The organism is Neobacillus bataviensis LMG 21833 (assembly GCF_000307875.1).
In the GTDB taxonomy this organism is placed as follows: domain Bacteria; phylum Bacillota; class Bacilli; order Bacillales; family Cytobacillaceae; genus Neobacillus; species Neobacillus bataviensis.
On record NZ_AJLS01000115.1, the window covers coordinates 1 to 185527 of the forward strand.

General features: G+C 41.2%; 173 protein-coding genes, 1 pseudogene and 2 riboswitches. Of the genes and pseudogenes, 29 read left to right on the forward strand and 145 right to left on the reverse strand.

The genetic code is table 11. The features are described 5' to 3' along the window. Positions 1 to 243: 243 nt before the first annotated feature. From BABA_RS14745 to BABA_RS14780, 8 genes are all read right to left on the reverse strand, one after another. Entirely contained in the window at positions 244 to 1227 is a 984-nt protein-coding gene (locus BABA_RS14745) for an agmatinase (protein ID WP_007086003.1), read from the reverse strand. A 68-nt stretch (positions 1228 to 1295) separates the two neighbouring features. Continuing rightward, on the reverse strand, positions 1296 to 1952 hold the full coding sequence (locus tag BABA_RS14750) for an amino acid ABC transporter permease (RefSeq protein ID WP_007086004.1): 657 nt from the start codon (positions 1950 to 1952) through the stop codon (positions 1296 to 1298). Positions 1953 to 1971: 19 nt separating this feature from the next. Further along, the gene (locus BABA_RS14755) at positions 1972 to 2697 is read right to left on the reverse strand and encodes an amino acid ABC transporter permease (RefSeq protein ID WP_007086005.1); all 726 of its coding nucleotides are present in this window, start codon (positions 2695 to 2697) and stop codon (positions 1972 to 1974) included. Positions 2698 to 2726: 29 nt separating this feature from the next. Continuing rightward, positions 2727 to 3458: an amino acid ABC transporter ATP-binding protein gene (locus BABA_RS14760; protein ID WP_007086006.1), complete on the reverse strand. Its 732-nt coding sequence runs from the start codon at positions 3456 to 3458 to the stop codon at positions 2727 to 2729. Between the two features lie 36 nt (positions 3459 to 3494). Next, positions 3495 to 4367, reverse strand: a complete 873-nt coding sequence (locus tag BABA_RS14765; protein WP_007086007.1) for a transporter substrate-binding domain-containing protein — start codon at positions 4365 to 4367, stop codon at positions 3495 to 3497. Between the two features lie 27 nt (positions 4368 to 4394). Next, a complete protein-coding gene (locus BABA_RS14770) occupies positions 4395 to 5834 on the reverse strand; it encodes an aspartate ammonia-lyase (RefSeq protein WP_007086008.1) in 1440 nt (479 codons plus the stop codon). 753 nt (positions 5835 to 6587) lie between these two features. Next, positions 6588 to 7460, reverse strand: coding sequence for a LysR family transcriptional regulator (locus tag BABA_RS14775; protein ID WP_007086009.1), 873 nt, complete (start codon positions 7458 to 7460; stop codon positions 6588 to 6590). A gap of 771 nt (positions 7461 to 8231) precedes the next feature. Beyond that, the gene (locus BABA_RS14780) at positions 8232 to 9146 is read right to left on the reverse strand and encodes a hypothetical protein (RefSeq protein WP_235749701.1); all 915 of its coding nucleotides are present in this window, start codon (positions 9144 to 9146) and stop codon (positions 8232 to 8234) included. 602 nt (positions 9147 to 9748) lie between these two features. On the opposite strand from BABA_RS14780, the gene BABA_RS26085 reads away from it, so the two are divergent. Together BABA_RS26085 and BABA_RS14790 are read left to right on the forward strand one after the other, a co-directional pair. Continuing rightward, positions 9749 to 10399, forward strand: a complete 651-nt coding sequence (locus BABA_RS26085; protein ID WP_007086011.1) for a competence protein ComK — start codon at positions 9749 to 9751, stop codon at positions 10397 to 10399. Between the two features lie 184 nt (positions 10400 to 10583). Next, positions 10584 to 10844, forward strand: a complete 261-nt coding sequence (locus BABA_RS14790) for a helix-turn-helix domain-containing protein (RefSeq protein WP_007086012.1) — start codon at positions 10584 to 10586, stop codon at positions 10842 to 10844. A gap of 376 nt (positions 10845 to 11220) precedes the next feature. Then, positions 11221 to 11304, forward strand: a riboswitch (cyclic di-GMP riboswitch). Positions 11305 to 12069: 765 nt separating this feature from the next. Here the strand turns inward: BABA_RS14790 and BABA_RS26090 are convergent. From BABA_RS26090 to BABA_RS14875, 17 genes are all read right to left on the reverse strand, one after another. Continuing rightward, positions 12070 to 13167, reverse strand: a complete 1098-nt coding sequence (locus BABA_RS26090; RefSeq protein ID WP_007086013.1) for an acyltransferase family protein — start codon at positions 13165 to 13167, stop codon at positions 12070 to 12072. Positions 13168 to 13580: 413 nt separating this feature from the next. Beyond that, positions 13581 to 14747 (reverse strand): nucleotide sugar dehydrogenase, encoded by a 1167-nt coding sequence (locus BABA_RS14800; RefSeq protein WP_007086014.1) that lies wholly within the window; start codon positions 14745 to 14747, stop codon positions 13581 to 13583. A gap of 357 nt (positions 14748 to 15104) precedes the next feature. After that, entirely contained in the window at positions 15105 to 16487 is a 1383-nt protein-coding gene (locus BABA_RS14805) for a sugar phosphate nucleotidyltransferase (RefSeq protein WP_007086015.1), read from the reverse strand. 201 nt (positions 16488 to 16688) lie between these two features. Beyond that, on the reverse strand, positions 16689 to 17876 hold the full coding sequence (locus BABA_RS14810) for a glycosyltransferase family 4 protein (RefSeq protein ID WP_007086016.1): 1188 nt from the start codon (positions 17874 to 17876) through the stop codon (positions 16689 to 16691). A 39-nt stretch (positions 17877 to 17915) separates the two neighbouring features. Next, on the reverse strand, positions 17916 to 19001 hold the full coding sequence (locus BABA_RS14815; RefSeq protein WP_007086017.1) for a glycosyltransferase family 4 protein: 1086 nt from the start codon (positions 18999 to 19001) through the stop codon (positions 17916 to 17918). Beyond that, positions 18973 to 20157 carry an O-antigen polymerase gene (locus BABA_RS14820; RefSeq protein ID WP_007086018.1) on the reverse strand — a complete coding sequence of 395 codons (1185 nt, stop codon included), beginning with the start codon at positions 20155 to 20157 and terminating at the stop codon, positions 18973 to 18975. The genes BABA_RS14815 and BABA_RS14820 overlap by 29 nt, the downstream gene beginning before the upstream one ends. Beyond that, positions 20144 to 21268, reverse strand: a complete 1125-nt coding sequence (locus tag BABA_RS14825; protein ID WP_007086019.1) for a glycosyltransferase family 4 protein — start codon at positions 21266 to 21268, stop codon at positions 20144 to 20146. The genes BABA_RS14820 and BABA_RS14825 overlap by 14 nt, the downstream gene beginning before the upstream one ends. Positions 21269 to 21270: 2 nt before the next feature. Then, complete coding sequence (locus BABA_RS14830) at positions 21271 to 22041, reverse strand: glycosyltransferase family 2 protein (RefSeq protein WP_007086020.1); 771 nt, start codon at positions 22039 to 22041, stop codon at positions 21271 to 21273. 18 nt (positions 22042 to 22059) lie between these two features. Further along, on the reverse strand, positions 22060 to 23541 hold the full coding sequence (locus BABA_RS14835; RefSeq protein ID WP_007086021.1) for a hypothetical protein: 1482 nt from the start codon (positions 23539 to 23541) through the stop codon (positions 22060 to 22062). Further along, positions 23510 to 24844 carry a lipopolysaccharide biosynthesis protein gene (locus BABA_RS14840; RefSeq protein WP_007086022.1) on the reverse strand — a complete coding sequence of 445 codons (1335 nt, stop codon included), beginning with the start codon at positions 24842 to 24844 and terminating at the stop codon, positions 23510 to 23512. Before BABA_RS14840 ends, BABA_RS14835 begins: the two co-directional genes overlap by 32 nt. Further along, positions 24841 to 25635 carry a hypothetical protein gene (locus BABA_RS14845; protein WP_007086023.1) on the reverse strand — a complete coding sequence of 265 codons (795 nt, stop codon included), beginning with the start codon at positions 25633 to 25635 and terminating at the stop codon, positions 24841 to 24843. The genes BABA_RS14840 and BABA_RS14845 overlap by 4 nt, the downstream gene beginning before the upstream one ends. A 99-nt stretch (positions 25636 to 25734) precedes the next feature. Beyond that, positions 25735 to 26862: a glycosyltransferase family 4 protein gene (locus BABA_RS14850; RefSeq protein WP_007086024.1), complete on the reverse strand. Its 1128-nt coding sequence runs from the start codon at positions 26860 to 26862 to the stop codon at positions 25735 to 25737. Between the two features lie 64 nt (positions 26863 to 26926). Beyond that, the gene (locus BABA_RS14855) at positions 26927 to 27592 is read right to left on the reverse strand and encodes a sugar transferase (protein ID WP_007086025.1); all 666 of its coding nucleotides are present in this window, start codon (positions 27590 to 27592) and stop codon (positions 26927 to 26929) included. A 5-nt stretch (positions 27593 to 27597) separates the two neighbouring features. Then, entirely contained in the window at positions 27598 to 28500 is a 903-nt protein-coding gene (galU, locus tag BABA_RS14860) for a UTP--glucose-1-phosphate uridylyltransferase GalU (RefSeq protein WP_007086026.1), read from the reverse strand. 386 nt (positions 28501 to 28886) lie between these two features. Beyond that, entirely contained in the window at positions 28887 to 29651 is a 765-nt protein-coding gene (locus BABA_RS14865; RefSeq protein WP_007086027.1) for a tyrosine-protein phosphatase, read from the reverse strand. 110 nt (positions 29652 to 29761) lie between these two features. Beyond that, on the reverse strand, positions 29762 to 30466 hold the full coding sequence (locus tag BABA_RS14870; protein ID WP_007086028.1) for a CpsD/CapB family tyrosine-protein kinase: 705 nt from the start codon (positions 30464 to 30466) through the stop codon (positions 29762 to 29764). Beyond that, positions 30456 to 31211, reverse strand: coding sequence for a YveK family protein (locus tag BABA_RS14875; protein WP_007086029.1), 756 nt, complete (start codon positions 31209 to 31211; stop codon positions 30456 to 30458). The genes BABA_RS14870 and BABA_RS14875 overlap by 11 nt, the downstream gene beginning before the upstream one ends. A gap of 254 nt (positions 31212 to 31465) precedes the next feature. Here BABA_RS14875 and BABA_RS14880 point away from each other — a divergent pair, with 254 nt between their 5' ends. Further along, positions 31466 to 32260 carry an SGNH/GDSL hydrolase family protein gene (locus BABA_RS14880; RefSeq protein ID WP_157273201.1) on the forward strand — a complete coding sequence of 265 codons (795 nt, stop codon included), beginning with the start codon at positions 31466 to 31468 and terminating at the stop codon, positions 32258 to 32260. Positions 32261 to 32377: 117 nt separating this feature from the next. Here BABA_RS14880 and BABA_RS27360 read toward each other — a convergent pair whose 3' ends face one another. The 4 genes from BABA_RS27360 to BABA_RS14895 form a co-directional block, all read right to left on the reverse strand. After that, on the reverse strand, positions 32378 to 32533 hold the full coding sequence (locus tag BABA_RS27360; RefSeq protein WP_157273202.1) for a YwzD family small protein: 156 nt from the start codon (positions 32531 to 32533) through the stop codon (positions 32378 to 32380). Positions 32534 to 32651: 118 nt separating this feature from the next. Further along, a complete protein-coding gene (gene wecB, locus BABA_RS14885) occupies positions 32652 to 33815 on the reverse strand; it encodes a non-hydrolyzing UDP-N-acetylglucosamine 2-epimerase (protein WP_007086031.1) in 1164 nt (387 codons plus the stop codon). A gap of 157 nt (positions 33816 to 33972) precedes the next feature. Continuing rightward, positions 33973 to 34245: a hypothetical protein gene (locus BABA_RS14890; RefSeq protein WP_007086032.1), complete on the reverse strand. Its 273-nt coding sequence runs from the start codon at positions 34243 to 34245 to the stop codon at positions 33973 to 33975. 80 nt (positions 34246 to 34325) lie between these two features. Further along, positions 34326 to 34688 carry a hypothetical protein gene (locus tag BABA_RS14895; RefSeq protein WP_007086033.1) on the reverse strand — a complete coding sequence of 121 codons (363 nt, stop codon included), beginning with the start codon at positions 34686 to 34688 and terminating at the stop codon, positions 34326 to 34328. A 264-nt stretch (positions 34689 to 34952) separates the two neighbouring features. Between BABA_RS14895 and BABA_RS14900 the strand changes: the two genes are divergently transcribed. Beyond that, positions 34953 to 36629, forward strand: coding sequence for a right-handed parallel beta-helix repeat-containing protein (locus BABA_RS14900; protein ID WP_007086034.1), 1677 nt, complete (start codon positions 34953 to 34955; stop codon positions 36627 to 36629). A 25-nt stretch (positions 36630 to 36654) separates the two neighbouring features. On the opposite strand, the gene BABA_RS14905 is transcribed toward BABA_RS14900, so the two are convergent. The 15 genes from BABA_RS14905 to BABA_RS14970 all read right to left on the reverse strand — a co-directional run bounded on the left by BABA_RS14905 (position 36655) and on the right by BABA_RS14970 (position 60768). Further along, a complete protein-coding gene (locus tag BABA_RS14905; RefSeq protein WP_007086035.1) occupies positions 36655 to 37404 on the reverse strand; it encodes a DUF6270 domain-containing protein in 750 nt (249 codons plus the stop codon). Positions 37405 to 37568: 164 nt separating this feature from the next. Next, a complete protein-coding gene (gene tagH / locus BABA_RS14910; protein WP_007086036.1) occupies positions 37569 to 39194 on the reverse strand; it encodes a teichoic acids export ABC transporter ATP-binding subunit TagH in 1626 nt (541 codons plus the stop codon). A gap of 15 nt (positions 39195 to 39209) precedes the next feature. After that, on the reverse strand, positions 39210 to 40013 hold the full coding sequence (locus BABA_RS14915; RefSeq protein ID WP_007086037.1) for an ABC transporter permease: 804 nt from the start codon (positions 40011 to 40013) through the stop codon (positions 39210 to 39212). Continuing rightward, on the reverse strand, positions 40010 to 41287 hold the full coding sequence (locus tag BABA_RS14920; RefSeq protein WP_007086038.1) for a nucleotide sugar dehydrogenase: 1278 nt from the start codon (positions 41285 to 41287) through the stop codon (positions 40010 to 40012). Before BABA_RS14920 ends, BABA_RS14915 begins: the two co-directional genes overlap by 4 nt. Positions 41288 to 41308: 21 nt before the next feature. Further along, positions 41309 to 44020, reverse strand: a complete 2712-nt coding sequence (locus BABA_RS14925) for a heparinase II/III family protein (RefSeq protein WP_007086039.1) — start codon at positions 44018 to 44020, stop codon at positions 41309 to 41311. A 66-nt stretch (positions 44021 to 44086) separates the two neighbouring features. Beyond that, positions 44087 to 45091, reverse strand: coding sequence for a glycosyltransferase family 4 protein (locus tag BABA_RS14930; protein WP_007086040.1), 1005 nt, complete (start codon positions 45089 to 45091; stop codon positions 44087 to 44089). Positions 45092 to 45103: 12 nt separating this feature from the next. After that, positions 45104 to 48640 (reverse strand): CgeB family protein, encoded by a 3537-nt coding sequence (locus BABA_RS14935; protein ID WP_007086041.1) that lies wholly within the window; start codon positions 48638 to 48640, stop codon positions 45104 to 45106. Next, complete coding sequence (locus tag BABA_RS14940; protein WP_007086042.1) at positions 48637 to 48921, reverse strand: hypothetical protein; 285 nt, start codon at positions 48919 to 48921, stop codon at positions 48637 to 48639. The genes BABA_RS14935 and BABA_RS14940 overlap by 4 nt, the downstream gene beginning before the upstream one ends. A gap of 109 nt (positions 48922 to 49030) precedes the next feature. Continuing rightward, positions 49031 to 50362, reverse strand: coding sequence for a glycosyltransferase (locus tag BABA_RS14945; protein ID WP_007086043.1), 1332 nt, complete (start codon positions 50360 to 50362; stop codon positions 49031 to 49033). Further along, entirely contained in the window at positions 50310 to 51581 is a 1272-nt protein-coding gene (locus BABA_RS14950) for a glycosyltransferase family 4 protein (RefSeq protein ID WP_007086044.1), read from the reverse strand. The genes BABA_RS14945 and BABA_RS14950 overlap by 53 nt, the downstream gene beginning before the upstream one ends. A 628-nt stretch (positions 51582 to 52209) precedes the next feature. Continuing rightward, positions 52210 to 53214 carry a DUF3231 family protein gene (locus BABA_RS14955; protein WP_007086045.1) on the reverse strand — a complete coding sequence of 335 codons (1005 nt, stop codon included), beginning with the start codon at positions 53212 to 53214 and terminating at the stop codon, positions 52210 to 52212. Positions 53215 to 53549: 335 nt separating this feature from the next. Then, positions 53550 to 53816, reverse strand: coding sequence for a type II toxin-antitoxin system RelE family toxin (locus BABA_RS14960; protein WP_007086046.1), 267 nt, complete (start codon positions 53814 to 53816; stop codon positions 53550 to 53552). After that, entirely contained in the window at positions 53809 to 54039 is a 231-nt protein-coding gene (locus BABA_RS14965; protein WP_007086047.1) for a hypothetical protein, read from the reverse strand. Before BABA_RS14965 ends, BABA_RS14960 begins: the two co-directional genes overlap by 8 nt. A gap of 248 nt (positions 54040 to 54287) precedes the next feature. Continuing rightward, the gene (locus BABA_RS27365; protein ID WP_157273203.1) at positions 54288 to 54431 is read right to left on the reverse strand and encodes a hypothetical protein; all 144 of its coding nucleotides are present in this window, start codon (positions 54429 to 54431) and stop codon (positions 54288 to 54290) included. Between the two features lie 35 nt (positions 54432 to 54466). Continuing rightward, a riboswitch (cyclic di-GMP riboswitch) is annotated at positions 54467 to 54551 on the reverse strand. A gap of 157 nt (positions 54552 to 54708) precedes the next feature. Continuing rightward, positions 54709 to 60768, reverse strand: a complete 6060-nt coding sequence (locus tag BABA_RS14970; RefSeq protein ID WP_007086048.1) for a DUF4350 domain-containing protein — start codon at positions 60766 to 60768, stop codon at positions 54709 to 54711. 183 nt (positions 60769 to 60951) lie between these two features. Between BABA_RS14970 and BABA_RS14975 the strand changes: the two genes are divergently transcribed. Next, complete coding sequence (locus tag BABA_RS14975; protein WP_007086049.1) at positions 60952 to 62139, forward strand: HupE/UreJ family protein; 1188 nt, start codon at positions 60952 to 60954, stop codon at positions 62137 to 62139. A gap of 226 nt (positions 62140 to 62365) precedes the next feature. Here the strand turns inward: BABA_RS14975 and BABA_RS14980 are convergent, their stop codons facing one another. Beyond that, positions 62366 to 62542, reverse strand: coding sequence for a hypothetical protein (locus BABA_RS14980; protein WP_157273204.1), 177 nt, complete (start codon positions 62540 to 62542; stop codon positions 62366 to 62368). Positions 62543 to 62765: 223 nt separating this feature from the next. Next, positions 62766 to 63164, reverse strand: coding sequence for a hypothetical protein (locus tag BABA_RS14985; RefSeq protein ID WP_007086050.1), 399 nt, complete (start codon positions 63162 to 63164; stop codon positions 62766 to 62768). Positions 63165 to 63868: 704 nt separating this feature from the next. On the opposite strand from BABA_RS14985, the gene BABA_RS14990 reads away from it, so the two are divergent. The 4 genes from BABA_RS14990 (at position 63869) to BABA_RS28120 (ending at position 70256) form a co-directional block, all read left to right on the forward strand. Further along, the gene (locus tag BABA_RS14990) at positions 63869 to 65068 is read left to right on the forward strand and encodes a C40 family peptidase (RefSeq protein ID WP_007086051.1); all 1200 of its coding nucleotides are present in this window, start codon (positions 63869 to 63871) and stop codon (positions 65066 to 65068) included. 93 nt (positions 65069 to 65161) lie between these two features. Further along, a complete protein-coding gene (locus BABA_RS27595; RefSeq protein WP_162138369.1) occupies positions 65162 to 65299 on the forward strand; it encodes a hypothetical protein in 138 nt (45 codons plus the stop codon). Between the two features lie 136 nt (positions 65300 to 65435). Then, positions 65436 to 67058 carry an SWIM zinc finger family protein gene (locus BABA_RS14995; protein WP_007086052.1) on the forward strand — a complete coding sequence of 541 codons (1623 nt, stop codon included), beginning with the start codon at positions 65436 to 65438 and terminating at the stop codon, positions 67056 to 67058. Positions 67059 to 67208: 150 nt separating this feature from the next. Then, positions 67209 to 70256 (forward strand): DEAD/DEAH box helicase, encoded by a 3048-nt coding sequence (locus BABA_RS28120; protein WP_007086053.1) that lies wholly within the window; start codon positions 67209 to 67211, stop codon positions 70254 to 70256. Positions 70257 to 70308: 52 nt separating this feature from the next. Here BABA_RS28120 and BABA_RS28125 read toward each other — a convergent pair. The 9 genes and pseudogenes from BABA_RS28125 to BABA_RS15045 all read right to left on the reverse strand — a co-directional run. Then, a pseudogene (locus BABA_RS28125) lies at positions 70309 to 70452 on the reverse strand (VOC family protein); the annotation flags it as partial. A 128-nt stretch (positions 70453 to 70580) separates the two neighbouring features. Next, entirely contained in the window at positions 70581 to 72287 is a 1707-nt protein-coding gene (locus tag BABA_RS15010) for an FAD-binding protein (RefSeq protein ID WP_007086055.1), read from the reverse strand. Between the two features lie 145 nt (positions 72288 to 72432). Further along, a complete protein-coding gene (locus BABA_RS15015; protein WP_007086056.1) occupies positions 72433 to 73872 on the reverse strand; it encodes a glycoside hydrolase family protein in 1440 nt (479 codons plus the stop codon). Positions 73873 to 73887: 15 nt separating this feature from the next. Next, positions 73888 to 74907 (reverse strand): ABC transporter ATP-binding protein, encoded by a 1020-nt coding sequence (locus tag BABA_RS15020; RefSeq protein WP_007086057.1) that lies wholly within the window; start codon positions 74905 to 74907, stop codon positions 73888 to 73890. Continuing rightward, positions 74904 to 75920: an ABC transporter ATP-binding protein gene (locus BABA_RS15025; protein ID WP_007086058.1), complete on the reverse strand. Its 1017-nt coding sequence runs from the start codon at positions 75918 to 75920 to the stop codon at positions 74904 to 74906. The genes BABA_RS15020 and BABA_RS15025 overlap by 4 nt, the downstream gene beginning before the upstream one ends. 11 nt (positions 75921 to 75931) lie before the next feature. Continuing rightward, positions 75932 to 76807, reverse strand: coding sequence for an ABC transporter permease (locus BABA_RS15030; protein WP_007086059.1), 876 nt, complete (start codon positions 76805 to 76807; stop codon positions 75932 to 75934). 15 nt (positions 76808 to 76822) lie between these two features. Continuing rightward, positions 76823 to 77776 (reverse strand): ABC transporter permease, encoded by a 954-nt coding sequence (locus tag BABA_RS15035; RefSeq protein ID WP_007086060.1) that lies wholly within the window; start codon positions 77774 to 77776, stop codon positions 76823 to 76825. A 77-nt stretch (positions 77777 to 77853) separates the two neighbouring features. Further along, positions 77854 to 79488: an ABC transporter substrate-binding protein gene (locus tag BABA_RS15040; protein ID WP_007086061.1), complete on the reverse strand. Its 1635-nt coding sequence runs from the start codon at positions 79486 to 79488 to the stop codon at positions 77854 to 77856. Beyond that, positions 79485 to 80423 carry a dihydrodipicolinate synthase family protein gene (locus BABA_RS15045; RefSeq protein ID WP_007086062.1) on the reverse strand — a complete coding sequence of 313 codons (939 nt, stop codon included), beginning with the start codon at positions 80421 to 80423 and terminating at the stop codon, positions 79485 to 79487. The genes BABA_RS15040 and BABA_RS15045 overlap by 4 nt, the downstream gene beginning before the upstream one ends. Before the next feature lie 243 nt (positions 80424 to 80666). Between BABA_RS15045 and BABA_RS15050 the strand changes: the two genes are divergently transcribed. Further along, positions 80667 to 81344, forward strand: coding sequence for a FadR/GntR family transcriptional regulator (locus tag BABA_RS15050; RefSeq protein ID WP_040346515.1), 678 nt, complete (start codon positions 80667 to 80669; stop codon positions 81342 to 81344). Between the two features lie 155 nt (positions 81345 to 81499). Then, on the forward strand, positions 81500 to 82186 hold the full coding sequence (locus BABA_RS15055; protein WP_007086064.1) for a FadR/GntR family transcriptional regulator: 687 nt from the start codon (positions 81500 to 81502) through the stop codon (positions 82184 to 82186). A gap of 462 nt (positions 82187 to 82648) precedes the next feature. Here BABA_RS15055 and BABA_RS15060 read toward each other — a convergent pair whose 3' ends face one another. The 9 genes from BABA_RS15060 to BABA_RS15100 all read right to left on the reverse strand — a co-directional run bounded on the left by BABA_RS15060 (position 82649) and on the right by BABA_RS15100 (position 92098). Continuing rightward, positions 82649 to 83155, reverse strand: coding sequence for a carbonic anhydrase (locus tag BABA_RS15060; RefSeq protein ID WP_007086065.1), 507 nt, complete (start codon positions 83153 to 83155; stop codon positions 82649 to 82651). 97 nt (positions 83156 to 83252) lie between these two features. Continuing rightward, a complete protein-coding gene (locus BABA_RS15065) occupies positions 83253 to 83618 on the reverse strand; it encodes a Na-translocating system protein MpsC family protein (RefSeq protein WP_007086066.1) in 366 nt (121 codons plus the stop codon). 52 nt (positions 83619 to 83670) lie between these two features. After that, positions 83671 to 86283: a DUF2309 domain-containing protein gene (locus BABA_RS15070; protein ID WP_007086067.1), complete on the reverse strand. Its 2613-nt coding sequence runs from the start codon at positions 86281 to 86283 to the stop codon at positions 83671 to 83673. Further along, positions 86280 to 87839, reverse strand: coding sequence for an NADH dehydrogenase subunit 5 (locus tag BABA_RS15075; protein ID WP_420805997.1), 1560 nt, complete (start codon positions 87837 to 87839; stop codon positions 86280 to 86282). The genes BABA_RS15070 and BABA_RS15075 overlap by 4 nt, the downstream gene beginning before the upstream one ends. Before the next feature lie 425 nt (positions 87840 to 88264). After that, on the reverse strand, positions 88265 to 88525 hold the full coding sequence (locus BABA_RS15080; protein WP_007086069.1) for a DUF3949 domain-containing protein: 261 nt from the start codon (positions 88523 to 88525) through the stop codon (positions 88265 to 88267). Positions 88526 to 88581: 56 nt separating this feature from the next. Further along, complete coding sequence (locus BABA_RS15085; RefSeq protein ID WP_007086070.1) at positions 88582 to 89655, reverse strand: hypothetical protein; 1074 nt, start codon at positions 89653 to 89655, stop codon at positions 88582 to 88584. Between the two features lie 195 nt (positions 89656 to 89850). Then, positions 89851 to 90972, reverse strand: coding sequence for a 3D domain-containing protein (locus BABA_RS15090; RefSeq protein ID WP_007086071.1), 1122 nt, complete (start codon positions 90970 to 90972; stop codon positions 89851 to 89853). 302 nt (positions 90973 to 91274) lie between these two features. Then, complete coding sequence (locus tag BABA_RS15095; RefSeq protein ID WP_007086072.1) at positions 91275 to 91574, reverse strand: hypothetical protein; 300 nt, start codon at positions 91572 to 91574, stop codon at positions 91275 to 91277. A 125-nt stretch (positions 91575 to 91699) separates the two neighbouring features. Continuing rightward, positions 91700 to 92098, reverse strand: coding sequence for a hypothetical protein (locus BABA_RS15100; protein ID WP_007086073.1), 399 nt, complete (start codon positions 92096 to 92098; stop codon positions 91700 to 91702). Positions 92099 to 92308: 210 nt separating this feature from the next. Between BABA_RS15100 and BABA_RS26100 the strand changes: the two genes are divergently transcribed. After that, on the forward strand, positions 92309 to 92722 hold the full coding sequence (locus BABA_RS26100) for a helix-turn-helix domain-containing protein (RefSeq protein WP_007086074.1): 414 nt from the start codon (positions 92309 to 92311) through the stop codon (positions 92720 to 92722). 248 nt (positions 92723 to 92970) lie between these two features. On the opposite strand, the gene BABA_RS15110 is transcribed toward BABA_RS26100, so the two are convergent. Together BABA_RS15110 and ssb are read right to left on the reverse strand one after the other, a co-directional pair. Then, positions 92971 to 93195: a hypothetical protein gene (locus BABA_RS15110; protein ID WP_007086075.1), complete on the reverse strand. Its 225-nt coding sequence runs from the start codon at positions 93193 to 93195 to the stop codon at positions 92971 to 92973. After that, positions 93182 to 93556, reverse strand: a complete 375-nt coding sequence (gene ssb, locus BABA_RS15115) for a single-stranded DNA-binding protein (protein ID WP_007086076.1) — start codon at positions 93554 to 93556, stop codon at positions 93182 to 93184. Before ssb ends, BABA_RS15110 begins: the two co-directional genes overlap by 14 nt. A 234-nt stretch (positions 93557 to 93790) precedes the next feature. Here ssb and BABA_RS15120 point away from each other — a divergent pair, with 234 nt between their 5' ends. Next, positions 93791 to 94222 carry a YwpF-like family protein gene (locus tag BABA_RS15120; RefSeq protein ID WP_007086077.1) on the forward strand — a complete coding sequence of 144 codons (432 nt, stop codon included), beginning with the start codon at positions 93791 to 93793 and terminating at the stop codon, positions 94220 to 94222. 159 nt (positions 94223 to 94381) lie between these two features. Then, the gene (locus tag BABA_RS15125; protein WP_007086078.1) at positions 94382 to 94648 is read left to right on the forward strand and encodes a hypothetical protein; all 267 of its coding nucleotides are present in this window, start codon (positions 94382 to 94384) and stop codon (positions 94646 to 94648) included. A 107-nt stretch (positions 94649 to 94755) separates the two neighbouring features. Here BABA_RS15125 and BABA_RS15130 read toward each other — a convergent pair whose 3' ends face one another. From BABA_RS15130 to spoIIID, 5 genes are all read right to left on the reverse strand, one after another. Beyond that, positions 94756 to 95094: a hypothetical protein gene (locus tag BABA_RS15130; protein ID WP_007086079.1), complete on the reverse strand. Its 339-nt coding sequence runs from the start codon at positions 95092 to 95094 to the stop codon at positions 94756 to 94758. Between the two features lie 137 nt (positions 95095 to 95231). Further along, positions 95232 to 95666, reverse strand: a complete 435-nt coding sequence (gene fabZ / locus BABA_RS15135; protein WP_007086080.1) for a 3-hydroxyacyl-ACP dehydratase FabZ — start codon at positions 95664 to 95666, stop codon at positions 95232 to 95234. Positions 95667 to 95774: 108 nt separating this feature from the next. Continuing rightward, positions 95775 to 96074: a DNA-directed RNA polymerase subunit beta gene (locus tag BABA_RS15140; RefSeq protein ID WP_007086081.1), complete on the reverse strand. Its 300-nt coding sequence runs from the start codon at positions 96072 to 96074 to the stop codon at positions 95775 to 95777. Positions 96075 to 96375: 301 nt separating this feature from the next. Further along, complete coding sequence (gene mreB / locus BABA_RS15145) at positions 96376 to 97377, reverse strand: rod shape-determining protein (protein ID WP_007086082.1); 1002 nt, start codon at positions 97375 to 97377, stop codon at positions 96376 to 96378. A gap of 176 nt (positions 97378 to 97553) precedes the next feature. Further along, entirely contained in the window at positions 97554 to 97826 is a 273-nt protein-coding gene (gene spoIIID, locus BABA_RS15150) for a sporulation transcriptional regulator SpoIIID (protein WP_007086083.1), read from the reverse strand. A 625-nt stretch (positions 97827 to 98451) separates the two neighbouring features. On the opposite strand from spoIIID, the gene BABA_RS15160 reads away from it, so the two are divergent. After that, the gene (locus BABA_RS15160) at positions 98452 to 98778 is read left to right on the forward strand and encodes an MGMT family protein (protein ID WP_007086085.1); all 327 of its coding nucleotides are present in this window, start codon (positions 98452 to 98454) and stop codon (positions 98776 to 98778) included. A 220-nt stretch (positions 98779 to 98998) separates the two neighbouring features. On the opposite strand, the gene BABA_RS15165 is transcribed toward BABA_RS15160, so the two are convergent. From BABA_RS15165 to BABA_RS15200, 8 genes are all read right to left on the reverse strand, one after another. After that, the gene (locus tag BABA_RS15165) at positions 98999 to 101062 is read right to left on the reverse strand and encodes a penicillin-binding transpeptidase domain-containing protein (RefSeq protein ID WP_007086086.1); all 2064 of its coding nucleotides are present in this window, start codon (positions 101060 to 101062) and stop codon (positions 98999 to 99001) included. Positions 101063 to 101173: 111 nt separating this feature from the next. Next, positions 101174 to 102043 (reverse strand): stage II sporulation protein SpoIIQ, encoded by an 870-nt coding sequence (locus BABA_RS15170; RefSeq protein ID WP_007086087.1) that lies wholly within the window; start codon positions 102041 to 102043, stop codon positions 101174 to 101176. A 372-nt stretch (positions 102044 to 102415) separates the two neighbouring features. Further along, on the reverse strand, positions 102416 to 103459 hold the full coding sequence (spoIID, locus tag BABA_RS15175; RefSeq protein WP_007086088.1) for a stage II sporulation protein D: 1044 nt from the start codon (positions 103457 to 103459) through the stop codon (positions 102416 to 102418). Positions 103460 to 103800: 341 nt separating this feature from the next. Next, a complete protein-coding gene (murA, locus tag BABA_RS15180) occupies positions 103801 to 105111 on the reverse strand; it encodes a UDP-N-acetylglucosamine 1-carboxyvinyltransferase (protein ID WP_007086089.1) in 1311 nt (436 codons plus the stop codon). Positions 105112 to 105143: 32 nt separating this feature from the next. Then, on the reverse strand, positions 105144 to 106022 hold the full coding sequence (locus BABA_RS26105; RefSeq protein WP_007086090.1) for a YwmB family TATA-box binding protein: 879 nt from the start codon (positions 106020 to 106022) through the stop codon (positions 105144 to 105146). A gap of 236 nt (positions 106023 to 106258) precedes the next feature. Next, positions 106259 to 106495, reverse strand: coding sequence for a DUF1146 family protein (locus BABA_RS15190; protein ID WP_007086091.1), 237 nt, complete (start codon positions 106493 to 106495; stop codon positions 106259 to 106261). A 230-nt stretch (positions 106496 to 106725) separates the two neighbouring features. Continuing rightward, positions 106726 to 106905, reverse strand: coding sequence for a hypothetical protein (locus BABA_RS15195; RefSeq protein ID WP_040346518.1), 180 nt, complete (start codon positions 106903 to 106905; stop codon positions 106726 to 106728). Between the two features lie 163 nt (positions 106906 to 107068). Then, complete coding sequence (locus BABA_RS15200; RefSeq protein ID WP_007086092.1) at positions 107069 to 107395, reverse strand: YflT domain-containing protein; 327 nt, start codon at positions 107393 to 107395, stop codon at positions 107069 to 107071. A gap of 154 nt (positions 107396 to 107549) precedes the next feature. Between BABA_RS15200 and BABA_RS15205 the strand changes: the two genes are divergently transcribed. From BABA_RS15205 to BABA_RS15215, 3 genes are all read left to right on the forward strand, one after another. Next, the gene (locus tag BABA_RS15205; RefSeq protein WP_007086093.1) at positions 107550 to 107882 is read left to right on the forward strand and encodes an IDEAL domain-containing protein; all 333 of its coding nucleotides are present in this window, start codon (positions 107550 to 107552) and stop codon (positions 107880 to 107882) included. Between the two features lie 88 nt (positions 107883 to 107970). Then, positions 107971 to 108225: a GlsB/YeaQ/YmgE family stress response membrane protein gene (locus tag BABA_RS15210; RefSeq protein ID WP_007086094.1), complete on the forward strand. Its 255-nt coding sequence runs from the start codon at positions 107971 to 107973 to the stop codon at positions 108223 to 108225. Between the two features lie 292 nt (positions 108226 to 108517). After that, a complete protein-coding gene (locus tag BABA_RS15215; protein WP_007086095.1) occupies positions 108518 to 108868 on the forward strand; it encodes a hypothetical protein in 351 nt (116 codons plus the stop codon). 54 nt (positions 108869 to 108922) lie between these two features. Here BABA_RS15215 and cls read toward each other — a convergent pair whose 3' ends face one another. The 3 genes from cls to BABA_RS15230 form a co-directional block, all read right to left on the reverse strand. Next, on the reverse strand, positions 108923 to 110425 hold the full coding sequence (gene cls, locus BABA_RS15220; RefSeq protein WP_007086096.1) for a cardiolipin synthase: 1503 nt from the start codon (positions 110423 to 110425) through the stop codon (positions 108923 to 108925). Positions 110426 to 110541: 116 nt separating this feature from the next. Continuing rightward, positions 110542 to 111396 carry a CheR family methyltransferase gene (locus BABA_RS15225; RefSeq protein WP_007086097.1) on the reverse strand — a complete coding sequence of 285 codons (855 nt, stop codon included), beginning with the start codon at positions 111394 to 111396 and terminating at the stop codon, positions 110542 to 110544. Beyond that, positions 111393 to 114149, reverse strand: a complete 2757-nt coding sequence (locus BABA_RS15230; RefSeq protein ID WP_157273205.1) for an ATP-binding protein — start codon at positions 114147 to 114149, stop codon at positions 111393 to 111395. The genes BABA_RS15225 and BABA_RS15230 overlap by 4 nt, the downstream gene beginning before the upstream one ends. 190 nt (positions 114150 to 114339) lie before the next feature. Between BABA_RS15230 and BABA_RS15235 the strand changes: the two genes are divergently transcribed. Beyond that, positions 114340 to 114795, forward strand: coding sequence for a Dps family protein (locus tag BABA_RS15235; RefSeq protein WP_007086099.1), 456 nt, complete (start codon positions 114340 to 114342; stop codon positions 114793 to 114795). Between the two features lie 351 nt (positions 114796 to 115146). On the opposite strand, the gene BABA_RS15245 is transcribed toward BABA_RS15235, so the two are convergent. From BABA_RS15245 to BABA_RS15260, 4 genes are read right to left on the reverse strand one after another with little or no spacing between them, the layout of a single operon-like run. After that, on the reverse strand, positions 115147 to 116283 hold the full coding sequence (locus BABA_RS15245; RefSeq protein WP_040346570.1) for a PP2C family protein-serine/threonine phosphatase: 1137 nt from the start codon (positions 116281 to 116283) through the stop codon (positions 115147 to 115149). Between the two features lie 50 nt (positions 116284 to 116333). Further along, complete coding sequence (gene sigB, locus BABA_RS15250; protein ID WP_007086102.1) at positions 116334 to 117125, reverse strand: RNA polymerase sigma factor SigB; 792 nt, start codon at positions 117123 to 117125, stop codon at positions 116334 to 116336. Beyond that, positions 117091 to 117561: an anti-sigma B factor RsbW gene (gene rsbW / locus BABA_RS15255; protein WP_157273210.1), complete on the reverse strand. Its 471-nt coding sequence runs from the start codon at positions 117559 to 117561 to the stop codon at positions 117091 to 117093. Before rsbW ends, sigB begins: the two co-directional genes overlap by 35 nt. An 8-nt stretch (positions 117562 to 117569) precedes the next feature. Continuing rightward, complete coding sequence (locus BABA_RS15260; protein ID WP_007086104.1) at positions 117570 to 117902, reverse strand: anti-sigma factor antagonist; 333 nt, start codon at positions 117900 to 117902, stop codon at positions 117570 to 117572. A gap of 181 nt (positions 117903 to 118083) precedes the next feature. Here BABA_RS15260 and BABA_RS27710 point away from each other — a divergent pair, with 181 nt between their 5' ends. Beyond that, complete coding sequence (locus tag BABA_RS27710) at positions 118084 to 118242, forward strand: hypothetical protein (RefSeq protein ID WP_162829842.1); 159 nt, start codon at positions 118084 to 118086, stop codon at positions 118240 to 118242. A 280-nt stretch (positions 118243 to 118522) separates the two neighbouring features. Here the strand turns inward: BABA_RS27710 and BABA_RS15265 are convergent, their stop codons facing one another. Further along, positions 118523 to 118795, reverse strand: coding sequence for a KGG domain-containing protein (locus BABA_RS15265; protein WP_007086105.1), 273 nt, complete (start codon positions 118793 to 118795; stop codon positions 118523 to 118525). 367 nt (positions 118796 to 119162) lie between these two features. Between BABA_RS15265 and acpP the strand changes: the two genes are divergently transcribed. Continuing rightward, the gene (gene acpP, locus BABA_RS15270) at positions 119163 to 119390 is read left to right on the forward strand and encodes an acyl carrier protein (protein WP_007086106.1); all 228 of its coding nucleotides are present in this window, start codon (positions 119163 to 119165) and stop codon (positions 119388 to 119390) included. A 260-nt stretch (positions 119391 to 119650) separates the two neighbouring features. On the opposite strand, the gene BABA_RS15275 is transcribed toward acpP, so the two are convergent. From BABA_RS15275 to BABA_RS15325, 12 genes are all read right to left on the reverse strand, one after another. Beyond that, a complete protein-coding gene (locus BABA_RS15275) occupies positions 119651 to 120577 on the reverse strand; it encodes a DsbA family protein (protein WP_007086107.1) in 927 nt (308 codons plus the stop codon). A gap of 271 nt (positions 120578 to 120848) precedes the next feature. Further along, a complete protein-coding gene (locus BABA_RS27370) occupies positions 120849 to 120992 on the reverse strand; it encodes a GapA-binding peptide SR1P (RefSeq protein ID WP_157273206.1) in 144 nt (47 codons plus the stop codon). 74 nt (positions 120993 to 121066) lie between these two features. Beyond that, positions 121067 to 122023 carry a 6-phosphofructokinase gene (gene pfkA / locus BABA_RS15280; RefSeq protein ID WP_040346572.1) on the reverse strand — a complete coding sequence of 319 codons (957 nt, stop codon included), beginning with the start codon at positions 122021 to 122023 and terminating at the stop codon, positions 121067 to 121069. Positions 122024 to 122130: 107 nt separating this feature from the next. Further along, a complete protein-coding gene (locus BABA_RS15285) occupies positions 122131 to 122847 on the reverse strand; it encodes a FadR/GntR family transcriptional regulator (RefSeq protein ID WP_007086109.1) in 717 nt (238 codons plus the stop codon). Between the two features lie 78 nt (positions 122848 to 122925). Continuing rightward, on the reverse strand, positions 122926 to 123684 hold the full coding sequence (locus BABA_RS15290) for an SDR family NAD(P)-dependent oxidoreductase (RefSeq protein WP_007086110.1): 759 nt from the start codon (positions 123682 to 123684) through the stop codon (positions 122926 to 122928). A 31-nt stretch (positions 123685 to 123715) separates the two neighbouring features. Then, positions 123716 to 124666 carry a transketolase family protein gene (locus BABA_RS15295; protein WP_007086111.1) on the reverse strand — a complete coding sequence of 317 codons (951 nt, stop codon included), beginning with the start codon at positions 124664 to 124666 and terminating at the stop codon, positions 123716 to 123718. Next, positions 124666 to 125499 carry a transketolase gene (locus BABA_RS15300; protein WP_007086112.1) on the reverse strand — a complete coding sequence of 278 codons (834 nt, stop codon included), beginning with the start codon at positions 125497 to 125499 and terminating at the stop codon, positions 124666 to 124668. Before BABA_RS15300 ends, BABA_RS15295 begins: the two co-directional genes overlap by 1 nt. Positions 125500 to 125731: 232 nt before the next feature. Beyond that, positions 125732 to 127063, reverse strand: coding sequence for an MFS transporter (locus BABA_RS15305; RefSeq protein ID WP_007086113.1), 1332 nt, complete (start codon positions 127061 to 127063; stop codon positions 125732 to 125734). A 143-nt stretch (positions 127064 to 127206) separates the two neighbouring features. Then, complete coding sequence (locus BABA_RS15310) at positions 127207 to 128232, reverse strand: zinc-dependent alcohol dehydrogenase (protein ID WP_007086114.1); 1026 nt, start codon at positions 128230 to 128232, stop codon at positions 127207 to 127209. A 243-nt stretch (positions 128233 to 128475) separates the two neighbouring features. Continuing rightward, positions 128476 to 129198, reverse strand: a complete 723-nt coding sequence (locus BABA_RS15315) for a FadR/GntR family transcriptional regulator (RefSeq protein WP_007086115.1) — start codon at positions 129196 to 129198, stop codon at positions 128476 to 128478. A 214-nt stretch (positions 129199 to 129412) separates the two neighbouring features. After that, on the reverse strand, positions 129413 to 129757 hold the full coding sequence (locus tag BABA_RS15320) for a hypothetical protein (protein ID WP_007086116.1): 345 nt from the start codon (positions 129755 to 129757) through the stop codon (positions 129413 to 129415). A 173-nt stretch (positions 129758 to 129930) separates the two neighbouring features. Continuing rightward, on the reverse strand, positions 129931 to 130854 hold the full coding sequence (locus BABA_RS15325; RefSeq protein ID WP_007086117.1) for a magnesium transporter CorA family protein: 924 nt from the start codon (positions 130852 to 130854) through the stop codon (positions 129931 to 129933). 113 nt (positions 130855 to 130967) lie between these two features. Here BABA_RS15325 and BABA_RS15330 point away from each other — a divergent pair, with 113 nt between their 5' ends. The 3 genes from BABA_RS15330 (at position 130968) to BABA_RS15340 (ending at position 133199) form a co-directional block, all read left to right on the forward strand. After that, entirely contained in the window at positions 130968 to 131237 is a 270-nt protein-coding gene (locus tag BABA_RS15330) for a hypothetical protein (protein ID WP_007086118.1), read from the forward strand. Between the two features lie 47 nt (positions 131238 to 131284). Then, positions 131285 to 131989 (forward strand): hypothetical protein, encoded by a 705-nt coding sequence (locus tag BABA_RS15335; RefSeq protein ID WP_007086119.1) that lies wholly within the window; start codon positions 131285 to 131287, stop codon positions 131987 to 131989. 136 nt (positions 131990 to 132125) lie between these two features. Beyond that, a complete protein-coding gene (locus BABA_RS15340) occupies positions 132126 to 133199 on the forward strand; it encodes an LLM class flavin-dependent oxidoreductase (RefSeq protein WP_007086120.1) in 1074 nt (357 codons plus the stop codon). A 62-nt stretch (positions 133200 to 133261) separates the two neighbouring features. On the opposite strand, the gene BABA_RS15345 is transcribed toward BABA_RS15340, so the two are convergent. The 8 genes from BABA_RS15345 to BABA_RS15380 all read right to left on the reverse strand — a co-directional run bounded on the left by BABA_RS15345 (position 133262) and on the right by BABA_RS15380 (position 142215). Beyond that, positions 133262 to 134368 carry a GerAB/ArcD/ProY family transporter gene (locus BABA_RS15345; protein ID WP_007086121.1) on the reverse strand — a complete coding sequence of 369 codons (1107 nt, stop codon included), beginning with the start codon at positions 134366 to 134368 and terminating at the stop codon, positions 133262 to 133264. A gap of 31 nt (positions 134369 to 134399) precedes the next feature. Continuing rightward, complete coding sequence (locus tag BABA_RS15350) at positions 134400 to 134621, reverse strand: hypothetical protein (protein WP_007086122.1); 222 nt, start codon at positions 134619 to 134621, stop codon at positions 134400 to 134402. Beyond that, positions 134618 to 135802: a Ger(x)C family spore germination protein gene (locus tag BABA_RS15355; RefSeq protein WP_007086123.1), complete on the reverse strand. Its 1185-nt coding sequence runs from the start codon at positions 135800 to 135802 to the stop codon at positions 134618 to 134620. Before BABA_RS15355 ends, BABA_RS15350 begins: the two co-directional genes overlap by 4 nt. Beyond that, a complete protein-coding gene (locus BABA_RS15360; protein WP_007086124.1) occupies positions 135799 to 137376 on the reverse strand; it encodes a spore germination protein in 1578 nt (525 codons plus the stop codon). Before BABA_RS15360 ends, BABA_RS15355 begins: the two co-directional genes overlap by 4 nt. Positions 137377 to 137795: 419 nt before the next feature. After that, entirely contained in the window at positions 137796 to 138251 is a 456-nt protein-coding gene (locus BABA_RS15365; protein WP_007086125.1) for a (2Fe-2S)-binding protein, read from the reverse strand. Further along, on the reverse strand, positions 138242 to 140497 hold the full coding sequence (gene pucD / locus BABA_RS15370; protein WP_007086126.1) for a xanthine dehydrogenase subunit D: 2256 nt from the start codon (positions 140495 to 140497) through the stop codon (positions 138242 to 138244). Before pucD ends, BABA_RS15365 begins: the two co-directional genes overlap by 10 nt. Before the next feature lie 12 nt (positions 140498 to 140509). Beyond that, positions 140510 to 141370, reverse strand: a complete 861-nt coding sequence (locus BABA_RS15375; protein WP_007086127.1) for an FAD binding domain-containing protein — start codon at positions 141368 to 141370, stop codon at positions 140510 to 140512. 251 nt (positions 141371 to 141621) lie between these two features. Then, positions 141622 to 142215, reverse strand: a complete 594-nt coding sequence (locus tag BABA_RS15380) for a dienelactone hydrolase family protein (RefSeq protein WP_007086128.1) — start codon at positions 142213 to 142215, stop codon at positions 141622 to 141624. Positions 142216 to 142431: 216 nt separating this feature from the next. Here BABA_RS15380 and BABA_RS15385 point away from each other — a divergent pair, with 216 nt between their 5' ends. The 3 genes from BABA_RS15385 (at position 142432) to BABA_RS15395 (ending at position 147200) form a co-directional block, all read left to right on the forward strand. Continuing rightward, entirely contained in the window at positions 142432 to 144255 is a 1824-nt protein-coding gene (locus BABA_RS15385) for a helix-turn-helix domain-containing protein (RefSeq protein WP_007086129.1), read from the forward strand. A gap of 201 nt (positions 144256 to 144456) precedes the next feature. After that, the gene (locus BABA_RS15390; RefSeq protein WP_007086130.1) at positions 144457 to 145698 is read left to right on the forward strand and encodes an MFS transporter; all 1242 of its coding nucleotides are present in this window, start codon (positions 144457 to 144459) and stop codon (positions 145696 to 145698) included. 62 nt (positions 145699 to 145760) lie between these two features. Continuing rightward, complete coding sequence (locus BABA_RS15395; protein WP_007086131.1) at positions 145761 to 147200, forward strand: amidohydrolase; 1440 nt, start codon at positions 145761 to 145763, stop codon at positions 147198 to 147200. A gap of 221 nt (positions 147201 to 147421) precedes the next feature. Here the strand turns inward: BABA_RS15395 and BABA_RS15400 are convergent, their stop codons facing one another. The 7 genes from BABA_RS15400 to BABA_RS15430 all read right to left on the reverse strand — a co-directional run bounded on the left by BABA_RS15400 (position 147422) and on the right by BABA_RS15430 (position 155769). Next, positions 147422 to 148489: a YkvI family membrane protein gene (locus BABA_RS15400; RefSeq protein WP_007086132.1), complete on the reverse strand. Its 1068-nt coding sequence runs from the start codon at positions 148487 to 148489 to the stop codon at positions 147422 to 147424. 15 nt (positions 148490 to 148504) lie between these two features. After that, positions 148505 to 149611 carry an o-succinylbenzoate synthase gene (menC, locus tag BABA_RS15405; protein WP_007086133.1) on the reverse strand — a complete coding sequence of 369 codons (1107 nt, stop codon included), beginning with the start codon at positions 149609 to 149611 and terminating at the stop codon, positions 148505 to 148507. Continuing rightward, positions 149608 to 150423 (reverse strand): GNAT family N-acetyltransferase, encoded by an 816-nt coding sequence (locus BABA_RS15410; RefSeq protein WP_007086134.1) that lies wholly within the window; start codon positions 150421 to 150423, stop codon positions 149608 to 149610. Before BABA_RS15410 ends, menC begins: the two co-directional genes overlap by 4 nt. 2 nt (positions 150424 to 150425) lie before the next feature. Continuing rightward, complete coding sequence (locus tag BABA_RS15415; RefSeq protein ID WP_007086135.1) at positions 150426 to 151556, reverse strand: M20 peptidase aminoacylase family protein; 1131 nt, start codon at positions 151554 to 151556, stop codon at positions 150426 to 150428. A 5-nt stretch (positions 151557 to 151561) separates the two neighbouring features. Further along, positions 151562 to 152431, reverse strand: coding sequence for a MurR/RpiR family transcriptional regulator (locus BABA_RS15420; protein WP_007086136.1), 870 nt, complete (start codon positions 152429 to 152431; stop codon positions 151562 to 151564). A 458-nt stretch (positions 152432 to 152889) separates the two neighbouring features. Continuing rightward, the gene (locus tag BABA_RS15425) at positions 152890 to 154191 is read right to left on the reverse strand and encodes a hemolysin family protein (RefSeq protein ID WP_040346589.1); all 1302 of its coding nucleotides are present in this window, start codon (positions 154189 to 154191) and stop codon (positions 152890 to 152892) included. A gap of 87 nt (positions 154192 to 154278) precedes the next feature. Continuing rightward, complete coding sequence (locus BABA_RS15430; protein ID WP_007086138.1) at positions 154279 to 155769, reverse strand: mechanosensitive ion channel; 1491 nt, start codon at positions 155767 to 155769, stop codon at positions 154279 to 154281. A gap of 137 nt (positions 155770 to 155906) precedes the next feature. Here BABA_RS15430 and BABA_RS15435 point away from each other — a divergent pair, with 137 nt between their 5' ends. Then, positions 155907 to 156206 carry a hypothetical protein gene (locus BABA_RS15435; protein ID WP_007086139.1) on the forward strand — a complete coding sequence of 100 codons (300 nt, stop codon included), beginning with the start codon at positions 155907 to 155909 and terminating at the stop codon, positions 156204 to 156206. A gap of 61 nt (positions 156207 to 156267) precedes the next feature. After that, positions 156268 to 156435, forward strand: coding sequence for a CsbD family protein (locus tag BABA_RS15440; RefSeq protein WP_007086140.1), 168 nt, complete (start codon positions 156268 to 156270; stop codon positions 156433 to 156435). A 154-nt stretch (positions 156436 to 156589) separates the two neighbouring features. Here BABA_RS15440 and nuoN read toward each other — a convergent pair whose 3' ends face one another. The 31 genes from nuoN to BABA_RS28130 form a co-directional block, all read right to left on the reverse strand. Then, a complete protein-coding gene (gene nuoN, locus BABA_RS15445; RefSeq protein WP_007086141.1) occupies positions 156590 to 158077 on the reverse strand; it encodes an NADH-quinone oxidoreductase subunit NuoN in 1488 nt (495 codons plus the stop codon). 6 nt (positions 158078 to 158083) lie between these two features. Further along, positions 158084 to 159592 carry an NADH-quinone oxidoreductase subunit M gene (locus BABA_RS15450; protein ID WP_007086142.1) on the reverse strand — a complete coding sequence of 503 codons (1509 nt, stop codon included), beginning with the start codon at positions 159590 to 159592 and terminating at the stop codon, positions 158084 to 158086. Then, positions 159589 to 161457, reverse strand: a complete 1869-nt coding sequence (nuoL, locus tag BABA_RS15455) for an NADH-quinone oxidoreductase subunit L (protein ID WP_007086143.1) — start codon at positions 161455 to 161457, stop codon at positions 159589 to 159591. Before nuoL ends, BABA_RS15450 begins: the two co-directional genes overlap by 4 nt. A gap of 84 nt (positions 161458 to 161541) precedes the next feature. Beyond that, entirely contained in the window at positions 161542 to 161856 is a 315-nt protein-coding gene (nuoK, locus tag BABA_RS15460; RefSeq protein ID WP_007086144.1) for an NADH-quinone oxidoreductase subunit NuoK, read from the reverse strand. Beyond that, complete coding sequence (locus tag BABA_RS15465; RefSeq protein ID WP_007086145.1) at positions 161853 to 162371, reverse strand: NADH-quinone oxidoreductase subunit J; 519 nt, start codon at positions 162369 to 162371, stop codon at positions 161853 to 161855. Before BABA_RS15465 ends, nuoK begins: the two co-directional genes overlap by 4 nt. After that, positions 162368 to 162787, reverse strand: coding sequence for an NADH-quinone oxidoreductase subunit NuoI (gene nuoI / locus BABA_RS15470; RefSeq protein ID WP_007086146.1), 420 nt, complete (start codon positions 162785 to 162787; stop codon positions 162368 to 162370). Before nuoI ends, BABA_RS15465 begins: the two co-directional genes overlap by 4 nt. A gap of 99 nt (positions 162788 to 162886) precedes the next feature. After that, positions 162887 to 163891 (reverse strand): NADH-quinone oxidoreductase subunit NuoH, encoded by a 1005-nt coding sequence (nuoH, locus tag BABA_RS15475; protein WP_007086147.1) that lies wholly within the window; start codon positions 163889 to 163891, stop codon positions 162887 to 162889. Next, the gene (locus tag BABA_RS15480; RefSeq protein WP_007086148.1) at positions 163891 to 164991 is read right to left on the reverse strand and encodes an NADH-quinone oxidoreductase subunit D; all 1101 of its coding nucleotides are present in this window, start codon (positions 164989 to 164991) and stop codon (positions 163891 to 163893) included. The genes nuoH and BABA_RS15480 overlap by 1 nt, the downstream gene beginning before the upstream one ends. Positions 164992 to 164994: 3 nt before the next feature. Continuing rightward, positions 164995 to 166368 carry an NADH-quinone oxidoreductase subunit C gene (locus BABA_RS15485; protein WP_007086149.1) on the reverse strand — a complete coding sequence of 458 codons (1374 nt, stop codon included), beginning with the start codon at positions 166366 to 166368 and terminating at the stop codon, positions 164995 to 164997. A 3-nt stretch (positions 166369 to 166371) separates the two neighbouring features. Beyond that, positions 166372 to 166884 carry a NuoB/complex I 20 kDa subunit family protein gene (locus BABA_RS15490; protein ID WP_007086150.1) on the reverse strand — a complete coding sequence of 171 codons (513 nt, stop codon included), beginning with the start codon at positions 166882 to 166884 and terminating at the stop codon, positions 166372 to 166374. Beyond that, positions 166875 to 167249: an NADH-quinone oxidoreductase subunit A gene (locus BABA_RS15495; protein ID WP_007086151.1), complete on the reverse strand. Its 375-nt coding sequence runs from the start codon at positions 167247 to 167249 to the stop codon at positions 166875 to 166877. Before BABA_RS15495 ends, BABA_RS15490 begins: the two co-directional genes overlap by 10 nt. Positions 167250 to 168031: 782 nt before the next feature. Further along, positions 168032 to 168439, reverse strand: a complete 408-nt coding sequence (locus tag BABA_RS15500) for a F0F1 ATP synthase subunit epsilon (protein WP_007086152.1) — start codon at positions 168437 to 168439, stop codon at positions 168032 to 168034. Between the two features lie 21 nt (positions 168440 to 168460). Continuing rightward, positions 168461 to 169882 carry a F0F1 ATP synthase subunit beta gene (atpD, locus tag BABA_RS15505; RefSeq protein WP_007086153.1) on the reverse strand — a complete coding sequence of 474 codons (1422 nt, stop codon included), beginning with the start codon at positions 169880 to 169882 and terminating at the stop codon, positions 168461 to 168463. Positions 169883 to 169911: 29 nt separating this feature from the next. Continuing rightward, a complete protein-coding gene (gene atpG / locus BABA_RS15510; RefSeq protein WP_007086154.1) occupies positions 169912 to 170769 on the reverse strand; it encodes an ATP synthase F1 subunit gamma in 858 nt (285 codons plus the stop codon). A 103-nt stretch (positions 170770 to 170872) separates the two neighbouring features. Next, entirely contained in the window at positions 170873 to 172381 is a 1509-nt protein-coding gene (atpA, locus tag BABA_RS15515) for a F0F1 ATP synthase subunit alpha (RefSeq protein ID WP_007086155.1), read from the reverse strand. Positions 172382 to 172412: 31 nt separating this feature from the next. Further along, positions 172413 to 172949 (reverse strand): F0F1 ATP synthase subunit delta, encoded by a 537-nt coding sequence (locus tag BABA_RS15520; RefSeq protein ID WP_007086156.1) that lies wholly within the window; start codon positions 172947 to 172949, stop codon positions 172413 to 172415. Then, positions 172946 to 173473, reverse strand: coding sequence for a F0F1 ATP synthase subunit B (gene atpF / locus BABA_RS15525; RefSeq protein ID WP_040346590.1), 528 nt, complete (start codon positions 173471 to 173473; stop codon positions 172946 to 172948). Before atpF ends, BABA_RS15520 begins: the two co-directional genes overlap by 4 nt. Positions 173474 to 173614: 141 nt before the next feature. Next, positions 173615 to 173827 carry a F0F1 ATP synthase subunit C gene (gene atpE, locus BABA_RS15530; protein ID WP_007086158.1) on the reverse strand — a complete coding sequence of 71 codons (213 nt, stop codon included), beginning with the start codon at positions 173825 to 173827 and terminating at the stop codon, positions 173615 to 173617. 66 nt (positions 173828 to 173893) lie between these two features. After that, complete coding sequence (atpB, locus tag BABA_RS15535; protein WP_007086159.1) at positions 173894 to 174604, reverse strand: F0F1 ATP synthase subunit A; 711 nt, start codon at positions 174602 to 174604, stop codon at positions 173894 to 173896. A gap of 22 nt (positions 174605 to 174626) precedes the next feature. After that, entirely contained in the window at positions 174627 to 175001 is a 375-nt protein-coding gene (locus tag BABA_RS15540) for an ATP synthase subunit I (protein ID WP_007086160.1), read from the reverse strand. Between the two features lie 407 nt (positions 175002 to 175408). Further along, positions 175409 to 177646: a S8 family serine peptidase gene (locus tag BABA_RS15545; RefSeq protein WP_007086161.1), complete on the reverse strand. Its 2238-nt coding sequence runs from the start codon at positions 177644 to 177646 to the stop codon at positions 175409 to 175411. Positions 177647 to 177889: 243 nt separating this feature from the next. Then, the gene (upp, locus tag BABA_RS15555; RefSeq protein ID WP_007086163.1) at positions 177890 to 178519 is read right to left on the reverse strand and encodes a uracil phosphoribosyltransferase; all 630 of its coding nucleotides are present in this window, start codon (positions 178517 to 178519) and stop codon (positions 177890 to 177892) included. A gap of 133 nt (positions 178520 to 178652) precedes the next feature. Beyond that, positions 178653 to 179894 carry a serine hydroxymethyltransferase gene (gene glyA, locus BABA_RS15560; protein ID WP_007086164.1) on the reverse strand — a complete coding sequence of 414 codons (1242 nt, stop codon included), beginning with the start codon at positions 179892 to 179894 and terminating at the stop codon, positions 178653 to 178655. A gap of 140 nt (positions 179895 to 180034) precedes the next feature. Further along, complete coding sequence (locus BABA_RS15565) at positions 180035 to 180601, reverse strand: TIGR01440 family protein (RefSeq protein ID WP_007086165.1); 567 nt, start codon at positions 180599 to 180601, stop codon at positions 180035 to 180037. Between the two features lie 30 nt (positions 180602 to 180631). Beyond that, complete coding sequence (gene rpiB / locus BABA_RS15570; protein ID WP_007086166.1) at positions 180632 to 181078, reverse strand: ribose 5-phosphate isomerase B; 447 nt, start codon at positions 181076 to 181078, stop codon at positions 180632 to 180634. 126 nt (positions 181079 to 181204) lie between these two features. Next, positions 181205 to 181645: a low molecular weight protein arginine phosphatase gene (locus tag BABA_RS15575; RefSeq protein ID WP_040346526.1), complete on the reverse strand. Its 441-nt coding sequence runs from the start codon at positions 181643 to 181645 to the stop codon at positions 181205 to 181207. A 264-nt stretch (positions 181646 to 181909) separates the two neighbouring features. After that, positions 181910 to 182467 carry a manganese efflux pump MntP gene (locus BABA_RS15580; protein WP_007086168.1) on the reverse strand — a complete coding sequence of 186 codons (558 nt, stop codon included), beginning with the start codon at positions 182465 to 182467 and terminating at the stop codon, positions 181910 to 181912. A gap of 162 nt (positions 182468 to 182629) precedes the next feature. Further along, on the reverse strand, positions 182630 to 183673 hold the full coding sequence (locus tag BABA_RS15585; protein ID WP_007086169.1) for an L-threonylcarbamoyladenylate synthase: 1044 nt from the start codon (positions 183671 to 183673) through the stop codon (positions 182630 to 182632). Positions 183674 to 183858: 185 nt separating this feature from the next. Then, on the reverse strand, positions 183859 to 184305 hold the full coding sequence (locus tag BABA_RS15590) for a GNAT family N-acetyltransferase (RefSeq protein WP_007086170.1): 447 nt from the start codon (positions 184303 to 184305) through the stop codon (positions 183859 to 183861). Positions 184306 to 184433: 128 nt separating this feature from the next. Beyond that, positions 184434 to 185315 (reverse strand): stage II sporulation protein R, encoded by an 882-nt coding sequence (spoIIR, locus tag BABA_RS15595; RefSeq protein WP_235749704.1) that lies wholly within the window; start codon positions 185313 to 185315, stop codon positions 184434 to 184436. Continuing rightward, positions 185236 to 185527 (reverse strand): hypothetical protein (locus BABA_RS28130; RefSeq protein ID WP_235749706.1); only part of this gene is annotated, 292 nt, incomplete at its 5' end. The genes BABA_RS28130 and spoIIR, both read right to left, overlap by 80 nt.

Here is a 185527-nt window from a genome sequence, read left to right on the forward strand (position 1 = left end):
AAACAAACGATTAATTGAAACTCCCCTCACCACAGGTAAATAAAGAGTTTCTATTATAATATGCGTCGAAATATGTCACCCCTAAACATGATGACATTCCTTCTAACTCACAAACCTAAGTTGATGAAGCATGAGAACCGTCCGTTCCCTTCTTAACTGTTTCATAAAAAAGAGAGCTGTCTCTTTAAAAGGCAGCTCCCTTATCCTTCGTGCAACAATCCGGTAAAGTACCCATTTTTTCAATTAACTAGATATTTCACCGTGTAAAACTTTATCATCCTGCTGTTTTTGTCTTTTCTCTTTTTCTTTTAAAATATGTCCCATGAAGTTTAACATTGTCATAGCTGCCACTCGTGTTGTAGCTCCGGTTGGGTCATATTGTGGAGCAACTTCTACCAAGTCAAAGCAGATAATATCCCCTTTTTTAGCCATTCCCTCAAGGATTGAATTTAAGAAATCATAGGAGAAACCACCAGGTGACGGAGAGCCCGTTCCTGTGGCAAGTGAAATATCAAAGCAGTCAATATCAATAGTTACATAATATTTATCTGCCTTTGGAATCTTTGCCAAAATTCCTTCTACACCAAGTGCTTCCGATTCCTTAGCTGAAATTAAGGTACTGTTATAAGCCTTTGCAGCTTCAAAATCCTCTTTTCTACTACTGCCTAATCCACGTAAACCAATTTGAACCATATCTTTAATATGATCCATTTCGGACATACGGCGCATCGGGCTTCCATTTCCCCAACTTTGTCCACCTGGAGAATCTGACCAGTCAAGATGAGCGTCTAACTGGACAACCGTTACGGAACCTTCTGGCTCAAGACCGCGGGCAATTGGAATAGAGATGGAGTGATCACCGCCCATAATAGCTGGGATTGCTCCTTTTTCACGGATCTTTCGTACAGCCCATTCTATGGCGTTGAACGAGCCTTGAATATCACCGTGAACAACATCTGCATCTCCACAATCTACAATTACATTCGGTGCTGCAAGAAATACTTCATCACGCTCTGGATCATAGAACCCAGCATCACCACGACTATAATGTGTCGATACTTCCCGAATTCGTCGAGGACCAAAACGGCAGCCTGATAAAAATCCTACACCTGTGTCATATGGTACACCTAGAACAGCTATGTCGGCCTTTAGTTTTTCTAAATCATCACAAATTGGATATTTTGCAAATGAGGCAATTCCTGTTATTGGCATATTTACTTTTTTCATGATAGTTCCCTCCGATATTTTTATTTATAAAAAAGGTGAAAATCAACAAATGTACTAGGAAAATATGATTATACTTTTAATTGTTTTTCTAAATTTCTTGACCACAAGGAAAGTGGATAGCAAATTAGGAAATATCCAATTAAGACCACTGCATATAAAATAAACACAACTGAACTTTGGCCCGACATTTCAATTCGTTCTATCTGAATTTGGGCAGATTTTAAAAACTCTACATTACCAATAAGAACAGTTAAAGCAGTTGATTGAATGACATTAGTTAAAATTCCAATAATGGAAGGAAGGACTCTTTTTGTTGCCTGTGGAAGGATTACATACCTCATCGTTAGCGGGTAATTCAGTCCAAGCGCATAACTCGCTTCCGTTTGCCCTTTATGGATCGATTGAATGGATCCCCGAACAGCTTCCGCAACATTCGCACTTCCCCAAAGACTTAATCCGATTACTGCGGATAAAAAACTAGAAATATGAATTCCTAAAGTAGGTAATAAGAAAAAGACTAAAAACAAAACAACTAATGACGGAATGCCCCGAAATATCGTAATAAATATTTTTGTTATGATACTGGTTATTCGGTTTTCAATCGTCCGTATGATTCCTATTAGGACCCCAAAAATAATGGATGCGAGTACACAACAAATACTTAACCAAATTGTATTTAAAAGCCCCTTCATTAAAAATGGAAAGCTTTCAATAATTGCACTCATATTCCCCCTCCTCGTATCTCTACTTGTTTACCTTTACCATACTTGTTTCTAGTCGTTCAGATTTACTCTTAAGAGTCTTTTTAGCAGGTCGTCGTGTTACATCTAATTTTTTTTCAATTAAACTAAAGACAAAGGAGAGAAACCAGACTAACAATAGATAGATGGCACCAATTGATAGAAACATTTCTAATGTTTTAAACGTAACTGCTACGGTATCAAGAGCGGCGAAAGTTAGTTCGACTACCCCGATACCCGCTAGATAGCTAGAGTTCTTGGCGACAGACAAGGCTGTATTGCTAAAGGAAGGAAAACTCACCCGAAATCCAATTGGAATAATGATATACCGATAAACATGAAAGGTATTCATACCAAGTGAGTACCCAGCCTCTTCTAATTGTTTCGAAACGGAACTAAATCCGCCGCGGAAGTTTTCAATTGCATATGCTCCTCCCCATAAACTAAGGGCAATAATTCCCGTTAAAGGTCCCGAAATGGTAACACCAATTGAAGGAAGACCAAAATATATAAAGAAAATTTGAACAAGTAATGGTGTGTTTCGAATAAATTCCACATACCCTGTTACAAGCGGAGAAATAATAGGAACCTTCATATTTCGAATGAGTGCCCCGATAATGCCAATTAATAAGGATAAGACTAAGCTAATACCACTTATTAATAACGTCATCTTTAATCCTATCATTAGGTATGGCAAGGTATTCATTAAAAAGGTGACATCAAATCCCAAGGTATATTCCCCCTTCCTTTACTACATCGTTACAATACCTTTTGAAGAAATCTTTTCGTTCGATCTACCTTACAATGGTCAAAAATCTCTTCAGGCGTTCCCTCTTCCACAACGACGCCTCCATCCATAAAGATAATTTTATCTCCTACTTCCTTTGCAAAACCCATTTCATGTGTTACGACCACCATGGTCATACCACTCTTAGCTAAATCCTTCATTGTATCAAGTACATCTTTTACCCTTTCAGGATCCAATGCCGAGGTTACTTCGTCAAACAAGATGACATCTGGATTCATCATTAATGCCCTTGCAATGGCTACCCTTTGCTGTTGCCCTCCTGATAGTTGATGTGGATAGTTATCTGCCTTATCATTCATGCCAACTTTCGTAAGGAGTGAATGGGCTAGATCGATTAGTTCATCTTTTTTTCTCGTTTTTTGAACTTTCAGTGGTGTTAGCAACAAATTTTCCATGACGGTAAGATGAGGGAAGAGATTAAAGCTTTGAAACACCATGCCTACCTTTTGCCTTAAATGTTGCAAAGAAATTTCTGAATGGGATTGATCGTTCAAAAAAATGTCCCCATCATTGATTGATTCCAACCTATTAAGGCACCGTAGCAATGTGCTCTTACCTGATCCGCTGGGACCAATAATCACTGTGACCTCCTTTTCACATATAGAGGTCGTAACGCCACGCAATATTGATAACTCGCCAAAGCTTTTGTGAACATTCTCTATCCTAATTTTTGGCTTAGCCATTTATGCACCCTCCTTATTCACATTTACTCCATTCATCTACTTTGCTCTTGGCAATAGTTCTGGTGTACTTTTGTATTCAGGGAACCAAGTTTTAAACCAATCGTAGAATTGATCGTCATTTGCTGTCTTTTTAATAGCTGCGTTCAACCAATTCAACCATTCGTCTTCTCCTTTTCGAACAGCCGCTGCCATTGGAAGTGCTTCGAATGGGTCACCAGTCAGTTTTAGTGAAGGGTCCTTTGCTACAACTTCATACAACACCGTTTCATCATTTACCATCGCAACAGCTCGACCATCTTTTAATGCTTTGATCGCTTCAGAATTTGCTTCCAATTTTAACTGTTTTGCTGATGGCACTAATTTTTCAAGCGCAATACTTCCTGTTGTACCTTTCAGTGTTACAACATTTTTATCTTTTAAATCTTCTAAACTATCAATCTTGCTCGCTTTATCAACCATGATCATGTGCGATGTACTAAAATAAGGCTCGGTATAATCAATGACTTGTTTTCTTTCTTCCGTAACTCCTAAAGAAGCAATCAATAAATCTACCTTTTTTGAATTTAATAATGGGATTCGGTTTGCACTTGTCACAGCAACTAATTCCACTGCATTTTCATCACCAAAAGCGTATTCAGCTAACTTTTTTGCAAAATCAATATCATAGCCGACATTTTTTCCACTTGCATCCATTGATCCAAATGGAGGGAAGTCCGTTTTTACTCCAATGACTAATTTTCCTTTTTCCTTTATGAAGTCCGGTAACTTAGGAAGATCACTAGCAGCATTGCTAACATCTGAACCTTTATCGGAAGATGCTTTTTCTGCCTTCTTTGGCTCTGAACTACAGGCTGTAACAAACATAAAGACAACTAGGCTAAGAAATAAAAGTAAAGAATATTTTTTCATATAAATAACCCCCTCATATATTATTATTTAACCATTTGAAATACTCTGATTTCTGTGGAGATAGTTAGATAAAAGGCTGCTGCTCTTGTTATGATCAGTCAATAACTTGGGATCTAAAAATTGGTTTGCATCAGATTCCTGCATTAGTTTATTTTTTATTACAACTTCACGAATGGTGACATTTTCCTGAAAGGCTTGCTCGGCAATTTGAGTTGCTCTTTTATACCCAGATAAAGCAGCAACAATTGTAGCATTTGACAATGAGGATTCAGCATATTCTATGGCGTTTTCCCGAATTAATTTGACCCCTTCGAGACATTTTTCGGAAAAAATAGGGATGGCATTGGTAAGTAATTGAAAGGAACCAAAAAGATTTTTCATTATGATGGGTGTCCAAACATTGATGTCCAATTCCCCATTATCAACCGCCATCGTTACAGTTTGATCATTCCCATACACTTGGTAACAAACTTGAATCATCATTTCTGGTATGACAGGATTAATCTTTCCGGGCATGATGGATGAACCAGCTTGAACTGCAGGTAATTCTATTTCGCGAAATCCTGCTCGTGGTCCAGATGATAAAAGGCGAAAATCCTTTGCCATTTTTGACAGCCCCGTTGCAAGCCCTTTCAAAGTAGAGGATATCTTCAGATACCCATCTGCATTTTGTAATCCATCAAAGAAATTATCCTTTTTTTCTACTGGAATACCTGATACAGTGGGGAGGAATTGATAAATGGCTTCAATATATCCAGGATAGGTTCCTAAACTTGTTCCAACTGCAGTTGCTCCCAATGGAATCGAGAGGCAAACGGATTTTAACTTCTCAAATTCACCAATCTGTCGTTCGATAAATGAAAGATACCCACTAAATTGCTGTCCTCTTGTAATAGGGATTGCATCTTGTAAACATGTTCTAGCAAGAGCAATATCCTCTGAAAACTCTTGTACCTTTTTTTCTACTGATTTTTTTATGATTAATAGGTTTTTAAGTAGTAATTGAATATATAGGAAACATGTCATATTAACTGCACTTGGGATTACATCATTAGTAGATTGCCCCATATTGACATCGGTATTTGGATGAACAAGCTCATCCCCGATGCTTCCACCTAGAAATTCATTGGCTCGATTAGCAATCACTTCATTAAGATTCATATTTATGGACGTTCCTCCACCACCCTGATAGGGATCTAAAGGGAAATGCCCACTCATTTTTCCAGCCATCACCTCGTCTGCTGATTTGACAATGGCATCGGCAATATCGGGAGCAAGAACTCCGATATGTTGATTACTCAAAGCAGCTGACTTTTTTATTGCGGCAATACACCAAATAAGCTCTGGATACTGTTCAATCGTTTCTCCTGATATTCGAAAGTTTTGGCGTGCACGTTCCGTTTGAATGCCGTAATAGACATTCATTGGTAGATAAAGTTCTCCAATTGAATCCTTTTCACAACGCAAATTGAGCACCCCCTCGTAGAAGAAATTGAGATTTCCATCTTGTCATACTCCCGATTTCCACCTCTCTCATATTATTTAAAGAATAATAAAATAAGACTAGTGTTTTACGCACCCAACTACCCGTTCTGTAATTTGGTTTGGATATTCGACGTAATATAAAACCAAAAAACATATACACAATATAACGAGAATAAAAATGCATGTCAAACAATTCCGAATTGTCATAGAATGAAAAATTATGAATCTTAGACCTATAAAGGCAGGTTAATACTTTACTGAAATATCTTTTGTGTATATTTCAGCTTGGCAGGTTTGAAGAAGGAGATCATGAGAATGAGTTAATCAGATAATCCACTGTCGGATCCATCTATCGTCTACTTAATTAAGGTAACCTTTTGTTAACTAAAATGTGAAACAAAATAATTCCAAAGTGCTAGGGGCACCTAATCAAGTTTGTTACCAGCCTACCTAAACATTCAGAATTATTAGTTTAATGATAACATAAGATTTAAGATAAAAATCATCACAGTTTTTTATCGATTAATAAAGAATTTTTATTAAACAAACCATTAACACTCATTGACTTTACTTTAATCCAAAATAATCCTAATCAAGGAGAAATATAGAAACCTTTCTTTCATTAAGAAAGCCGTTGATTGGTCTACTAAATAGGACCATTTCAACGGCTTCATAAATATAAACTAAACAGGTTAGATTTAAGATAATGTAAAATATCATTGGGCTTGGCACGATCTAAATAAATATGGATTGGATGAAGTTAACAATTGGGGATGGTTCTTTTTCTATTAAATGAATAAGCGTAATTCTTGTACTTACTTCAGCAAACATCTTTAAAGGAACTTGAGCTAATGTACCGTTAGCCAACTCTTCTTGAACTGCATGCTCGGGTAAGAAACAAATGCCTAAATTTTTCTTTACAAGCCTTTTAGCTGCTTCCATATTATCAGTGAATACAATCATTTTTTGATGAAAATTAATAGGTTCAAGCAATCTGCTTATTAAGAGCCAGTCTGGAGAATTATGGTCATAAAAAATAATTTTATGGTTGGCTAATTCCTCGATTGAAACAGGATTATTCCCATTAAAAATGGTATGATCCGGGCTAGCATAAAGACCAACATGACTATCTAAAATCGTAATAGAATTTATTTTTGGATGTATGATCTCTCTAATGATCCCAAAATCAACTTCGTTATTAAGCACCTTTGGAATAACCTCTTCTGAATGAGAAGAGGTTATTTTCACATTTAAGTAAGGAAATCTCTCCAGTAATTGAGGTAATATTTCAGGTATTATATAACTAGAAACCGAATTTGCACAGGCAATTCTAATTTGATCCGGTATATAAATCTGCTGATTTATTTTATATAACGCTTCTTGGTATTGATTTAATATTTTTTCTGCATGGGGGAGAAAGTTTTTCCCTGCATCTGTTAAAAAGGATTTTCGTCCTTCCCTATTTAATAGAACCGTATTTAATTCATTTTCTAACGAGCGAATACGGGCTGAAATGGATGGTTGTGAAAGAAATAATGCTTCGGCTGCCTTATTAAAACTCCCAAACTGAACAACATATACGAAGGCCTCTAAATTTTGAATGTTCATTCCGCTTCCACTCCATTAATATCTATTAAGATTATTATACACGAATAATAGTATTTATTTCAGCGTCTGATTACAGTAAAATTAAAATATTTCAACAAATAAAGAGATAATAGGGAATGAAACTAAATAGGTTTTCTTGAGACGTGATAAAAACCCTGTAAACGCTAAATCAGCCTCCTTCGATATCATTATTATTGAGAAAGAAAACTGTAAACAGAGATACTCGTTCTATTCACTGCTTATTAACTGTTTTATGATTATTATACAAATGGAGACCGACACAATAAGTAGGACAGATAATGATGGTTGTCTTCATCTCCTGTTCTTCGCCCGGAAGTCTACCCGGTCCATCAATAAGAGGCGAAACCAATCCACTTTTTACTCGTTATTCCCAAACCGCTCCTCGACAAACTTCGCACCACAAAAATCACGTAACCTCTTCTATCACAACAAAAACAGCAAAACCAATCAATCATTTGATTAACAAGAAATTTACCAATTAATCGTTTGATTAAATATGACCCAAACCCTCATGTTAAGTGAACTTAAGCCAGTTAGTCAGTAAAATATCTGTCGATGATAGGTCTCAATCTTCGCTAACAATCTTCATTAGGAACCTATAAAAAACATTAACCTACAAAAACTGGCACGTTTTGATCTTAAACAAACGATTAATTGAAAATAGCCCCAACACCGATAAATAGAGAGTTTCTATTATAATTTGCGTCGAAATATGTCCCCCCAATACACGATGACATTTCTTCTGACCCATCAATCTAAGTTCAATGAAACATGAGAACCGTCCCCTGCTTCACCAACCATCCTTACACTTCCCCCATGCAGCCAATCCCACTCAAAAGTTTCACCATCGATATGATAATGAATCGGTTCATCCTCAATGAGACCTTCTTCGCGCATTTCCTCTAACTGCTCATCGTAATACTTATAAAACTTCTGTTTTAGGATTCCATAATAGTAGGCAATCGGCTTCCGGACAACCTTTGTAAATTTTAATTTTCTAATCAGTTGTCTAAAGGAATCAATGGCGATTCTCACAATGACATCCGTTTCTTCAAGCATTCTATAGTCAAAAGCTAGGATATGAACCATATGCCAATAGTCTTCGATTAACTTGGCATCATCGAAGAAACATTTAACAAATTGAACAAATTCCTGGGGCACACGGTTGCTCACGAAGGTGTGATTTAATTCAGACGGTTCTTCTTTACGTTTTTTTATCTTTTGATCTTTTTCAGTTTTAAAAAGATTAATAGTTTCTTTTAGGGGGTTCATTGTTTCCTGTTTGGGTGGTTCATTTACAGCAAAACGATTAAATACATAAAGATTACTCGATTGCGAACCGTTTTTACGTTCTGTTTCATAAACAGTGAAAATGCCTAACTTCACTGCTTTGCTGATCATCCGCTTAAACGTAGAACGGGAAATCCCGTTATCGTGGTATTCATTATGAATCGCTTTTAACACAGTGCCGATCTTAGCATTGCACACACCAGGAATCTTCGCAGCAAAACGAACTAGCCGCTTTAAACCGACTAGCTCCGCTTTTGAAAAATCAGTCTTGTGCCCTACTAACCACATTTCCATATGATGGTTAAACTCTATCAAACTTTCAAATTGCGAAAATTGCTCAAATCCCTCAATGCTGCCTGATTTTAAATTCATCATTTTGCGCCACCCTTTCACCGCTAGTTTCCGTTTCCGGCACCTCTACGATATCGGGTTTTGCTGAGATAATCGAACGGCTAAAATTCCATTTTGACGTGACTTTTTATACGAAAACCCTCATTTTTGCGTTCAAATTTGATTTTTGGAGCCAATTTTTGCAAATTCGGATTGATTTGCTATCAATTTTGATTTTTAGGAGGTTTTATTAATAAAAATTTCCATTCCCTGAAAACCTTCACCAAAAGAATCTGCCCCCATGGTATGTAGCCTTCACTTTTAAAACTGAATACTTCCGAAGGAAGTATTAGATTGAGGCAATGTGTGTATTTCTACCAAAAGACCTTTCAATTGAAAAGGAAAGCGAAGCAAGAGAACCGTCCCCTGCTTCACGGAAAGTGGCACCCGGTTTCGTCCCTCTGAATTGTCATGTATTTGTCACGAATTAGCTCGAGTTATGGGGATTCTCACGTACTTTAGTTCGTGGTAATAAAGTCCTGATTATTATTTAATTAACAGGGGAGGTAATCATTAACATTTTCCCTATATAATTTCCGCTAAGGAAAGGGGCGGATGTTCACACGAAATAGAAAAACGCAATCCTATTGTTCATCAGAGAGTTCTTATCAGAAATAGTAACAGGCAAACTTTTTTTCAAATCAATTGATTTAAAGGAGAGGAAGACTATTATTATTCTAAAAAATTATTTTATCGAAAAGAAAATGATTTTAATGATGGGAGAATATGACCAATTCGGGAAGCTGTGTGCACGGGTCATGGCAGGAAAGTCGTCTTTTCTGGTGGACAGAACCCCCTTACATCTATTAAATGATACATTAACCTACATAGGCTTTGATTTAAGAGGGGCAATGACGGGGGCAAAATCGATCCTCGGCAAGAAAATAAAGTGTCCGATCATCGTGAATCCCTATCTGGGAATTTGCCTTTTTCCGAACAAATCACCCCAAAAGGCAGATTGTATCTGGTTTAACCCCGAACATATTATAACAACGACAGCAATGGGCAATGAGACGAAAGTAGAATTAAGTAATGGTTATTCTATTAGGGTCGATTCAAAATTATCTGCCTTTAATGAAAAAATCCAGACAGCCAATCAGTTAATACGGTTATCAATGGATCGAGGCAATCATCCTGGTCCAGTTACCTGCTATCTCGAGCCTAAAAAAGGACACCAACTGTCCAAGGAGAAAACAGGCAAGTACAATTTTTCTTCCTTAGAAGATGAGCAAAAATAAAAGCTTCAAGCTGTGTGATAACAGTTGTTCAAAAGGAGAATGTCATTGACCCCTTGGCTTCCCCAAAATGTGTAAGATTGAGCTTAATCTAAAAAAAACTTCATGAAAAGGACATTTTACGCACTGCAGTGCGTGGAGTGATATTGCTTGGCATTATGTAATGGTCTTAAAAAGGAGAATTCCTTTGAAAAAGACCAAAGAAGAAATGTATATAGGAATTGGGTTAGGAAGATTGAGAAATGAGAAAAAATGGACACAAGAGAAACTTGCTGAAGAGAGTAAACTAAATACTCGCTACATTCAAGACCTTGAGTATAATGAAAAATCACCGTCTGGAACAACTCTTGGCTTGCTGGCAAATGCTTTTGAGATGAAGCTTTCGGAGTTTCTTAAACAGATTGAGGATGAGATTATTTACAAATATCCTGAAAAAAGGCTACCATAAAAACGGGATCATAAATACAAGCAAATGGAGGTTAAATCTGATAATTTAAAATCAGTTTTTGTTAGGGAGATCCATCCTTAAGATTTCCCAAATCTTTCAAAAGGGACTTTGAGATAATTAATGAAAACAAGAGCAACAGTATATCGGATTTCCAAAATGATGATTTAACATTCTAATATGAGAGCCCTTTCGACTTATTTCTAAATAGTTCATACTATTCAAACGTTTGGTTAAATTGGCTGTAAGTACTAATCTATAGGGGATTTCCCTGCAAATCAGGAAAAAGATAATCGGGGCGTGACAGGCACCAAGATCGAAATTTGTCGAAACTACAGTGGCTTTTTACTAACTTTATGTACGTATATAATATATAATATTTATTTAAGGGCAAACTCACTGAAAGGTGACGACGCAAAGCTATAGGGGCTTCTGTCATAAGACCTGCCAGCCAGCTACCATCAAATGAAAAAGGGGAATTTTTTGATGTCAAAAAGTATTTGGACCACACCCGAAGAGGTAATGAGAAAGAAGAAAATGAAGAAGAACCCACTTTATATTTCAATAATGATAGGCACAGTCATACTTAGTGTAGCAGTGACGGTACTCGTCAACTCAATATAGAATAATCTATTCTTATATGAATCGTTCCGTTTTCCTATTCTTTTAAAGACTAAACTACAAAAAAACTAGCAGGACACAATTATTAATAATATTTTTGAATCGGCATTCAGCTGATTCTTTTTGTTCATACAGCAGGTACAAGGTGATTACGGCCACGGGAATTACCAAGCTTCGACAACTTTTTACCAATAAAAAGCTCCTCTTATTACAAAGCGTATCTAGTTAAAAACCAATATTTACGCTTTAGCTTTAGTTATCCCCTAGTCTTTTAAGAATTGCTCATAACGACGAATAGAAAATGAGTTAGAAAGGCGAAAATATAATATGATGCTTGTATGGATGTTCACATAAAATCCACTTTCTTAACTAAACCAAACTCCTACCAAATAGATTAAATGTTCCGATGCTACAAATATCGACATATCTCGAGCGGTGACAAGCACCAGAATTTACCTCCATTTTCCCAAATCAATTAATAACAAATTATTACAAATTCAAGGCCAAAAAAACAGAGAGGCACCCTCTCCGTTTAACCATCGTGCTTCACCGCATTAAACTTTAACTGAGTGGGGATCCAACCTCCTAAATGCGCAATTACAACAGATTAAGCAACAGCTTCTTTTTTATTATTTTTACCCTTGGATTTCCTTTCTAAAATTAGGCCTTTTATAAATTTAATTAGTGGCATTTCAATAACATAATGTAGAATACAACCAGCAATTAAAGTAATAATTACACATAAAGTGATACTGATAAAGTAACCAAAGATGTCATATAAGTTTAAATAGTTAAAAATTTTATTTAGAAAAGAAACAGAAATGTAATTAATTAAATATATTGAGTAAGAAGCATTTCCTAATATGAACAAAATATTTATATGTCGCAATTTTCCCTTAGATTCTAATGATACTAAACCAAAAATGATGAAAAATGCAGGAATCCCCCAAGCGATGATTCTGTGTACTTCAATTATTTTAGAAAATTGGTTATACCAAGAAAAAGCAAACCAAATTAAACCGAAAAATAAAGATAGTTTACCAAAGTTCTTGAGTTTATTTTCTTTAGATACAAATAAATGCGCTGCTAAACTACCTAAGGCAAAGTCTATATTATACGGGTTAAAAAGAAATTTAATCCAAATATTTTGTCCTTCCCAAATATCCCTAGGCATAAAAATGAATAATAAACAAGTAGTAGTAAGCCATAAAGCTATAACAGAATACGAAACTTTCCTGTTCTTATTAAAAATTAAAATTAAGCCAAAAATAATGTAAAACAAAACCTCATGCCTCAATGACCAAGCAACATTTAATATTGGAAAATGAATATCGGGTATAAGAAGCCAGGACTTAATTATAAACATAGGATTTGTTTCAAAGCCTTCACCAAAAGATGGAATTAAAAAGTATAAAGGCGTTACTACTAGAAGTACTACCCAATATACTGGATAAACCCTAATAAATCTCTTTAGTAAAAAAGGTTTAAGTTTCTCTTTGTTACCAATATCAGGCCGATGAACAAAATAAATAATAAACCCACTTAATACAAAAAATATATCTACACCCATATATCCGGCTCTAAAAAAATTATTTAAATAGCTATAATGGTGGTAGACTTTAAAAAGACTAGTTGCATGTAAAAGAAGAACAAATGTTGCAGCTATCCCTCTAATATATTGCAATGAGTAAAGTGTAGATTTCATATTAATCTCCTTCAAATGTATTTAATTCTTAGAGAAGAAGGCACGGAGATGTTCCTTTCACTAATGTTAATAGGTACCATTTCTAGTTCAAAAGGGAAAAGTGTTATTTGTAAGTGTAGCTAATTTTTTTGGTGTAATTATTGAATGCGAAATTGATTTAGTAGTACAAAGTCTATCAAAAAGTGATAAATATTATAATATAATGGAGCCAATTAATTAGATGGCGTACCTTTTGCATGACCCAAATTACTGTAACCATTTAATGATTGTTTTAAGCAACCGGTTGGAATTTAGATACTTTGCAGTTGAATTTCACTGTATTCGATAATCGTTGGATTAGAGATTTGACTAATGACTTGAACAAAAAACCCCTTATCCATATTTTTGATAAGGGATTTTTACAAAAGTCTGAACTAATCCCTACTGAACAAATCTCGGGTATAAACCTTATCCTCAACCTCACGTAGGTCATCAGACAATCGATTCGCCACAATCACATCAGATACCCTCTTAAATTCCTCTAAGTCATTAATTACTCTAGAATTAAAGAATTTTTCCTCATCGAGAGCCGGTTCGTATACAACCACTTCAATACCTTTAGCTTTAATACGCTTCATTACACCTTGAATGGCGGATTGTCTAAAGTTATCTGAATCCATTTTCATAGTGAGTCTATAGATACCCACTATCTTAGGTTTCCTTTTTATAATCATTTCCGCAACGTGATCTTTTCTAGTCCTATTTGCATCAACGATTGCTGTCATTATATTATTAGGAACATTCGAATAATTGGCTAATAGCTGCTTTGTATCTTTTGGCAGGCAGTATCCACCATAACCAAAGGAAGGATTATTATAATGATTCCCTATTCGTGGATCAAGCCCAACTCCATCAATGATTTGTTTAGTATCTAATCCTCTTACTTCAGCGTATGAATCTAGTTCATTGAAAAAAGCGACTCTCATCGCTAAGTAGGTATTTGCAAATAGTTTAATGGCCTCCGCTTCAGTGGAATTCGTAAACAAAATATCGATATTTTCTTTTAAGGCACCTTCAACTAGTAAATCAGCGAAAACTTTAGCTCTTTCTGATTGTTCTCCCACCACAATTCTTGAAGGGCATAAGTTATCCAAAAGTGCTTTTCCTTCTCTTAAGAACTCCGGTGAGAAAATAATATTATCAGTTTCAAACTTCTCCCTTACTTTCTCTGTATAGCCTACTGGAACTGTAGACTTGATTACCATTATAGCATCCGGGTTAATAGATAATACATTGGCAATAACAGCTTCAACAGTTCTTGTGTTAAAATAGTTCTTTTCCGGATCATAGTTTGTTGGTGTTGAAATAATGACATACTCTGCATCTATGAATGCTTTATAATTATCCGTTGTTGCAATTAAATTAAGTTCTTTTGTTGCTAAATATTCTTCAATCTCATTATCTATAATAGGAGATCTTCTATTATTAATCATATCAACTTTTTCTTGAATAATATCAAGAGCTATTACCTCATTATGTTGAGCTAAAAGAATCGCATTCGATAATCCTACATAGCCTGTTCCTGCTATTGTAATTTTCACGTTCACTACATCTCCACTGTTCTGTAATTTTTACGATGATTTAGATTGAAAATAATTATCGTAAAGTTTTCTAAATTAGGCAAAAATTAGGTGACGACATGCACCATGAATAATCAAAAAAGGTAAATACCAGTTCTTACAGATTTACAAAAAGGTTTATTCAATTAAAAAGAAAAAATAGAACCAAGTTCTTTTGGTGGTTGATTTTTTTGGGATAATTCGGTCTATCAAATGGGGAGCTATCGATGTAAACAGCTTCTCCTTAATTTAAAACGGCCATAAAAGTGTAATCTCCTAATCTATAAGCCAAAACATATATCTAAACTAAAAAAAGCTAGCGAGACACTTGCGTTTAAATCAATTCATATTCAATTGATAACACAGTTCCTCTACTTCATTCCAATCCTTTATAACACGGACAATATCTTCTTCAATTAATTCCTGACCACTTTGTACTTCAATAAGTTCTAATTCAGTTATGGCCTTTAAAGCATGATGATCACCTGAATTTATTTGAAGAACATCTCCTGGACGAACAACTCGCAATTTTCCATTTAATGCAACAAGCCCTTCCCCTTTTATAAAAGTCCATGTTTCACTTCGTTTATTATGAAATTGATAGCTTAAATTTTTCCCCGCATTAATGCAAATTCTTTTAGTTAAAACTTCGTTCCCTTGCTCAAATTTAGATTGGTCAAGTATCCGATACCACCCCCATCTGCGCTCCTCATACATCGGCCTGTTGTCAAATTCCCCCACTAACTCTTTAATACGTGGACTTGCCTCTTTATCAGCTACTAAAATACCATCCGGACTTGCAGCTACGATTACATTGGACATGCCTAAAACAGTAACTGGAATATCCAATTCATTAATTAAATGGGTATTGGTTGAATCCGCACTGATTACACCTTTACCAATCTGGTTAATGCCCATCTCGTCTGTAAGTGTATTCCAAGTACCCAAGTCCTTCCAGTAACCATTATAAGGAATGACCACTATATTTTTTGTTTTTTCTACTACTTCATAATCAAAACTTATTTTGGGAAGTTTATCATACTGTTTTAGCAATTCTTCATAATAAATAGGTAATCCCTTTGCTTCTAAAATATTTATTAAATAGTCTAATTTGAAAGCAAATACTCCACAATTCCATAAGGATCCTTGAGAAATTAACTCCTTTGCCTTCTCCACTCCTGGCTTTTCAATAAACAACTTAACTTTACTATAATCGGAGCTTTTTACTTTTTCTTCTTCGGGAACAATGTAACCATACTTTGAAGATGGGTAAGTTGGATTTACTCCAATTAATGCAAGGTCAGCTCCACTTTGTTGGATAACACATTCTAAATCTTGTACTCGTTTAAAAAATTTATCTTCCACGTATGGATCAACAGGCAATACAGCAATTGTTTCCTCTAAACTTACAGACTTTACACTGTACAAATAACTTGCAGCTAAAGCAATTGCAGGAAAAGTATCTCGCCGACTTGGCTCAACAATTAAGCCAGCTTCACCATTTAGCTGGCTTAGAATCATATCTACTTGTGATTTACTTGTTGATACAACAGAGGAATTTTCTAATCCCGTTTTAACCAGCTGCCCCCAAACACGTTGAACCATTGATTCAAGATTGGCATTTTCATTTTCTAGGACCTTCAAAAACTGCTTTGAGCGTGAATCGTTAGATAAAGGCCAAAGACGCTTTCCTGATCCACCGGATAGTAATACTAACTTCATTTAAAGTCCTCCCCCAAAAATAGCATCAAATTAAACCTTTATTCTTTTCATTCCTACATATATTATTAATTCAATATTTCTAGTAGGCTATCTTCGGACAGTAATTCTTCAAATTGGCTTCTTCAAATCATTTTTTACTATAAGCCCGCCTATTAATTAACTAACCATTAATTTACTTTTATTGTAGGAAATAAAAAAGCGCTATTTTTTCGATTCAATTGCGCTTTTCCATACCCTTATTAAGTTATCAGTATTTTTGCTCCATGAATAGTTAGTAAAAACAAAATGCTGTCCCTTTTTAGATAATGAGGTCCTCAAATTATCATCACAAATTAAACTATCTAATCCCGAAAAAAGTTCCTCATCTGTCATTTTCTGAACTACCTCATTTTCACTAACACCTTCAACACCTTGCAACGCCAATGGGGTTGCAACGATTGGTAAACCGCAAGCTAGTGCTTCAAGAATCTTATTTTGCATTCCGGTTCCCGAATACATCGGGTAAACCCCAATCTTTGCTTTACATAAATACTGGCAAATATCCTCAACAAAACCTGTCACTACAATATTATTAGATCCATCTAAATTTTGAATTTTTGGTGAAGGGTCTTTGCCAACAATATATAATTTATAGTTCGGATATTTCAAATGAATTTTTGGCCAAATATTTTTTGTGAAGTTCATAGTAGCTTCAATATTTGGAAAGTAATTCATGTTACCGTGAAAAACGATAGTATTTTCCCTATCAAATTCCTTGTAATTCTGTAAATAAGTTTTTGTTATAAATGTGCCATTAGGATTTATAACAATATTTTCATATCCCATATGATTTTTATCATTTTCAGAAACAAGCATACACTTTTGATAAGACTCCAAAACCTTCTTTTCGTATTTTTGTAACAATTTGCTTTCAATTTGAAGTATTTTTTTTAATAATGGAGTTTCCTTATTTGCCCTTCTAGCCATATTTAGAGATAAGGCGTCAATCATATCTAAAACCTTTGGCTTATTTGAATCTATAAAATATTCTCCTAATCTAACTGTTTGAACATGTATAATATCGGGATTAATTTCTTTTGAAATTTCTTTTACCTTTTTTAATAGAGAATTATTAGTATAAAGGTTTACCTGTAATGGTCTAAAATTAATTGCTGTTTTCAATAAATTTTTAGCCATCGTTATTTTTTTCATCTTTAAAAAGTAAATTTTCTCACAATATTGACCCAACACATTGTTTACTTCATCACTTTCCCTATCACTATTAACAAAACTGATTAAATATACCTTTACATTATTATCTTTTAACTGTTTAATTTGCTCATAAGCGATAAGTTGATCCCCTTTGTGAGGCGGATATGGAGGCCTTGTAGTAAAATAAATAGCTTTCATTTTAAACTCCTATATAAACAGTAGATGTCTCCATTACTGTCATTTTTTATGGAAAAGTAATTCTTGCATTAATAATTCAATATTTTTATTTAATGTAAAATTCTCCTGTATTTTAATTACGTTGTTTCTGCTAATCTTTTGAAGTAAACTAGTTTTCTCAAATAAATTTTTAATTAAAGTAACATTTTCAGGAATATTATTTCTATCCAAAAAAAATCCATTTTCATTATTTTTGACAACCTCTTTAATTCCCCCAACATTAGTCGTAAAAATTGGAAGACCTGAAGCCATTGCTTCTAATATTGTTAATGGTAACCCTTCATTTTTCGACAGGAACAATAACGCATCTGATATTCCATAATAATCAATTACATTTGAAGTTTTTCCAGTAAAAGTGACCTTTTCAAGTAGCTGCTTTTCTTGTACATATGCTTTAGCCATTTCTAAATCTGGCCCATCGCCTACTAAAATTAATAGAAAATCATCACTTAGATTTTCAATTATTTTTAGCGCTTCTAGCTGACCTTTATTATCCGTAAATACCCCTACCATAACTAATATTTTTTTATCTTTTTCAAATCTTAATCTACTCCGTAATTTCATCTTATCTACTTCATTAATTGGATAAAATTTAGCTGTGTCAATACCATTATGAATCACCGACACCTTAGACTTACTAGCTATTGGGCTTATTGTATTGTAAGAGACTCCGATAAGACGTACATAATTATTGAGCAAAACTTTATAAAGGCTTTTTCTAAAGATCTTTTTTATAACTCCATCTTGCTGGTCAATAATTGAAGAGTGTTGGATAGCAATCTTTTTATAAGACATGGGAAATAAAGCCCCTAAATAAATAGCTCTATTTCCGTTAAATATAAAGACATCATCTTTTAATGTTCTATTTAATATTTCATTTTTAATTTTTTTAAATTCCCTGTAATCTATACTAGAAACATAAACAATCTCTATCTTTTCCAAAGAATTTATTTGTTCTTCGCTAAAAATAGAATTTTTAATAAAGAGACGAATATCATATATTGATTGTAATTTCAGAACAATATTATATAAATATAATTCCTGCCCTCCTAAAACATTACTGAGGTTCACGAAATTTATTTTCACTATTTAAACTCCTTGTAATAAAGTAAATTAAAGGAATGACTATTATTAATCTCCCAAAGAAAAAGCTAAAATCCATCCTAAAAAGTAAAAATAATTTAGCAACATAAAGGATATATATTCCATATAAAAATATGGACTGAGTCTTAAGAGCATTATTTCTTAAAAGCCTCAGAAATACCCCAGCCGAAAGAAAAAATATAATTATCCCAATATAGCCTAAGTTCCAATATGCGTCTGCGACACCAGTTATTCCAACACCAAAGGGGTAAATTTCCACTTCTCTTTGAGAAAAATGGAGTATATCCAACATGAATTGTCCATTAGCAGTATAAAATGTTGGTTTAATTCCGAATGGATCTGGTATCATAAAAAATCCAAAGCTATAAATAATAAGAAATGGCTTAAATGATGTAATATTATTTTTTAAACCTTCTAAGACTTGAGTTGCATTACTAAATATTAATAGATCACCTTTATTTAAAAAAGGGAATGTTGTGATTAGTATTAATAATACAGCAATAAAAGTTATTGACAAAAAGGCTTTCTCTTTAACTTTCTCGTAAAAATAAATTAATAACAAGAGAAAGGGTAGTATTAAAACATATCTACTGTATTCTTCTCCTTGAAATAGATTTATAAAATTCTCGAGATAAAAAATTATCACTAAAAAGATTATATTTATGACCTTTAGTAAAAAGCTTCTTTTACTAGCAATTAAAACCCAAAGATAACCGAAGAAGAAAATCGTAGCAATATCATCGAAAATGAATATTAATGCCTTTATGATGTTATTACCATTAAAATTAGATAATAAAGTACAAAGGAGTTTTAATATTATTGCTGATATTAAATATTTTTTTGTCCTTTTTAACTCCTTTTTAATATTACTATTTATTATTGTGCTTGCTTTTTTACCCTTATAAGAAAATCCTATGACGATAAATAAAAGCGCGGAGAAGAACATCCAATAAAAATTTAATAGATATTTCCATGATATATAAAGTTCTTTATACTTTAGTGTTGGTGGTAAATATAATATTAAAAAACTAATAATTATTATTAGAAATATAGGTGTTTTATAGAATTGAACTTTAATAACAACTAGAACCAACATAATGAAGACAGTAATAGCTCCTACTACACTAATTATGCCCATATTGTAACTCCTGCAAAAAGCTCCTTATTGCATGTTTATTATTCCACTTATACACTTTATCAAGAATTATTTTCTCGTTAAAAGTCCTTTTTTTCATATCAAGTATGGTTTTACTTAATACTTCTTTGTTTATATCATACAAGATTTCGCCAGTATTTTTATTTACTAAATCAGCACCAGCGCCAACATAACGAGAAAGCAGGACTGGTATCCCAAAGCACATTGCTTCGTTAACTACCATTCCCCATGGCTCACTTTCACTCACCAGTAGTAGCAAGTCAGAAACTACATATAACCTTGCTAATTCCTCACTTGGCATAAAATCTTTGATGATGAGCCCATCTAAATTGTATTTCTCTTTAAAGGAAAATATATTACTTGTTAATTCCCCCCCTCCAACCATTATGAATTTAATAGTTTTATCATGAGAGTATAACTCCTTGTATGCTTCTAGCATTAAATTAATATTTTTCCTATCGATAAATTGTCCCACATAAATTAGAACAAAATCGTCCTTTAGAATGCCCATACTGTCCTTGATTTCCTCTTTGTATGGTTGGAATTTTTGAGAAAAATTAAAATACATTTCATTATCTACCGCATCTGGAATAACAGTAATATTATTTTTCGAAACTCCATAATTTAAAATAAATTCTTTTGCTAAGGTACCAGATACAAAATGATGGTTAGCATTTTTAATTGAAAACTTCCGCAACTTATCTACTTTCCCCTTATTTATTGGAGTAAATGGCAACGTTTCATTCCACCATATATATTTAACCCCTAATATTTTACAGCAAAGTGCCGCAAAATAAGAGGTGAAGGAAGCATCTCCAATAATTAATTGGTCTGGCCTTTTAAATAATAGATAAAAAAGAATACTAAACTTTAAATAAATAAAGCGATAATCATTTAAATTATTCTTTAGCGTCACGCTAATTCCAAATAATTTTTTAACCTTAAAATTGGAGGTTCTAGGGATATCCCATGATCTATTTTTTTCATTTTTTGTACATATTAATATATCTAGTTTTACCTTTTCCCCCACTCCATTAAATAATGGAAGCCGATACGGAGGAATAATGTTGGTTAAAACCGCAATCTTTTTCAATCTTAAACCTCCCGCTTTGACCTCATTTTAAAATATTGATAAATATAATACGCTGAAATAACTGGATTTACTTTCAGTGCCGAAAGAAAATGCTTTCTAAAATACAATAAAAACCCTTGATATGCTTTTGCTGATAGTCCTATTGATCCATTATTATGTTTGTGATATAACGTTACTACACTTTTTACTACCTTACATTCGGAGTTATTTAGGATCATTCTTGTCCACATATCCCAGTCTTGGCAGCTTGGTAATCCTTCATCAAATAATCCTACTCTTTGAATATGTGTCTTTCTTACCATAACTGAAGGCGATGGTAAGAAACACCCCTTTAGAATTTCCTTTTTAGGAGTTCCTTCTATTTCAGCTCTGTATTGATGAACTATATCACCTTTTTCATCTATGGCATCCGTCCATGTATATACTATTCCTAAATTTTCATCACTGTTATTGAAAATCTCAATTTGCTTTTTTAATTTTTCAGGTAACCACTCATCATCATCATCTACCAATGCAATATACTCGTATTTAGCCTTCTTAATTCCTCGATTTCTTGAATATGGAGCACCTTTATTCGTATCGTTTCTCAAAAAAGTAAATTCTTTAAATTCCTTACTGTACTTATTAACCACTTCTTCATAATCCTCTTTATTTGGAGAATTATCATCAACTACAATAATTTCATACTCCTTGAATGTTTGCGCCTTAATTGACTTCAGCAAGCGCTCCAAATAGTCAGTCCTTTTATAGGTCGGTATTACAATACTAATCATATCATCTACACCATTTCTTTAATTATTAAAATCAAATTGAATAATACTTTCCTTTCCCATATCCTCAAAAAGTTGTAATTCCCCATCTGTTGAGTATTCAATTTTGTTCGGCACTAAAGTATTTTTAGAGGTAATCTCCACATTGTTAATAGTAAGTTTTCCTGGGAGTATTTGTTTAATTTGCTTTTTGAATAGATAAACATGGATAAATTTAAAGGGTGAGTATATTTTTGTTTTAATCACAATTGAATTTTCATTAAATATAAACATTCGCTTCATTATACCAAGTGGCGATAAAATTGTTAGAGTATCATTCTTTAAAAAACTTACCCCTCTCCATCGAATAGATTTTTTTAAAGAATGACAATAAGGTAATGGCAATCCTTTTACTGAAAAAAGGCTCTTTTGGAATTGCTCTCCACCGTAACATGGCGTAATGCTTTTCCCGTCACTTATAATATATGGAATTGGCATATCATTGGTCCAATACCCACCCGTCTTTGAAACAACGGCCTCATACTTACTCTTCTTTTCTACAATAAAATTTTTATCTGAATAACTCACTTTTTCATCGTGTGTAGATTTATCTAGGTTTAGGCTGTGAAGAACATTCGATGCCTTTAAGACAAAATACCCCATAAAAGGTAGATAATCAAAATAATTATTATAGGGATACCATCCTACGTAAGAGGGATCCTCTATATTTACCTTTTTAGGAATTGGTTGCTCTATGCCATTTAATACAAGGGGAAAGCTCCCATCCGTATGTTGATGTCTTACTAATAAATTTTTGACTTTTTTAATATCATTTAATAAACTGTTATCTTCAGTAAATTTGTATGCTAAGGTTAAAATATATATTAAAGCCCCATACCCAAAGGATTGCTTTTGCCCTCTTCCGATATAAGTTGTATCACCAGTAGATAAAATAAAATTTCTGATAAAATTAACGCCACTGATAAAACTTTTATAAAACTCTTCTCTATTTGTTAATTCATATATTTCTCCTATCATTGCTATTGAGAAGCAATGATATTGAAAGGATTCATCTTGTTTTTGATCTAAAATAAGCCCTGAGTCTAACTGGAAATTATTAACCTTACTAAGTGCCTCACTTATTGCCTTATTCTCATCTTGTTTCGCTAGTAATCGAGCATTACTTCTTAATAAGGTCCAATTTGTAACGGGCGTATGCTTAAATTTCAATGGATAAATAAAATCATAAATTTCTTTATCATTTTTCATGTTTAAATAATTCAGAAGTGCATAATTATTAAATTCCCAATGAAATTGAGAATCTTCTTTGTCTAATTTAATGTAGGAGTTAACAAGTTTCATCCTTGTTGCATCGTCCAATATTTCTAATCCTTCTAAAAGAGATAAGGAAAATGCCTCTCCATAAAAAGAGCGGCACTCAAAACCACTCTTATCACTTAACCATTTCATAATGAAATTGCCTATATTAACACTAATAAGTCTTAGATCCTTTTCTAGCCCCATTCTTTATAAACCCCTTTAACAAGTTTAAATCATCTTTAAAACGAAAGATGGATTTGAAGTTATAGTTATATCGTTTTACTTCCTTAATCATGAGGATTAACCATAAAAGAGCAACCACTAAATTCCCAATCGATATACCCATTGCTCCAAAATAACGTGAAGTAAAATAATATATTACAAGCGTAGAAAGAAAAGTCGGTACTAGAACAGTCTTAAACAACGAGATGACTGAACCTCTAATATTAATAAATGAATTTAGAGGTGATGCAATTGTTTTTACGATTACCAAGCCTAATACAATAAAGATCATATACAAATAAATAGTATTTACATCGCTTTGACCGGTTATTATTTTCAAATACAACTGTCCAAAGATAAGAAAGCCTCCTATTGTAAGTAGACCTAAATATATGGATAACCTAATAAAAGTGTTGGAGATTTTAAATGCATGTTCGTCGTCAGTTGCATGTGATAACGCTACGCTATTTTGATAGCCAAAAATCATGGGCAATATATTTGCAACATTAGCACTCATAAGGGCGACATTATAATCACCTACAATTTTGAGCGATACAAAAAAGGAAAGAAAAAACGTATCAGATTTATAAATAAAATTAGTTATAACTCCATTTAGATGTGTCCAAATAGAATAGTTAAAAAGATTAATTTTTATAAAACTTAAATCAATATTTTTTCGATTTAATAATTGTTTATAATTTAGTTTCTTACGAGAATATAGAAACCATACAATAATAAAGACAATGCCTACAATAAAATCTTTAAGAGCATTATAAGCTAATGTGGGTGAAAAAAGCAGACCAAACACAAAGATAATATTAAGAATAGATCTAATTGAAGCAATTTTAGTAACCGTTTTTTGGTTAAACTTAGATGTTGAATAAATAACTAATGGAGCAACTATGGAGTCTGCTATTAAAATAAAGGTAGCTGATAAAACTGCATAAAGAAAATTAATATCTTTAAAATGACCCACTAAATAAAATGAAAGTATTGCTGCAATAATTATAAATAATCCAGTTTTGCAGAAATTAAATAGGAAAAAATTCATAAAGTATTTTTCTGGATTATCTTCATACTTCTTATGATCCCTTAACATAACTGATTCTAAAGAAATATTCACAAAGTTAACAAATACGAAGTAACCAGAAACAACACCAATGATCCCATAATCCTCACGTTCCAACATCCTTACCAAAAAAAAGGAGAGTAAGAATTGCGTCCCTATTATTAAGAACTTTTCAATCACTGATTGAATAATATTTGAGATAATTTGTTTTTTCATTTAATCTCTACCCTTACTTTCCACATTAACTTTGTTCCTTTTTTTACTTTTACCATTGGAAAAGCGCTTGGGTTAAATAATTTCAATAAAATGTTATTATTTATAGGGGAAAATTCTCCTCTATACCAAAGAAAATTTCTTAGTCTAGAAAATTTTAATAGATTCTTTGAGATTAATTGAGGTAATGGTCTAGTTGCTGCCCATTTTGTACAAATCTTAATGACCTCTTTATCTGTTCTTAAAGGTAACATTCTTACATGTACAACCCACTCACCATTATTATCACGTACATACATTACTGGTTTCATTGCTGATGGAACTTTAGATTCTAATATATCAACGTTAACATTAAATTTGCTTCCTTTAAGGAAAACATTGTTAACCGGGTATTGATAGTAAATGTTTGAATTATTGTGTTTAATTTTTTTCTCCGCTATTATTGCATAATCAATAAATTCCTTTTTAAACCTAAATCTCATTACAAAATCCATAAAGATTGTATCTTCTAAACACTCAGCCTCGACAAATCTAACTATAGAATGATTGTCCATAATTTTATCATCTATTTTTAGTTTCCACTTGCCCTCTTTCATTTGATTCTCTATATTTGCAGCGAATTTTTTATTATCATAATTAATTTCCCTTTTTACTATGTTATATCTCCATCCAATACCCTCTTCTAATGAAAAAAAGGCCGAAGAATCAGCAGTTTCAAATCCCCATGGATTTATAATATTTTCATCGTTAATAAAAAGCTTATTAATTATATTATCTTTTATTAACCAATGCATAAACATATACCCCTCAATCAAATCATCATGCTTTATTAAGTAAGTATTTCAATTGAAAAGTGTTACTTAATATAATGACATTTAATGATTTGAATAATTTCATTTTATAATTAACTCTGCCATTTGCTTAGCTGTATTTTCCCAAGTAAAGGCTTTTACTCGTTCTTTCCCTTTTTCGACAAAATCATTGTATATTTTTTTATTAAAGTAAATATCCTCGATATCCTGTACAGTAACCTCTAAATTATCATGCGATGTTTTCACTGCAGCATTACCGGCAATTTCTGGCATAGAGGTTACGTTTGTTGTAACAACAGGAGTCCCAAATGCCATTGACTCAAGAATTGGTAATCCAAATCCTTCATAATAGGTTAAAAACAAAAATAATTTCGCATTATAATAAAGCAAATCTAGATACTCTTGAGGCAGGAAATCTAAAAATAATACTTGGTCTTCTATTTGAAGCTCTTTTACTCTATTAAAAAAAATTGATTCTTTCCAATTACTAATTCCACCTATAACTAATTGCAAATGATCTAATGAATGTTTTTTAGTGAATGTATAAAAGGCATCAATAGTATACAAAGTATTTTTTCGAGGGTCTAATGCACCTAAGCAAAAAAAGAACTCATCCGCAACCCCGCTTTTATCTTTAAATATCTTCCAATCATTCATTCGAAGATCGTTAATACTTTTATTACAACCATTATAAACAACTTGAATTTTACCAGTATCCAACTTAGGTATTTCACTAATAATATCTTCTTTTGCAGCGCCACTAATAGTAACTACTTGTTCAGATTCTCTCGCAATAATTGGGGCAATAAGTTTCCGGTAAAAGCGCCCTAATAATTGATACATACTTTTAGAATACGGGAGGATGTCCTTACTTTTCATAAACATAACATCATGTAATGTTAAAATTTTTTGCTTGCCTAAAAGGACTGTTCCAGTATTAAATGGAAACCAAACTTTTTTAATATCCTTTGGGAGTCTAAATCTCAATACTATTTGTTCCCATAAAATGTAATTTTTATTATTAATAACAAGAATTTCGTATCCTAACTTTTCTAGTTCAATCTGCAATTCATTCTCAACATCTTTATCGAAAAATAAATAAACCTTTTCTTGATAATAATTTTTAAAATGCTTTAGAGTATGGTACAAAACATTTCCCATTCCTCTTCTATTTCCATTAATTAATCTAGCATCAATTCCTAACGTCAATTTATTGTCTCCTTGGTATCAATTTAATTACTAATAGGTCTCTTAACCAAAAGCTTTATCTATCTTATCTAGCGCCGTTTCCGGTTAAACAAACTTTTATAGTCTTAAAAAGAATTTTTAAATCTAAGATCAGATTTACATTTTTTATATAATAGCGGTCTAATTCTAATTTTTCTTTAGGCGAGATATCATATCCACCATTCACCTGTGCCCAACCAGTTACTCCAGGTTTTACTTTTAAACGATCAATAAAGTTTGGTATTTCTTTATTAAACTGAGCAGTAAAAATAGGTCTTTCCGGCCGTGGTCCTATTAAAGTCATATCACCAATTAATACATTCCATAGCTGTGGGAGTTCGTCAATCCTAGTTATTCGAATAAAGGCACCTATTTTTGTCACCCGTGGATCCTGTTTTTGTGCCCATTGAGCACCGTTCTTCTCAGCATCAATACCCATTGATCTAAGTTTTATTATTTTAAAGTATTTCCCATTTAACCCAACGCGTTCTTGGAGAAAAAAGGATGATCCTGGTGATTCTAATCTTATGAAAATAGCAAAAAGGGTTATTACAGGTAATGAAACAATAAGTCCTAGAAGGGATAATATAATATCAATAAATCTCTTAAAATATAAATAATGATTGAGTTTATAGCTGTCAGATTGTCGGGAGTATGTTAAAGTCGGCGTATATTCTTGAAAAAAGTTTAAATTATGCTTTGAAGCTTTCAAAACTCTTACTCCCTTCTTTGTGACCCAACATTTGACATTGATTGTTTTACCAGTTTTTCAAGAAATGTCAACAAGTCATGTTTAATATCCTCTTGTTGTAGTGCAAATTCAATGGTTGTCTTCACAAATCCGAATTTCTCACCGACATCATATCGTTTCCCTTCAAAATCATAAGCAAATACTCGTTGAATTTGATTCAATTTCTGAATCGCATCAGTCAATTGAATTTCCCCACCGGCACCTTTTTCCTGTTCATCAAGGAACATAAAGATCTCAGGTGTTAATATATAGCGCCCCATAATTGCAAGATTGGATGGGGCCGTACCAGGCTTTGGCTTCTCCACGAAGTTTTGAACCTGATATCTTCGACCTTCTTGAACCGAAGGTTCCACAATCCCATATCGATGGGTCTCTTCGTTTGGCACTGTCTGAACACCAATGATAGATGAATAGGTTTCTTCATACTGATCAATCAATTGCCGTAGGCAAGGTGTCTCACTTTGGACAATGTCATCCCCTAAAAGCACAGCAAATGGTTCATTGCCAATAAAGTTTCGTGCACACCAAACGGCATGTCCAAGACCTTTTGGCTCCTTTTGACGAATATAATGAATGTTTGCTAGATTAGATGAATATTGGACTTTGTCTAGTACATCTAACTTTCCTTTTGATAATAAATTTTGCTCCAACTCATAAGCGTTATCAAAGTGATCTTCAATCGCTCGCTTTGTTTTACCCGTTACTATAATAATGTCTTCTATTCCGGATGCGACTGCTTCTTCCACTATGTATTGAATCGTCGGCTTATCGACAATCGGAAGCATTTCCTTTGGCATCGCTTTGGTTGCTGGTAAAAACCTTGTCCCAAGACCAGCAGCAGGGATAATCGCTTTTCTTACCCTTTTCAATTCTCGTTCCCCCTCTATCTTTTTCGTAAATCTAAGCATTCTCTGAAAAAAATAAATATCTAATGGAATTGCAAGTGCTATTACACTTATTCTTTCATTAGATATTTATTACATTTTTTAAATCGGGCATTTAACCCGCCCTCACATCATACCCCTGACGACCCGCGTCTAAGGTCCCTGTTCAAATGCGCAAGGACCCACAGCATGATCGAGTGCCCCCATGGATAACGGACAGGGAAGCCTCGCCGATTCAGGCAGCTACACCTGACAAACAATATGGTTCATTCTAGTGTTTCGATAGCCTTAGTCGGCTTTTTTATAAAAATGATTAAACGAACAGCATGAACCTGTCGATAATAAGAGTATAGGACTCTGAAACAACTTCCCTAAAAGATCCCAAAGAGCTTTTTCTTTTTCACTCGCTCCGGCACTTCTTTATAAACATGATTGCCTTGGATCACTAATGCCGCATTTTCTTGAAACATATAAATCATATCATTCCCGTACTTTTCCTGGACCTGACTATATGCTTCTCGCATTTTAAACGTCCGATTCGTCAGATTATGTGCATCAGAAGCAATAAAATGTGTCAGACTTGCTTCGATTAATTGCTGCGAAAAGGTCTTGATTTTTTTTCCAAAATCACCGCAAATGCTGGCTGCCGTGACTTGTGTTAATGCTCCCTTTTTCACAAACTGATACAGGATTTCAGGATTTTCAATGATCTCCTGATTTCGTTCGGGATGCACAATCACCGGAATAAGGCCTTTCATCTGCAGATCATAAAATAGCCTTTCCGTGTAGCGCGGTACATGACTTGAGGAAAACTCCACCAATACATATTGCGTTCCATCAATTGGTTGAATTTCCCCTGCTTCAAAGCCCTCGATCATTTCGCCATGGATTCGCACTTCCTGACCAGGAAGCACATTTAGATCAATCTTTTCTTCTAGTAAAATCTTATTTAACTCACTAACTCTATCGATAATCTCTTGCTTCGGATTTTCATATTGATTATTCAAATGATGCGGCGTGGCGACAATGGTATCAATCCCCTGCTCTACAGCCTTTCGCGCCATCATGATGCTTTCTGACATATCCTTTGCCCCATCATCAATACCAGGCAAAATGTGACAATGTAAATCGATCATAAGCAACACCTTTTTCCCGAAAATTGTTAAATTTCTATGACAATCTTAATGGTACCATCGTCGGCAGCATCAGTAAAGGGCGCCTTTTGTCAATATTTGTCGAATACTAGTTATTTGGACCCGTAATAATAGTAATAGTCCCCATTTTTAACTTCTTTATGGTTTAACACCACGCCAAGCAGCTTACTCTGAGCATTTTCGAGCAATTCCTTACTCTTCTTCGCCTGGTCGATTTCTGTCCTTTCACTATAGACAACCAAAACCGAACCATCGCATTGATTAGCCACAATCTGTGGATCCGCTACCGCTAACAATGGCGGTGTATCGAACAACACATAATCGAATTGTTCTTTTGCTTCTATAATAAATTGTTCCATCGATTTGGAGCTTAACAATTCTGCCGGATTTGGCGGAATCGGCCCACTTGTCAAAATATATAAATCCTCTTCTTCTGTTTCAAGAACAGTTTTGTCCAGCGTTCTTTGCTTTGTTAATACGGTTGTAAACCCAAATAGGTTATTCAGGCCAAACGTATGGTGAACGGTCGGCTTCCGAAGGTCAGCATCTACTAATAGAACCTTTTTACCCAGCTGCGCAAACGTCACCGCTAGATTTGCTGCTGTCGTTGATTTCCCTTCACCAGGTCCTGAAGAGCTAATCATGATGGTTCTTATTTCTTTATCTATAGAAGAATATTGGATATTCGTCCGAATCGTCCGGAATTGCTCCGAGATCGGTGACTTCGGTGCAATTGACGTGATTAACTTTCGACTTGAGTCTTTACTTATTGGTGTTTTCTTCTTCTTAAGAGCCAAGTGTCTCACCTCTTACCTTTGTATTTCGTGCAGCACGACGAGCTTTTATATCTTCTAGCTTCTGATCCTCAATCGTTGCGATGACACCTAAAATCGGCAGACCAAGAAGTTTCTCCACATCTTGTTCGTTTTTGATGGTGTTATTGAAATACTCAAGTAAAAATGCCAATCCGACACCTGCCATTAATCCAACTACAATCGCAATCGCTACGTTCAATAATGGTCTTGGCTTAATCGGGGCTGGGTTTTCTGATACATCCGCTTTTGCTAAGATACTGACATTTTCGACATTCGTATTCATAATTTTTGGTATTTCATCTTTAAAGACTTCTGCTGTCTCGTTGGCAATTTTCGCTGCCATTTTAGCGTTAGGATCCTGAACAGACAAGTTGACCACTTGGGAATCCTTCTCGCTTCCTACGGTAATCTTGCTTTTTAATTGCGCAACTGTCATGTTTATATCTGGATTTTCCGCCACGATATCTAAAATCCTCGGGCTTGTAATAATGGCATTGTAGGTACTAATCAATTGAAGGTTTGTTTGAACATCGCCTGGGCTGTACATCGATTGATCACTTTTCTTTTGGTTCACAAGAATTTGCGTTGAAGCTTGGTAAATCGGGGTTAAGAAAAAGAAACTGACGACTCCACTGACAATGGCAGCAATTAACGTTATCGACACGATTAACAGTAATCGTTTTTTCAATGTCTCAAACAACTCTTTTAAACTTATAGTCTCTTCCATTTTGTCCTCCTAAAATATTGCTAAAAAGCCAATGTTTATTATATCATATATTGTCATGTTATTAGTTATTCTGTCTAATTAATTTCTACTCCATCTATTAAACACCCTTTTTACAAAAATTTGAAGGGAAATCCGGAAATTGTCAGCATTTCCCTACTCCCATTTGTGCGACTTTTTGTAATTAATTGTAGAGATCCATCGAATATGGACAAATTTTCTAATATTGTTTGCTATAATAGAAATGCACTATGTTCATGGGGGTCATATACGCTATGCAAAAAATTCTAACGGCACTATTAGCTGTCGTATTCATTATTGTGCTCTATCTCGGTCAATCCCATTGGAATCAACAACTGGAAGCATCGGCTAAAGGGAAATCTCCTGCACATTCACCTGCCACTGCCGATGTTGAGAAAATGGACGATACAAGCGATCAGGATTTGCTTGGATTGACAAAGAATTGGCCAGAGACTGCCAGCGCTCGTTTTCAGGAAACGTTGAATGAGAAGCAGCCATTTAAGGTTCTATTTGTCGGTTCGCCGGCCATCAAGGACACCTACCCGATTATTCAGGAGAAACTAATGGGAGCTTTTGGGGAGAAGCACATTCAAGTCGACCTTAAGACCTTTACGACCACCACTACCCAACTCATCAACAGCAAGCAAGATGCAGAAATTGCCGCTGCGAAGGCGGATCTGATTGTACTGGAGCCGTTTATATTGACGAATAATGGTGTAGTCGGGATGGATAAAACCTTGAATGATATCACAAAAATCATCATCCAAAGTAAGGTTGCGAATCCGGAGACCACCTTTATTCTGCAGCCCTCCTATCCGCTTTACAAAGCAAAGACTTATCCAAAGCAAACAGACGAGCTAAAAACCTACGCTGCGAAAAGCAACATTGCCTATCTCGACCACTGGATCGCCTGGCCGGATCCCAACAGCGAGGAGATAAAAGACTACCTTGCGCCTGACAATGATGCTCCCAGCGAAAAAGGCATCAAGGTTTGGAGCGACTATGTGGTTGACTTCTTGATCAGTAAGTGAGGCAGGGGGCGGTTCTTCTGCTTCACCTGCGGCTGAGGCAGAAGAACCGCCCCCGCTTTAAACACAAAAAAGGCTGTTAGGAGCATGCCCCTAACAGCCTTTCGAATCTATATATATTTAACAGACAACCAGTTGTCTTAAGTCTGCTTTTATGTCCTCAAGCAATTTTTCCACCGTTATTTCTGTTTCATTTACGCCCTTATCATACGCCTTTTTCACAATCTCCGAAAAATCAGCGTGATTCGAGCTATTTCCTTTAGCATTGCGCTCCAAGTTCCTAAATCTCCCTCCTATGTATACTAGTTACATATTCTACTAGAAGATCCGGTGATTGTAAATACATTTCCAGTTTTTAGTTGTAGAAATTATGCGAATATTGTCAAAGCGGGTGTCAGGCACCAATTACAATAGCTTCCCCAAGATCCATAGGTCTTTCCTCTTGATCACCAAAATGATAAAGAATGGCATCGACAATTCTTCTAGACGCATGGCCGTCACCATATGGATTGGAAGACTTGGCCATTCGATCATGCGCTTCACGATCTGTTAAGAGTTCATCCGCAAGATTGAAGATCGTTTCTTCTTCTGTTCCAGCCAACTTTAGCGTACCTGCTGAAACACCCTCTGGACGCTCTGTTGTATCTCTTAATACTAATACAGGAACTCCTAGTGACGGCGCTTCTTCTTGAACACCACCTGAGTCAGTTAAGATTAAATATGCCTTTGATGCAAAATTATGAAAATCGATGACATCAAGTGGCTCAATTAAATGAATTCGGTTGTTTTCCCCAAGCACTCGATTCGCAATCTCCCGAACAACCGGGTTCATATGAACAGGGTATACGACTTGAATATCTTCATGTTTTTCCACAAGACGTCTGATGGCATTAAACATATTTTCCATTGGCTGCCCTAGATTTTCACGTCTATGAGCCGTCATTAATACTAATCTGTCATCACCTATTTTTTCTAAAACAGGGTGTGAATAATTACCTTTGACAGTGGTCTTTAAAGCATCAATGGCTGTATTTCCTGTAATAAAGATCGTTTCTTCCTTTTTATTTTCGGTTAACAAGTTATCTTTAGATTGGCTGGTTGGGGAAAAGTGAAGATCCGCTAAGATACCTGTAAGCTGTCGATTCATTTCTTCTGGATAAGGTGAGTACTTATTCCATGTACGCAACCCAGCCTCAACATGCCCAATCATAATAGAGTTATAGAAGGCTGCTAAGCCGGCAATAAACGTCGTCGTTGTATCACCATGCACCAAGACTATATCTGGCTTTACTTTCTGAAACACATCATTTAGTCCCTCTAAACCACGTGTCGTTACATCTATTAATGATTGTCTTGCTTTCATAATATTCAGGTCAAAATCAGGAACAATGTCAAAAATATGTAGTACTTGGTCAAGCATTTCACGATGCTGCGCGGTAACCGTAACAATCGATTCGATTTTATCACTATTTTTCTCTAATTCTTTTACGAGTGGAGCCATTTTGATTGCTTCTGGCCTGGTTCCAAACACGGTCATAACCTTTAGTTTTTCTTTCATTTCAGGAGCTCCTCTTCTATGTATTAATGAATCTACCAAAGTTTATAATAATGAGGATAGTATCTCAAGGGTATTACCTAATAGAAAATAGTACCTACTAAAAACGTAAAAAGACAAAGCAGATTGGCGAATGGTCCCAATCTGCAATGTCTTTTTACTATGCTTTTTTATTTAGCTGTAATTCCACATCGTATAGTATAGTTTTAAAATCTTCTCTCAGCCAAAAATACGTTTTTGTTTTTTTAAACTCGTCTATACAGCTTCTTACACTTTCTTCAAGCTCTGGCGTTAGCTCAAAGCTGCTAAGCCCGGCATCATTTGGGATTGATTGTACCCATTCCTTCAATGGAAAGTACTTACCATCCGAAGATACTTCCAAAGAAATGCACATCGCTTCTTTAAATCTCACAAAACTGCTTACATGAATCATAGATAGTATTCCCCCCTGACAATATAACTATATTATCTCATATATACAAAACAGATTGTTATATTAGTCAGGGCAAAACCTTACATTCTTACTGGCTCTGTCGTTTCTGCATTAATATTCCCTTTTTTATCCTTAACAAAAACTCTTACTTTGTACACACCTGGTTCACTAATCTTATAGTTTAAATCCACGTTCTCCTTGTAAGGGAACTTCTTAAGTAACTTGTTATCTAAATAAACATAATAGGCATATGTTAATTCCTTCCCTTCTGTAGTTGCCTTTACAGAAAAGTTCTTCGAATCCTCTTTATTAATCTCAACTTTTTCTATTTTCGGCCCCTTTCCTTTAGAGCCTTGATCTGATTCTTCTTTAGCAGCGTCCTTACCACACCCGGTGATTAACAATAACGTGACGATGAATAAGGTAAATAACTTTGTCTTCATTTTAAATTCCTCCCTCGGTGAACAAATAGTTAAACAAAATTATACACAAAGGGTAGTAAAGTTTACAGTTCCCATAAATTACATAAAAATGGTTCATTAGCATCTAGTGATGGCAGAGGGTTACTTTAAATGGGGATTAATTAGGGCTTTTATCAGTAGAATTAAAGGTTTCACTATTCTACAATAAGTAGAGTCCAATCATTTATTGGATAAAAAAGTTACCTTTTTACTACAATATTTTTCAGAGTTGTCAGGGGGAAAACCTTGAGTTTTACTAAATTTTCCAAAAGAACAAGGATCGTTATTTTCCTTATTGTGCTTATTCTTGGAGTAATGTTATTCATCACCAATTGGACCAATCATGAACCGAAAAGCGACGACGTGACAACAAGCAGCCAAAAGAAAGAACAACAGGTTGAAAAGCAGACTTATTCTTTCATAAACGTCAGTGATTTTGGCGCTCTAGGCGATGGGAGACACGATGATACAAAAGCTATTCTAAAGGCCATAGACCACGTTAAAGCTGGCGGTAATATTGTCTTCGATTCTTCTAAAACGTATCTCGTTACGGAGACCATTAAGATTACAAAGGATCTCACTATTACCACTAACGGGCAAAAGAATGCCACTATATTAATGGGAAGTAATAAAAAAAATGAGCCTGTTCTTTACTTTTCTGGTAAAGTGAAAAGTTCGGCAAGGATTGATACTGCTCTAAGGACAAGAGATAGTCAGATCAATCTTCCAAATATAAAAGATGTAGATTCAAATGACCTTTTGTTAATCGAGAGTAACACTCCTTGGTATTTCGAGCCTCGAACAGGCACAGAGAATTTGCACAAAGGCGAACTTCATAAAATGATCGGAGTTACTAAATCCGAAGCTATTCTTGCAGAAGGTATTTGGGACGCCTATGACCCACAAAAAGAGGATATTCAGGTAAAAGTAATCGATCCGATCCATATAACGATGGAGAAAATCAATATTGTCCGCAACCCTTCTAACGACCGGACAATAGGGATCAAACTAGAATATGGATCCAATAGTTCCATTAATAGAATAAACGTCGGCCATTCTACTGCTGTTGGAATCCATGTTGTGAGCAGCTATCGGACGAAAGTAGAGAATTCCGAAGTCACTGAGGCGAATGATAAGTACAGCGGGTACGGAATTCAATCATACGGCAGCTCCTATTCCACGATTCAAGATAATCGAATAACGGGTTCTAGACGAGGTATTGACGTATCTGGACAATATCCGGATTATTTCAGCACCGTGGAATTTAATACCGTCTATGGCGGCGGTAAAAATGAATTAGGGCTGCACTATTTAACAGAAGATACACAGTACGGGATTGGGACACATTCTACAGCCAACTTTACTGTATTTAGAGGAAACATATTAGCGAATCTCAATTATGGGGTCAATATACGAAGTGCCAATGTAACCATTAAACAAAATAAATTTCTAGGGTATTTTAAGGGTTCAGCCATCATTTTAGCGAACGGAAGAAATGCGTCCATTGTCGACAACGAATCAGTCAGTGGGAATAATGTCCCGCAAATCGCAACAAAAAACAATCTGCCCAAAAGTATTGAGAACTTTAATGCAAAAAACTTCCTTTCGATCAAACGGTCTTATGATTTAACCAGCAGAGTCCTGCAAATTGAACGGAATAAGGCATTAGACATTTCAGAATCATTCATTACGTTTTTGGATGTTGAAGGAACCAGGTCGAACCAGATCCAAAACCTGCAGGTCATCGATAACGATATTAAGCTTGCAAACAGGAATTCTATGGGGCAGCCGTTTTATTTTATTTTTTCCGAATTCCCTCTTAAAGCCCATTCAAGTGTATTGAATAATAATACAATGGTAGACTTTTCAATGAAACAGCAGCCTCTTGTTTCGAAGAACTTTATTGGAACTATAAACAAATAAAAAGACAGAGAGCCGAGTACATTTCTTACTCGGTTTTCTGTCTTACCATTTTTCTATTATCTTTTAAATCTATGATAGCATGCAGCTGTTGCAGAAAATCTTTATAATATTCTTCTTCAAAATGAAATGGCGATTTTCCCCAACGATGTGTTTCATCACCATAGTACTTTCCATTAAGGTCGATCACATGAATCCCGTCCATATGGTCTTCCATAAAAGAATAATAGGTATGTAATAACTCGTTATTCTCCCTAATTTCTTTCCTATTTTCAAATTCCTTCAGCTCTCCGGCAGCGGTCCTATATTTCTCCTGCCAGAACACCTTATGCAAAATGATTTGATTCCGGTCAAATTTCTTTTTCACATCATCGATAAATAAGGCCGCTTTATCAAACCACAAATGTTCTGGCAGATGAAGCCGTTTCAGAACTGCTGCTTGATCTACTTTCAGTTTTGCATTTACAAGTTCCGTAGACCTTGTAATATACGGACCTTGTTTTACTTTTATGAGATTCATTCTTTCATCTATTAAATCTATTATTAAATAATCTGAAGTTGGATTCTGTATATATCTCCTGAACATTTTCTGCAAATCATTATAGACCATTCTTTGTTGAAATTTAGATGGCAGGTGTATGTCCTCTTCCTTCATATTCAGCGCCTTAGAATACTGACTTATCATGGATGTACGGGCAAAATAGCGATTAATCGTAAAAGGGTTTTCCCATGCAAAGGCATCTCGTGTCACACAGCTTCCAAAAATATCTACTTTCACCGCCTGAAATCCTCCTTTAAACGTATAGATGTTTCATTTTTTCGATTCGCCGATATAATTAAAAATTCGCCGATAAAGTGGTGCGATTCGCCGATATAATTGAAAATCCGCCGATAAACTGAAGAAATTCGCCGATAAAACAAATGAACTCGCGAAAAAAGTAGTTATTTCGTTTCAATGGTTAACGATTCATCTGATTTATTGTAAATAATCCGATTTTTCTCCGTCACAACAAGTCCCATGTTTCCTTCTTGATCTTTCAGAATCGCATTCCCACTTAACGAATGAAATTCCGGGGAACTTGTATCTATTCCAGTTACAATAATGGCTGTAGACTCCCCGTTATGGATACGATAGAGAACGTTCCTGTCCTTATACTCAAGGAGCTTCTCATTGGGGTTTTGTCCCATTTCATTCGATAGTCCACGCAAATCATGTTTAATATTCTCTTCTTTTGCATTAATATAGGCTAAATAAAATTGATACGAATGGCTGAAAACAGTTGGGGTGATGGGTAATATCCCGCTCATTTTCACACTTTTCGTATCATCTACATGGTTAGCGAGGGTTATATTCTTTTGATCGGTATACCCGATCGTACCGTCATCTAATTGGACTTTAAAAAGTTGACCCACTTCTTCTAACACCATTACTTTTTTAGAAAAATCTAACGATAAAAGGGGATTTTTTTGTTCAACCTCTTTAAATAGCGCACTATTATTTTCGTTGATAAACCCTTCCTGATGGATAGGCCTACCTTCTTTTTGAACGGGCTGCGAGGTTTTCTTCACCTTGACCGGCTTCTCTACTTTTGCGGCGATCGTTGCAGCCGGATCTACACCATCTTGCACCATCATATAAGCACTAACCAGCAAACAGAGAAATAATACGGTTAAAATAGCATTTTTCCCCAGACCACTAGAATCCTTTTTCTTCTTTTTTTCAGACTCGCCTTGTAACTCTAATGAAGCACCTTCTATGCTGTCACTCTTATCAGAAGGAATGAATTGTTTGGCCATCATTTCTCTTTTATATTTTTTCTGTTCGTCCGCATTAAGACCTCGGTACCAGGAAATATATTCCTTATATTCCCTTATTACCTTTCCAATCCCTCCGTAACTCTGGACTTTCCCGTGATGCAGCCACATCGCTTTATCACAGAAAGACCGCACTTGTGAGATGGAATGGCTAATAAAGAAAATGGTCTTTCCCTGTTTCTTGAACTCCTCCATTTTCGTTAAACATTTTTCATAAAATGTTTCATCTCCAACGGAAAGAGCTTCGTCAATAATGAGAATATCGGGATCCGTATGAACAGATATCGCAAAACCTAATCTCGACTTCATCCCACTTGAATAGTTCTTTACCGGCTGCCTAATGAAATCGCCGATATCAGCAAATTCCATGATTTTCGGTGTGATTTCTTCAATGCTTTCTTTCGATAAACCATGCATCAGGCATTTTAATTCGATATTATCTAAACCTGTCAGGTTAATATTCAATCCCGCGGAAATGGCAATGAGCGATGTCTCACCATTAATGGTGATCTCGCCGGATGTAGCCGGCATCACCTGCGCTAATAAATTAGACAGTGTTGATTTCCCAGATCCATTTACACCGATAATTCCAATCGTCTCTCCTTCATACACTTCAAATGAGATATCGCTAAGCGCATAGAAGGTTTTATTCTTTTTCTTTTTCGATGCAACCAAATCTACTAATTTATCAAATTTACCCTCATAAAGAGTATAGGTTTTTGCTACATTTTTAAAAATAACTTTTGGCTTCATTAAATAAGCCTCCGATTAAATATAATCTACAAATTTAGTACGAAATTTAACATGCATAAAAGAACCAAGGAATAATATAAATAGCGTCATACTCCAAAAATAAGCCGTATAGGTTACGTCAGTAAAGAACCATCTGCCGCCTAAAAAGGTATCTCTAAATCCCTCAATCAAGTAAAAGATCGGATTTAACTTTAGGATATTCACATAGAAGGCTGGCAGATTATCCATTTTCCATACAATTGGCAGGAGAAAAAATACCATTCTTATACCTGATTGAAGGATGAGCTGAAAATCTCGAAAAATAATCGAGATCGTAGAAAATAATAAACTGACAGCAAATAGAAAGGCATACAAACAAAGTAAATAATACGGAAGCTGGAGCAGATAAAGCCCCGCGTTAATTTTATTCACTACCAATAAAACCACTAGGATCAACATCATCGTAAAAAAATTAAAGCTATTTGTAACCAGACTAGTTGTTGGTAAACTACTGACTGGAAATTTCATTTTTGAAACTAAATTCACTCTATTATAAATACTATTAGACCCTTGTAATATGGAAGGCGCTATAAAAAACCATGGAATTAATCCTAGTAAAAGCCAAACCAGAAAAGGAGTGTCTCCTACCGGAGATCCCTTTCTGATTCCAAAGCCAAACACAAACCAATACAACGCTATTTGAAGGGCTGGGTTTAAAAATTGCCAAAACCACCCTAAATAGTGTAATTGATATCGGCTTTTCATATCATAGATGGCCAGTCTAATGATAAGGTGAACATTTTTCACTTGTTCATTTATTATTTGTAAGACAAATTTCATACGGTGAGAGCTTCCTTCTTCGTTGCTTCATATAAATTACCGAAATTCAAGTATTCAACATCAGATGGAACCCTTTTTACGATATTTTTTGTATCAAAGATTCTTTTATTTGCCATCCCTTGAAGTTCGTATGCTTGTAATTCTCTAAATTCGTTGTGATCTGTTAAGACAACGATTAAATCAGATCCGGCTACAGCCTCGTTTATATCTTCAATAACAAAATCTTCCTTAACGTGTGGATCATGAGCACGCACGTCGTATTTTCCTTCTGTTTTTAACATATGGAAAATCTCCATTGCTGGGCTTTCACGAATATCGTCTACATTTCCTTTATAGGTTAAACCAAATACTGTAACGGTTTTCCCACTTACATTCTCCATCAATGTATGGATGTTTTCTACCACAAACTCAGGCATGGACGTATTCGTTGTTCTTGCTAGATTAATGATTTTCGCTTGTTCCGGTGCTTTCGCGACAATAAAGTATGGGTCAACTGCTAAGCAATGGCCTCCCACCCCTGGTCCCGGTGTATGAAGATTCACACGTGGATGCTTGTTCGCCATTTCAATCACATCAAGTGTGTTAATTTCTAATTCGTTACATACTTTTGTTAATTCGTTCGCTAAGGCGATGTTTACATCACGGAACGTATTTTCCATTAACTTTGACATTTCAGCTGTTCTTGCGTTTGTTTTAATAATTTCACCTTTAACGAATGTGCTGTAAACCATCGCACCCGCTTCCGTACATTCTGGGGTAACACCGCCGACAATACGGTTGTTATAAATTAATTCATGGAGAATTTGGCCTGGCAGAACCCGCTCAGGACAATGAACAAGGAAGACATCCTTCCCAATAACCAAACCTGCTTCTTCCACGAGTGGTTTTACATGATCATCCATACTTCTTGGGGCAATCGTAGATTCAACAATGATTACATTCCCCTTTTTCACATGTGGAAGAACCGATTTTACACCGCTCAATACGTAGCTAAGGTCACATGATTTATATACATCATCATGGTTCGGTGTTGGCACCGAAATAATAAATGCATCCGCTTCTTCTGCTGTTAATGATGCTCTAAATGTCCCTTTTGCTAGTACTTCTTCCAATGCTTCCTGTAACCCAGGCTCTTCAATGTGAATGTGACCGCCATTTAATGAAGCAATGACTTCCGGCTTAACATCAACACCTACTACGTCTACATTATGTTTTGCAAACATGATGGAAGTTGGAAGACCAATATATCCTAGACCAATTGTACAAAGTTTCATTCTGAACACCTTACCTTTTTTTTATTTTATGATCATTTTTGTTGTATTCTTTGCCGTCTGCCCGCCAAATTTATCTCTTACATACACTCTCACAAAATACTCACCGCTCGAATCTACCTCGTGTTCTAGCGCTGCATTTCTTGTATAGGAATATCTTTTAATGACTTCATTATCTTTATAAACATAATAGGCAAATGTAAGCCCTACACCGCTTGTGACAGATTCCACTTTAATATTTTTTCTATCTTCAGAAGATATGGAAACCTTCATGATCTTTAGCGGTGTTTCTTGCGGCAGCACATCCGTTTTCCCATCTAATGGAATGCCTAGAATTTGCTTCGCTTTGCCTAACAAATAATAAGGGAAATAGATTTTCAATTCATCATGGTTCACTCCGTCAGAAGTTTTTAAATCTACTTTATACCCTCTGTTGACCAATATAGTATGTAAAGGTAAAACATGATTCTTATAGTGGTGATCCTCTTTGCCGACAAATAGATGAATATCTGGCGAAACATCGCATGGCTGATTCAGGACATGTAACAACATTCCATCCAAGAAATACCCATCTGATTCCGCTGAGCCACCCGCAATATATTCAGCAATGTTTGGGTGATTGGCTTGCTCCAATAAGAAAGATCCCAGTTTACTTTGTGGCCCTCCCGCAATGACATGGCCAAAATAATACTTAATGCCATAATAAAGGGCTGTAAATCCACCTTTTGATGATCCAAGTGCGGTAACATTTTCAGATAAAATCTTATTCTGCCTCATGATATAGTGGATGAGAGAAATCACGGATGTCTCGATACTAAAATCTCTATTTTTCCCCAAATAATAGGAACCTTGGTCGCCAAAATCGTCGAGAATAAAGAGCTTGTTCACCGGTAAATCTTTCAATGTATTCATATAGTTATATAAATAGCTATACTTTGGTCCTAGGGCAGAGAAAATAACAAATAATTGATCTTTATGACTTTCAGATGTAGCAGATTCAAAATGGTACCGCAAGCTTCTAAACGAAGGGAATTCCTTTTCCATCGCAAACGGCGCCTGTTTTCGAACCGGTACATTGAACTCAACTAATCTAAATTCTGTCGTACATTGAATGTTGTCACCGCTTATATCTACTTCCAACGTTGTCAGCATTTCCTTTGCTTCCATTTTCGGAAACTTCCATCCTAAAATGCTTGGCTCTGTTTGTCCTTTCACAGACCGAATGCTAATCGGAGTCGAAGTGGTTATCTCTATTTCCATTACTTTTTCATCCTGGCGAAATAGCTCTACTATTCGATCTCTTAGATGAACCTTTATTTCAGGTGCTACGTGCCATAGAAGCTTGTATTCGTGTTTGTTGTCCGATGTCACGTAATCGTTCACTAGGACAGCATTACTTTGATGATTGAATTTGACATTCCGTTGATGCTCTACACCTTCAAAGCGCTTATTCACACCTGTCACTTCACTAACATCATCTGCTGTATAATAGTCTGTGAAATGAACCTTGTCGTATTGGCCATCCGTGCGCGGCAACCCTTTACCATCTACAATTAACGTATTATGAGCAAATGAAGAATAGGCGTATTTGGTAAAAGGATCCTGATAATTATATCCATTGGGTCCAGCTTCCGTTATAATTTCGCCGCCGGAAAAGATGGTCAAATTCAAGTCATCACTGTGCTTGTGATAATTGGCATGATAAGCAGCTGAAAACAATACATACGTGGCCTTGTCTTTTTTTGCCCAATCATCGCGAAAAATCGCATATCCTGCCTTTGGGAAAACCTTCACATTCTCCTTTGGCTGCCTACCTTGTTTACCTGAGGAGACGGCATATTTATAGGATTCACTATCATATAGTTTGGCGTAGCTTGAATTGCTAACAGGCATTGCCTCCGTATCACACATCGGCGGGAACGTCCCATCTGGACGAATAATATGGGTAGAATATTCCTCAGATTTGTTAAATAGTAGAAAAAATTCATGGCTGATGTCTGGATTGATTTCGTCGAGCCAGAATAGTAACTTCTTCATATTTGAGGCAACAAGCATATGATAGTTAGGCGAGTGTTCCTTATGAACTCCATCCTTTGTATACACGTCGAAGAAATAGTCCTTTAAACGGGTAACAGCCAGATCAATATACTTTTGGCAAATACGATTCTTTTTATCATTGAAGTAAATAGAAAACAGTAAAAGCGAGATATCCTGGAACATTCCATGGTTTGTATTTGTGGAATGGAAATCCTCATCAGCCAGTAATGCCGCAGTTTCCCACATTCTTGTTTCAAGTTTCTTAAGGTCTTTAACTGATATGATGTTTCTGGCAAAAATGTAAAACCTTAAGAAATACTGCAGACGAATGGCTGTGGTTTCGTCGTGATAGGCCATTGTTTCTTTATTCTTTTTATAGGAATGCTTGTCCAGCCAGTCATTGATTAATTCCATCCCTTTATCGATATACTTCGTGTCTTCCGTTGTTTGAAAAGCATCCGTAAGGCAGCCTAAAAAGGTAAAGCCATGTAAAAGTCGTTCAAAACTGCGGGAACGTTGATCATTCCAGTTCATTACTGTTGGAAATGTAACGACTCCAAACGGTGGCAGCGTATACGCGTTATTTTCCACCATGTTGTTTGCTGAAAGTAAAGAATCCTTGTTTCTGCTTTTCGGGAGAGCTTGAAGAATGGCATTCAACCTTTCGGCAGTTAAATAGGAAGGAATAAATATATTCACAACTACCCTCCTCCTTTGATCATTTTACTAGAATAATAGGATGTTACCTGCAACCCCCTTTTCCAGTTATTTGGATAATAATTCTTCGATTAAATCTACCCATTCTTTGCCGATTTTTTCGATATCGAATCGCTGATTGACAAAGCTTTTTGCTTTTTGACGGACCTCTTCCTTTTGTTTAGCACCCATTTCATTGAATTCCAGAACACGATTGACAATGGCATTCGTATTTTCGAGTAGGATCTCTTGGTTATAGATCGTGTCGCTGCCATCCCATTTTAAAATTAATGGAATCGCACCGGACGCCATCCCTTCACTTGGTGCTAAATGAAAGCTTTCAAAATCACTTGTGGAAAGAACAAAACCGATCTTTTGCAGCCACTCATCAACCTCGCCAAATCCATCAAAAGCAACAGCATTCTTCCAAGGAGCTTGTTCGATTCTGTGGAATTGCTCTTCATAATAGTCTCTTTCCTCATCTTTTTTCCAAAGCCAAGGATATTCCTGCGGCAGCTTTCCCTTCACAAACAGCTTATAACGCTTATCTTTAGCCCATAATGCTTCTAAAACATCCAAGGCCACATCTAGCCGTTTCATCTTTGGAGCGATCCCAATGATTCCCAAGTGGAAATTTGATTCTGCTGTTTTGGGCTTGTCTAACTTTTTCGCATCCAACACGTTGTAAATCATGTGTGTCTTTTCACGAGGAAGTTTAAAGACACGATAAAATTCCTCATATACATATGGAGAGATGGCAATCAAGGCATCCATATTCTCCATCGTAAATTGCTGCGGATACGCTGTATCTAATTCTTGCCTGTGCATCCGGACGATTAGTTTTTGATGCGGACGTTTGTGGGCGGAATACCAAACCGCATTCCCTAGCCCCCACTCACAAACAATGATATCTGCCCAATCGAGGTACTCTTTGCTGGACTTCTCATCATGAACATGATGACCCGCCCATTGATCCAAGCGAATGTCGAAACGATTCGTTTTCTCTAAATAGTCAATAATCAATTGCGCAAATTTTAAATCGTGTCCTGCAAAAACCATTTTCACTTTACTCATTTATATCAAGCCTCATATTTGAATTTGTTTGATCATTTCCCTATCAATTTGCTGTTTGTCGTTGTTTTTAAACGCATTGGATACATAATTGTATTTGTCATTACTAAACAGCTGCTTTCCATATTTTAAGTAGGAAGCAAAATCAGAACCGTTTTCTACTTTTTCCAGAACCGTTTCAAGGGATTCCTTCGAAAACACTTCTGTCTTCACAATGGCTGCAGCAGGTCTTAACGACGTTACAAATTCATACTCATGATGATGATTTTGTTCACGTAAAGATTGGACTTTCGCATCGTATTCGTAATAGGTACTTTTTCCGATAAAATCGCTATCTGTAAAGGTTGTTGCCAGCATCAAATCCGACAAATAATGTTCTCCGTAATAATCATGGATATCAAAATAAGTCATATACGGTGTATCAATCCATTCCAACATATTTTGATATTTATGCATGTAGCTCCTAATGAAGGTTTTAACCGATTTCGTATTATATTTACGGAATAACTCAAGGTAACCATCAAATGTATCTACTAACATATAAAGCTCTTTAGACTCATACTGTTGGCTAGTAAACTGTTCCAGCACTCTAAAGAACTCCTGTTTAGAATGAATGAGTGCAATAACCGTTACTTTTGGAAGCTGATAGGTGACAGGCAGTCCGACCATCTCACAAATAAATTTCAATCTTTCTGTATACGTGTGTTTGCTAAGTACCTCACGAATTCCCAGCATCGATTTCTGTCTGTACTCTTTTTCATCGTTCAGCAAGACACGAAAGGCCTGGTCAATTTCCTGCTCGTTTTCCGAAATATTGATCAAATCGCCAAATATCACTTCAACCCCCTTCGCATAGGTACTGATCGTCGGTGTCCCGCAAGCAAGACCCTCGAATACCCGGCGGGAGAACATCGTTGGTGAGTCCTTTACGGTGTTGACATTGATCATCACTTTATAGCCTTTATAGGCTTTATCGATTTCATAATACTTTAGACTTCCCTTGATATTTTCATTAAATCGCTCAGGGAACATATGATTTGGCATGAGGCCTTTTAAGTTTTTCTCATAATTCCGGTCATAAATATCTAAGCCATATTTCGCAGCACAATTTAACACCCGATCCATATCTCTTGCACGATCCTCATGATGACGATAATAGGATCCAGCGAAGCATGCCTTGTTTTCCCGCTCATCTACAATTTTGATGGGGTTGTGAATGGCAGGCTGCGCAGCAAAAGGTAAGGCGTAAACTTGTTCATGCCCTGCAAGTTCTTTATAGTTTGGTATCATCCTTTCATCTGTCGTAAAGATATAATCAAACTTGACGGCTGTTTTAATAAAACGATTAAAATGAACTGGGTCTTCCTTGTTCCAAAAAACAGTCGGAATATTGTTCTCATTACACCATTTGATCAAGCTAAACAATGGCTTCATATTCTCTTCGCCATAATAGCCTACAAGTTTGTTCCAGCTGCCGCCATTCCCAACCCATGCAGATTCAACCATCAGTAAATCTGGTTTATTACTCGTTAATGTTTCAAGCCAATTAGTAGGAGTAAAGGTGATTAACTCACATTCTTCTGCAAAAGAGGCAGTAGTGAACACATCAAAGATCACAGCCATCTTTAACTTTTTAAGTGGCTTTGGCTTCACCAGCTGCAATTCATACGGTTCACGATTGCTTACAAATTTCCTGCGGTCTGTGTCTGGCTGTACCATCATTTCTTTGATTGTAAACTGTTCTAATTTTATTTTGCCTGTTCCGCCAATTCTTAAGGCAAGACGGATATCCGTTGTTTCAGGATGAAATCTGAACGTATTTTCCGTGTTTAACCGGAATTGGTAGACTTCCCCCTTCAATTCACCCATATACTCCACTACCATCGGTATGAACTGTACATCTTCTGGAACCGTTGCATTTAGGACCACTTCATATACTGCGTCCTTTTTTATCGACAACAGGTGTGAAATAGGCGGGATGCTATAACTATTGTTTTTCTCCTTATAAGAAGCATAGCCTCTTTTATCGCCAGCAGTTGAATCTATCAGTAATCCGTCTTCTTGATCTTGTAGAGTGAGCAATTTGTTTGAAGGAAACCAATTTTCCTTATTCAGCTCAACCGTTACTTCATTGGTGATTTCAATCTTTTTCTCATTCAAGTGAACACTTACCTCTTGAAATAACCCCGTTCCGTTTACCCTCAAAGCGAATTTAACATCTGTCACATCTGCACTAAAGCTGATGATTGACAGCTGATGAAACGGAACTTGTTTCAGACTGATCCTTTTCCCGTTTTTATAGCAATGGATAAATAGTTCAAGGTTCACATTCCCGTAAGTTTCTGCAGTCGGATGAATTTCATAATAATGCTTTACCTTAGGCACCAATAATGTTTCATTTGGCCTTTCATTTAATTCGCTGTCATCCAAATACGATAAATAACGATATTGTTTGGCCTCAAGCTTGGATTCAAAACAATTGGCTTCACTATGTACCAAGATTTTATTATCTTGAAATAAACCATAAAGATTGGATTTATCGATGTTAAAAACATAATCAAACTTAGGAAAGCTTGAAATAGCTGCTTTCAATTTATTTGGAAGCCAGTAGCCTACTCCAGAAATGGCAACAGTGGAAAGCGTCAATGTCCCAGTTCCCTGAACTCTAATAGCTAGCCTGATATTTTTCGCTTCTTGATCAGGCATAATCAATCTTTTATGGTTCAGATCTACTTGATGTGTATCGATTTTTTCATTGTTTTCGTTATAAAAAACGACAAATAGCTTCACATCAAGCTGAGCATCTTTTTGCCCCTCAAATAGAATTCGGAATGTTCCGTCTTCTGTTATTGCAATAGGGTTTTGGGGAGTTCCGGAAAAAGCACTATTTGCTTCCTTATGTGGTAAGTAGATATGTTTGCCCTTTTCTAAATCAATATAAAAGGAAGAATTGTCGCGATTAAAAGATACATTTTTTTCAACCGGCATATACCAATTCGTATGTTCAATACGTGAAAATGAAGCCTTTTCGACAGAGTCTTGTCCCCAAACAACGATATCTCCAATTTGAATCGCATCGATTTTAAATGTCCCACTTCCTGCTATTTTCACTGCCAGGCGGACTCCGTTGATTCCATTGGGTATGGTCATTTTCATTTCCTCATTAAAAGGAATGACTTGATCCACAACTCGATTACCATTTTGAAAAAAGATCGCAAATAATGAAATCGAAACATCCTTGTCCTTTTGCCCTTTGATTGAAACACGGTAGGTTTCTCCTGTTTGTAGGTTTAAATCAGCATGTTCCGGGCTGATCGAAAACTTTGTATTCTGTTCTTTATACGATAAATAGATATGTTTGCCTTTTGGCAGTTCCGAATAAAAGGTGTTCGTTTCCTGATCGAATGTAATAGGAGCATTTGCTTGTTTATACCAGCCTGAGCTCCCAATTTCCTCCACTGTTTTTCTTTCAAATTGTGTCATCTGGGTTTGATTCAACCATGTTCTCGTTTTATTTATTTGTTCCACCTTTTTGCTAATACTACTAATCATGTATTCTTTACTCCTTTTACATTCGCTTTATTACCTATGTTCTTTCGTATTTCCCAGTATTTAACGGTCAATTTCCCCAGAACCGAATTTCTAATAGAGTTATATCGTTTTTCTAATGCCTGATATTTTCTTTGGAGTTTTTCATAATCGTGTAATTCTGCTTCACGCGTATCTAATTGTACTCGCAGCTCTTTTTTTAGCAGCTCAATCTCAGTTTGCAGCCTTTGATTTTCCTGCTCTAACATAAAGGTTTCTTGGGCTTTCCTTTTGCCATCAACCACTGTATAGTCCTCCTTTTATTCTTCCGATCATTCATGATGTATGTTCAGGTTGAAGGCCATTACTGACCTTCATTTTTATGAAGTTTGTTCATCATTGAACAAACCTTTATCAAATTTTCTCAGAGACGTCCTTAACGGAAGAACTATACAATGTTTGATGTGTATGGTGATAAACGCTTAAGAAAATATCCTTTTCATTTTCCCAATTGTATTTTTTACTTGCGTTATAGGAGTTCGCTTGCAACTCTTGATGCTTATTCTGGTTTCGTAACAGCCCATTTACTCCTTCTGCTATTGATGCTGGATCGTGAGAATCGACGCATACTCCTGTGCTGTCACCCTCTACTACTCTTTTAATTTCTGGAAAATCACAAGCCACTACCGGAACTCCAGCCATCATATATTCAAACAATTTATTTGAAGAGGCTGAGTAATGATTGAAACACACATTGTTTAATACTTGAAAACCTATATACGCATTTCTTGTATACTTTGGCAGCTCAGCAAGCGGTACTTTCGGCAGGAACTTCACTCGATCATCAAGCTTCATTTCTTTTACTGTCGCTTGCAGTTCCTTTTTTATTTTACCGTCGCCAATTAATACCAGGACTCCCTCATTAAAAAGCGGAGCAGCTTTCACTAACTTATCTAAACCGCGGCCAGTTTGAATTCCGCCTTGATACAGCAGGATTTTTTCATCTCTTGGAATGTTTAAAATTTCATGCAAATCGACTTTTTCGCCGTTATTATTGATTTGTTTGAACGGATAGTTATGAACAACACTTGGATAAAATCCGTACAATTCTTCGTTATAGGCTGCTCTCGTATGATTTTCAACCATCATATCATCAATTTTTTTAATTAAAAACCCTTCTAATTTCCCATAAGCCGAACTGTGATATCCTGTACGGCTCGTTTGTACTTCATGGGAATCATATATCAATTTTTTTCGTTTCAAGCGCCATTTGGAGGAAATATACCCCTGTGTTAGTGTATTTAGATCATTCGAATGATAGATATCATAGTCTTTTCTATAGCCCATTAGAATCATACGGAGAATCAGACTTCCTCTCACCCAGACAATGTTAAGTTTTGTTTTCAACATTATTACAGCCAATACAGTTAAAATAGAAAACAGCACCGGTACGGTATAAATCAAACATCCCCATACACATAATAAAAAGGCTCCAAACAATTTATGTTGTAAGGAGTACCTGTAACCTTTCTGGATTAATTCTAATAAAACTGGATATCTTCTAAGTCGATATACCCTAAAGTTTTCGTTTCTTTGTTCAAATCTTGGGAGTGAAGCATCCTTTGGATCATGGATACACACTAAATCGACTTCATACGCTGCTTCAGATAATGCGGTACATTCCCGCAATACCCTAGCATCGTTTGTGAAGTGATTCCATACGAACATGCACACTTTTTTCGCCATCTTCTGCATCCTTCCTTTGCTGAGGGTACTTGGTTCCACTCATGTATTCTACTAAACTAGCAATATTAATCTCCCAATTAAATTCATTAAGAATAAGTTCCTGCGCTTTTCGGGACATTTGTGTTCTTACTTGATCGTTATCTAACAGCTTGACGAGTTGCGCCACTATTTGTTGTGGGTCGCTGTTATTTATGGCTATTCCAACCCCTTCATTATTGATTAAATCTTTAGAATATCCATCCACCACCCCAAGGATTGGAACTCCGCATGTCATATAATCAATCATTTTTCCAGGCAGAACCGTTTTAAAGACTTCTTTATCTTTTAAGGTCACTAATCCTACATCATGTTCGGCAATAATGGTAAAGCATTGCTTTTTCGTCATTGGTTTAATAAATTTTACATTCTTATAACTTTTAATTGAATCTACAAGCTGTTTCCTATGTACTCCATAACCAATAATCGTTAGCTGAATGTCCCGCTCAGCTAAAAGAGGGACGAGTTGATGAATGATTTCTGTATTTTGTGCAAGCCCAAGATTACCGGCATAAATTAATTTTCTTGTCCCCTTTTTCCTTTTCATCGGAGCTAGTTCTTCTTTGACTACCCCATTAGGAATGAAGAGGAGTTTTGTGTCTTGAATTCCTGCTTTCCTTTGAATGTACTCTTTAAAACCCATACTATTGATGACGATTTTGTCGGATTTTTTATATAGAATTGTTTCTAAAGCACCAAAGAATTTCAGAATGAGGTCATGATCAAATACTCCTACCCCTTTTAACGATTCAGGCCATAAATCCCGTATATCTAAAATAAGCTTTGTTTTGTATCGATATTTAGCAAAAAGACCTACTAATCCCGTGAAAATTGGGGGTGAGGTAACAAAAACATAATCATATTTCTGTTTATCCCGAAGAATCAGCCATATAAACTTGAACGCAATTTCCAAATAATAAAATAAGCGATTCAATATCCGATTTGAATATTTTCTGCTGCTAATTTTAATTCTTTTAATGTGAGTAGGATCGTGATTCAATGACTCCTCATCCCAAAATTCTTCATTTTGATAAATCTTCTTATTTGGATATGAAGGTTCAGTAGTGAGAACCGTTACATCAAAATCATGTTTCCCTAACTGTGTATATAGGTGTTTAATGCGGTTGGCATGACTCCCTATTTCCGGGTAAAACTGCTGCGAAATAATTAATACACGTTTCACTTCCATCACCCCTTTTGGTTCCTATTGTCCCTAAAAAAAAATACCTAATGAAAATATAAGGGCTTTTACACTTATCCTTTCATTAGATATCTGAGTTACTAAAATGAGCGAGATAGGTGTTCCTGTGACATACTATTCCGGTAATAACTAAATAAAGCATGCCAGTAGGTTTTTAGAACCTGGATCATTATCTGCAATGATCACTCTAAGGTCTTTCATTTAAACCAGTTTATCCTTTTTTCAACAGAGAATAAATGCGACGAATGGCGGGTTTTACGTGTTGAACATGGTATTACTTTAATCAAAGTGGGGCTTTGAATAGACATGAAAACACTCCCTAAGCTGTTTGCTAAGGGAGTGTTTTATTGGGTTCACTCTCCAGTTTGATAGTCTACATTATCACCCAAATACACTACCATAGTACCCATCCTTTTCTACCACAGCTTAAAGCTAATTCTTTTTGGGTTTCCAACAATTCCATATTCGCTACCATCAATTTGTCCACAACAAAGATCCCCAATTGGTGAAAAATCCCCATCTGGCAACCTTAACACTACCATCCTTATTAATCAGGATTTTTTTATAAGAATTTCCCTTAAAAAAATGTCCTTCCCCTGGGGAAAGAACATTATATTTCTTTTGCAATTTCTTTTCTATTTGGAGCTAGAGGTGGTTGTTCTAACCATTTATTTTGTACCATCAAATCAAACCATTTTTTTGTAACCATAAGGTTTTTCAGAATAGTTCCTTCATAAGCGGCTACAAGGTCTGTCCGTATCGCTGAGGCTAAACCCGCCCCATGATAATTTTGTGCAGCTTGAAACAAAAATCCAATATGATAAAGCATGAGCTTATCGGAAAAAGGAGAATCCGCTGAAGTTGTTACTTCTGTTTCCCACGATTTCGGAACTGGTAAATTATCAGACTGCATTATTTTGGTAAATGATTTTATTTGTCCATCTGATGTTTTCTCAGTGTCCATTAAAAACTTTCTTACTTCTTTTGTTTGAGCGACTTGGCTGAATGCGATAGAAAGGGTTTTAGCCATAATACTCTTTTTAAGGTTCAAAGAAATACTGATGATTTCTGTTGCAGCTAAACGCCGCCCTTTTCCAAAAAAACCATCGGTAAAATCTTGACTAGATACATATTCAGGGTTATTAGCAGGATAAAACAAAGGATCTCTTTGAAAACTTCCTTTTTCAAGTAATAACTCAATGGTTTGATGATACATTTTTTTCGCATCATTATCGCATGAATCGTAAAAGTCCCTTAAGTCTTTTCTAACCGATACAGCTAATGAAGTGCTGTGTCCCAGCAAACCATGTAAGGTCATAATATGTAAATAATTCAAGCAAAATATATCTGTGAATAATCTCTGTTTCCCTTTATAGAGGTCGGATTCAGTAAATCCAATTGGAACTGGAAACCCCTCCTTCTCCATAAAAGTTACGATTTGCTGCTTTTGTTTTTCAAACATTTTAAGGGCATCCTCAAAAATGGCTTTAATTGCCTCGTCCTCAATAATAGAGACCATGTATCTATTAACCACATCTGTCATTGTACCGTTCACATACTCTCCCCATAGTGTTCCTATTTCAGAAGATGTGAGCTTTAATTTATTCTCATCCACATTTATCACCTCTTGTATATTATTTACCAATCCAACAAAAGGTATGTGTTTGTTAAAAGATGAAGCAGGGGACGGTTCTTCTTCTGCTTCATTGATGTCAGTAATTATTTGATTTCCAACTAAGCATTACATACTATTTATACATACTAAACCAGGGTGAAAGGTTCATCTAATGGAATTTATGGGTGGCAAAATGACGAGTAGAGGCCAAATTACAATTGCAAAGAATTGAGAGACAAATTAAATGTAGGAGAAGGAGGTCAGTTATAATTCTCAGATGGGATGGAATTGAGCCTGTAAAAGGAAAATTACTAGGTGAGGGTTTAGGATATAAATTATTTGTAAATATCTCCACGGGGGCCAAGATCTAATACAATAATAATTAAAGTATTATTTTGGATTCGGTACAATAAACGGAGGGATCCAATACGTATTCGAAAATCATCATGTTCAGATCCTTCTAACGGTTTTACATTTGGAATTGCATAAGGATTTTCTCGAAGTTGATTTATAACATCTTTGACTTTATTCTTTAACTTAGCTGGTAATTTCTCATAGTATTTAGCGGCTGGTTTCCTTATTTTCACTTTATATTCAGGCATGAAGATCATCCCAATCCAGCAAATCATCATTATCAATATCCACTTCCGCTTGTTTTAATATCTTTTTTTCTTTTTCAGTTAGTGGAGAATTATCAGCTTCTACAACAATCTCCTTTTCGTTGTTCTTTTCAATAACAACACGAATAAGATCATACACGAGTTTAGTATCCTTCTCACTTACAAGGTCCACTAGTAAATGAAGATCCTCTTTTCGAATACTCATATTATCACCTCTTGAATAGATTTGTTTACCATTATTATACACAATAAAGTATTCGTTGATAAGTTTGTTGAACAGGGAACACGGCGCCGCAATTTCCTACAATTTGTGATCGACATCACTTACATAATTAAAGACACTCAAATGAGTGCCTTTAGAATAATTTAACGAGAATAACTATCACAAGTATCCATATTGGTATTGATATTAAAATTCCCCACAAACATCCTTTTGGAAAAGAAAGTTTTTTCTCATTTAACATCATTCAAAGCCAATTTCCTTTGTTTTGCCTCTAACCTTTTACTTTCATACCATTCGACAATTTTTTGTTCCTTTGCCGTTAAGTATCCACATTTACTTCTAGGTGCATTTTTTCTCAAGTTTTTTCTATTCATGTTCTCCTCCAAAGGATCGTACGGAGGTCTTAGTATTCGGTAACTGGCAAGCATAGTCCATAGACCTTAGCCCCTATAGTTTTGCGTAACCATCTTTCAATGGTGCTGCCCTTTCGTACGATTGTTTTTTTCTATTTGTTTAGTATTAAAAACTTTTTACCATTTTCATAGTAAAAACCTAAAAAACGCAGCCCCTGTTCAGGGAGTAACCTGGCCAAAGCTATAAAAAAAGATGGAAAGAGTAAATGTCCCTACTCTTTCCACCTTTCGTTCACTATTAATTCTTATCTTTCCCTTTCCCTTTCCCCGCAGCTACATCAAAGCTCATTTCTGAACGAGCTTCAAAATAATTGGAGAATAACCCGTTGTTATACTGATCCTTTGCTTCCACCACAATGGTATAGGTTCCAGGATTTCTTGCCGTCCATTTCACAGTATTGCTTACCCCATAATTCTGCGAAAAGATTACATCGCCCTTTTTATCAAGAATATAGAAGCGATATTCAGGCGTTCTGCTTCCTTCTGAAGTGGCAATAAACTGGGTTTGTTCTTTAAATACCTGTGTGCCAGGCACAGCTGTTTTTACGCTTACTTTCGTCACTTTTTCGTCTTTCACTGTTACCTTAGCTGCTTGGCTAACGTTCCCTGCAGCATCAGCAGCCGTAATGACGATCGTTGAACCTGCTGTTTGCTTCGAAATTGAAATCGCATATGCACCGCTAACGGTGGCAATTGCCTTGCCAATTTCTTGGCCATTCACCTTAGCGATCACCGTTGCTCCTGCTTCCGCCGTACCAGTAATGACTAGGTCATTATCATTCACAGGGTTTACAACTGGAGCTTCCGGTGCTGTTACATCCCTTACGATTACTTCCGCTGCGTTGCTTACATTCCCAGCTTTGTCAGTTGCTGTTACGGTAATTTTAGTACCTGCTGTTTGCTTCGCAATCGCGATGGTAAATGTACCGGACTCATCTGCTGTTGCAGTCCCTAGTTCTTTGCCGGCAGCCATTGCTTTCACACTCGCATTTGCCTCCGCCGTACCAGTGATGGTTTCGTCTGCATCCGTTACACCATTTACAACCGGTGCATCTGGTGCCGTAGTATCAAATCCAATAAGTTCCCTTGTGTCTCTCACACGGATCCGCGTCCCTTGTGCAAACGCGCCAGATAGGCCAACCGCTTCTAAGGTATCGCCCGTTTTCAGAACTGGTACCGGAACATTGCTTTGGTTCACAATGTAACCGTCTGTAAACACTAATACATCTCCAGAACCGTCATTGATGACATAAGAATTTTCGTCATACTTCGAGACGACTTTTCCTTTTACTTTTACAAGTAAGCCTTGATTCGCTGCAGATGTCGCTTCGCCAGTTGGAACTGTCTTCGGCGCGAGCGGCGCACCTTTGCCGATTTTTATAACATCCTTCGCAAAATCGGTAAACTCTAGCTCAAGGTTGTTGTCAAATGTCTTAATATGACCGTACACACGAACCTTGTCTCCTGGCTTCAAGGAGCCCTCCGGAACTTCCTGGAAAGCCATGATTCCACCGGTTTCATCCTGGAGGTTGAAGGCATCGAAGAAGACGCCGGCACCGGTAGTCACTGTCCCTTCTACGACAACATCGGTCGCTTCAGCCATTTTCCGGGCATCACCAATCTTGCTGACCTTTGTTTCACGATGGGCCAGCCAGTTGACCGCATTTAGCGACATCTCGTCGTTGCCTTTCGGCTCGTAGGACTCGTCCATTTGCTTGTCGTTAAAAATATTCATGCCGGAAACAACCACACGGCCATTGTCGCCAATTTCCTCTGAAGCGATTAGCGGAATCGCTGAACCGCCCGTTTCATCGGAAACCGCGTCATATGTGTAGCCGCCTTTGATGTTTCCTTGGTAGGTCGTTTCATTTCCTTTTACTAAAATGGTTACCTTACCAGCTTGTGTTAACGGCTGATTTTCCGCGCCTGACAAGCTTGTGCCGCTGTAGTAATCGATAAACGAAACGCGGTCAGTAATATAGTTGGACACGAGTCCTGGGTGAACTCTGACTGCAAATGGGCTTACCTTCGGATCGCTCCAGAAGTTGCCGCTCTTGCTGTCATCAAAGACGCCATCGTTACCCATACGGATGGCCGAACCGATATCCGTTAATAATTGGTTATTAATTGTCGGATTCGTGCTGTTGTTGCTTTTGCCGGCCATTAATAGTGAGCCGCCATTTTTCACAAACTTTGCCACCGCTGCCCGCTCATCAGCCGATAGGGCTGTTCTTGCATGTGTTAACACGAGCACTTTTACATTGTTTAATGCTTCATCTGTAAAGGCTGCTTTATTTTCCACAACCGTGTAGCCTTCTTTTTGCAGCATTAGGGTGAAGGCTTTTAAGTTATCTTTGTAGCTGCCGCTGTCACCGCTGGTATTTTCGTTGCCATGGTAGGCATCGATGACGACTTTCACGCCTAGCGGTTCTTTAATTTTTACAGGTAATGTGAATGTCACATCCCCAAGGTCAAGTCCATCTAAGGACGTCACCACCGCAATCAGTTTATGATCGCCGTTTAATGGGCTTGCCCATTTCGCTGTCGCTGTCGCAGAGCTCTTCGTTAAAATAGAAGAAATCGTATCTGTTCCAATGAGATTCTCTTGCTTTACTTCATCATAATAGAAGTCTACTTTTACGTTTTTCACGACTTGTGTCCCATTGTTGGCTACCGTAGCTTTTAATGTTGCCGGGTTGCCGCCAATGATCACGCCGCCGTCAATATCGATGCTGTTCACTTTGACGTCAACCGCTTCTTCTTTTGACCAGATCGGTGAAGAGTAAATGCGTTCGCCGTCCATTTGCGTTACCTTGACAACAAACCATTGCTGGCCGCCTGTAACGTCGTATGATGGTGTCCATTTGAAATCTTTTTCCATTGGTGTGATTGAATCAACGACTTTGCCGCCGTTTGTGATTAATTCAACTTTTGCGACGCGGTCATCTGATTTATAGCTCTTTGGCAGGTAGCTATAGTCGCTGTCGTTATGAGCTTCAGCCACATCGTCACTGCCTTTGATGTCAAACTTCAGGCTCTTGCTGTCGACCGTTGATCCCATGTAGTATCCATTTGCCTTTACATCCAACGTGAAGTTTGGATCTTCCTCCATGTAAACACGCATATTGCGCATCGAGTGAAGCAAGGATGCCTGCGAAAGATCGTCTGCCACAATGACGGTACGCGCATTCACTTGACCCCATGTTCCTTCATGGTTATCTTCGCCATACGTTGGCGCCACATGCCAGCCTAAATCCAATGCGGAGAAAAATTTCGTTTCGGCATTGGCATAGCCATAGTGGCCGGAGCCATTTCCTACTTCTAACATTGTAAATAACTTATCTACGTCTTTGTTATAAGGTTTAAAGTTGTTAAACGCATTCGCCGACATATCCGGGTGGTTAAATTGACCGACGATATCATCGTATGTCATCACCCATGCATAGTACTGGCTTAAATCCTGGTATTGCTTGCCGTTAATGTTCCGGTCGATAAAGTTATCAGAACCGAAGATATTCGAATGTCCCCATGTCGTCGAGGTCATTTCAAATGCCGGGAACACGACATAATCATCTTTTGTATACTGAGCTGCGAGATCTTTTGTTAACTGCCATTGCGATCCGCCAGTTCTCTCCTGCATGCCGTCACGAACCACTGTGTCCGTTCCTAATTTTTCAGGATCGATATCATGGGAGTGATCGGAAAAAGCAAACCAATCATAATAATGGGCTTTCCCTGCTTTTAACGCATCCTCCGGTGTTCCCGCGCCATCATGAGAAATATTCGTGTGGTTATGGGTTGTCCCGCGGTAATGATTGCCGCCGGTAAAACGTGGAACCACCTCGAATGTCCATTCTTTTTCGGTTAGGTTGCCTTTTACGTCTTTGGCTGCGACCTTCACGGTGTGTGTGCCAAGTGCAAGGTCGGTTTTAGGTGTGTATTTTACCTGTGTTTTGCTAATGGTTGCCTCTGGCGCTGTTAGCTCCTTGCCATCGAGCCATAAGTGCACGGTGTTCTCATCCACGCCGCTTGGGTCGTTGAGTAAGGCAGAGATTTCAGGTTTTGGACTTTCAACCTTTGTCGTATTCTGCGGTGTTTCGCCGCTGATTTCCGGGCCAAAAGTGTCATCGATTAACGTGATCGCATATGGCGATTCGCTCGTTCCTGCCGATTGTGTCTGTGTTCCTGCTTTTGCTTCAATATAATAGTCGAAGCCGTTTTGCGGTACATTCGCTGCCGCTAGTTTAGCCGTGTATCGTCCATCGCCGCCGCTCCCCATTGGCAGTGCCGTATAGCCGCTAGTGTCTTTGGCACGGTAATAGAGGATGACCGATTCGGCGCCGTCTGCATTTGCTTCAAATTCCACATCTGCTCCTTTATAAACTTCTTTTAATGCTGTATGGGTGATGCCGAGAATGGAAGCGATGTCCTTCACATCACGCGGGTAAACCTGGTACCCGTTGGTTGCCGAAGCATTTGTCGTATATTGACCTAATACACCTGTCACTGTATAGCTTTTTCCAGTCACAAGATCTTTGTCAGGGTTGATGCCTGTAGCACCCATTACCCTCAGGGTCGTCGCCTTGTTGTTTTCATCCACAAAGGTAACGTTATAGTTTCCGCTGGAAGCGGACACTGCCGAAACCTTTCCTGTTACGGTTACAAGGCTTCCCTCGGCCGGTTCAGCCGTTGCATACGTGTTTAAATCAAGGATGGTCATGCTTATGGCTGCTGGAATCGGATTGCCTTCACTTATTTTTTCAATGGAGGTCGGTTCGAATTCCGTCAGGCCATTATACACTAACACTTTCCCTGTAATTCGTAATTTATCACCTTTCACAACCTTAAAGGCTGTCTCAAGTGAAGTAGCAAAAATATTAATCCCTGCTGTCTCATCTTGCAGATAGAAGTTTTGTTTTTGCGTGCCAAGAATCTGATTATCGACCGTTGCCACACCTTCAATGGTAAAAAACTTATTGAGGTTGACCGGCTGACCTTTCGCATCCGAGGCGCGTACCTCTGCAAGCTTCGAAATCGCCGTGGTATCAGCCTTTGTCACGGATACCGGGGTACTTTCCAACATCATCCCCTTGGCAGAAGTCGTAATTTGGGTGACATAGACCGTGGATGGAGGATTATTTTTAATGGTTAATGAAAAATCCCCCGTATTCCCAGCGTTGATATCTTCAGAATTTAATCTTTTTGCCTTTTCTGCTGTGTCATACACATTGACGATTGCATTTGCTACGGCCGTGCCTGCGCCGCCAATTAATGTTCCCACACCATCCGCGATCGCATAGCTTAACTTTGCCTGCGCAACAGAAGTACTCGGCTTGGCCACATTGATTTGGATGGTCGCACTTTCAGCCAGGTTCGTTTGCGTTGCCGCTACGAAAACATCAGACAGTGCTTTTTCAGAAGTGAAGCTAGCCACAAAGGAACCATCCGCTGACGCTGTTGCTATTGCCAGCGCAGTCCCCTTGGAAGCGGATTCATATATATTAATGGTTGACCCTTGTTCCGCTGCCTCTGCCGAACCTGTTACAGTTACAGAAGTGCCATTTTGGATCATTTGAATGTTCGTGCCTTTTGGCTGCAAGCTTGTCACTGGAACCATTGGGGCTTCCGATGGGCTTGCTGTGTTTCTTGGTGCTGCAACTGGCCCTGTATAGAAGTCCGCTGCGTTATCATCTGTATCCCAGGCATTGCCTTTGCCAGGCGCTGGGTCTACGTTTGCGTATGGACGGCGTTGGTTACTTGTGGTATTAGACGGAGCCTTTGTTGGCGCTGATCCCTCATAGGCGTTTGCCGTTGTTCCAATCCCCACAAAATCAATCGTATCTGCTGGTCTTGCACCTGTGGCAGCCGTCGTTTTGTCTTTAAAAAGGGCTACTTTCGCTGCTGTACCGGACATGGTTATGCCACCTGCAGCATCTGGAGTCGCAATATCCTCACCGGTTGCTCCGCCAGCTTCACCAATCAAATAGTATCCATGTGCTTTAATCGTTCCCTTTAAAGGAGTAACTTGCCAAGATGTCCCTGCCGCGGAGGCATACTGGACAGACCAGCCATCCAGAACAACATCTTGATCTGTAGGATTGTATAACTCAATAAAATCCTTATTGAAAGGAGCACCTGCATTGCCTCCCCCGCCAAAGTATTGAGAGATGACGACATGATCAGCCTGTTCCGCATGTGCTCTGCCAATGAAACTGCTTGGCAATAACGTGCTGATCAATAGGAGTGCGGTCATAAACGTGCTTGTCCAGCGCTTTAACTTCCACCTTTTCCCTTTCATTTTTCCAACCCCTTTTTTCGAAAAAATTCAATTGCTTTACTATTCTACGAAATTTCTAAAATAAAAGATATACAGTTTTAAGGGATCTTTGTAAAAATCATGTTAAGAATTTTTTCCATGTATACAAACCATTTCAGAGTATGATTATATTAATTCAAACGCTATTTTAATAGGAGGATTATCGTGATCTTGTTTTTCGATAAAATTCGAAGTTTTCGGCCATTATTCTTGGTATTTCTTGTTGCTCTTATATTCTATCCTCTACATGCTTCTGCGCATGCTTACAGTGCTAGTTATACAAACATCACAATGGATGAGAAAAAGACAGAAGTCGTCTTTACCCTTGATACGTTATCGATTTTTGAATTAATACCCAAGTTGGATGCCAACAAAAACTGGGTGCTTGAGAAATCAGAAATCAAAAAGGAGCGCCATCATTTAGAGGAATTGATCACCGAGGGTCTTACCCTTGATGTCGATAACAAAGAGCAGACCCCCACCGTTGAAAAAATGGAGCTGGTCAAAAAGCAAAATAAAGAATTCCTTTCTGTTACTATGACCTTTCCGGCCTTCGCACCTGGGGAGACCGTTGTGTTTAATGATGGTTTTTATTTCAATGACACCGCCACAAACTATGTTAACTTGATTTCTGCTTCGTATCGGGGAGAAACGAGTGAGGCTGTGCTGCAGGGGTCGGAGCGTACGTGGACGATGCTGTTAACGGAAGTGCAGCAAGAACAGCAGTCGGGCGCTGGGTCATCTGTGCAGCCTGATAAGGGCGGTGCGGGGACTGGGGCGGCGGCGAAACCTGTCGAAAAATCAGCCACTTCTTCGTGGTTTTCCTTTTTCAAGCTGGGTATGCTTCATATTCTGACCGGTTATGATCATTTGTTGTTTCTGTTTGCCCTGCTGCTACGCAAGCAAACCTTTAAACAATACGCGGCGATTGTGACTTCTTTTACGATTGCCCACAGTATCACGCTCAGCTTGGCCGTCTTGGGTGTGATCACCCTGCCGTCCCGTTTTGTCGAAGCCGTCATCGCCTTTAGTATCTGTTACGTCGCGTTGGAGAACATTTTCCGCAAGGAGATCCGCCACCGCTGGAGCATCACATTTGTATTCGGCTTAATTCACGGCCTCGGCTTTGCTTCAATTTTAAAAGAAATGGCCATTCCCAAAAGCCATCTGGCCGTCGCCTTAGTGAATTTCAACCTAGGGATCGAATTTGTTCAATTGTCCATCGTGTTGCTATTGCTACCATTGCTGGCCTATCTGTTTAAGCTGAAAAGCTCCCGAAAAATTGTTACCTATGGATCCTATGCAATAGTGGCCATGGGCGCTATTTGGCTGGTGCAGCGGGTATTCATGTGATGCAGGGGACGGTTCCCATGCTCCACCCGCGAAAAATTAATGTTAAGTATTAATGGTGTCAGTCACCAAATATGCCATTACCAATGACCGAAACTGGATATACAATAGCCCATCAGTTGAACCAGATGGGCTAAATATTATATGACAATCCTAATGTATCATCAGTGACTTTGAATATTACTGTAGCATCTCTTGAATTCCAATCATGCTTCTTTTTGATCTTCATTCACTTACGATGTATTTTCGGCTCACTTATTACATACTTTATGCCAAGTGGGACTAAGTCGTCTTCGATGACTTGATGAAGACCATTTTGCTCAGGATTTTTGGTGTTTTGTCCTTCATCGGCTTGATGAAGACCATTTTGCTGGCATTCACTAAGTGTTTTGGTCTTCATAAGCATGATGAAGACCATTATATCGGCATTCGCTGAGTGTTTTGGTCTTCATCGGTATGATTGAACGTTACTTCGCAATATCCTCCAATTACGGCTTTTACTCATACCCTTTTTTTAGGAAGCACGGGAACGAACGCCCCCCTGATTCACGTTTGTTGCGATGGTCCATCAGGCTGTGGGCGTGAAAACAAAGAAAAAGACTGCCTACTTTAGGAAGTCCTTTACTCTCTTACATGTTTAAATCGTTCGCTTTTTGAATACGGCTTGCGTTGATCATTTTAAATATATTCGTCGTAAACAGCAATGTACCAACAACTACCGCTAACGACCCAACAATCATAACTGGCAGACCCGCAGTAATACCGAATGTTTCACAGACCAATCCAATCATCATCACCGGAAGTCCAATATTATGCAGCCAAAAATGAGTTTTTGCTAGTTTTGTTTTGGCCGCAAATGGATAAACGGAGTAAATCAATCCAAATATGGCACTGGATACCCAGCCCAATAAATTCACATGGGCGTGTACAGAGGTTAATCGGAAGTCATGAATAATCCCCATGGTCATTCCCAATAGTACCCCGATTGAAAAATAAACTGCCGCGATTTTCAAAAATGTCTTTCCCATTTCTTTTCTCCTTACTATAGTCAATTTGTCCTATTCTATTATAATTTTAATTTTCAGAGTTTTAAAGGAGGAAATTGGTTTTTTTACCATTTTGATAGTAGAAACTCATATTTCTTTTATATAGGATGCGCCTCGGAGGTGGTTGATACAAGGTTTGAAGCAGTTAATCACTCCCGTTTACTATCGCATAAGCTCCACTTACTGGCGGATGACCTATATTTATTGTCGGATACGCCCTAATTACTGTCGGATAACCTTCGTTTACTGGCGAATAAAAGTTAATGTCACGTGGAACCTCTCTACGTTACCTTATCCTCGCTTTTCTAGCGGCTTCGGTCATGTAGAACCTCTCTATGTGACCTTGTCCTCGTTTTTCTACCGGCTTCGGTCATGTAGAACCTCTCTATGTGACCTTGTCCTCGTTTTTTAACCGGCTTCGGTCACGTTGAGCCTCTATACGTTACCTTGTCCTCTCTTTTCTACCGGCTTCGGTCACGTAGAACCTTTCATAGCGACCATAGACCTCCTCCTTTCCGTAGATATCCAGTCACATTCTGCCAACTTTTCAATCCATCCCCCATACATTTTGCAAATTCTTCTATTTTCACGGTAAATTCTTCGTGTTTCGCAATTTTTTCACCGAAACATTAGCAAACTATGGTAAAATTAATAAAAATATGAAAATATGAGGTGATTTTTACGAGATGAAGAAATCTATTGTTCGCACTGTATCGACAACTGCTGTTTTTTCGACGTTTTTTGCCGGGTCTGCCCTTGCCGATACGTACAAAGTACAAAAAGGTGACACCCTATCGAAAATTGCTTCCCAATATAAGACAAGTGTCAATGAGATTAAGAATCAGAACGGTTTGACGTCCGACCTAATCTACGAAAATCAATTTCTGCAAATTTCTACTGGCCCTAAGGCCACAACCGTAGAAGCGGTACAGCAAACTACCTATACAGTCGTTAGCGGCGACGCGTTGATCAAAATCGCCAACCGCTACAATGTCACGGTCGGCGAGCTCCAGCAATGGAACAATCTGACGAATACCATGATTTATGTTGGCCAACAACTGAAAGTGTCACCAGCACAGTCTATAACCGTGACGGCGCCGCAGCCTAATATACCGGCACCAACGCCAACCGCTCCCACAACACCGGCATCGACAAGCGAATATACCATCAAAAGCGGCGACACGCTGAGCAAAATTGGTGTTCAATTTGGCATGACCGTTCAGCAGCTGAAATCACTTAATAATTTATTGTCCGATTTGATTTATGCTGGGCAAACATTGAAGGTAAGCGGACAACAGCAGAACACACCAGCACCGCCGCCGCCAGCAAACGTGCCGCCTCTTTCCGAGACGAGTGAGTATATCATCAAAAGCGGTGATACCCTTGGAAAAATTGCGATGCAATACCAAACAACCGTCCAGGGCTTAAAGTCACTTAACAATCTTACTTCCGATATGATTTACGTTGGGCAAAAACTCAAGGTAACGGGACAAGCCCCAGCAGCGTCGGCACCCGAGACTCCTGTTTCAAGTAACGTGGTCACGGTGGCAAAGAGTTTAATGGGTATCCCTTACGTTTGGGGTGGCAGTTCTCTCTCCGGCTTTGATTGCAGCGGGTTCATCTATTATGTCGCGAACCAAACCGGCACGAAAATCGGGCGCTATTCTGCCGCAGGTTATTATGATCGCAGCTTTTACGTGGACAACCCTAAGCCAGGCGACCTCGTATTTTTTCAAAATACATATATTAAAGGGATTTCTCACATGGGCATCTACCTCGGCGGCGATCAATTCATCCATGCCGATGAGAAGAAAGGCATCATGATTTCCACTTTAAAAAGCACCTACTATACGGAACATTTTGCCGCATTTAAGCGGTTTTACTAGCAGTCAAAAGCCAGTCTTCTATTTTAGAAGATTGGCTTTTCTATGTTTAAAAGAATCATCCCCTGTACATACTATTTTTAAGGGGGTTATATGATGAAGGACAATAGCTTGCTATTATCGGAGTTTGCTAATGAAGATGGGTTTGAACTTAACAGGTATCTTACGCAGTTGTTCGAGTATTTTTCAACTTTATCAAAAAATGAAAATACAAATTCTGAGCCAACTCCGTAATTTTGCGCGGGTGGGCTTTTTTTGTGAAAAGACTTCCCCCTCCTCTTCTCGCGATTTTTTGGGTATAATAGGGGAATATGGATTTTTAACCAATGACTTCTTATAAAAGCTTTTTAAAAAAAAGGGGGTTGCGGCCTTGGAGGAGACTGAACTATTGCACGCCTTTTCCGAAGAGTTGCGGGAGCTGCTGAACCCGAATGCGGTGGAGGATGCGAAGCTTGTGCAAAAGGGCTTGATCCTGTACCGGCAAGGGCTGGTGCAGCAAGTTACGATCGAGGATCGGACGGTTACCGCCGTTGTGCAGGATGTGACGCCGGTGAAGGTGCTGCTCGACCTTGACTTTGCGGGGTTGAGCGAGTGTTCGTGCCCGACGGAAGGCTTGTGCCGCCACCAGCTGGCGGTGTTTTTCAGCGCTTTTTCGAAGGTGAGCAGTGTTTCGGACTGGGTTTCGGACTGGCGCGAGCCGATTCGCGAGCAGAAGTCAGCGGCTGGCTGGGGGATGCAGACAGCGAAGGATTTGATCAAGGCGAACGGTGTGCTCCAGCCGGACTATGGCCGCTGGGTGCATTCGTTTGAAGTGAGTTTTGATACGCTGCTTGCCTCGAAACAGCACACGAGCCCGTATGTGATTCCGGAGTTGTTCGGGATTTATGAGCGGCGGCTTCATGCGAGTGCTCCGGTCGAGCAGGAGTGGCGCTTGCTTTATGAATTGGTCGGAATTGTGGTGTCGTTTCGGAAGCTCGCGGCATTGTCTGAGCGGCTTGGTCATGATGAGGCCACAGTGAAGCGCGCCTATTTGCATGTGTTCCATAATTTAATGGAAGATACCGAGGAGTTGGCGGTGAAAATCGGCGTACAATCGCTGCCGTTTGCGTTTGATGAGTTTATTGAGCGCTTGAAGGATGATGCGTATGCGCTGCTGACATGTGCGAGCGGACTGGAATATGAACGGATTTATTTATACCGGCTGTTATGGGTCCATTTTTTCAAAAAAAAGCCGTGGCGTGAGGAGGAGCTGTTGAAAATTCATGCCGGGCTGAAGGGGCTGCAGGATTGGGAGAACCCGTTGCCGTTGATGGCGGCCGGGGTTCATTTGAATTTGCTGGTTGGCGACGACGAGCGGGCGTTGGAATTGGTCGGGCTGTTTAGTGCTGCGGAGATTGCGCCGTATATGGTGTATTGGATTGATTATTTGTCGGGCTTGAAGGCGTGGCGCCGCGTTGGGCCAGTGATTGAGTTGTTTTTGCAAAAAGTAAAGCCGTATTTGGAGGCGTTGGCCGGCTATCATAGCTGTGCGGCGTTTGTGCGGAATGCGTTGCGGGCGGTGGCGCCGTATTGTGCGGAGAGTGACCGGTTGGATGTGTACGAGCGGGCGTTGCTCGCGATGCTGCCGTACAGTTTTGGGGAGTATGAGTATTTGTTGTTTGAGCGCGGACAGTTTGACCGCTGGGGCGAGCTCCAGGCGTTTGTCGGTTTGGATTTTTATGAGTTGCCGAAGGAGCGTTTGAAAGCGGTGGAGAAGGAGCAGCCAGAGGTGCTGCTCGCAATGCTCCACCAGACGGCACAGCGCGAGATTGACCAGAAGAATCGTGCGAGCTACCGGATGGCGGTGCGGCACTTGAAAAAACTGCGGACATTGTATAAGAAGCTGAAACGCGTCGATGACTGGCAATACTTCTTGGATACATTGATGGAGCGAACCAAACGGCTGCGCGCCTTTCACGAAGAATGCCGGCGGAGCAAATTGATCGAAGGGTGACCGAAACGGGCAAATGGTGCCTTTTCACAAATGGTGCCTGACACCCTTCGTGTACACCATTCCGCGTCAGGCGGACAGTTTTACATCATTTTTATATCTATGGGTTGTGGCTGTTTTTAGCCCTGCCCCCGTTGAAGGAGTACGTCCGATATGCTGAAAACCAGGTTTATGAAATTGCTGACAACTAAATTAGGAGATGGCCGTTATCTGCTGACGGCCGAGGATGAGCATGGTTCCACTATGAATCCGTTCAGGTGGAAGAACCTTGTTTTTAGCAGCCATGAGGAAAGCTTCTTTGGCACGCTTCTTGATACGGAGACGGTCGACGGGGTCGAGGGTGTGATTGTGAGCGGCTGGCAGCTGGTCTCTCTTTTTGCAAAAGAGTCCTTCAACCGCTTTATTGAATGGGACTGGAATGATCAATCTGAGATTTGTCTCGCAGCCGCTTTTTCGCTTCATGAAGGTATTCTGGAAAAAGATTGGCTGCCAGACTTTTCGGTTTGGGGGCCCTCAGGCGATTTCCGTTGGAAGCTACCGGAGCGGGTAAAGGATGAATTTGACTCATCCTTTTGGGAGCAAAAAGTGGAGGATGAGTCCTCTGCTGAACACGGCGAAGCCGTTGATGCAGCCCACCGCGATTCTCCAAACGAAGGTGGCCTTGGTACGACAAAAAACTACATGTCCGATTTATTTAACAGCGCCCTTGACGGCTACTTAACGAGAAATTCTGCGATGAAAGAACTGTTCGGGCCGAAGCTCGATTTGTTGAAAAGGCAGAATATTTCAGGTGTGGAACTGGCTCGTTATTTTGATGAGGAGAGCTGGCTTGAGTGGGTTGGGATTAAAGAAAGCGATACTCCCTTTACGATTGGGCTGCGGCTGGATGAACCTATTGATGGCGAAGGCCCTTGGAGCCTGGATGTATTTTTACGAGGGAAGAAAAATGACGACCAGATTGTCGATGTTGACGGTGCTGGTGCCCGGAAGATTCCTGCGAAATGGAAGCCCTTTTTAGAAAAAGTGGATCGTGAGCGGGAACGCTGGGTGCGGTTGATTCCTTGGCTGGGTGATGAGGATGGCTTTTTCAAAACGCACCTTACCGAGGAAGAGGCGTGGATGTTTTTAACGGAGGCTAGCGAGACGCTCGTTGCCTTGGACGTTGAAATCCTTCTTCCATCTTGGTGGCAGGCGATGAAAAATGCCAATTTGAAGGTGAAGGCGTCGCTGAAGGGTGGGTCGAACCACCGCCCGTCGTTCGTTGGGCTGCAGGCGATGCTTGATTTCAACTGGCGGTTTTCGATGAACGGCGTCGATTTGTCCGAGGAGGAGTTTGGGCAGCTTGTCGAGGAAAAGCGCCGGCTTGTCTATATTCGCGGTCGCTGGGTGAAGCTTGATCCGCAGTTTATTCGACAAATTCAGGATTTGATGAAACGTGCCGAAAAGGAAGGCTTGCATGTCCGTGATTTGCTTGAGCAGGAGTTGGTCGATCATGGCGAGGCTGAGGGCGACGAGCTTGAAAATCCGAAGGCGTTTGCGAAAATTCAAATCGAATTGAACCGCCAATGGAAGCAGATGATCAAGCAACTGTCGGAGGTGCACGAAATCCCGTTAGCGGAGGTTCCTTCGGGGCTGAACGGCGAGCTTCGCCCCTACCAGCAGCTTGGCATGAGCTGGCTCTGGTTCTTACGGGAGCACGGCTTCGGCGCCTGCCTCGCCGACGACATGGGCCTCGGCAAAACCGTCCAACTCATCGCCTACCTACTGAAGGTAAAGGATTCAGTGGTGGTGCCTGACACCGTTCCTACTATTAACACGGTGGAGGGTAATGAAATGGTGCCTGACACCATTAGCACTACGCGGAAGAAGAAAACCGTTGCTGGAGATACGGCGGATGCTTCGGTTGCGGCCAAGGCGGCTAAGGAAAAGATCCCTACAAATGCGGCGCTGATTATCTGTCCGACATCTGTGCTTGGGAACTGGCAGAAAGAGCTGGAGCGTTTCGCTCCGGAGATGAATGTATATTTACATTATGGGTCGAACCGGCTAAAGGAGGAGGCTTTTTCCGAGAAGGTTCAAGCTGCTGATGTGGTATTGACTTCTTACGGAATAAGCCACTTGGACGCCGAGGAGTTCCAATCACTAATTTGGAGCTCCATCGCGATCGATGAGGCGCAAAACATCAAGAATGCGCAAACGAAGCAATCGAAGGCGGTGCGCAAGCTGCGCGGCCGCCACCATATCGCCTTAACCGGCACACCAATGGAAAATCGCCTCTCCGAACTGTGGTCTATTTTTGATTTTACCAACCATGGCTATCTTGGCAGTATGGGGCAGTTCCAGAAGAAGTTCGTCATTCCGATTGAAAAGGATGAGAAAAAGGAAAAGGTTCAGCAGCTTCAATCGTTAATTCGGCCATTTTTGCTGCGCAGGACGAAAAAGGACGAGGAAGTTGCCCTTAACCTTCCTGATAAGCTGGAGCAGAAGGAATACTGCCCACTTACGGCAGAACAAGCCTCTTTGTATGAGCAGCTGATCCATGATACGTTTGCGGAGATTGAAAAGTTGTCGGGCTTTGAGCGCAAGGGGTTAATTTTACAAATGCTTAGCCGATTGAAACAACTGTGTAACCACCCTGCGCTTTATTTAAAAGAGCGTTCGGCGGGGCGCGTGCTAGTAGACCGTTCGAATAAATTGGAGAAGCTTGTTGAGCTGGTGGATGCGGTATTGGAGCAGGGCGAAAGTTGTCTGATTTTCACGCAATATATTGAAATGGGCGAAATGATCCGCGCGTCAGTAAAGAAGAAATTTGGGGTTGAGGTGCCGTTTTTGAATGGAAGTGTGCCGAAAACGCAGCGTGATACGATGATTGAGCGATTCCAGAACGGCGAGTTCCCTGTGTTCCTCCTGTCGTTAAAGGCGGGCGGAACCGGTTTGAACTTGACGGCGGCGAATCACGTCATCCACTATGACCGTTGGTGGAATCCGGCTGTCGAGAACCAGGCAACCGACCGTGCTTACCGGATTGGTCAATCAAAGTTCGTGCATGTGCATAAGCTGATTTGCACCGGGACGCTCGAGGAGAAAATCGATGCCATGCTCGAGAAAAAGCAGTTCCTAAACGATCAAATCATCACCAGCGAAAACTGGATCACCGAGCTTTCGACGGATGAACTGAAGGACTTAGTTTATCTGGGGTGATGGCTCCACTAAAAATGAAATGGCTCAGTACTATACTGGGCCATTTCTTCCATCATTGCTTGCCTACATATTTTTCTTTAAAGATTGGACTAAGTTCACTCCACACATCAAATTTATTCCCATCTTCATCATAAAAAACAAAATTTCTCCCGGAATGTCCTCTGTTTTCAATCTCTCCCACTCTCATATCTTTTTCTTTCAGGCCTTGCGAGAACAATAATTAGACCGCCGTATTTTATTGAGATTACACAAATGTCAATAACAACTTAGTTGTATGTTTTGTTCTTCTTTATCATTTATAAATAATATCTACAGAACACCTAATCACTTATGTAAAAACTCATATTGGATTTTGCTATCTTGATCTTCTGAAACAAACAATCGCTTTGCGAATTTTGAATCTTCATAAGGATAATCCTCACGATAATGGGCCCCTCTGCTTTCTTTTCTCTCAAGCATAGCCCGCAGCAAAATTTTCGAAAGTTTAATAAAATTCCTCGCTTTTACGGCAAGTTTTCTAGTAGCCTTTTGTTCAAAGAAAAGCCGCCAATTCACCTTTGATTCCATTTTCTTTATTTCAATAAGCGCTAAGGATAGCTGCTTTTCAGATCGAACCACATTACCGTGATACCACATAATCTCTTTAATCCTGCCAATCATTTTATGCACTTGATTCACCAAATCGTTATGTTCATTCTGTGTACCAGAATTGTTAGACTCTGCATCATTCCCAAATAACTTCTTTACATGATCAATTCCCTCATGCTCATGAAAGTTATAAAATTCAACTGTCTGTACATACTTCCCGCAATCAACGGCTGCTCGCTTTCCAAACACCATGCAAGCCCCTGTCGAGTTTCCTCCAAGACGGTTGGCACCTTCAATATTGCAGGAAAGTTCTCCAATCGCATACAAACCCGCAATCCTAGTTCGGCCAAATGTATCAATAAACACGCCGCCATTGCTTGCATGGGCAAAAGGAGCAATTCGAATTTCATTCTCGATTAAATGAATGTTTTTTTCCTTTAACCAATTTAAATAAACGGTATAAAATTCTTCTTCATTCTCATAAAGCTTGGAATCATATAAAAGCTTGAAACCTTCTTCACTGTTTGAAGCAATAATTTGCTTCATCATTGCTATATCAACATACTTAGATGCAAGAGAATGAGTGAACGGGCCATGGGTGCTTCTGATTTTCAAGCACTCCTTTCTCGACACTCCCTCAGGAAGATAAGGATCAAGTAAACTTTCCCCATTCTCATCCACAATATCATGACAATACATCAATGTATGCTCTCCAAATAAAGTCTTATAGCGTGGAGTGGTGATTCCGGGAATAAATTGAATAAACTCCATATTCACCAAACTTGCTCCAGCCTCAAGAGCAAGAACATGTCCTGAACCATCAACATCATTTGGGTTCAAGTTATGCTTATAAATACTTCCAAACCCGCCTGTTGCCAAAATCACGGCTTTGCATTCAACCAGTACCAGTTCATTTTCTTCATCTAAAAGAAGTGCACCTACGATTTGCTGTTCTTTTTTTATAAGGTGAATGACGACTGTATTCTCCATAATCTTAAGATTTTCATAGAGTTCAAAAATCCCTCTGACATTTTCACGAATTTGGTCCCAATCGCTCAATAAATAAATGTCACGCGGATGCTCTGCAAAACAAGCTTTCCGCTCCCCTGCTAACTTCTTTGCATTGACCCCGATTTCGGCATATTCCTGCACTCTGTCGGGAATCTCTTTGACATAGACCTCAGCTAAATCTTGCCGATGCATGCCGCGGCTTAAATTCTCAATATCACGAAGAAATATCTCTTGATCGTCTTCATCTTTCGTTACTTGTGTTCCAAGCGAAGCCTTTAATGGATAAAAGCTTGAACCAGAGGCGATTTTCAATTTTGTAACTAAGAGTACTTGATGATGTTGATCTGCCAATTCTTTGCTAACTTTAATCCCCGATAAGCCACTTCCCGCAACTAAAACATCGATCCTAACTTTCCTGCTGATTTTTATCATATTTTCACCTGATGTATCTAATTTATTTTTAAACTTACCTATATTAAAATCAATATGCCCGCGATTTCGCCAAATTCTATTTAATATCCAATGGAACCAGAAGAACTACCGTAAACGGACGATAGTTCTTCTGGCAAAATGACTATTAATTATATTTTCTTTTTATGACATTAAGGAAACCATCCAAAGCATATAATTTTGCCTTTTCAAAAATAAACCGGAGCGAATACGTTCCATTTCCTACATCTGTAATTTCTTTTTCTTTAAACTTTATATCCTGCCAGCCTGACAAGGTGATTGGTTCACACTCATTCGCACTAAAGCCTTCTACAGCCTTTAATGTAGCGCGATTGACGATTTCGTATCGAATACAGCCACCCTCCTCCAGGTCAGCCAACAATGTAAGCTCATTGCCAAAAAAGCTAAATCCAGCCGTATAAATAATCGATTGACAATCAGGGTTTTTCTGCGAATAATAAGCAAATTTATCTTTCTCGATAAAGCCCCTTGCAAAAGAGGTTTCACGGTAATTCGTGTGCTGGCCATTTCCGCCCATATAATAGAAATAAAGTTTATCATCGATTTCAACTGGAACACTGGCAAAAATACAGCCGCAATCAAATTCACCAGTCGGGTACTTTCCTTCCCCTCTCGGGATGAAACTCTCATTCTGTGTAACATATTCCCAATGATCCATATCGACAGAGAAGTTTAACTTCACATCCACAGTGTCAAAATTTTCATCTAAGCGATCCCCTTCTTTATACATGGACGGTAATCCTAGATAAATATTTTCATAGCGGAAAATGGGCATTGAATAAATTTGAGAGTCAAATCCGTGCCCTCTTGTAATCTCCGTAGGTTCTGACCAGTGGATAAAGTCTTCACTTTCAGACTTAGCCGGAATCCGGAGCCCATTTTTCCAAATCCTTGTAATCAAAACAAATCTCTTAGTCACAGGATCTCTGAAAAAATAATTATACGTATCAGCTTGCGGATTAAATTTCGGCCATGGAATCGGATCCGTAAAGTGAACCCCATCACTCGAATAAGCAATAGCCATATAACTGTTTTCATGAGAATAATCAATTTTGGTCAAAAGCTTATATCGCTTATCCGTATCAATTTCTTCTTTATCCAAATACACACAAGAGCCGTGGGCATTCCTAAATATGATATTGTTTTCTTTGCTTCCCTTAAATTCTACTAAACCGAGAGTAGGTTTTACCCAGTTAATCCCATCCTCCGAATAAGCATAGCAGAAACCAGTTACCCTTGTTGAGCTTGGTTTATATTGTTTGCCTGGCCGCTCCTCTAACGGGGTTTGAGAAGAATCATCATCCTTAAGAAATAGAGTATAATAGCAGCGATAAATATTTTCAAAAGGATCAAAAAATACGTTTGGATAAGCATTGTCATACCTGACTTCCCATTCTTTTGGGTTGTCCGCAAAAAATCCCTCTTTAAAAAGGGGGTTATGCACTTGGTCTTTTTGAATTGCTTGAACATGAAGCTGACTATTTTCGCAATAATGACCGTTTATAATACCTGAATCCAAAAACAAATATTTTGTCGTTTTATGCATCTCATACACCCTTTTCTATTCATTATATAAATGGCATGCAACAAAATGTTGTTTATCGTTATAAGGCTGTAAGACAGGCTCCACTTGCGAACAAATGTCCATTCGCTTCGGGCACCGGTTGCTGAAAGGACAGCCCGTTGGACGATTAATGGGGCTCGGGACATCTCCCTCTAATATAATTCTTTCCTTTGGCATATCGGAAACTACCGGAACGGGAACAGCTGATAGCAGTGCTTCTGTATAAGGATGAAGCGGCTGTACATGCAAATCCTCTGCATTAGAAATTTCGACAATTTTCCCTAAATACATAACGACCACCCGGTCACTCATATACTGGACAACGCTTAAATCATGGGCAATAAAAACATACGTCAAGTTTAACTCTTGCTGGATTTCCTTCATTAGGTTTAAAACTTGAGCCTGAATCGAAACATCAAGGGCTGAAACAGGTTCATCACAGATAATAAGCTCTGGGTTGATACAAAGCGCTCGTGCAATACTGATTCTCTGCCTTTGTCCCCCTGAAAATTCATGCGGGAACCGATGCAAGTATTCTTCACTAAGATTGACCATATGGAGTGCCTTCTCAATCATTTGCTTCCTCACTGCCGGATCCTTATACCCGTGAACTCGGAGCGGCTCATCAAACGCATCAAAAATTCGCTTCGATGGATTGAAAGAAGAATAGGGATCTTGGAATATCATTTGAACACGACTTCTAAAATCAAAGATCTCTTTTGAATCTAATTTTGTAATATCTTTCTCATGACCGTCAAAGTTATAGATCATTTCTCCATCAGTCGGTTTTTCCAAGAGCATCATCGTTTTTCCCAAAGTCGATTTACCGCAGCCTGATTCCCCAACAATCCCGATAGTTTCCCCTTTTCGAACAGTGATTGAGATATCATCAACAGCCTTCACCGTGCCAATCTGCTTTCGAAAAAAGCCGCCGAGGACAGGATAATAAGTTTTTAAATGCCTAATACTGAAAAGAACTTCTTTTTCTATTTGTTTTTTCGGCACCAACTCTATCATTTCGCCATCACTTCCTCGCTATCTTCAAATAAAAGGCATCTAACGTCATGACTATCCGATAATTTGGTATTGGAAATCGTTTCTCTACGACATCTATTAGTCGCAAAATCACATCGCTCTGCAAACTCACAGCCGCCTTTATAATACTTGGGATTGGGGGTCGACCCGCGGATCGTCGCAAGCTTTTCCAATTTATTCAGTCCCATTATTGGAACAGATTTTAACAGTGATTTTGTATAAGGGTGACTTGAGTTATGTAATACATCCCGTACGGTTCCATATTCAACAATTCTACCCATATACATGACTGCAACATAATCAGCAACTTCCGCAACCAACCCCATATTATGGGTAATTAATATAATAGATTTATTATATTTTTCTTGAAGTTCTTTCATTAAATCCATAATTTGTGCTTGAATCGTTACATCAAGAGCTGTTGTTGGCTCATCCGCAATTAACAAATCGGGATTGCAGATCATCGAAATGGCAATCATCACCCTCTGTCTCATCCCGCCGCTAAACTGGTGCGGATAATCCTTTACCCTTTGTTCAGGATCAGGAATTCCTAAACGTTTAAATAATTCAATAACTTTTTCCATCGCTTCCTTTTTAGACATCGGATAATGTTCCAATAAACTTTCTGTTACCTGCTTCCCCACTTGGTGCATTGGATTCAACGAGGCCATCGGGTCTTGGAACACCATCCCGATTTTCGCACCACGAATTCCTCTCATGGCTTTACCGAATTTATCCAACGAAAATAAATCTACTTCTTTATCATCCTCGTAAAATAGCGCTTTTCCTCTTGTAATTTGGCCATTTTTCGGCAGTAATTGCATAATAGAATGGACGGTAACACTTTTCCCGCATCCAGATTCCCCTACAATCGCCAACAGTTTTCCACGAGGCACTTCGAAGGAAACATCTTTCACAATTTGAACGGATCCTTTACCATCCTTGAACGAGGTAGATAAATTTTCTACTTTTAACACTAGATCTTGTTTTTCCATTCTTCATCACCTCACTGTTTCGGATCTAAGACATCCCTCAATCCATCCCCCAAAAAGTTAATCGCTAAAACAAACAAGGAGATGGCCAATCCCGGTGCAAGCCACAACCACCAAAAATTTGTGATCACATCGATTGATTGGGCAGCATTCATGATATTTCCCCAAGTTGGAGTTGTAACAGGCACACCAAGACCTAAGAAGCTTAACCCGGCCTCAGCAAGTACATACCCCGCCACATTTACGGTAAAAGCAACAATAATTGGACTCATGGTATTTGGCAGCATATGTTTAAAAATAATAGATAAGTTTGATATTCCAAACGAACGGCAGACGCTGACATACGTTTCTTCCCTTACGGATAAAAATTCGTTCCGAACAAGACGGAAAGTCGTCATCCAGCCTGTAATCATAAACACAATAATTAAGTTACTAACTCCTTGACCCAGCATCGCGACCATTACTAAAACCAATATTAACTCCGGAAACGTCATAGCAATTTCGGACAGGCGTGTTAGCAAATTGTCTAATTTTCCTCCAAAGTATCCAGCGAGACAACCTAGGATGACACCAATGAGGGTTCCTCCCAACGAACTCATAATGCCGACATAAATGGATACCCGTGCGCCATACAGAATTTGAGCAAACACGTCTCGACCTAATTTATCTGTGCCAAAAAGGTGCTCTGCACTAGGAGGGTGTGTTATGCTCGTCAAATCCATTTGCGTTGGACTATACTTCGTAAATAATGGAGCAAAAATTGCTAATAAAATCATTACAAGACAAATTGCAAGACCCATTGCAGCAAGTTTATTAGACCACATCTTTTTAGCTCGTATCTTGAATAAGCTTGTTTTTTTCTCCTTCATTTTCATGACTGTTGTTGACATAATTGAAACACCTCCCTATTCAAGCCGAATTCTTGGATCTAATAAAGCCGAAATAATATCAACTAGGAAACTTGCAATTAAGATTGCTGAAGCAATCATCAGGGTTGTGACCATAATGACCGGATAATCACTTGACGAGACACTTGCTAGAATAGCAGATCCAATTCCCGGCCAGGCAAAGATGGTTTCAATAATGACAGCTCCTCCAACTAGCATCGGCAGCCGGAAGGCCAAAATCACAAGAATTGGTCCAAGTGCATTACGGAAGGCATGAAAGAAAAATACCTTCCATTCTGGAATCCCCTTACTTCTCGCCGTCTTCACAAACTCTTTATTTAACACATCTAACATAGAGTTCCTCGTGTATCTTAGCAAGACAGCAATCATGGCAAAAGCCAAAGCTAAAGAGGGCAGAATCAAATTGGGGAGTCGATCCCAAAACGTAACATCATTGACATCAATACGGCCGCCGATTGGGAGCCAGCCAAGTTTGATAGCAAAGATTTGAATAATGATGATCCCAAAGAAAAACTCAGGAATGGAAATACCAATAACACCAATATTCCGAGAAAAATAATCAATGACACTATTTTGTTTAATTGCCGAAAGAATGCCTAAAAATACACCGATAATGGTCGATAATAGTAAAGCCGTCACCGAAAGCTCCAAAGTAGCCGGAAGCTTATTGGCTATGATTTCTGCAATCGGTTGTCCCGTTAAAATACTATAACCAAAATCACCATGAAGAATATTCATAATCCAATGGTAATATTGAACATACAACGGGTCATTCAATCCTAGATGCTCTCTGAGAGCTTCTAAATTAGCCGTATTGTTAGAGGCATCTGGTGAGGCTAAATAATTTATTGGATCGACCGGTGAAAATTGGATGGAGAAAAAAACTATGATACTAATAATGAATAACATCGGAATTGTGACTAAGACTTTCCTAAGGATGAAATTTATCATTCAATTCACCGCCTGCAATGTAAGAACAAATCGCAAACCCCACTCATGAAGATTTGCGATTTGTTTCCATAAATTTTTTACTTAATCTCCCACTCTTCAAACTTCATATCATAGTTATACCAAGGATTACCATATATTCCAGCCGTTTTAACTTTGCTATCGTTAATATAGTAGTAGGTTTTGGTTGTATATAATGGAAGTTTATTTAGATTCTCTTCCTCAAGCTTTTGCAGTTCCTTAAGGATTTTGGCTCTTTCTTTATCATCCGAGGTTGCCTTTAATCGATTGATGGCATCATCGAAAGTACCTTTTTTACCAAAAATATTCACAAAGTTTGCGTTTGATGATTCGTACTCTCCGTACCATTCTTCATAACCAAAAGAAGACAATCCTTTAAGAGCAATATCATAATCTTTAATTTGATAAAGCTCACTTGTAGCATCACCCTGGAACTTTAACACATCGACTTTTAATCCAACGTCAGTCAAATATTGCGCAACCGCTGTCATAAAGTTAATCGATGTCTGATCACCATAGTAATAACGTAGTTTAATCTTTTCATTAAAGTCAAAATTAGCTTCCTTCAAAAGTTGTTTTGCTTTTTCAGGATTGTATTCATACTTTGGTGCATTTTTGTCGTATTCATCAAATGTGGATGGGACCCCTGTATTAAGTAATGTTGCTAACTCTGGATAAAGCTGTGCAGTTAAAGATTTACGGTCAATAGCATATAAAATCGCCTCACGAACTCGTTTATCCGCCATTTTTTCATTTACTTTTCCATCAGCATCCTGCATATTCACAATAAAGTAACGATAGAAGAGCATATCAATTGGGTTCGCTTTGAAAGAATCTACTGATTTCATGCCTTCAATAAACTCAGCAACGTTGGTATTAAAGAAATCAATTTTGCCTGCTTTTGCAGCTGAAATTGGTTCAGATACAGACGTTACCACAATCTTTTCGATTTTCGGTTTCGCTCCTTCGTAGGTATCGGCAGGAACAAATACCGCGAAGTTTCCTGGCTCCAGTTTTTCTAATTTATACATGCCGTTTCCAATTGGGTTTTTCCAGAAATTAGCGTTGTGAATTTCTAATGGATTTTCATCTTTGAGTAAATGTTTTGGATAAATGGCAAACTGCCCAAGAACAGGGATAAAGTTTCCAACTGGTCTCGTTAATTTAACAGTAATCGTATTTCCATCAGCAGTGATTCCGGACAGCGTCTCAGCCTTTCCTTCTTTCCATGCATCTGCCCCTTCAATCGCTGAGAAAGCACTAGTATAAATTGCGTTAACTTGCGCCGCCTTTAATACCGTTCCAATACTCCATACCACATCCTCAGCAGTTAAAGGCTGTCCATCATGCCACTTCACGTTTTCCTTCATGTTAAGGGTATATGTCAACTGATCATCAGAAACCTTGTAATCTTTTGCTAGATCCGGCTTTAAATTTTTCAAATCAGCATCAGGTAAAAACAAACTTCTAAACATCAATTTTTGCTCAAGCTGTCCCCTGTTCAACCATAGTGCAGTAAACTTATCTCCAAACTTTTCGCCAACATTAGCGATATTTAAGGTTCCATCGTTTTTCGTTGCAGCTGGTTTGCTGTCATCTGCTTTAGAAGCCGTACTAGATTCCTTTTTTGGTGTACAGCCGATGATGAGCATCGCACTTAAAATGGTTAGCAAAAACAATTTCATTTTTTTCATTGAATTACCCTCTCCATTTCTTTGGTATATTGGTTGATTAATTGCTTAATTTCATCATTTAAAACAGACAAGGAAGGATAATCTTGTTGGGTTACAGGTAACAAAGGAAGCCTTGGAAAACCCGTTTCAATATTTCGTAAGGATAAAATATATTTGCACGCCCCATATAGAGAAGGGTAGCTTAATAATTTCTTGATAATTCTATTAATATGAAATTGCAGTTCCTGGGCTTTTTCCAGTTGATTCGATGTGATGTATTGATCCAAAACACAGAACAGCTCAGGCATTACACCATAGGTTCCACCAATGCCCCCATCTGCTCCCATGATCCGGCCGCCCAAATATTGCTCATCTGGCCCATTGAAAACAAGGAATTCCTTTCCGGCATGAGCCTTAAACTGCTGCAAATCAAAGACACTTTCGCCAGACATCTTAATGCCAATCACTTTGTCTTGTGCAGCTACTTTTTGAAATAACGTCTGAGATAGATTAAATCCGGTTGTTTGTGGAATATTGTAAATAATGAATGGCAAGGACGAACAATCAATCATTTCTTGCCAATGTTTCTCTACAGCGTTTTCTGACAGACGATAATAAATGGATGGCACAGCTGAAATGGCATGAGCGCCGCAAGTTTCCGCATGAATGGCTAGCTCTTTACTTTCTTTTGTAGAGTTAGCAGCAACATGGACAATAATGGTTAGTTCTTGTCCCACCTCTTGCATCACTGCTTCTACTACTCTCTTTCTCTCTTCGACTGTCTGAAGAATTCCTTCCCCGGAACTTCCTCCGACATATAACCCTTTCACACCGCTATGTACGTAGAAGCGTGCCAGTTTCTTCACTCTGTCCTCGCAAACATCCCCTGCCTCATCATATGCTGAGTACATTGCTACAAAAACGCCTTTAAACTTACTCAAATCCCACTCCGTCACATCCCCATCTCCTTTATTAATATTTTCAATGATAATATGGTACTACCAGTTGAAAATAAAAATGTTAAATCATATAATGGTACTACCAATTAATTTCAAATTTAACCGCTTTCATTGCTGAAGTCAATATATTTATTGAAATATCTAAAAATTCTTACTCATCATCTAATAATCTATTTGTTTCTAACATTTTCTGTAATATATTTGTATATAGTAGAATGTCATGCTTTAGGAGAGAGACATATGATGCAGCGTAAACAAACCCTAACTGAAATTGTATTCGAACGCATCAAGACGTATATTTCAGAGAACCAATGTCAGCCAGGCGACCGTTTGCCAACAGAGAAAGAAATCGTGAATATGCTGGGTGTCAGCAGGACAATTGTCAGAGAGGCTCTAAAGTCCCTTCAATCACAAGAAATAATTGATATTAAACAAGGCTCCGGAATATTTGTAAAAGAAATCGAATTCCAAACATTATGGGGAAAGGTTTCTCCCTTTATCAAGTTCACTCCGGTGAAGTTTAAGGAATTAGTCGATACAAGAATCATCTTAGAACTAGGGGCTATTGAACTTGCCATTCAGCATTACCAATTGAATAAAATCAATCAAATGTCTTATTGGAATGATCAAATTTTTGAAAAAGCGCTAAAAGGGGAAAAATCGAAAGAGGAAGATCTACTGTTTCATAAAGCCCTATTTAACGCGACAGGCAATGATACTTATATTCAATTATCCTCCATTCTAAATGATTACTTTTCTACCCATCGCTTGGAAGATTCCGTGGGCTTTGAGGAGTTTATTCGTTCCTATAAAGAACACAAATTAGTCATCGACTCAATCATCAACAAAGATAGTGAAAAAGCCAAGGAAGCAATGAAGAATCATCTAAATCATTTGTACCTTTTACTTGAAAGTTAAAAAAATAATCCATAACTGACTTCTCAATTATGTTAAGATGTAATAAAGATTTTATGGTACTACCACTTTTCATTATTATGTTTTTTTATCTTCAAATCCATGTTAGGATCTCTACCAATACCAAGACTATTATGTTAAAGAAGCGGTGAAAAACTTTGCAGCCAATTGAAGAAAAGGAAAGGTTTACCTTAAGCAAAATTGTCAGTGATAGTTTACGTGACTATATCATTACAAACAAATTATCCACAGGAGACAAGCTTCCTTCAGAAAGAGAGCTTGCAAAAATGCTTGATGTAAGCCGTGTGATTATTAGAGAAGCCTTACACTCTTTAGAGTCAACTGGCATTCTTACCATCAAACATGGCGGTGGAGCTTACATCAATTCTGATGATTCAAGTGTTATTTTTAACAACCTGTTGTTTTTTTGGCAAATGAAAGATAAGAATAGTGATGAATTATTCGATCTTAGGCTTCTCCTCGAAAAGGAAGCTATTGCGCATATCATTTCGCAAAGCAATCAAGAAAATTTAGGTAATCTTGAAGCAAAAATTTTATTGATGAAAGACACGGACGAACCGGAGAAATTTAAGGAATACGACAGGGATTTTCACAGAGAGTTAATATCCACTACCCAGAATGAATTATTTATGCAGTTAGCGGATATTATTGTTCAATATTTTGCTAATGTATCCCCGCCAACAATCTCACAATTGGAGAAAGAGCAGACCATTCACGAACATCAATTACTTCTCCAAGCCTTAAAGGATCGGGATAAAAAAGTAGCATATGAAATTTTAGAGGGTCATTTACAACGTTCTATCATAACAAAATCAAAGTCTTAGCCTAAATTATTCCGAAGAATCCTTGATGGTGAACCGAAGGACGGCTCTCTATTTATCCAACTGGAACAACTGAGGGCCCTAAAGGAAATTAAAGAAGCTATAGGCTTTTCAGTTACAATTTTGTATCGATAACTAAAACAAGAGCAAACCCATTAAAAGGGTTGCTCTTCTTGATTAATAATCTTTTTCTCTATCATATGGATAATCTTATTGGCTTTTTCAATTATCTTTCCTATTTAGGGAGTGCATATTTTAGTTTTACTCATACTCAGTTTCAATATTGTATTTCAAACCTCTTTATAGTCCTGTTAGGAAGACGTAGAGGATGACTATGCAAAATCGTAAATGAAGAGTTCAAACTATTAGCCTTCTTCGTGAAATGTTTATTGTTTAACAAAATTTTTGCAGCGTTATGAACTAAACCCTAAAGTGGACAGTTTAAAAAAAGCCCCTTTTATGCATCTAGTAATTGACTCCGGCAATTTCAGATACCTTTTCATTCTCCAGATCAATATATAATTCTTTTACCTTCACTTGTGACGGTAGCAGCGGATGATTGCGTATGATGTTGACCGTTTTTTGTACGCCATCCGTTAAAGTTTTGCCTTCCTCTAGCCATCCACTTACCGAACCATCAGGAAATTCCGGCATGCAATTTTTAAAAAGATAATCTAATGTTTGAATCTTGTTCTGTAATTCTTTGTTTTTATCTATTTTGTTCAATATATCTCCAGTATTCTTTTGATCATCATTTGTGGAGACCACAATGATTTCCTCCACATTATCCTGATACACAGCAATAATGATGTCCCTCATTAAATCGTCGAATGGGTGTGAAACGACTGGCTGATATGTTTGTAAGATAATCGTATTTTCCAGATTGACATTGGTTTCTTCTTTAATGAATCGTTCTAATTTCTGCTCCATTCCAATCACAAATAGTACTTTCTTCTTTTCATCTCTAGACATCAAATTCACCCCATAAATGTTATAAATCTTGCTCCAAATACGTTTTCTGTTTTTTTTATATGAAAAATACACGAGTCTTGAACATATCCTTTTGTTTCTAACCTAATTTGCTTTGCAGGTCACTGGAAAGCTTAAAGACGATTACTCGTTCTCCAGTTTGTGTACTAAGATCGGTGTGAAAACTTACTACTTCTTCACCTGTTATCGTTAAGATAATTTCTTTTAAATCATCCAAACCGGATTCCACTAAACTGTTGCGATGTTCTTTTACTGATAACAACCCTTCTTTATCCTGACATACTGTATATTCAGCAGCAGTAAGTATACCGCGGAGTATGACAATCACCATATCCCGTAAGATATCCGATTTAACAGATACGGAACCTCGTCCAAGATAATTTTTCTCCCAATGTGTTAAAGCTTTGCTTATTTCAGCTTCAATTGTTCCTTTTGTTTTTTCCATACCGATTCCTTTTCCTTTTTTCAAAGTTACATTATATAAACCGGGAAAGTGGTTAAGACCAACTCTCCCAGCGTCCTTCCGGATCAATGGACGCAAGCCGAATCCACCCGTTTTTCACTTTTTGATGAAAGGCATGATCATTGTCCAGCATCCGTTTTACATAGTTCATCGGTGCTTGGATAACCACCAGCAAACGCAATGGCTCATGATATATCTCTTCATCCGATTTCATAACCGACTGCCAGGGAAGCCCGGATAATAAGTCACTGGCGTTCCCCTGCATGACTCCGAGACCGGCTGTCACAGTTTGGGTTATTTTATTCCCGCTGCCATAATAATGAGGGGCAACAGTAGATGCATAATATTGCAGGTTAATCCATTGAGCTACCGTTGCAGGCCCGGGAATAATATTGGCTAGGATCGTACCGTTTTTATCCTTCTTCCAGTTATAATTGTTGAGGAAAACTCTTCCTCCCAGATTGCAGTCTTGGGTCAGCCGGCGTTCCCCAATGATAAACGCAGCATTACGTGCCAAGCCCCATTCAGGACGGATCTCACTCCAATCTTCTGAAAGACGCTCGGCCTCAGCCTTTGGATTTTTGAGGTGAGTTCCAATATTCGGCAATTGCGGAATCCGCTCAGCATTGGCTTCCTCACTCACCTTTGGCAACGCGGCTTGGACGCGTTTAAATGCTTCCTTCGCTTCAACTGATAGTTCAGGAACATAAAGCCAACGTAATTCATCAAGTGTGGTACTATGCTCGGCGGCTGCAAAAACGGTATCTTTCGGAATGAATATTCCCTCTGTTTCAAGTCTCTCCCTTACGTTTGGAAGATTACACAAGGCAGCCAGCACCCGTGCATTAAATCCGCTTGATGCTCCTCCGCATGCACCGCAGTCGAGTGCGGAACCATATGGATTGTTCGTACTGTGACTTCCATGTCCGCATATAACCACTAGTGGTGCAAATTGACTAGTGAGTCCCATCATTTTTAGTGCCTGTTGTACGTAGTGTACTTTTTCTTTCATCGAAAAGCCAATTGGCAGATATGTTTCTGATTTTTGCGGGTAGTCAAGCGAGAGTTCCGTGGATGGTTTATGCAGCCATGTTTCACGCAATTTACTAAATGTCCGGCCTGCATTCCGAGGCACAAAGCTGCGGGCTAGCGTTTGCAGGCTTAGCCAAGGACCGCTAATTTCCGGTAACACCATGCTAGAAACCAAATTGTTTTTCATCGTTTTAAATGTAAACCTTAGTGAACTAAATGCCTGATACCGTTGTTGATAGGATTCAGCATCTGGTGAAAACTCTTTTACTTTATATTGCGGTTTAAACATGACCGGCAAAGAGTTATGCGTGTGGTTACTGCCAAGCTCGCAGGTTTCAATCGGCAACCCGAAAAAGCCTGCTGTTCCAAAGGTCTCAAAATCCCCTGCTTGTTCAAGTTTGCGGCGAAAAGGCTCTGAACGCACATCAATACAAAATACAAATTGAGCGAGTGCGGGCTTTACATTTTCTGTTGCTACAGCAGGCTGTTGGGTGTGTATAATCGTTTTCAATTGGTCTTCATATGTTTGTTCCCATGCTTCAAGCAAAAGTCGATTGCGTAGAATTTTATCAAAACGATACGCAAGGGCCAAACGTGCCTTTATTTCTGTGGAGGATAACTGGGACCAAGCATTGATTGGCAGGTTCCCCCATTCCGCCCAAGCTGCAATTAAGGGTTCTAGATTTACTTTATCATTTCTTTTTTCAGGCAAGGGAAGATAGGGTTTAATTAAAGCCCATTCCATCGAAATTCGTACAGCTAAATAGTCAAGCAGCAGTGAAGTTTCTTCGGCTGCTTGCTGTGAACGCCAAAGCATCATTCCCGCCCAGCCCGGCAAAGCAAGGAAATGTGCTTCCAAATAGTCTTGGATTTCCGAAAAAGGAATTTCCAGTAAAAGCAAAACTTCCTTTAAGGCAGCATCTGCTTCTACCGGCAACTTTCCTAGTTGTTTACGTACCTGACGGCTAAGTGCTGGATCGTGTTGGACCAGTTTCCGCCACGCTTGATAGAAACCTTCTTCCCGATTAGGCATCGACCAGACAGCCTGGGACTGATCCAAAAACAATTTACACCACTTGATCATATGGCGATTAAGCTCTTGAGCTGCATTCATCCTTCCCAGTTGTTCCAAGCGCTGACTATAGGTTTTAACTGAATGTTTTTCTGTCATTTGGGAGGTAAAACGGTTTAGCTTTTTTGCCATGCTTTTTAACTCAGATGTTTCTAAAGTACTTGAAGATGGTTGATTCTGTATAAGTGCAGCCATGCAATACCGCTCTGCGACCTCATGGGGCATTTCCAAAGACTGTGAGTTTAGCCAATGTTGAAGTCTATTATTTAAAAAATGCTGATGAATCTCTCCTCGATCCCGTGCAGACTGAAATACGGAATCATTGGGGTAGATATCTACATCACAAGTATCTTTGAGCCAGCGTGCCACTTTTTCAAACGGTTGTTCCTCTAAGCCTACCCAGGGGTTGCGTGCCGCAAATGTGTTAATAGGCCCGAGCGGTGCAATGACGCTGCTGGCCGATTTCACCAAGTCATTAAGATCAAAATCTTGGGGTTCAGGCAGCATTTCCCAATGTAATGTTCTTGCTAATGTTGTATTCATCGTAAATGACCTCCTCTAGAGAATGATTGTGTCAATTGCTTTGGATGACTTTCGACCAAATCATTTTGAGGCTCACCCAATCGTACAAGCCAAAGATAAATGACAGCATAGACAGTTGATGAACGATGACGAGACAGCCATACACCTGCAGCACTTCCGGCCAATAAGATCATCAGGAGCAAAATGGCTACCGGTTCCGGTGGTTGAACTCCTTTTGGGATTGTATCTTGTAATACACTATAAAAAGCATCATGTACCAAACTGTATACAATGGCTGCTCCTGCAAACAAAGAAAATCCTGCTATCCGCCCGATACTTCCGGATCCAAAAGCCACGAGCTGGGTCCAAGCAATTGAAACTGACCATCCTAAGGTAAGAGCGCTTATCATTTGATAACCCTCTCCAGGAGAAGATATCCAAAGACCAATTGCCACCAAGAGGCCTAAAATCACGCCAGTTATTGTCCATACTATTGATTTTGGCTGGTTTGTCCTGGAGGTTGGCACCTCGTGGTGATGAAGTGCAGAGCCAGCCTGTAAGAAAAGAGTTGATTTGAATAGACCATGTAAGACAGCGTGGATAATAGCTGCCAAATAAGCACCTAATGCACATTGGATTAACATGAATCCCATCTGTGCAATCGTAGACCCAACCAGCTGCCGTTTATAATCAACGTGGACAAGCATAATTCCAGTCCCTATTATGGCTGAAACACCGGACAATAGAATCAAAACAATTTGGGCTAGGTTTCCGCTAAAAAGAGGTGAAAATCGAGTCAAGATAATTCCGCCTGCATTCACTAATCCCGCATGCATGACCGCGGAGACAGGCGTTGGAGCCACAACTGAATCTAACAGCCAACGTTGAAAAGGCCATTGTGCTGCCGGAATCACGACAGCTAAGATTAGAAGCAGGTTAATACAAGTCTTTTCCCATGAATCAAGCTGTACAAGACTGCTTTGGGTGAGCACGAGCGACAGCTGCCAATGCCCCGTGGTTTGAGTGATCCAGATGACAGCTCCTAACAGGGTAAGCCAGCCTAGTGCAAACAGACGGCCGGATTGCGAAGCCGCGTTTCTAGCAACACTCCAGTCTTTTTTTAATCTTATAAGCAAAGTCAGTCCCAGGAGTGTAACCCCCCAGCAAACCAGCAGCAGGCGAAGGTCATTACTTAGCCAGACAGCTGAATCAGCAGTAGTAGTAATCGTCAGCAGAGCAAAATATTTTCGATAGGAACGATCACCGAGTAAGTAACGAACAGAATAGCGCTGCACGATAAAACCGATGGTAAGGACAAACAACGCCAACAACCATGATAAGGAATCAAGCCGCCAAGGGCCATAAATCATGGTCTCATTGTTCGTAACAAGGGCCAGCAGGGCAGCGATTGGGGGCAGCAATGTGATACCGACGTGAAGACGAACAAAAGATAGCGGAACCTTTGGGAATAACAGGAATAGCGCGCTAAGCACCGATATGATAAGCAATCCAAAAAATAGTTCAGGCACAGAAATGAGCATTTTACTTCCCTCTACCGATGTATGGAAGAAACCCATTCCGAAAAAATAACTTTGACCGATTTCCTTCATTTTGCTGCATCCCTTTCTGTTTTACTTTTTAAAAACAAAAAAAACCGACAATTTTATAAGCATAATGGTTAAATCCATTAAACTTTGAAAATTGTCGGTTTACTTTTAACAGGCCCAGCCGGCCTTTTAATAGTCTACCTAATTATGTAACTTTCTTTCTTCCAATAAGAACAGTTGTCCTCTTTGTTATAATTTGCTTTTTCATATAGTCAATAAAAAGTCATTAACCCTATGCTAAAGAAACCAATATTTTTAGAGAAAACAATTAATTTATGCTAGTAATGTTACTATTTATCGGACATTGTGTCAAGTTGAAATTTCTTCTAACGCTCCCCTATTGTGGTGACGAAATCAATTGAAATAAAAAATGACTACCAAACTGAATTTGGTAGTCATTTCTTACTTTTTAATGTATACAAGAGTGTCGCGAATAGATTGGCTCCGATAAATAATACGTTTCCTTGTGCGTTAAAACTCAGCTGCTGCTCTTCAAAGCTCATATTATCATACATTTCATCCTGGCTGATTCCCTGTGCCCGCCGTTTTTTATCCATCTTTTTCAATTCCTTAATATAGGAATATTGAAATGGCAATAGAATCAGCGATAACAAAATATAGCCGCCAAGAGCCCATAACGTGACCGATAAACCCATTTATTTCAACCCCTTTTTTTGAAAAAGTAATACCTACGACGCAGCGATTTCCAGAATTATTTGCCCCTCTCGCTGATTTTTTCCGAAAGTACATGGTAAAAACGTTGCGGATCATCGAGACTGAGATGTGCCTTCCTTACCTTTCTCTTCAGCCCGTACAGGAACCTTGCTTCCACCGGTTGAACAAATTCTACTTCAAAAGTAGGCTTTTCTTTCATAAAGTCGGCTACGGTGGCATCGAACACATCCCGTGATTCCTCTTTGGTTAATTTTTCAGGGCCATCATAATAGTGAATACTCTTAATTTCCTCAAGAGGAACAGCCACCCTTCTCATGATTCCAACCTGTAAATATAAATGGCGATCTGTTATGATCATCGGACAAAGGCGAATGGCCTGGATTTCTGCTATAAAAAATAATAAGGTATAACTATTTAATGCCAATGCGATGATGGCCACGGTGGGATTCCATGAATGAAGCAGAAAGTGAAATCCGACCGATTCCAAGACAAGCGCGTGGATTAGCATGATGTACAGTGCAATGGCACACGTTTTTTTATGATAGGTGAAATTTCTTTCTCCGGATAAAGGCTTTTGCCTCCAAGAAAACAAGCTGTAATAATACATCGTCATTTCGGAGAAAAAAATATCACGCATCCGCGAGGGTTTCATGTGCTGATTCCACGCTTGTTCCATTCGATGTTGAAAGGTTGGATTTTCGGCTGCGACCACGGTTGCGTTGCGGCGGTAGCTTTTGATGATCGCTGGAATTTTCGCCAGAAGCTTTAGAATCACGTAGAGTTCAAAAAGGAAAAAAGCTCCCTCTCCCGCAAATAATATATATTTTACAAAGGAATAGCCCGACAGGTAGCCTTGCGGAATAATCAGGATCGCAGCTCCATATCCCGCAATCATGACGGGAAGCACATATTTTAGGGAATAGCGTTTTCTTATGATAAAAAGGTAAACGAGAACAGGGATGGTTATCATGAAGTCAAATAAAGAGCCTAGCGCCATTCCTGATGGAAGAGGTCCTGCCCATTCTGCTTGATAAACCAGTACATTTGAACCAATCACTAACGTGAATAATAAACCAAACCACAGCCACTTTTTTTTAGGGGTAGTTAACATATCTTCCCTCCCATTGCATCAGGGATTGTGACGCACTTTATAGTTCCATTTTAACATAAATATCCAATTATGGATACAAATAAAAAATGGTGCCTGACACCAATTCTACTGTTTAGGCAGTAAAAAAAGAGACCCACCCAGGTTTGATTCCCAGGGTTAGGTCTCTTTTTACCATCCGTATGCGAAGCTAAGTTACTAGTTCAATATTACGACTTTTACCGTTTTTCTGCCCCATGAATAGGCCGCTGCCTTTGTTGGCAAAAGTATGTCAATTCTGTGACCTTTAATGGCACCGCCTGTATCACCGGCAATAGCTACACCGTAGCCTTCTACCCATACTTTGCTGCCCATTGGAATAACAGATGGATCCACTGCAATCAATTTCATATTTGGATTGGCGGCAATATTGTAGCCAGCCGATGTAATGGTTCCGCCATCAAACGGAGTATATGCTGTTGCCGTAACATACATCTCTTTTCCATTTGTCGCAGCTCCGCTATTTTCTTGTGGAGGGGTTGATGAAACGGATACAGCGGCCACCCGCGCACTTGCAGCTTCTTGCTCTGCGCTAATACTCGCCTGTATATTTCTCATCTGGTTTTCAAGTCCGGACTTTTCCTTCTCGGCAAGCGCTACTTGCTGTGCAATTTGATTAAATTTTTCCTGCATTACAGTCAGGGATTGTTGACGTTTTTGCATATTTTGATCTAATGCTGCCTGCTGTGCAGCCAGCGCCTTCTGACCTTCTTCTAAAACTTTTTCTTGGCGGTCAATTTCTTCTTTATCTTTTTCAATCTGTTTAAGGTCTGCTTTTTGCGCTGTCAAAATATCTTTATCCGCATCCATAAGCGTTGAAGCTGCGCTCGCACGCTGGATGAAATCTGAAATACTGTCAGATTCAAAGAATAGGTTCACGATCAGATTGACGTTGCTATTTTGCTGCATGGCTACTGCCCGTTTTTTCATAATATCTTGGCGGGCGAGCATTTTGTCCTCAAGCACAACAATTTCTTCTTTTTTGGCTTCAATAAGTTTGTTCGTTTCATCGATTTTCGCTTGAGACTTGGCCATTTCTTCTTTGTTCTTTGTAATCTCATTTAAAACAGATTCTAACTCTTGTTTAATATTTTGTATTTCTTTATTAACCGATTGCTGTTCTTGTACCTTTTGCTCTACTAATCTATCTTTTTCTTGCAGCTGCTGCTGTGCATTATGTAGGGCATCGCTGTTGGATTGTGCATATGTAACCATTGAACCTGATACACATAACATCATGGTAAGTAACACGAGAATGATACGCTTTCTTGTCGTTTGCATACACTTTCTCCTTTCCTTAGTACCCTATTTATATCAAAACAATGTACCAGTTATGTTACAAAAATATTAAATGTGTATCACATTTTGTCTTAATTGACGGAAAAGTGTCTATTCTGTGGCATAACACAAAGGGTGTCAGGCACCATCCGTGGACAGTAATCCTTCCACGGTGGACATTTCAGTTCGGGTTCCAGGGCATGCAAAAAGGCCCCGGTTGAATGGATCTTCCGGAGCCTTTTCTTTGAAATAGAGTTTGGTAATTTTTTGTAAAGTTTGTGGAGTGTCGCGTTAAGCACCTTCCATTAGATATCTCCTTCTAGCATTTTCTTCAGTTCCTCCGCCGAATAAGGAGTATATTTCGCCGCCTCATGTAGAGGTATTCCATTGGCTATTAGGCTTTTTACTACCTCTAAGATTCCAGTCTCCTTACCTCTTTCCATACCTTCTTTTATACCTTCCTTTATCCCACTTTCCCGCGCGTCCTCCATCCTGCTCCGTTCATCCGACAGAGCCTTCTCACGCAGTTCGTATTCTCTCCTTGTTTCAGAATCTGCACTTAATCTAAGGAGCTTCTGTTCTGCCTTATTCACAATCACATCCATCCCCAAAACCTCCTTCAAAAAAACATTGGAATATCATCTGTTAAAAATAATAGCCAGCGATGCAATGGATTATTCAAATCGTACGGAACTCTTCGAGAAATTCCGCAAACCTAAATCCAAAAATATCATTCCTCCCCCAGTTTCTTCTCTTCTGCCACGATCTGCACTTTTTGCCGCTTGCCTGTCCTTGTTTTACGTAAAGGGGGAATCCTCAGTAAGGAAATCCTATTCCCTTCTTTAATAGCAAAATCAGCTAACACATCGAAAGCATCATCTTCCGTTAGCTCTCGATCCACTTCAACAACCGAAAGGGATCGTTCTTCAAGATTAAACCGCACACTGCAACCACGAAAATAAAAGGAAATATTTGTGTCATCTTCTAGAGGGATGGATCGGTAGGGAGAGTTCTCAGTTGGTTTGGGTATTAGTTGGCCTTCTTCAAAAGAGTTGGTTTTGCATGTGATTTGTAATTCTTGGTTGTCGACCTTTTCTCCAATCAAAATGATGGAATTTGTATTGTTCAAATAAAAAACCTCCATTAAATTACAAGTATCGACCATTATTATTCGACAATAATTTTCATTTTTCCTGCACACCCCACTTCCGTTATGGTTCCTTTTACCTAATGTGCATGATTTTCACAACCACAAATGTGCACAACCGTCACATTTGGTCTTTGCATACTTTCAAACCGTTAAGTTAGAAACATCAATGTTATAACGGCGGTGAAAAGGATGTCTTTATCGAAAAAATTAAAGGAACTGCGCGACAAGCAAAACTGGTCGCAGGAAACACTGGCTACCATGATGAACATGCACCGCTCAACAGTTAGCCGGTATGAAACGGGAAAAGCGATACCAAATTATCAAACAGTGATTCGTTTTGCGGAAGTTTATCATGTAGAGAAGGAATACCTGGTGGAAGAGCTCGATCAGTTGCTGCCAAACGTAGAGGCACCCGGATTTGTGCTGAAGGAAAACCCGGAGGATCCGGATATTGGACTGATTATGAAGCTCATGGAACAGGAACCTGAATTAAAAAGAGCTCTTGTTGACCTCTCCCTTATCGGCCCGAGACGCAGGAGTTTTTACGCAGACGGTATTGTAAACTTTATTAAGTTAGATAAACGGCATAAAGACAAAATGTAACATCGAAGAAGCCGCTGACACTTTGTTCAGCGGCTTCCTTTTAAAAAAACAGGGGGGTTTTTTACAAGTTTCTCCTGCTCGCTGATTTTTATACATAGAATGTATAAAAAAAATCCGGCAAGCGCTGCCGGAATGGAAAAATGGAGATGATGACGGAGGGATGCTTGATTTTCTCTAACAGCCGGATCCGGTTGCGAGGAAAGTTTTTCAAAAAAATAACTCTTGAAGCAGATCTGAGGCGTATTTTGTCAAAGGTGTATGGGAAATTTGTCTGCAGATTCGTGTGGGTATCTGGAGTAGATATGAATGGGGCCTCTTTGCTTGTTCTCTAGTTGCCGCTCCCTTATGAGCCATTCCAATTGGCTGACGCGTTTCTGCAGGCTGTCGACATTTTTATTGGCCTTGCCCACCATTTTAATTAAGCTTTCCAGCAGCTGCTCTAGGTTATTGGCAGCGTCATCATTGATTTCCAATTGGTACTTCCTCCTTTTTTTGCTCGGGCATAGCATCCTGCGGCTTCGAGCCCAGGAAGCGAACCGTTTCAGCGACCACCTCTGTGACATACACCCTTTTGCCCTCTTTGTTATCGTAATGGCGGGTTTGTAGTCTACCGGTAATCCCGATCACCGACCCTTTTCGACAATAGGTGCACGTATTTTCTGCGGCTTTTCGCCAAAGTGTGCACGGAACGAAATCGGTCTCAATCTCACCATTATGGTTGCGAAAGTGGCGATTGACTGCCAGCATTATCTGTGACACGGCCGTTCCATCCGGCGTCTTTTTTAATTCAGGATCCCGCGTCAGCCGACCAACGAGTGTAACCTGGTTAATCATTTTTTCAACTCCTTTTTCTTTGATGGTTCTATCATAGCTCCCGGGTTCGATCGTTGTAAAATGGCGATAATGCGTTTATCAGGGTGGTTTTTGTCAAATAATGCGGGTTATCACCCCCATTTTTGTCAAAAGAAAGGCTCCTTTTTCAAATTAGGCAGTTTCTGCAATTATTTTTCGACATTTGCTTTTCTTCCGCATATGTTATAATTTAGGAAAAATGAACAGGAGGCTGCTATGAAATCATTTAAGTTGTACTCATTGGATGTCGTGGGCGATGATTCTTCTGTCGAGGTGCCATTGGTGGATGGCTTGATTTTGAATAAGGAAGACGACCGCTCCACCTGGCTGCTTGAGGCGTATACAAACTTATCCCTCTATGATTATTTTAAAAAAATATCCGAGCAGAATCAGGATATTATTGTGGAAGCGGTGATTACGAAGAAGGAGAATGCCCCTGCCTATTTTCAAACGAAGATTTGTTCGCTGCTTAAATTTGAAAACTATATTAGCGTTTTGTTTGAAGGCCATTTGCGCCGCAATAAAAGTGATTATTCCGAGCTCCTGCTCGACAGCTTAATGCAAAAAGGGCTTGAAGGCGAAGCACTCCTGAAGGAATTCAAGGAAAAGATGAAGAGTAAGCCAAAAATTAAAGTGAAAAATCCGTAAACGGGTTTGCTTGCACTTTCGACAAGGGTCATCGCCAGTCTTCGGGCTGGTTTTTTATTTTGGATGAAATTGGGGGAATACTAACATTTTTGTTGATTTTCTGTCAACTCTTTGTGATATTAAGAGTATTGGTCAAATTTTCTTAAAGGGGGAAACGTGATGAAAGGATCGTTTGGACTTATAGTCGGTATTATTATTGCTATATTTTTATACCTAGATGCACCAAAGCACAATAAAAGTCGCTGGCTTTGGGCAATTTTAGGGTTTTTCTTTGGCCCGATTGCATTGGGAATTTACTTCATTCGAACAGGACGCAAAGTTCTGGGCTGGATTATCACCATCGTGGCCATATTGCTTTACATCATAATCATCGTCTCAATTATTATATTAGTTGTGGCTCTAGTAGCAACCGGCGGCGAGTTCTAAACACCATGTACGTGGTGGAAAGGGTGTCAGGCACCATTAGAGCACTAGCCACAGTCTATATGATAGAAAGGGTGTCAGGCACCGCATTAGCCTGACACCCTTTCTTTTTATTCGTCTTTTTTGTTTGCGTCATTCCGGTCGATGTCATCCTCGATGATGTCTTCACGTGGTGTATTGTTGTCTTTTCCAGGGTCTTTGTCTGTGTTCGTGTTTTTGTCTTCGGATTCTGGGTAGTGCCCATTGTTGTTTAAATTATTGTTCGGAACCATGTTATCATTCAGGTTGTTGTTCCGATCGAGGTTGCCGTTTAAATCATTATCACCCGGTGTATTCATATTATTATTTGTTGGCGGCGGCGGATTTTGATCCTTATTATTGTTACAGCCAACGAGCAACACCGCAGATAGAACGGAACCCGCGAGTAATAAAAATAACTTTCTCTTCAAGCGAAAAGCCCCTTTCACCAATTAATTGACCAATGGTCTTTTTTTAGCTTCCCCAGTATAAACAAATTGTTGACAGGGACATTTTTCCACAAAAAAAACGACCAAGATCGGGATCCCAGTCGTTTTTTCCAAACAAATTATTCCTTTTTATCCCCTAACGCAAAAGTGATGTCTGCTTCGCACGCAACCTCGCCATCAACGGTCGCAACGGCTTTGCCTTTGCCAATTGGCCCGCGCACCCGCACCATTTCCACCTCAAGGCGAAGCTGGTCGCCCGGCTTCACTTGTCTTTTAAAGCGGCAATTGTCGATTCCTGCAAAAAAGGCTAAACGGCCGCGGTTTTCTTCTTTTTTCAAAACAGCGACTGCCCCAACCTGCGCAAGTGCCTCCACGATTAACACACCCGGCATCACAGGGTAATCCGGGAAGTGCCCATTGAAAAATTCCTCGTTGGCGGACACATTTTTAATTCCGACAGCTCGTTTTCCTTCTTCAACCTCCAAGATGCGGTCTACCAATAAAAACGGATAACGGTGGGGAATAATTTCTTTAATTTGATCGATATCAAGCATATAATTAGTACCTCCTACTAGGAACAAGTATTTATTCCTTATTCTACTATTAATGTTACACAAAAGGGAAGTGCAATCACGCCACTTCCCCATTTTTTCACTTTATCGCTATTTCTTATCCACCAGATCAAGCACATGCGTCCATGTTGACTCTTTAAAAACATCTGCTATTTTCCCGCCGCCAAGCATGCCGTACCCCACAGCTGCTCCGGCCACCACACTGACAAAGATGAAAACAACCAAAAGCAGCAGACGAAGCCAAATGGGAATCAAGCGAATTCGAATGCGCTTATTTGGATTTGGCGCAGCATCGGCCTTTTCCACCTTAACCTGTTTATTTTGGTCAGCATCATGCTTATCTTTTTTATATTCCTCTCTCGTCCTTGCTTGCGTATTATCTACAGACATTCTTTATTCCCCTTTAACCGAATTCCCTTCGGATCACAAGTTTACTTCATATTATATCCTATTTATTTTATAAAAATTTCTTTGCAATAAGTCCATTTTCTCTATTATAAAAAATTATTCATTCTTATACATTATTATTTTACAGAAAAAAGTCAATTCTTGCAAAAAAAGCGGGAATATTGACGAACTGAGGCAATTTCGGCCTAAAAAAAAGCCCAATGAACGAGGCGTGTTCTGCCTGCTTCATTAGACTTTCTGTGTGGTAAGATGTCCTACGACCCAAATCAAGGAGCCAGAATAATTACCCTAGCTTCCGATTCGGAATGCGGTCGATGTTATCCAGCATGATTCCGGTGCCGATAGCCACGCAGTCCATTGGGTTTTCCGCAACCAAAACTGGTACCTTCAGCTCTTCCGCAAGCAGCATGTCAATTCCGTGCAGCAATGCTCCGCCGCCGGTTAAAATCACGCCGCGGTCAATGATGTCGGCTGAAAGCTCTGGTGGTGTGCGCTCAAGAACACTTTTTGCAGCCTGAACGATCACTGCAACCGATTCTCTTAATGCGCCTTCGATTTCTTCGGATCGAACCGTAATCGTGCGCGGCAGACCGCTCACCATGTCACGGCCGCGGATTTCCATTTCCTCCGAACGGGAACCTGGGAATACGGTGCCGATGTTGATTTTAATATTTTCGGACGTGCGCTCACCGATCAACAGCTTGTACTCGCGCTTGATGTAGTTGAGGATTTCCATGTCGAACTTGTCGCCAGCCATTTTGATAGAGGAAGAAGTCACGATATCGCCCATTGAAAGCACGGCAACGTCTGTCGTTCCTCCCCCGATGTCGACAACCATGTTTCCGCTCGGCTGGAAAATCTCCATCCCAGCACCGATTGCTGCCACTTTTGGTTCTTCTTCGAGGTAAATCTTTTTGCCGCCGCTTTTTTCAGCAGCTTCCTTGATTGCCTTTTGCTCAACACTTGTGATGTTCGTTGGGCAGCAGATCAAGATACGCGGCTTCGATAAAAAGCCTTTTACGTTTAGTTTATTAATAAAATGCTTTAACATTGCTTCTGTTACGTCAAAGTCTGCGATGACGCCATCTTTAAGCGGACGGATCGCAACAATGTTCCCAGGTGTACGGCCGACCATGCGGCGGGCTTCCTCACCTACTGCTAAAACACGGTTTGTATTTTTATCAATCGCCACGACGGAAGGTTCATTCAACACAATTCCACGGCCTTTTACGTGAATTAGCACGTTAGCCGTTCCTAAGTCAATTCCAATATCCCTTGCAAACATTCTTTTTTCGTTCCTCCTTGGAGACAAAATCCACATACATTTCCTAATTGTCTATTGTATCATATTCATTAAAATTTCCATAACGATAACTTAAAAATTCGTAGACTTTTGTGGAAATATGTCGGTCGAGGAGGAAAATTTTTTTAAAAGAAATGCGTTTGCAGAAAAAAGGCTGTTTATTTAACAGCCTCCCCTTCCTTTTCTTCTTTTTGATATTTCATTTTGGTCGCCTCTCCACCCCTGAGGTGACGGATCGATTTATGATAATCTAGAATTTCTTTCACTTCGTTTGCCAGCTCTGGATTAATTTCAGGAAGTCTCTCTGTTAGATCCTTATGGACTGTACTTTTGGATACGCCAAACTCCTTCGCAATCACGCGAACCGTTTTCCTCGTCTCCACGATATACTTTCCAATCTTGATAGTTCTCTCTTTGATGTAATCGTGCACACTCTCGCCCTCCCTAATATGGATGTGAGTAGTGTGAAATGAGACCCGCTTATCACTTCGACGAATACTGCTTCCGCACAGTACTAATGCAGCAAATGGTGCCTGTCACCGTTTACACTACGGCTGCCTCCTAAATGGTGCCTGTCACCGTTTACACTATTTACACTATGCGGCAGAAAGTATTACCCTTCTGACAATACAATGAATAATCATGTCCCCGACTGAATGCCCGCTAATTTCAAACGACTCTTCACCTCAAACACTCTCTTTGTAAAGGTTTGTAACCATTTTATTAGCTTGGATACGGGTTTATGCACAAAATCCACAATCGGGACAAGGGCATTCGTCGAATCTTTTGAAAATAGGACAATTTCATTTTTTTCGACATTCATGAGAATCCAAGTGTACCAAGGGATTTCGCTTAGAAATCCTCAGTGGTTGTCGTTATTTCCCGAGAAATTTGTCGAGAGAAAAAATTATTTCAAAACACTTAAAATCGGTATTTTCGGCTCAAACTCGCCCGAATATTATACAAAAGTCGATTCCTATACAGCAAGCTTCAACGCTTTTCGCATTTCAAGTATAATGGGGGATATATAAATGTTAATCAGAAAGGATCATCTCTATGACACCTTTTACAGCAGCAGTGATTGAAATTATTCAAAATATACCGGAGGGCAAGGTCATGACCTATGGCCAGATTGCTGGGCTCGCTGGAAGTCCTCGTGCAGCCCGTCAGGTCGTCCGCATCCTTCATTCCATGAGCCGGAAGCATCACCTTCCCTGGCACCGTGTCATCAACGCTAAAGGCCAAATCGCCATCCAGGAGGACGATTCCTACAATGAGCAGTGGATGTCGCTTGAAGCAGAGGGTGTACAGATAGGATTGAATGGGGTTATTGATTTGGGGATATATCGGTGGAATCCTATAAAAATAAGAATAGATACCTAAGCCAGGCTGCCCGCCTGGCTTTTACAATGGTCCCGAGTGTGGATTTTTGAAGGGGAGAGTAAAATCGGAAAAGTAGAGAGTAACGGGCCAAAAGTGGAGAGTAAATTTCGAAAACCGGAGAGTAAATCCCCAAAACCACAGAGTAAATCCCCTCCCCCCCAAAAATAAGGGCCCCGCAATTGGTGTATACCTAACACCAAACCAAGGCCCCTCGCGAACACTATTTGATTTTCATAAAAACATTTTTAACCAACTTAACAGGAATTCCAGACCCACCTCGGCCTTGGACTCCTTCAACCATCATGGCGACCATCAAGTTTGGTGTATCAGGATTGTACGCGATGAACCAGCCGTTCTCCGCCCCAGTTTCGCCCTGCTTCTGCTTCATCTCGGCCGTGCCCGTCTTACCCGCCAACGGATAATCCGCCATCTCCGCAGCATGTGCCGTACCAGCCGCGTCACCCACAACCTTCCGTAAATCCGCCGCAATCAGCCCCGCGTGTTCCGCAGAAACCGCCGCTTCCTTCAGCACCTGCCCCTGCGCTTCATCCTCAAGCAACACCGGCTTGATCATATTGCCACCATTGCCACTCACAAACGGTGTATAGGAAGCAAGCAAATGAACCACACTCATCTGAACCTGCCCTTGCCCGTAGCCCGAATCCGCGAGCGCAATTTCATTGCCAAGGCCGCCAATGACGGATTTCTCAAGCGGGAATGGATATCCGAGATCTTCCTCAAAGCCAAACTTTTTCAATCCAGCCGTAAATCCCTCTTTCCCTATTTTCAACGCCGCCTGGGCAAAATAAATATTGTCGGAATACACGAGCGCTTTTTCCAAATTCACCGGATCCGTCCCCGCATGCACCCGTGTCACAAAATAACCGCCCCACGACTTATCCTTTTGCCACTGCTTACCAAGGATCGGCAACGCCTCACTAGGGTTAATCGCACCCCCGGACAGCCCTACCGCAGCCGTCAGCGGCTTCATCACCGAGCCCGGCGCATACGCTTGCTTAAACCTTGTCGTCAACGGCTGGCGTGGATCCTCCTGCAACGCCTTCCATTCCTCAGCAGAGAACCCCAGCGTCGCCTGATTCGGGTCAAACGACGGGCTGCTGACAAGCGCCAGCGTCTCCCCAGTCACAGGATTCATCACCGCCGCCGTCCCGGCCTCACCCGAAGCCCCGGAACCAGTATCGGAACCAGTCCCCGCCATCTCCGCAAACACCGCCGTTTGCACATCCGCATCAATCGTCAACTTAACATTCTTCCCATCAACCACCGGCTTCTCCGCCAGCACCACATCCTCCGGAGCGGAAGCCGCATCGCCAGCAGCGCCCGAACCAGCCTTCTTCTTAATCACAATCTTCACGCCGCTCGTGCCCTTCAGCTGCTCATCCAGCACCTGCTCAAGCCCGCGCTTCCCAATCACATCTCGGCTCGTATAGCCCTTTCCTTTCCGCTTCTCCAGCTCATCAGCCGTGATCGGCCCCACATACCCGACCAACTGTGCCGCAGCCGCCCCGAAAGGATACTCCCGCGCCTCCACCTTCCGCGTCTGCACCGGCTCCAGCGCCACCAACTGATCAATCCGCTCCTGATCGTCCCTCGACACCTTCTTCAGCGGCACAAACAGCCCTGGCTTCACCCAGTTCGCCCCGAGCGCCTTCGTAATCTGCTCCTTCGGCATCCCAAGCAGCGATGACAGCGACTCCAGAACCGCCGCATCCTCCTTCCCGGCAACCACGCCCACCTCGTACGCCTGCCCATTCACCGCCAGCCCGTTCCCATCGCGGTCCACAATCTCCCCGCGTTTCGGCGCAACAGTGCTCAGGCCAATCGTATCGCCTTCCTTCAATTCTGGAAAAATGAACCCAGTATTCCAGTCTACATACCAGTTCTTCTTATCGTCTCTTTTTTCCTCTTGTAACTTCGCTTTTTGGCTAAAATGAATAGCGCCAGCGATGCTGTTCATTTTTGCAGAAAAAGAATAGCGAACCTGCTCACCCGCTTTCTTATCCTCTTTTGGTTTTTTGAAATCAATCTTGAGGTCTGTAATTTGAAGATCTTCGTAGATTTTTTGATAGCGAGTGGTAAACTCTTCTTTGGTGATAGTCTGCTTCGCATCATTAGAAAGGTAATCATACATCTTATCAAACTTTTGTTTGTTCCATAGTGCTATGTAGTCGGAAAATCGCTCCTCCGGCGTTGGTTCCTTGCTGCAGCCGGCAAATACTGCTGCCATTACTAGCAGAATCAAAATCCCTATTAATTTTTTCAAAAGTAATCCCTCCCTTTCCTACCATTATAAACAATATGCTAGAAATAGGAAAAAAATCCGGTCATAAAAAAAAAGAGGAAAAGTATTCCCCTTCCCCTTTGTAACCCTGTATTAAGAATTTTCCGATGATGCGTCTGGTTTAACAGGTGACTTTTGGTCATCTGTTGACTTTTCTTGTTTATCAGTTGATTTTTCGCTGTCTGTTGACTTCTCTTGTTTATCAGTTGATTTTTCGCTATCTGTTGACTTTTCAAGATCATCAAGCTTTTTTTGGCTTGGCGCATCAACTGATTTTTCCTGTAGCGCGCTTAACGGTTTGTCAAAGTAACTTGTTGGATTAACCGCTACGCCGTCTTTACGAATTTCAAAATGTACATGTGTTCCAGCTTTTTCATTGAACAAGCTTTGCCCAGCCTTGGCAAGGACATGTCCCTGTTTTACTTGCTCGCCAACCGTCACTTTTATGTCTTTAACGGATTGGTATTGTGTGACAATACCATTGTCGTGCTCAATTTCAATGACGTTCCCTAAGGTCGCATCTTCTTCCACACGTTTAACGGTTCCGCTAAGTGATGCCGTAACATCAAACGTTTCACCGTTTTTCAACGCCAAGTCAATACCCGTGTTTTGCAGGTAGCTATTGTTGTAAAATACTAATGCCGATTCTTGATCTTCTGCCTTGCCTTGGAAATCATAGAATTTTGTTTTTACGACTGCTTCAGTGGCCTTGTCAACCGGCATTTTGAAGTTTTCGAATGGCTTGTTAACTTCAACCGCTGGTGTTTGGTTCTTTTTACCGGTAAGGTCCGTAGACTTGTAATCATACTTATCGGTGTTGCTGCTGCTTGATTGATACCAAAGAACCCCGGTTAAAATGATTGCTGCACTTGCGATATAAATGGCTGGAAATACCCAACGCTTTTTGAAAAAGCGTTTTACGCTGGAACCTTGAGAAGATCGTTTGTTTTCTTCCTCTCTCATTTTCATCACCTCAGCAATCATTCTGAACAGATAACTAGAATTATATACACTAGTCAAAAAAATTTTTTTAAACTTATTTTTCGACAGTGCGAATGTTTTTATGCATTTATTTTTAAAATTTATCGGAGGTACTGATATGAAGGCCTTAAAATACCCCTATTACAGCGTTTATTCAGTTGTGCCTGCTTCTGAAAGAGCCACTCCATTTAATAGAGTCCGCAATTTTTTACATGTCCCGCGCCCTCTTGCAGCCGACGACTTCCACCATCACTTTTGAACATTTATCAACCACTTTCCATCTTTTATCAACCACTCCCTTTTTTAAAACATAAAAGCCAGGCCCCAAAGGCCTGGCTCCATCCATAAACAAAACTATTTCCGTGCCGTAACCGTGGCAAGCATCGGATCTGCTGGCGATATCTCCACACCCTGATAATAGTGCTTCACAATCTCCTGATAGTCCGCACCTTCCTCAGCCATGCCATTCGCACCGTACTGGCTCATACCGACCCCGTGGCCGAAGCCCTTTGTCGTAATGACAATATTCTCACCCTTCCGCTCCCAGGCAAAGTCAGACGACCGCAAATCAAGTTTGTCCCGGATATCCTTTCCAGTTAGAACTTTTCCATTAAAGTCTACTTTTCCGACACGTTTACCGGTGGTACGCTCGACAATTTTTCCAATTGTCGATCCAGCGCCAATCTTCACACCAAGCTTCGCTTCAAATTCCTTAACACCCAACACCTTTTGAGAGGTAAATTTCGGTGACTTTTTATCCCAGGGGCTCGATACACTTCTTAAATAAGGAAATTTGCTTGACCAGTAGTCCTCCGAGTTTTCGGTATACCCATTACCCGTTGAGAAAAACAGGGCATCAATCGGTTTTCCATCATAGGTCAAAATCTGCCCCCCTGTTGCCCGGACGGCGTCCAAGATCTTTTTCCTTTTCCATTCATAATCCACGCCCCATTGCATCCTTAACTCATCGTCATTTTTGTAAACCTGGTTGTTTTGTGTATCGGTGACCTGAGCTCCTTTTGGTACACCTATTGTATCTTTGTTTACCAGCTTATTTACAATATAGGTTCTTGCCGCCAGTGCCTGTGCCTTCAAAGCTTCCTCTTTAAAATCCACATTCATTTCCGCAGCCACAACGCCAACAAGATAATTTTCTAATTGGACATTCTCAATTTTTGATTTTGCCGAACGAAATACCGCTACTTCAACCGCTGGGTCGGTGATTGAGGGAGTGGCATTTACCTCATTTGTCTGGGAGCCTCCCTTCGTTAAATCTTCCCCCAATTTTCCACTCGCCTGATGCTCACCTGAAAAAGGTAACACGAGCACAGCCGGAATAATGAGGGTCAGGGCAATAAGCAGTGACGCTAGTAGGATGAGTGGTTTGAATTTTTTCATGATTGTGCCTCCAGTTTGTAAAATTCGCAGCCGGCACAAATCAGCCGGAATACGTCTCCATTCATACATATGGAAGCGGACAAGCATTTATTACAGAAATTTTCATAAAACCGAGCGCGTAGCATCAGCACCCAATCCCCTTAAAACGTCGTAAAAACCGTGCAAACGAAGCAAAGGGTGTCAGGCACCCAATCCACCATTACCACCACGCAAAACCAGTAAACGGTGCCTGACACCCTTTCCACTACAGCCACACAAAAAAATCCCGAAGGATGGGTCGGTCTGATATCAGACCACCGCAACCTTCGGGATTCCCCGTTAACCGTACTACCTATCTTCTTTTACGCATTCATATCTGAAACATATTTCTCGACTTCAACATAGGTTTCGTCTGCTTCATTCACACGCTCAATGTCAGCGCCTAACCCCGCCAACTTGCCGTGGAAATTCACATAACCGCGATCTAAGTGTTTCAACTCCGTCACGCGTGTCACGCCTTCAGACACCAAACCAGTCAAAATCAACGCAGCCGCTGCACGTAAATCTGTTGCAGACACCTCTGCGCCCTGTAAATTCGAAGGGCCTGTTAAAATAACCGAGCGGCCTTCAATCTTAATCTCCGCATTCATGCGGCGGAATTCCTCGACATGCATAAAACGGTTCTCAAACACCGTTTCCGTAATCATCGAAGTCCCCTGTGCACGAAGCAATAACGCCATCATTTGCGACTGCATATCCGTCGGGAAGCCCGGATGCGGCATCGTCTTAATATCGACCGCCTTCAACTGCTCAGAACCGATGACACGAACGCCATCCTCTTCCTCCACAATCTTCACACCCATCTCTTCCATCTTCGCAATCAAAGAAGACAAGTGCTCCGGAACCGCGCCCTGCACCAATACATTTCCACCGGTAATCGCAGCAGCCACCATAAACGTACCTGCTTCAATCCGGTCTGGAATAATCGCATGATCTGCGCCAAATAATACATCAACGCCCTCAATCCGAAGAGTACCCGTTCCAGCACCTTTTACGCGAGCGCCCATTTTATTCAAGAAATTCGCCAAATCTACAATCTCTGGTTCTTTTGCGACGTTTTCGATGATCGTCGTTCCCTGTGCAAGGGTCGCCGCCATCATAATGTTTTCTGTTGCACCAACACTTGGGAAATCCAAGTAAATCTTAGCTCCCTTTAAGCGGCCATCGACCTCCGCCTCAATAAAGCCATTTCCAACCTTCACCTTCGCACCCATGGCCTCAAAGCCCTTTAGGTGCTGGTCAATCGGACGGGATCCAATCGCACATCCGCCAGGCAAAGCCACACGGGCCCGGCCATTGCGCGCCAATAACGATCCCATGACAAGAACAGACGCACGCATTTTACGAACGTATTCGAATGGCGCTTCATCTTTTAACACTCTGGATGCATCCACAACCACTGAATTATTGTCAAATACCACTTCAGCATTTAAGTTTCGTAAAACTTCATTAATTGTAAATACATCGGAGAGTGTAGGTACATCACGAATTACACTTTTTCCATCACTTGCTAATAATGTTGCAGCGATAACAGGCAGCACGGCATTTTTTGCACCTTCTACTTTAACCGTTCCATAAAGCCTTTGTCCGCCGCGGACGATGATCTTTTCCAAGAGTATTCCCCTCCGCGTCCATTTTCTCTATATTAATATTCAATCGTAATGATTGGTGTGCCAACTACAACGGTAGTCTTACCGCCCAATCCTTCGGAGCGTACGCCAATTTGCAAATTCATGTTATTTTTTTGTTCATCTATGGAGCCTGAAAACATCGGCGAAATTGCCGAAACAGACATGAAAGTCTCCTCTTTTAACGCTTCGACCTCTTTAGCATCAAAACCGGCCAGCAAACTCCTCACCGTTACCGGTAAAGCCTTATCAATCTTATCACTGATAACGCCTTTCATACAAGAAAAAACTGTAGGTTTCCCTCGAAATATGTCGGTTAACCTATTTTTAAAAACATCCCTAGTAAAAAAGGCCTGAGAAGACTCGTTCCATTCCATTCCACTGACACTATATACTATATACGCATTTACAGGTTGTTTTGTGTGGGTTGCCATAAGTTGAAGCATTTCTTTGTGGTGTTTAGATGGAGATACTGCCGTAACTTCCCATTTCTGGCTGGTGTTCGTCACAGACCATTCCCAATCAGGGAACTTTCGCCGCAGCGAGTCCGCATATTCTTGAACCTCCTGCACACTTTCCATTCCGACAACATGTTCCCGTGCATAAAAAGACCATTCATCGAGCAAAATATCTTCGGCAGATAAAACCTTACCCATTTTTACTAAATCTTTTTGAAAAATCGACTGGCTGCCGTCCGTATTCTTTTTCAAACTAACAAGTGTAGCACCTACGCCGTCCCTTTTTGACGTTTGAAAAAGTTCTTTGCCGACATCGATCGTTTTTTCAGCGCGAAGAAAATCTAGACCGCTCGTTGCTTCAGTCGTTCGGTTCCCAATCACAACCAGGATCAAACTCAAAATCGTAACTATATATAAAAACATCTTGCCATTTCTCATCTCTACTCCCCCTTACTACCATTGTTACCAGGCAGCGAGAGAGCAATACTTGGGAAATGTCGTCACTTTTTGACAAAATCCAAATTTGGGACACACTTATCTTTCCACATAAACTCGATTGTACTCAAAATATCAGCAAATGGGAACATGTACGAAGAACTAAATTTTTACCAATTTGGTTGAAGCAGGGGAGGGTTCTCCCGCTTCGAAGCCGGAGAACCCTCCCCTGCCTCACTTCAATTAAAAATCAATGGCAGTTGTCGAGACCATTGAAGGTAATCAAGGAAAAAGTTACTAACAGACGATCCGATGAAAATAGCTAATAATATGTACAGTAATCGTGCTTGAACCACATGGTTTGGCTTCAGCAGCTTTTCCAAGCGAATCGCTTGCAGTGCCCACCAAGAAAGCGCAATAAAAACCAAATGCGACATGATACTAACCATAGCTATTTGCCCAAAATCATTCATCATACTGATTCCCCCTTTTCGAAGCAGGGGACGGTTCTTATGCTATAAGAACCGTCCCTCGCTCTACCCAAAGACCATTCTACCATACAGACGAATGAAAGTCCTGAAAGTTTCCTTTTTGGGTAATTTTTGGAAAATTGAAAATGATGCAAGGGCTTACACCCCTTAACTGACAAAACACCGTTCACTACATTTTAACGGTGTTTTGTCAGTTAAATCGATTATTATAGGCATTAAACCTCATTCCATACCCTGTTCACGTTTAATGGGACATACACCCTGTTTCCTTGAATTTCGCGGTGGATAATCGGTTGCTCAAATTGCTGTTCCAAGTTATGGTATTCCCTTACCTTATGTCTCGCCTTAAATCGACTTCCCAATAATCGATCCAAACTTAGATTTGAATATTTCACCCTGATTCTCCTCCTTTTATTTTAGTTGGACGGGAATTCCGCCAAGTTTCAGATTAATTCCGCCAACTTGATCCAGAATCCCGCCAACCTATGAATGAATTCCGCTAACTTTTCCATTAATTCCGCCAAACCCCATTTAGACCCGGGATATATTCGTTTTAAGCTATGCTGATTTCGAGGCTACGACTATGACCCTGCCTTGATCCATTTCTTCCTCATAATGCTCGGCCGCAGCACGCGATAACCCCAATGATTCAAGCTTCGAGCGGAGTTCATCCCCGCGAGTTCGGAAGACATTTGCGATTGAATCGAAAACACCTTGCTCATCAACCCCAATTTTTTGAATGTCCAGGGATTCGGTTAGATCCTCTGAGCGGGGTTTATCGTGTGCCAATAAATAAATCTCATTCTTCGTGAACCCCTGCATGATAAATTGGTCAATTTCCCTTTTTGCTTCGACACCATTTTCAACTACTTTTACATTTTCCATTTTCATTCCTCCTTATTGTGTTTCGTGTTCTACTCGGTATATAACCGCTTCTTGAAAAATTGAAACATTTTTATGCAATTTATTATAGGTTACTAACTTCCCGAGTATGGGTATATAGAAAATACTTGCTTCACATTAATTGGAGGTGTTTTATATGAAGAAACTGGTTTGTAAATATTGTGGAAACGCGGAATTTTATGTACTAAGTGTGAATGAAACACTTTGTAAATGCGGGGTGCGCTTAACCAAACCCAGTGATTATCTAAGAGAGGATTCGCCGAAATGGCGAGGGGATCAAAGGCGGCAAGCAGAGGCGATTTCAAAAATCAGCCTATTAAAAAGGGAAATTGACAAGTGTCTTGATGAACGAGACCAAGAACGATTTAAAAAGTTAACCTATGAATTACGAGTCAGCCAATATGCCTTGACTGACTCGAAAGCACATTTCAAGGAACGATTAAATCAGAACGGAAAAACCTACAGTTAATTTGGTCACTTCGACAATCAGGTTTATTTTTCAAAAATGCGGGTATTTCAATAAATAGATACAACAAAAAAAAAAGGAGAGATTGATTATGGGATTTATTTGGTCATTAATTATTGGAGGCATCATCGGCTGGCTCGCGGGACTTATTATGGGACGTGACGTACCAGGCGGCATCATCGGCAATATTATCGCCGGATTTATCGGCGCATGGCTTGGATCTTTACTATTAGGCGGCTGGGGTCCCGTCATCGGCGGATTTTACTTCATTCCGGCGCTCATCGGTGCGATTGCCCTCGTCTTTATCCTGAGCCTTATCTTAAAAGGAAAGAAACATACAGCTTAATCGTGTAACCACCCAATAAGGGGCTGCCACAGGGGCAGCCTCTTTTTTGTGTGTGTAACTTACGGTAAGGATAGAGGTTTATTTTTCGGCATGACGGGTAATTCATACATAAATAAACCTTTTGGAGAATTCAAGGGAAGACCTCCCTTACGATTTAATAGAATAACTATTCAGACTGGATCGGCTTCGGAGCCGTAAGGATGTAAGAGAGGTAGGGCTTACGTCGTTTAGTTAAAATGAATCAACTCATTTGGAAAGGTAACCTAGAATAAAAGAAATTGGAGATGATCAAATGGAACTGCCAAAACATAGCTACTATATTAATATTCAGTCTCATGAAATAGCACGGGAGCCTTTTGGTTCGGAATGGAATTTTAAAATTGAAGCGACGGATCGTCAAATCACAAGTCTTAAACAGTTGTTTGATGATAACGACAAAACAGATTGGGAAAGCTATATCCGCTCCCATATTCCTTTTCTTGAATATCACCATGATCCCCAAAATCAGGAATACGATGTACGAATGGTGATCATCTACGCCATCCTCTATCAGCTTGGAGATACTAAAACCCGCGCTCATATTCAGGAGATGGGGATATTAAATGAGGACTTTTTGGACAAAAAAAATGCAAGTTTTAAATAAAAAAACAATGGGGCTTTCTCTTCCAACGAGAAAGCCCCATTTGTTTTTACTAAATTATAAAATCCCTGAGAACAGGCGGGCAAATGATTCTTTTCCTTTCACTGTCATCTTCCGTTTATAGAACTCCACAGGGGTGATACGTCGGCATTCCCTTAAATCCTCCTCAAAATGCTTCACTAAATCAGCGATCGAATCGGTCGCTGTTAAAAATAAATTCACCTCAAAGTTCAAGTGAAAGCTGCGCATATCGACATTTGCCGTCCCAACCGAGGCAAGATCGCCATCGACAATGACCACCTTTTTATGCAAAAAACCTTTTTGATAGGAATAAATTTCAATGCCTGCACGCAACAGCTCAGGAAAATAGGACTGGGTCGCATATTGGGTGAGAAAACCGTCATTGGTGTCAGGCACCATCAGACGGACTTGAATACCCTTTCTTGCTGCAACGCGTAAGGCTGTTTGAATCGCTTGGTTCGGTATAAAATACGGGGTGGCAATCCAAATCGATTTCGTCGCACAAGTAAACATCGCATAATAATGGTCACTCATATTGTCTCGTGTTTCCGGGCCCGTTGCCACCACATGCACCAAACCATTGTCATGAATAGGATATTCCTTCATATATCGCTCATCGTCAAACAACGTCTCCCCGCACACATACTTCCAGTCCAATAAAAAGACTGCATGAAGTGTCTGCACCGCTTCCCCTTCAAGAACTACATGGGTATCACACCAAAAACCAAATTCATCATCCTCTCCAAGGTATTCGATGCCGACATTGAGACCGCCGACAAAACCCACTTTGCCATCAATAATAATAATTTTTCGATGATTGCGGAAGTTGAATTTCTGATTATACCAAGCGGTTTTGAGCGGTAAAAAGGGATACACTTGAATGCCAGCTGCCACCATTTTCTTCGTGACGGCACTTAAAAAAGAATAACTGCCGACCGCATCCACCATGAGCCGGATTTCGACGCCTTCCCGCACCTTGGCCATTAAAATGTCAATTAACTCCTGCCCAAGGCGGTCAGAGCGGAAAATATAATATTCCAAATGGATAAAATCCTTCGCGGCCATCAGGCGCCGTTTAATTTCCTCAAAGGTTTCCGTGCCGTTATTTAACACTGTGGTCATCGTGTTTTGATTTTGATCGGTTAAGGTCACCCGGTTCAAATAATCGGCAAAACTGCGCTGGTGGTCATTTAGCTGCGACACATCCAGCGCACGCTGTTTTTTACTGATGGATTCGAATAATTCACGGTCACTCATCCGCTTTGATTTGAACAATTCTCCTTTCACGAGCAGCTGACCGGAGTAGACATAGAAAATATAGCCTCCTACCGGAAATAACACTAAAATATAGGTCCATAGTAATGTATTTTGCGGTGGTCGGTTTTCGAGCCACAATGCCTGCACAGTGGAGATAATAATCAAGCCATAAAGACCGATTGACAGCCCTTTCCACTTAAACGGCAGACCTGTAAATAAAACCAAGTAGCATAAAATAAGCATCACGATGACAAAGAAAAATTCCAAGCGTTTACGTTTCATCACGACGTTCTCCCTACATCTTTTTTAAGATGAAATACCCTTTATTTAATATGATGAAACAAAAGGTACCTGCCTCCAATGCGTTAACACCATAACGCATTGGGGTCAGGCACCTTCTACACCTTCCGATAAATCCGCTCATGCAGATTAAATTCCTCATATTGTATTCCTTTAGGCATAAACAAGATGGATTCTTTGCTGCCAAGCCCGATGAAGCCGCCATCTGCCAGACTGTTGTACATCAAGCGATGAACCTGTTGCTGCAGGCCATTGTCAAAATAAATCATGACATTGCGGCAGAGAATCACATGAAATTCATTGAACGAGCCATCTGTCACCAGGTTATGCTGGGCAAAAATGAGCTTCTCCGCCAAACCAGGCTGGAAATAAGCAAATTGATGGTCTGTCGTATAGTACTCGGAGAAGGCCTTATTACCGCCGGCTTTCAAATAATTCTTCGTATATTGCTGCATTTTCTTCAAAGGAAAAGCTCCCTTTTGCGCAGCGGTCAAGGCCTTTGCGTTCATATCGGTCGCATAGATGGTGGTCTTATCCGCAAGGCCCTCTTCCTGGATCAGGATGGCCATCGAATAGACCTCCTCCCCGGTCGCGCAGCCGGCATGCCAAATCCGAATCTCCGGCAGCTCTCTAAGAAGCGGCACCACCTCGCTGCGAAAGGCGGCGAAGAAGTCCGGGTCGCGATACATTTCCGTCATCCGGATCGACAAATCATTCAATAATCGCTCCAAAAATCCCTGTTCATGAAGTACTTTTTCCAATAAAGCCGTTATCGTCGGCAGCCGCTCCGCCTTCATCCGATTCAAAATCCTTCTGCAGAGCGATGCCCGCACGTACCCGCGGAAGTCGTAACCATACTTCTGATATAATCCCTCGAGCAGCAAATTGATTTCGATTTCCTGAAGTTCATTCAGCGGCAATGCCTCTGTCTCTAGGTCGGACTGTGTCTTCATTGCGGATCCACCTGCTCCGTCAGCCATACCCGCATCAGCGAGAAGAGCTGGTCAATATTTAAAGGCTTCATTATATAATCAGACGCCCCTGCTTCCATACATTTATCGCGTTCGCCCTTCATGGCCTTGGCGGTCAAAGCGATAATCGGCAGGGACTGCATGCCGAGATCCTGGCGAATGACCTGCATCGCCTCATACCCGCCCATGACCGGCATCATAATATCCATAAAAATCAGGTCGAAATCGGCTTGTTGCCGCAGCATTTCAATGGCGCGCTTCCCATTTTCAGCTACCTCTACAGTAACCCCTTTTCTTTCTAGAGCAGTAACCAGCGCGAACACATTCCGTCCGTCGTCCTCAACCAGAAGTACCTTTTTTCCTTTAAAAAGCAAATCGCCTGAGCTCTCGACTTCAGTCGGTTCGTCCGCAGGGACTTCTTCCTCCGTTAGGACGCGCGTACTTGCGGCCACTTCCTCCAGTGCCAGACCATAATCATCCACTCGACCATAGTAGTCAGACTCCAGTTTGCACGGAATATATAACGTAAACGTGCTTCCCTTACCCGGCTCGCTTTGAACGTGGAGGGCGCCGCCGAGCAGCTTGGTAAATTCGCGGCAAATCGATAAGCCCAGCCCTGTCCCGCCATATTGCCGGTTCGTGGTACCGTCCACCTGTTGAAAGGCATCGAAAATAATTTGCTGCTTTTCGAGTGGAATCCCGATTCCGGTATCGGTAACCGAAATCGCCAGTACCCCCTCCTCTGCTTGGATATCGGGCACCTCTTCAGGGGCAGCCATTTCCATTCGCACCGTTACCGAGCCCCGTTCCGTAAATTTAAAGGCATTTGACAACAGATTTTTCAAAATTTGCTGCAGTCGTTGGCCGTCCGTCAAAATAACCGCAGGGACGTCTGGGTCGGTCAACACGTTAAACATCACATTCTTATTCGCTGCGACTGGGTCGAACAGATTCCGCATCATCTGTGGAATTTCTGTCACATTCACTTCATCTGTCAAAATTTCAATTTTTCCCGCTTCAATTTTCGATAAATCGAGGATATCATCAATCAAGCGCAGCAAATCCCCGCCGGAGGTATTGACCACACGGGCGTATTCGCTCACTTCTGCGCTGTCCATTTCCGTGTTACTCTCCATCAGCATTTGCGACAGAATCAGAATGCTGTTCAATGGCGTCCGAAGCTCATGCGACATGTTCGCAAGAAAATCCGTTTTGTACTGCGAACTCATTTGCAGCTTCAGCGAATACTCCTCCAGCTCATCCTTCGCTTTTTTCAAATCATACGCCCGTTGTTCGGCAAATTGCTTCTGCTCTTCTAAAAATTCATTGGTCACCTTGAGTTGTTCCTGCTGCATTTGCAATTCTTCCGATTGCGCCTGCAGTTCTTCTGATTGCGCCTGTAGTTCTTCGGTTAAAATTTGCGATTCCCCGAGCAGCCTTTCCACTTCCATCCGCCCGTTCACACTAGAAATCACCGACCCAAACTTGTCCTGAAGCAAGTCCAGCAGTGTTAGGTGCTGCGCAAGAAATGGCTGGAACGCGGCGAATTCGACCACCGCTTCAACCCTATCCTCAAAGAGAATCGGGGCAATTAATAAATTCGTTGGCGAAGAAGCCCCTAAGCCTGAGGTCACTTCAAAATGCTCCTCCGGCAGCTTATCAATCAAAAATATTCGCTTATCAGCCGCTGCTTGACCGATTAGCCCTTCACCCAAGCGAAAGCTCGCCGCGACCCGCTCTTCATTCGCAATCGCGTAGCCGGCGACTTTGACGTAATCCACTAAGCCGCCTTGACTCCGGCGAAGATAGACAACCCCGTAAGTCGCTTCGAGCAACGGAGCAAGCTTAGTCACAAACGCTTGCGACAGTTCGGTAATATCGGTAATCCCTTGATACATAGTGGAAATGTCCGTCATGCTTTCCTGTACCCAGCTCTGTCTTTCAAGATTGCTCAGGAGGCTGTTCATCGCCTCTGCCAGCTCCTGGGTTTCGTCACGCGTATTCACTTTGATCCTTGTTGTCAGATCAACCTCTGATTCTGAGTCAGTAATACTCTTAATCGCCTCAACCACTTGTTTAATCGTTCTCACAATAGAATTCGACAGGAAGAAGGCAGTAACAATCGTAATCACCGTCACCAAAATGATAATCGCATACAAGGTTATTTTTAAATTTGTATTGTTTTGATTGAGCTGGGTAATCCGATTAGCCGTCAATTGCTTTTCATTGGTGAGAAAGGAATCTAACTGCGTGCGCAGCTGGTCGGTCAGTTTCTTTCCGGTATTTTTCGTGAAATGCTCGTCCAGCGCCTCGACGTTGTTCGCCTTTTTTTGATTAATTACGTATTCCCCAGATTTCTCTATCCAGGTCATCATCAGCGGTTTAATCTCGTCCAAATTCCCCTTCTGGCTCCCGTTATCTCCTAACATGGAATGCAATTTATTGTAATTGTCCAGCCAGCTCCGGCTCGCCAGATTATAGGGCTCAAGATACTCCTCATTGCCCGTGATCACATATCCTCTCATCCCGGTTTCCATTTGGAGGATATTTTTTTGAATTTGATTCGCTAGGTCGTGGACTTCAATATCGTGTTTGGATACGAAATCAACCTCATTCTGCAAAGCTGTCATTCTATTAATCACGATCAACAGGGATAGCACCAAGCAGACCAATATGGTTAAGTAGCCAGTAATAATTTTGGCATGGATGTTGTAATTCCAACCTTTGATTGTCATCGCCCCCGGTATTAAAATATACCTTATTCTACCATAAATCGTTCCGTTTTGAATGGAGCACACACTTTTACCTACTAATTACCCATTTCTCTTTTTCACGAAACCTTCTTTTTGAAAAATTTATTTAGTGGTTTCAATCAGTTTGGGGGTGGGTACAAAAACTAGTATCAACTATATGGAGGTATGTAAAATGGCAAAAACAAAAGAAAAGGTTTTATCATCAGATGTGCTCGACAAGCAGGTGGCGAATTTCTCTGTTCTGTATATGAAGCTGCATCATTATCATTGGTATGTAAAAGGTGAGAATTTTTTCACGCTGCACGTTAAGTTTGGAGAATGGTATGCGGAGGCGGCGTTACATCTTGATACGATCGCCGAACGAATGCTGGCAATTGGAGCGTTACCGACGGCTACTTTAAAAGAGCAATTGGAGATGGCTTCGCTTGAGGAGGCTAGCGGCAGCGAGAGTGCAGGTGAGATGGTTCGAGCCTTGGCCGATGACTTTGACACTATTTGCACAGAGCTTACAGAGGGAATCACCACAGCCGAAGACAACGACGATCAGCCAACCGCGGATTTGTTCATTGCGATTCGGACGTCGTTAGAAAAGCATAAATGGATGCTTGAGGCGTACTTGGCGGAATAAGTTTGGGTTCTTAGGCGAAAAAATAGGTGCCAGCGGGGATGCTGGCACCTTGCTTTGGCTTTAGGTTACCTTTTTCATAGATTCCTACAAAATCGGGCACGTAGAACCTTTCTATGTTACCTTTTTCATAGTTTCTTACTGAATCGGGCACGTAGTACCCTTCTAGGTTACCTTTTTCATAGATTTCCCACGAATCGGTCACGTAGAACCCTTTTACGTTACCTTTTTCATAGATTCCTCACAAATCGGTCACGTAGAACCGCTCTTCATCAACCTTTTGTAGAGCAGGAAGAACTATCGCCGATTGGACGATTGCCGCACGCCCATCCGCCGATTATCCCCCCCACCCAATCACTTCGTCGCAATCATCACCAAGCAAATATCATCCTTTTGAGGATTCATAACCTCGCACCTTGGCTGCAGCCGCTGAAGCAGCGCCGCCGGGTCATCCATGCCATCCTCCTGCATGCAGCTGGTCAGCGTCACCTTCGCATCCTCATACTCCTCCTCGAGCCATTCCGACAAGCCATCCGTATACAGCAAAATCCGCGCCCTGTCCTCGTAGGAAATGACCCCTTTACTCACCTCAATCTCATCAAAAAAGCCCAAGGCACAGCAACCTTCCTCCAGCAACTGCACTTCTCCATCCACCATCGCAATTCCCGCCGGATGCCCGGCATTCACGTACTCAATTGTCTGCTTTTCGGTGTCGAGAACGAAGTAAATGGCCGTAAAATAATAGTTTATTAAACTATCATTATGTAGTTGATTCATGCGCCGGTTCAGCTCTATCATCACGGACTCCGGGTCGCACAAACTGGTAATCGAATCCTTTAACGCCGAATAAATATACATACACACGAGCGACGATGAAATCCCATGACCCATCATATCGAGCAAAATCACGCCATAACGGTGCGGGCTGATCTTGTACCAGGCATACAAATCGCCGGCAAGCTCAAACGAAGGCTTGTAAACCGCCGAAATGACCACATCCTCCTCCTGAATCGGGCCTGAAAGCATACTAAGCTGCACCTGCTTGGCTAAATCCAGCTCATATTGAATCCGCTTATCCCGTTCCTTACGTAAATCCTTCTCCTGCTTTAACCGCAGTACCGAGCGAATGCGCGCCAGCAGCTCCACTTTATTAATCGGCTTCATCACATAATCAAGGGCGCCGGCATCCATCGCCTGGGCCATTATATTGGAATCGCCCATTGCCGTGACAAAGATAATCGGAAGATCGTTGAACCGCTCAGTCGCTAAAATCGTGCGGCAGGCCTCAATGCCGTCGATTTCCGGCATCATTAAATCCATCAAAATTAAATCGATATCACTTTCACCGGGATGAGGCGCATCAAGCTGTAAATAATCGTATAACTCCATAGCGGAAGACAGTAGCACCAATCGTTTATAGCCTGCATTGTACAATATTTTTTCAACTATCATCAGATTTGTTTTATTGTCATCGACAATGACAATTTTCATAGCCATCCCTTTTGCCAACCCCTTTTTAAAAGGGTCAGACCCCCACTGTGTTACCGCATTAACGCATCGGGGGTCTGACCCCTAAGTGTTTTCCGCAATTTTTCAAGCGCCTTTTTCTGCAGCCTTGATACATGCATCTGTGAAATCCCCAAATACTCGCCTGTTTCCTTTTGGCTCTTATTCTCGACAAATGTGTAATGAATCACTTCCCGTTCCCTGTCCGATAAAACGTGGAGGACACTCTCAAGCAATAGCTTTTGATCCACCCTTTCATAGCCCTCATCATGCGTTCCAACTATATCTAAGGTTGTCACCGTACTTCCCTCAGATCCCGTTTCAATCGTTTGGTCAACGGAGGCGGTCTGATAGCTTTTCCCCATTTCCATCGCTTCTAAAAGTTCCTCTTCGGAAATCTCCATATACTCGGCGATTTCGTGGATCTTTGGGGATCGTTGATATTGATTGGTCAGCTCGTCCACGACCGTTTTAATTTTCGGCCAGGTTTCTTTGATCCTTCGCGGGACATGGACGCCCCATGTTTTATCCCGTAAAAATCGCTTAATCTCCCCAATAACAGTCGGGATTAAAAACGACTCGAAGGATCGCCCCAAAGCGGGATCATACCGCCGAATTGCCGACAATAACCCAATCATCGCCACCTGCATAATATCCTCGTGAAAATTTTTCCCCTTGGAATATTTCCGTGCCAGGCTTGCGACCAGTGCATTGTAATGCTCCACCAGTACGTTTTGCGCTTCTGGGTCCTCATCCTGCTGGAACGCCAATATCAGGGCATCAATTTCTTCCTTAGTTCGTCTCCCGGTTTGAGATGGTTGTGTCATGATTTTCACGCTCCCCACTTCGGTTCTTCACCATGAAGACCGTTACACCGGAATGATTCAACACCCGGACTTCATCCATCAGCGTTTCTATCAAATATAAGCCTAACCCTCCCTCTGAAAGCTGCTCCACCGTACTAGTTTCCGTATAAGGGCCAAGTTCTTCTTTTGTTTGGTAAAAATTAAAGCTCTTTCCACTATCGGCAACGACGATTTCCAACTTGTCCTGATACACCCCGAAGCCGATGATCACTTCCCCGCCCTCGTCTTTGTGGTAGGCATGCTGGACAGCATTCGTACACGCCTCGCTGACAGCGATTTTCATGTCCTCAATTTCCTCATATGTATACCCCATGCGGCTGGCAATTCCCGATAACGTTAATCTTATGACCCCGACATAATCCGGCTTGGCCGGAATTTTCATTTCAATATAATCCATCACTTTGTTCACTCTTCCCCACCCTCTGAATTTGCAGAAATATTCATGATATGACTCAAACCGGTAATTTTAAATAGTCGCTTTAATCGCTCCGATAACTCAACCAACCTTAATTCGCCGCCATTATTCTTCAGCTGCTTGAACAAGCCAACAAATACGCCCAGCCCGGTACTATCTAAATAAGATACATCCTTAAGATTAACCGTTATCAATTGATTCTTCCCCTCAGCAAGCGGCAATAATTCCTCTCTTAGCTGCGGCGCCGTAAACGCATCAATTTCCCCGCTAACCCGTACCACAATTTCCTGATCGTGCTGCTGTTTATCTATTTTCATGTTCATACCATCACACCTTTAATCTTTTATTTTGTACATACCCGTTTACTAGAATCTTAAACATCCTTTTTAAAAAAATTTCTTTTTTGTATTATACCAAAATATGCTAGTTAATCGAATGGACTGTTTGAACGAGGTTTTATTTTTCAAAAAATAGGGTACTGACAGGGAAAGGAGTGATAAATCTATGAAAAAAAGAAATGATGAGGAGCTCAAGTCGGCTGACAATAGTTCGATGGCCCAAAACTTAGAGGAAGTGAAGGAACTCGGCAAGCAAATGAAGAAGGCCAAAACCGGCACTGAGCTGAAGGAAGAGCGGAACAAAACGCAGGATCCGCTGCAATAGCGGCAGTGGTCTGTTCAACGGATCCTGCATAAAAACAATGACCTTGCCAGGCTACCCGCCTGGCTTTTATGCTTTTTAAAGCAAGTGGTTGATAAATACTGAAAAGTGGTTGATAAAAGGTCAATAGCGGTTGATATATTTAAAAAGTGGTTGATACCCCTTCGAAATCGGTCGATATATGGTCCAATCTAGTTGATAAAGTGCAACGACCCGCAAAAAAGAAGCTTGCGCTGTTAGCACAAGCCTCGTCTTTTAAGCTTATCTAGCTGGATCAACAATTCTAATCATCCTTACGTTGGTTACTTCTTGCTTCGCCGCCCTTTTCCCCGATCTCTTGATAAAACTCCTTATCATGATTCTCGGCTGTGGCCTCTCCGCCTTTACGGCCAATCTCTTGATAAAACTCTTTATCATGATTCTCGGCTGTTGCTTCTCCGCCTTTGCGGCCGATTTCTTGATAAAACTCTTTATCATGATTTTCGGCTGTCGCTTGGCCGCCTTTACGTCCCGCTTCCTCTAACGTCATTTTCCCGTCATTATCCTTGCTTGCCATGTTCAAATTCCTCCCCTATGTTTTTTTTCGTGTAGCCATCCCACTTATGAACGCCTACATCAAGATTACCTGAGCCGTTCCACGTTGCTTCGACTCATTGTAACCTTGGTTATGTTGTACCACCTTCCCTTGCCGCTAAAACTCTATTTCCCCATTTTAATAGTTTTGAAATAATTGTAACAAGAACCAGATGAAGCATAAGGACCGTCCCCTGCTTCCCATTTATATTCAAGTTACGGTTGATACCCAAAATGAGAATGGAGTAAACTTCCATTTTATCAACTGTTCACTGGATATTATTTTATATTTTGCGTTCCGAATTTGACTGTTATAATAGTGGTTACGAAAATACTAGGAGGTTGACCCAATGACCACATTTGAAAAGTTAAAGCCAATTATTGCAGACCAACTGGGTGTCAAAATGGAGAATATTAAATTGGAAGCATCATTCAAAGATGATTTCGAAGCTGATTCTCTTGATATGGTGGATCTGACCATGGAAATTGAAGATGAATTCGCCATCGAAATTAGTGACAAAGTCGCAGCGAAGCTTCAAACGGTCGGAGATGTCGTAAACTATATTGAAAAGCGATAATAGGATGGCCCCACGCAGGCGGACACTTGATCACGTCTGAACGTATCGCACGCGGCATCCGCTAAGGATTGGGGCTTTTCTAGAACTTTAAAACCATAATAATCGATAAAAGCTGTATGATCCTTAGTAACTCGGTAGCTAAAAGGGGCTTCCTCAACTATGGCGAGTTTACCTTTTCAAATACCAATTCCACTGTCATTTCGGCACGTATCTTAAGAAAAGTACCTCAAAACGGCACAATCCCCACTGCTTCATTTTGTTTATTTAGTAGTTGTAAAATAGGCTTCCCCTAGAATTTCCTTCACTTGATACTGATCTGATGAAAGCTCTTTTTCAATAAAAGAGGTAACAGCTGATTGTTCCACGTCGTACATGACTTCAACTTCTTTAGAAAAGAGCAGTTTTTCTTTTTCCAGCAGGCTAGAAAGGGATGGTTGCTGTTTTGGCTGCAGGTCTTCCCTATTTAAAACTTGTTTTAAACCGTCCACATAGGATTCAAACGGGCGGCCGCCCACAATTTTTACTCCTTTATTTTCCTCATTGATCATGACGATGGTAGGAAGACCTCTGACACCTAAGCTTCTGGCTAGACCGAAATCTTCATTCAATAATTGTTGTCCGATTGGTTGTTCCGCTTCATTGACAATGGCTTCTCCATCAAGACCAAGTTTATTTACGATTTCAATCATAACGGATGGATCTGAAATATTTTGATTAAAGGCAAAAAGGGCCTCTCTTGCACGACGCAAATATTCATGTGCTTTTTGCTCATTATGATTTTTTTGAATGACCTTAAATACACGAGAGGGTGGGTAGGATGATTGAACAGGATTATCAATCATTAAAGTCCCATCAATTGGCATTCTTGAATATTCTCCAACTTCTCTCCAGTGACCAGCAACGTCGGCTGGTTTATAAATTCCGTTGGCAGGGTCGATTGGCCCGTCATGCCATTTTTCCAGCAAACCACCCATAACCGGATGAAAGTTAAAATACTCTCCATACTGCTCGATAAAACGACGGAGCACGGGTTCAATTGCCCAGCAATGTGAACAAATAGGATCCGTCACATAATAAAGATTAATTGATTTTTTTGGCTGATTAAAATCAATCATCTCCATTTCTTCCTCTCCAGCGACTCCGCATACACCTGTTTCTAAATCACAAATCATATTATTATTATTCAATTCATTTGTCCCCCTATAGATGTTTTACTTTTCAACATTATTATTTTCTTTACAATTGAATTGTACGTGAGAATGACAATCATCAACACCAATAGTTCTATAGATTTGTCGTTTATACAACACATTGAGGAAATTGTATAAAAAGTAAAGCAGGGGACGGTTCTTACCGCTTCAAAATTAAAAGGAAAAAGGAGATTTTGACTTATGTGTCATAATCTCCTTTTTGTCTTTGTTTCAAACAAAGCCAAGAGAACCCTCCTCTCGGTACTCACTACTCTTCCTTCTTCTCCTGGGAACATTCTGTACATACTCCATACCATGTTTTAACACCATCTATGCTATCGACCATATCAATTTCTGTTTCACACACTTGACATATAATTGTACCTTGTTTTACTGTTAGTGTTTCGCCCATTATTCTCTGCCCCCCGTACATACTTTTAATAAAACTGATTTAATACACTCAACAGATAAAGGGATATGATAAATCTAGCTTAAAAGCTTTTCTAGTAATCTATATTTATCCTGCTTGTCAGCTATCCCGGCATTTATGTTTCCAAGTTCTTTATGAATGATTTTATTTTCTTTAATCCCTACAGCTTGTCCGGAATATCCATTCATCAGCAGTTCGACTGCTGTAACTCCCATGTTACTTGCTAATACCCGATCAAATGCTGAAGGATTTCCCCCTCTTTGGATGAACCCTAATACGGTAGTTCTTACACTAATGTTCAACTTTTCTTCAATATATCGCTGTAAGTCTTGTAACTCATACATTCTTTCCGTTACAATCACGATGTTATCCTTTTTGCCATTACTCATTCTTAGACGTAATTTTGAGCATATGGTATTTACATCTAGCGGTTTTTCTGGGGTAGAGATGATTTCTCCGCCGCCTGCTAACGCAGAATACAAGGCTAGATCACCACAATATCTTCCCATCACTTCAACTATCGTTGTTTTATCATGAGAAAAATCTGTATCTTTAATTTTACCGATACACTCCAAAACGGTATTTAAAGTGGTATCAAATCCAATTGAATAGTCTGTAAAAGCTAAATCATTGTCAATTGTTCCAGGTATACCAACCACTTTAATCCCTAATTCGTGTAACTTTTCGGCTCCTTTTAAAGACCCTCCGCCACCAATAACAATCAAAGAATTTATGCCCTGGTTTTTTAATATCTCAACGGCCTTTTTTCTTCCTATTTCCTCCATGAATTCCATGGATCTTGACGTTTTTAATATCGTTCCACCTCTGTCAGCAATATCCTCTACCTCTAAAGGAGTTAATCGATGAATTTTACCTTCAAGTAAACCTTGGAATCCACACTGTATGCCCATTACTTCCAAATGATAGTGACTTGCGGCTTTTACTACTGCCCTGATAACGGCATTCATGCCCGGGGCATCTCCGCCACTTGTTAGGACACCTATTTTTGTCATGACCAATGCAACTCCTAAACAATTTAAAATTTTATTACCCTTTTCACCGTAAAGGTCAAGCGCTTTTATGGTGGTTTTTAGTGTCAAAATATTTAAGAGCAAAAACTTTAATTTGTATCATCTCTCCAATACCGATTGTATAAGTTTTTCATATGTTTAGTCATGACTTCCACTGCTTCTTTTTCGTTGTGTTCCTCAATCGATTTAATAAGTAATTGATGCTCTTTAAAATTAATGTCTCTATAATCTGGTCGGGTTACCGTTCGGTCTCGAATAAATTCCCACATTTCTTGTTGTTTCATTGCATTACTAATGGCTTTCATGATATTGATGATTAATTCATTATGAGTGGCCTTGGCAATACCGATGTGTAATTTCTCGTCTGTTTCTGGTACATAGACACCCTTCTTGGTTTCTAGCTCCATCACATTAATCGTCGCACGCAGCTCGTCGATGTCTTCATCCGTCGCCGCAAGGGCTGCAAGTTTTATAATAAGAGGCTCAAAATTCATTCTTACTTCAATAATATCCTCAGGGGATATCGAATTAAAGAAGATCGCTGACTCTGACAGATTGGGTGCAATTTGATCGCTTTTCACATAAACCCCTTCGCCTTGACGGGAATATATAATACCATTCAATTCTAATGCGCTTAGAGCCTGTCGAATTGGAACACGACTCACACCGAACTGTTCACAAAGCTCTCTTTCTGTAGGCAGTTTATCACCTTTTTTAAATGAACCTGATTGAATTTCGGAAAGGATTTGATGATAAATTTGGATATACAATTTCTTACTGGCCACTGGATTAAATATAATTACCATTACTCCTCTCCATTTTTTTCTTTTTTAAAAATAGACAGGCATCCCGACTGGAATGCCTGTACAGTAAGGATTTATTAATTAATCCATGTGTGAACCACCGTTAATATCAATTTCTTCTCCTGTAATATAAGACGCTTCTTCTGATACTAAGAAGGCAATTGTGGCGGCGATTTCTTTCGTCTCACCCGGTCTTCCCATAGGGATGCCGTCTACAACCTTCTTTGCCTCTTCTTCCGGAAGTGACTTCCAGATATCTGTATTAACAAGTCCTGGAGCCACACAGTTTACTGTGATTCCATCAAGTGCAACCTCGCGGGCAAGGTTTTTCGAAAATCCTAGGACAGCAGCCTTTGAAGCGGAATAGTGTGGTCCTCCAAATACTCCACCGCCACGTTTTGCGGAGACAGAGGAAAGACTAACGATTCGGCCATACTTTTGTTTTTTCATTGTCTCTAATACTGCTTGTGAGCATAGGAATAATCCAAACATGTTAACATTGAATACTCTTGTTATATCATCATATGTCATATCTTGAACTGTTACTTTTTGTGAAATTCCGGCATTGTTAACAAGAATATCAATCCTGCCAAATGTTTGAAGAGCCTTTTCGACCATGGCGTCATTCGATTCCTTGCTGGTTACATTTAATTCTACTCCTAATGCCTTTCCACCAGCTTCTGTAATCGCATCAACGGTATCCTGAATTCCATCCATGTTGAGATCAGCGACAACAACCGCTGCTCCTTGTTTGGCAAGGGTTAATGCAATAGTTCGTCCAATCCCTCTTTTTGAACCGCTTCCAGTTACAATCGCTACTCTATTATTTAATTCAAACATGTTTCTTCTCTCCTTCTCAATTCTTGCTTGGTTACTTCAGCAAATCCTTCGCTGTGTTTACAATATTTTCTATCGTAATACCATTAAGCTCTAACAATGTTTCGTATGGGGCAGACTGTCCGAATTGATCTTGAACCCCAATTCTTCTTACGGTTCCCTTTCCTTCTTCAGCCACTACTTCACAGACTGCGCTTCCAAGACCATTTAAAATATTATGGTCTTCAACGGTAATGATCTTGCCAATCGATAAACAGTCAACAACGGCTTCCCGATCTAGAGGTTTAATCGTATGCATATCTAATAGCTTGACAGAAAGTCCTTCTTTTTCTAATTGCTTTGCTGCTTCTAAGGCGAGATAAACGGTATCACCATTTGCAATAATCGCGATATCCTTTCCGTCCTTGATTTGCTTCGCTTTCCCGATTGTAAATTCCTCATCATCACTATATAGAACCGGTACTGTGTCTCTTGTAAAACGAAGGTATACAGGGCCATACATTTCTGCCGCTTGTTCTACTAATTTTCTCGTAGAATAATAGTCAGCACCCATAATGACCGTCATATTGGGGATCGTTCGTAAAACGCCCATGTCCTCAATACTTTGATGACTTGCTCCATCATTTGCTGGAGTAAGTCCTCCATGGGAACAAGCTATTTTTACATTTAGGTTCGGATAACAAATTTCTTGTCTAATCTGCTCCGCCATTCTTAACGAGCCAAATACTGCGTAAGTGCTTACAAAAGGGATTTTACCAGTTGTCGCAAGCCCTGCAGCTAATCCAGCACCATTTTGCTCAGCAATCCCAACATTCACATGTTGATTGGGGAATTGCTTTGCGAATTCCGTCGTCTTGCATGATTTACCGATATCAATATCCACTACATAAATATTTTTATTCTTTGCACCTAATCTTACAATTTCATCACCGAAGGCTTCTCTGGTAGCTTTTTTCGGTAAAACATCTTTTTCCATTATGCTCATTATTTTAACCCCCCAGCTACTTCTTCCAATGCATTGAAAAATTCAACATCATTTGGAGCAACACCATGCCAGCTAACTGAATGCTCCATAAAAGATACTCCCTTACCCTTAACTGTGTTAAGGACAATACATTTTGGTTTTGCATTGTTTGCTTCGCGGATATCATCTAATGTTTCGACAATCTCTTCCATCGAATGTCCATTGATTCTTCTTGTTTCAAATCCAAATGCTTGAAACTTCTTTTCTAAGTCCTGGTTTGGCATAATTTCTTCTGTTGTTCCATCAATTTGTAATCCATTATCATCAACAAATACAACCAAATTATCTAATTGATACTTAACGGCACTTTGTGCAGCTTCCCAAATTTGACCTTCTTGACACTCTCCATCACCTAACATGGCGAAAACCCGGTAATTCTTTGAATCTCTTTTGCCGCCCAGTGCCATTCCTACTGCACAAGAAAGTCCCTGTCCTAAAGACCCTGTAGAAATATCAATACCTGGACACCTTTTCATATCCGGATGTCCTTGGAATGGAGAACCATACTTTCTTAATGTGTAAATCGTGTCATACGGTACATATCCTCGTAAAGCTAATGCTGAATATTGAATTGGACAAACATGCCCTTTTGATAAAACAAACCGGTCACGATCTTCCCATTGAGGATTATTCGGATCAATGTTCATTTCCTTAAAATATAGTGCCGCTACTACATCTGCTGCAGATAAGGAACCACCCGGATGTCCAGATTGTGCTTCGTGAATCATCGTGAGAGCTGTGCTTCTCAATTCAATGGCCTTTTGCTTTAATTCTTCAATGCTGACATCTTTCATACCAGTCACCCCATTAGATTTTGATTATCATTTGCTGTTATCTTGTCTACTTGTATACTAAGTTAACTTATGAACTCAGTATAGCACCGATGAACGGATTGTCAACATGGTTTTTTAAAAAATTATCCATATAATCGAAACTTTTAAAAAAACCCTCGGATAACAAAAACATTGTTATCCGAAGGTTTCAGCCGGCAGCGGGATGAAGCTAAAGAAATGGTGATCTACATTTTTAACTGGACTTTTTCAATCCCTTTTCGACATTTACGTGTAGAGCCTTACCTGACTGTTTCACTAAGAAAACAACAATACAAGAGGCTACTATCATACTGATACCTAAGAAAATCATACTTGCATTAAATGATCCTGTTAGATCCTTAATATATCCGACAATATACGGTCCGAAGAATCCGCCAAGGTTCCCTATACTGTTGATCAGTGCAATGGCACCTCCAGCGGCAGCTCCAGTCAAAAATGATGGTGGAATAGCCCAGAATGGAGCGTATGCACCGAATGCACCGCATAGAGCGATGGTTAGAAATACAAATGATAAGACAATGCTTGTATTTGCAATATAGCTGCTTACGATCATGGCAATAGCACTGGTTGTCAAACATCCGGCAACATGCCAGCGTCGCTCGTTCTTTTTGTCAGAGTGGTTACTCACTAGAATCATCGTAACCATTGCGCAAACATACATTAACCCTAAAACCCAACCCATTGATTGCATACTAAGGGATGTTTTCTCTGTTAAACCTTTTGAAATGGTTGGTAAAAACATAACAATCCCGTAATAACCAACCATCCAGCAAAAATACCCGGCAGATAAGATGAGAACATCACGATCCTTCAAAGCTTGTAAGAAGGTATAGTGTTTTACTTCCTGTTTTTCAAGTTTCTCTTTTGTTGTAATATCAATTAACCATTTTTTCTCGTCTTTGTTTAACCATTTTACATCTTCAATTTTATCATCTAGATAGAAAAAGCAGATGATACCTAAAATAACAGCTGGAATTGCTTCCAAGATAAACAGCCATTGCCATCCTTCGAATCCTAACCAGTTGATTCCTAGTAAGAATGTGGAAAGTGGTGAGCCTAATGCATTAGCACCCGGTATAGCAATCATAAATCCTGCAATTGCCTTTGCATGATGCTTCGTTTGATAAAAACCGCTTAAATAAAATACCATACATGGATAAAAACTAGCTTCAGCAACCCCCAAAAGAAATCGCGCTGTATAAAACTGCATCGGAGTTTTGACGAAGGCCATAAAAATGGCAATGATTGCCCATGTAACCATGATTCTACTAATCCATTTTCTTGGTCCAATTTTCGTCATAATGGCACTGCCCGGGACTTCTAAAAGGAAATATCCAAGGAAAAAGATCCCTGCACCAAATCCAAAAACAGCGTTAGAAAAACCTAAATCTTGGTTCATTTGTAGTGCGGCAAATCCAATATTTACCCGATCAAGGATCGATATGGTAAAACATAAAAATAAAAACGGAATTAATCGTAACGTTACCTTTTTAGTGGTTGAACGTTCTAATTGAAGCATATCCAAAGTAACTCCTCCTTTAATTTCTCCCTAATAATTAACGTAACCCCTTACATTAAGCGTTTTCAAAAAACCTTTTTATTCTTTCAATATGATTAATAAAAAAGGAATAAATACATAGCTTTAAAGCTTCAAAAATATGGTACATTTTAAAATTTCAATAAGACCTTAACAACATTTTCTGATTTTTGATCAACCATGTTCATGGCATCCTTGACATCTTCAATTGGTACAATCTTTGATATAAACAAAGAGGTATCAAATGAATTAGCCGCTATTGCCTCCGCTGCAATCTCGAAATCATCTCTCACATACATGTTGGATCCGATTAATTGGATCTCCTTATTTTGAATATAAGATATATCAATTTCCGGTTTCTTTCCAAAAAGGGCAACTTCAGATACCTTCCCGCCCCTTTTGACTATCTTGAAGGAATCATTTAGCACAGATTGGACTCCAACAGCGATAAATACCGTGTCTACGCCTTCACCATCTGTTTCTTCCAATATTCTTTCAACTGCATCCTCATATGTTGTATTGATTGGAGAAGTGGCTCCCAGTTTCTTTGCAATATTTAAATTATACTCCAGAGCATCTGTTATGAAGATTTTGGTTGCACCTGAGTTTTTTGTGGCTACCAATAGTCCCAAACCTATCGGGCCTGCTCCCAGTATCGCTACTTTATCGCCCTGACCTATTCCAGCCTTTCTAACAGCATGGACACCAACAGCAAGGGGTTCGATTAAGGCACCCTGCTCATAGGATACATTATCTGGCAACTTTACAATGGTGTTTTCCGGAACAACAATAAATTCTCCGAAGGAACCAATCCATTCTTGTGTACCCAACACACTTTTTTCTTTACAAATATTATAATTTCCAGCTTGACATTGTTTGCAAACACCACAGCCATAATGAGGCTCCACAGTAATGCGATCACCCACCGAGACATCTTTGACCTCTGAACCTATTTCGACAACCACCCCGGCAAGCTCATGCCCTGATATGACTGGTGGAATTCGAAAAGGATGGGTTCCGTGGTAAGCATGAATTTCTGATCCGCATATTCCAGTTACGATCACCTGAATTTTAACTTCATTAGCATGCGTTATTACCGGTTCGCTAACCTCTTTTAATCCTATCGAAAATGGTTTTTCAATGACTGCTGCTCTCATAATTCACTCCTTTTATTTATTAATCATCACCACTTGTACTCTTGTTGACTTGTCTACTAAGTTGTTATGTTTTTAATATACTTTTCTAATTTTTATTTGTCAATGTGTTTTTTCAACAATCTAATAATTTAAAAGATGGCCCTCATCAAAAAAAAAAATTCCCCATCAATTTTAATGAGGAATGAAAAATATTAGGCCCTATAAACAATTGTTTATCTTTTAAACCTAGCAAAACCGTTTCATTTAATCCTTCCAATACCGATCATATAAGTTTTGCATATGGTTAGTCATGATTTCCACAGCTTCATCTTGGTTGTGATGCTCAATCGCATTGATGAGTAATTCATGTTCTTTAAAATTAACATCTCGATAATCTGGTCGTGTTACGGTACGGTCACGTATAAATTTCCACATTTCCTGTTGCTTCATTGCGTTTATAATAGCCGCCATGATGTTAATAAATAAATCATTATGTGAAGCTTTTGCAATACCACTATGTAATTTTTCGTCTGTTTCTGGTACATATACGCCGGCCTTCGTTTCTTCCTCCATCTGTTTGATGGTCGAACGAAGTTCCGCTATGTCTTCATCAGTTGCCCGCTGAGCCGCAAATTGTACAATAAGTGGTTCAATATTCATCCTTGCCTCAACGATATCTTCAGGGGATATCGAGTTAAAGAAAATGGCCGAATCAGAATGATCAGCAATAATCTTATTGCTTTTCACATAAACTCCCTCGCCCTGACGAGAATAAATCAAACCATTCATTTCCAAGGCGCTAAGAGCCTGTCGAATTGGAGCACGGCTGACACCAAACATTTCACATAGCTCTCTTTCGGCCGGCAATTTATCACCTATTTTAAATGAACCCGATTGGATTTCTGAAAGAATTTGATTATAAATTTGCATATACAACTTCTTGCTAGAAACTGGATTAAACTTAATAATAACCACCTCTTTTTTCATGCCTTATTTGTATCCTAAGTAAGTAATTAGACATGTATAATTATAAAGAAATTTTGTAAAAAGGGCAACAGAACCAGGAAATTCCGGATCAGAAATATCCCCTTTGATAGTTTTTGATGCAAAAGAAGCTTGCGCGTTAGCGCAAGCTCCGTTTTTTGAAGCAGGGGACGGCTCCCTCTGCCTCACCCCTGCCTCACCCTTTTAAACTTTCACCTTACTTCGAAGTGCTAGATTCGTTTCTATGTCCATACTTTTGCTGCAGCTCATCCTCGTTTATCGCCGTGCCATCCTTCTGCTGCTGCCGTTCTATATCACCCTGCATGGAAGTGCTATCCCTATATTTTTGCTGTAGGTCACTTTCACCTTGCGTGGAATTGTTATCTCCATTACCTTGCTTGTCCTCTTGCTGCATCTCTGGATCGCCATTCCTAGAAATGTCGTCTCCATACCGTTGCCCGTTTTGCTGCACATCACGCTCTTTTTCGTTCCTCTTCGAAAACGGTGCTTCCTTTTCCAACTTTTCTTCCATATCCTTCTGATCCGCAACATTTTTAGCCATGTTCATTTCCTCCTTTTTATTTTTCCAGATTGCTGTCTTTTATCCCAACGGGTATCGAACCTGCAACCACATATTTACACCACCCTCTTCCTGTTTAAGCTGGATTCTTAAGTTAGGTTAACTAGTTTGTAACCTTAATCATGTTGTACCACCGAATCACAAGTCTAAAACCTTTATTTAAAAAATGAACCTTTCTTCTTCCCCTTTAACAGGTCTCCTGTCCAGCCTTTGACTTTTAAATAGCCATAAAGCAGGAGTGTGGAGACGATGATGAGAATAATCGACAACCCATAGCCATGCCGCCATTCGAGTTCTGGCATATGCTTAAAATTCATGCCCCATAACGCCCCAAAGGCCATAACCGGTGTAAAAATCGTTGTAATCACCGTCAAGGTTTTCATAATTTCATTTCCGCGATGGGAGGAAATAACCTCCTCTAAATTAATAATCGAATCGAGCTCATGTTCATATTCATTCAGCAACACCATCGCCCGCTCAATCCGCTTGCCGGTGGAGAAAAAAATCTCCTCACTGCCGCCCCCATGAAGATTGACTTCCTCAATCGCCATTTGGACTTCATTGATCGGAATCAGGAGATTCTTGCATACCAAAAGTTCATGCCTGCGGGTATAGACAAGCTCAAGAATCCCCGTTTCATTGCGCTTTCGCACACTCCAAATCAATGTTTTCAGCGCCTTCTCAAACTGATCAATCTCCACTAACATCTCATTCATCAGCTCGCCAAGAAGTAGTAAAAAGCCATCGACGGCATTTTTCGTCTTCTCTAATTGCCATTCAAGCTCCTCCGAATCTAATTCTAGATTAATCGTCACCAGCTTATCCGCCGTCAAATAAAAGTGAAATATTTTACAATCCCGCTCCCTAGCAAAATGTTGTTTATAAATAAGCGACCCTTTAATGACCTTTTCCCCATTCTCTAAGCAGCCCACCCTTAGGAAATTGGTTTTATTCTCCTGAACCTGCTCCAGCCAGCCGTTCGTACAGTCGTCCTGCTCAATCGCCTGTTTGATGCGATCCAATTCAATCTTATGTAACTGCAAGTACTCCCACTTGTTTTCCCCCATCCACTTTTCCAATTACCTCTCCCCTTTTTACCCTTACATCCCCGAAATGGACGAAAACAAAACATGGAAAAATAGGTTTGATGTCAGGGTCGCTGGGGTATTTAAAGTGACAAGGAGGGATTATGATGAAACGAGTTTTAGGTACAGGCACCTTACTCGCTGTAGGAGTTGGTGCATCGGCAGCCATGTGGTTGTCCAATAAACCGAATCGCATCAAGGCGGAAAGTTTTTTAAGGGACTTAAAACGCAAAGTGAAACCGACTGTTTTTGAAAAAACCGAAGAGCTTCCGATTGAAAAAGGCGGTCACCCCCATCCACATGATTTAGAGGACAACAACATGGTCAGCGAGGGCGCGGGGTATTCCGTTCAATTTTATAATGAGAAAATGCAGTAAGGGTTGGGGCGCTAGTGCCCCAACTATTTTTAGTTAGAGGTGAAACTATGCTGCTCTTTTTATTGATTTATTCGGTGATTGTTTGGGCTGTTATCGAAATTTTTGTGATTCTATTTCGCTTAACGGGGCTGAAAGTGGAAGTTTCCCGGTTTCAGGTGATTTCGATGATGACCGGAACCGGCTTTACAACCGAAGAATCTGAACTAATCCTAGGGCATCCGGTTCGCCGCAAACTGGGCAGTTTTCTGATTCTATTTGGCGCCTTTTCCCTTGCCGTGATTATCTCTTCGATTAGCCAATTCCTCTCGAACGGCCTGCGGACGAAGGAAATTTTGTTGGCGGCTGCCGCTGTAATTGTCGTCTTTGCCGTGTTAAAACTGGACGTCGTTCAACGATTTTTAGCGCGGACTTTTAATCGAAAAATGAAACAACAAATCGAGCTTGCCGACATGCCAATAAGGGATGTCTTTTTAAAAAATAAAGACGATACACTCATTAATTTACATATTTATCAAGATTCTGAGCTTGTTAATCGTACCTTAAACGAAGCGGCCGCAGATCATGACGAGCTGGAGCTTGTCGCGTTGTTGATCATACGCGGCAAGGTCAGGATTGTTAAACATATCTATGACACCCCCATCCAGGAAGGCGATCAGATCTTGTTGTTTGGAATGAAAAAGGTCATTTCCAAAACATTTGCGCACGATCTTCAGCTAATGGAGGAAAATCACAAAAAACTGCAGCCGGCCTAGCCATGTATTCCTTTTTCAATAATTTGGCTTGTTTAAAAAAATTTAAAGTGTATTGGCCAAAGAAGTCATTGTATACATTTATAATAGCGAATGAGTAAGTTGCTAGTATCCTAATATCCCTTGTTGGAGGTGACTTATGGGGAAGGAAATCGATTTAATTGATTCTGGATTCGAAATCGGTGTTTATACTTTTGGGGAACTGCTTAGCGATCCTGATACTGGTCAATTTATAAGTGCAAAACAACGTATAAATGAAATTGTAGAGGCAGCTAAGCTGGCAGATGATGCGGGACTTGATGTGTTTGGGATTGGCGAGCACCATCGTTTAGATTTTGCTGTATCATCACCACAGGTTTTATTAGCGGCGATTGCTCAAGTTACTAGCAAAATTAAGTTAATCAGCGCAACTACTATTTTAAGTACACAAGATCCAGTCCGATTATTCGAGGACTTTGCAACATTAGATATCATTTCAAATGGTCGTGCTGAAATCGTAGCAGGAAGAGGGGCGTTTTTGGAATCATTCCCACTGTTCGGCTATAGTTTGGATAACTATGATCAGTTATTCAAAGAGAATATAGAACTATTATTAAAACTAAACGAAAATGAGCGAATTACCTGGAAAGGTCATTTCCGCTCAGAGCTTAAGGACGCGGCGATTGCTCCCCGACCCATTCAACAGAGAATCCCCGTTTGGATTGGTGTTGGAAGTTCACAAGAAAGTGCAGAACGGGCAGGCAGGCTGGGGCAAGGGTTAATGTTAGCGGTGCTAGGTGGAGACCCTGTCTATTTTAAGTCACTCGTTGAAGCCTATCGATGTGAAGGATTAAAGGCAGGACACATTCCGGCAAGTCTTAAGGTGGCTGTTTGTTCACATGGAAATCTTAGTAAAATATCGCATCAGGCCAAGAAAGAATTCTATCCTTATTATACTAATTATTTCAAATATTTTATGAAAAATGGGATGCTATATCCTATTTCTGAAGCTGATTTTGAGCAAATGGCTAGTCCAAATAACAGCTTGTTCATCGGGAGCCCGCAAGAAATTATCGAAAAAATTCTCCGTCAATATGAATTGTTTGGACATCAGCGCTTTCTAGCTCAAATTGACATTGGTGGTTTACCTTTTAATAAGGTTGCTAAAAACATAGAGCTATTAGCAACTGAGGTAGCTCCGGTGGTTCGAAAGGAAATTAAAAAAAGAAGCTAAAAAGGGATACATTGTAATGAAACAAAATAACAATAAACGAACCAAAAGCGATGGCAGCGATGTCATCGCTTTTTAAGGGGTTCATTTGCCCATTTTCTCCTTATTAGCGCAATGCAAAGGAGTAAAATCGGAATGAGCAGTTGAACGGTTAAGAAATAAAAGGGCACAGTTGTCCCCATTCCTCGAATCATGTCCTCGAACGAGGGGATTGACCAGAACGAAAATAGAATAATTAAAAAACCAATTGGTAATACAAACGGTTTATAACTGGGCAGTGTCAGCCATTGTGAAGTACCAATCACAAGCATATAAAAAAAGGCGGACAGCTGGACGAAACCACCAAGAACCCAAACGGCGATGACGATTGACTCAATATGTTCAAAAAAGGAACCGATACTGATATATCTTGCCGCCTCAAATACGGGGAAATGGATGTTGGAAATAATTCCGCCAAATAAAAAAAGATTGCCAAGATTAATAAATACCATTGTCAACACACTGGCAATGACCGAAAGCATTCCCCATTTCATGACCTTTTCTTGTTTCCTTAAAAAAGGAATGAGGAACGACAGCAATGAAAATTGACTTAACCAGGCGTGTGGTGCAAGGGAACCTTTAATAGAGGGCATCACCCCGTCTTGCATGATGGGAAATATATTTTTTACATTCAAGTCAGGAATGAGAAAAACATAAATCAGGATGTAGAGAGCCAAAACAATCGGCAAAAAAATCATCGCACATCGGCCAATCGTTTCAATGCCCCCATGAACAGCAATCGCGCAAGAAAGGGCAATACTTCCGGTAACAAAAATGATCGGTGTTTTATGCAAAAAAGCACTTTCAATGAACTCACCGTATTCCCTAAAGGCAATCGCAGTATCGTTTAATAGAAAAAATAAGAAAATGAACGCCATGATTTTGCCAATGGTCCTGCCTAGAATCAGTTCACCATATTCGATTAGCGTTTTCCCCGGAAAAAGCCTAGAGAGCTTTACAATGATCATGACGATCAGAAATCCGCTCAAAGAACCCCATATGGGGGACAGCCATAAATCACGCTTTGCATGCTGTGCCGTGACATATGGAATGTACAGAATGGCCGTAGTGACAACTGTTGCATACATAATAAGGGTTACTTCCAAGTAAGAAATTTTTCCTTTTTCAATCATATTTGTTCATTCCTTTTCTAAAAGGAGTCTGTTACCAAAATGCCCCAAATGACTTAAAGATGAAATCAATTAGTTGCCCGGGCCCTGGCATTTCTGGAAAAATAACAAGTAAAACAGCAAGAATCCAGTTAACCAGCATCAACGATAAAAAGGCCATTTTTACTTTTTTCTCACTTTTCTTCAACGTCGGCCATTGGGACAAAAAGATTAGCACTAGTAAAATGGTTAACCCTAGGATCCCTCCCATCTTCATCGTTCTACACCTGTTTTACGTTTTTCCGTAGCCAAACCGGTTCTACTGATATTTACCTTCGTTCCAAATGATATGGCGACTTTTGGGAAGATTTCATCCCACTTATCTTCCTTTTGTTTCCATATTTGTGGATATTCCCTCTGAAATTCATCAGCAAAACCGAAGATATCCGCATGTAATTCTTTCTTTACAATCGAAAAAGCTAACCGCTCTCTTTGTTCAATTTCAAGACCAACCTTCTGCTCGGCTTTTTTTCTTACCTTTGGATCGAATAAATTGAGTGTTGTCGTATTTTGAATGACTTCCAAATCTACATTTGATTTCATGTGCATGCCCCATTTGCCGTTCTTTATCGTGGGGATCAATTCACTATGGCTTCTTAATAGATTTAGGGAAATGTAGCCTGGTTCGTTTTTAAAAGAAATCGTAATCACACCTGATTGGATCTCATTTTTTGGCCAAAGAATCCCCCTGGTTTGTTTATCATCTAATCTTCCTACCATTTTTCCTTCCTTAAAAATAGCGGCCCCATTAATGATGGGAATGGCTTTTTTTGAATCCATCATGGACGGGTCCAGGTTTTCGACCCAAGGAAGTACGGCCGCATCGGATGCACCTGATAACATCTGCGATAAATCCTTCACCGTTACTTTCACCCCTATATGTGTTTTAACCATTTTGCGAAGTTGTTTTGAGGTGTATCTTTCCAATTCAGGCATTGCCTCCAAAACCGTCTTGGATCTTCCTTTCGACACAAAGACGTCGGCACGTATACGAGGTTCCGAGTGCCTGATCCAAAAATCAATGTGGTCGCTGATTCCTTCCTTTGCTAATGTTTCACCAATAATGAGCACCTCGTTTTGCCCCCAGAAAATTTCTCTAGTGAGTTCTTCCTGGAGTCGTGCCATCGCATCCGCAATGGTTTCCCCTTCAGCTGACCTGACGAATGACTGGCCGGTGCTGCCCCCGCTAGACATCCCGGATTGTTGTCCGCCTTGGGGGGCGCGCGGGATAAATATTTGGGCTGAGAGTTCGATATTATTTTTTTTACCTTTATCAATACCTGCTGCCAAAATGAGGGCTAAATCATTTACTTCGGCTCGATCCCAACATCCTGTTAGGAAAAATGAAGTTAAGCATAATATGAGGATGAACTTAACAGATCGAATCAACCAACTCAACTTCCGTCGCCACCTTTGCTTGGATCAGGCTTTTGGTTACTGGACTCACGCCTTAAGTCACTCGTATCTTGTGAAAAAAAGTCGGGACGAGTATCCATTGCCCACCACGGAGCCCGAATCAGGACATCCTTCAAATTGTGAGCCTTGAGCGGCGCAGCCGAATTGAAATAGGGTACACCAAAGGATTTTAGCGTACACAAATGGGCGACAATCGCGGTAATTCCGAGCATAACGCCTAATAATCCTAACATTCCCGCTAAAATCATGATGGGAAAGCGCAGGATTCGAACCGATATGCCGGTCGCATATCTTGGCATTAAAAACGAGGCGACTCCCGTAATGGCTACCACCATGACCATCGGTGATGACACCAGTCCCGCCGCAGTCGCGGCTTGTCCAATGACCAGGGCGCCGACAATACTAACAGCAGATCCCACTTGTTTTGGCAGCCTCACTCCTGCTTCACGCAGCGCCTCAAACGTGATTTCCATAATAAACGCTTCAATCAATGCCGGAAAAGGAATTTGTTCACGGCTTTCAGCGATTGTTAAGAGCAGCGAGGTGGGAAGCATTTCTTGATGATACGTTAAAATCGCCACATACGCTGATGGTGCAAGCAAAGCGATGAAAAAGAATAGATAGCGCAGCCAACGGATAAAGGTACTGATGTAAAACGGATTATAATAATCTTCTGGTGCCTGTAAGAGAGTGGCAAACGTACATGGTGCAATGAGGCTGATAGGGGTGCCGTCGACCAAGATCACAACACGTCCTTCCAAAAGGCAGGCTGCCGCAACATCCGGACGTTCCGTTGTTAACACTTGTGCGAAAGGAGAATACGGGTAATCAACGATCATTTCCTCAATATATCCGCTTTCTAAAATACCATCCATCTTGATGCGCTCAATTCTGCTGGTAACCTCATCAACGAGAGTGATGTCGGCGATTCCTTCTATATAAGAAATGATGATTTGGGTTTCTGTATAACGGCCAATTGTCATTGGTTTCATTTTTAATAAGGGATGACGAATTTTCCTGCGTAAAAGGGAGGTGTTGACTCTTACTGTTTCAATAAACCCTTCTCTAGGGCCGCGAATGACTGATTCCGCGTCTGGTTCCATAATACTGCGCTTTTCCCACTTGGGCAGCCCAATAGAAATTCCCTTTGTTTGTTTTTCAATCAGAATAATCGGGTTACCCATTGAAATTTGTTGAAAGACATCCACAATATAGTAAATTTCCTTTAAATCAGAAACTGCTATTTCCTTTTTCGTATGTTCAACTATGGCACCGCCAGCATCGCTTTTCATCTGTAAAAGCGGCCTTAGCACCTGTTGGTCGATCTCTTCAGTATTCGACAGACCATCAATGTAAAGAAGAATGGCATCGACACTGCCGCCGATACTAAATTCACGAAATACCACATCGGAGCAATCTTTATAGGCTGATTTTAGTAGGTCGATATTTTTATTTAACTCCGGATCTAAAGGGATTTCCGGCAATGCATTCAACGACTCATTCATTTGTAAGCTTGGAAATTTCCTTCTCTCTTTTCGAATCCCCATAAATTTCATCAACTGGTTCCCCTTGGTATGGATTTACGACTATTGTTTGCACATCCAAGGATGATTATGCGATTGTTTCAAGGCGTTGGGAAATTTATACACCAATCGGCGCTCTACCGAACGAAGATCATGTATGGATAAGGTATCAAGGTTTAGTAATATTAATGACTGTATGTAGAAATCAAGTAGGTGAACTTTAGATAAAAATAAAATGGACTAAACAGGCCTTAGAAGGTTTTAACAATATTCAAAGTCAGCATTTTTCCCAAAATAGATAAGCTAGACAAGATATGTCATATAATGAAATGTCTTGTCTAGCTTATTTTATTACCTTAAAAAAAATGCCATCATTTATGGTACGGTTCAGCGTTATGTATCTGAATGAGGTTTAGCAATTTTGGTTTAGTAGGTAGAATCTTTAAGAAACCCTAAATTGAGTTGACTGCTCGAAGGATTCCACCATATCCTGTACAGCGACATAGGTTACCGGACAGTCCTTCTAGTATTTGTTCTTGTGTTGGATGTGGATGCTTTTCTAAAAGTGCTTTTATAGCTAAAATCATCCCGGGAGTACAATATCCGCATTGGAAGCCGCCTTCCTCGATCAAAGCCCTCTGAATCGGATCGAGATTTTCTTCCCCAAGCCCTTCAATCGTTAAGATTTCTACCTCATTTAATTGGAAAGCCCTTAATAAACAAGAATTCACTATTTGGCCATTCTTTAAAACTGTACAAGCTCCGCAGCGGCCAATACCGCAAGAAACTTTGGTTCCTGTCAAACTAAGGTGATCTCGAAGAATATCATTCAGACTGCACAATGGAGGAATATGAAGCTTCACATGTTGATGATTTACTTTAAACTGAACCTCAATGTTCATATCCATTTTCCTCTCTCCTTTTCCACTGCCTGTAAAATTCCCTCACGTGAAACAGGAATTCGATTACACCAATAACCGATTGCATCATGAATTGCTTTTACGATCGCAGGGGCAACAGCTACCGTTCCAATTTCTCCAATCCCCTTTGGACCGAATGAATCTCCAGGCTGTAATGTTTCAATTGCATACACATTCATTTCAGGTGGAATATCACAAATGGTAGGAATTAAGTAAGTGTCAAAATTCTCTGTCGTGTACTCTCCTTTTTCCATTTGGCAGTCTTCCATAAGTGAGTAACCAATCGACATCACTCCACTACCCTCAATTTGGCCAAGATAACCCATTGGACTAATGACCGGACCTGCAGCGATCGCCTGGTCTAACCCAAGAACCATAACTTTCCCAGTTAGTAAATCTACTTCAACTCCTGCCGCAACTGCAGCAAAAGAAAAAAGGTAACGCCCTTTTTGTTTAACATCATTTGATTGTGGATATGGGAATTCAACTAATACCTCTATAGGTTCATTTAATTGATTTCCTAAATCGCTATAAGAAAGAACAAGCCGTGAATCACTCCATATTCCACCTGGACCTAAATACATCTGATGTTTCGGAACACCGATCAATTGTGATACATGCTGCAGAATGTGGCTTTGAAATGATTCTTTCATCTTTTCAATGGCTAGCCATATCATCGTCGTTGCCCGAGAGGCCGTTGTCGAACCAGAATGGGGAACTAGATCCGTGTCACCAATCACGACTTTTAGATCATCACTTCCACAATTGAAGGCATTCATTAGTAATGTTTCAATGACAGATAAAATCCCCTGCCCTACTTCTTCGCCACCAAACGCACCTATGATTTTACCATCCTTGCCGATTGAAAGACGTCCTGCTCCTTGATCAGGTATCCCGCTGCCTAAACCGGAGCCGAGCATCGTAATAGCAATACCCACACCCCTACGTTTCCATTTATCAGATACAACCTTTGTCATTCGCAAAATGTTAGATTGTTTAATGGCATTCAACGTCTCTTTTGCTCCATCAGATGGTATGATTGTTTGATCAAGTGGTCCACAATCGTCCATAGACCTAATATTTTTTTCACGTAACTCAATCGGATCCATGTTAAGTTTTTCTGCTAATCGATCAAGCTGCCCTTCGAGTGCAAAAACTGCTTGATTGCTTCCAAAACCTCTAAACTCTCCGGATATACCATTATTTGTATAGACAGATACTCCTTCAATATCAATGTTCGGAATCCGATATGGTCCAACAGCGTTTTCAACTGCATTCTCCAATACTGACACTCCTAACGTTGCATAAGCTCCAGTATCAGCAATAATATAGACTTCATGCGCGAAAATATTTCCTTTTCTATCTGCTCCTGTTTTCATGGTAATACGCATCGGATGACGCTTGAGTCCTGCTCGTATCGACTCATTCCGATTTTGATGGATTTTTACAGGCAATCCTGTATAAAGTGCCAGTAATGCCCCATATGGCTGAACATTTAATTCATCTTTTCCACCAAATGACCCGCCCATCGGACTCGAAACAACCCGTATTTTATTTTCTTTCATATTAAGAATTCGTGAAAGCTGAAAACGATCAAAGTATCCATGCTGCGTTCCCATATAAACGGTAATTCCACCATCCTTATTAGGAACAACCACTCCGCCTTCAGTTTCCATATAAGCATGGATCTGCCTTGGAGTATCATACGTTTCTTCAATAATGATCTCACAATTATTAAAGCCTTCTTCTATATTTCCTTTTTTAAAGGAGGATCGATGAAGGATATTTCCCTTTTCGTGAATTTTGAGAGCTGATGATAGTATCGATTGCTCGGGATCATCGACAACGGATAGAACTTCATACTCAACCTTAATTAACTGTAAGGCTTTCTCTGCTATCTCTTTTGATTCTGCAGCAACAGCCGCAACAGCATCGCCTATAAACCGAACCTTATCATAACAAAAAACGGGTTGGTCCGGTTCGAGTATTCCAAACCCATTTAGCCCTGGTATGTCCTTATAAGTTAAAACTCCATGGACACCCTTTAGTTTTTTGGCTTCGTCTATATGGATGAATTTGATCCTTGCATGGGGATATTGACTGCGCAAAATTTTTCCAAACAACATATTTGGAAACGATAAATCTGTGAGATACTTTAGAGACCCTGTTACCTTTTCTACTCCGTCAGGTCTAACACGCCAGTTTTCACCAGTTGAATCACGATTGAGATACAAGGCAATCCCCCCTTAATATAATGCATCTGTTAAACCGGCAATTAGCAGGTTGGCAGCTATTAATTTACGATAGTGAGAGGAAGTATAGCGGTCAGTATGAGGCTGAAATTCTTGTAATATTTGTGCATGTGCTCTTTGACATAATTCTTCAGTTAGAACTTTTCCTTTTAATTGGCCTTCACAAATTAATAAACGTTTAGGGGCCATGTCTCCGCCCCCAACCGCAAGACGAGCTTGTTCAACTTCATTTTTGTCGTTCACTAAGAGAGCACCAGCTATAGTCAAAAGGGAAAGTGTAAAGGCTTCACGTCGGCCTATTTTTTTATAAAAAGTTTTATTAGAGGAATTAGCGGATTTCTGTAAGTGAATTTCGGTTATTATTTTATCCGAGGGATTCTGATTTAAGAAATTTATTAACTCGTCGGTTATATACTGCTTTCCATCAAACGAAGTAATCTTGGCATCCAACACCAAAAGGGCAGGAATAAGGTCTCCATAACCACAGGCTATGTTCCCACCAATCGTACCTTGATTGCGTACCGCTGGTGAACCCACATTTCTGGCCGCTTCTGCTAATATGGGCCAGTATCTGTGAATATCTGGGCTGCTTCGGCAAGCTGCCAAGGAAGCGAAAGCACTAATGTTTAATGAATGATCGGAAGACATCTTCACCTTTGGCAAATCTTCAATTCTTCCCAAATGAATTAAATGGTTAGGCACAGCCTCCCCTAATTCCCAACGAAGCTGAACCCATGTTCCTCCAGAGATATACATAGCATTTGTACCTAGTTTTTGTTTTAATTCCCATGCTTCTTCGATTTGTTTGGGAGTCCAAACCTTAGGTGAAACAGTTATTTTAGCATTTTCCTTCAACTCTACATCACCTCGCCCTTTTCATAAATTAGTGGATGAACAGAAATTTCCTTTAACCTAAAATATTATTCAATTAGGAAAAAAGAACAATTACTTACCCAGATGCTTAAATCTCTGTTTAATAATCAACAAAAAAACTAGCTTGTCAATCAAAGCTAGTGGGACGATTAAATCTGAATCCTGCAACTGCGGCAACATGACAAATGCAATATCTGCACTACCCATCGAGAGATCGATTGCGGAGTAAAAATTCAGTTACTTTTTAAAAAGTGCAATGTTTCTCTCAATGTAGTTTGAGCTAATTCTTCATTATATTTAGAAGAGTATGGATCACTAAATCCGTGTTCACCTTTACATAAATGTACATCTATATTCGGTCTATCTAAAGTTGAAACTAATTTATCAACTTGAAATGACTTTTCCACATTTGGAAAAAATAACAACACTGGACATTTCGGATCTATATTTTCATAGTCTCTAATACGCGAACCATAGTATCCAACGATGCCATCAACACATTCTTCCTCACTGCACAACCAAGCAATCGTCGCCCCTACACTAAATCCAATAATAAATATTTTTGAATACGTTTCTTGCATATTTAATAAAATATTTTTTACTTTATGTAATCCGTTTTTGAAACCTACATGTTCCGTGAAATGATGGTAAGCCTTTACCTCATGAGAATAATCAAAAGATACTTCTTGTTCTAATAAATTGGGACAAATGACATCAAAATTTTGTGCTGAAAGTAATTCACATAAATCCACCATATGTTGGTTAATTCCATATATTTCATGAATGACAATTATTAATTTATCGGACTTTTTGTTTATTTTAAGCACCCTATTTACCCCTTAAATGATTTCGCATTGATTATATATCTGATTGAAGTATTTTACTCAATAATTTTACTACTTTTTACCCACTTTTCCCATTTTACTATAATGACTTCCCTTAGTTTTCTAAATATTATAAAATCAATAGTAAATATTATTTGTGAGATGACACTACGTTTTTTTATAAATGGTTGAGTTCAACATAAAGGAGGAGGGAGAATATTGAAAGCCGAAACCAATCTTCATCATTTAGATCGAGAAACATTAAAGGTACAGCAAGAAATGGAAATTCTTATGGAAAGCTTCCGTGTCATTACCTCAAGCCTCGAATTAGATGACGTACTGAAAAAAATCATGCGTTACGCTAGTGCTATCTTCCGATCTACTGACGCTGGGTACATCCTACTGTTTGATAAGAACTCAGAGAAATTAATCGTGAAGTCATACATCGGATTTAATGATCAAATCAGATCCTTTCGGGTTGGTGTCGGAGAATCGATTGTTGGAAAGGTCTTTAGAGACGGCTGTGTACGATTGATTGGAACAACAAAAGAAATTTATGAAAATATGACAGACTTAAGTGAAGAAAACCATACTATTCTACAAGCCGCTGCAGTATCCACAAGAAAGATTAAATCTCTTTTGTCTGTACCTATTATGTTTGGCGATATACGAATTGGTGTCATGACTCTTCATCGCTTTGAGCGGGAGAAGCTCCCTAGTGAGAGAGATCTTCTACTTCTTGAAAGTTTTGCCTCCCACGTCGCTGTAGCCATTCATAATGCCCAGCTTCACGAAGATGTTCAGAAAAGTCTCGGTGAGGTCACTCATTTATTAACCAAGCTTGAGGAAACAAACCAGCTTTTGCAACAGAGAACAGAAATACATAACCATCTAACACGGTTATCCATAGAAAACAGAGGATTAACATCCATCATTATGGAAATGGATCATTTAATGGAAAAGGGAGTTTTTTATGCAGATTACATCGAGGGCAAGTGTTACCCCTCAGACAATCTGCCTTATGAAAAAATTATTGCTGACCTTTTTCTGCTTTTTATCAATAAAACAAATCCAGCTTATGTATCCATTTCTAAGGATGTTAATCTATCTTTCTATGTGTATCCTATACGATCTGGTTCAGTCTTTTTAGGCTGCCTGATCATAGTGGGAGATGATCCCTTATCAATGACGGATCGGTTAATAGTAGAACAAGGTGCGCCTATCCTAACGCTGGAAATTATAAAAATCAGATCAAAAACTGATATTTTATATCGAAAAACCTTCGAAAACTATCATGAATTCTTGAAAATTAAAAACCCCTTTCAAGCTGAATTGGCAGTCAAGGAGTTAGGGATTGAGACTCAGAGCTTTATTCAAACTGTTGTAATTGAAATGTCCGGAAATGTAGATCAAGATGCCCTTGAAAATGAAACTCGGTCTCTACTCACTCGTTTGAACCGAAACTTACCCGCGGAAAACAGACTAATATCGAGCTATAACAATAAAATTATCCTTTTTTCCACGACCAGTCATGAAAGAGAGCAAGCAAAACTGATTGAATTGATTGAAAAAAATATTGAACGGTGGAACAAAATGTTTACCGTCGCAGCACGGGCTGGAGTCAGTACAGGACTTTACTATCCCGGGCAGGCGGAAGACAATCATAACAAAGCTGAACAAGCGCTTCTGCATCTAAAAAAACAAAGTAAAAATGGCGTTTTCCATTTTCGTGAAATAGGTATTGCCCGTCTATTTTTAAATCATCAATCGAGTGAGATTGAATCATTTTTGGCTGAGACCTTTTCCCTTTTATGGACAGACCAGGAGAAGTATCAAGACCTTTTGGCTACCCTTATAAGCTACGTCCAACATAATCGTTCCATGGTTTCAACAGCCAAGGCTCTTCATATTCATACGAACACACTGTACCATCGCATAAAAAAAATCGAAGACTTGATTGGGGCCGATTATGATAATTTTGAAGATTACCTGAGGGTTCAGCTTGCAGTCTATCTTTATAATGTATTCTATCTTCAGTCCTGACTCATTCTACTCCGACAAGCCCACAGGGTTTTGCGGGCGAATTCTAGAACGATCATCTGAGCTTCTCAGCATTACATGTAATCAAATCATTGTTGGGTCCAACAATTAATTATCTGAAAAATCAAACGATTATCCAATGACTTCTCCCCTTTTGCGCTTTAAAATAAAAATGTATTAACTAACTTGGAGGAGTGTGTTTCTATGAATCGAGAACTTGCTGGCAGTTCAAACAAAAAGCAGATTCTTACCATTTTGTTTATTGGCTGGGTTGTCTTGTATATTGACCGGACTGTCATCAGCCTTGCCGTTGTGCAAATGGGCAAAGATCTGTCCCTTGCGCCTTCGGCTATTGGAATGGTACTCAGCAGCTTTTTTCTTGGTTACGCCTTTATGCAAATTCCGGGCGGGTTTCTTGCAGACCGGTTTGGCTCGCGTAAAGTGATTATCACGGCAGTGCTGGCTTGGTCCGTATTTACAGCATTGACCGGACTGGCATGGTCGTTAGCCTCCTTAATTCTGATTCGCGTACTGTTTGGTTTGGGTGAAGGCTCTTATTCTCCCTCTGCTGCAAAGGCCATTTCAGATTATTTTCCTCGCCACGAAAGGACAAAGGCTCAGTCGACGATGATGTCTTCGAATCCGATTGGCATAGTGATTGCACCTCTGATTTGCGCGCCATTACTTGTTGCGCTCGGTTGGCGTCAGGTGTTCCTGCTGCTGTCTCTGCTTGGGCTGGTTGTCGTGTTCCTTGTTTGGAAATTCTTCCGGAAAAGCAAGCACGATGCTGTGGAAACGAATGAAAGCGTTCCCCAAAGGGAAAAGGGAGCATATAAAGAACTACTTCGGAACTCAATTATATGGAAAATGGTGATTATCTGGTTCGGAATTAGCATCGCTCAATGGGGTTTAACCGCTTGGATGCCGACTTACCTTGTTCAGGCCAAGCATATTAACCTGACTTCTGCCGGATTTCTTACAGCGATTCCAGCACTTGTCTCTGCGGTTGTTGCGTTTTTGAGCGGAAGATTGATTGACAAGCTTGGTGCTTATACGAAAACGGTTGTTATCATAAGCGCGTTAATCGTGGGCTTCTTTGTATACCTTTTAACCGGCGCCTCTAGTGCTTTACAAGCCATTTTATATCAATCTCTTGCTTCAATCGGTATTGCGTTTATGCTATCCTTCGTCTTTTCCTTGCCGCATCGCCTGATGAGAGCCCAAGTAGTCGGAACCGCAGTAGGCATTCTGAACTTCGGCGGGCAATCGGCAGGTATTGCCGCCCCGGCCATTATGGGCTTTCTGATCACCGCTTCTGGTGGTTCCTATACGAGTGCATTCATGTTTGTAATGGGCTGCGCTCTATTGGCTGCTATCGTAGGCGCAACATTGCCAGGCTCGAAATTAGCGGCAAAAGTTGTTGCCGATGAGCATGTAGCCCTATGACGGCTTAAGATTGATAACTAGTTTTACAGATCTAGATGGTAGAAGTAAAAGGAGTGAGCATCATGAATAAAAACGAGCTTATCTCATGGATAGATGGTAATGCGGAGGAGTTTATCCAAATGGCCAAACAGATTTGGGATAAACCGGAAATTGCCTATACGGAGACCTTTGCCTCCTCATTGCAAAAAAAAGTGCTGGAAGAAGCAGGATTTGCTGTGACGTCCGGCATCGGCGGGATTCCGACAGCATTCATTGCGGAATATGGAATCGGGCATCCTATCATCGGATTTTTGGGTGAATTCGATGCGCTGCCTGGATTATCCCAGCAGGTTTGCCCTGAGCAGCAACCCGTTGTTGAAAACGGCCCGGGTCACGGCTGTGGCCATAACCTGCTTGGCACTGCCGGTGTCGCTGCTGTTATCGCGTTGAAAAATCGGATGGCTGATGAGAATATGGCAGGAACGATTCGCTATTATGGCTGTCCCGCCGAAGAGGTGCTGTCAGGCAAAACCTTTATGGCTCGGTCCGGTGCTTTTGACGACCTGGATTGCGCTCTTACCTGGCATCCGGGTTCGGCTAACCAGACGACAAACGTCAGCTTTCGGGCGCTGAGTTCCGTTGAGTTTTATTTTACTGGGCGCACCGCCCATGCGGGTTCTGCCCCCCATCTCGGGCGAAGCGCGTTGGATGCAGTGGAACTGATGAACGTTGGCGCTAACTATTTGCGTGAGCATGTGCCGGACGGATCGCGGATTCATTACACCATCACGAACGGTGGCCAAGCACCGAACATTGTTCCGGGCGATGCAAGTGTCTGGTATTACCTTCGCGGCGAAAACCGCGAGCAAGTGGATAACATGCTTGAACGCCTGATCAAAATAGCACAAGGCGCGGCAATGATGACGGAAACGTCTGTAACATGGGAAATTAAGGCCGGCTGCTATGACACGCTTCCGAATGAGGTGCTGAATGACTTGATGTTTGCGCAAGGCAACGTAATCGGCCCCCTGTCCTTCACAGCTGAAGAGGAACAGTTTGCGCATGAGCTTGCGGCCACCCTTCAACCGAAGGAGTTAGCCGGGAGTCAGCGAATGATCGCCCTGCTTGGCGGCGACAAGGATGAATCACTACAGGCCGAATATTTCAACAACAAAAAGGAATATGGCGAGACTTTCGGTGCATCAACCGATGTCGGCGATGTCACCTGGATTACCCCGGTCGGCCAAATTTTAACCGCCTGCATGCCGGTCGGCGTGGAGGTGCATACTTGGCAGGCGACCGCTTCGTTCGGATCATCGATCGGCATGAAAGGAATGTTATTCGCCGCCAAAGTGATGGCGCTGTCCGGCTACGATCTGTTACATGACCAAGGAGGTATCCTTGCCAAAGCAAAAGCAGAATTTACGAAAAAAACGGATGGAGTTACCTATAAGGCGGGCATTCCTAGCGGAGTACAAGCTCCCGTTAATAGGGCGTTATCTTTAGCGAATTCGGCTACCTGATGTTCTGATAGATTGCTAGGTATGCTGCGGGTTCCCTATTAGTATGATTTAGCATAGTTAAAGGTCAGCAGGATAAATCATAGGGCTGACCTTTTTCGTTTTACTAGTTTCTAGTTTTTACTAACATCAAAAAAGCTGATCAAGGAATCCCCTTAATCAGTTTTTTTGTTTCTTATTTTAGTTGGTTGCTAGTTTAAGAGAACCCGGCATTTCAACATATTTTACGCAGCTATCGCTGATTTTTGCCTTTTATCTTTTCGTGCCCATGCGATCACAATCGCGATGATTAGGGCGAATCCTAAATAGCCCATGGTTGAGTAAACTTTCCCAACCAGTGTGGTGAATCCGACAAGACTTGCGCCAAAACCGAGTAAGCCGGTAACAATGACTGCTGGCTTAAATGATTTCCTTTCTGGTTGAATGAAACGAACCGTAAAGGCGTAGAACATTCCAACCGCTGTGTTGTACATCATACCGAGAAGCGCAATCGCCATCAGCACGCCGACTGCCGGGTGGATTTGGTTAGCCAGCTCAAGTGTTGGCATGGCCACACCACTTACAACATTTATTTTCACAAACATTGCAATATGAATTAATACAATTAAGGCACCTAGCATGATCCCGCCAAAAACTCCCCCCATGCCTGCTACTTTACGGTCTTTAAGGGTTCCACCCATCACAATCAAAAGGGCAGCACCTGCTGCGATATTATACGACACATAGAGGAGGGCACCAATAAACCAATTGGATGCTCCTGACGCTTGTTCTTTTGCTAATGCATCTGCTTCAGCAAAGGATATGTCCATGGTAAAAATAGAATAAATTAAAATGGCAAAGATAATAATCATTAAATACGGTGTCACCATAGCAATTAAATTGATAATATTTTTTACATTTAATAATAAAGTTAAGATGGTGGCTGCTACCATGATGATGCTTCCAATCATCGGATTGATGTCAAACATTTGCTCAAATGTCGAACCAGACCCTGCGAACATGACAACGGCTACACCAAATAAGAAGAACGTAATGAGTACGTCAAAAATGAATCCGATATAACGACCGCCTAAATAATAAATAACACCTTTATGTGATGTTGTTTGTAGGTCTGCCCCCAGCTGTGCAAGCGTGTAACCTAAAAACACGAAGAATGCGGTAGCAACCACTCCGCCAACCGTTCCCCAAATGCCAAAGCTTGTAAAGTACTGCATGATTTCTTGCCCTGAAGCAAAGCCGGCTCCAACGATCAAGCCGACGAAAGCTCCACCGATTTGTAAGCTTTTCTTCACGCGAATCCACCTCCACTATTTGTAATTTTTCTTCGCAACTGTAAATGATTCCACTGCTTCCCGGTCGATTGCATAACCAATTCCTGCTGTTTGCGGCACTTCAATATAACCGTTTGCTGCTACAACCTCAGGCAGGATAATATCTTTTTCCCAATAACGATTGGAGCCCGCTGTGTCTCCAGGTAAAATAAAGTTTGATAGCGTGGTTAAGGCGACATTATGAGCTCGCCCAATACCTGATTCCAACATACCGCCGCACCATACAGGAATGCCATTTGCTTCACAGTAGTCGTGGATTTTTTTGGCTTCTGTTAAACCGCCGACACGGCCGATTTTAATATTTATAATTTTTGTACTGCCAAGCTCAACCGCCTTACGTGCGTCCTCTAAAGAATGAATACTTTCGTCCAAGCAAATAGGGGTGTTTAGCATTTTTTGCAACTGTGAATGATCAATAATATCATCCGATGCTAAAGGCTGTTCAATCATGGTTAAGTCAAATTCATCCAGCTGTTTTAAAAGCTCTGCATCTTCTAAGCGATAGGCGGAGTTTGCATCAGCCATCATGGCCACGTTCGGGAAGTTTTCACGCAATGTACGCATCACATCCACATCCCAGCCCGGCTTTATTTTCACTTTAATCCGTTTGTAGCCTTCCTTCACGTACTCATCCACTAGTGCGACTAAGTCTTCAATTGATTTTTGAATACCAATACTGATGCCGACTTCAATTTTGTCCTTTTTTCCGCCAAGTGCTGAAGCGAGTGATTGATTGGTTTGCTGTGCGTAAATATCCCAAATGGCGCCTTCAATCGTCGATTTTGCCATGTTATTTTTACGAATGGGGGCAAATATTTCACTTACTTCATCGGGATGGTTGATTTCTTTGTTTAAAATTAACGGGATTAAAAAATCCTCCAGCATATGCCAGTTTGTTTGTAATGTTTCTTCGTTATACCAAGGGGAGTGAAATGCTACGGATTCACCCCAGCCAATCGTGCCGTCTTGATCTTTTGCTTCCAATAATAAAAAGTCTTTATTGGTAAATGTACCGAAGCTTGTTGTAAAGGGTGCTTTTAATTTCATTTGTAAATGACGGATGGTAATGTCGGTAATTTTCATTGTGGTTGTCCTCCCAGTGCTAACATTTCTTTTTTGACAAAAATGTATTCATTATAGGTTTCAGCTGGCTGTAAACGAACCGCCGCGTATCCTGCTTTAAATAAGCGTTGGAATAGTGCACGTGTCTGCAAACGCCAGTCCATCGCAAGTTCTCCGCTTGCTGCTTTTAAGGATTGGAAGTCTTTCGGTATCGCCAGTGAATAAGCTGATTGCGTTAGTTCTTGCTCCTTGCCTGCTACGAATACAGGTAAGCTTTCTTCATTAAATGCCAGTGTGTTTAAGGCAGCTGCGTCTTCGATCGTTGGTACATGTTTTTCCACCACATAAGGACTGGTTAAATGCCAGTGCAGTTCAAAGCGGTCTGATGGCAATCCTTGGTTGAAGCCGTCCTGCATTTCTCCATAGCAATTTTCAACATAGGTATCACAAATACCATTCAGTTTGGTTAAGTTTAAGTAACCGTTTCGGGTTTCGAGCGGATCGTACGTCCAGTGCATCCTGTCATATCCTTTTGCAATGGCAATATCCCGCTGTACGCGTTTCAGTTTTTCACCAATGCCTTGTGAACGATACGCTTCGTCAATACCAAGCATATGTGAGCATACATAGGATTTTCCATCACGGAAGCCGGCAAATCCATAGCTGAAGCCGATTAATTGCTCTCCGTCATAGGCACCCACCATAATGCCTCCATTTTTTACTGCCGTTAACGTTTGGTGTGTCGGAATCACTTCGGTGCCCCATACTTTAAACTCAAGCTCTTGAATTTGTTCCATTTCAGCAATTGTTTTTAATTCTCGAATTTCGATCATTTCTATTCGCTTCTTTCTACTTGTTGTAACGCCAGCACTAAGGCTCTTGTGATAATTTGAGCCCCAATTGGAAGACGTTGCCGGTTAAATGTCATCTGTGGATGATGAAGTCCTGGTGTGACACCGCAGCCTAGCCCAAGCATCGTTGTTTGCAGCTGCGGTTTTGAATAAGCATAAAAGTGGAAGTCTTCGCCGCCGGGTGTGACCACTTCTGGTGCGCAGTTTTCTATACCTGCCACATCGATAATCGCTTGCTGCATAATCGATTTTGCCGTGTCATCGACTTGAGCTGCCGCAATATGCGCATCCACCCGGTACTCAATCGATGCGCCGTACATGGTACTTACTGCTGCAGCTACTTTTTCAAATCCGACTGTTAAAGCTTCCATCGTTTCATTATTTTGAGCACGTGCATCCATACTAAATGATGCCGAACCTGGAATAATATTTGTTGCTGTGCCGCCCGCTTGAAGCTGTGTCATTTTAATAGAGGCGGACTGTGTTGGGCTGATCCAAAGACGTTTGATCCCGTCAATTAAAGCCGCTGCTACTTCAATCGCATTGACCCCTTGCTCCGGTCGTGCCCCGTGAGCTTCAACCCCAGTAATCGTTCCGGTAAAAAGCTTCGCTGCCCCGTGATACAATGCCGGCGCATATGTCCCGTCCTGCAATTCAACAAGCGGACGTACATGCGTACCGAATAAAAATTGCAGTGAATCGACCACCCCTTGCCGAACAAGGGCCTTTGCTCCTTGCGCCTTTTCCTCTGCCGGTTGGAAAATGATGCGGACAGCTCCGGGTAAGGTTGGCGCCAGCTCTTTTAGTAAAAGAAAAGTGCCAAGTGCCATCGTCATATGTCCGTCATGCCCACATGAATGATTAGCGCGGAACTGACCGTCTACTTCCTGCCACAGGGCGTCCATATCGGTTCGAAAGCCGACTTTAGGTGTTCCTTTCCCAATGTCTACATATAAACCGGTCATATTTTCAAATGTTTGCGGTTCAAAACCTTCTTGCCTGAGGAGGTTTGCGATATACGCTGTTGTTTCAACCTCACTCCAGCTTACTTCCGGATTCTCATGCAAATGCTCAAAAATCGGTTGTAAACGTTCTGCTAATTGTTGATCTGTCATCTTCTTCAACTCCATCGATCTGCTATAAAACTATTTTGAAAATCATCGAACTTAACACGTTGCGTGTTGTAGTAGTGTGGATCGTAAGTTATCATTCCCGTTACTAATAAATTGAGGAAGGAAATCAGTGCCGGCATCAGATCAATTGTCGACAGCTCAGGTTGTTCTAATATAAAGGCATACGAACAATGCTTGAGAATCGGTGCCAGCCTCGAGTCCGTAACAGCCAGGATCGGTATCCCCCGCTTATGAAGTGTCTCAGCGATTTGAATCGGCTCTTTAAAGTAACGATGCTGAGAAATCACTACGACGATGGAATGTTCATCGATTTCTTGCAGCGTACGAATGAGTTCTGCTGTGTCTGTTTGAACAAGCTTCACATTCGGCCGAAGAAAGTTCATCGTAAAATGCAGCCAATGAGCACCTAACTGTGATGCACCAGCACCAACAATATAGATTTTTTCCGCTTCATGTAATTTACGGGTCGCATCCTTAAACATTTGTTCATTAATTTGTTTAGCAATTCTGATAATTTTAGAGCTATCTTGGCCCATTGCTTTTTCAATAAGACACTGGTCATTGACAAGCTCCTTTTTAGAGGAAACATAAGTTCCAAGCGTACTAATCGTTGTATGGTTAAAAACAAATAGGGTAATTTCTTTTTGCAGCCGGGCATATCCTTCAAGTCCAAGTGCATAGCAGAAACGAATGACCGTGGTTTCGCTGGTCCCGGCTTTCTCACCAACTTCAGCCGCAGAATGCACTCCGATAAATGTGGGGTTATTTAACACAAAGTTCGCCACTTTTTGCTGTGCCTTTGATAGTTCATTAAAATGCATTTCAATCTTATCCTTGATTGTCTGAGTACCCTCCAAAAAGAAGCCTCTCCTTTTATTGGTAATCAAATGAAGTCTAGACTTCATTTATAATGTTTATAAATTTATCACAAATTTATTTAAAAAACAATTAAAATATTCTGACATGTCTGAAGTCTAGGTAGAGTGTTTGAAAATAAACGGAAAAATTCCGTTTAAATTGGTAAATACCCCCATTTCCTTAAAAATAAGGGGAGTTTTTCCGCTTATAGTATCCAAATCGTTGGATTTTGTCTTATTTAGAGCAGCTAATCGGAATATCTCCGCTTATATTTGCTTCTTAAGCTTCCTTTAGATACATTAGCCGGAAATTCTCCGCCTATGAATTCTCATACATACCTATATTGCCTGGGCTTGTCATCGTATCAACCGCTTTACACCTGTTAACGCCCCCTTCCTATTAAGGTTGGTTTCCCATTTTTCCCCACAAAGAAACAAGCCCCATCCCGAGGCTTGTCTCAATTTTTCCCTATCTCCAAATACATAATATGGTACCCGTCCGCTTCATGGACGTTGAAGGAATACCCTTCCGCATCCACTGCTACACTCGCTTTTGCCGTGGTTTTTTGCGTCAAATACCAGCCGCCAATCGTATCGACTTCCTCTGCGCTTAAGTGGGTTCCGAGCAGCTGATTTACTTCAGAAATGGTCACTTTGGCATCTACAATATAGTGCTTTCCCGCCTCTCCATTCCCAGATCCAGCCACAGATACCTTGCGAATCTCGGGCACCTCATCGGCATCAAACTCATCCCGCACCTCGCCCACAATCTCCTCAATGATATCTTCGACCGTCACCAATCCGGAAGTGCCGCCATATTCATCAAGCAGAATCGCCATATGGGTTCGCTCCATTTGCATCCGGATCAACAAATCGTGAATCGGAATCGTTTCAATGATGCGAATAACTGGCTGAATGTAGGATTTTACTTTCCAATTTTGATAGGCACCCTTCTTCATCAGTTTGGAGGTTAAAAACATTTTCACGTTCATAACGCCGATAATATGATCCTTATCCCCTTCCATCACCGGATATCGGGTAAATTTTTCCGCCTTCATCATTTGCACGACATCTTGAATTGAATCTTCAACTGAGAGACAAACCATTTCCGTCCGCGGCACCATGATTTCTTTAGCGATGCGCTCATCAAATTCAAAAATATTATTAACATACTTCCATTCATTTTGGTTAATTTCCCCGCTTTGATAACTTTCCGTCAAAAGAATGCGCAGCTCCTCCTCCGAGTGCGCCAATTCATGTTCGCTCGCAGGCTTTAGCCCAAATAAGCCAACGAGCACGCGGGCGGAACTATTTAGCGCCCAAATAAACGGAAACATGATTTTGTAAAAAAGAATCAACGGCTTAGCGAACAGCAAGGTAATCATTTCGGCCTTCTGAATCGCCACGGTTTTTGGTGCCAATTCCCCTGCAACGACGTGAATAAAGGTAACAACAGCAAAGGCAAGGGCAAACGATACTAGATTTGTAACAGCATCATTCAAATGAAGTGCCGCCAGTAATGGATGAAATAACCTTTCCACCGTCGGTTCCCCGAGCCAGCCCAGTCCCAATGCTGTTACCGTGATGCCAAGCTGGCAGGCTGATAAATATTCATCAAGGTGGGTCACGACCCTATTCGCCGCAACGGCGTTTTTCTTCCCCTCCGCAATCAGCTGATCAATCCGCGATGTCCGTACCTTGACAATGGCAAATTCAATCGCGACGAAGAAGCCGGTTAAAACAATGAGCACCACAATCATCAATAAATTGATTAGCAAACCAACAACCTCCCTTCTAAAAATAACAATCCGAAATCGATGAGGATTCCGGATTGTCTAGGCCTAAATCTATACATTTTCCTCTTCTATTTTTTCGTCTAGTTTCCCTAAATATTTGGCAGCAAACTCTTTTCCGCCGAGGCCGAATGCCAAGCCAAATGCCAGTGCCAGACCACCCAAGACGAGAATGAACGCTGCGTTTACAATCGAGTGGGCGACACCCAATTGGTCTAATGCCATGAACAGGGTAATGGTAAAAATGGCATATTTCGCAATCGCCGCCAACGTGCGCGAGTAGCGCTGCTTTAAGACATTTTGTAACACACGCTCAACTAAATGGCCTAAGTACAAGCCAATTCCTAAAATCACGAGTGCTGCTACTACCATTGGCAGGTAGGCGAGTACTCCTGTTGCCAAGGTAACTAAGAAATCTAAATGAACAATCTGCAAGGCTTCGGAGGTAAATAAGAGCACCACGACAATCTTTGCCAGCAATCCTACCAGTTGCGACAGGGTGTATTTCGATTGTTCCGGAGTTAAGGAGCCGATTCCCATGTGGTGGAAGATATTGTCGAACCGTAAGCGCCAAAGCATTTGCGCGACCATTTTTTCAATCCATTTTCCAAGCCATATTCCAAATAAAATCAACAGAACCGCAGCAACGATGTTTGGAATCAGTGTCATAATCTGATGAAGCATCGCAATCGCCGGCTCCAAGATTCCCTTTAAGTCTAATTTTTCTAAGGCCGTAATAATTGTCGGGATTAAGATGAGGATGAAGACGATATTCCCAATAATGGTGGAAAGATCAGCCTTCTCTAAGCCAACCCGTTCACCGAGGCGATCCGCTCCGATGCTTTTTAAAAAATTCGTTAAAATATCACGGATGATTTTCGCAAGCAACCAGCCGATAAACACAATCAGTGCCGCAGCAAACAGCTTCGGAATTAAACCAAGCATGGTTGACAGCGCATGTGAGAAAGGTTCTGAAATCCCTTCAAGATGCAGTGCCCCCAATACCGCCGGTAAAAATAATAACATGACAAGATAGAAAATGGCTTGAGCGATGCCGTTCACCTTGACTGCCGCATTCGCTTCTTTATCAGTCATTTTCCATTTTACAAGTCTTTGTTCTAAATGAAGCATCGCCGCTCCCTTTTTAAAAAGCATCCGGGCAAAATAAGCAATCACCCAGGCTACTACTAGAATAAGAGCTGCTTTTAGTAGATTCGGAATCGCCGAGGTCAATGTCGACACCATTTCTACAAGCGGTTCAGCAATGATGTTGAGGTGAAGCATATTGAAAAAGAAAATCAGGACGACAACTACTAACAGATAGTAAACCATTTTTCCGATAATCACTTCTGATGCGTATTTCCTTTTTCCAACATTAGAGAACAGCTTGTTATCGAGGTTTGTTTTCCTTAAAGCCTTTTCGACCGCCTTGCCCACCGCTTTTGCCACCAGCCAGCCAACTAATAAGATGAGAAGTGCTAATAGTACGTGGGGAATTCGGTCTGTATATATGTACCAGCCTGCCATCATATTGTGTAATGTCATGTAACATCTCTCCTTTTCGGTAAGTTTGGTAGATGTAATACCCCGTCATGATGGTTTCAAACATTTTCAAAATAATGTTTCATCACCTGATTCACTGGGAATACAATCACCAGTTCGAAATTAAAGGAGGAGTAAACATGAATAAAAAAACACTTCTAACAGGCGGACTGGCGGCACTATTGACATTTGGCGGGTTGGCCGGCTGCGGAGACGGGGTCGACCAGGATAACGGCATTAGTGACGGCGAGCAAAAGGATCAAATTGATAATGATACAAAAAAGGAAGCGAACGACACGTTTAAAGAAGCTAAAGATAATATTGAAGATGCCAAGAATAATATCGAGAGCCAATTAAAAGAGGATGGTATCGGTGACGGCGTCGATCAGGATAATGGCATCAGTGATGGCGAAAAGAAGGATGAAGTGGATAACAATTAGGAAGTTTGCGGGACTTTCTCATAGGGTAATAAACTTATAGAACGAAAAGGAGGAATTTAATATGAACAAGGATAAATTAAAAGGCGATCTAGATCAGGTAAAGGGTGAGGCGAAAGAGCAATGGGGTAAGTTGACGGATGACAAGTCAACCGAAACTGAAGGAAAATGGGATAAAGCAAAGGGTAAACTGCGAGAAGGCGTTGGCGAGGTTAAGGATAAACTGGACTAATGCGGAAAATGTAAAAAGAAGAGGCAGGGAATCCCCATAAAGGGGAGGCCCCGCCTCTTCTTTTTGTTTTGTATAAATACCCCTTTTAATATGACCACGGCTCCCTTCCCCAAAGAAGCCACTAAAAGCTGAAGCGCAAGAACCGTCCCCTGCTTTACTTCAAATTGTTCAAGAAATCAAGGGCGATGTTTGGCATGATGCCGAACAGGACTGACCCTACGACTGCGACGAGCAGGACGACGATGATGCCGAATGGCATGTTCAGCTTGCGGTCGTCAGCTGCCGGACGGAAGAACATTTGTGTCATGACGCCGAAATAGTAGAAGTATGATACGACGGTGGTCGCAATCATAATCGATGCCAGTACGTAATGCGGTGTACCGGCGAAGGCGCCGACAAAGATGTTTAATTTGCCGATAAAGCCAGCTGTGCCCGGGAAGCCTGCCAGGGAAACGAGTAAAATCCCCATAAGGACGGCTAATACCGGTGAGCGGCGGTAAAGGCCGGCAAAGTCAGCAATCTTCGTCGAACCGGATTGCCCTGAAACTACTTGGATTACCGCAAAAGCACCAAGGTTCATTAGCATGTAAGCAAGCAGGTAGAACCAGATGGAATAAACCATATTCGTGCTCAGTGTCGTCAGTGCCACCAGGATATACCCGGCATGGGCGATACTGGAATAGGCAAACATTCGTTTAATATTCGATTGTTTCAAGGCAATGACGTTACCGACAATCATCGTGACTGCAGCAATGACGGCGAGATAATCGTGCATTTTAAACAGGATGCTCTCACCGCTGGCACCCGTTGGCGCGGCGCTGTAGAATACCGCAATTAGGATGCGGATGACGATGACAAAGCCGGCCGTCTTCGAAATGACGCTTAAGAAGGCCGTAACCGGTGTCGGCGCGCCTTGGTACACATCAGGTGCCCACATATGGAACGGTGCCGCTGCCAGTTTGAACGATAAACCGACGAAAATCATTAAGAACGCAAGTCCGAGCAGGTAGGCCTGCTGACCATCTGAAATCGCTGATATTGTCGTCGCAATTTCAAAAAGATTAGTCGAACCCGTCAAGCCGTATACATAGCTCATCCCAAACAACGTGATTGCGGTGGAAATACCGCCATTGATGACGTATTTCATCGCCGATTCATTCGATTGTCTGTTGTGCTTCTTGATGCCCGCTAATATATAGGAAGGAATTGATAACAATTCTAACCCAATAAATAACGTGATTAAGTCACCGCTTGATGTCATAATCATCGTACCAAGCAAGGCCGCTAAGAATAAGTAATAAAACTCGCCTCGATAGTCTTCAAGGCCTTCCTTCGCCTCATAACTAATCGCTAAAAATAATACAAGTGCCGCTCCGACTAGCAGGATGAGTTTAAACGCCTTTCCAAACGCATCAAGCGTGAAGGTATCGTCTAAAATCGATGTCGCTTCCGTGCCGAGCAGGCTGGCTACCGCGATGATGGCCGCTAGCACACCGGCAATCCCGATCCAGCCAAGAATGCGGCGGTCTTGTTTTTTCGGTAAAAATAAATCTAACAATGTCAGTAATGCGATGACGCCAAGGATGATGAACTCAGGCGTCATGACACTCCAGTTAAATGATTTCAATGTCTCTATATCCATCCTTCATCACCCTCCTAACCCTATCATGATCGTTTCAAGTGTAGTTTGCAGCGGAGAGCTTAGAACACTTGGGTAAACCCCGATTAACACGATTAATACCATTAAAACCACGACTGGCACGAACTCGACCCCTTTTAGGTCAAGGACACCGGTAAATTCGCGGTGTGACTTGCCGTAGGTAATGCCGAGGACTGCTCTCAATAAATATGCAGCCGTCATGATAATCCCGATCGTTCCGACAGCAGCTATCCACGGCAATTCTTTGAACAAGCCAAGGAAGGCCATAAACTCGCTGACAAATCCGGACATGCCCGGAAGTCCGAGTGATGCCATCCCGCCGGCCAGCAAGAAGCCTGCGGCAATCGGCATCCCCTTCGCCATGCCGCCAAGGTTTTCCATGAGCGACGTGTCGGTCCGCTCGTAAATGATACCCACCAAGAAGAACAATAAAGCGGAAATCAATCCGTGCGATACCACTTGAAAAATTGCCCCTTGGATCCCAGCTTCGTTTAGCGCTGCAAGTCCAATCAGCACGATTCCCATGTGGGAAATCGATGAATAAGCCAAAACCATTTTAAAATCTGTTTGAATGAACGCTAGGAATGCCCCGTAGAGGAGGTTAATCACGCCAAGGACTGCGATGATGGTCGCAAGCGTTTCAAACTGCTCAGGGAAAATTCCCATTCCAAAACGAATTAAGCCGTAAGCCCCTATTTTTAATAGAATCCCAGAGTGGATCATAACAACGGATGGCGGCGCTTGAACGTGCACCTTCAGCATCCAGCTGTGCAACGGGAAAATTGGCAATTTCACACCAAAAGCAATTAATAGACCAATTAAAAGTCCAAGTTTTAAGTCGCTGGAAAGCGGCGCGCTTGGGTCGGCCATCATTTGGGTTAATAAATCAATATTCGTTGTCCCTGTTTTGGCAAACAGAATCATAATCACAATCAGGAGCACAGCGGAACCTAAACCGTTATAAATTAAGAAGCTGTAAGCTGCCTTTTCTTTTTCAAAATAGCCCCATTTTCCGATTAAGAAGAAAGTCGGAATGAGCGTGATTTCGAAAAAGATGAAGAACAGGATTAAGTTTTCAGCCGTAAAGACACCGAGCATACCGATTTCTAAAAGAAGGAACAGCATAAAATAGCCTTTCCATTCTTTTTTCACAAATTTAGCAGCGGCGATCGCTGATAGTGTTGCGACAATCGCGGTAAGGACTACAAGCAAAAGCTGAAAGCCGCTGAGGCCTAGCTCATAGTACACCGAGTAAATTGGCTCTTGGACGTTCATGCCGCGGAATTGGATCCACGATTTTGAAACCGCAAAGTCTGCGAGATCCTTGCCCCATTGAAAATGGAGATAGGCAGCCAAGGCCAGCAATAATGCCGGCAGTGTCGCAAGAAAGCCAACAAGCTTAATCGCTTTTTCAGCCATTTTCGGCAAAAACGCTAAAACGATGATTCCTAGTAAAGGGGAGAATACTAGGATTGATAGAACGGAATGCAAATTCATCGTAAGTACCCCCCTGTTAACGCAAAGATGACGGCGAGCAGTGCCAGTCCGATGAAGGCGACTGCGCCATAGGTTTGAACCTGGCCGGATTGCATTTTCGAACCGGTCGCCCCAAGTCCCTGGACAATTCCAACCACGCCTTTGACAAGTCCCTCGACGATGAAGACATCGATAAATCGTAGGAAATAGCTGAATGCTCTTGTCGCAGCGATGATGGTCATTTGATAAAACTCATCCACATAGTATTTGTTCAGTAAAATCGTGTGCAAGGTGTCACCCGTACCGCTCAACCAGTTGCGGGCGATGCTGCGTTTGTTGTACATCAAGTAGGCAAGGTAGATTCCCGCTAAGGAAACAACGGTTGCCGCGATCATGATCCAAACAGGACCTTCCACGTGACCGTGGCCAAGGGCAGGGTTGCCGTCGACGAGCCAGTCGCCAAGGAACGAGCCGAACCATGGTGTGTTCACATAACCGGCGATGATGGCTAGGACGCCGAGCAGAATCATCGGGTATGTCATATTGCTTGGCGATTCGTGTACATTCTTTTGATTGCCGCGTGCTTCACCGGTGAAGACCATGAAGAACAAGCGGAACATATAAAATGCGGTCATGAATGCTGCGATTAGTGCAAGCAAGAAAAGAACCGGATGTCCGCCTTCCCAGGCCGCAACTAAAATTTCATCTTTACTGAAGAATCCGGATAGCCCCGGCACACCGCTGATGGCGAGTGTTCCGATTAAGAATAACGGCCCGGTCAGCTTTAATTTTTTCCAAAGACCGCCCATTTCCTCGATATTCTGCGTATGAACCGCATGGATCACGGAACCAGCCGCAAGGAACAGAAGCGCCTTGAAGAATGCGTGTGTCATCAAATGGAACACACCAGCCACGTACCCGGCGGAACCGAGTGCAAGCATCATGTAGCCGAGCTGTGAGACGGTCGAGTAAGCGAGTACTCTTTTTATATCGGTTTGCACAAGACCGATGCTTGCCGCAAAAATGGCGGTAATCGCCCCAATAACGGCAATGGTGAGCAGCGCCGTTTTGCTAGCCGCGAACAACGGAAATAGGGCAGCGACTAAATAGACCCCGGCAGCAACCATCGTTGCGGCGTGGATTAAGGCCGAAACAGGTGTTGGACCTTCCATCGCATCCGGAAGCCATGTGTGAAGCGGGAACTGACCTGATTTCCCGACTGCTCCTATAAAAATTAAGATCGCTGTTAAGGTAATCATCGTTTGCGATACAGCACCGGCGTCAACAGCCGCGAAAATCTCACTGTATTCAAATGATTTGGTTTGCCAGAAGAGCAGGATCATGCCGATGAACAGTCCAACGTCCCCGATACGGGTCATGATGAATGCCTTTTTGGCAGCGGCCTTTGCTTCTTCTTTGTAATAATAAAAACCGATTAATAGGAAGGAACCAACACCAACAAGCTCCCAGAAAATATAAGTTTGCAGCAGGTTTGGCGAAATTACCAGACCGAGCATGGCAAACGTAAATAATCCTAAATAGGCATAGAATACTGGGAACCGCTCATCTCCATGCATGTACCCTTTGGAGTAGGTATGTACTAAGAAACTTACGAGCGATACGATAAACAGCATCAATGCATTTAATTGATTCACTTCAAAGCCCGCTGTTAGATGCAGATCTCCTATCGTGAGCCAGTCGAACTTTGTAATGTAGGTTGGCTCTGAAAAGCGCTCAAATAACACCAAAATCGAATAGATAAGCGAGGCCAATGCGAAGAGAATCCCCACATATGCGCTCGCCTCCTTCAATCGCTTACCGAATAGAAGAAGGATCAAAAACGATAATAGCGGGAAAAGCGGTATGAGCCATGCATTTTCCATCATTATCACTATCCCCTTTAATGGTGCCTGACACCCTTTACCACTCTCGTGTAGGAGAAATGGTGTCAGGCACCCAAAGTTGTCTGTCTAGTTTTTCATTGTGTCCATTTCGTCGATGTTGACGGTTTTCTTGCTGCGGTAAAGCGAAATTAGAATCGCTAGTCCGACAGCGGCTTCGGCTGCAGCCACACAGATGGCAAACAGGGCGAAGATTTGACCTGTAATGGATGGGTTTAATCCATATTTGCTGAAGGTAACCAGGTTAATATTGACGGCATTCAGCATCAATTCAATCGAAATCAACACGATTACGGTATTTTTCTTCGTTAACGCACCGTATAATCCGATGCAGAATAATATCAGTGCAAGCGCCAGGAAGGCTGAAGCGGGAACTGAACTCATTCCTTATCCGCCTCCTTCTTCTCTGTTTTTGCCAAAATAATCGAACCAACTAAGGCCGCTAATAGTAATACAGATGTTAACTCAAACGGAATAATATATTTAGAGTAAAGTGCTTCCCCAATTTGCATCGTATTGTTTTCGTGCAGTGTCGTCGGAACTTGGTCGATATTGAAATTATAAATCCCAATGTAGACGGCAAAGGCAAAGCCGACAATTCCTAAAAACAAAAGAAGCTTTCTCCATTTACCCGTTTTGGGTTCACTCTCGTCATCATGCTTCGTTAACATGATGCCAAATAGCATGATAATTGTGATCGCACCTGAATAAATCAAGATTTGCACGGCTGCCACGAATTCTGCGGAAAGCAGTACATAGATGCCGGCGATGGCGACGAAAGTGAAGATGAGGGCAACGACCATATGAACGACTTTGTTTAGGTTCAATAGAAGCACGCCGCCGATAATCGCAACAAGTGCGAGTCCCATAAAAGCGAGGAATTCGCCTGAAATTGTCATGCTTTATTCACCTGCCGTATGTTTTCGTCGTTTTCATCCAGCCATTCCAGATTTTTAAATAACATGTCCCGGCTATATTCAGCGAGCTCAAAGTTATTGGTCATGATAATGGCTTCTGTTGGGCAAACCTCCGTACATAGGTCACAAAGGATGCAAATTTCGAAGTTGATATCGTATGTGTCGATAATTTTTCCCTTTTTCGTTGGATCCGGATGCTTCTTACCCGTTAATTGAATACAATCTGTCGGGCAAATCTGCGCACACTGATTACATACAATACACTTCTCCGGATAAAACTTTTGAATCCCGCGGAAGCGGTCTGGCAGCGGAAGCGGCTCGTTTGGATAATCATACGTAACCTTCTCGCGTGATAATTGTTTAAGGGTATATTTCAAGCCTTTAAATACTCCAAGCACGTTTTTCACCCCTTTTACAGTCTAAAGATTGTTATTGGTGTCAGGCACCATTCCTACCACTTTCACAGTGTAAATGCAGTTATTGGTGTCAGGCACCAATTAGAAAAATAAGGATTTTAGCAATGCGGTTAGGAAGATGTTTGCCAGGGCGACCGGCAATAATACTTTCCAACCAAATTCCATGAGTCTGTCGGCACGGAAACGCGGCAGTGTGCTGCGAATCCAGAAATAAACGAAGACAACCGTACAAAATTTAAGGGCAAACCAGACTGCGCCTGGGATAAAGCCAAGGAACGCAAATGGCGGCAGCCAGCCCCCAAGGAATACCACCGTAATCAGAGTCGACATCCCGAAGACATACACATACTCTGAAAGCATGAAGAACGCCCAGCGGAATCCAGCATACTCTACGAAGTATCCGGCTACCAGTTCGTTTTCCGATTCTGGTAAGTCAAATGGCGTCCGGTTTAATTCGGCAATCGATGCGATAAAAAAGACGATAAAGCCAATCGGCTGCAAGAGAATAAACCAGCCATGCTTTTGCTGCATCACAATATCATTTAAATTTAAGCTTCCTGAGAGTAAAATAACCCCAAGGACAGCCATGACCAGCGGAATTTCATACGAAATCATCTGTGCCGCGGCCCGCATGCCCCCTAAGAGTGCATACTTGTTATTCGACGCCCAGCCGCCCAAAACCATCCCAAAGACGGTTAAACCGGAAACGGCAATATAGTACAGCAAGCCGACACCAATATCGGCAAACTGAAACTTATCGGTAAACGGCAATGTTGCCAGTACCAAAAACGATGGCGCAAACGCAATGACCGGTGCCAGAATAAATAATGGCTTGTCAGCTGCCTTCGGAATAATATCCTCTTTTAGTAACAGCTTCAAAACGTCAGCGACAGTTTGCAGCAACCCAAATCGTCCGCCCAGTTGGTTCGGACCGTGCCGCAGCTGCATGTAACCCATTACTTTCCGTTCTGCTAAAATTCCGTAGGTAACGAAGCCTAATACGACTAAAAGCAAGACCACTCCGAGTAAAAAGAAGATCCCAAAATTGGCCCAGCCGGGACTTGAATGGAGCAAATCTTCCATCATTAGCCGTCCACCTCCCCAAGGACAATGTCAATTGCCCCTAAAATAGCAATCAGATTTGCAATATTTTCGCCTACTAATAGTTTCGGGAGAATTTGCAGATTATAGAATGATGGTCTTCTAAACTTCAAGCGGTACGGTTCTTTTTTTCCATCGCTGGCAATATAGCAGCCAATTTCCCCACGCGGTGATTCAATGCGGACAAACGCTTCCCCTTTTGGAGCCTTAATGATTTTCGGAACCTTTGCAAGAATTTCTCCTTCAGACGGAAATTGCGCTACCGCCTGCTCAAGAATCCTGAGCGATTGTTCAATCTCGGCAAGACGAAGATTATAACGTGCCAAACAATCGCCTTCCTCCGCTGTCGGAACATCAAAATCAAAACGGTCGTAAATCGAATACGGCTCATCTTTACGCAGATCCCATTTTACCCCGGTACAACGCAAATTTGGCCCGCTCAGCGAGTATTGGATTGCCTCTTCTTTCGTGTAGCGGCCAATCCCTTTTACCCTGTCTAAAAAGATTTCGTTACCGCTGACAAGCGTGTGATAGCCTGCAAGCTGCTCGCGCATATAAGGGATAAAATCTCTCAGCCTGTCAATCCAGCCTTCAGGTGCATCCCACTTCACGCCGCCCACACGCATATAGTTAAACGTCAACCGTGCACCCGATAACTCATTCAGCATATTGATAATCATTTCGCGGTCACGGAAGGCATAGATGAATGGGCTTGTCGCACCAAGGTCAAGGATGTACGTGCCCCAAGCAACAAGGTGACTGGCGACACGTCCGAGCTCCATGGCAATCACGCGCAGATATTCCGCACGTTCCGGCACTTGAGTCCCCATCATCGTTTCAACAGCATGACAAAGTATATAGTTATTGGTCATCGCTGACAGATAGTCCATCCGGTCTGTATAAGGAATAATCTGCGTATACTGCAGGTTTTCCGCTAACTTTTCCGTTCCGCGGTGTAAATAACCGATGACAGGCGTTGCTTCCGTGATGATTTCCCCATCGATTTTAATGACAAGCCGGAATACTCCGTGCGTACTAGGATGCTGTGGACCGACGTTTAGTAACATTTCTTCTGTTCTGATCATTGGTTACACCTCCACATCATACTGTTCATAATCTTTACGCAGTGGATGGCCAACCCAATCTTCCCCAAGCAGGATCCGATGTAAATTCGGATGTCCAATAAACTTAATTCCAAGTAAATCAAATGCTTCACATTCAGGCCAGTTTGCTCCGGCCCAAATTGGCTGCAAGGACTCGATTGTTGGTTCATCGCGGTCAATCTTCACTTTTAACGCCACCGATTGGCGATTTTTGTATGAGTATAAGTGAACATAGACTTCCATATGTGTCTCAAAATCCGATCCATGCAGCTCAGATAGATAATCAAACCCAAGCAACTCATTATATTTTAAAAATTGAGCCACTTTAAAATATGTATCACGCTTTGCCACAAGTGTCGGAACATCTTTGGATAGTTTATTAATATAAGAATCTTCTAAAACATCAGAACCTAAGTTTTCGGCAATCACTTTCACATACTTATCTAAGAATGGCTGATTTGCTGATGGTGCTGCCGCTTCCGCTTCGGATGCTGCTGTATCGCCTGCTTTTCCGCCAGCTGCCGCCTTGGCTTTCGCCGCCGCTGCTGCTTTCGCTTTCGCCTTTGCTGCTGCGATGGCTTTCGCTTTCTCATCATCGCCGCCAGCTGCTGAAGCGTCCGAACCAGCTCCTGCTCCGGCTGCTTTTGCTTTTGCCGCTGCCGCCGCTTTGGCCTTTGCTACCGCTACTGCCTTGGCCTTCGCTGCTGCTGCCGCTTTTGCCTTCGCATCGTCACCTGTTGCGGCGCTGTCTTCTTCGGCCGCTGATGCCGGGGCGTCGCTGCCTGCTAACTCCATTGCTTTCTTTTTGGCTGCTGCCGCTGCTTTCGCCTTTGCGACCGCTGCTGCCTTTTTCTTCGCCAGGTCATCCGCATCGTTTACTGCTGGCGTTTCCGGTTCTGCTGCCGGGGCATCTTCGCTTGCCGCAGCATTACCTCCAGCCAGTTCCATCGCCTTTCGCTTCGCTGCCGCCGCTGCTTTTGCCTTTGCGACCGCTGCTGCTTTTTTCTTCGCTAGGTCATCCGCATCGTCTGCCGCCGGTGTTTCCACTACTGGTGGTGCCGTTTGCATTGATTCTGCCTCTGGTGCAGCTTCGTCCGCAATGCCTTCCCGTTTCTTCTTCGCCAGTGCAGCTGCCTTCGCTTTTGCTGCCGCTGCTGCTTTCTTCTTGGCTAAATCAGCATCATCTGGTGCATTTGCGGCCGGTGTTTCAACTTTTTCCGGTTCTGCAGCCGGCTTCGGTGCTTCCGCTTTCTGCTCCTGGGCGCCAGATTCCTTCGCCTTACGCTTTGCTAATGCCGCAGCTTTAGCCTTTTCAGCGGCTTCTCTCTTTAATTGATCGAGATCTTTTTCCCCGCTCATTTGTTAAATCACCTTCTTCCCAGTCTTCGCTTCATAACGAATTTTCCCTTTTAATTTATTAATCCCATAAATTAATGCGGCCGGGTTTGGCGGGCATCCAGGAATATATACATCCACAGGCACGATTTGATCGACACCCTTCACAACGGAATACGATTTGACATATGGGCCGCCGGCTGTTGCACAAGATCCCATCGCAATTACCCATTTTGGCTCTGGCATTTGATCATATAAACGTCGCAAAATCGGAGCCATTTTCTTCGTCACCGTTCCCGAAACAATCATACAATCCGATTGTCTTGGAGATGTTCGAAAAATCGTCCCAGAGCGGTCAAGGTCATAGTTTGCGCCACCTGTACCCATCATTTCAATCGCACAACAAGCCAGACCAAATGTCATTGGCCACAAGGAATTACTCCGTGCCCAACCCTTAATTTGCTCTAGCGTCGCGAAAAATACATTTCTTTCTAACTCTCTGATTTCCTGAGGCGATAAGTCTTCTAGTTTTAAGTCCATCGTAGCACCTTCTTTTTCCAAGCATACACTAAGCCGATTAATAGCATCACTACGAAAATCAACATTTCGACGAGTGCAAAAATGCCTAGTTTATCGTAAGCAACAGCCCATGGATATAAAAACACCGTTTCTACATCAAAAATAACAAACATCAGGGCAAAAATATAATAGCGGACATTGAACTGTACACGGGAATCGTGAAAAGGCTCAATACCGCTCTCATATGTGGTATACTTCGCTTCGCTAGGTTTAAACGGACGCAGAAGTTTCCCCAAATATAATGCCACCACAGGCAGCAGCACCCCGAGACATAGAAACACAAAAACTATCAGGTAATTATTCTGATATACATTTAGAAGTTCCATGTCTATCCCCTCCAATGTTGTAAATTTTCATACTTATGAATATTGTAACCGAATTCATTATAGCATTGTTACAAACCCCTGTCGACAAGCCATTTACTTAAAATTGGGATTCTATCCGCCGCGGAAATTCCCCATTTTAAGACTCTTGAGAGCTCGCTCTCAAAAGAGGCTTAAAATGGGGAATTTTTGCAAGCCGAAGCGTCAGCGGAGGCGTAGGATGCGCTAGCATCCGGCGGTAGAATTCCAATTTACACCCAAACTAGTGAGTCGACAAGGGGTCCCCACCCCCTGAGCGTTTGCGTGATCTCGAAGAATTACCTCCTGTAATTGCCTCAGAGATGACGCAAGAGCGAACCGTTCGATACTATTCTAAAGAGGTGCGAACTTGGGCACGTGATCTGCAGCCTCAGCGGAAGATGACGTGCATGAAACAGGGTTCGCAAGATCCCCATATGCTCACTAAATTCGACAACAACACCTATTTAATAACAAATTACGAACCATGTCAGTGAGGTTTGTCATTAATTCAAACAGCTTTTTGGAAAAATAAAGTACCTAAACGCAATGCGTATCCACTGTTTCCCCTACCATCATATGCATAATTGTCCATATCATGCCCTTTACGCCAAAACTAGTCCTTTTCTACCACCCAAAAGCCACCCCCAAAACGAACACAAAGACCCCTCGAGCCAGCACAAAATTGTACTGCCACGAGGGGTCTTATTTTTATTAGAATTGTCCAGCTCCAAGCGCCGATAAACTGGCGCCTTACGCTTTTCGTATTAAATTCTATGTTCCGATACGTTAAGGCGATTGATGGCGCGGCGCATCGCTAGCTCAGCACGTCTGAAATCGATATGCTCAAGCTTCTGCTCTTTCAAACGCTGCTCTGCACGTTCCTTCGCTCTTTGGGCACGTTCCACATCAATATGCTCGGATGTTTCAGCTGCTTGGGCAAGAATTGTCACTTGATCGGGACGAACCTCTAAAAAGCCGCCGCTGACCGCGATAAACTCTGTCTTACCATCCTTCTTCAGGCGGACAGCACCAATTTCAAGCGGCGCTACCATCGGAATGTGTCCAGGTAAAATTCCCAGCTCACCACTCTGAGCCTTCGTACTCACCATTTCCACATCTGATTCATACACCGGGCCATCGGGAGTAACAACACTGACTTTAATCGTCTTCATTTTTTACCCTCCCCGGCGCCCTTAGGCTTCTACGCCCATGCGTTTTGCGGCCTCGACAACATCTTCAATACGTCCAACAAGGCGGAACGCATCTTCTGGAAGGTGATCATATTTACCTTCAAGGATTTCTTTGAAGCCTTTAACCGTTTCTTTAACAGGTACGTATGATCCTGGCTGACTAGTGAACTGTTCAGCCACGTGGAAGTTCTGTGAAAGGAAATTTTGAATCCGGCGGGCACGAAGCACGACTAACTTATCATCATCACCAAGTTCATCCATACCTAGTATCGCAATGATATCCTGTAACTCACGGTATTTTTGTAATGTTGATTGTACTTGACGTGCAATCTCATAGTGCTCTTCGCCAACGATTTCAGGTGACAATGCACGAGAAGTCGAAGCAAGTGGATCCACCGCTGGGTAAATACCCATCTCAGAAAGCTTACGCTCAAGGTTTGTTGTTGCATCTAAGTGAGCGAAAGTTGTAGCCGGAGCCGGATCCGTATAGTCATCGGCTGGTACGTAAATTGCTTGGATCGATGTTACAGAGCCTTTATTTGTAGATGTAATCCGCTCTTCTAATTTACCCATTTCAGTAGCAAGTGTTGGCTGGTAACCTACCGCTGAAGGCATACGGCCAAGTAAGGCAGAAACCTCAGAACCTGCTTGAGTGAAACGGAAGATATTATCAATGAACAATAACACGTCTTGTCCTTGCTCATCACGGAAATATTCAGCCATCGTCAAACCTGTCAAGGCAACACGCATACGTGCACCTGGCGGCTCGTTCATTTGTCCGAATACCATCGCCGTTTGTTTGATAACGCCGGAATCTGTCATTTCGTGGTAAAGGTCGTTCCCTTCACGGGTACGCTCACCTACACCAGCAAAAACGGAAATACCGCTGTGCTCTTGGGCGATGTTATTGATTAATTCTTGGATTAAAACAGTTTTACCTACACCGGCACCACCGAAAAGGCCGATTTTTCCACCTTTAATATATGGTGCAAGAAGGTCAACTACTTTAATACCTGTTTCAAGAATTTCTACCTCAGTAGATAGTTGTTCAAATGTTGGTGCTTCGCGGTGAATCGAATCACGGCGGGCACTTACAGGCACATCTTCTTTCAAGTCAATGGCTTCGCCTAATACGTTAAATACACGGCCAAGTGTTACGTCACCAACTGGTACTGAAATCGGCTTACCTGTATCTTCTACTTCAATACCGCGTGTTAATCCATCAGTGGAAGACATCGCGATCGTACGAACTGTATCATCACCTAAATGAAGGGCTACTTCAAGGGTTAAGTTGATCTCAACTTCTGATCCAGAACGCTCTTTAGTTACGATTTTCAATGCGTTATAGATCTCAGGCAGTTGACCGTTATCAAACTTTACGTCAACAACCGGACCCATAATCTGAAGAACGCGTCCTTTGTTCATCGTTTTCCCTCCTTACTTACTCTTTGTTACTATTCTAATGCCGCCGCACCGCCGACGATTTCTGTAATTTCTTGGGTAATTGCAGCCTGACGTGCGCGGTTGAAGACTAATGTATAGTGATTAATTAATTCTTTTGCGTTATCCGTTGCGTTTCTCATTGCTGTCATCCGGGCAGCATGCTCACTAGCTTTACTGTCGAGCAGTGCTCCGTAAATTAAGCTCTCCGCATATTGTGGCAGGAGAACTTCCAAAATTTCTTCTGCAGATGGCTCAAATTCATAGGAAATGAGCTTATGAGAAGTGGATAAATCCGATAATGGAAGCAGCTTCTTCTCGGTAACTTCCTGTGAAATCGCACTTTGATAATGATTGTAAAAGACATACAGTTCATCGAATGTGCCGTCGGCAAACATCCCTACCGTACTGCGGGTAACATCCTGGATGTCCACAAAGTTTGGCTGCGCCGGAAGTCCGGTCATCTCAAGAACAACATTCATGCCGCGTTTCGTAAAATAGTCGCGGGCCATGCGTCCAATTGCAATAATTGCGAACTCATCATTCGATTTATGACGGCTTTGGATTTTTTGGTGCACTTTACGAATGACGTTACTGTTGAACGCACCCGCAAGTCCTGAGTCAGAAGTTATCACAATATAACCGGTCTTTTTTACTGGACGGGATACGAGCATAGGATGAATGACACCGCCTGAGCCGATTGCAATCGATGCCGTTACCTCCTGGATTTTTTCCATATAAGGGACAAATGCTTTCGCATTCATTACGGCACGGTTCCATTTAGCAGCAGAGGTCATTTCCATTGCCTTTGTGATTTGACTCGTTTTTTTCGTTGAAGTAATACGATTTTTTATCTCGCGTAATGATGCCATAGGTTCTCACCACCCTCATTCAAAGAATGTTCGGCCACGAAGCACACGCGTCACCGCCGAACGATGCCGCGTGCGTCAATAGCCATATCTATGTCAGACCCTATTATTCGCTAACTGCAAACGTCTTTTTGAAGTCGTTGATTGCAGAAGCCATATCGTCATCAGAAGGAAGATCCTTCGTGTTTGTAATATGGTCTAACAACTCTTTGCGGTTGTGGTCTAACCAATTATGGAATTCTGATTCAAAGCGGCGGATATCCTCTAATGGAATATCATCAAGGAAGCCGCGTGTTAATGCGTAAAGAATGACTACTTGTTTTTCAACAGTTAGCGGTTTGTGAAGATCTTGTTTTAACACTTCAACCGTACGGGCACCACGGGCAAGTTTTGCCTGTGTCGCCTTATCAAGGTCAGAACCAAACTGTGAAAATGCCTCTAATTCACGGTAGGATGCAAGGTCAAGACGCAATGTACCAGCAACTTTTTTCATTGCTTTAATTTGCGCCGAACCACCTACACGTGATACGGAAAGACCTGCGTTAATCGCCGGACGTACACCGGAGAAGAATAGGTCGGATTGTAAGAAAATTTGTCCATCAGTGATGGAAATAACGTTTGTTGGGATATATGCAGAAACGTCGCCTGCTTGTGTTTCAATAAATGGTAATGCTGTAATTGAACCAGCACCAAGAGCATCGTTAATTTTACATGCACGCTCTAGCAAACGGCTGTGCAAGTAGAATACATCCCCTGGATAGGCTTCACGACCTGGAGGACGGCGAAGTAATAGGGAAAGTTCACGGTATGCAGCCGCTTGTTTGGATAAATCATCATACACGATTAATACGTGTTTGCCGTTATACATAAATTCTTCTGCCATCGAAACACCCGCATATGGTGCTAAGAATAGCAATGGAGCTGGTTGTGATGCCGAAGCTGTAACAACGATCGTATAGTCTAATGCGCCAAATTTACGAAGGGATTCAACCGCAGCACGCACTGTTGATTCCTTTTGTCCAATGGCCACATAGATACAGATCATGTTTTGACCTTTTTGGTTCAAAATCGTGTCAATCGCAACAGAAGTTTTACCTGTTTGACGGTCACCGATGATTAACTCACGTTGTCCACGGCCGATTGGCACTAGTGCATCAATCGCTTTAATTCCCGTTTGTAATGGTTCATGAACGGATTTACGAGCCATAACACCTGGAGCAATCGCCTCTACTGGGCGGGTTTTCGTTGTGTTAATAGGACCCATGCCATCAACTGGCTGGCCTAATGAGTTTACAACACGGCCAATTAGTTCTTCACCAACAGGAACCTCCATGATGCGGCCTGTACGGCGAACCTCATCACCTTCACGAATTTCCGTGTAAGGTCCAAGGATGATAATACCGACGTTATTTGCTTCAAGGTTTTGTGCCATACCCATAACGCCGTTTGCAAATTCAACTAGTTCTCCAGCCATACAATTGTCAAGGCCGTGAACACGAGCGATACCGTCACCAATGGAGATAACTGTACCGACATCAGTCACTTGAATTTCCGCCTGATAGTTTTCAATTTGCTTTTTTATCAGGGCACTGATTTCTTCAGCTTTGATGCTCATGAGTTTCACCCCTAACTTCCTTTATCTTAGCTTAACTTAACAATTTACGTTCTAAACGATCGAGCTTGCCGCGCAAGCTGCCGTCATATATACGGTTTCCAATGCGGAGCTTTACGCCTCCGAGCAAATTGGAATCAACGATATTTTCAATTCTAAGTGATTTCTTACCAATTTTCGCCGCAAATACTGACGAGATGGCAGCGCGCTCAGCTTCTGTTAAGGCACGTGTGCTTGTGACTTCCGCTTCAGCAATCCCCATTTCTTCATTTGCCAGCTCTAAAAATTCATTTACCACTTCGACGATTTCGTCTTGGCGATGCCGTTCAATTAAGATCAACAGTGTATTGCGTACATATACATTGACTGTCCCGAAGGCCTGCGTTATCATCTCTTTTTTCTTCTCAATCGAAAGCTTTGAAGATTTTAAAACGACCATTAACTCAGGGTTGTATTGTACAACTTCCTTCACTACACGAAGTTCTTCTTCTATTACTTCAAGAAGCTGTTGTTCTTTCGCAATTTGGAGAAGAGAGATCGCGTAGCGTTTTGCTACCATAGAGCTACTCATCGGCCTTCTCCTGCCTCTTGAATATAGTCGTTAATGAGTTTTTCTTGATCCGCTGCACTCAATTCCTTCTCAATTACTTTAGAGGCAATTAAAACAGAAAGTTGGGCAACTTGCTCGCGAATAGCGGTAACCGCTTTTTCTTTTTGCTGCTCGATTTCAAGCTTAGCCGATTCTTTTATGCGCTCAGCTTCGCTGCGTGCCGTCGTAATGATTTCCTCGCGCTGCAAGTCTCCTTGCTTTTTCGCCGATTCAATCAACCCTTGGGCGTCGGTACGAGCCTCTTTTAATAGAGTACGTTGTTCTTCTAATAGTTTTTTCGCTTCTTGGCGGCTATTTTCTGCTGCTGTAATTTCATTCGCAACATGTGCTTCACGTTCTTTCATAATGCCCATTAACGGACCCCATGCGAACTTCTTCAACAATGCCATCAAGATGATAAACATGATTAATTGGAATATGATATCACCAGTATTAATAAACTCGTGTTTCGTTGCTGCGCCTAATACAAGACTGCTTGTTAACACCTCAGGTTCACTCCCTTCCATTCAACGGTGCCTGACACCCTTTTCACGCTTGCCACAATATAAATAGACATAAACGAATGGCGAAGGTTCTCATGAAATGATCTTCGCCATTTTTTGACCGTCTATTGGTTACACTTCAAATTATTTACCTTGAACCATGAACGCGATAACAACCGCGATGATAGGAATCGCCTCAACTAACGCAACCCCGATGAACATTGTTGTTTGAAGCATACCGCGAGCTTCTGGTTGACGAGCAATCCCCTCAACTGTACGTGATACGATAAGACCGTTACCGATACCAGCACCTAGTGCCGCTAAACCGATTGCAATTGCTGCTGCTAAAAGACCCATTTGTAATTTTCCTCCTTAAAATGTATAAAAAGTTTTATTTTTTTGTCCATAGAATGAACGGTTATATTAATGGTCGCTGCTCACTTTGTGAGACAAGTACACCATTGTTAACATGGTAAAGATAAATGCCTGGATAGCACCGACAAAGACTGAGAAGCCCTGCCATGCAAGCGTCGGTAGGATTGCGGCTATTGTACCGCCCACACCGGTTGCTAGTCCACCCGCGAGTAATCCTAACAGAATTTCACCCGCATAAATATTCCCGTAAAGACGCAGACCAAGAGTAAGCGTGTTAGCAAACTCTTCAATTATTTTAATTGGGAACATAAACCAAAATGGTTTAAAGAATTCCTTCCCGTAAGCAGACATTCCTCGCATTTTTACACCGTAAAAATGAGATAACCCTACGACCAATACGGCAAGTGTTAATGTAACAGCCGGATCAGCAGTTGGCGATTTCCACCAAAGTTCTCCGTTGATGACGACTGAAAATGGCAATCCCACCATATTGGATACAAAAACATACATGATCATGGTAATCCCAAGAACATGGAATCGTCCGCCATCTTTCCAATCCATTGTACTATTAATGATATTTTTAACGAAATCCATAACCCATTCCATAAAGTTCTGCACGCCTGTTGGCTTCATTGCGAGCCTTCTGGTGGACAGGACTGCGATTAAAAAGACAATAACAGAGGCAACGGTAATCATTAAAACGTTTCCCATGTTATAATAGAGCCCCATAAATTTTACTATATGAGCACTGTGTTCCAACAATATTCACCTCGCTTCCCCGCTATTTATGTATTTGCAAAGAGTGCATAAAAAAATCTATCATAATGACAATATAGGATGTCATTAACCCTATTACAACACTAATGAGGTTCAGCTGCTCCGGGTACCGCATCGAAACGACGACAGCCAAAGCCGCAGTTGCAAACCTCGAAAAAGATCCGAGTGAACGTACCTTTCTCCCTTGTGAAACCGACTCATCAAACTGCTTCATTTTCCGTACCATTAACCACAAATTAAAGAGGCTCAAACTCGTCCCAAAAACCAATCCCAGAAAGATAGTTTGATAAGACGTGAACCCCCAGCCGAGTACATAAATAGATAATAATGAAAACATCCATCTTCGTTGTCTTGAAAACTTAAATTGAAGTTCCGGCATGGTTGGCTAATCTCCTGAAAAGAAATGACTGAGAGTGTAACATGGAATAAACACCTGCCGTAAGCCCATGGAACAATCCGATTATTAAGAAAATTACTTTCGTACTTTACTACGGACTTAAGGCATCTTGGAAATAGATAGACACATTATTTTGCTGAAAAATTCTATTTGAAAATAATGAAAACCCTATCATCCACACCCTTTGTTAGCATACAATAGGCACTTGTCAATGTCAATGAATTTACGTGAATTAATCCACAAACAATTCCCCGTAATTTCTTCCATTTTGAATTTTTTGTATACACTATTATTGTATTGTAAATTTCGAACGTTTTTGGTCTATTTTGTGTCCATTTTGTGAACTTTGCTACATGATTGACAAAAATGGGGCAAGGTTGGGGCGAATGTCACTCCACACCCCGCTTTTTTTCAATGACAATCATCCTTTCGATAAAATCCTCCTTCCCCGCCTTTTTGGCAAAAATCTTTACTAAATAGGTTCCTGCAGCCGGCAGCTCTTCAGCGGTTAGGTTTCTAAGAATTTGTCCCTTTTTTACATTTGTTACCGTATCTAAAAATCCGACAAAGCGATAATCCCCCGGATTAAACAACGCAATCCCAAACTCCTCCGCTCCCCCAGGCAGATACACCTCATAGCGATACTCCCCAGGCCTGTCCCCTTCCGCAAAACCAAAACCCATCACCCTTGGGTATCCCGGCTCCTCCAGCACATACAAATACGGAATCTGAATCGTCGCTGCCCCCGCCTGCAATCGTAAAAAGCCATCATGGATCTTCCCTTTAAACACGCTTGAATCCACCATTAATTCCACCGTGACCTCCTTAGACTGCCCCGGCGCCAAGGTAAACGATAGCGGGAACCGCCACGTCAGCCCCTCCGTCTCTTTCGGAATCTCAAAAGCGTAGCGCTGCACTTTTTTACTTGTATTTTCAACATGCAAACGCGCTTGATGATTATCGTTCTCCCCGGCAAACTTCCCAAAGCGGATACTGCTCGGGGTTACGAGCGATGCTGCCTTGATTGCCTCATCCACCTGAATTCTTCCGGCCCCCTGTTCATAGGTGCGGTAATAAGGAGCATTCCCGTTCGTTTTTGCCGCCGCCGCGAGCTTGTTCGCCGATTCTCCCTGCTTCATCAGCGGTTTCGCCGTATTCATCAATGACGCCTTAATTTGCGCCGGCGACCAATCCGGGTGCGCCTGCTTGATTAATGCACATGCCCCCGCCACATGCGGTGCCGCCATGCTCGTCCCCTGCAGACTCAAATAGCCTCCCGGAATCGTCGAATTAATTGCCACCCCCGGCGCCACAATATCTGGCTTGATTTCCCACGTCCCCGTCACCGGTCCCCTCGAACTAAAATCCGCCAGCCGATCCCGCTCTTCCTTCACCAAGACTCGCACCGTCACACTTCGCTTTTTTAATTCTTTTTGAAAAATGCCTCCGTCACTCTTCGCGAGGGAACCAACCGGGAGGGTCAGCTGAGTATCGAGATTCCCCATGAAGTTCCCGCTCATATTATTGTAAATCAGAACCGCTTTAGCCCCCGCTTCAAGGGCGTTGTTTGCTTTTTCAGTGAAGGTTAAGGTACCTCTTTTAATTAAGGCGATTTTCCCTTGCACATGCTTTAGTTCACTTTTCCTGCCAAGCCCCCCGTCCACCACCTCTAATGAACGATCCAAGGCCCATTGACCAGACCCCTCCATCGGCTGAAGGCGGACTTTTTCATGCCTTCCTTCTATTAATAATGAAGGGATCTCCATCGTTGGGGTCGAGGCACCGACTGAAATGGCCTTCGAGGCCGTTCCCGGTGAGCCGACACTCCAAATATTCGGCCCGGAATTTCCCGATGCTGCGACCGCAACAATGCCTCTATCAACGGCACGGTTTAAGGCGAGGCTGATGGGCAGATCCGGCCCGTTGATATCATTCCCGAGCGAGAGATTCACGATATCGACCTTATCTTTGATCGCCTGCTCAATCGCCGCAATCACCTGTTCCGTTGTCCCGCCGCCCCCAGGCCCGAGTGCACGGTAGGCAACAATTTTCGCCTCCGGGGCAACGCCTTTTATTTTTCCATTTGCCGCAATAATCCCGGCCACATGGGTGCCGTGGATGGTTGCTTTTCCTTGCGCGAGCGTTTCCATCGGGTCGCGGTCATTGTCGACAAGGTCGTGGCCGCCGGCATAATTTCGTTTTAGGTCAGGGTGGGTATAATCCACTCCTGTATCGATGACGCCCACTGTTACACCTTTCCCTGTGAGCCGTTCATTTTTTTGATCAAAAATACTGCGCACCACATCGCCGCCAATAATTTTGACACTTTCTTCGGTTTCGGCTTGATACTGGTTGACAGGGGAAACGTTGAGGATATTCCTTTGCTCAGCAAGCTTGGCAAGAGCTGCGGTACTGCCTTCAATTGAAAATCCATCTATCGCCTCACGAAAAACACGGCGCAGTTTCACATGTTTATATTGGCTGAGCAGCTGTTTAATCTCCTGCTCGGATTGAGGCTGTTCCAGAAGAACAATCGCGATGGTGTCCTGAGTTGGTTTAGGAATGGGCGGATGGATGAGTGTTTTGGAAGTTTGAAACGAGAGAAGGATCGCAAGCAGCAATTTCATAAGATGATTTCCCCTTTTTTCATAGCGTTTTCTTTGGGAGGGGAAAGTATGCAATTTTTGGGGGGCAGGAATTTCCCATATGATTTCCAGCAAATGTCGTAAATTCCGAAAATGATGTCATAAGCGCTGCGATTTAGGTAGTAAGTTCCCAAAAATGTGTAGTATGTACCCAAATTTAAGTTGTAAGCTCTCCACATCAATATAAAAAAGTCGAGCGGCGCCCGCTCGACTTTTTCCAACCACTTACTTCGTTCCAAACAACCGGTCACCGGCATCGCCAAGACCCGGCACGATGTAGCCGTGATCATTGAGTTTTTCATCCATAGCGGCGATGTAAATATCGACGTCTGGATGTTCGGCTTTCACTGCTTCCACACCTTCCGGAGCGGCAATCAAACACATAAATTTGATATGTTTCGCACCGCGCTTTTTCAAGGCATGGATCGCATCAATCGCGGAACCTCCTGTTGCCAGCATTGGATCGACGACGATGAAATCGCGCTCTTCCACATCAGTTGGCAGCTTCACATAGTATTCCACCGGCTTTAAGGTTTCCGGGTCACGGTATAAGCCGACATGGCCTACCTTCGCCGCGGGCATTAGCTTCAACACTCCATCAACCATGCCGATTCCGGCCCGTAAAATCGGTACCAAACCGATCTTTTTCCCTGACAAAACCTTGGATTTTGTCTTGCATACTGGTGTTTCAATCTCGATATCTTCAAGCGGCATATCCCTTGTGATTTCAAACGCCATCAATGTTGCCACTTCGTCGACGAGCTCGCGGAACTCCTTCGTCCCTGTATTTATATCACGTATGTAGGTCAGCTTGTGTTGGATAAGTGGATGGTCGAAGACGTATACCTTTGCCACAATAATCGCCCCTTTTTTAAAAATTATCATGCATTCGTCTCATTTTACAGAAAAAAAGCCCGTTGAGCAAACCAAATAGTACTTTTTCAAAAAAAATCGACCTCCATTTATTAGGAGGTCGATTTGTCAGAATTTAATATTCTGGATAAAGGGTAAATTTGTTTGTTAATGATTCAACGCGTTCACGCGCCTCTTCAAGTTTCGCTACGTCTTCATGATTTTTCAAAGTGAAGGCGATAATAGCGGCGATCTCGTCCATTTCTTCTAAACCAAAACCGCGGCTTGTAACAGCTGCTGTACCGATACGGATACCGCTAGTTACGAACGGGCTTAGTGTTTCGTATGGGATTGTATTTTTATTAACTGTAATGCCGACTTCATCAAGTACTTTCTCAGCCACTTTTCCAGTAAGCCCAAGTGCCGTTACATCAACAAGCAATAAGTGGTTGTCTGTCCCGCCGGAAACAAGCTTTAGGCCTTCTTTTTGCAGACTTTCGGCTAAGCGCTTGGCGTTGTCGATAATGTGACCGGCATATTCTTTAAAGCTCGGCTGCAATGCTTCACCGAAGGCAACGGCTTTCGCTGCAATCACGTGCATAAGCGGGCCGCCTTGAATGCCAGGGAAAATGGATTTATCTATTTTCTTGCCAAATTCCTCTTTGCAAAGGATCATCCCGCCGCGCGGACCTCGTAAGGTTTTATGCGTAGTGGTTGTGACAAAATCAGCGTATGGCACAGGGTTTTGATGCAGGCCTGCGGCCACGAGTCCAGCGATGTGGGCCATATCGACCATTAAGTAGGCACCCACTTCATCCGCGATCTCACGGAATTTAGCAAAGTCAATTTCACGCGGGTAAGCACTGGCACCGGCAACGATTAGCTTCGGCTTATGTGTTTGCGCTTTCTCACGAACGTCCTCATAATTGATACGGTGCGTCGTTTCATCGACACCATATTCAACGAAGTTATATTGAATACCACTAAAGTTAACTGGGCTGCCGTGTGTGAGGTGGCCGCCGTGGGAGAGGTTCATCCCAAGAACCGTATCACCTTGTTCAAGGATCGTGAAGTATACCGCCATATTGGCTTGTGCCCCGGAATGCGGCTGCACGTTCACATATTCCGCACCAAAGATTTCCTTCGCACGGTCGCGAGCGAGGTCTTCAACTACATCGACATATTCACAGCCACCGTAGTAGCGACGTCCAGGATAGCCTTCCGCATACTTATTCGTTAACACAGACCCCTGCGCTTCCATGACTGCTTCACTGACAAAGTTTTCTGAGGCAATCAACTCGATCTTCGAGCGCTGACGGCCTAATTCCTTCTGTATCGCTTGAAAAACCTGCTCGTCCGCTTGAGACAAATGCTTCATCATAATTCCCCCTCATATGTAAGAAAATCACAAACAATTAGAAAATTCCCTCTATATCATACCACGTTTTTTGGTGCCTGACACCCTTAATAACCTAACGATGGGAGAAATGCTGCATATGGTGCCTGACACCTTTTACCCTATGTGCAGCTTAGATTATCGGGTTCTTTTTCGTAAACGGCTCTGGAGCCGCCGATTAGTTTGGGGCGGACTTTTGCCAAGGTGACGTAGGCTTGTCCGACGGTTTTTTGTTTGACACGCACGGGTACTGCGACGTGTTTTAGGTGCATACCGATTAACGTGTGGCCGATGTCGATCCCGGCGTCAGCCTTTACGAATTCCACCACAACGGCATCATCCATATTCGCAAATGCATGTGTGGCCATGGCCCCGCCTGCTTTCCGAACAGGAACGACGGATACTTCATCGAAACCGCGTCCTACGGCAACGGAGCGTTCGACGACCAATGCCCGGTTTAAATGTTCGCAGCATTGGAAGGCCAAATCGATGCCGGTCTCCCCCTGGAGCCTTTTCATCTGCCGAAAAATCATCTCCGCTACTTCAAGTGTGCCGGACGTTCCGATTCGTTCGCCCACGACTTCACTTGTGCTGCAGCCAACGACTAACAGTTGTCCAGGCTTAAATGCGGCTGCCTCTTTGAATTCCGATAAAATTGCCTCGAGTTCCTTTTCCATATCTTGAATCATAAGCTTTGCCCTTCTTTCAGATAACAGATTTCAGAGTTGCTTATTTTCGTATTCCGAAATTTTCCCCACACGACCTGCATGGCGGCCGCCTTCAAATTCCCCTGTCAGCCAAATTTCCGCAATATCTCGAGCCAATCCCGGGCCAATGACACGCTCGCCCATTGCCAGCATGTTCGAATCGTTATGGGCACGCGTTGCTTTAGCGCTAAATGTATCGTGCACAAGGGCACAGCGGATGCCTTTTACTTTATTGGCAGCAATGCTCATGCCGATTCCCGTTCCGCAAATCAAAATACCGCGATCAAACTCACCGCTCGCTATCTTTTCAGCCACAGGCAACGCATAATCCGGATAATCAACTGATGTCTCGCACTCACAGCCGAAATCAACATAATCAATCTTTAATTCATCCAATAAATTGGCTATTTCCTTACGAATATGAATCCCGCCATGGTCTGATGCTAAGGCCACTTTCATGTAAAAAAACCTCCTGTTCTTTTTTCCATAAATCTGCTTTCATTTTGACACACTGCGAAAAAAAGATAAAGTGAAACGTCAAAGCAAAAAAAATAGCTCCCCTTATAAAGAGAGCATCCATTTCAACTACGGTTTTAGTTTTTCAATCGCCTTATTAATTAATTCATTTAATTCACGAAAGGTGGTCTCATACATTCCCAGAATTCCCCCGTATGGATCGACAACATCGTGATTAAATGGTTCGCCGCTGTATTCCTTTAAGGTAAACACCTTAGCGCCAGCGTCCGGGAATTGCTGCAGAATCGCAAACTTGTGGGAGCCCGTCATCGTTAAAATGAGGTCAGCCCATTCCACTTCGGCACCCGTTAACAATCTGGAGCGATGATTGTGCGGAATCTTGTTGTCGTCAAGCACACTTTTCGCATGTGGCGATGCCTCACTTCCGCTTGCGGCATAGATCCCTGCCGACTTTACCTCGACTCCATTGAGGTGTTTATTTTTCAAAATTGCTTCAGCCATTGGACTCCTACATGTATTTCCCGTGCATACAAACAAAATGCGCTGCAATATGTTAGCCCCCTTTCGTTTTATTATGCCAGATAGTTAGTTCTGAACATGGTTAATCCGTTGCCTATGTATTTTCTCCCCATCATCCGCCAGGGAATCTGGGACTGTTTCAAACTCCCACCGCAAACCATTCCGCTTTATTTCCATTCTATCATAATTCATGATCAGCGGACCTATTCGGAGATCCCGGTAAGGCATCGCCGCGAAAGAAAGCCCAAATCGCATGGGAGACGGAGACATGAGTTGCCAGATTTCGGTTGCCTTTTACCATAATAGCGCGAGCAGCTTTATTCCAAATGCCAGTAAAATCGCGCCGCCAAGAGCCTCACTATACCTCCCAAGCCAGCCTTGTACCTTTCTTCCGAGCAGGAGCCCAGCCCATGTTTGCACGGTAGCCACTATACCAAAACATAAAATAACCATTATGGTTTTTGCTCCGTATATCCCTAACGTCAGTCCCACGGAAAAACTATCAAGACTTACGCTCAAGGCGAATAATAATAGGCCGAAGCCAACTGGCGAAATCACCTTTTCTTCACCCTTTTTCATCGTGGACCAAATCATTTGCGCGCCGAGTACGATCAGGAGCAAACCGCCGATAACCGTGGCAAAGACCCCAAACTTTTCTGATAAAAATTTGCCTGCTATTAAGCCTACGAGCGGCATCCACACGTGAAATAGGCCGATCGTAATGCCGATATTGAAAATTTTCTTCAGCCGAAGCTCGTACATCCCCATGCCAAGCCCGACCGAGAAGGCATCCATCCCCAGCGCAAATGCCATTATTACAAGTGTAACCACTTCGCCAACCATTTCAGACATCCCTCTACGCCCCCTTGGACTAACTAAGCTAAGCATATGCACGTCCAACCCGATTTAGAAGTCACACTGGCGAAGTAAAAATGGTGCCAAAAATGGTGCCTGTCACCGTTAATCATTTATCTATAGTAGATAGCTGATAAAGGGTGTCAGGCACCATCATTCTTATTCGATTATGAGTTTATTTCCCGCTGCTTTTTGCAGGCGGTTCATGATAGCGGATCCGACGCCGGTGCTCGGGAACATCTCGCTGAAGATTACATCGACGTTTTCCTGATTAAATCTGCGCAGCGTGTCATAAAGTGCGGCGGCAACCGTCTCAAGCTCCGCACGACGACCGCACCCCAGCACAAGATCAGCCTCATACTTAGACACATTTTCTTCCGTCGTCAGCACCCCAACCCTGAGCCCTTCCGCACGCTTTTCTTCTATTAAACCTTGGAGAAACGCCGCACTCCCTGACACCATAAATAGCGGGGCATTCGGCGCGTAATGGCGATATTTCATTCCCGGAGCTTTCGGCCGGGCTGTTTCGTCCGTTAACGCTGCATCCACATGCACCTCTCCGACCACAGCCTCGAGCTGCTCCTTTGTCACGCCTCCGGGTCTTAAGATGACCGGAATCGCCGCCGTGCAATCCACAACAGTGGATTCCACGCCAACTCCTGTCGCACCGCCGTCAACCACACCGGCAATCTTCCCATTTAAATCCTCCAATACATGCTCAGCTGTCGTGGGGCTTGGTTTGCCCGAGCTGTTGGCACTCGGCGCCGCAATCGGCAATCCACAGGTTTTCAACAGCGACAGCGCCACTGGATGATCCGGCATACGTACCGCTACTGTTTCGAGTCCCGCCGTTGCCTTTTCCGACAGAACGCCTTCCTTCATTTTAAAAATAATCGTCAACGGGCCCGGCCAAAACGCGTCCATTAATGTTTCGGCCATCACAGGAACTTCAGCAACAAATCTAGTAAGCTGCTCCCGCTCCGCAATGTGAATAATTAACGGATTATCCCCAGGACGTCCCTTTGCCTCATAAATTTTCGCTACCGCTTCGTCACTTTCGGCATTGCCGCCAAGACCGTAAACCGTCTCTGTTGGCAAGGCAACCACTTCATTTCTTCGTAAAAGATCCGCTGCATCCACAACTTGTGGATTATTTTCAAGATTATCCACATACTTATCCACTTTCCACACTTTTGTGTTCATAGTTATCCACCTTTATCCTCAATGAATCTTTTATCGAAATTTGGCGAATTTAGACTGAAAGACCTAAACTTTTTCACTGAGTACGTTTGAAAGTATAAAAGAAGGTGGGGATAAAAACAAGTGTTATCCACAAATTGTGCATAAGTTCAACGGAAAAGTGGATAACTTCGTGGATATACCCACAACTAGAGAGAGAATTTTAAAAATAACGAGTTATCCACATTTAAAACGTGTCTAATATGCTCTGAGCCATAAAATTCAACAGGTAATTCCCCTCGGCCAATCCTTTGAAACCCCATCAATTCAAAAAACGGCATGGCTGCGTTTTTATTAGTTGCCAAAAACAAAGATTTCATCCCTCTATCTTTTGCCAATTGCACCATTTGGTCAAACAATAGGAAGATTTCCTTATCAGCTTGTCCAGGAGAGACCACCAGTGAGCGCAAGAGTCCATTTTCCGCAAACGCCTCCATGCCAAGCGATCCCCTTAATGCACCGTCTTCATTCTCTAGCACCAGAAAATAGTCAACCGTTTCGTCATTTAGTCCATCCGTCCCAAGGTTTGCCCGTGATAGAAACTCCCGTAAACCAGCCAAATCCTGTTTGTTCGCCTTGCGAATCAATGCCTGCATCCCATCCACCCCATTTTAAGATTCTACTCTATTACTATGAAAAACTAGGAAAAATAGAACAGGCGGATTCAGGAATCTAGTAAAACTTTTTCAAAAAGAAAAACCAGCCCCGCAAAAGGAACTGGTTGTTACTTAAACACTTTATCCCACATCTCTACCACGAAAAACTTTACCTTCACCGGCTCTTCATCTTCAGCCGTATACACAGGAGCAGTCTTCTTTGTATGCTTCTTCGGCTTTTTCACTTCGACATCTTTCTTTGGTTCTGCAACATCTTCTAAGACCGGAATATTTTTACTATCCTTCATCTCTACCTTTGCCTCGTCCACATCCGTCAATGCCGAATTCTCTTTCAACGGATCATTTTTCATCGGCTTAACTGTTTCTTTTACCGGTGCCGTTTTCTCTTTCTTTGGCTCTACCGCTTCTTTCACTACTTCCTTCACTGGTTCCTTCACCGATTCCTTCACTGGTTCCTCTGGATTAACCGATGCCTTCTGCTCCGCTACAGCGTCCTTCCCACTCGCCGTTTCCGCCTTCGCTACCTGCTTTTCCCCTTCAAATCCCTCACTCACCGCAACCCCATTTGAAAAATCAAGAAAACATAATGGCGGATAAAGCACGCACCACCAGTTGGCGCCTTCTCCGCTTCCCAATGTAATTAAAATTGCTTGATATTCGCCTGCCGGATATAAAAACTGACCATATAATTTCGTTGGAAACTGCACCTTCCCGAACTCAACCTTCACCGATTGATCCGAACCTTGTTCACGCACTACTTTTTCCGCAATAGCCTGAATTTCCGGCAGCCTCGAGGTCATAATTTTCTTCGCTTCCTGCATCGAGGTTAAATCCTGCACCCAAAGCGTTATTTGCGCATTCACCGCATCGCGCACCTTGCGTTTAATCGCTTGATCCTGTTCAAAATCACTATTTGCGAGAATCCTGAGGCGAATCGCTTCCCCCGGAATCACGATCGACTCCTTCGCCGCCGCTTCCGTCTTTGGCATATATAAACTCAGCATTGTTCCCAATGATAAAACCACTAAATAACCCCAAACTGCCAATTTGCTTCTCATGCTCTAGCACCGTCCCTTCGCTATCTACATTGTGGACAAAATGCCAGAATCCTAAACTAGTAAAATTTAATATTTTTATAAGAAAAGCGGAAGCGCCCTGGTCAGCGGCGTATGGCCTGGAGCGCTCCAACTGAGATAAAGGA

Coding starts and splice junctions, on each gene's coding strand:
- BABA_RS14745 (WP_007086003.1), bottom strand. CDS start 1,227: ATGAAAAAAGTAAATATGCCAATAACAGGAATTGCCTCATTTGCAAAA.
- BABA_RS14750 (WP_007086004.1), bottom strand. CDS start 1,952: ATGAGTGCAATTATTGAAAGCTTTCCATTTTTAATGAAGGGGCTTTTA.
- BABA_RS14760 (WP_007086006.1), bottom strand. CDS start 3,458: ATGGCTAAGCCAAAAATTAGGATAGAGAATGTTCACAAAAGCTTTGGC.
- BABA_RS14765 (WP_007086007.1), bottom strand. CDS start 4,367: ATGAAAAAATATTCTTTACTTTTATTTCTTAGCCTAGTTGTCTTTATG.
- BABA_RS14775 (WP_007086009.1), bottom strand. CDS start 7,460: ATGAACATTCAAAATTTAGAGGCCTTCGTATATGTTGTTCAGTTTGGG.
- BABA_RS14780 (WP_235749701.1), bottom strand. CDS start 9,146: ATGATGAATTTAAAATCAGGCAGCATTGAGGGATTTGAGCAATTTTCG.
- BABA_RS26090 (WP_007086013.1), bottom strand. CDS start 13,167: ATGAAATCTACACTTTACTCATTGCAATATATTAGAGGGATAGCTGCA.
- BABA_RS14805 (WP_007086015.1), bottom strand. CDS start 16,487: ATGAAGTTAGTATTACTATCCGGTGGATCAGGAAAGCGTCTTTGGCCT.
- BABA_RS14810 (WP_007086016.1), bottom strand. CDS start 17,876: ATGAAAGCTATTTATTTTACTACAAGGCCTCCATATCCGCCTCACAAA.
- BABA_RS14820 (WP_007086018.1), bottom strand. CDS start 20,157: ATGGGCATAATTAGTGTAGTAGGAGCTATTACTGTCTTCATTATGTTG.
- BABA_RS14830 (WP_007086020.1), bottom strand. CDS start 22,041: ATGATTAGTATTGTAATACCGACCTATAAAAGGACTGACTATTTGGAG.
- BABA_RS14835 (WP_007086021.1), bottom strand. CDS start 23,541: ATGGGGCTAGAAAAGGATCTAAGACTTATTAGTGTTAATATAGGCAAT.
- BABA_RS14840 (WP_007086022.1), bottom strand. CDS start 24,844: ATGAAAAAACAAATTATCTCAAATATTATTCAATCAGTGATTGAAAAG.
- BABA_RS14845 (WP_007086023.1), bottom strand. CDS start 25,635: ATGCATTGGTTAATAAAAGATAATATAATTAATAAGCTTTTTATTAAC.
- BABA_RS14865 (WP_007086027.1), bottom strand. CDS start 29,651: ATGATCGATTTACATTGTCACATTTTGCCTGGTATTGATGATGGGGCA.
- BABA_RS14875 (WP_007086029.1), bottom strand. CDS start 31,211: ATGGAAGAGACTATAAGTTTAAAAGAGTTGTTTGAGACATTGAAAAAA.
- BABA_RS14880 (WP_157273201.1), top strand. CDS start 31,466: ATGGGGGTCATATACGCTATGCAAAAAATTCTAACGGCACTATTAGCT.
- wecB (WP_007086031.1), bottom strand. CDS start 33,815: ATGAAAGAAAAACTAAAGGTTATGACCGTGTTTGGAACCAGGCCAGAA.
- BABA_RS14890 (WP_007086032.1), bottom strand. CDS start 34,245: ATGATTCATGTAAGCAGTTTTGTGAGATTTAAAGAAGCGATGTGCATT.
- BABA_RS14895 (WP_007086033.1), bottom strand. CDS start 34,688: ATGAAGACAAAGTTATTTACCTTATTCATCGTCACGTTATTGTTAATC.
- tagH (WP_007086036.1), bottom strand. CDS start 39,194: ATGAAGCCAAAAGTTATTTTTAAAAATGTAGCAAAAACCTATACTCTT.
- BABA_RS14915 (WP_007086037.1), bottom strand. CDS start 40,013: ATGAAATTTGTCTTACAAATAATAAATGAACAAGTGAAAAATGTTCAC.
- BABA_RS14920 (WP_007086038.1), bottom strand. CDS start 41,287: ATGAAACTTTGTACAATTGGTCTAGGATATATTGGTCTTCCAACTTCC.
- BABA_RS14930 (WP_007086040.1), bottom strand. CDS start 45,091: ATGAGTAAAGTGAAAATGGTTTTTGCAGGACACGATTTAAAATTTGCG.
- BABA_RS14935 (WP_007086041.1), bottom strand. CDS start 48,640: ATGATTAGTAGTATTAGCAAAAAGGTGGAACAAATAAATAAAACGAGA.
- BABA_RS14945 (WP_007086043.1), bottom strand. CDS start 50,362: ATGGCGAAAAAAGTGTGCATGTTCGTATGGAATCACTTCACAAACGAT.
- BABA_RS14960 (WP_007086046.1), bottom strand. CDS start 53,816: ATGCCTGAATATAAAGTGAAAATAAGGAAACCAGCCGCTAAATACTAT.
- BABA_RS14965 (WP_007086047.1), bottom strand. CDS start 54,039: ATGAGTATTCGAAAAGAGGATCTTCATTTACTAGTGGACCTTGTAAGT.
- BABA_RS27365 (WP_157273203.1), bottom strand. CDS start 54,431: ATGAATAGAAAAAACTTGAGAAAAAATGCACCTAGAAGTAAATGTGGA.
- BABA_RS14970 (WP_007086048.1), bottom strand. CDS start 60,768: ATGAAAGGGAAAAGGTGGAAGTTAAAGCGCTGGACAAGCACGTTTATG.
- BABA_RS14980 (WP_157273204.1), bottom strand. CDS start 62,542: ATGCTTATGAAGACCAAAACACTTAGTGAATGCCAGCAAAATGGTCTT.
- BABA_RS14985 (WP_007086050.1), bottom strand. CDS start 63,164: ATGGGAAAGACATTTTTGAAAATCGCGGCAGTTTATTTTTCAATCGGG.
- BABA_RS14990 (WP_007086051.1), top strand. CDS start 63,869: ATGAAGAAATCTATTGTTCGCACTGTATCGACAACTGCTGTTTTTTCG.
- BABA_RS27595 (WP_162138369.1), top strand. CDS start 65,162: ATGAAGGACAATAGCTTGCTATTATCGGAGTTTGCTAATGAAGATGGG.
- BABA_RS28120 (WP_007086053.1), top strand. CDS start 67,209: ATGCTGAAAACCAGGTTTATGAAATTGCTGACAACTAAATTAGGAGAT.
- BABA_RS15010 (WP_007086055.1), bottom strand. CDS start 72,287: ATGATAAAAATCAGCAGGAAAGTTAGGATCGATGTTTTAGTTGCGGGA.
- BABA_RS15015 (WP_007086056.1), bottom strand. CDS start 73,872: ATGCATAAAACGACAAAATATTTGTTTTTGGATTCAGGTATTATAAAC.
- BABA_RS15020 (WP_007086057.1), bottom strand. CDS start 74,907: ATGATAGAGTTGGTGCCGAAAAAACAAATAGAAAAAGAAGTTCTTTTC.
- BABA_RS15025 (WP_007086058.1), bottom strand. CDS start 75,920: ATGGAAAAACAAGATCTAGTGTTAAAAGTAGAAAATTTATCTACCTCG.
- BABA_RS15030 (WP_007086059.1), bottom strand. CDS start 76,807: ATGTCAACAACAGTCATGAAAATGAAGGAGAAAAAAACAAGCTTATTC.
- BABA_RS15035 (WP_007086060.1), bottom strand. CDS start 77,776: ATGATAAATTTCATCCTTAGGAAAGTCTTAGTCACAATTCCGATGTTA.
- BABA_RS15040 (WP_007086061.1), bottom strand. CDS start 79,488: ATGAAAAAAATGAAATTGTTTTTGCTAACCATTTTAAGTGCGATGCTC.
- BABA_RS15050 (WP_040346515.1), top strand. CDS start 80,667: ATGATGCAGCGTAAACAAACCCTAACTGAAATTGTATTCGAACGCATC.
- BABA_RS15060 (WP_007086065.1), bottom strand. CDS start 83,155: ATGTCTAGAGATGAAAAGAAGAAAGTACTATTTGTGATTGGAATGGAG.
- BABA_RS15065 (WP_007086066.1), bottom strand. CDS start 83,618: ATGGAAAAAACAAAAGGAACAATTGAAGCTGAAATAAGCAAAGCTTTA.
- BABA_RS15070 (WP_007086067.1), bottom strand. CDS start 86,283: ATGAATACAACATTAGCAAGAACATTACATTGGGAAATGCTGCCTGAA.
- BABA_RS15075 (WP_420805997.1), bottom strand. CDS start 87,839: ATGGGTTTCTTCCATACATCGGTAGAGGGAAGTAAAATGCTCATTTCT.
- BABA_RS15080 (WP_007086069.1), bottom strand. CDS start 88,525: ATGGGTTTATCGGTCACGTTATGGGCTCTTGGCGGCTATATTTTGTTA.
- BABA_RS15085 (WP_007086070.1), bottom strand. CDS start 89,655: ATGTTAACTACCCCTAAAAAAAAGTGGCTGTGGTTTGGTTTATTATTC.
- BABA_RS15090 (WP_007086071.1), bottom strand. CDS start 90,972: ATGCAAACGACAAGAAAGCGTATCATTCTCGTGTTACTTACCATGATG.
- BABA_RS15095 (WP_007086072.1), bottom strand. CDS start 91,574: ATGGATGTGATTGTGAATAAGGCAGAACAGAAGCTCCTTAGATTAAGT.
- BABA_RS26100 (WP_007086074.1), top strand. CDS start 92,309: ATGTCTTTATCGAAAAAATTAAAGGAACTGCGCGACAAGCAAAACTGG.
- ssb (WP_007086076.1), bottom strand. CDS start 93,556: ATGATTAACCAGGTTACACTCGTTGGTCGGCTGACGCGGGATCCTGAA.
- BABA_RS15120 (WP_007086077.1), top strand. CDS start 93,791: ATGAAATCATTTAAGTTGTACTCATTGGATGTCGTGGGCGATGATTCT.
- BABA_RS15125 (WP_007086078.1), top strand. CDS start 94,382: ATGAAAGGATCGTTTGGACTTATAGTCGGTATTATTATTGCTATATTT.
- fabZ (WP_007086080.1), bottom strand. CDS start 95,666: ATGCTTGATATCGATCAAATTAAAGAAATTATTCCCCACCGTTATCCG.
- BABA_RS15140 (WP_007086081.1), bottom strand. CDS start 96,074: ATGTCTGTAGATAATACGCAAGCAAGGACGAGAGAGGAATATAAAAAA.
- mreB (WP_007086082.1), bottom strand. CDS start 97,377: ATGTTTGCAAGGGATATTGGAATTGACTTAGGAACGGCTAACGTGCTA.
- BABA_RS15160 (WP_007086085.1), top strand. CDS start 98,452: ATGACACCTTTTACAGCAGCAGTGATTGAAATTATTCAAAATATACCG.
- BABA_RS15170 (WP_007086087.1), bottom strand. CDS start 102,043: ATGAGAGAGGAAGAAAACAAACGATCTTCTCAAGGTTCCAGCGTAAAA.
- spoIID (WP_007086088.1), bottom strand. CDS start 103,459: ATGAAAAAATTCAAACCACTCATCCTACTAGCGTCACTGCTTATTGCC.
- BABA_RS26105 (WP_007086090.1), bottom strand. CDS start 106,022: ATGAGAAATGGCAAGATGTTTTTATATATAGTTACGATTTTGAGTTTG.
- BABA_RS15190 (WP_007086091.1), bottom strand. CDS start 106,495: ATGATGAATGATTTTGGGCAAATAGCTATGGTTAGTATCATGTCGCAT.
- BABA_RS15200 (WP_007086092.1), bottom strand. CDS start 107,395: ATGGAAAATGTAAAAGTAGTTGAAAATGGTGTCGAAGCAAAAAGGGAA.
- BABA_RS15205 (WP_007086093.1), top strand. CDS start 107,550: ATGAAGAAACTGGTTTGTAAATATTGTGGAAACGCGGAATTTTATGTA.
- BABA_RS15210 (WP_007086094.1), top strand. CDS start 107,971: ATGGGATTTATTTGGTCATTAATTATTGGAGGCATCATCGGCTGGCTC.
- BABA_RS15215 (WP_007086095.1), top strand. CDS start 108,518: ATGGAACTGCCAAAACATAGCTACTATATTAATATTCAGTCTCATGAA.
- cls (WP_007086096.1), bottom strand. CDS start 110,425: ATGAAACGTAAACGCTTGGAATTTTTCTTTGTCATCGTGATGCTTATT.
- BABA_RS15225 (WP_007086097.1), bottom strand. CDS start 111,396: ATGAAGACACAGTCCGACCTAGAGACAGAGGCATTGCCGCTGAATGAA.
- BABA_RS15230 (WP_157273205.1), bottom strand. CDS start 114,149: ATGACAATCAAAGGTTGGAATTACAACATCCATGCCAAAATTATTACT.
- BABA_RS15235 (WP_007086099.1), top strand. CDS start 114,340: ATGGCAAAAACAAAAGAAAAGGTTTTATCATCAGATGTGCTCGACAAG.
- BABA_RS15245 (WP_040346570.1), bottom strand. CDS start 116,283: ATGAAAATTGTCATTGTCGATGACAATAAAACAAATCTGATGATAGTT.
- sigB (WP_007086102.1), bottom strand. CDS start 117,125: ATGACACAACCATCTCAAACCGGGAGACGAACTAAGGAAGAAATTGAT.
- rsbW (WP_157273210.1), bottom strand. CDS start 117,561: ATGGATTATATTGAAATGAAAATTCCGGCCAAGCCGGATTATGTCGGG.
- BABA_RS15260 (WP_007086104.1), bottom strand. CDS start 117,902: ATGAACATGAAAATAGATAAACAGCAGCACGATCAGGAAATTGTGGTA.
- BABA_RS27710 (WP_162829842.1), top strand. CDS start 118,084: ATGAAAAAAAGAAATGATGAGGAGCTCAAGTCGGCTGACAATAGTTCG.
- BABA_RS15265 (WP_007086105.1), bottom strand. CDS start 118,795: ATGGCAAGCAAGGATAATGACGGGAAAATGACGTTAGAGGAAGCGGGA.
- acpP (WP_007086106.1), top strand. CDS start 119,163: ATGACCACATTTGAAAAGTTAAAGCCAATTATTGCAGACCAACTGGGT.
- BABA_RS27370 (WP_157273206.1), bottom strand. CDS start 120,992: ATGGGCGAAACACTAACAGTAAAACAAGGTACAATTATATGTCAAGTG.
- pfkA (WP_040346572.1), bottom strand. CDS start 122,023: ATGACAAAAATAGGTGTCCTAACAAGTGGCGGAGATGCCCCGGGCATG.
- BABA_RS15285 (WP_007086109.1), bottom strand. CDS start 122,847: ATGGTAATTATATTTAATCCAGTGGCCAGTAAGAAATTGTATATCCAA.
- BABA_RS15290 (WP_007086110.1), bottom strand. CDS start 123,684: ATGTTTGAATTAAATAATAGAGTAGCGATTGTAACTGGAAGCGGTTCA.
- BABA_RS15295 (WP_007086111.1), bottom strand. CDS start 124,666: ATGAGCATAATGGAAAAAGATGTTTTACCGAAAAAAGCTACCAGAGAA.
- BABA_RS15300 (WP_007086112.1), bottom strand. CDS start 125,499: ATGAAAGATGTCAGCATTGAAGAATTAAAGCAAAAGGCCATTGAATTG.
- BABA_RS15310 (WP_007086114.1), bottom strand. CDS start 128,232: ATGAGAGCAGCAGTCATTGAAAAACCATTTTCGATAGGATTAAAAGAG.
- BABA_RS15315 (WP_007086115.1), bottom strand. CDS start 129,198: ATGAAAAAAGAGGTGGTTATTATTAAGTTTAATCCAGTTTCTAGCAAG.
- BABA_RS15320 (WP_007086116.1), bottom strand. CDS start 129,757: ATGGCTAAAAATGTTGCGGATCAGAAGGATATGGAAGAAAAGTTGGAA.
- BABA_RS15330 (WP_007086118.1), top strand. CDS start 130,968: ATGAAACGAGTTTTAGGTACAGGCACCTTACTCGCTGTAGGAGTTGGT.
- BABA_RS15335 (WP_007086119.1), top strand. CDS start 131,285: ATGCTGCTCTTTTTATTGATTTATTCGGTGATTGTTTGGGCTGTTATC.
- BABA_RS15340 (WP_007086120.1), top strand. CDS start 132,126: ATGGGGAAGGAAATCGATTTAATTGATTCTGGATTCGAAATCGGTGTT.
- BABA_RS15345 (WP_007086121.1), bottom strand. CDS start 134,368: ATGATTGAAAAAGGAAAAATTTCTTACTTGGAAGTAACCCTTATTATG.
- BABA_RS15350 (WP_007086122.1), bottom strand. CDS start 134,621: ATGAAGATGGGAGGGATCCTAGGGTTAACCATTTTACTAGTGCTAATC.
- BABA_RS15360 (WP_007086124.1), bottom strand. CDS start 137,376: ATGAAATTTATGGGGATTCGAAAAGAGAGAAGGAAATTTCCAAGCTTA.
- BABA_RS15365 (WP_007086125.1), bottom strand. CDS start 138,251: ATGGATATGAACATTGAGGTTCAGTTTAAAGTAAATCATCAACATGTG.
- BABA_RS15390 (WP_007086130.1), top strand. CDS start 144,457: ATGAATCGAGAACTTGCTGGCAGTTCAAACAAAAAGCAGATTCTTACC.
- BABA_RS15395 (WP_007086131.1), top strand. CDS start 145,761: ATGAATAAAAACGAGCTTATCTCATGGATAGATGGTAATGCGGAGGAG.
- menC (WP_007086133.1), bottom strand. CDS start 149,611: ATGAAAATTACCGACATTACCATCCGTCATTTACAAATGAAATTAAAA.
- BABA_RS15410 (WP_007086134.1), bottom strand. CDS start 150,423: ATGATCGAAATTCGAGAATTAAAAACAATTGCTGAAATGGAACAAATT.
- BABA_RS15415 (WP_007086135.1), bottom strand. CDS start 151,556: ATGACAGATCAACAATTAGCAGAACGTTTACAACCGATTTTTGAGCAT.
- BABA_RS15425 (WP_040346589.1), bottom strand. CDS start 154,191: ATGATTGTGGTGCTCATTGTTTTAACCGGCTTCTTCGTCGCGATTGAA.
- BABA_RS15430 (WP_007086138.1), bottom strand. CDS start 155,769: ATGACATTACACAATATGATGGCAGGCTGGTACATATATACAGACCGA.
- BABA_RS15435 (WP_007086139.1), top strand. CDS start 155,907: ATGAATAAAAAAACACTTCTAACAGGCGGACTGGCGGCACTATTGACA.
- BABA_RS15440 (WP_007086140.1), top strand. CDS start 156,268: ATGAACAAGGATAAATTAAAAGGCGATCTAGATCAGGTAAAGGGTGAG.
- nuoN (WP_007086141.1), bottom strand. CDS start 158,077: ATGGATATAGAGACATTGAAATCATTTAACTGGAGTGTCATGACGCCT.
- BABA_RS15450 (WP_007086142.1), bottom strand. CDS start 159,592: ATGAATTTGCATTCCGTTCTATCAATCCTAGTATTCTCCCCTTTACTA.
- nuoL (WP_007086143.1), bottom strand. CDS start 161,457: ATGATGGAAAATGCATGGCTCATACCGCTTTTCCCGCTATTATCGTTT.
- nuoK (WP_007086144.1), bottom strand. CDS start 161,856: ATGAGTTCAGTTCCCGCTTCAGCCTTCCTGGCGCTTGCACTGATATTA.
- BABA_RS15465 (WP_007086145.1), bottom strand. CDS start 162,371: ATGACAATTTCAGGCGAATTCCTCGCTTTTATGGGACTCGCACTTGTT.
- nuoH (WP_007086147.1), bottom strand. CDS start 163,891: ATGATGGAAGATTTGCTCCATTCAAGTCCCGGCTGGGCCAATTTTGGG.
- BABA_RS15480 (WP_007086148.1), bottom strand. CDS start 164,991: ATGATCAGAACAGAAGAAATGTTACTAAACGTCGGTCCACAGCATCCT.
- BABA_RS15485 (WP_007086149.1), bottom strand. CDS start 166,368: ATGAGCGGGGAAAAAGATCTCGATCAATTAAAGAGAGAAGCCGCTGAA.
- BABA_RS15490 (WP_007086150.1), bottom strand. CDS start 166,884: ATGGACTTAAAACTAGAAGACTTATCGCCTCAGGAAATCAGAGAGTTA.
- BABA_RS15495 (WP_007086151.1), bottom strand. CDS start 167,249: ATGGAACTTCTAAATGTATATCAGAATAATTACCTGATAGTTTTTGTG.
- BABA_RS15500 (WP_007086152.1), bottom strand. CDS start 168,439: ATGAAGACGATTAAAGTCAGTGTTGTTACTCCCGATGGCCCGGTGTAT.
- atpD (WP_007086153.1), bottom strand. CDS start 169,882: ATGAACAAAGGACGCGTTCTTCAGATTATGGGTCCGGTTGTTGACGTA.
- atpG (WP_007086154.1), bottom strand. CDS start 170,769: ATGGCATCATTACGCGAGATAAAAAATCGTATTACTTCAACGAAAAAA.
- atpA (WP_007086155.1), bottom strand. CDS start 172,381: ATGAGCATCAAAGCTGAAGAAATCAGTGCCCTGATAAAAAAGCAAATT.
- BABA_RS15520 (WP_007086156.1), bottom strand. CDS start 172,949: ATGAGTAGCTCTATGGTAGCAAAACGCTACGCGATCTCTCTTCTCCAA.
- atpE (WP_007086158.1), bottom strand. CDS start 173,827: ATGGGTCTTTTAGCAGCAGCAATTGCAATCGGTTTAGCGGCACTAGGT.
- BABA_RS15540 (WP_007086160.1), bottom strand. CDS start 175,001: ATGCCGGAACTTCAATTTAAGTTTTCAAGACAACGAAGATGGATGTTT.
- BABA_RS15545 (WP_007086161.1), bottom strand. CDS start 177,646: ATGAAATTGCTGCTTGCGATCCTTCTCTCGTTTCAAACTTCCAAAACA.
- glyA (WP_007086164.1), bottom strand. CDS start 179,894: ATGAAGCATTTGTCTCAAGCGGACGAGCAGGTTTTTCAAGCGATACAG.
- BABA_RS15565 (WP_007086165.1), bottom strand. CDS start 180,601: ATGATTCAAGATATGGAAAAGGAACTCGAGGCAATTTTATCGGAATTC.
- rpiB (WP_007086166.1), bottom strand. CDS start 181,078: ATGAAAGTGGCCTTAGCATCAGACCATGGCGGGATTCATATTCGTAAG.
- BABA_RS15580 (WP_007086168.1), bottom strand. CDS start 182,467: ATGTCTGAAATGGTTGGCGAAGTGGTTACACTTGTAATAATGGCATTT.
- BABA_RS15585 (WP_007086169.1), bottom strand. CDS start 183,673: ATGAACACAAAAGTGTGGAAAGTGGATAAGTATGTGGATAATCTTGAA.
- BABA_RS15590 (WP_007086170.1), bottom strand. CDS start 184,305: ATGCAGGCATTGATTCGCAAGGCGAACAAACAGGATTTGGCTGGTTTA.
- spoIIR (WP_235749704.1), bottom strand. CDS start 185,315: ATGCCAAAGACGGAAGCGGCGGCGAAGGAGTCGATCGTGATTCCGGGG.